Origin of the sequence: Cupriavidus laharis (assembly GCF_914271435.1) — a bacterium.
Lineage (GTDB): Bacteria > Pseudomonadota > Gammaproteobacteria > Burkholderiales > Burkholderiaceae > Cupriavidus > Cupriavidus laharis.
Window position 1 is genome coordinate 57672 of record NZ_CAJZAI010000004.1, and the last position, 228463, is coordinate 286134.

Below are 228463 nucleotides of genomic sequence, written 5' to 3' on the forward strand. Positions count from 1 at the left end.
AGCTGGGAGCCGATCCTGGAGGTTGGCAAGCTCTTTGCCGGCATTTTCCTGACCATCATCCCGGTCATCGCCATGCTCAAGGCGGGCACGGATGGCGCATTTGCGGCCGTGGTTCGCACCGTGAGCGATACCAGCGGCCAGCCCATCGACGGCATGTATTTCTGGGCGACCGGCCTGCTCTCGTCCTTCCTGGACAATGCGCCGACCTACCTGGTGTTCTTCAATACGGCCGGGGGCGATGCAGCCACGCTGATGACGCGCGATGCGTCCACGCTCGCGGCCATCTCGGCCGGTGCGGTATTCATGGGGGCCAATACCTATATCGGCAATGCGCCGAACCTGATGGTGAAGGCCATTGCCGAAGACCGCGGCTTGCGCATGCCTGGCTTCTTCGGCTACATGCTGTGGTCTGGCTCCATCCTCTTGCCGCTGTTCCTGGTGATGACGTTCCTCTTTTTCCATGTGTGATGCCATGAAGCCGTCTGTCCTTGTCACCCGCGCCATTTTTCCCGACGTCATCGACCATCTCGCCCGGTACTTCGACGTCGACGACAACCAGCAGGACGCCGTGCTCGACGCCGCCGCGCTCAGGGCGCGCCTGGCTGGCAAGGCCGGCGTGCTGACCAACGCTGCCGACCGCGTCGATGGCGGCCTGATCGCGGCGCTGCCGGACCTGCGCGCCGTCTGCAACATGGCGGTCGGCTACAACAACCTCGACATCCCCGCACTGACGGCGGCGGGCATCGTCGCCACCAATACGCCGGACGTGCTGACCGAGACCACGGCTGACTTCGGCTGGGCGCTGCTGATGGCGACCGCGCGCCGCGTGACCGAATCCGAGCATTACCTGCGCGATGGCAAGTGGCAGCGGTGGAGCTACGACATGCTGGTGGGCATGGATGTGTACGGCAGCACGCTGGGGATTCTCGGCATGGGGCGCATCGGCCAGGCACTGGCACGCCGCGCGGCCGGGTTTGGCATGGCCGTGCTGTACCACAACCGCAGCCAGTTGCCCGAGGCGACCGAGCGCGCGCTCAACGCGCGCTATGTGAGCAAGGCTGAATTGCTGCAGCAGTCCGATCACCTGATGCTGGTGCTGCCGTACGGACCGGAAAGCCATCATGCCATCGGCGGCGCCGAACTGAACCAGATGAAGCCGACGGCCACGCTGGTCAACCTCGCGCGCGGCGGCATTGTCGACGACGAGGCGCTCGCACAGGCGCTCAAGGCGCGCCGTATCTTTGCTGCGGGCCTCGACGTGTTCGAGGGCGAGCCGAACGTCCATCCGGATCTGCTTATCGTGCCCAACGTGGTGCTGACGCCGCACATCGCCAGCGCATCGGAACAGACGCGCCGCGCCATGGCGATGCTGGCTGCGGACAACCTGATCGCGGCGCTTGGCGCCGGTCCCAATGCCGGCCATCCGCCTTCGGTAATCAATCCCGCAGTGATGGGGCACCGCCGCTGAAGTTCTGCACATGACCTGGATTCCTTTACTGACGCTGGGCGTGGCGCTGCTGGCGCTCGTCCTGCTAGTCATTCTCCTGCTGCGTCAGCACGCGACGCCGGCCGCTGCGGGCGACCTGCCGCGCCAGCTTGCCGATGCCCGCACCGAAAACCTGCGCGGCATGGAGCGGCTCGAACGCGAACTGCGCAACGAAGTGGCCGAGGCCGCGCGCGGCAGCCGTTCGGAGTCGGCCCAGCAGATGCTGCGCTTCCAGCAGACACTGTCGTCGCAGCTCACCAGCATCGCCACGCTGCAGAACAACCAGATCGACACCTTTGCCCAGCAGCTGGCCAAGCTGACCGAATCGAATACGCAGCAGCTCGAGCATGTCCGGCAGAACCTGCTGCTGCAGGGCCAGCAGGCGCGTGACGAGCAGGCGGTGTCGCTGCGTCGTTTTGGCGATGGTCTGCAGCAGCAGCTCGCGCAGATGTCCGAAGCCAACGAGCGTCGCCTGGCCGAGGTGCGCGCCACGCTGGAGCAGAAGCTGCGCGACATCGAGGCGAACAACGCCGCCAAGCTGGACGAGATGCGGCGCACCGTCGACGAGAAGCTGCACGCCACGCTGGAGCAGCGGCTCGGCGAGTCGTTCCGGCTGGTCTCGGACCGGCTGGAGCAGGTGCATCGAGGGCTGGGCGAAATGCAGGTGCTGGCCCAGGGGGTGGGCGACCTGAAGAAGGTGCTCACCAACGTGAAGTCGCGCGGCACGTGGGGTGAAGTACAGCTCGAAATGCTGCTCGAGCAGATGCTGACGCCCGACCAGTACGACAAAAACGTGGAAACCGTGCGCAACTCGGGCGCGCGCGTGGAGTTCGCCATCCGCCTGCCCGGCAAGGATGCCGAACAAGGCGCGGTCTGGCTGCCGATCGATGCCAAGTTCCCCAAGGAGCAGTACGAGCGGCTGCTCGATGCCCAGGAGCGTGGCGACGTCGACGGCGTGGCCGCGTTTGGCCGCGAACTGGAAGTGGCGCTGCGGCGCGAGGCGCAGACCATTTCGGAGAAGTACCTCGCTCCGCCTGCCACCACCGATTTCGCCATCCTGTTCCTGCCGACGGAGGGGCTGTACGCCGAGGCGTTGCGCCGGCCTGGCCTGACCGATGGGATGCAGCGGGATTACCGCGTCACGGTAGCGGGGCCGACCACGCTGACGGCGCTGCTGAACAGCCTGCAGATGGGCTTCCGCACGCTGGCGCTGGAAAAGCGCTCGAGCGAGGTCTGGGAAGTGCTGGGCGCCGTGAAGACGGAATTCGGGAAATTCGGCGAGGTGCTAGCCAGGACGCGCGATACGCTCGAGCGCGCGGCGCGCAATATCGAACAGGCCGAGGTCCGCACGCGCCAGATGGCGCGCAAGCTGCGGACTGTCGAAGCCTTGCCTGGCGAGGCGGCACAGCAGTTGCTGGGCACCGGCGTGCCCGAAGCGGCGGAAGACGGGGGCGGCTGAGGCCGGTGGCGCGGCTGGCGCGCCGGCCCTGGAAGTGGGTCAGTGCTGCTCTTCGGGAGCCAGTTCGCGCACGTGGACTTCAATGCCGCCAAAGCGCGCGGCGACCCAGTTGTAGGCCTTGCAGGCCAGCCACAGCAGTCCGAATCCGATCAGTGCGTTCAGGATCAGCGCGGTGAACACGGTGATGCCGGGCAGGTCGCCATAGCGGACAAACGCGACAAACAGGCCCAGCGAGACGATCGGCACCGAAAAGCACAGGTAGACCAGCACCAGTGCGCGTGCGGTCTTGACCGGGTGGAGGTAGGCAATCTCCTGATTCATGACGGGGATGGCAATGGTTCTAAATCGTGCGGCAAGTGTAGCGATTGCCCGGACCCACGCATAGCCCGGCAACGGCGTGGCGTGCATTTCACCTGCCGCCAGCCGGCGGCGGCCGTCAATATGCGGCGCAAAAACGACACATTGGCGGCATGCGGGCCAGCGGCCCGCCAAGCGCTCAGACCAGCCCGTCGAACAGCATCACGTCGACCATGTCGCCGGCTCCGACCGAATCCTGCTCATGGGCCAGCACAATGAAGCAGTTCGCCTCGCTCATCGAGCGCAGGACGCCGGAGCCTTGCTGTCCGGTGACACGCACTTCCCAGCCGCCGTCCTCGCCGCGCGCCAGGATACCGCGCTGGTATTCGGTACGGCCTGGCTTCTTGCGGATGGCCTGGGCGCTGCGCACGCGCATCAGCGGCAGCGGCGGCACGCTGGCGCCCATCTGCCGGTGCAGCGCGGCCCGCACGAAATGGTAGAAGGTCACCATGACGGCCACCGGGTTGCCCGGCAGGCCGAAGAGCAGCGCGTCGCGCCCGCCCGAGGCGATGCGCCCGAACGCCATCGGCCGCCCGGGCCGCATGGCGATCTTCCAGAAGGTGACGTCACCCAGGCTGGCCATGATCTGCTTCGTGTAGTCGGCTTCGCCGACCGAGACGCCGCCAGAGGTGATGACCGCATCTGCGTTCTCGCAGGCCGAGCGGAATGCAGCTTCCAGCGCCGCGGGGTCGTCGCGCACCACGCCCATGTCGATCAGGTCGACGTTCAGGCGCCGGAGCATGCCGTGCAGGGTATAGCGGTTCGAGTCGTAGACGCAGCCCGTGTCCAGTGGCTCGCCGATCGAGCGCAGTTCATCGCCGGTGGAGAAGAATGCCACGCGCAGGCGGCGGCGTACGCGCACCTCGGCAAAACCCAGCGAGGCCAGCAAGCCCAGGTCCGCCGGCTGGATGATGCGTCCGGCCGGCAGCGCGGCCTGGCCGCGCGCCAGGTCTTCGCCGCGCAGGCGGCGGTTGTCACCGGCGCGCACCGTATCGGCGGCGAAGCGGATGCGGCCGCCGTCCGCCGACGCTTCGACAAACTCCTGGGGCACCACGGTGTCACAGCCTTCGGGCATGACCGCGCCGGTCATGATGCGCACGGCCTGGCCTGCGCCCGGCTGGCTGCTGGCGTCGCCACCCGCGAATGCGGTGCCGGCGACTTCGAGTTCCACATGTCCGGCATTGGCGGACTGCAGCGCGCTGCTTGCGAAGGCGTAGCCGTCCATCGCCGAGTTGTCGTGGGCCGGTACGTCGATCGGCGAGACGATGTCCTCGGCCAGCACACGGTCCAGCGCGCTGCGGATGGGCACCTGCTCGACGCCGCGCACCGGCTCCACCACCTCGCCGATGATGCGGTTGGCGTGGGCCACGGGCAGGGCGGTGGGGTCGTAGTCCGACAGGCAGGAAATAACGGATTGCAGGGATGGCATGGTGGGAACGGGCCTTTAGCCGGCTTCGTGCGCGCGCAGCTCGTCGAGGGTGTTGATATTGGCAAAGGCGCCGGCGTCATCGAACAGGACTTCTGCGAGCCGGTGCGAGGCAGCCCAGGTTTCGATCTTGCGTCCGCCGCCATTCAGGTAGGCGAGCAGGCTGTCCAGCATGCTGACCGGCATCAGGCAAAAGACCGGCTGGAGCTGGCGGCGGCCGTCCGCATCGACCGTGACCGGGATCGCCAGCTCGGCGCCTTCGGCTTCGATCGCGTCGGCGAGCCGCTGCACCAGATCGGTGGGCAGGAACGGCGAATCGCACGGCGCGGTGACCATCCAGCCGGTGGGGCATTGCTCGAGCCCGGCCAGCATGCCGGCCAGCGGGCCGGCAAAGTCGGGCACCGAATCGGTCACTACCGGCACGCCGAACGACTCGTAGGCCGACAGGTTCCGGTTCGCGTTGATCATCAGCGCGCCGGTTTGTGGCGTCAGCCGCATCATAGTGTGCATGGCCATGGGCGTACCGCGCAAGGGCTGGAGACCCTTGTCCGTGCCGCCCATGCGGCTGCCCCTGCCGCCTGCCAGGATCAGGCCGGTAATGTCGTCGCGTGCAATCATCGGAAAGATTGGGTTCGGCGCGATGTCATCCGCCGATGTATGACATTTCGATCTTGCGTTCGGCGCGGGCCTGCCGCACCGCGGGGTTGCTGCGCTGCTCGGAGTAGTTGTCGGTGCGGCCCTGCCAGACCTGCGCGATGGCATTCGAAACCTGCAGGTCGCTGTAGCCGCCACGCAGCAGGGCGCGCAGGTCATAGCCCTCGGTCGCGAACAGGCACAGGTAGAGTCGGCCTTCCGTCGACAGCCGGATGCGGCTGCAGTCGCCGCAGAAGGCGTGCGTCACGCTGGAGATCACGCCGATTTCTCCACTGCCGTCGCGGTAGCGCCAGCGCTCAGCGGTCTCGCCGGCGTAGTTGGCCTGCACCGGCTCCAGCGGAAAGACTTCGTCGATGCGGCGCACGACTTCCGTGGATGGCAGCACTTCGTCCATCTGCCAGTGGTTGCTGGCGCCGACATCCATGAATTCGATGTAGCGCACGATGATGCCGCTGCCGCGGAAATGGCGGGCCATCGGCACGATTTCGGCATCGTTGGTGCCGCGCTTGACCACCATGTTGACCTTGATCGGTGCGAGCCCCACGGCCTGCGCGGTCTCGATGCCGTGCAGCACGTCGGCCACGGCGAAGTCCACGTCGTTCATGCGGCGGAAGGTGGCATCGTCCATGGCGTCGAGGCTCACGCTTACGCGGCTCAGGCCGGCATCGCGCAGCGACTGCGCCTTGCGCGCGAGCAGTGATGCATTGGTGGTCAACGTCAGGTCCAGCGGCTTGCCGGAGGCGGTCTCGATACGCGCCAGCATTTCCACCAACTTCTCGATGTTCTTGCGCAACAGCGGCTCGCCACCGGTCAGGCGGATCTTCTCTACGCCCAGGCTGACGAACAGGCGCGCCGTGCGCTCGATTTCCTCGAAGCTCAGCAGCTCCGAATGCGGCAGGAAGGTGTAGTCCTTGTCGAAGACTTCCTTCGGCATGCAATACACGCAGCGGAAGTTACAGCGGTCCGTCACCGAGATGCGCAGGTCATGCAGCGGGCGCGCCCGGGTATCGGCGACCAGCCCGGAAGGCTCAAGCAGCGTTTCGGGGATGCTGGGCGTCATCGAGCGGTAGCGATGATCGCGCAGGTCGAAGATGGGAATGACGGTTTCGGTCATGGCCTGTCGATGGGCGATGCTTCCGGAGAGCAGGGCTCGGGGGATCGGATGCATTCTGGTGTCATTCTAGCTGAGGCCGGCTGCCGGCATCCGGATTGACCATGCATGAAAAAGGGGACGGCCTGGCCGTCCCCTTCGATCCCTGCTGGCAGGAAATGTGGCGCTTACTGCTGTGCGGCCATCTCGACCTCGCGGCCGCCGGTCTCGACCAGGATCATCGGGCCTTGCGGCAACGGCGGTAGCGGCTTGCGCTCACGCGGCACGCGCGGCGCGGGCACGATGCGTGCGGCGGCCTCCTGGGCTGCGCGCAGCTTCTCGCTGTCCGTGCTGACCCACTCCAGGCCTGCCGTGGCCAGCATCGGCTGCAGGCCTTCCAGCGACAGGGCGGACGGGCTGGTCACTGCAGCGGGTGCTGCCACTGCGGGTGCGGCGGCGGTTGCCGCCGTTGCTTCAACCGCCGCGGGCTCGACCGCGGCCAGCACGACTGGCGTGGCCGGCTCGGCTTGCGGAGCCGGTACCGGCTCGACGGCTGCAGCCACGGGTTGGGCGACGGCGGGCGCCGGCGCAACGTCGGCAGCCGGAGCTTCGGCAACCACGGGTGGCGGCGTCTGCGTCACAACCGGTTCGGCTGCGACTTCGGTCACGGTGGCGGTAACAGCCTCGACGGCCTGGGCCGGTGCCTCAGCGGCCAGCGCAACGGCTTCCGCTTCACGCACCTCGGCTACCGGAGCAGCGGCCGGAACCGGCGCGGGGATGGCCTCGGCGGCAACGGCTTCCGTAGCGTCGGCGACGACGTCCGCGGACGCGGCGGCCTCGGCGTCATCCTGCGTGGCCTGCACCGAATCGTCGCGCTCGCGGCGATAGCGGTTGCGGCCGCGGCGGTTGCGGCGGCGGCGTTCCTCGCCTTCGCCGCCTTCGGTTGCAGCTTCAGCGCCTTCCGGCAGTTCGGCGCGCGCGGTGGCCTGGGTGTCTTCGAAGGCTGCCTGCGGCAGGCTGGCGGCCGCCTGGATGGCGGCTACCGCTTCAGCCGGTGCGGCTTCGCCGGCTTCGGCTTCACGCGCTTCGCCACGGTCACGCTGGCGCTCGCGCTGCCGTTCGCGGCGCTCCTGGTTGCGGTCGCGACGGCCTTCCTGGCGGGCTTCGGCGCGTTCGCCTTGTGCTGCGTCGGTCTGGCGGGCCACTGCCGGGGTACCCTGGGCATCACCCTGGCGTGGCTGACGGCCTTGACGTTCGCCGCGCTGCTCGCGTTGTTCGGTGCGCTCGCCGTTCTGGCGCTCGGCGCGCTCGCCGCGCGGGCCGCGTTCGCCACGCTGCCGCTCACCGCGCTCGGTGCGTTCACCCCGTTCACCGCGCTCGCCACGTTCACCACGCTGGCCCTGGCCGCGGCCTTCGCCGCGTTGGCCACGCTCGCGACGCCCATCGGTACTGCGCGCTTCGCTGGTGACAGGCTTGGCCGGCTCGACGACCACCGGCGCTGCCGGGCGGGCACCGAACAGACCCTTCAGCCAAGCGATGAAACCGCCACCTTCCACAGGCTTGGTCGCCGGTACGGGCGGGGCCACGGGAGCGGCCTCCGGACGCGGCGCGCGCTCGGGGCGCGGCACCGACACGGGCGCCGGCTGTTCCGGCGTGATGCCCTTGACCGCGGCTTCCTGGCGCGGCTTGGCGTCTTCCTTCTTGCGGCTGCTGTAGCTCGTGTCCGCCTCCAGTTCCTTGGCGGCGGCTTCGGCCATGCGGTAGCTGGCCATGCCTTCTTCCAGACGCGGATCGTCGTGGCGCAGGCGCTCCAGCTTGTAGTGCGGCGTCTCCAGGTGCTTGTTCGGGATCAGCAGCACGTTGACCTTGAAGCGCAGTTCGATCAGGTTGATTTCCTGGCGCTTCTCGTTCAGCAGGAAGGCGGCGACCTCCACCGGCACCTGGCAGTGGATGGCGGCGGTGTTTTCCTTCATCGCCTCTTCCTGGATGATGCGCAGCACCTGCAGGGCGGACGATTCGGTATCGCGGATGTGGCCCGTGCCGTTGCAGCGCGGGCAAGTGATGTGCGAGCCCTCCGACAGCGATGGGCGCAGGCGTTGGCGCGACAGCTCCATCAGGCCGAAACGGCTGATCTTGCCCATCTGTACGCGCGCGCGGTCGTGGCGCAGTGCGTCCTTCAGGCGGGTTTCGACGTCCTTCTGGGCCTTGCCGGACTCCATGTCGATGAAGTCGATCACGATCAGGCCGCCCAGGTCGCGCAGGCGCAGCTGGCGCGCGATTTCGTCGGCGGCTTCGAGGTTGGTGCGCAGCGCGGTTTCCTCGATGTCGGCGCCCTTGGTGGCGCGTGCCGAGTTCACGTCGACGGAAACCAGTGCCTCGGTGTGGTCGATCACGATGGCGCCGCCCGACGGCAGCATGACCATGCGCGAGTAGGCCGATTCGATCTGGTGTTCGATCTGGAAGCGCGAGAAGAGGGGCACGTCGTCCCGGTACTTCTTCACGCGGTTCATGTTGTCAGGCATCACCACGCTCATGAAGGCGCGGGCCTGTTCGTAGATCTCGTCGGTGTCGATCAGGATTTCGCCGATATCCGGCTGGAAGTAGTCGCGGATGGCGCGGATGACCAGGCTCGATTCCAGGTAGATCAGCAGCGGGGCCTTGTTGTCGCCGGCGGCGCCGTCGATGGCCTTCCACAGTTGCAGCAGGTAGTTCAGGTCCCACTGCAGTTCTTCTGCCGAGCGGCCGATGCCCGCGGTACGGGCGATGATGCTCATGCCGTCCGGTACCTGCAGCTGCGCCATGGTCTCGCGCAGTTCCTGGCGGTCCTCGCCCTCGATGCGGCGCGACACGCCGCCGCCGCGCGGGTTGTTGGGCATCAGCACCAGGTAGCGGCCGGCCAGCGAGATGAAGGTGGTCAGGGCCGCGCCCTTGTTGCCGCGCTCTTCCTTCTCGACCTGGACGATCAGTTCCTGGCCTTCGTGCAGGGCGTCCTGGATGCGCGCATTGCGCACGTCGACGCCTTCCTTGAAGTAGGCGCGGGCCACTTCCTTGAACGGCAGGAAGCCGTGGCGCTCTTCGCCGTAATTGACGAAGCAGGCTTCCAGCGACGGTTCGATGCGGGTAATGACACCCTTGTAGATGTTGCCCTTGCGCTGTTCGCGCCCGGCGGTTTCGATGTCGATATCGATCAGTTTCTGACCGTCGACGATGGCGACGCGCAACTCCTCCTGTTGCGTCGCGTTGAACAGCATGCGTTTCATCGCAATACCTCACTCCAGTGTCGCGGATGGCACCGTCAGGCGGTGTCCGCGGCGATCGATGAAGCACGCAAGGGAGCGAAGCGAGGCGCGAGAATTGCCGAAAAGCGCCGGTTTGCGTCGGAACGCAGCCGGCTGGGCGCGGGTGAAAGAAAGGCGACGACGCCTGCGAGGACGTCCGCATGGCGGGAGAGAGCGCCGGCTGCTGCTCTTGTCGCAGAAATCCGGCGCGTTCCCGAATGCCGGTGGCGATGCGGGGCCGGCACAACCGGCGCCGGCGACATCGCGGCCGGCCACGGAAGGCCTGGGCGCGTCAAAGAGCAAGTTTTTCGGACACGGCTCAGCGATTTGCCACCTGACATCTCCTGGCGGGCGCACCTACTACTTCTTGGAGTTCTGCGACCGGGCGCCGGTATTTCTAGTCAAGTGGCAGGCACCGCCTGCCGGCCGGCACCGTTTCCCGGTGCGGCGGGACTTTCTCTCACCGAAGCGGATGCCACGTGGCATCCGCCTTCAAATTCTGTATTACCTGAACACTTTGTTCCCACGTAATTGCCGGTCTTGCCGAAGCCACCTATGGGCGACTTCCTGCGCGCCGGCAATCGCGCGCGTGCTGCTTTGCCGCCATTTGCCCGTCTGGCGCTTGCGGGTTACGCGAATAAGCGGGAGACGGAAGGGCTGGCGGCAACCCCAAGTGTAAAATGCGATAAATCGCCTACACAGGTCTTGCGCTGCCGGTCATTGGCCGGAACAGCGAGGAAATTATATTGAAAATGAATGAGTTACGCCATCAAATTGAAACAGGGGCACAGTCCGCGCCGGCAGGTCCCCAGGTGGCGTATGTCACGATTGACGAAGGCGCCGAGGGGCAGCGTATCGACAACTTCCTGCTGAAGGTGTCCAAGGGAGTGCCGAAGAGCCATATCTATCGGGTGCTGCGTTCCGGCGAAGTACGTGTCAACAAGGGACGGGTCGATGCCACCTACCGCCTGCAGATTGGTGACGTGGTACGCATTCCGCCGATGCGGGTGGCGGAACCTTCACAGGCAGCAGGGCGGCAAACCGTACCGGCGGCCGATTTTCCGGTGCTGTTCGAGGATGCGCATCTGCTCATCATCAACAAGCCTGCCGGCGTGGCCGTCCACGGCGGTTCCGGGGTCGCTTTCGGCGTCATCGAGCAACTGCGCAAGGCGCGGCCGCAAGCCAAGTTCCTCGAACTGGTCCACCGGCTGGATCGGGAGACGTCCGGCATCCTGGTGCTGGCCAAGAAGCGCTCGGCGCTGGTCGACCTGCATGAGCAGATCCGTGGCAACAGTATGGACAAGCGCTACTTTGCCTGTGTGGCTGGGGAGTTCCCGAACAATCGCCAGCACGTCCGGCTGCCACTATATAAGTACAGCACGCCGGACGGCGAGCGCCGTGTCCGCGTACAGGCGGACGGCCTGGCGTCGCACACGGTATTCAGCCGGGTCGAGGCGTTTCCCGGCTTCACGCTGCTCGAGGCCGAGTTGAAGACCGGTCGCACGCACCAGATCCGCGTGCACCTGGCGCATTCCGGCTTTCCCATCGTCGGCGATGAAAAGTACGGCGACTTCGCGCTCAACAAGCAGCTGGCGCGGGCCGGGGCACGGCCTGGGCTCAAGCGCATGTTCCTGCACGCCCACAAGCTGACGTTTATCCACCCGGCTACCGGCGAACCGCTCGTCGTCGAGGCGCCACTGCCGGATGAATGCACCGGATTCCTGCAACAATTGCGCAGCCAGAGAAACCAGGGCGCCCCGGAGCCGGGCGCCCGCCAAGCCAACAAGGAAACCAATGGCCAGGCAACGATTTGACCTGATCGTGTTCGACTGGGACGGAACCCTGATGGATTCCACCCCGACCATCGCAAAGTGCATCCAGTTGGCCAGCCGGGACCTGGGGCTGCCCGTGCCTGACGACAGCGCCGCCAGCCATGTCATCGGCCTTGGCCTGAAAGATGCGCTCTCCTACGCCGTCCCGACTCTGGATCCGGCCGACTATCCTCGTCTTGCCGAGCGTTATCGCTACCATTTCCTCACCCGCGATGCCGAACTGGTGCTGTTCGATGGCGTGCGCGAAATGCTCGAGGCCTTGCACGGGGAGCACTATTTCCTCGGCGTGGCGACAGGCAAGACCCGCGTCGGCCTGCAGCGCGCGCTGGCCGCCAGCGGCCTGACACAGCTGTTCGATGCCACGCGCTGCGCGGACGAGACTTTTTCCAAGCCGCATCCGGCCATGTTGCAGGAACTGACCCGCGAACTGGGCCAGGACATGGACCGTACCGTCATGATCGGCGATACGACGCACGACCTGCAGATGGCCGCCAATGCCGGCGCCTGCGGCATTGGTGTGTCGTATGGTGCGCACCCCGAGGACTCCCTGCGCGCAATGATGCCAGTCCACTGCGCGGGTTCGATCGGCGACCTGACGGAATGGTTGCTGGCCAATGCCTGAGGCCAGCGTCGACGGCATGACCGCGCAGTTCCTGTGTCCCGCCGAGGCGCTGATCGACGGCGGGACCGGCGTGCGCTTCACGGTCGAGCTCAATGCGCGCCAGGTGGGCGCCTTCGCTGTGCGTTTTGACGGCGTCGTGCACGGCTACCTGAACCAGTGCGCCCACGTGCCCATGGAGCTGGACTGGCAGGAGGGGCGGTTTTTCGAGTCCTCGGGCCTATACTTGATCTGTGCGACACATGGGGCCATGTATGAGCCCGACAGCGGACAGTGCGTCGGTGGTCCCTGCCGGGGCGCGGCACTGGCCAAGTTGCGCATCGAAGAGCGGGACGGCAAGGTATTCTGGGTGCCTGAAGCGCCATACCGTCCTGTGGAGCAGGCGGTCAATGCGTAAACGGACCGCAAACGGACCGCGGCCGCGTCGCGGCAGCCCTTCCAAGAGCCTTTCCACGAGCCACTTGCATGACAGAACAACAGAAACCGCCTTTGGGCGAATCGGGTCAGCCGGATGAACAAGAGGGCGCCAGCCCTGCTGCAGCGCCGGGTCCGGCCAGCAGCGCTGGCGGGGCGGAACGCCTTGAGACCGCCCGGAAGGCGGACTATCCGCTCGAGCGCGAACTGCGTGCCTCCGATGATGCGGCGCGCCGCGAGGCCGGCGAGCGCAAGGCGCGCATAGAGGGCGGCAAGGGCAGCGGTCCGGTCGGCGGTGGCGCGGGCTGGGAGCGCGACGTGCTCGAAAAGGTGCTGATGGCGACGCTGCGCGAACAGCGCGCCGCCCGCCGCTGGCGCATCTTCTTCCGTTTCGCTGGGCTGGCCGTGTTGCTCGTGATCTTCCTCGCCGTGTTCGATTTCAAGGGCGACAGTGCCATCGGCACCGGCAAGCATACCGCCATGGTCTCGCTCGATGGCGAGATCGCGGCGGGAACCCCGGCCAGCGCGGAATCGATCAACGCATCACTGCAGGCGGCCTTTGCCGACAGCAATGCGGCCGGCGTGATCCTCAAGATCAACTCGCCCGGCGGCTCGCCGGTGCAGGCCGGCATCATCAATGACGAGATCCATCGCCTGCGCACGCTGTACCCGTCCAAGCCGTTCTATGTGGTGGTGGAAGAAATCTGCGCGTCTGGCGGCTATTACGTAGCCGCCGCTGCGGACAAGATCTACGTCGACAAGGCCAGCATCGTCGGGTCCATCGGTGTGCTGATGGACGGCTTCGGTTTTACGGGCCTGATGGACAAGATCGGCGTGGAGCGCCGCCTGTACACCTCCGGCGCCAACAAGGGCATGCTGGATCCGTTCTCCCCGCAGGTGCCCAGGCAGAAGGCCTACGCCGAGGCGATGCTCAAGGAGATCCACCAGCAGTTCATCGATGTGGTGAAGGAAGGGCGCGGCGACCGCCTCAAGAACGACCCCGAGCTGTTTTCGGGCCTGTTCTGGTCGGGAGAGCGTAGTGTCGAACTGGGCCTGGCCGATGGCTTGGGGAATGCCGACTATGTGGCACGCGACCTGTTCAAGGCCGAGGACATCGTCGATTACACGGTCAAGGAGAACATTGCCGAGCGCGTGGCCAAGCGCTTTGGCGCAGCAGTGGGCACGGCGGCCATGAAAACAATGCTCTGGAGCACGGGGCTGCGGGGCATGCGATAAGAGAGGGCTCCCCGGGGCGGTCATTATCTGCCGGGGAGCCTGAGTTTCCTTCCCGCTTCGGCGGCGTTTCAGTCGGCGAGCAAGGAAAAGATGGCAGGGCGCTTGTGCAGGTCCAGCCGGTCCGGTCGCCATTGCGAAAGCGGCAGCGTGACGATGGTCTCGGTTGGCAGCGTGAGATCCACTGCCACGGAGAGCAGCGTCGTGCCGGAGCAATGCTGGCGCAGCGCGTCGAGCAGGGCGCCGTTGCGGTACGGCGTTTCAATCCAGACCTGGGTCTGGCGGAACTTGCGCGAGTGCTGTTCCAGTTCGCGCAGACGCTTTGCGCGCTCGTCGGGATCCACCGGCAGATAGCCGTTGAATGCAAAACTCTGGCCGTTCAGCCCCGATCCCATCACGGCGAGCAGGATCGAGCTCGGTCCGACCATCGGACGCACGCGAATGCCACGGCCGTGGGCCAGCCGCACGAGTTCGGCGCCGGGGTCCGCCACGGCGGGCACGCCGGCTTCGGACAACAGGCCACCGTCGCGTCCCGCAGCCAGCGGGGCGAGCAAGTCGGCCAGTGCCTCAGCGCGGGTATTGACGTTCAGTTCGCGGATCTCGATCTGCTGGATCGGCCGCGCGAGCGGGCACGTTTCGCCCAGCTTCTTGAGGAAGGCACGCGCGGTCTTGGCGTTTTCCGCCACAAGGTAGTCCAGTCGCGCAGCGATCTGCTGGACGCCCGCCGGGATGACATCGGGCAGCGGATCGGCTTCGTCGCGCTTGCCCAGGGTGTTGGGGATCAGGTAAAGGATGCCGCTCATCGTCTCATCGTATTCGCACTCGTACCGCTCATGCGGCAAAGAGGGGGTAGCCGGCCTGGCGCAGCATCGCCGTCAGCGCGATCAGCGGCAGGCCGACCAGCGCGGTCGGGTCATCCGACTCCACGCGCGACAGCAGTGCGATGCCCAGGCCTTCCGACTTGGCGCTGCCGGCGACATCGTACGGCTTTTCCAGGTGCAGGTAGGCATCGATCTCGGCATCGCTGAGGTCGCGCATGGTGACATGCGTCTGCACGTCGGCAAGTTGCGACTGGCCGGTGCGTCCGTCGAGCAGGCAGAGCGCGGAATGGAAGGTGGCGGTACGTCCGCGCATCCGCTGCAACTGCTCGCGTGCCTTGTCATGGGAGCCCGGCTTGCCCATCTGTCGGCCATCCAGCGTCAGCACCTGGTCCGACCCGATGACCAGGGCAGCAGGGTGGCGCTGCGCGATGGCCTGAGCTTTATTCAGCGACAGGCGCAATGCGGTGGCCTCGGGCGTTTCGCCGTCCAGCGGGGTTTCGTCGATATCGGGCACCGCCACCTCGAAAGGCAGGCGCAGCCGCTCCAGCAACTCGCGCCGATAGGGCGAACTGGAGCCCAGGATCAGTCTGGGAAGCGGTTGTGAACTCATAAGTGATTGAAGCGGAACAGGAATTCAAGGGTCTGAGCACGCAAGGCCTTTGACCGAGGAGTGATTTTCGTCTTATAATTACATGTTTAGCTGCATCCGAACACGGGTTGCCATGCTGCCGATGGCTGCTGGCTCAGGATGCGGCGAGCCAAGCATGAGCAGCAATATGACCCAGCCGATCGACCTGCGCGAGCTAGATCTCTTTGCTTTCTGCCGCAAGGGCGGCAGCGCAGCCGGCGAAGTGGCGGTGCAGGATTTGCCGCGCATCTTAGCCGAGACGGCCGCGCAAGCGCCAGCTTCGGCGCGGGACGAGGTGTTCACTTATACGGCCACCGGGTTTGCGCGCGAAGAGGCGGCCGAGCCAGGCGCGCCTGTGGTGCAGCGCCTGTTTCTGGATCTCGCGGTGAAAGGCCAGGTCTGGCTGGATTGCCAGCGTTGCCTGGAGGTCTTTGCCGATCCCATCGCCACGTCGATGCGCTTTGAGGTATTCGTCAGCGATGCGGCGGCCGATGCCGCGCCGATGGACGATGACGAGCTCGACGCGATTGTCGGCTCCAAGCGATTTTCGTTGCTGGAACTGATTGAAGACGAGGTGTTGCTGGCGTTGCCGGCGGCGCCCAAGCATACCGTTTGCCCGGCTGTGCACGAGAGTCTCGTGACCGGCGCGGACGGCGAGGTGGAGCCTGAGGCTCCGCCGGAAGAAGAGGAAAAGCGGCCGTCGCCCTTCGCGGCGCTGGCCGGCCTGAAGACCAAGCACTGACGCCGCGGAGCGGCACGACGCAAGGACTTGCAGGTAGTGGTTGAAGCATCCGGCCGGGCCCCGGCTACGCCTAGTGCAGGATGCGTGTGTTAATATTGAAAAATTCTCGAAGGAGTCATCATGGCTGTTCAACAGAACAAGAAGTCGCCGTCCAAGCGCGGCATGCACCGTTCGCACGACCACCTGTCGGTCGCCCCGCTGGCAGTTGAGCCGACCACCGGCGAAACCCACCTGCGCCACCACGTGAGCCCGAACGGCTACTACCGTGGTCGCAAGGTCATCAAGACCAAGAACGACTGATCGCTTTGTTCGGCGTGACATTGCGTCTCGCTCGCGCATGCCTGTAGGTCAGAGACAAAAAAGCGGCAAGATCGTTGCCGCTTTTTTGTTGGGCGCTCGCGACGCGAACCGGCCTGGTGCCGGCGCCGATGCGTAATCCGTATCCGGAACAATGACGATCAAAATCGCTATCGACTGCATGGGCGGCGACCACGGTGTTTCCGTGACGGTCCCGGCGGCGATCAGTTTTCTTTCCAGCCATGACGATGCCGAGGTGGTGCTGGTCGGCCTGCCCGATGCCATCCAGGCGCAGTTGAAGAAGCTGCACGCACAGGACCATCCGCGCGTCAGTATCGTGCCGGCGACCGAGGTCATCACCATGGATGACCCGGTGGAAGTGGCACTCCGCAAGAAGAAGGATTCCTCGATGCGGGTCGCGGTGACCCAGGTCAAGGAAGGCCTGGCGGGTGCCTGCGTTTCCGCCGGGAATACCGGCGCGCTGATGGCGGTGTCGCGCTATGTGCTGAAGACGCTCGAAGGCATCGAGCGCCCGGCCATCGCCACCACCATTCCCAACGAGAAGGGCTGGGGCACCACCGTGCTGGACCTGGGCGCCAACGCCGATTGCGAACCGGAGCACCTGCTGCAGTTTGCTCGCATGGCAGAGGCCATGGTGGCCGTGGTGGACCACAAGGAACACCCCACGGTAGGCTTGCTCAATATCGGCGAGGAAGTGATCAAGGGCAACGAGGTGGTCAAGCGCGCGGGTGAACTGCTGCGGGCCTCGGAGCTGAATTTCCATGGCAACGTGGAAGGCAACGACATCTTCAAGGGCACGACCGACATCGTCGTATGCGATGGCTTTGTCGGCAACGTGGCGCTCAAGAGCACCGAAGGCCTGGCCAAGATGATCGGCGGCATGATCAAGGAAGAATTCACCCGGTCCTGGTTCACCAAGCTCCTGGCGGGTATTGCCATGCCGGTGTTGTCGCGCCTGGCCAAGCGGCTGGATCCGGCACGGTACAACGGCGCGTCGCTGCTGGGCCTGCGCGGGCTGGTGATCAAGAGCCACGGCTCGGCCGATGCCCATTCTTTTGAATGGGCGATCAAACGCGGGTATGATGCCGCCAAGAACGGCGTCATCGAACGCATAGCAAGGGCATTCGCCGACAAGACCAGCGCTGCGGGCGCTGCGCCGGCCGGCCCGGAGACAGCACCGAACCCGCACCCCAGCACCCGCGCCGCCTGATGCATCAGGCCGGCGCCCGGGGCTGCCATACGGACAAATCGATCCGACACTACATGACCAAGTACGCAAAAATCATCGGTACCGGGAGCTACCTGCCCCCGCGGCGCGTGACCAACCATGATCTGGCGGCGCAGCTTGCCGAAAAGGGCATCGAGACCAGCGACGAGTGGATCTTCTCGCGCAGCGGCATCTCGGCGCGCCACTGGGCCGAGCCGGATGTGACGAGCAGTGACCTGGCCGTCAAGGCTGCCGAGAAGGCGATCGAGGCAGCCGGCATCGATCGCCAGAGCATCGACCTGATCCTGGTGGCCACGTCGACGCCGGACTTCGTGTTCCCGAGCACGGCGTGCATCATCCAGAACAAGCTCGGCATCACCAACCAGTGCGCGGCATTCGACCTGCAGGCGGTCTGCGCGGGCTTCATGTATGCACTGGCTACGGCCGACAAGTTCATCCGCAGCGGCTCGCACCGCAATGTGCTGGTGATCGGCACCGAAGTGTTCTCGCGCATTCTCGACTTCAACGACCGCACCACCTGCGTGCTGTTCGGCGATGGCGCAGGCGCGGTCGTGCTGACGGCATCCGACGAGCCGGGCATCCTGTCGACGGCGATGCACGCCGATGGCAGCCACGTGGACATCCTGTGCGTGCCGGGCAACGTCTCCGGTGGCGCTATCGCGGGCAACGCCTTCCTGCAAATGGACGGCCAGGCGGTGTTCAAGCTTGCCGTGACCGTGCTGGACAAGGTGGCGCGCGAGGCGATGGCCGCCGCGGAGATCCAGCCCGAGCAGATCGACTGGCTGATTCCCCACCAAGCCAATATCCGCATCATGCAGGGCACCGCGCGCAAGCTCGGCCTGCCCGCCGAACGCATGGTGGCCATCGTGCATGAACATGGCAATACCTCGGCCGCCTCGATTCCGCTGGCCCTCGATGCCGCGGTGCGCGATGGCCGCATCCGCCCGGGCCATACCGTGCTGCTGGAAGGCGTGGGCGGCGGCTTTACCTGGGGCGCTGCGCTGCTGCGCATGTAACGACGGCCGGCGCGGCGGGCAAGGCCGGCCGCGCGGCTACCGGTATTCCAATCTAGGATTGCACTCCGATGAAATTTGCTTTCGTATTTCCCGGCCAGGGCTCGCAATCGGTCGGCATGCTCAATGCGTTCGCCGACAACGCCGTGGTGCGCGCGACCCTGGAGGAAGCCTCGACGGCACTCGGCCAGGACATCGGTCGGTTGATCGCCGAAGGCCCGGCTGAAGAACTGAACCTGACCACCAACACCCAGCCGGTCATGCTGACTGCCGCCGTGGCGATCTACCGCGCGTGGCTCGATGCCGGCGGCCCGGTGCCCGCCATGGTGGCCGGCCACAGCCTGGGTGAATACTCGGCGCTGGTCGCGGCTGGCGTGATTCCGTTTGCCGAAGCCGTGCCCCTGGTGCGCTTCCGCGCGCAGGCCATGCAGGAGGCCGTGCCAGTGGGCGAGGGCGGCATGGCCGCCATCCTGGGCCTGTCCGACGATGACGTGCGCGCCGCCTGCGCCGAGGCATCGGCCGCGGGCGTGGTCGAGGCCGTGAATTTCAACGCGCCGTCGCAGGTCGTGATCGCAGGCAGCAAGGCCGGCGTCGAGAAGGCCTGCGAAGTCGCCAAGGCCAAGGGCGCCAAGCGCGCGCTGCCGCTGCCGGTGTCGGCGCCGTTCCATTCGTCGCTGCTCAAGCCGGCGTCGGACCGCCTGCGCGAGCGCATGGCTGGCCTGACGTTCTCGGCGCCGGCCATTCCGCTGGTCAATAATGTGGATGTCGCCATCATCAGCGATCCGGAGGCGATCAAGGACGCGCTGGTGCGCCAGGCCGCCGCGCCGGTGCGCTGGGTGGAATGTGTGCAGAAGATGGCTGCCGAAGGCGTCACGCACGTGATCGAGTGCGGTCCGGGCAAGGTACTGGCCGGCATGACCAAGCGCATCGACGGCAATCTGGTCGGCGGTGCGATTTTCGATCCCGCCTCGCTGCAGGAAACCCTGGCGCTGCTGAAGTAAGCGATCGCAAGAAAGGATAATTCGCATGACCAAACTTCTCGACAACCAGGTCGCGCTGGTCACCGGCGCCTCGCGTGGCATCGGTCGCGCCATCGCGCTGGAACTGGCACGCCAGGGCGCCACCGTGATTGGCACCGCCACCAGCGAGTCCGGCGCTGCCGGCATCACCGAATACCTCGGCGCCGAAGGGCTGAAGGGCAAGGGCGTGGTGCTGAACGTCAATGACGCGGCTGCCTGCGACGCCCTGATCGACGAGATCGTGAAGAGCCATGGCGGTATCGGCGTGCTGGTCAACAATGCCGGCATCACGCAGGACCAGCTCGCCATGCGCATGAAGGACGAGGACTGGGCGGCGGTCATCCAGACCAACCTGACCTCCGTGTTCCGCCTGTCGCGCGCGGTGCTGCGCCCGATGATGAAAGCGCGCCACGGCCGCATCATCAATATCACTTCGGTGGTCGGCTCGGTGGGCAACCCTGGCCAGATGAACTACTCTGCCGCCAAGGCAGGCGTGGCGGGGATGAGCCGCTCGCTGGCGGCCGAAATCGGCAGCCGCAACGTGACCGTCAATTGCGTTGCGCCGGGTTTTATCGATACCGACATGACCAAGGCGCTGTCCGATGAGCAGCACGCTTCGCTCAAGCAGCAGATCCCGCTGGGCCGCCTGGGGCAGCCGGAAGATATCGCCAACGCGGTGGCCTTCCTGGCCGGTCCGCAAGCGGCCTATATCACCGGCACCACGCTGCATGTGAACGGCGGCATGTACATGAATTAATGGATTTTTGGGCGCTTCGTTCGGAGAAGAAGCCGGAAGAAGCCGCCTGAAGTCGTAGTTTTCCGAACCAATCGGGCGCGATTCTTGCAAAGCTTGGCAGGCGGCATTTCTGACGCCCCAAACCTGCTAAAATGCGCCCACTTTTTGTCGAACTTCCCTGGAGGGTTACATGGACAATATCGAACAACGCGTCAAGAAAATCGTGGCAGAACAGCTTGGCGTGGCCGAGGCAGACATCAAGAACGAATCGTCGTTCGTGAACGATCTCGGTGCGGACTCGCTGGACACGGTTGAACTCGTGATGGCGTTGGAAGATGAATTCGGCATGGAAATTCCTGATGAGGAAGCCGAAAAGATCACGACCGTGCAGCAGGCTATCGACTACGCCACCGCGCACGTCAAGGCCTGAGCCAGTCGTTTCTGAATTCCGAGCCACAGAAGGCGGGTGGGCGCACCGTTGCGGTAGCGCCTTGCTGTTTTCTGTGGCTTTCGTCTGTTCGAAGACGCAGAATCAGGGCGTGTTGCCGCGCGGACCGAACCAACGGGTTCCGGAGCGCGTTGGCATGTATCCCTGATCCTGCATCACGCACCCGTAGGAAATCATAGTGAGCCGTCGTCGCGTCGTTGTCACTGGGCTTGGCCTTGTGTCTCCGGTCGGAAACACGGTTGCCGAAGGCTGGGCCAACCTGGTTGCCGGCAAGTCCGGTATCGCCACCGTCACCAAATTCGATCATTCCGCGCTTTCCGTGCACTTTGCCGGTGAAGTGAAGGGCTTCAATGCCGAGGATTACATCCCCGCCAAGGAAGCCCGCAACATGGATACGTTCATCCACTACGGCATCGCTGCCGGCGCGCAGGCGCTCAAGGACAGCGGCCTGGAGGTGACCGATGCCAATGCGGAGCGCATCGGCGTGCTGGTCGGCTCGGGCATTGGCGGCCTGCCAATGATCGAGGAAACGCATGCCACGCTGACCGAGCGGGGTCCGCGCCGCATTTCTCCGTTCTTCGTGCCGGGATCGATCATCAACATGATCTCGGGCCACCTGTCGATCATGCACGGCCTGAAGGGGCCGAACCTCGCTGCGGTGACGGCCTGCACGACCGGCCTGCACAGCATCGGCCTGGCCGCCCGCCTGATCCAGGCAGGCGATGCCGACGCCATGCTGGCGGGCGGTGCCGAGTCGACCGTGTCACCGCTGGGCATTGGCGGCTTTGCGGCCGCGCGCGCCCTGTCGACGCGCAATGACGACCCGGCAGCGGCTTCGCGCCCGTGGGACAAGGACCGCGACGGCTTCGTGCTGGGCGAGGGTGCCGGCGTCGTGATGCTGGAAGAATACGAGTCGGCAAAGGCCCGGGGCGCGCGCATCTATGCGGAGCTGATTGGCTTCGGCATGAGTGGCGACGCCTACCACATGACCGCGCCGAACATGGACGGTCCGCGCCGCTGCATGGTCAATGCACTCAGGGATGCGGGCATCAACCCGGACCAGGTGCAATACCTGAACGCGCACGGCACGTCCACGCCGCTCGGCGACAAGAACGAAACCGATGCCATCAAGCAGGCCTTCGGCGACCACGCCTACAAGATGGTGGTGAATTCGACCAAGTCGATGACCGGCCACCTGCTGGGTGGCGCTGGCGGCCTGGAGTCGGTGTTCACCGTGCTGGCGCTGCATCACCAGGTGTCCCCGCCGACCATCAACATCGATAACCAGGATCCGGAGTGCGACCTGGACTACGTGGCCAATACGGCGCGTGAAATGAAGATCGATGTGGCCGTGAAGAACAACTTCGGCTTCGGCGGTACCAACGGCACGCTTGTCTTCCGCCGCGCCTGATTCGGTGTTGCGAAAGCTCCTCGCCAGCCCTCGGCTCGGCGGGCCTTACCGCTTGCGGTGGGCCTTGCTTGTGTTCTGGGCCGGCGAGGCTGTTGCCCTTGGCCTGCTGGCCCGGATGTGTCTGGGTGCGGCAACGCGCCATGGGCCGGCCGGTAGCGTCTTTCCCTTCCTGATTTGTGCCGCGTGGTTCGGCGTGACTGCCATGCTGGTCCGGACCTCGCGCGACTGGTGGTCATGGGCCGGCCAGTCATGTTCCGCAGTATTGCCGTCACCGCAGCGTTACGGCATGCCCCGCGTCGTGTTGCGGCTGCCTGGTGCCGGCAGCGAAACCGCTGTCGTGACGGGTAGCTGGAACATCGGAGGCATTCTTTTCCTGAGCTTGGCGCAGGGCCCCGATAGGACTCGCGGTCTGTTGGTATTGCCGTTCCAGGCGCGTTCCCCGCGTGTGGTGCGCGCGGCGCGACTGGCAATGGCGGTTGCAAGAGAGGTGCAACCGGCGCAAGGTGATCGGGAACGTTATTGTTAGGCAGCGGTCACAGCATGCACTTTGAAGCACTGGGAATCGGTGGTTCGTAGGTAAAATACAACGTTCGTCGTGACGACCAAACCAAGAGATACACTGCAGGTGAGCCATACGTGAGCGAACGCGAAGCCGATCAGCTCCTAGTTGAACGCGTCCAACAGGGCGACAAGCGGGCCTTTGAGCTGCTGGTGGCAAAGTACCACCGCAAGATCATCCGCCTGATCTCGCGCCTGGTGAGAGATCCCGCTGAAGTCGAGGATGTGGCGCAGGATGCCTTTATCAAGGCATATCGCGCCTTGCCCCAGTTCCGCGGGGAATCTGCCTTCTACACGTGGCTGTACCGGATCGCCGTCAACACGGCCAAGAACTACCTGGCCACCCAGGGCCGGCGGCCCGAGGCGTCCACCGACATCGATACGGAAGAGGCTGAAACTTTTGCGGACGGTGAGCAACTAAGGGATATCAATACGCCGGAGTCGATGCTTCACACGCGCCAGGTTGCCGAGACGGTGAACCGCGCGATGGAGGCGTTACCGGAAGAGTTGCGCACCGCCATCACACTGCGCGAGATCGAAGGCCTCAGCTATGAGGAGATTGCCGAGGCGATGGGTTGCCCGATCGGGACAGTACGGTCGCGCATTTTCCGTGCGCGCGAGGCGATTGCCGAGAAATTGCGCCCGCTGCTGGGAACGGCAGAGGGCAAGCGATGGTAGTGAGAAGAATGTCGTGCGGCCAGCGTTGCAGCCTATTCCTGCATCGATAAGCGACAGCGAGTGACGGGATTGTCGGTGTTCAATGGAATTGGAATGTCTTGGGGTGGGAAATGGGTCAGGCTCATAAGCAGTCGGTTCATGTAGTGGAAGCGGCGGAGCAGATTTCCGTCTTGATGGATGGCGAACTGTCGCCGCATGAGGTCGATGCCGTGGTGGCGCTCGCCAAGAGCGATTCCGGCATGGCGAACTGGACGGTGTTCCAGATGATCGGCGATACGCTGCGCTCGGAAGAACTGAGCCATGCGGGTTCGACCGGCGATTTCCTCGCCCGCTTCTCCTCGCGCCTCGAAGACGAGCCCCATGTGCTGGTGCCGGCCGTGGCCCAGGCCGCGGGCATGCGCCAGCGCCTGCTGGTGCGCCCGTCCTGGGTGCGTCGGGTCATGCCCGGCACGGCCATCGCCGCGGCGGTGGCGGCCGTGAGCTGGGTCGTGGTACCGCAACTGCGCGGGCCGTCCGACCTGGGTACGCCTGACGCCGTGGTCGCGCGTGCCGACCAGCCGGCTGCGGCCAAGCCTGGGAACATCGTCACCGTCGCTGCCGAAAGCGCCCAGATGATCCGCGATCCGCGACTGGACGAATACCTGCGTGCCCATCGCACCTCTGTGGCAACGGAGGCGTTCGTGCCGACCATGCGTACGGTCGCCAACGGCGCCAACTTCTCTCAGGACAATTCGCAGGAATAATGCCGGACATGCACAAAGGATGGTCGCCCGCCAATGTAGCGGGCGTACCGAGAATTGGGGCCCTGCGTAGGTCCTTTTTTCTGGCTTTGTGTCTGAGTGCCGCGGCGGCAACGGCCCAGCCCTCGGACAGTTCGCTGAATCGGCGCGATGCGTCGGCCTGGCTCAGCAAGATCCACCGCGCAGCGCAGCGCGAGAACTATGTCGGTACGCTGGTCTACCAGCGCGGCAGCGTGATGCACGCATCCAGGATCCAGCACTATAGCGATCTCGTGAACAACGAGTATGAGCGTCTGGAAACGCTGGACGGCAAGCCGCGCGAAGTGCTGCGGCAGAATGACGTGGTCCACAGCCTGATTCCCGAAGCCAAGCTGGTGGTGGTCGAGAAGCAGGAGGCGAAAGACCGCTTCCCGGCGCTGCTGGCCACCAACAAGAGCGACGTGCTCGATCTCTATGACATGCGCAAGCTGCCCGCCGAGCGTGTGGCCGGGGTGGAATGCGAAGTGTTCTCGCTGGAACCGCACGACGCGGCTCGCTATGCCGTACGCTTGTGGGCCGAAAAGAATTCGGGGCTCCTGATGCGGGCCCAGACCGTTGGCGAGGGCGGCAAGATACTGGAGCAGGTTGCATTTTCGCAGGTCGATATCGGGGTGCCGTCCGACAAGCAGCGCATCCTCGGTGCGATCAAGAATTCCAGTTCCTGGAACCATTATGAAGTCACCTACCAGCCGACCAACGTTGCCGACGAAGGCTGGAACATTCCGGTGCCCCTGAAAGGCTTCCAGAAAATCCGTGAAGTGCGTCGTCCGCTTGGCGAACTGCGCGCGCCCGCGCAGGGTGCCGGGCGGGGGCAGGTGTTCGAGGTGCTTCAGGTGGTCTACAGCGATGGGCTGACCGGATTGTCAGTGTTCATCGAACCCGTGTCCGAGCAGCGCGCGCGCCGCGAAGGCGTCGCATCGCTGGGTGCCACGCAGGTGGTGGTGCGTCGTATCGCCGACTACTGGATTACAGTGGTGGGCGAAGTCCCCGCCAGCACGGTACGGCAGTTCGCGTCGGCCGTGGAATATCGCCCTCCCAAGGCGTTACACTGAGCGCGTGCAAGTGCCGGATGCGGGGCTTGTACGCCCTCGCTTCCGGATGCCTCTGCGCAGGACTTCCTGCAACTTGCTCCAGTCGGTACCTCATCATTTGCTGAATCGCGGGAGTTGTCGATGATGTTCAGATCTCCAGCCCTGGCGCGTGCCATGGTCATGGCTGCCATGTTGATTCTCGGCCCGGCGGTTGCCGAAGTGGGCCACGCCCAGGCTGCGGCTTCCAACTACAATCTGCCCGACTTCACCGACCTAGTGGAAAAGGCGGGCCCGGCCGTGGTCAATATCCGGACGACCGAGCGCATGCGCTCGCGCGGTGGCCAAAGCAGTGAAGACGACGAGATGGCCGAGTTCTTCCGGCGCTTCTTCGGTGTGCCGATGCCTGGTGCCCCGACACCCGGTGCGCCGCGGCGCGGCCAGCCGCCGCAGGGCGAGGAGCAGAGCCGTGGCGTCGGTTCAGGCTTCATCATCAGCCAGGATGGTTACGTGATGACCAACGCCCACGTGGTGGCCGATGCCGAAACCATCTACGTCACGCTGCCCGACAAGCGAGAGTTCAAGGCCAAGCTGATCGGGGCGGACAAGCGCACGGATGTCGCGCTCCTCAAGATCGATGCGACTGGCCTGCCACGGCTGGTGTTGGGCGATTCCGATAAGGTGCGAGCGGGCGAGTGGGTGCTGGCAATCGGTTCGCCGTTCGGCCTCGACAACAGTGTTACGGCCGGCATCGTGTCGGCCAAGGGCCGTGATACCGGAGACTACCTGCCATTCATCCAGACCGATGTGGCGGTCAATCCGGGCAACTCCGGTGGGCCGCTGATCAACCTGCGCGGCGAGGTCATCGGCATCAACTCGCAGATCTACAGCCGCAGCGGCGGCTATATGGGGATCTCGTTCGCGATCCCGATCGACGAAGCGGTGCGAGTCACCGAGCAACTCAAGACGTCGGGCCGCGTCACGCGCGGGCGCATTGCCGTGGCAATCGGCGATGTCACCAAGGAAGTGGCCGATTCGCTCGGCCTTGGCCGTGCGCGCGGCGCGCTGGTCGGCAGCGTGGAGCCGGGCGGTCCGGCGGAGAAGGCCGGCATCGAGCCGGGCGACATCATCCTGAAGTTCAACGGCCGCGAGATCGAAAAGGCGTCCGACCTGCCGCGCATGGTCGGCGATACCAAGCCAGGCACGAAGGTGCCGATGCAGTTGTGGCGCAAGGGCGCGACGCGCGACGTATCGATCACCGTGGCCGAGCTGGAGCCGGAAGCCCGCGCGAAGGCGCGCAGCACCCCCTCGTCCAAGGATGAGAGCAGTGCGCAGGCGGCCAAGCCCAATGCGCTGGGACTGATCGTCAACGATATCCCGGATGCCCGCCTGAAGGAGCTCAAGGTGAAGTCCGGCGTGGAGGTTGAAGTTGCGGACGGCCCGGCCATGCGTGCCGGTATTCGCCCGGGCGACATCATCCTGCGGTTGGGCGATACCGATGTGACCGGTGCGCGCCAGTTCAACGATCTGGTCAAGGGGCTCGACAAGAACCGCATTGCCGCGGTGTTCGTGCGCCGTGGTGACGCCACCCAGGTCCTGACGCTGCGCCCGGGAGCCACCGCCGCCCGCTGACCGTCCCGTCATGCTGCAGCTCACGTTGTACGGCAGGGCATATTGCCATCTGTGCGGGGACATGCGGGTCGCGCTGGAGCCGCTCCGGCGCGAATTCCCGTTCGTCGTGCAGGAAGTGGACGTGGATGCCGATCCGGACCTGGAGGCCCGTTTCGGCGAACGCGTGCCCGTGCTGGTGGGGATGGGGCCGGAAGGGCCCCATGAGCTTTGCCACTACTTCCTCGACGCCGTGGCGGTCCGCATGTGGCTTGCGGCGCAGGCATGCGTCCGAACGAGCACATCCGGTCGCACATAAGCGTCCGGCGATGAGCCGATTCACGGCCCGGAAGTCTTTGAAAATCCGGTAAAATTCCAGTTTGGCGCAAAATCCGCGCCCGAAGACCCGCGGCTTCGCCGCGGGCGTTCCCGATGGGGGCGCCCGTGCCGGGGCTGTTCACGAATCCGCTGCTGCCGGGGCGAAGACGCCGGCGCTTGCCTGAAGATTAGATGGACCACATCCGCAATTTCTCGATCATTGCCCATATCGACCATGGGAAATCCACCCTGGCCGACCGGATCATTCAGCTGTGTGGGGGGCTGTCCGATCGTGAAATGGAGGCCCAGGTCCTCGACTCGATGGATATCGAGAAGGAGCGTGGCATCACCATCAAGGCGCAGACGGCTGCGCTGACCTACAAGGCCCGTGACGGCAAGGTCTACAACCTGAACCTGATCGACACGCCGGGGCACGTCGACTTCAGCTACGAGGTGAGCCGTTCGCTGTCGGCCTGCGAAGGCGCGCTGCTGGTGGTCGACGCTTCGCAGGGGGTTGAGGCGCAAACCGTGGCCAACTGCTACACCGCGATCGAACTCGGCGTGGAAGTGGTGCCGGTGCTGAACAAGATCGACCTGCCGCAGGCCGACCCGGCCAATGCCATCCAGGAAATCGAGGACGTCATCGGCATCGACGCGCAGGACGCCACGCCGTGCTCGGCCAAGACCGGCCAGGGCGTCGAAGACGTGATCGAGGCGCTGATCGCCAAGGTGCCGCCGCCCAAGGGCGATGCCGATGCGCCGCTGCAGGCGCTGATCATCGATTCGTGGTTCGATAACTACGTCGGCGTGGTCATGCTGGTGCGCGTGGTCAACGGCACGCTGCGCCCGAAGGACAAAGTGCTGCTGATGGCCACGGGCGCCCAGCACCTGGTGGAGCAGGTGGGCGTGTTCTCGCCGAAATCCGTGCAGCGCGATGCGCTGACCGCAGGCCAGGTGGGCTTCGTCATCGCCGGCATCAAGGAACTGAAGGCCGCCAAGGTTGGCGACACCATCACCACCGTGGCGCGCAAGGCCGAGGCGCCGCTGCCGGGCTTCAAGGAAGTCAAGCCACAGGTATTCGCCGGCCTGTATCCGGTCGAGGCGAACCAGTATGAGGCACTGCGCGAATCGCTCGAGAAGCTGCGCCTGAACGATGCCTCGCTGATGTTCGAGCCGGAAGTGTCGCAGGCGCTGGGCTTCGGCTTCCGCTGCGGCTTCCTCGGTCTGCTGCACATGGAAATCGTGCAGGAGCGCCTCGAGCGCGAGTTCGACATGGACCTGATCACGACGGCACCGACCGTGGTGTACCAGGTGCAGATGCGCGACGGCACCACGGTGACGGTGGAGAATCCGGCGAAGATGCCCGATCCGAGCCGGATCGAGGCCATCCTGGAGCCGATCGTCACGGTCAACCTGTACATGCCGCAGGAGTATGTCGGCTCGGTGATCACGCTGTGCACGCAGAAGCGCGGCACGCAGATCAACATGAGCTACCACGGCAAGCAGGTGCAGCTGACCTACGAGATCCCCATGGCGGAAATCGTGATGGACTTCTTCGACCGCCTGAAATCGGTGTCGCGCGGTTATGCCTCGATGGATTACGAGTTCAAGGAATATCGCCCGTCCGACGTGGTCAAGGTCGATATCCTGATCAACAGTGACAAGGTCGATGCGCTGTCGGTGATCGTGCACCGCTCGAACTCGCAATACCGTGGGCGTGAAGTGGCGGCGAAAATGCGCGAGATCATCCCGCGCCAGATGTACGACGTGGCGATCCAGGCTGCGATCGGTTCGAACATCATTGCGCGCGAAAACGTCAAGGCACTGCGTAAGAACGTGCTGGCCAAGTGTTATGGCGGCGATATCAGCCGCAAAAAGAAGCTGCTCGAAAAGCAGAAGGCCGGCAAGAAGCGTATGAAGCAGGTCGGTACCGTCGAGATTCCGCAGGAGGCCTTCCTGGCGATCCTGCAGGTCGACGACAAGTAAGCGGCATCGCGAACAGTAACAGGATCGCCGCGCCGGTGGCGCGGCGGTAGTAGAAGAGGCTGTAGCAAGACATCCAAGAACCAGAAGCCGTCATGAATTTTGCACTGATCCTTTTTGTGCTGGTGGTGATTACAGGTATCGCGTGGATCGCGGACAAGCTTGTATTCGAGCGGCAGCGGCGTGCATCGGCGCGTCTGGCGCTGGCCGAATTCGATTCGCGGCAGTCGGACCTGCAGGGCCGCTTCGGTTCCGGCGACATCGATTCGACCCGCAAGCGCCTGGCAGAGGAAAAGCTGCGCCAGCCGTGGTGGCTTGAATATTCGGCCAGCTTCTTCCCGGTCATCCTGGCGGTGTTCGTGCTGCGTTCCTTCGTGGTCGAGCCGTTCAAGATTCCGTCCGGCTCGATGATTCCCACGCTGCTGATTGGTGATTTCATCCTGGTCAACAAGTACGACTATGGCATTCGCCTGCCGGTCGTGAACAAGAAGGTCATGGACGTTGGCGAGCCGCAGCGCGGCGACGTCATGGTGTTCCGTTATCCGAAGGATCCGTCGCTCGATTACATCAAGCGCGTGATCGGCGTGCCGGGCGATGTGGTGCAATATTCGAACAAGCACCTGACCATCAATGGCAAGCCGGCCGACTACATGCCGCTGCCTGATTATCTGGACGAGGAGCGCCTGGCCTATTCCAAGCATTTCCGGGAAAGGCTGCCGGGTGGGGTCGAGCACGGCATCCTCAACGATTCGGACCGGCCGGCGTTCGTTGCCGGTGCCGATCCGGATTTCCCGTTCCGGGAAAACTGCACTTACAATCAGCAGGGCGTGACCTGCAAGGTGCCTGCAGGTCACTATTTTGTGATGGGCGACAATCGCGACAACAGCCTGGATTCCCGTTACTGGGGATTCGTGCCGGACGAGAATATCGTTGGCAAGGCGTTCGTGATCTGGATGAACCTCGGTAATTTCGGACGCGTCGGGTCATTCAAATAACAACGCATCCGCGCGGCGCGAGAACACTCAACTAGAAAGAGGGAAGCGCAAATGGGTCAGATGAGTCAATCGGGTCGGGTCGGGAATGATGGCCGGTGGCGGGAGAAGGGTTTTTCCCTCTGGACGCTGCTGGTAGTGATCGTGTTCGTGATCGGCGTTGCCTTGCCCGCACTCAGGGCAATACCGAGCCTGACCGAATATTTTTCGGTCAAGCGGGCGGCGAGCTACGCGAAGCAGAAAGCCACCAACAAGCGTGAGGTGGTGGAGTATTTTGACAAACAGGCAACCATCGACCGGATTGCCGCGGTGCGGGGAGAAGACCTCCAGATCCGCGAAGATGAGAACGGGACGATCCAGTCGGTCGATTTTGCCTACCGGACCGAAGTTCCCGTCTACGGTCCATTGAGCCTACTGATTAGCTATTCGGGAACGCAGCACTGATATGAACCTCGACGCCTTGCAGCAACGTCTCGGCTACCGTTTCAGCAAGCCTGAGTTGCTGCAGCAGGCGCTGACGCACCGCAGCCACAGCGCCCAGCACAATGAACGCCTGGAATTCCTGGGGGATTCGGTGCTGAACTGCGCCGTGGCGGACATGCTGTTCGGCATGTTCGGCAAGCTGGATGAAGGCGATCTCTCCCGCGTGCGGGCCAACCTGGTGAAGCAGCAGGCGCTGTACGAGATCGCCCAGATGCTGCAGTTGTCCGATGTATTGCGCCTGGGAGAGGGCGAGCTGAAGAGCGGCGGCTTCCGCCGCCCGTCCATCCTTGCCGATGCGCTCGAAGCCATCGTCGGCGCCGTGTTTCTCGACTCCGGCTTCGAGTCCGCGCGCACGCTGATCCGCAAGCTGTATATCCCCATCCTGGAGCAGGTCGATCCGCGCACGCTCGGCAAGGACGCCAAGACGCTGCTCCAGGAATACCTGCAAGGCCACAAGATCGCCTTGCCGCAATATAACGTAATCGCCACTCACGGCGCCGCGCACAGCCAGCAGTTTGAAGTCGAGTGCATGGTGCCTAAACTGGAAGTCCGGGTGTTCGGCACCGGCGCCTCGCGCCGCGCGGCGGAGCAGGCGGCGGCCAAACTGGCGCTCGATGAAGTCCAGAAGCTGGTGCCGCAGCTGCTCAAGCGCAGCCGGGCCGAGCGCACCGGCAAGACGCGCAAGCAGCCGGTGCCGCCAGACCCACAGTTGTCTCTCAGGTTGAAGGAATGACCGAATCCAACCATCCGCAGCAGCCTGCTGCGGATACCCCAGCCAAGGCGTTCCGCTGCGGCACCGTGGCCATTGTGGGCCGCCCCAATGTCGGCAAGTCCACGCTGATGAATGCGCTGGTCGGCCAGAAGATCAGCATCACGTCGCGCAAGGCGCAGACCACGCGCCATCGCATCGTCGGCATCCAGACCACCGAGGACGCGCAGTATGTCTTCGTCGACACGCCCGGCTTCCAGACCCGCCACGCCAGTGCGCTGAACCGCTCGCTCAACCGCGCGGTCACTTCCACGCTGTCGTCGGTTGACCTGGTGCTGTTCGTGGTCGAGGCCGGCTACTACGGCGCCGATGACGAAAAGGTGCTGGCCCTGCTGCCGAAGAACACGCCGGTGCTGCTGGTGACGAACAAGCTCGACCGCGTGACCGGCGACGACCGCGCCGCGGTGATGATGCCCTTCCTGGAGAAGATGGGGCAGCTCTTTCCGTTCCGCGAAGTGGTGCCGATGTCGGCCAAGACGCGCGACCACATCGCGCGCCTGTTCGAGATCATCCGGCCCTATCTGCCGGAAGGCGAGCCGATGTACGACGCGGATGCGATGACCGACCGCAGCGAGCGTTTCCTGGCGTCGGAGATCATCCGCGAGAAGGTGTTCCGCTGGACCGGTGACGAGCTGCCATATACGAGTACCGTCATCATCGACAAGTTCGAGACGGAAGGGCGCCTGCGCCGCGTGTTTGCCACCATCCTGGTCGAGCGCGACGCGCACAAGGCCATGATCATCGGCAACAAGGGCAGCAAGCTCAAGCAGATCTCCACCGAGGCGCGCCTCGACATGGAAAAGCTCTTCGACGGCAAGGTCTACCTGGAAATGTGGATCAAGGTGAAGAGCGGCTGGGCCGACAACGAAGCCGGACTGCGCGCCTACGGCTACGAGTGAGCAAGATGCCTGACATCGCGCGCGCGCCTGCCAGGGCCCGCCGCGCCGATCCGGTCGTTGACGAGGCGGCGGAACTGCTGGACAGCCGCGCGCTGCCCGGCATGGCCGACGCCGCCGGCCGGGCGATGATGGACCGCGCGATGCGCATCGTGCCGGCGCGCAGTGAAGTCCGCGTGTCGGAACAGCCTGGCTTCGTGCTGCACAGCTGGCCGTATCGCGAAACCAGCCTGATCCTCGATGTCTTTACCCGCGACCACGGCCGGCTGTCGATGGTCGCCAAGGGCGCCAAGCGGCCCCATTCGGCCCTGCGCCCGGTGCTGCAGCACTTTCATCCGATTTCCCTGTCCTGGAGCGGCCGTGGCGAGGTCAAGACGCTGACGCGTGCGGAATGGGTCGGCGGCATGCCGCCGCTGGCCGGCGATGCGCTGCTGTCCGCGTTCTACCTCAATGAACTGCTGATGCGGTTCTGCCCGCGCGAGGATGGCCATCCGGCGTTGTTCCGCCACTACATGGCCACGCTGACACGTCTCGCGCATGGCGAGGCCGCGGGCCTGGTGCTGCGCAGCTTTGAACGCCTGCTGTTGCAGGAGACCGGCTTCGCTGTGGCATTCGACCAGTGTCTGAGCACGGGTGAGCGCGTGCAACCCGGCCTGGACTACGTCTACCAGCCCGAGCGCGGCGTGCGCCGGGCCCAGCCGAGCGACCCGTCGTCGTGGCCCGTGGTATCGGGCCAGACCCTGCTGGACATGTCGCAGGACGATTACGGCCGTGCGCAGACCGCTCTGCAAAGCCGCGCGCTGATGCGCTTCCTTCTGCATTATTATCTGCAGGGTGCGCCGCTCAAGACGCGGCAGATCCTGATCGACCTGCACTATCTCTGACCTGCCGGGCTGCCGGCCCACTGATGATTCCGCAAGCATGATCTTCCACGCAAATCCGGGCGTCATCGACCTCGGTGTCAACATCGACCACGTCGCCACGCTGCGCAATGCGCGCGGCACGGTGTATCCCGACCCGATCCAGGCAGCGCTCCAGGCCGAAGAAGCCGGCGCGGACCTGATCACGCTGCACCTGCGCGAAGACCGCCGCCATATCCGCGATGCCGACGTGCTTGCGCTGCGCCCGCAGCTGGCCACGCGCATGAACCTCGAATGCGCGATCACGCAGGAGATGCTCGACATTGCCTGCGAGATCCGTCCGCAGGACGTGTGCCTTGTGCCCGAGCGGCGCGAAGAGGTGACCACTGAAGGCGGCCTGGACGTGGCGGGGCGCTTCGAACAGGTCAGTGCCGCATGCAAACAGCTTGCCGCTGCCGGCATCCGCGTGTCGCTGTTCATCGACGCCGATGCCGACCAGATCGCTGCGGCTGCGGCGTGCGGGGCCCCGGTGATTGAACTGCATACCGGCCGCTATGCCGATGCGCATACGCCTGACGAACAGGCCATCGAATTCCGCCGCATTGCCGATGGCGTCGATGCCGGCATCCGCCATGGGCTGGTGGTGAATGCGGGCCACGGCCTGCACTACACCAACGTGCAGCCCATTGCGGCCTTGCCGGGCATCAAGGAACTCAACATCGGCCATGCGATCGTTGCGCATGCCGTGTTCGTCGGCTGGCAGAACGCCGTGCGCGAGATGAAGGCCATCATGGTCGCCGCGCGCCTGGGCACCCGCTATCCCACGGCAGGCAGCCCGGCGTGATCTACGGCGTCGGCACCGACATCATCGAGATCGCACGCGTGCAGGGCGTGATGGAACGCACGCACGGCCGGTTTGCCGAGAAGGTGCTGGGCCCCGAAGAACTGGTCAAGTACCACGCGCGCAAAGCGCGCTCCGAGCGGCGCGGGCTGGCTTTCCTGGCAACGCGGTTTGCAGCCAAGGAGGCCTTTTCCAAGGCGATCGGGCTCGGCATGCGCTGGCCGATGACCTGGCGCGCGATGGAACTGATGAACCTGCCGTCAGGCGAGCCCACGCCGGTGTGTCATGGCGAGCTCGCCCAATGGATCCGGGAACGCGGCCTGACCGTGCGTGTCAGTGTCAGTGACGAACATGACTACGCGGTTGCCTTTGCAATCGCCGAGCGGGGCGGCCAGGCGGCCACCCCGGAAAATCCAGCCTAGCCTCCAACAATACCCATGACCAAGAAGCTTTCCGGCAAACGGCCGGGACCGGTGGTGCTCGACGTCGTCGGCAAGCAGCTCGATACCGAAGACGCACGCCGCATTGCGCATCCGCTGACTGGCGGCGTGATCCTGTTCGCGCGCAATTTCGAATCGCGTGCGCAGTTACTGGCGCTGACCCGCGCCATTCGCGCCATTCGCGAAGACGTGCTGATCTGCATCGACCATGAAGGCGGTCGCGTACAGCGATGCAAGACCGATGGCTTCACGCACCTGCCCGCCATGAGCAAGCTCGGCGAGCTGTGGGACCGCGACGTGCTGGCCGCTACCAAGGCCGCGGTGAGCTGCGGCTACGTACTGGCCGCTGAACTGCGCGCGTGCGATATCGACCTGAGCTTCACGCCAGTGCTGGACCTCGACTACGGTCGCAGCGCCGTGATCGGCGATCGCGCATTCCACGCCGATCCGCGCGTGGTCACCATGCTGGCGAGCCACCTGAACCATGGCCTGCTGCTGGCAGGGATGAGCAACTGCGGCAAGCATTTCCCCGGCCACGGCTACGTCGAAGCGGATTCGCATGTCGCGATCCCGGTGGACGAGCGTCCGCTTGAGGAGATTCTCGGACAGGATGCGCGTCCATACGACTGGATGGGTTTGTCGCTGTCGTCGGTCATGCCGGCGCACGTGATCTACCCGAAGGTCGACCCCAATCCGGCGGGCTTCTCGCGTTTCTGGTTGCAGGACATCCTGCGCGCGCAACTGGGCTTCGAGGGTGTGATCTTCAGTGACGACCTGAGCATGGAAGGGGCCAGCGTGGCGGGCAATGTCACGCAGGCCGCGCGCGCCGCGCTCGCCGCGGGCTGCGACATGGTGCTGATCTGCAACCATCCCGAGCGTGCCGACCAGTTGCTGGCCGAGCTCGATACCGGCATCGACAAGGCTTCGCAGCGCCGCATCCGCAAGCTGTTCGCGCGCCGCAAGCCGCTCGACTGGAACAAGCTGCAGCAGGAAGGTGAATACCGTGCCGCGCTGCGCCTGCTGAAGGACCACGGCCTGATCGCCTGAGCGGGCGACCGCATTGGCGGCAGGCAGTAAAAAAGGCAGCCGGGGCTGCCTTTCTTCGTTACCGGCCCTGCCGTGCAGGCAGGGCGAGCCGTGCGCTTAGTTGGCGCGGCTGCGGTATTCGCCGGTACGGGTGTCGATTTCGATCTTGTCGCCGATATTGCAGAACAGCGGCACTTGCAGTTCGAAGCCGGTGTTGATCTTGGCGCCCTTCAGCACCTTGCCCGACGAGGTGTCGCCCTTGACGGCCGGCTCGGTGTAGACGATCTCGCGCACCAGCGTGGTCGGCATTTCGACCGAGATGGCCTTGTCGTTGTAGAACACCACTTCCACGGCCATGCCGTCTTCGAGGTAGTTCAGCGAGTCACCCATGCTGTCCTGCTCGACTTCGTACTGGTTGTAGTCGGCGTCCATGAACACGTACATCGGGTCGGCGAAGTACGAGTAGGTGCATTCGCGGCGCTCGAGCACCACGACTTCGAATTTGTCGTCAGCCTTGAACACCGACTCGCCCGGGGCTTCGGTGAGCAGGTTCTTGTACTTCATCTTGACCACGGCGGCGTTGCGGCCCGACTTGTTGTATTCGGCCTTTTGCACAACCATCGGGTCGCCGTTCATCATGAACACGTTACCGACGCGGAGTTCCTGTGCGATTTTCATCTGAACTGTTTTCCTGAAAAAGAAAGTCTCGGAAATTGGTATGGCGAGGTGTGGCGGAGGCGCAGCCAGCAGGGAAGCCCTGTCGCCTTGCTGCCATGGCGCCTGGTGGGCCCATGCCCACGCGCTCTTGACCCCGTGCTCAGCGTTCGCTCAGGTTCCCGCACCGCGGCGCGTGCATGGCATCGCTGCCGGCTGGTCGCGGGGAGCCTTGGTTACCCGGCCCGGTCGCCATCAAATCAACCCGTTATTTTACCCGATTTTCGCAAAACGCCACGAGATTTGCCGCCAGGTCGCCCAAACCGAGCAAACGCGCTTGCCATTGCCGGGCGGCCTGCGTCAGCACGGGCAGTTTGCTGCGCAAGGCGGCCCAGTCGGGTGCGTTGCCGTACGCATTCCAGGCATGCCAGAAATCTGTCAGGGCCTGAACCGCAGCGGCGTCCACGCCGCTGCGGCTGAACAGTGCGAGCCACGCGTCCAGCTTGTCGCGGTGTGCGTCCTCGTCCTGCGGGTAGATGTGCCACACGAGCGGCCGTGCTGCCCACTGCGCACGCACGAAGGAGTCCTCGCCGCGCACGAAATTGAGGTCGCAGGCCCATAGCATTTCGTCGTAGTGCTCCTGCCGCACGAATGGCACGATGTTGACCTGCAGGTTGCCCCGCGCCAGCACCTTGCCCGGCGCGGCGGCTTCGCCCGACCATGCGGCAAGCTGCTCGGCCGCCAGTCCTTGCGGAATCAGGCACTGGACCGGCTCGGGGCCATCGCGCCATTGCTCGAGCAGCGCGGGCAGCGCGGGATTCTGGTAGGAAAACAGGCTGACTTTGAGCGCGCTGGCGTCGGGCATCGCACGCAGCCGGTGCCACAAGGCGGCCTGCGCGGCCGGTCCGGCCAGGAAAGTATTGCGCTGTTCGCCCAGCATCGATTCGCGCAGCAGGCCGCCAGTTCCGCGTTCGAAACCCGGAAAGAAGAAGTGCTTGATCAATGGCAGCCGCGGATGCGGTGAGGGCATGCCGTGGTGCTCGCGCACCCAGGGCTCGGCGCTCAGGTATTCGAGGTTGATCCATGCAGGGGCGCGCTCGCGCGCCACCATGCGCGCAAGGAACGCATCCGGAAGGTGGCAGGCAAAGGCCTCGATGACGGCGTCGTGCACGACAAGATCGGCGAAGCGGGCCCGGTCATCCGCGTCGCCACCGGGGCGCCAGGTGCGGATTTCCACGCCCGACAGGCGCTGCCGGTGGGCTGCCGTATCCAGCGACGGCGCAAGCCGAGAGAAGCTCTGCAGGTCATCTACCCACAGGCGCACGTCATGGCCGTGTTCCTGCGCAAGCTGGCGCGCCAGCCGCCAGCAGACGCCGATATCGCCGAAATTGTCGATGACGGTGCAGAAGATGTCCCAGGAACGGATTGGCATGGCGGAGGTGGCAGGCAAGGCAGCGAAGGCGGGCAAGGCAAGGTGGGGCGGTGAATTGCTCTAAACTTCGGATTTTAGAGCCGTCGCCGCGAATCGCGAGCCGGCCGCATCGATTTGGTCATCGTCCCTCATGTCCGACCAGCTTCCAGACGCTTCGGCCCAGCCGCCTGAACCGGCGCAGGCAGAACCCTTCGACCCCAAGCCGGTCATCGCCCGCCTGCCGGGCCTGCCCGGCGTGTACCGCTATTTCGACAGTGCTGGCAATGTGCTGTACGTTGGCAAGGCGCGCGACCTCAAGAAACGGGTATCGAGCTATTTCAACAAGACGCAGCTCTCGCCACGCATCGCCATGATGGTGGCCAGGATCGCGCGCATCGAAACCACCGTGGTGCGCACCGAGGCCGAGGCCTTGCTGCTCGAGAACAACCTGATCAAGGCGCTGGCGCCGCGGTTCAACATCCTGTTCCGCGACGACAAGTCCTATCCCTTTCTCAAGCTGACCGGCCACCGCTTCCCGCGCATGGCCTACTACCGTGGCGCCACGGACCGCAAGCACCAGTATTTCGGCCCGTTCCCGAGCGCTTATGCGGTGCGCGAGAGCATGCAGATCCTGCAGAAGGTGTTCCAGCTGCGCACCTGCGAAGACACGGTCTTCAACAACCGGACGCGGCCTTGCCTGCTGCACCAGATCCACCGCTGCACAGGCCCTTGCGTGGGTGCGATCAGCGAAGCGGACTACACGCGCGACGTTGGCAACGCGGCGCGCTTCCTGCAGGGGCGCGAGACCGAGGTGCTGGAGGGCCTGCAGTCGAAGATGGAAGAGCATTCCATGCGGCTGGAGTTCGAGCAGGCGGCAGCGGTGCGCGATCAGATCGCGGCGCTGTCGACCGTGCTCAAGCGGCAGGCGGTGGAGGAAGTCGGACAGGCGCGCGACATCGACGTGCTGGCGGTAGCCGTGGAAGGCGGGCGCGCCTGCGTCAACCTGGCCATGGTGCGCGGCGGCCGCCATCTTGGCGACAAGGCCTATTTCCCGGCGCATGCCGACGAGGCGGCGATGATCGTCGACGACGGCGAAGAGGGTGCAGGGAACGAGCCGGCGCTGGCCGGGCCGCCGGGCGTGGAGCGCATCGCGGCGCGCGTGCTGTCGGCCTTCATGGCGCAGCACTACCTGGATCAGGCGCCGCCGCCCATCATCGTCGTCAGCCACGTTCCCGACGATGCGGCATTGCTGGATGCGCTCGCGCTTCACGCGGGCCGCAAGATCACACTCGTTCGGCAGCCGCAGGGCCAGCGCAAGGCCTGGCTGGAAATGGCGCAGCAGGGCGCGGCGCTGGCACTGGCGCGGCGGCTTGCGGAGCAGGGCAGCCAGGAGGCGCGCACGCGCGCGCTGGCCGAGACCATCGGCATCGACCTGGAAGACCTGGCGCTGCTGCGCGTGGAGTGCTTCGACATCAGCCATACCGCAGGCGAGGCGACGCAGGCGTCCTGCGTCGTGTTTCACCATCACGATATGCAGAACGGCGAGTACCGGCGCTACAACATCCAGGACATCACGCCGGGCGACGACTATGCGGCCATGCGCCAGGTGCTGACGCGCCGGTACCAGAAGCTGGTCGAGCAGATGCAGGAAGAGGGCGGGCTTGACGCGGGCGGCGAGGCATCGTCGCCGATGCCGCACGTGGTGCTGATCGACGGCGGCAAGGGGCAGGTCGAGGTGGCGCGCCAGGTGTTCGAGGAACTGGGACTCGATATCGGCCTGCTGGTGGGCGTGGCCAAGGGTGAGGGCCGCAAGGTCGGGCTCGAGACGCTGGTGTTCGCCGATGGCCGTCCGTCGCTGGAGCTGGGGCAGGGCAGTGCGGCGCTGATGCTTGTCGCGCAGATCCGCGACGAGGCACACCGTTTTGCCATCACCGGCATGCGTGCGCGCCGGGCCAAGGCGCGCACGACGTCGCGCCTGGAGGAAATCGAGGGCGTGGGGGCGCGCCGGCGGCAGAAGCTGCTGACCCGCTTTGGTGGTCTGCGTGGCGTACTGGCGGCCAGTATCGACGAGTTGGCTAGCGTCGATGGTATTTCCCGAGGCCTCGCTGAAGAGATCTACCGTCAGCTTCATTAATGCTTCATGCCCGGCGATTTGCCTCTCCGGGCGCGCATTGACGCCGAAATCGGCGACAATCGCGGAATTCGTCATTGCCCCGTCGGTGTCCAAGCCCCATGCCCCTCAACATCCCGATCCTGCTGACCTGGTTGCGCGTTGCCATGATCCCCCTCGTGGTGGGCGTGTACTACCTGCCGGAAGCATGGCTGCCGATGCACACGAAGAACATCACCGCGGCGTCCTTCTTCATCATCGCCGCAGTCACGGACTGGCTGGACGGCTTCCTGGCGCGGCGCTGGAACCAGACCTCGGCGTTCGGCGCCTTCCTGGATCCGGTGGCGGACAAGCTGATGGTCACGGCTGCGCTGCTGTCGCTGCTGGCGCTGGGCCGCGTGGCGGACCTGGTGGCGCTGGTCATCATCGGGCGCGAGATCACGATCTCGGCCTTGCGGGAGTGGATGGCGCAGATCGGCGCTTCCAAGAGCGTGGCGGTCAATTTCCTTGGCAAGCTGAAGACCACTGTGCAGATGATCGCGATTCCCATGCTGCTCTACAGCGATCGCCTGTTCGGCATCGACGCGCAGGTGCTGGGTACGTGGATGATCTACGTGGCTGCAGTGCTGACGCTGTGGTCGATGTTCTACTACATGAAGCTCGCATGGCCCCAGATTCGCGAGCGCAGCGACGTCCTTGGCGGGGCCCGCGCGCAAAAATGATGCCGCGCGCAAAAAAGGTGTTGACGAACGGATTCGTTCTTTGCAATAATCTCGTTCTCGCTGCTGACGACGCAAACGAAAGCAGCAAGATAAGCTGGTTTAGCGCAAGAAGCTGTTATTTGCAGTCAAATGCGTAGTCCGCCGAAGCGGCGGGCATGAAACAGCGCCATGCGGGAGTAGCTCAGTTGGTAGAGCGCAACCTTGCCAAGGTTGAGGTCGCGAGTTCGAGACTCGTCTCCCGCTCCAGGTTGATTCCGGGTTCGATGGCACGCGGTTGGCTGCGGTCGGACTCGTAGTAGTGAAAGTTGTATGCGGGAGTAGCTCAGTTGGTAGAGCGCAACCTTGCCAAGGTTGAGGTCGCGAGTTCGAGACTCGTCTCCCGCTCCATCCCCAAAGGGAAGCAGCGCTTCCCTTTTTGTTTGGGTTGGTAGCCGCGGGCGCTGTCAGGCAGCGTTCGGTGAATGCGGATACAATCCAGCAGCACGTCACCTGGCGGGGTGGCAGAGTGGTTATGCAGCGGCCTGCAAAGCCGTGTACGCCGGTTCGATTCCGACCTCCGCCTCCAGTTGAAGAAAACAGCGCCCAGATGGGCGCTGTTTTCATTTGTGCCTCGTTCGAAGCCTAAGACCGGGCACCAACCTGCGCGGCCATCACACGCAGGTACTCGGTAAAGGCCAGCAGTCCCCGTGTCGGAAACTTGTCCTGGTGCACCACCAGCTGGAGCGGGCGCACGATGCGGGGCAGGCCCTGCCGCACCGCTACCAGGGAGCCGCGTTCCAGTTCGTCGCGGACCACATGCAATGACAGGCAGCTCACGCCGAAGCCACTCATCACGGCGCGCTTGATGGCCTCGGCGTTGCCAAGTTCCAGCGCGAAGCGCAGTTCGCCGAGCAGCGGCACCAGTCTTTCCTCGATGATCTCGCGTGTACCCGAGCCGGGTTCGCGCACGATCCATTCGGCATCGCGCAGGCCGTCGAGTGGCGCCTGCGGATCGGCGAGCGCGTGCGACGGGCCGACCACTACGACCATCTCGTCATCGCACCAGGGCACGCTGCGCAACTCCCGCTCATGGCTGGCGCCTTCCACCAGGCCGATATCGGCGTCGAATTGCATCAGCGAGCGCAATACGTCGCGCGTGTTGCCGATACGCAGGTCCAACTGGCATGGGCCGCTCTCCGAAGCACGGAAGCCTGCCATCAACGCCGGCAGGATATAGCTGCCGATGGTATTGCTGGCCGCGATGCGCAGTTGCACGCCGGTCTGTGTGGCAAAGCGCTCGAGTTCCTGGGCCTGGTCGAGCAGCGACAAGGCGCGCGGAAAAAACTGCCGTCCGGTCTCATTGATGCTCAGGCGCCGGGCCACGCGGTCGAACAGGGGGCCGTCGAGTGCGCGCTCCAGTTCTGTCAGCGAGGCGCTGACGGCCGACTGGGACATGGCCAGGGCGTCAGCCGCGGCTACTGTGCTGCCGTGCTGCGCAACGGAGACGAAGACCTGGAGCTGGCGCAACGTCAGGCGAAGTGGTCGCTGATCCATATCGGGATTTTAGGTAATTCATAACGATATTACCCGTTTTGCAGATTGAGAGGGCGAGGGTACGCTCCATACACCTAATCAAAAAACCCATGTCGCCATGTCATCCATGTCCGCCTCCAACTCTGCCCAGGCTGTTTCGCCAGCCGCCGTGCCGCCGTGGCGCCAGCGCCTGCTGCCTTTGCTGCCTCTGGGCGGCGTCGCCTGGCTGGCCATGGTCCTGGCCGACCATCCGGCCATTTCGCGCTATGGCCTGAGTGCGCTGACGCTGGCGATGTGTGCGGGCATGGTCGCCGCCAACACGCTACCCAAGCACTGGCTGCAACCGCTGGCACCCGGCATGCAGGTTGCACGCCACCACTTGCTTCGGCTTGGTGTTGCGCTGTATGGCCTGCGGCTGACCTTTGCCTCGATTGCGGCGCTCGGCCTGCCCGGCATCGTAGTGCCGCTCGCCATGCTGCTCGGCACGCTGCTGTTCGGCACGTGGGTCGGCACGACCTTTTTTGGCCTGAGCCGGCGCGAGGCCATCCTTGTCAGTTCAGGCAGCGCCATTTGCGGCGCGGCAGCGGCGATCGCGGTGTCGTCCGTCGTGCGTACCGATGACAAGCAGACGGCGGTGGCCGTGGCCACGGTGGTGCTGTTCGGTACCGTGGGCATGCTGCTCTATCCGTACCTGTTCGAACTGGTAACGGGATCGTGGCACTGGAACGTCAGCGAGCGCATGTTCGGCATCTTCGCTGGCGCGACGCTGCACGAGGTGGCACAGGTGATCGCCGCCGGCAAGATGATCGGCGATACCACCGCGGACGCCGCCGTGGTGGCCAAGATGGTGCGCGTGCTGGCACTCGGGCCGGTGCTGCTGGTGATGGCCTTGTGGCCCAACAAGGATGCCAAGGCCCAGGCCGGTGCCCCGCGCCTGCGTGGCCTGCTGAAGTCGGTGCCCTGGTTTGCGGTGGGTTTCGTGGCGGTGATGGCGGTGAATTCCGCCGGTGCGGTGCCGCAGGAATGGAAGGGCGGCCTGATTGCCCTCGATAATTGGCTGCTGGCCTGCGCCATGCTGGCCATTGGACTGCACACACGGATCGGCGACCTGCTGCGCGCCGGCCGCAAGCCGCTTGCGCTGGCTGGGGTGCTGTTCGTCTTCCTGATGGCTGGCGGCGCTTCGCTCTGCTACGTAATGGCCTGAGACATAATGGCCTGAGCAGGACAGGGCGGGTGAGTCCGGCGGAATGCGACCGCCCGCGGCCGCAGCCAGCATTGTGTTGGTGCGGCCGACGGGACTCGAACCCGTAAGCCCGTAAGGGCGGCAGATTTTAAGTCTGCTGAGTCTACCAATTTCTCCACGGCCGCGCGGAAAGCCCGATATTGTGGTGGTTGCGCATCTGGGATGCAAGTACAGGTTGCCCTCGCAGGCGCTGAATGTCTCATCACCATGCAAATGTGATCTCTCTGTTACGGCTCGTAACAATGTCGTTGCCGCCGTTGCACCCGGAAATTTCCGAACCACTAAAATAGAGGCATGAGAGATCTCGGACTGAGAGGCAGGATATGAAACATTGGTGGCTCGCGGCATCCGGTATCGTGGCCGGACTTGCGTCGGGTGCGGCAATGGCCCATGTGAGTGTTGGCGTCGCGATCGGTGTGCCTGGCGTGGTAATTGGTGCGCCTGCCTACTATCCTCCGGCCCCGGTCTACTATCCGCCCGCACCGCCGGTCGTGGTGGCGCCGGCCCCGGTCTACTATGGTCCGGCTCCCGTGTACTACGGTCCACGTTACTATGGCCCAGGCCCGCGTTACTACGGGCCGCGCTACTACGGTCCGCGTCCGTACCACGGTCCCCGTGGTTATCACGGCCATGGTCATTGGCGCTGATAATCCGCGCTGCAAGGTTTTTGAAAGAAAGAGCCCCGGAATCGGGGCTCTTTCTTTTTGCCCCAATCATCCGGGGCAGGTAGCAGGTGGTTCCTGGCAAGTTCCCTGCGACGGCAGTGCGGTCAAATTTTCTGAATAGACCGCTCAAAGGGTTGTGGATGTTCATATTGGGGTTTCCCCTAAACTGCACCTGTGACGCCGCGATGTCACACGAAGAGATCGTGTCCCGCGCGGCGCCTGTCTGTCACTGAGAATCAAGGGGAATCTCTCATGAACATCAAGCGTAGTTTGGCGGCAGCAACGGCCCTGGCAGCGCTTTCCGTCGTGTCGCTGCCTTCGTTCGCCGGCACTGGCAAGGTCGATCCGTATCTGGATGGTGCCAAGATCGGCAAGGTCGATGCGTTCACTGACGGCGCACGCGTCGGCAGGACGGATCCTTATACCGATGGTGCCCGCGTGAGCAAACCCGATCCGTTCACCGATGGTGCCCGCGTGAGCAAGCCGGACCCGTTCACCGACGGCGCCTGACGCATACACGTTCGTGGCGCCTGGCGACGGCGCCTGATCCGCAACATGACCCGCCCACCGTGCGGGTCATGTTGTTTTGGGCAATTGTGTTTGACCTTTGCCGGCACGTGCGCCGCGGTGACTCTGCCAATTGTGCGGCGCTATACTTTCGCCTCACACCGTATGAACATCAGGAGAGTGGTATGCAGCAAAAGACCGTGCTGACGGCAGAAGACGTGAAGAAGATCATGGCCGCAGCAGAGGCCGAGGCAAAGACCCATCAATGGGCCGTCTCGATCGTGGTGGTGGACGATGGTGGCCACATGCTGGCCATGCAGCGCCTGGACGGTGCCGCGCCGATCTCTGCCTACATCGCCACGGAAAAGGCTCGTACGTCGGCGCTGGGCCGCCGTGAGTCAAAGATCTATGAAGACATGATCAACAACGGCCGCTATTCCTTCATGACCGCCCCGGCGCTGCAGGGCATGCTGGAAGGCGGGGTGCCCATCGTCTGCAACGAGCAGGTCGTGGGGGCGGTAGGTGTTTCGGGTGTCAAGTCGACGGAAGACGCCCAGATCGCTCGTGCCGGCATTGCCGCGCTGGGTCTCTGATCCTTTGCATGAAGGTCCCGCGGCTGCGGGGCCGGTATCACCTCGGCGGGCTGTCCGGCCTGCCACCCCTTCGTCTCTATACGACCCTGCACCGTAGCGCAGGCGCCGTGCATCTCCTTCATTTCGTCAGGATCAGCTTGCCGTAGCGCGTGACGCGTAGCGTGTAGATTTCGCCGTTGTGGCGGATCGGCAGGGTCGTGGCGCCGCGCATGATGGTTTCCAGGGCCACGGGCTCGCCTGCGGGCGTGTTCGACAGGCTGTCACGCACCAGGGCTTCCAGCCGTGCAGGCAAGGCGGCAACCGCCGACTTCACCGATTCCAGGGCGGATGCCGCAGGGGTTTCGCGTCGGCCCTGTGGGGCAACTTCCACGCGTCGCAGCGACAGGCGGCGGCGAGTGACTTCACGCGGTTGCGACAGCGGCATGGAAAGAGTGCTCATCATCTGGCTCCGTTCGGCAATGGGTTGGCGGCTCGCGCGGCGGGGAATGGGGCGTCTGGTCGGGGCGTCCGGTCGCGCTTGCGATGGAATGATATTAAATGAGAATTGTTATCATTTCAATAGCGCTGTTCAATCGCTACACCTGTCGCCGAACGGCGTCGCCAAAGACAAAGGGCACCCCGTCGGGATGCCCTTTCCTGCTGTGACCAGTGATGCCTGGAGCTATTGCTTGGGCTCCGTGATGAAACCGATCTTGCCAAGCCCGCCATGCTGCGCGGCGGCCATGACCTCGGCCACGCGCTCATAGCGCACCTCCCGGTCCGCGCGCAGGTGCAATTCAGGCTGGGGCTCCTGCTGGGCGGCCAGTGCAATGTTGCTGGCCAGCGTGGCATCGTCCACCTCGGTCTGGTTCCAGTAGACCTTGCCCTGGGCGTCGATCGAGACGTTGATGTTCTGCGGCTTGCTATCGTTCGGCGTATTGCTCGCACGCGGCAGGTCGATCTTCACTGCGTGATTGATGACCGGGATCGTGATGATGAAGATGATCAGCAGCACCAGCATGACGTCGACCAGCGGCGTCATGTTGATTTCGCTCATCACCTCGTCATCGTCCCCGTCGAGGGTGCCAAATGCCATGATGACTTCCTTGATGCGGTGGTGTTACTGCCGTGCCGCGGCGAGGCGCACGGCGTTGTCGTCGGCGCGGGCGCTGGCCGGGCGAATGCGCGCGCCGGTCACGAAGTAGGCGTGCAAGTCATGGGCGAAGCGGTTCAGCTTGGAAATGATCGCCTTGTTGCCGCGGGTCAGCGCGTTGTAGCCCAGCACCGCGGGAATGGCCACTGCCAGGCCGAACGCCGTCATGATCAGCGCTTCACCGACCGGACCGGCGACCTTGTCAATGGTCGGCACGCCCGAGGCGCCAATGCCGATCAATGCATGATAGATGCCCCACACGGTGCCGAACAGGCCCACGAACGGCGCGGTCGAGCCCACGGAGGCCAGCACCGCCAGCCCCGACTGCATGCGCGCTACGGCTTCGTCGATGGCGCTCTTGAGCGAGCGGGTCAGCCAGTCGGAGATATCCATTACGTCATGCAGCTGCGGCTGGCTGGCGCGGTGGTGCTGGGCGGCTTCCTTGCCGGCGATGGCCAGCGTGCGGAACGGGTTGGCATCGCTTGCGCCCAGCGTTTCGAGCGCGTGGTCGAAGTCGTCGGAGTGCCAGAAGCGCTTTTCCGCGCCGTGCGCCATCTTCTTGAGGCGAACCAGATCCCACGCCTTCGTAAGGATCACGATCCACGACAAGAGCGACATGATCAGCAGAATGATGGCCGTCGCACGCATGACGAAATCGCCTTGCGACCAGAGGTGGGAAAGTCCGAGGTCCTGCATGTTGGTTCCTGGTGAGTTCGTTGTAGGTTGAGATCAGTTGAGTTCGAAGCCAATCGGCTGCTGCGCGGTCACGGCGATGGCGCGGCCATTATCCATGTACGGCTTGCAGCGCATGCGCTGGACGGCGTCGACGGCAGCCTGGTCCAGTCGTGACGATCCGCTGGAAGATACCACCGACGTCTTGATCACCTTGCCGGTCTCGTCGGTCGTCAGGCGTACCACGGTCTTGCCGGTCTCGCCCATGCGGCGGGACTGGGCCGGATAGCTCGGTTGCGGCGGCGTGCACTGGATTTCGCCAATGCCGACAGCGCGCGGCGCCGCGGCAACGGGCGCAGGCTCGGGCGCGGGCGCCGGGGGAGCAGGCGGTGCCGGCGGTGCGGGCGGCGCTTCGATTGCAGTCGGCGACGGCGGCAGCGCGGCGACCGGCTGCGGAACCGGCTTGGGCTGCGGCGGCGTTGGCCGCGGCGTGGTGACCTTCACCTGCTTGGGCGGCGCTTCCGTCTTGGGTTTCGGGGGCTCCGGAGCGGGCGGTTTGGCGGGTTCGAGCGGAATGATGCGGGCGATGATTTCCGGGGCGATCACCGCCTCGGTCATCTTGCGGGCCAGCCCGCTCTGGATCAGGTAAAGCAGGCCGGCATGGAGCAGCAGGACGGCGAGCGTAATCTTGAAGAAGCGTTGATCGAACATGAGGGTGAACAACAGGATCTGCCGGCCGGCACAGAGTCACTTGCGATAGAACAGGATCAGCGAGATGCCACATCCGACCAGCAAGCTAACAAGCAATTCCATGATAAACGCTCCTGCAACAGGGTTTGCCGGGGAGCGCCACTCTCTGGCGGCGTGTCAGCTCGGAAGTATAAACGATAATGATTCTTATTTGTTGTGATTTGTGCGTCGCAACTGGAAATTTGTCCAAAGGGCAGTTATACCCCCAAATCCAGGCAGCGTTGCAAGTTGGTGGCCGGCGCCACAGTGACCGGCCTATTGCGGGGCCCGTCGAATGCGCCGCGAGCCGCAAAGCGCGCTAGCATAGGAAAAAGTCTACAAGCGTAGCGGTACGCCCGGTTGCGGCGTCGCCATCGGGTGCACGGGGACGAGGCCATGGACTTCACACGTTTTGCTGAAGAGGACCGCTCGAGGATACTGCGCCCCGGCCCGGGCATCTCGGCCAGCTCGGCGCTGGACTGGATGTGCGCCCAGTTTGCCCTGCGGGTCGTGTGTGCGCTGGGCCCCCGGTTCAACCTGCGCAGCAACATTAATGACGTGCTCACGGTCAGCGCCCAGGAGATGGTGTGGCCGTATGGCGTCGTGCTGCGCGTGCAGCGCTTCCTGTCCGCCCGTTGCGCCGACATGCCGGCATGGAAAGGGGCGGGGCGCCTGACGCCCGAGGAGTTCCTGGAACGCCACGGCCAGTGGAACAGCGCTTTCGACGAGAGCGCGCTGTTCTACTACCTCGACGAGTACGTCAAGCACCACGCCAAGGACATGTTCGCGGTGTTCGATGCCTCGGCCGCGGCCATCGCGTCGCGGCTTGACGGCGAGCGCGTGCTCCTGGTGCGCAACATCGACATGCTCAGCCATGTACTCGACTTGCCCGAGCACGAGCGCAAGCTGTTGCTGTTCGCTGCGCTGGCCAAATACAAGCGCGACCTGCGCGCCGTGATGGTGGACTGCAAGGTGGCGCACAGCCAGGAGGCGTTCCAGATATTGTCCGGATTGACCGGTGCCAGCCCGGCGGACGTGGCCGCCTCGCTGCGGCCCGGCTCCCGCCTGGAGACGCTGAACCTGATCGAGCAGCCGCTGCCCGAGAACAGCGTGACCGATCTGGGCGACCTGATGCGCCTGTCCGACCGCCTGCTGCATGTGCTGCTCGGCAACTACGCCAACGAGGCCGAGATGATGGCGGTGTTCACGCGCCCGGCCGCGCCGCCAACGCTGACGGTCTCCGACTATCCGCATGTCGAAACCGACGCGCGCTATCTCTCCGCACTGCTTTCCAATGCCACCCGCCAGCATGCCGCGGGCGTGAACGTGCTGATCTACGGCCCGCCTGGCACCGGCAAGACCGAGTTCGCGCGGCTGCTGGCCCGCGAGGCCGGCTGCGAGCTGTATGAAGTCGACTGCCTGGACCGCGACGGCAACAGCTTGTCGGGCAAAGACCGCTACCGCTCGCTACAGGTCTCGCAAGCCTTCCTGCGAGGGCGGCCGCGCACGGCGTTGCTGTTCGATGAAGTCGAGGACGTTTTCCCCGGCAGTTCGCGGGAGCTGATGAGCTTGTTCGCTCAGGAGGATGCGCGTGCTTCGGTCAACGGCAAGGCCTGGGTCAACCAGACGCTGGAGCAAAACCCGGTGCCGGTGATCTGGATCTCGAATTCGATTCGGCAGATCGACCCGGCCTACCTGCGCCGCTTCCAGTTCCACCTTGAGCTGAAGATTCCGCCGCCGCTGGTGCGCGAGAACATCATCCGCAAGCACCTGGGCGGACTGGACGTCAGTGATGCATTCATCACCGCACTGGCAGGGCGCAAGACGCTTACGCCGGCGCAGGTGCAGTCCGCCGCGCGCTTCGTGCAGCTCGCGCGGCCCGATGTGGACGAGCCTGTCGAGGCCCTGATCCTGCGCCAGCTTGAACACGCTGACCGCGCCATGGGGCTGCGGCCGGAGGCTGAAGCCAGACCGGTAGTGACGCACTACCGCCTGGACAACCTGCACCTGGAAACGCGCTACGAAGTCGCCAAGATCATCGAGGCGCTTCGCGTGCGCCAGCGCGGCACGCTGTGCTTCTATGGACCGCCCGGCACGGGCAAGACCGCGCTGGCCGAACACATTGCGGCGGCGCTGGATATGCCGCTGATGATCCGGCGAGCTTCCGACCTGATGAGCAAGTACGTGGGCGAAACCGAACAGCAGATTGCCGCCATGTTTGCGCGTGCCGAGGAAGACGGCGCCGTGCTGCTGCTCGATGAAGCCGACAGCTTCATGCAAAGCCGCCAGCAGGCGGTGCGTAACTACGAGGTCTCGGAGGTCAATGAGATGCTGCAAGGCATGGAGCGCTTCAACGGCATCTTTGTCTGCACCACCAACCTGTTCGACCGCATCGACGAAGCCGCCTTGCGCAGGTTCTCGTTCAAGATCCGCTTCCTGCCGATGAAGGCCGGGCAACGTGTCACGATGTTCGTCGATGAAGCCCTGGACGGTGACGAAACCCGGCTGACGGATGCCATGCGGCACGAGCTGGATGCCATGGACTGCCTGACTCCCGGTGACTTTGCCACGGTCAAGCGCCAGTGCGTGCTACTCGGGGATTCGCTGACGCCAGAAGAGTTCCTCGCGCAATTGCGGCACGAGCACGCGGTCAAGCCCGACGTGCGTGCGCACCGGCCGCTGGGCTTCCTGCGATAGGTGTCAGAAAGCGGGAGCCGGCTCGATCGCCACCGTTTCCGCCTGTGTTTCGATATGCAGCAATGCGGCTGCCATCTGTCGCAGATGGGCGGCATCCTTGGTCGAAGCGAAGCGGTCCTGCGGTACGGCGTCGGGCGCCGCGGCAAGGTCGTGTTCAGTCAGCCTGCGGGCCAGCTGGCGCGCAATGGCGCTGCCGGTATCGACCAGTGTCAGCTGGTCGCCGACCATGTCGCGGATGGTGTCGGAGAGGAATGGGTAGTGGGTGCAGCCGAGTACCAGCGTGTCGGCACCGGCTTCGAGCATCGGCGTCAGGTAGTTGTCCAGCCGCCCGCGTATGTCCGGGCCGTCGATGTCGCCTTGCTCGACCAGGGGCACCAGACCCAGCCCCGCTTCGCAGATGAATCGGCTTTCCCCGTCAAGCGATGCCAGCAGCCGGGCGAACTTCGCGCTCCTGAGCGTATTGGCCGTGGCCAGCACGCCCACCACCTTGCTGCGGCTGGCTGCTGCCGCGGGCTTGAGGCCGGGCTCTACGCCGATGATCGGCACGGTCAGCTTCTGGCGCAGCAGCTCCACGGCATGGCCGGTAGCGGTGTTGCAGGCGATGACGAGCGCCTTGCAGCCTTGCGCGAGCAACCACTCGCACGCTTGCAGCGTGCGTGCCTGCACGAAGGATTCCGGCTTCTCGCCATAGGGCGCGTACCTCGAGTCGGCCAGGTAGAGCAGTGACTCATGTGGCAGCAACGCGCGGATCTCGCGCAGCACGGACAGGCCGCCGAGGCCGGAATCGAAGACGCCGATGGGAGAAGGGTTCACGTGGGGGATGAAGGGATTGTTTCGCCCCTCTCCCATTTATGGGAGAGGGGCGGGGGAGAGGGCGGGCGTCTCCATGGCGCGGGCGTCTTCAGTGCTGCTGACGCTTGCCCTCTCCCCCAACCCCTCTCCCGCACGCGGGAGAGGGGAGCAGCGGCTGTACGAATTACAGCGCAGCGACCGGAATCTTGCCGATCTTGGCCTGCCATTCCGCCGGGCCGGTCTTGTGCACCGAGGTGCCTTCGCTGTCCACGGCAACCGTCACCGGCATGTCCTTGACGTCGAACTCGTAGATGGCTTCCATGCCGAGATCTTCGAAGCCGACCACCTTGGCTTCCTTGATCGCCTTGGCCACGAGGTAAGCGGCGCCGCCCACGGCCATCAGGTAGGCCGACTTGTGCTTCTTGATGGCCTCGATGGCTGCCGGACCGCGCTCGGCCTTGCCGATCATCGAGATCAGGCCGGTTTCGGCCAGCATCATCTCGGTGAACTTGTCCATGCGCGTGGCGGTGGTGGGGCCAGCCGGGCCGACGGCCTCGTCGCGCACGGGGTCAACCGGGCCGACGTAGTAGATCACGCGGTTCTTGAAGTCCACCGGCAGTTTCTCGCCCTTGGCCAGCATGTCGGCGATGCGCTTGTGCGCGGCGTCGCGGCCGGTCAGCATCTTGCCGTTGAGCAGCAGGGTCTGGCCCGGCTTCCACGAGGCGACTTCTTCCGGCGTCAGCGTGTTCAGGTCGACGCGCTTGGACGTTTCAGTGTTCGGTGCCCATTCGACCTTCGGCCATTGCGACAGGTCCGGCGCTTCCAGCTTGGCCGGGCCACTGCCGTCCAGCGTGAAGTGCGCGTGGCGGGTAGCGGCGCAGTTCGGGATCATCGCGACCGGCTTGGACGCGGCGTGCGTCGGGCAGGCCATGATCTTGACGTCCAGCACGGTGGCCAGGCCGCCCAGGCCCTGCGCGCCGATGCCCAGCGCGTTGACCTTCTCGTACAGCTCGACACGCAGTTCCTCGATCCAGTCCTTCGGGCCGCGGGCGATGATTTCCTGGATGTCGATCGACTCCATCAGCGATTCCTTGGCCATGACCATGGCCTTCTCGGCGGTGCCGCCGATGCCGATGCCCAGCATGCCCGGCGGGCACCAGCCGGCGCCCATGGTCGGCACGGTCTTCAGCACCCAGTCGACGATGGAGTCGGACGGGTTCAGCATCACGAACTTGGACTTGTTCTCCGAGCCGCCGCCCTTGGCTGCGACCTGGATGTCCACGGTGTTGCCCGGCACGATCTCGTAGTGGATCACGGCCGGGGTGTTGTCCTTGGTGTTCTTGCGGGCGCCTTCGGGAGGGCTGACGATCGAGGCGCGCAGCACGTTGTCCGGATGGGTGTAGCCGCGGCGCACGCCCTCGTTGATCATGTCCGTCAGGCTCATGGTGGCGCCGTCCCAGCGCACATCCATGCCGACCTTGACGAAGACCGTGACGATGCCGGTGTCCTGGCAGATCGGGCGCTTGCCCTCGGCGCACATGCGGCTGTTGGTCAGGATCTGCGCAATCGCATCCTTGGCGGCGGGACTCTGCTCCAGCTCATAGGCGCGGCCCAGGCTGGTGATGTAGTCCATCGGATGGTAGTAGCTGATGTACTGCAGGGAGTCTGCGACGCTCTGGATGAGGTCTTCTTGCTTGATGACGGTCATTTTGTGGGGGGTGGCAGCGGTGAAACACAGCCCGAAATCATACACTGAGCCGGGGCGCTTTGCCCGCCTGCATACAGCCGTCTACAGTCCTCTGCATGCATTCTGCGCCACATGCTGGCATTGGCAGCATTGCAAATGAAAAACCGCGGCGCAAGGCCGCGGTGCGGGGTGAAGCCAACGCTATCCGTTGTCCTAGTGTGATTCTGGCTTCGCATGGGCGCCGGCCGGGTGGGAGACCATGCGGTCCACCCAGGCCATCGCCAGCGCCGACAGCAGGAAAGCCAGGTGGATGGCCACCTGCCACATGATGGTGTGAGTCGATCGCTGTTCGGCATCAATGAAGGTCTTGAGCAGGTGGATCGACGAGATGCCGATCAGCGCCATCGACAGCTTGACCTTGAGCACGCCGGCGTTGACGTGGTCAAGCCATTCCGGCTCGTCGGGATGGTTGTCGATGCCAAGGCGCGAGACGAAGGTTTCGTAGCCGCCCACGATCACCATGATCAGCAGGTTGGAGATCATCACCACGTCGATCAGGCCCAGCACCACCAGCATGATCTTGTTCTCGTCGTATTCGGTCACGTGCGACAGCAGGTGCCACACCTCGACCATGAAGTGATAGACGTAGACGCCTTGCGCGATGATCAGGCCGAGGTACAGCGGCAACTGGAGCCAGCGCGAGGCAAAGATGAGGCGGGGGATGGGGCGGATCTGGGATTGGGCCATGGGCAATCAGGTGGATAGGTCTGGATTACCAGACAATCGAAATGGGGTTGGATTGTACCTTGACCATGTTGCATGCTGTGATCGCCGTCACCTCCTGAAACGCTTCAGGCGGCGTCACGTAATGCCCGGCGGCCTATCGGCCCCGGCCAGCTGGCCAGCACGATGCCGCCCAGCACGCAGGCCAGCGCCACGGCGTGCGGCCAGCCTGGCGTCTCGCCCAGGAAGATGATGCCGTAGGCGGCAGCCGCCACCGGCAGCACCGAGGTGAACACCCCCGCCAGCTGGGCCGGCACATGCCGGATGCCCTTCATCCATAGCCAGAACGAGAACACGCTGGCGGACAGCGCGTACCACAGCAGCATGAGCCAGGTTTGAGCGGGCACGCCGGAGGCGTCGAAATTCATCAACGGGATCACGCCCAGCGGCAGCATCAGCAGGCCGCCAATCAGGTGCGTGTAGGCGCAGATTTCGATGGCCGCCAGGGTCTGCGTGAGGCGGCGCGACAGGATGACATAGATCGATTCGCAGACCACGGCGCCGAGGATCATCAGGTTGCCGAGCAGTGCCTGGCCGCCGGCGCCACCGCCATGCGATCCGCCGCGCGCCACATTCAGCACCGCCACGCCGGCTACCGCCAGCAGTACCGAGGCCATCGTCCGGCGCGACAGCCGTTCGCGCAGCCACAGCCAGGACAGGATGGCAACCGTGGCGGGAATGGTGCTGGTGATGACGCCTGCGGCCATCGCGCTGGTCAGGCGCACGCCGTTGAGCATCAGCAGCGTGAACAGGAAGGTGCCGAAGAATGCCTGCAGGAACAGGTTGCGCCATTCCGCGCGCGAGACCTGGCGCATGCGGGACGGCCGGTACCACGGTGCCAGGCAGACGATGGCAATGACAAAGCGCAGCAGCGCGAACAGCAGCACCGGCACGTGCGCGATGATCGATTTGCCCAGGCCGACATTGCTGCCGACCAGCGCCATCGAGGCAATCAGGAAGAAGGGATAGATGGACACGGATACTGCCTCGGACGTGAGCACCCAGCCCCTTGTGCGGGCATGGTGCGGGCATTCCGCAAGCGCCGGGACTGGATACGCCGGAGGCGCTCGGACGCCGGAATATCGAGCCCGGGGCATTATAGCTGTGCTAGCCTAATGAAGAAGGCTGCACATTCTTTGTCACGGCCTCCGGCCTGCTGGTTTGCTGCTTTGCAGCAAGATCCGACGGCGCATCAGCAGTGCGGGGAGCGTCAGGTTTAAGTAAGGCGCCGGGCGTAATTTGGCAGCCAAGCCGTTCAGTCAAAAATCAGGAGACACGCCTATGTCCACCATCGAATCGGTGATGCAAGAGCATCGCGTTTTCAATCCGCCCGAGTCCTTCGTCCGGCAAGCCGCGATCTCGGGCATGGATGCCTACCGTGCGCTGTGCGCCGAGGCGGAGCGCGACTACGAAGGCTTCTGGGCCAGCCGCGCACGCGATCTGCTGCACTGGAACAAGCCGTTCACCAAGGTGCTGGACGAGAGCAACGCCCCGTTCTACAAGTGGTTCGAGGATGGCGAGCTCAATGCCTCGTACAACTGCCTGGACCGCAACCTGCAGAACGGCAATGCCGACAAGACGGCGATCGTCTTCGAAGCCGACGACGGCACGGTGACGCGTGTGTCATACCGCGATCTGCACGCCAAGGTCTGCCGCTTTGCCAATGGCCTGAAGAGCCGGGGCATCAAGAAGGGCGACCGCGTGGTGATCTACATGCCGATGTCGGTTGAAGGCGTGGTGGCCATGCAGGCCTGCGCGCGACTGGGAGCCACACATTCGGTGGTGTTTGGCGGCTTCTCGGCCAAGTCGCTGCAGGAGCGGCTGGTGGACGTGGGCGCCGTGGCGCTGATCACTGCCGATGAACAGATGCGCGGCGGCAAGGCGCTGCCGCTCAAGGCCATTGCCGATGACGCGCTGGCGCTGGGCGGCTGCGAGGCGGTGAAGGACGTGATCGTCTATCGCCGCACCGGCGGCAAGGTCAACTGGGTTGAAGGCCGCGACCGCTGGATGGAGGACGTCTCCGCCGGCCAGCCCGACACCTGCGAGGCTGTGCCCGTCAGCGCGGAGCATCCGCTGTTCGTGCTTTATACCTCCGGCTCCACCGGCAAGCCCAAGGGCGTGCAGCACAGCACCGGCGGCTACCTGCTGTGGGCGCTGATGACGATGCAGTGGACCTTCGACATCAAGCCCGACGATCTCTTCTGGTGTACCGCCGACATCGGCTGGGTCACCGGCCATACCTACATCGCCTATGGCCCGCTGGCCGCGGGCGCGACGCAGATCATCTTCGAAGGCGTGCCGACCTACCCGAACGCCGGCCGTTTCTGGGACATGATCGCGCGCCACAAGGTCAGCATCTTCTACACCGCGCCGACCGCGATCCGCTCGCTGATCAAGGCCGCCGAGGCCGACGAGAAGGTCCACCCGAAGCAGTACGATCTGTCGAGCCTGCGCTTGCTGGGCACGGTGGGCGAGCCGATCAACCCCGAAGCGTGGATGTGGTACTACAAGAACATCGGCAACGAGCGCTGCCCGATCGTCGATACCTTCTGGCAGACCGAGACCGGCGGCCACATGATCACGCCGCTGCCGGGCGCCACGCCGCTGGTGCCGGGTTCGTGCACGCTGCCGTTGCCGGGCATCATGGCGGCCATCGTCGACGAGACCGGGCAGGACGTGCCCAATGGCAGCGGCGGCATCCTTGTGGTCAAGCGCCCGTGGCCTGCGATGATCCGCACCATCTGGGGCGATCCGGAGCGGTTCAAGAAGAGCTATTTCCCCGAGGAACTCGGCGGCGAGCTGTACCTGGCCGGCGATGGCTCGATCCGCGACAAGGAGACCGGCTACTTCACCATCATGGGCCGCATCGATGATGTGCTGAACGTGTCGGGCCACCGCATGGGCACGATGGAGATCGAATCGGCGCTGGTCGCCAACCCGATCGTCGCCGAAGCCGCCGTGGTGGGCCGCCCGGACGACACCACGGGCGAGGCCATCTGCGCGTTCGTGGTGCTCAAGCGCGCGCGTCCGACCAATACCGAAGCTCATCAGATCGCCACGGAACTGCGCAACTGGGTGGCCAAGGAAATCGGCCCGATCGCCAAGCCCAAGGACATCCGTTTCGGCGACAATCTGCCCAAGACGCGCTCGGGCAAGATCATGCGCCGCCTGCTGCGTTCGCTGGCCAAGGACGAGGAGATCACGCAGGACACCTCGACGCTGGAAAACCCCGCGATCCTTGAGCAGCTGAAGCAGGCGCAGTAACCGGACCATCCGGCAACGCCTTGCCCGACAGAACCCGCCGCCGCGTCCAGCGCGCCGGCGGGTTCTTCACCTTAATCGTCCCCAACTGCCCGACCGCCGCCTATGCCCGACCCCCAGTCGCGTTTCCGCCGCCGGCTGATGCTGTACTACGGCCTGTTCACGCTGGGTTTGTTCGGCTTCGTCGGCATGATGGGGCTGCTCGAGAAATCCAATGCCGATGCACTGTGGCTCGGTTATGTCTTTCTCTTCGTCACGATAGCGATCTACGCCTGCATCGGCCTGATCTGCCGTACGTCAGACCTCAACGAATACTACGTGGCCGCGCGACGTGTGCCGGCCATGTTCAACGGCATGGCGATCGCTGCCGACTGGATGAGCGCTGCGTCGTTCATTGGCCTGGCGGGCATCCTGTTCGCGTCCGGCTACGAAGGGCTGGCGTATGTGATGGGGTGGACCGGAGGCTATTGCCTGGTGGCGTTCCTGCTCGCGCCGTACCTGCGCAAGTACGGCGGCTACACCATTCCCGATTTCCTGGCAGCGCGCTACGGTAATGGCAAACCGGGCGGCAACCTGCCCGTGCGCGCCATCGCGGTACTGGCGGCGTCGCTGTGTTCGTTCGTCTACCTGGTCGCGCAGATCCAGGGCGTGGGCCTGGTGGTTACGCGCTTTATTGGCGTGGAATTCGCGGTCGGCATCTTCTTCGGACTCGCCGGCATCCTGGTTTGCTCGTTCCTGGGCGGTATGCGCGCCGTGACATGGACCCAGGTGGCGCAGTACATCATGATGATCGTTGCCTTCCTGGTCACGGTCTCGATGATCGCCTGGAAGCACCATCATGAAGTGGTGCCGCAGCTAAGCTACGGCCCGCTGCTGTCGCAGCTGGACCAGCGCGAGCGGCAGCTCGAACGCGAGCCAGCGGAACTGGCCGTGCGCGAGTTCTACCAGCAGCAGGCCATCCAGATGCAGGATCGCATCGCGCGGCTGCCCGAGTCCTTCGCCGAAGAGCGCGATGCCCTCGACGCGCGCCTGCGCGACCTGCGCGCGCGCAATGCTCCGCTGCGAGAAATCAAGGCACTGGAACGCGAACGGATCGAATTCCCGGCCGATGCGGCCGCCGCGCAGCAGCAATGGAACCAGATGCGCGAAGATGCGCTCGCGCGCAGCCAGCCTTCCACGCCCTCCACCGAGCCTTATCCGTCGGCGTCCGAGCAGGAGCGCGGCACCAAGCGGCTGAATTTCGTGCTGCTGGTGTTCTGCCTGATGGTGGGCACTGCCAGCCTGCCGCATATCCTCACGCGCCTGTACACCACGCCTTCGGTGAAGGAAACGCGTAACTCCGTGGCGTGGGCCGTGTTCTGCATCGCTTTGCTGTACGTATCAGCCCCCACGTTGGCGGCGCTGGTCAAGTACGAGTTCTTCCAGCACGTGGTCGGCACGCCTTACGCCGAACTGCCGCAATGGGTCGTGCAGTGGCGCAAGGTGGATCCACCCGTATTCGCGCTGCGCGACGTCAATGGCGACGGCATCGTGCAGTGGGCCGAAATCCTGCTTCAGCCTGACATGATTGTGCTGGCGGCGCCCGAGATTGCCGGGCTGCCCTACGTGATATCCGGGCTGATCGCCGCCGGCGCGCTGGCGGCGGCGCTGTCTACTGCGGACGGCCTGTTGCTGACCATCGCCAACGCGCTGTCGCACGATGTCTTCTATCACATGGTCGACCGCCAGGCGAGCCACCAGCGGCGCGTCACTACCGCCAAGATCGTGCTGCTTGGCGTGGCGCTGTTCGCGTCGTATGTCACGTCCCTGCGTCCCGGCAATATCCTGTTCCTGGTTGGGGCCGCTTTCTCGTTGGCAGCCTCAAGCTTCTTCCCGGTGCTGGTGCTGGGCATCTTCTGGCGCCGCACCACGGCCGCCGGCGCGGTGGCAGGCATGGCAGCCGGGCTTGGCATCTCCGTCTACTACATCTTTGTCAACTATCCGTTCTTCACACGGATGACAGGGATTTTCGGCGACAGGTGGTTCGGCGTTGATCCGATCGCGTCGGGCGCTTTCGGCGTCCCGGCGGGCTTCGCCGCGGCCATCCTTGTGAGCCTGGTCACGCCACGGAACGCGCCCGTGATCGATCGCCTGGTGAGCTACTTGCGAAAGGGGTAGGGCGCGCGCTCACGAAACGCTGGACTCGGCATTGGGGTCTGCTATAATCGCGGACTTCCCGGAGAGATGGATGAGTGGTTTAAGTCGCACGCCTGGAAAGCGTGTATAGGTTAATAGCCTATCGGGGGTTCGAATCCCCCTCTCTCCGCCAGATTCAATACCAAAGGCCCCGATGCGAATCGGGGCCTTTGTCATTTGAAGCAACGCATCACGCCGCAGCGTGCCAACGCATGTTGCTTGCCACAGGTTGCCGAGCCAGCCATGGGTCCTTATGCACCAATTGCATAGGTTTCTCCCCTTACCCGTGAAAGAATCGGACATCCCCTCCCAACGCACCCGCACCATGTCCGACCCCACCGTCTACCTCAACGGCGAACTGACCCCCTTGTCCGAAGCCCGCATCCCTGTGCTGGATCGCGGTTTCATCTTCGGCGACGGTATTTACGAAGTCATCCCAATCTACAACGGCAAGCCGTTCCGCGGCGCCCAGCATCTGGCACGCCTCGCGCGTAGCCTTGCGGCCATCGGTATCCCCGATCCGCACAGCGAGTCCGAATGGCTGGCGCTGATCGCGCGTGTGGTGGAGGCGAACGGTCTGTCCGACCAGATGGTGTATATCCAGGTCACCCGCGGCGTGGCGCGGCGCGCGCACGCATTTCCCAAGGAGGTCACGCCGACGGTGCTGATCATGACCAACCCGATGGTGCTGCCGTCGGCAGAGGCCGTGGCTCAGGGCGTGGCATGCGTAACGATGGAGGATCGCCGCTGGCTCAATTGCCAGATCAAGTCGACGTCGCTGCTGGGCAATGTGCTGGCTGCGCAATACGCTGCCGAGCATGGTGTGACCGAGGCTATCCAGTTCCGCGACGGCTGGCTCACGGAGGCCTCGTCGTCCAATGTCTGGGTGGTGCGCAAGGGCCGGGTGTCGGCGCCGCCCAAGGACAACCTGATCCTGGAAGGCATTCGCTACGGCCTGATGGAAGAGCTCTGCGCGTCGCTCGATATCTCGCTGGAAGCGCGTCGCATCGCGCGTGAGGAGGTCTTCAGTGCCGATGAAGTGCTGCTGTCTTCGGCAAGCAAGGAGCTGCTGCCAGTGGTGTCGATTGACGGGCAGGCCATTGGCACTGGCGCGCCGGGCCCGGTATTCCGCAAGCTCTACGACGCCTACCAGGCCGCAAAGGCGGCGCTTTGAGAGTCGGGGCAGGCCCGTGCTAGCATGACTGCCAGACCGCTTCCGGGAGATTGCCATGGCCAAGCGCGAGCGCGGCCCGCGCGCCTTGCAGGACGAGGTGAGCCGGCGAGTGCAGCAGATCGACGAAATCGGCGAGGACGGCGCCAGGATCCGCGTGCCGATGCCTGAGCCTCACCCGCGCGATGCGCGCGGGCGGAACTGGGATATGAAGGGCTTCGGCAAGGCTACCGGTTACGAGGCCAGCATCCGCGCCGTGGTCGACAAGGTGCGCGACGAGTTCGATCTGTCGGACGCCATCGAGAACCGGGCGCCCAATCCCTTCGGCGACTGAGCAAATCCGTTCCGCCAATTGAGCTGGCCATAGGCCGCGACACATCCGGTCTGGCTATTCCACCGTCACCACGATGGAAGCGCGCCGGTTCTCTGCTCGGCCGGCGGCGGTGCGGTTGTCTGCCACCGGCTGGCGCTTGCCCATTCCGCGTACCTCGATGTTCCGGCGTTCGAAACCGGCGGTGACCAGCACCCTGGCCACCGCTTCCGCGCGCCGCAGGGAAAGCCGCTGGTTGTATTCCGCCGTGCCGATGTCATCGGTGTGGCCATCCACGCGCACGTGGTCGATGCCGACACCGGTCAGCGCGTGGGCAAGGCGAAAAATGCCGGCGATGCGGTCCCGGGGGATTACGTCTTCGTCAAAGCCGAAAAGGATTTTCTCCGACCGGCCGAGTTCCCAGCCCATATCCGTCAGCGTAAAGCCTTCCTGCTGGAGTACCGCCACCTGTTCCGGCGTCAGGCCCCGTGGCGGGGGCGTGGTGCGGCAGCCCGACAGCGCCGCAGCCATCGCTACCAGTACCGCCAGCAACACGGTCGCCGCCAGCCCGCGTCTATCCGACGGGCTGGCATGCGGCAACTGGCTTGCCGTAGCGGATCGGTGGGCAGGCGTCATGGCTGGTCCCGGCTGGCCTCCAGGCGTGGCTCGGCACTCTGCCAGGTCCCGCCAGATCGGCGCTTGGCGCCGTACATGGCCGCATCGGCCGCATGCAATAGCCCCTGGCTGCCCAGCGCATGCACCGGAAACACGGCTATGCCAATGCTAAGCGAAGCCGTGATGCGGGTGCCATCGGGCAAATGGATAGGCTCGGGGATCCGTTGCAGGACCTGCTCGGCGATCTGGATGGCGTCCGCCGGTGCGCGCAAGGAGGTGGTAAGCACGGCGAATTCGTCGCCGCCCAGGCGGGCGACCACATCGCCTTCGCGTACGCTTGCACGGATGCGCTGCGCGAGGGCTGCCAGCACGGTATCGCCCGCGGCATGCCCGAAGCGGTCGTTGATGCCCTTGAAGTCATCGCTGTCGAGATAGAGCAGGGCCGCATAGGCGGCGCTGGCAGCCGCAGTGCGTACCGCAAGTTCCAGGACTTCCTCGAAGGCGGGGCGGTTGAGCAGGCCGGTCAGCGCGTCGTGGCTGGCGCGATGCGCCAGCGAGCGGTTCTCGTGCTGCATCTGGTTCTGCCAGGTTTCCAGCTCATCGAGCAGGCCGTTGAAGTCGTCGCCGAGCGCATTCAGTTCCTCGATGCGGGCCGGCGGCGTGCGCTGGGCAAAGTCGCGCTCCGAACGTACGGCGTGGGCCACGCGCATCAGGTCGCGCAGCGGTTCGACGATCTGCACCAGCATGCGGCTCGACATGTAGTGTGCGCTGACGGCGGTAAGCAGCAGGCAGGCGAGCAGGCCCAGCCCGCCCTGCAGCACGAAGTACAGAAGATTGGACGGGTCGCCGGTCATGCGCAGGGTGCCGACCGGTTGGGCGTCATGCAGGATCGGCTGTTCGATCACGCCGGTGCCGAGGAATTCCCCGATCGCGTACCGCAAGCCGTCGCGGCGTTCGTGGCCGGGGCGCTGCCATTCCGCCAGGACGCGGTTGTCGAGATCCAGCACGGTGGCGCGGGAAACGTCTTCGGAGGCGGCAATCAGGGCCAGCGTCTCGCCGGTGGCAGCCTTGTCGTGGAATACCACGGGTGCCTCGAGCGTATAGGCAATCGAGCGCGCCACCAGGCGCAGGTTGTGGTCCGCATAGACCCGCAGTGCCGTGAGGCCCAGCGCGGTGAGCGAGAGCCCTGCCATGCAGACGGCCAGCAGCGCCACGCCGAGGTGGATGCGGCGCAGCGCGCTGTAGAGGGTAGGGCGTTGCCGGCCATTGGCAGGCCTTGATCCGGGCTTCATGACGATGCGCCCCTGCGCCGGCCCAGTTGCAGCACGGCCGGATGAACATGGACACCGCTGCGGGCGAGCGAATCGAGATTCACGCGGAACGACACCTGGTTCTCGCGGATGTTCAGGCAGAACATGCTGCCAACCTCACACTCGAAGTCCTCTTCGCTGATCACCAGCACGGGCCGGCCGGCCAGTTCCGCGGCAAGCCGCTGGCGCCGCGCGTCGGTCATGGTGCCAAGATAGAGCGCATCGCAGTTGCCGGCGAGCGGTTCCGACATGACATCGACCTCGCGCGTGCGCACCTGGCGGCCGTTGCTCAGCGTACCGCCTTCGAGCAGCCGCGCCGGATACCGGCTGGTGTTGTCCACGCAAAGGCGGATCGACTCGCGTTCCGACGGCCAGCGCGCATAGCCGAGCAGGCTGAAGACCACCCGCGCAACCATGTCGGCGCGTTGCGGGACAGGCTGCGCAGTCACGCCGGGCGGCAACACGGCCGGCACGATGGCAAGCACGACGGCCGCCAGCAGGTGCAGGCAGCAGCGGAAGGGGCTTTGGTTCCGCCTGGAGCGGATTCTGGCTGGGGCGCGAGCCATGAGGTGGACGGAATGTGCGTACGGCCTGATCGGGTTGTCCTGGGCACGCTTCGGGAGGGAATGCGCTTGCGTTCCTACCGCGTACGGTTCCGGGGTGCAGGCGGCGTGGCGAAAGTATTGTCCCGGCGGCAGCGCCGGGCGGTCAAGGCATGCACCGGCCGGCTGCCTGGCGCCATGCCGCAACTGCGTTCTGATTTTGGTCCCGCCGGGCGCAGGTTGGGGGCGGTTACCGGCATTGTCAGGAGCGGTTATTGGCGGTTATGGGCGGTTATGGGCGGTTATTGGCAGCGCCGCAGCAATCCTGAATCCCGGAGGCAGGCCCCGCGGCATCTTTGCGCACGTTAATGCGCGTGAGGCATAGAATGCAGGTCCCGGCGCCCGCAGCGCTTGTACCCGCTTGTCCCCGCACAAAAACGATGACTTTCCTGCCGATCCTCCTGTTCCTGCATGTGATAGCCGCCGTCGTATGGGTGGGCGGCATGTTCTTCGCCTATCTGTGCCTGCGACCTGTCGCGGGGCAGGTGCTGGACCCGCCTTCGCGGCTGCGGCTCTGGCGCGGGGTATTCGACCGCTTCTTCCGCTGGATCTGGGCGGCGGTGGTGCTGATCCTGCTCAGTGGCGGTGCCATGATGGCCAATGTCGGCATGGCTTCGGCACCGCCCAACTGGCACCTGATGGCGGCCATCGGCGTGGTAATGGCCGCAATATTCCTCTTCGTTTTCTTCGGGCCCTATCCTGTCTTGCGGCGCACCGTGGACGCCGGCGAATGGCAGGCTGCCGCCGCTGCGCTCAACCGGATCCGGCAGGCCGTCGGCCTCAATCTCGTGCTGGGCCTGCTCAACGTCGCGGTGGCCACGCTCGGGCGCATTGCCGGTTGATCAGCTGGGCGGCGACGGTTCGGGGAACTGTCGTGCTGCTGTGCTAGTCTTTTCAGACACGCATTCCAAGGAGGTGGATCATGGCGAGTGAGTCCCATTCCGGCCTGAAGGCTTTCGTGCAGACTGCGCCCCAGGCGGGCCGCTATGTCTGGATCATTTCACTGGTCGATTTCAATGCCCAGCAGATCCGGCGCACCATTGTTTCCGACGATACCTTCACGACATCGGATGCCGCGCGGGTTGCCGGCGATGCCGAACTGAAGGCCATGGCTGCGGACCATTAGTCCATCGCGCCGTCGCGCTGCGGCACGACGGCATAGCCTGTGCCTGGATACCCTTTCTTACAACGGATGTGCCCCTTTCGGCGTTAGACTTGGGCCACATCTACAAGAAAGGGTTTCCATGACGAATCGTTTTCGCGTCCTGCCGCGTGCGGTCCTGCTTGCGGCCTTCGTTTGCGGCGGACTTGCCGTTGGCCACCCGGCACAGGCCCAGGTCTCGGTCAACATTGCCATTGGCGTGCCGCCGCCGGCGCCGGTGTATGAGGTCGTGCCCGCGCCGCGCCCCGGCTATGTCTGGATGCCCGGCTACTGGGACTGGGACGATCACCACCACAAGCATGCGTGGAAGAAGGGTCGCTGGGAGCGTGAGCGGCCCGGCTACGTCTATGAGTCTCCGCGCTGGATCCAGTCGCGCGACGGCTGGGTTCTGGTGCCCGGCCGCTGGGACGATCACCGCGGCAAGGGCCCGAAGGGGTATCACTGCCCGCCGGGCCACGCCAAGAAGGGCGAATGCTGACGCAATCCCGGATGACGGATTGACGCCGCAGCCTGCACGGTGACAAGTGTGCTGCATGCCATGCTACGATCCCCGCGGCGGTAGTGCGAAGCGCCCGCAGGCCATCTGGCCTGCCTGCAGCCGACACGGAGAGACGGACAATGGCAAAGCATGTTTTCACGCGTGCTCAGTATCTCGACATCCTCAATGACAGCTTGCGCAACCATCCGGGCTGGCGGCCCGGCATGGCTTTCGTGTTCCTGCCGCCAGGCGCCGATGCAAGCCAGGCAACGGCCGTGGGATGTACGGGCCCGCTCGAGGCCATTCCGGTGTATGCGGAGATCCAGCGCGTGGCGGCGGACCTGATCGAGGTAAGGGACGAGTCCTAGCGCAGCACGGGCGGCATGCCTGAACGCGCTGCGCGCGAGTCTTACTCCTCGTCTTCCTCATCTCCGAGGAATTCGCGGCGCAGCATCCAGTTGGCGATGGCTTCGTCGCAGATCTTCTTGAGCTTCTGGCGGTCCGGCACCTTGTCGATCATCGAGAAGTTGACCAGTGCCATGCCGGCATCGGTGATGTAGAACATGCGGCGCGGGTCGTCGTGGTGGACGATGCGCCCGTCGATGTCGCCTTCCTCACTGTCGGTCGGCATGTCTTCGAGTTCGACCACGCGGCACGTGAAGCGAGGGCTCCGCGTGTGAGTCAGATACTCGAATTCGTCGTGCAGGACCTCTCCGCCCTTGCCCGCGGCAATCGCGAAGCCCCAGATGAAGCGCGGCATCGGCAGGTCGGACAGGTCTTCAATCTCGTCCATGGTGTTCTCCGTGTTGCAATTGCCCGCATTATCGCCCGGAATGCCGTTGCCTCAAATGGCGGGCGATGGCGGGCCGCGCTATCGCACCGCGCGGCACCCGCCCAGCATGGGCGGATTGGCGTCCGTCTGCATCAGGTCGCGCAACGTGCCCTCGTCGCCCTTGGTCCACCATTCGTAGCGGCCGCCCACGTAGCGCGCGCCGGAACCGCTTATCACGCTCACCGCCAGCACGGGCTTGCCTTCCAGCCGCAGGATGGCCGCCTGATTGTCGGGGCTGTTGAAGTAGCGCACGGTCAGTGTCTTGTCGTTGTCGCACTGGTATCGGATGGTGCGAACTTCGGGGAAGCGCACGTTGTCGATGCCCGGAGCACTGGCAGCGCATGCGCTGCCACTGGCGCACACGGCCAGCAGCAGGGCGAGGAGGGTGAACGGCTTCGGGCAGTGGCTCATGTCGGTTGTCCTGTCGGGAACGTTGATGGCAGCAGGCGGCCGACTCAGGCAAGCATATATCCAGCGGCGAGTTTGCGGAAACTCTCTACTTCGCCAGCCTGCCAGGCTTCGTCGTGGCCCAGTTCTTCCGCCAGGATGGACGCGACGCGCGGTGCGGCCTCCAGGGCCGCGCGGGCGTCCAGGAAGAGCGCGCGGTTGCGGCGGGCCAGCACATCCTCGACGCGGCGCGCGAGTTCGTGACGGGCGGCAAAGCGCACGTGGGCCTCGGTCAGCCCCGCCGTCGGCGCCAGGAAGTTCTCGTTGCCGGGCAGGGCCCGCAATGCCGGCAGTTCATTGCCATAGTAGCGGTCCGGCGAGACCGAGTTGGGTGCCGGGAGGTCCGCAGGCAGGCCGGTGGCACCGTGCAGGGCAAGGTCGGCCGTCACACACGGCGCGGCGCGCAGCATCTGGCGCTGGATGGCCGTCTGGATGACATCCTCGGCCATCTTGCGGTAGGTAGTCCACTTTCCGCCGGTGACCGTGATCAGTCCGGCGCGCGACACCAGGATGGTGTGCTCGCGCGACAGCGAAGCCGTCGATGCCTCGCCGGTCGCCCTGACCAGCGGCCGCAGGCCGGCCCAGACACTGGTGACATCGGCTCGGCCCGGGTCGCGGGCCAGGTAGCGCGCGGCGGTATCCAGGATGAAGTCGATGTCGTCGGCGCTGGCATTGGGCTCCAGCGGCAAGTCCTTGCGCGGCGTGTCGGTGGTGCCGACGATCGTGTGCCCGTTCCATGGCACCACGAACAGCACGCGGCCGTCATCGGTCTTCGGGATCAGGACGGCCCGGTCGCCCGGCAGGAAGCTGCGCGGCAGTGTCAGGTGAACGCCCTGGCTTGGCGCGACCATGGTGCGCGCCTGGCCGTCTTCCATCTGGCGGATGGCGTCCACCCACACCCCCGTGGCATTGACCACGCAGTCGGCACGCAGGCGGAAGGTGGCATCGCCCAGCGCATCGCGCACGGTCACGCCGTTGACCACGCCGCCCTGCTGCGACAGGCCGGTCACCGGCAGGTAGTTGATGGCGGTGCCGCCCACGTCGAACAGCGTGCGCATCAGTGCAATCGCAAGCCGGGCGTCGTCGAACTGGCCGTCGAAGTACAGGTTGCCGCCGCGCAGCGGGCGTCCGCCCACGTGCTCGGCCAGTGTCGGCGCGGCGGCCAGCACCTCGCGGTGGTTCAGCCAGCGGCTGCCATCCAGGTTCAGGTTCCCCGCCAGCATGTCATAGAGCTTCAGGCCGATGCCATAGAACGGCTGGTCGAACATCTGGTAGGCCGGCACGACAAAGCCCAGCGGCCATACCAGGTGCGGTGCGTTGCGGGCCAGCAGCCCGCGCTCGTGCAGGGCTTCGCGCACGAGGCTGATATTGCCTTGCGCCAGGTAGCGCACGCCGCCATGCACGAGCTTGGTAGCCTTGCTCGACGTGCCCTTGGCGAAGTCGGCCGCTTCCACCAGCAGCGTGCGATACCCGCGCGAGGCGGCATCGACGGCCGTGCCCAGGCCGGTGGCGCCGCCGCCGATGACGATCACGTCCCAGCGGGGCTCCCGTTCCAGGCTCGCGAGCAGGGCGGCGCGGGAGGGCGGCTGGATCGGGGTCGGGACTTTCTGCATGACTCGTTCGGGTAGTGGTTGGGAGCGGGAGCGGCGCTGCAATCAAGGTTTCGCGGTGCCGGCGGCTTCGTCGTCTTCGCGCGCCCAGTCGCGGGCCCGTGCCACGGCGCGGTGCCAGCGGGCCAGCCGGTGGGCGCGCTCGTCGCTGGACAGGTTCGGCTCGAAACGCTGTTCCACCTGCCATTGCCTGGCGATCTGTGCCGGATCGCTCCAGTACCCGGTGGCCAGCCCGGCGAGGTAGGCGGCGCCCAGTGCCGTGGTTTCCGTGACGCGCGGGCGCACCACGGTCGTGCCGAGCAGGTCGGCCTGCATCTGCATCAGCAGGTCGCTGCGCGAGGCGCCGCCATCCACGCGCAGTTCGGCCAGCGAGATGCCGGCGTCCTTCCGCATGGCGTCGAGCACGTCCACGCTCTGCAGCGCAATCGATTCCAGCGCGGCGCGCGCAATCTGCGGGCGGCCGGTGCCGCGCGTCATGCCGACCAGCGTGCCGCGCGCGAACGCATCCCAGTGGGGCGCGCCCAGGCCGGCAAAGGCCGGCACCAGCACCACGCCGCCAGTGTCGTCGCACTGGAGCGCCAGTGGCTCGGCCTCGGGGGCGCTTTCGATGATCTTCAGGCCGTCGCGCAGCCACTGGATGGTGGCGCCGCCCATGAAGACCCCGCCCTCCAGGCAGTATTGCGTCTGCCCGCCAATCTGCCAGCCGATCGTGGTGAGCAGCCGGTTGCGCGAGACTACCGGCTGCGGGCCGGTGTTCATCAGGAGGAAGCAGCCCGTGCCGTAGGTGTTCTTGGCCATGCCCGGCGACAGGCAGGCCTGGCCGAAGGTAGCCGCCTGCTGGTCGCCCGCGATGCCGGCAATGGGCACGTCCAGGCCGAACAGGCGGGGCACCGTCCGCGCGACTTCGCCGCTGGACGGCACCACCTCCGGCAGCACCTTGTGCGGGATGTCGAGCAATGCCAGCAGCGCGTCATCCCATTCGAAGGTGTGGATGTTGAACAGCATCGTGCGCGAAGCGTTGGACACGTCGGTCACGTGGCGCGCGCCGTCGGTAAGCTGCCAGACCAGCCAGCTGTCCACGGTGCCGAAGGCCAGTTCGCCGCGCAGCGCGCGTTCGCGCGCGCCCTGGATGTTGTCGAGCATCCAGCGCAGCTTGGTGCCGGAGAAGTAGGCGTCGACGACGAGGCCAGTCTTCTCGCGGATCATCTCGCTATGCCCGGCCGCCTGCAGCGCCTCGCACATCGGCGCGGTGCGGCGGTCCTGCCAGACCAGCGCGCGTCCCACCGGTTCGCCGGTCTTGCGGTCCCACAGCACCGTGGTCTCGCGCTGGTTGGTGATGCCGATGGTGCGCAACTGCGAAGCCGAGATACCGGCGTCGTTCAGGACCTCGTGCGCGACCGCCAGCTGCGACTGCCAGATTTCGTACGGGTCGTGCTCGACGTGGCCAGGATGTGGGTAATATTGGCGGAATTCGCGCTGGGCAAGCCGTACCACGTTGCCGGCGTGATCGAACAGGATGGCACGCGAACTGCTGGTGCCCTGGTCGAGCGCCAGTACGAACTGCTGCTGCCCGGCCTGCGTGGTCTGCTGGTTCATGCCTTTCGTCCCTGAAAAACCTCAACTTGCGTCTTCCGATGCCTACCGCCACCCTTGCCGCCATCGACGCGTCCATTGCTGCACGCAGCCCGTTCGACCGCGCCACCAAGCTGCGCCTGATGGTGTCGGGGCAGCAGGTCGGCTGGCTGCCGCGCGCCCACGCCGACATCCTGCGCGGCATGGGTTGCGTGCTGGGGCCGGAAGAGGACACGCCGTCCGGCCCCGGCGTTGACCTGCTGCCGGGCCGCGGCGACTTCGCCGTACGCAGCGCGGCGCTGGAGGCCCTGGCAAGGCAGCTCGCCGACGCGGGCCACGTGCGCGGCTGGCGCAATGAGCTGTTTGCCGTGACGCCGGCACTCGATGCCCCGGCGCTGGCCGTGGTGGAGCGCGCGGCGGCGCGCTTCCTTGGCCTGCTGACGTTCGCGTCGCACATGAATGGCGTGGTCCGCGGCGAGCAGATCTTCTGGATCTCGCGGCGCAGCCCTGCCAAGGCAGTCGACCCGGGCATGTGGGACAACCTGGTGGCAGGCGGCATGCCGCACGGCAGCGACCCGCTGGCCACGCTGGTGCGCGAATGCGAGGAGGAATCGGGCATCCCGCCCGCGCTGGCGCGTGGCGTGCAGGCGCACGGCCGCATCGAAGTGCTGCGCGAGATCCCGGAAGGCGTGCAGTGGGAACACGTCTATATCTATGACCTGGAGCTGCCCGCCGACTTCATCCCGCACAACCAGGACGGCGAGGTGGCCGAACACCGCCGCATCGATCCCCCCGCATTGCTTGCTATCATGTCGGCCGGCACCATGACGGTCGATGCGACACTGGTGACGCTGGATGCCCTCCGCCGGCGCGGCTGGCTGGCATCCGCTGGCGATTCCGCCTGATGCCGGGCCACGGGCCCTGCCTGCGCCCTCCCGGCCCTGTGCCGCACGCACCCGACAGAACAATTCACGATGAGCAACACCGGATTCATTCTCACTCTTTCGTGCCCGGACCAGCCGGGCATCGTCCATTCCGTATCGGGCCTGCTGTTCCAGCACGGCTGCAATATCGTCGATTCCGACCAGTACGGCGATGAATTCACGGGCCGCTTCTTCATGCGGGTGCATTTCACCCCGCCGGCCGGCGGCCCGGGCCTGGATGCGCTGAAGGCGGCGTTCGCGCCGGTGGGCGACCAGTTCGGCATGCAGTGGGAACTGTTCGACGCCGCGGCCAAGCCGCGCGTGATGATCATGGTGTCGAAGATCGGCCACTGCCTGAACGACCTGTTGTTCCGTGCCAAGGTGGGCGGGCTGCCGGTCGAGATCGCGGCCATCGTCTCCAACCACCGCGACTTCTACCAGCTGGCGGCGTCCTACGACGTGCCGTTCTTCCACCTGCCGCTGATGAACGCGTCGGCCGAACAGAAGGCCGCGCAGGAAGCCCGCGTGTTTGAAGTCGTGCGCGACCAGAACATCGACCTGGTGGTGCTGGCGCGCTACATGCAGGTGTTGTCCGACGACCTGTGCCGCAAGCTGGCGGGCCGTGCGATCAACATCCACCATTCGTTCCTGCCGAGCTTCAAGGGCGCCAAGCCTTACTACCAGGCCCATGACCGCGGCGTAAAGCTGATCGGCGCGACCGCGCACTACGTGACGGCCGACCTGGACGAGGGCCCGATCATCGAGCAGGAAATCGAGCGCGTCGACCACAGCATGGATCCGGAGCAGCTCACGGCCGTCGGCCGCGACGTGGAGTGCGTGGCGCTCGCACGCGCGGTCAAATGGCATGCGGAACACCGCATCCTGCTGAACGGCCACAAGACGGTCGTCTTCAAGTAATTCCCGCAGCGTGCCGCCGGCGCGCATTGCGCCGGCCGGCCGGTGGACACTGCCGCGCGCCGCCGTGGCGATAATTTCAGTCCTGGTCCGCCACCACACAGTTCACTCCGCTGTCTGCCAGGATCTGCCCGAACGGGGCCGCCAGCGGCTGGTCGGTGAACAGCCTGTCCACCTGCGACAGGTGCGCCAGTTCCACCATGGCCTGGCGATGGAACTTGCTGGCGTCCGCGGCCAGCCACACCTCGCGCGAATGCTCCATGATGGTCCGCGCCACCTTGACCTCGCGGAAATCGTAGTCGCGCAGCGTGCCGTCGGCCTCGATGCCCGATATGCCGATCAGACCGATATCGACCTTGAACTGGCGGATGAACTCGACGGTGGCTTCGCCGACGACGCCACGGTCGCGCGAGCGTAGTACGCCGCCGGCGACGATGACTTCGCAGTCCGGGTTGTCCGCCAGGATATTGGCCACGTTCAGGTTGTTGGTGATCACGCGCAGGCCGCGGTGGTGCATCAGCGCGCGGGCAATCTCTTCCACGGTGGTGCCGATGTTCAGGATCAGCGAGCAGCCTTCCGGCACCGCCTTGGCCACCGCGCGCGCAATGCGCACCTTGCCTTCTGCATTGAGCACTTGCCGCTGCCGGTAGGCAATGTTCTCTGTGGTCGAGCCCTCGACCCGCACCCCGCCGTGGAAGCGCGCGAGCATGCCGGTTTCGGCCAGAAGGTTGACGTCGCGCCGTACGGTCTGCAGCGTCACGCCGAACTTGCGTGCGAGTGCATCGATGGAAGCAAAGCCCTGGCTGCGGACTTCTTCGAGAAGGGCTGTCTGGCGGGGATTGAAGGTCATGCCGGGCATTCTAGTTCAAACCAAAACGAAAACAAATGATGCGTTGCACTATTGTTTTATTTTCGTTTATTTACTAAAACGAGCGTAAAGCCAAGCATTGTGCGCGTGAGGCGCGCGAGTTCCTGTGGTGTAAGAGGCATTTCGAACATGGAGATCGGATGCAGCTGAGTCTGGAGGGCATTGCGCAGCAAGCGGGCTCGCAGCCCTGCCTTTACCCGATGTCGCTTGTCCCGGTGGCAGGGGCGGTCACCGTGCTGCTGGGCGCCACGCAGGCGGGCAAGACTTCCCTGATGCGCGTGATGGCCGGCCTGGACCGGCCCAGCTCGGGCCGCGTGCTGGTGGACGGTGTTGATGTGACCGGCGTGCCGGTGCGCGAGCGCAACGTCTCGATGGTGTACCAGCAGTTCATCAATTACCCGTCGCTGCGCGTATTCGACAACATCGCGTCGCCGCTGCGGCTGCGGCGGCAGGCTGACCGCAATGACATTGCCGCCCGCGTGCGGTCGCTGGCTGCCAGGCTGCATATCGACCACCTGCTTGACCGCTATCCGGCCGAGCTGTCGGGCGGTCAGCAGCAACGCGTGGCGCTGGCCCGTGCGCTGGCCAAGGGCGCGCCGCTGATGCTGCTGGACGAACCGCTGGTCAACCTTGACTACAAGCTGCGCGAAGAACTGCGCGAGGAACTGACCCACTTGTTCGCGCAAGGCGATGCCACCGTGGTCTACGCCACCACTGAACCCGCCGAGGCGCTGCTGCTGGGCGGATACACCGCAGTGCTCGACGCCGGCGAGCTGCTGCAATACGGCCCGACGCCGGAGGTCTTCCACTATCCCGATTCGCTGCGCGTGGCGCGCGCCTTCAGCGATCCCCCGATGAACCTGATCGAAGGCACGTTGCAGGGCGGCTGGGTCACGCTGTCGGACGACATCTCGGTGCCCGTCCCCGAGGCGGGCAACCACGCCGGGCCTGTCACTGTGGGCGTGCGCGCCGCGGCGCTGCGCCTCGAAAGCGTGCCGGGATCGGTGCCGGTGCCAGGCCGCGTGGCGCTGGCGGAGCTGTCCGGCTCGGATACGTTCGTGCACGCCGACACGCCCGTGGGCAACCTGGTCGCGCAGTTCGCCGGCGTGTTCGACCTGAGGCTGGGCGCGCCGCTGACGCTGCATCTCCTGCCGGCCCAGCTCTACGTGTTCGATGATGGTGGCCGGCGCATTTGCGCGCCGCGCCGGCCCGGCGGGCTGGCGGCCGATGTTCCGCCTGCCGGCGCGGTGACGGGGGGCTGAGATGGCGCGTATCGACCTGGACCTGGCCCATTCCTATCTGGCCAACCCGCGCTCCGACGAGGACTACGCGTTGCTGCCGCTTAAATTCAGCTTCGAAGACGGCGGTGCCTATGCCTTGCTGGGCCCGTCGGGCTGCGGCAAGACCACGCTGCTGAACTGCATTTCGGGGCTGCTGCAGCCGTCGCAGGGCCGTATCCTGTTCGATGGCCGCGACGTGACGGCCGACCTGCCGCAGGCACGCAACATCGCGCAGGTGTTCCAGTTCCCGGTGGTCTACGACACCATGACTGTTGGCGAGAACCTGGCTTTCCCGCTGCGCAATCGCGGCGTGCCGCCCGCGCAGGTGCGCGAACGGGTAGGGCGCGTGGCCGAGATGCTGGATCTGTCGGCGTCACTGGACCGGCGCGCCAGCGGGCTCGCGGCCGACGCCAAGCAGAAGATCTCGCTGGGCCGCGGACTGGTGCGGCACGATGTGTCCGCGATCCTGTTCGATGAGCCGCTGACCGTGATCGATCCCCAACTCAAATGGCAGCTGCGGCGCAAGCTCAAGGAGATCCATCACGAATTCCGGCTGACGCTGATCTACGTGACGCATGACCAGACCGAGGCGCTGACCTTCGCCGACCAGGTGGTGGTGATGTCGCGCGGCAAGGCCGTGCAGGTCGGGTCGGCCGACGCGCTGTTCGAACGGCCCGCGCATACCTTTGTCGGGCACTTCATCGGTTCGCCGGGCATGAACTTCCTGCCTGCCAGCTGGCGCGACGGCGCCGTCGAAATGGCCGGACGCCGCTACGTGCCGCCCCTGCCTGATACCGTCGCCAGCGCGCTGCGGGAGGCAGGCAGCTTCCGTGTCGGCGTGCGGCCCGAATACGTGCGCCTGGCCGGCGACGGCGATACGCAAGCTGTACCGGTGCGCGTGGAGCGTGCGCAGGACATTGGCACCTACTGGCTCGTGACCGGCGCCGTGCAGGAGGCCGGGGCGCGGGCGGGCACCCTGCGTGCGCGACTGGGTGCGGAGGCGGCGGCGCTGCGTCCCGGCGAGACGGCGTGGCTGTCCGTGTTCCACCGCCACACCTGCTACTACGTGAATGAAATGCTGGTGCCATGGAGTCCGCAATGAAGCCCATCAACCAGAAGGCCTGGCTGCTGGTGTTGCCGGTGGTGCTGTGCGTGGCGTTTTCGGCCATCCTGCCACTGATGACCATCGTCAATTATTCGGTGCAGGACATCATCTCGCCCGAGCGGCGCGTGTTCGTCGGTACCGAATGGTTCCGCACCGTGCTGCGCGACAGCGAACTGCATGACGCGCTGCTGCGCCAGCTCGGCTTCTCGCTGGCGGTGCTGCTGGTGGAGATCCCTTTGGGCATTCTGCTGGCGTTGTCGATGCCTGCAAAAGGATGGAAGGCATCGGCCGTGCTGGTCATCGTCGCACTGTCATTGCTGATTCCTTGGAATGTGGTCGGCACGATCTGGCAGATCTTCGGGCGCACGGACATCGGCCTGCTGGGCGCCGTGCTCGATGCCATGGGGTTTGACTACAACTACACCGGCAGCGCCTTCGACGCCTGGGTGACGGTGCTGGTGATGGATGTCTGGCACTGGACGCCGCTGGTGGCGCTGCTGTGCTATGCCGGCCTGCGCGCCATTCCCGATGCCTATTACCAGGCCGCGCAGATCGATGGCGCGAGCCGCTTCGCCGTGTTCCGCTATATCCAGCTTCCAAAGCTGCGCGGCGTGCTGATGATCGCGGTGCTGCTGCGCTTCATGGACAGCTTCATGATCTACACCGAGCCCTTCGTGCTGACGGGCGGCGGGCCGGGCAACGCCACCACGTTCCTGTCGCAGTACCTGACGCAGAAGGCCGTCGGCCAGTTCGACCTGGGCCCGGCGGCGGCATTCTCGATCGTCTATTTCCTGATCATCCTGCTCATGTGCTTCATCCTCTACAACTGGATGCAGCGCGCGGGCACCGCCGGCAGCGAGGACATGCCCCATGGCTGATACCCGCAACCGCGCCACGGGGTGGCGCACCGCATTCCTGTTGGTCTACCTGCTGTTCGCCATCCTGCCGATCTACTGGATGGTGAACATGTCGTTCAAGACCAATGAGGAAATCCTTTCCACGCTGTCGCTGTGGCCGGCGGAATTCACGCTCGAGCACTACCGAACCATCTTCACCGATGTCTCGTGGTACTCGGGCTATATCAATTCGCTGATCTACGTCGCCATGAACACGGTGATCTCGATCACGGTGGCGCTGCCCGCGGCGTACGCGTTTTCACGCTACCAGTTCATCGGCGACAAGCATGTCTTTTTCTGGCTGCTGACCAACCGCATGACACCGCCGGCGGTGTTCCTGCTGCCGTTCTTCCAGCTCTACAGCACCATCGGGCTGATGGACACGCACCTTGGCGTGGCGCTGGCGCACCTGGTGTTCAATGTGCCGCTGGCGGTGTGGATCCTCGAAGGCTTCATGGCCGGCGTGCCGCGCGAGATCGACGAGACGGCGTATGTGGACGGGTATTCGTTCCCGCGCTTTTTCCTGACCATCTTCCTGCCGCTGATCAAGGCGGGCGTGGGCGTGGCGGCGTTCTTCTGCTTCATGTTCAGCTGGGTGGAACTGCTGCTGGCGCGCACGCTGACCTCGGTCAACGCCAAGCCCATCGTGGCCACCATGACGCGCACGGTGTCGGCGTCGGGCATGGACTGGGGCGTGCTCGCCGCCGCGGGCGTGCTGACCATCGTGCCGGGCGGCATCGTGATCTGGTTTGTGCGCCACTACATCGCGAAGGGCTTCGCGATGGGGCGCGTGTAGTCCTGGGACGAAAGGAGACCGTTCATGCTGAGCTGGATGGTATGGACTACGCCCGTGGCGGTGTTCTTCGCCAGCATCGTCGTCATGCTGGCAGTCATGACGATCTGGGAGGTCCGCTCGCCCGCCGTACTGCGCAAGGGCTTCCTGCCGATTGCCACGACGCGTGGCGACCGCCTGTTCATCGGGCTGATGTGCGCGGCCTGGATCAACCTGGCGTGGGTGGGCCTTGGCGAGAACCTCATGCAGTGGTTCTCGCTGGTCGAAGAGCCTTCCATCTGGATCAGCTTCGTCGTGTCGATGCTGGTCCTGCTGCTGGTCATGCGCAAGGGCTGAAGGCAGGCTCGCGACGGCATTCATGGGACATGCGGCTTATCCCTTCCCCCCGGGGCCGCGCCCGGACAGCAAACGGGGAGGGGACTCTTGAGGAGACACTGATGAACGTGCACGTGAAGTCAGGAATGACAGTCCTTGCCTGTGCGGCCGCGCTGGCATGTGGCCACGCCTGGGCTGGCGAGGCCGAGGCGAAGAAGTGGATCGACAACGAGTTCCAGCCTTCGTCTCTGTCCAAGGACAAGCAGTTGGCCGAGATGAAGTGGTTCATCGACGCGGCCGCCAAGCTCAAGGCCAAGGGCGTGACGCAGGTCAACGTGGTGTCCGAGACCATCACCACGCACGAGTATGAATCCAAGACGCTGGCCAAGGCGTTCGAGGAGATCACCGGCATCAAGGTGAACCACGACATCATCCAGGAAGGCGACGTGGTGGAGAAGCTGCAGACCTCGATGCAGTCGGGCAAATCCATCTATGACGGCTGGATTTCCGATTCCGACCTGATCGGCACCCACTATCGCTACGGTGCCATCCTGCCGCTGTCGGACTACATGGCGGGCGCCGGCAAGGAGTGGACCAACCCCGGCCTCGATGTGAAGGACTTCATCGGCACCAAGTTCACCACCGCGCCGGACGGCAAGCTGTACCAGCTGCCCGACCAGCAGTTCGCCAACCTGTACTGGTTCCGCGCCGACTGGTTCGCGCGCAAGGACCTGCAGGACAAGTTCAAGGCCAAGTATGGCTATGACCTGGGCGTACCGACCAACTGGTCCGCCTATGAGGACATCGCCAACTTCTTCACGAATGACGTGAAGGAGATCGACGGCAAGAAGGTGTACGGTCACATGGACTACGGCAAGAAGGACCCGTCGCTCGGCTGGCGCTTCACCGATGCCTGGCTGTCCATGGCGGGCACGGCCGACAAGGGCCTGCCCAACGGCATGCCGGTCGACGAATGGGGTATCCGCGTGGGCGAGGACAAATGCACGCCCGTAGGCGCCTCGGTGTCGCGCGGCGGGGCGACCAACAGCCCTGCAGCGGTCTATGCGCTGACCAAGTACATCGACTGGATGAAGAAGTTCGCACCGCCGCAGGCCACGGGCATGACCTTCTCCGAAGCCGGCCCGGTGCCGGCGCAGGGCCAGATCGCGCAGCAGGTCTTCTGGTACACGGCCTTTACCGCCGACATGACCAAGAAGGGGCTGCCGGTCGTGAATGCCGACGGCTCGCCCAAGTGGCGCATGGCACCGTCACCGTACGGCCCGTACTGGAAGCAGGGCATGCAGAACGGCTACCAGGACGTGGGTTCGTGGACCTTCTTCAAGAACACCGATCCTAACCGACTGGCCGCGGCATGGCTCTATGCACAGTTCGTGACCGCCAAGACGGTGTCGCTGAAGAAGTCGCTGGTCGGCCTGACGTTCATCCGCGACAGCGACATCCACCACGACTACCTGACCAGGAACGCGGCCAAGTACGGCGGGCTGATCGAGTTCTACCGCAGCCCAGCACGCGTGGCGTGGACGCCGACCGGTACCAACGTGCCCGACTATCCGAAGCTTGCGCAGCTCTGGTGGAAGAACGTGGCCACCGCCGTGACGGGCGAGAAGACGCCGCAGGCCGCCATGGACAACCTGGCTGAGGAAATGGACCAGGTCATGGGCCGCCTGCAGCGTGCGGGCATGACCCACTGCGCGCCCAAGCTCAATGCCAAGAGCGACCCGTCCAAGTGGCTGTCGAACGACCACGCCCCGTGGAAGAAGCTGGACAACGAGAAGCCGAAGGGCGAGACCATCGCCTATGACAAGCTGCTGCAGGCGTGGAAGGAGGGGCGCGTTCGCTGATGCAATGAACCGGGGCCTGCCTGTGCCGGGCCCTGGCTCAGTGGTGCCTCAGTGGTGCATCAGGCAGGCGCATCCGCCAACGGCGCCGCATAGCGCGCCTTGCCGTGGCGCTTGGCCTCATACAGCGCCATGTCGGCCCGCATGAACAGCTCGCTGACGGACATGCCTTGCCCGGGCCGGTGGATGGCCGAGCCGACGCTGACGGTGGCGGCGTGTTCGTGCCCGTCGATGACGACCGGTGCCAGTGCAGCCTGCACGATGGTATTGGCGATGCGCTCGACCGCGCGGGCATCGCCGACGTTCTCCAGGATCACCGCGAACTCGTCGCCGCCGATGCGGGCCACGGCGTCGTCCTTGCGCACGCTGCCGGTCAGGCGCTGGGCAAAGGCAACCAGCAGGCGGTCGCCGACCGAGTGCCCATAGCCGTCGTTGACGGCCTTGAAGTCGTCCAGGTCGACGAGCAGCAGCGCGGCCGCCTGTCCGCCCGCATCGGCGTGCGCCAGCGCATCGGCAAAGCGCCGGTCAAAGCCCTTGCGGTTGAGCAGGCCGGTCAGGTGGTCCGACACGGTCTGCGCTTCCAGGCTGCGCAGCTTCTGGCGCTCGCTCGTGACATTGCGCGCGAACAGGTGCAGGCCATGGATGGCGTCATGCGCGTCGTTCCAGGCCGGCTGGCAGGTGAACTGCATGCATTCGGAGCCATCCGGGCTTTCGCGCGTGAACTTGACGGGCTTGCCGGCAAAGGCTTGCTCCAGGTGCGGCCGCGAGGCCAGATAGGCCTGCGTACCCCACAGCTCGCGCAGCGACAGGCCGATGATCTGCTGGGCCGGCAGCCCGAAATGGCGTGCATAGGCCTGGTTGACGAATACGAAGCGCTCGTTCATGTCGATGAACGAGACGAAGTCCGGCACATGGTTGGCGATGGCCTCGATGCGCTTTTCGCTCTCGGCGGCGTGATCCTTGGCAGTCTTCAGCGCGGCTTCGCGCTCCGAGAGTTGGTGCATGACCTCGGCGAACGTGGCGGCCAGCTCGCCGATCTCGTCCTCGCGGCCCACCGGCAGTTCCGCGGCGGCGTCGGGGTTGGCGGCGACGCGGCGCACTGCGCGGTGCAGTCGCTGCAGCGGTGCCAGCAATCGCCACATCACCAGCCACATCAGCGCGCTGGCGATCAACAGCGAGATGCCGGCAATGACCGATACGCGGCGGCGCGTCTCGAACAGCGGGGCATAGGCCTCGTCCGCCGGCAGCACGGCAATCAGTTCCCAGCCGTTGGATTCCAGCAGGTAGCGCGCGATGATCGGCTGGCGCGGACGGATAGGCTCCCAGAACGATTCAGGCTGTTCCGCGCCACACGTCTCGCCGAGTGCCCTGGCGGGGGTCAGGAGTCTTGCAGGGTTCCGGTGCATGGCGTAGCGCGGATGGGGGCCGGCGGAGACCAGGCAGTAGCTGCCGGTGACGCCAACCGGGCTGCGCGCCAGTTCGTGCAGGAAATTGTCCAGCGACAGGTTGATGACACCGCCGACTACCGCGCGCAACTCGCCGCCGGGGCCGCGCAGCGGAACGGCGAGCACCATGCCGGGCGCCTTTGTCAGCTTGCCTTCCAGCAGGTCGGAAACGGCCAGTGGGGCGCCGCGGACGATCGCGCGGAAATAGTCGCGGTCGCCCAGGTTTATGCGTACCCCCTCGGGCACGGCCGTGCTGAAGATCATTTCACCGTTGGGGCTGGCCATGAACACGGCATTGAAGGTGTCTGGCGGGTCCGGCATCTGCGCGGCGATGCGCCTGAGTTCGGACTGGCGACCGGCAAGCATGGGCGCGAACTGCTGGGCCATGTGGCGCAGGACGGAAGCTCGGCTCTCGATTTTTTCATCGAGCTGTTCCGCGACAAGCCTGACCTGGGCGTCCTGATGGTTCTGCAGCATCTCCTTCAGGCTGAAGTACGCGTAGTACTGCGACGACAGCGCCCGCAGCACGATGATCAACGTAACCACCATGGCGGTCGCCACCGCCATCCGCAGTTTTATTGAGTGACGCATGATTTGCTTCTTCTTCTGCGCACTGACCCGTTTCCGGCCCCAGGGCATTTGGACTGACGACCCCGCCCTTCTTGTACGGAACCAGGCGTTCAGGGTAGCAGATGTCCCCGCCATCGCCACGCGCACTGGTGCGCGACGCGTGGCATTGTGGGGCTTGCGGCACTCGGTCGGCGCATTGGTGGCAACGATGCGACGGTATCGCTCGTCACTGGGCACCGACAGGCCATTGGCGGATTCGCAGGATGGCACGGTCAGCGAGCCGGACCGCCAGTTCCAGCAAGGCCGGGACCTGCTTTCGGGTCATGCCGACGGTGTAGCGCACGGTGGCGGCTTCGTTGTCGCCGGCCGGCGCCTCGCAACAGCCGCATCGTATCGCGAGCCTCAGGATATGCAGGGGCACGAAGCGCTCGGCCTGCTGCATGTCCGCCAGGGCCTCCACGGAGAAATGCAGCGGCAGGCGGGACAGCCGGATGAAACGCTCGCGCAGGATGCCGCATGTACGCGCATTGAGCGCAGCGCCTTCGGCCTGGAAGCCGGCGCGCGTCATGCCGCGGGCTTCGGGCTGCCAGAGGGCGCCGATGGCGAGACAGGGCGCCGCGGGCTGTTGCGGTCTGGCTTCGCAAGATTCGTCGATCGCAACGAAACCGCCCAGCAGGTCGTAGGTGAGCGCCGTGCGGCCGAAGGTGCGGTTGTAGCCGGTGATGCAGTCGAGGTCCTCGTCGTAGACGGGCCTGGCGTCGCGGGGAATGCGTATGGGGCGGACTTCGAACCAGCCGGGCGATACCGGGTAGTGTCCGGTCCACGCGAATACCGGTTGTGTGGTGGTGGCCGGTTGCGACAGGGGGTGAAGGGAAGACTGCGGCATGAACCCGCTCCTGCTGTATGTGGTGGAGCGGACTACCGTATTGGCGCGGGGCTCGTGCCGGAATGAGACGGTGCTGTTTTAATCGGAACCAGGACGTTGCAGGGGAATCTGCGGGAAAGCTGGGCGGGGAAATGAAAAAAGCCAGCGCAAGGCTGGCTTTTCCGGAATCTGGTGGGTGGTACAGGGATTGAACCTGTGACCCCTGCCGTGTGAACGGAGGACGGGCCTGTTTTGGGCGATTCTAGGCGCGTCTCGATGATGCTAAGTCATTGATTTATATACAACTGGCGAATCACTCTGATTCCCCATGATTCGGTAAGATCTCCGTACTTTGCTCCGTACCTGGCTGTCCTGCCGTCTGATGCACAGCCGTCTCCGTACCGAAATCCGTACCTGTCATGGCCACCAAAATCGATACCAAAACCGCCCGTCAATCCCTAGTGCCTCGGCGCGAACCCTACTGGGATATCCTCCGCTCCGGCGTTGCCGTGGGCTACCGGAAGATGACCGAGGACGAAAGTGCAGGCCAGTGGCAAGGCCGCTACAAGCAGGAAGATGGCTCCTACGTCACGCGCTCGTTTGGTGTCCTTGACGATGACGGAAAGCAGGGCGCCTATGCGGCGGCCGTGCGCGAAGTCAACCGCTGGGCCGAAGCCCTTGATCGTGGCGTCTCGCCGAAGCGCATCACCGTCGCCGATGTGTGCGCGGACTACGTGAAGCACCTGCGTGTCACCAAGGGCAAGAAGGCGGCCGATGACGCCGCCGCCCGCTACCGTCGCGAGGTGGACTGCAAACCCATCGCCAAAATCGCCCTCGACAAGCTCTCTGCGAAGGATTTGCGCAAGTGGGTGTCCGACTTCATCGATGCGCGTGATCCCGAGGACGAAGAGGACATGCGCAAGGCGAAGGTGGGTTTGAACCGGAATCTCGCGGTGTTCAAGGCCGCGCTGAATTTAGCCTTCAAGGATCAGCTCGTAGCGAGTGATGGCGCCTGGAAGGGCGTGGTGCCGTTCAAGGATGTGAACGCGCAGCGCAAGGCCTACCTGACAGTCGAAGAACGACGCGCGTTGCTCAAGTTCTGCGAGCCGGATCTCGAGCGCCTGGTGCGCGCGCTGCTGTTGACCGGCGCGCGTGCCGGCGAACTCGCCACGGCGACTGTCGCGGACTTTGACAAGGCACACGGTCTGCTTGCCGTTGATGGCAAGACCGGCAAGCGCGCAATGATGCTTTCGACCGCCGCGATGGAGTTCTTCGCGGAATGTGCCAAGGGCAAGATCGGGCAGGCGCTGCTGCTCACGCGTGCTGATGGCGCAGCCTGGCACAAGGATTGGTGGAAGAAGGTCTTTCGTGAGGCCGCCGAGAAAGCGAAGCTGCCCGACGATGTGGTGCTGTACACCTGCCGGCACGTGGCCATCTCCGAGATGATCATGGGCGGGATGGACAGCGCGATTGTGGCCGATATCACCGGCACGTCCGTGTTGATGATCGAGCGGAACTACGGCAAGTTCAAGTCGGCTCAGACGCGGAGCAAACTCGATGCCGTGATGAATCTCGTCTGAGCAGCTCGCGCTCAGCCCTGACTGGCCGCCTTGAGAGCGGCCTTTTTGTTGCCTGCGGCGTGGGCTGCAAATAGCAACAAAACCGCAGTTTCGCCGACGATGCGCACGGTGAAGATTTGCAAATCGTGCCAAGCGAATACCAAACCGTGTGCAAACAGCGCCATGCTTTTTTTGCATAGGTGTGGAATTGCGAGCAGTCACCACTTCGAGCAACTTGCTTCCACCGTTTTCACCGACCGCATTCCTGGTAATTCCTAAAGTGGTTCGTATGCGTCTGGTATCGCGCCTGACGCTTACTGATGCAATGGAGCGGCGATGAACACTGAAACCCAGATCGGGCTGCGGCCGAATGCAACGCAGGATCCGGTATCCGCTGAACGCGCATCGCTGGCAGTCGCCGGCTATACGCCTGGCGCGATGACGATCAATGAATTCTGCGAGCGATATCGGATCAGCCGGCCTCACCTGCTGCGCATGCGCCAGGCCGGCAACGGGCCTGATGAAATCCGCATCGGCCGGCGCGTGCTGATCACGAATCGCGCCGCTATCGAGTGGGAGCGTCGCATCGAAGCGCAAAGCGCGGGCAATCGATAACCATGCGCCGCGCCGCCCAGCATAGGGCGGCGACCTCGAATCGAGGGGGTTTGCCGCGCCGCATGGTGAAAAAATTTATCACCACCACCGCGCCTCACAGCCAGGGGGGCGCCATCGTTTGGGTGTTCAGTCTGCCGCCGTCGCACGCGCTCGACACGTATGGCCGCGCCGTGCTCATGCTCTTCGCCTGGTTCGCCCACATGTGCGGGGGCGAGATCTGCATGTCCTTTGCCGAAGTCGCCGCCCATACCAGCATGGATGAGCGCACCGCTCGCACGCGCGTTCGGCGCCTGGTCGATGCGGGTTTGCTGGTGCCAACGGGCCGCACGTACAGAAACATGGTCGTCTACCGCGTGCCGCCGCCATGCGCGCCGCGCCGGCCCATCCGGAGGCGCTCATGAGCAAGGACGCCATGCAGTGGGTAGCGAGCCTGCCCCCGAACTGCACGCTCGATCCGTATGCGCGCGCCGTGCTCTACCAGTACGCCTGGCATGCCGACCAGGAGCGCGGCGAGGCCTACCAGTCGATCTCGAAGATTGCCGCGCGTACGTCGCTTCACGAGCGTACGGTGGCCTCTCGCGTCAAGCGCCTGCGCGATGCCGGCCTGCTCGTGGATACAGGCCGCCGCATCAACAACATCGTGGTCTACCGGGTTCCCTGGGTGGACGTAGACGGCGACGAGTCCCCCATTCCCAATGGGGGGCTTGAGTCGATCGCTTGCGGCAAGCCCCCCACTGCGAGTACCCCCCTTGAGGTAGCCGCAGAAGACGCAAGCCCCCCACTGGCAATCATCAAGCCCCCCACTCCCAGTCCTCAAGCCCCCCACTGGGAGTGTCCCCAAACAGATGAACAGAATGAACAGAAAGAAAAAACAAACCCGCGCGCGCGACGCGCACCTTCTCGCTCGACCTCGACCGAGACGGTCGAGCTGCCGGCGTGGCTGCCCGTCGACGCCTGGGACGGGTTTGTGGAGATGCGGCGCCAGGGCAAGCATCCGCTGACGGCATACGCCGAGCGTCTCGCCTTGCGCGACCTGGCGAAGCTGCACGATGCCGGCGAGGATCCGCGCGCCGTGCTCGAGAAGGCCGTCCTGTACGGGTGGCGCGGTCTGTTCCCTGTCAATGGGAGCGGCGTTCGCCAGCCGGTGCCGACCAATGGCCATCCTGCACCGCCGCGCTCTGGCTTGATGGCCGGCCTGCGTGAGCGGCGCCAACAGCGTGAGGCCGTGGTCGATGTCGACGCGTCCCTGGTGCTGGACGACAAACCCGCCGCGTGAGCGGCCTATCCTTGGAGGAGAGCGAAATGGACGCGGGAGACCATCATGGCTGACGTTCGGCGTGTCATCAGCATCGAGGCGAAGATCGCGCAGAGCGCGGTTGCCCAGATGAAATCGATGGAGCAGGCGCTGGGGGGCATCGAGAAGAGCGCCAGCCTGGCCACCACCGCTGTGAAGGGGTTTGTGGGCGGGCTGGTCGGCGCGATCTCGGTGGGCACCATCGTCAGCGGGTTCAAGTCGCTGGTCGATGAGATGGACGCGCTCAATGACGCGTCGGAGCGCCTGGGCGTGTCGACCGAGAACCTGTCGGCCTGGGGCTATGCGGCCGAGATGAGCGGCACGGATGCCGACACGCTCTACAAGGCAATCGGCAAGCTCTCGGTGGAGATGGAAACGTTCGACGACGTGTCGGCGAAGTCCACCAAGGCGCTGCAAAGCCTGGGCGTCACTGCCGACGATGTTGCCCAGGGTACTGATGCGGTGTTCTCGAAGATTGCTGACGGGTTTGCCAAGATGCCTGACGGCGCTGGCAAGACCGCCAAGGCGATCGAGCTGTTCGGCAAGAGCGGCGCGCAGCTGATCCCGTTCCTGAACCAGGGCAGCGCCGGCCTGGAGGACTTGCGCCGCGAAGCCGAACGCCTGGGCGTGGTGCTCGATTCCGATGCCAGCAAGGCCGCGGGCAACTTCAACGATTCGGTCGACCGCGTGACCAAGGCCGTGCACGGCAGCGCGCTTGCCATCGCGCAGGGCATGCTGCCGAAGCTGCTATCGGTCACCGAGGCTTTTGGCGATGCCAGCACCAAGGCGCAAACGTTCCAGGCGGTGGGCCGGGATCTCGGCGACATGGCGAAGTGGCTATCGGGCATGTTCCTCAAGTCGGCCGCGACCGTGAAGGCCTTTGGTGCATCGCTCGGCATGGTGAGCGACGTCACCAGCGCGCTCATCGAAGGCCGCTTCGGCGACGTGAAGGGCATCTTCAGCGCCTATGTCGCTGACGTGAACAAGCTCGAGGCCGATACCAACGCCGTGCTCGAGCGCATGCGCAACCCGAACCTCTCCGACATGCTGCCGTTTGCCGGCGACGCACCGAAGCGCACGGCCAGCGCCATCGATGCCATCAGCGACGCCGCCAAGGGCGCCGGCAACAAGATCTCGGACTTCGAGCGTCGCCTGAAGTCGCTGAACGAAGAACTGTTCAAGGCGAGCCAGCCGGAGGCCGCGCAGACCGCGATCGGCAAGCTGACCTATGACATCGAGCAGGGCGTCATCAACGTCACCAAGGCCGAGGCCGACCAGCTATACATGACCGCGGCGTTGGTCGACGCGACGAACCGCGACGTCGAGGCGGAGAAGGCGCGCAAGCAGGCGCTGGACGACTCCACCAAGGCGCAGCAGGAACAGATCACTGCCCAGGCGCAATTCCTGGATCAGGCGAAGTCGCAGACGCAGGCAGGCCAGCTCGAGGCCGCGATCGACAACTGGTATCGCCTGGAACAGATCATCGCGCAGACCGGCGACACCTCGATCGCGGCGGCGCAGGCGCTCGAGGGCGCCAAGAAGAAGGTGGACGACCTCATTAGCGGCAAGTCCGTCGACGGCTTTGAGCAGCTCCTCTCGGCGATCGACGGCTACGGCAAGCAGGTATCCGGCACGCTGGTGGGCGCGATCGACAGCACCAAGGAATTCGGCGATGCGTTCGGCGACATGGTGGCCGGCGTGCTCAAGGATATCGCGCAGATGGTGCTGCAGATCCTGGTGGTGCAGCCGCTCATCGATAGCCTGAAGGCCTCGCTGAAATCGGCGCAGGCCAGCGGTGGTGGCATCGGCGGCTTCTTCTCGTCGCTGTTCTCTGCCGATGGCAACGCTTTCGACGGCGGTGTCCACGCCTTTGCCGGGGGCGGCATCTTCGGGCCGAACGGTGGCGTCACGCCTGGGCCGGTGCTGTTCCCGTTCGCGCAGGGCATCGGCCTGGCCGGCGAGGCCGGTACCGAGGCCATCCTGCCGCTGCAGCGCGGGCCGGACGGAAAGCTCGGCGTGGCGAACAACGGTGGGGGTAGTGGCGATGTGGTCGTCAACGTCTACCCGCAGCCTGGCGAAACCGCGACCGTGCGGCAGTCCAATACTGCCGACGGCAAGCAGATCGATATCTACATCGACAAGCGCGTCCGCGACGGCATCACGAACGGCAACTTCGACACCGCGTTCAACCAGGTCTACGGCCTGAACCGCAGGGGGCGGTGATGCCGTCCCCTGTGGCTTGTAAACCGATTCTGTGGGGCGCAGACTGCCGGCATCCAGCCTGGAGCCTGCCGTGTCCGATGCCGCTGCTGTCGCCTTTGCTCGCCTGGTCGAGCGATGCCTGGCCGGCGTGTCGCTGCAGCCGCGCTTCGTGCCGCGTGCCCCGATGGACGACGAGACGCGCCGCGCTGTCGACCGCGAACGCAAACGAAAGGAACGCGGCGCTGCCCGACCGAGGCCACCGCCTGACCTGGAGCCTGGGCCGGCCGCTCGCCAGGCCGACGACCAGCAGGTGCGGGTGCTCGAGGCCGAGATCGCGCATCGCTGGCGCTGAGGAGAACGCATGCTGAGGATGGATCCGAATGCCTGGGCCGCTGGCTTTGCGGCCGGCCAGCGTGGCGAGGCGTGCGGCGCCTGCCCCTATGCATCGACGTCGGCGCAGGCTCTGGCCTGGGTTGCCGGCTTCATCGAAGGCAAGGCCAGCCGCGCGGCAAACCCAGCCGGGGGGAGGGGTGAAACTTGAGGCACTTGGGGCCGCAACCCGGCTGGAAGGTTTGCATATCGCGGCGCACTTCCGCTCCTGGGGGTCAGGCGAGTGCCCAATGAATCGCCTTGTAAACGCGGCCTACGGGGCCGAGAATTCGAACCAGGAGGCCTGCCATGTCTGCTGAACCCTGCGATGTCTGTCGCGCCAACTTGCGCCTGCGTGCCGCGCTGCTCGGCGCGGGCCAGCTCACCGGCTTCTGCCGGCATGCCGGCCTGCTGGTGGTCGCTGACGTCGCGCACCAGGACGTGGTTGCCTGGTCATGGCGTCCGGCGAGCAAGGCCGAGGCCGCTCGCGCGCTGGTGGCCGAGCTGCAGGTCATGGACGCGGTCGTGGAGGCGCAGGCCTCGACGGTGCAGTAGCGACCAACGGCAAAGATTCTTTTGGCGTCGGCGCCTCGGGATGAGCGCGCTGGCCGTGTAGTCGATGTACGGTGTGGTCGGTGACGTGGCCACGCCGGCTCGCTTCGGGATGAAGCGGCGAAGCGCAACGGGCACCGGGATGGTGGCTTGGCTGGCGCGGACGTCCAACTGTCCAATTTGGACAGTTGCCACTCATCCTGGAGCATGAGCCATGTATTTCACGAAAACCCGACTAGACTTTGGGCGGCGCAGTGATGAACGCGAACCACCTTTCATTGGCGGCGATTCCAACGTCGTCAAGTTCACCGAGCTGATGGAAGCCATCAAGGCACGCGACGAAGACATCAAGGCCATGTGCGCGCAGGCGCTGGAGGAAATCGGCCAGGGCAAGACGACCGTCGAGGCCTTCCGCTCTCGCCTGCTCGATGTCGAACAACGGCTCGCCGCTCGCATCGGCGGTGCGATGCCGCCTGGGGTCTCGTCGTCGGCGTATGCCGCTACCGTATCGGCCCTGGTGAAAGGCTTTGACCTGGCGAGCTTCAAGCAGCATGGCCGCTTGCGCGTCGAGGTCGCCGGCTCGATTCTCGGCAAGGCCACCCTCACCACCGTCGAGGCCGGGACTGTGCAGCAGCTGCCCGACGTGCCGACGCTTGCACCGGATTTTCAGTTGCGCGACGTGCTCCGCGCCATTCCGGTGACCGCCTCCGCCGTTCAATACATCCAGCTCGTGAGCGCCGCGCTCAATGCCGCCAAAGTGGCCGAGGGCGCGGTCAAGCCGGAATCGGATGTCAGCTACCTGCCGGTCACTGCCGAGCCGCAAACGCTGGCTCACTGGTTCCGCGCCTCCGAGCAGGTGCTGGCCGACAACACGCAGCTCATGCTGGCCATTGATACGTTCGGCCGCACCGGACTGCGGACGGCTGAGGAAAACTTCGTGCTCGGCGGGGATGCGACCACCGGCAATGTGGGCCTGCTCACCGATGCGCCGGCCGCCGCTGCCGTCGCCGCTGGCACCACCGCGCTCGATGCCGTGCTGCAGGTCGGTGGTGAGCTCGAGGATGCCGGCTATGTGCCGAGCGTGGCGCTGCTGAACACCGCCGACTGGCGCGCCATCCGTGGCAGCAAGAGCACGGATGGCAATTACTTGATGCCGGGTGCGCCCACCGGAACCACGCCGCAAGTCGTCTGGGCGTTGCGCGTGGCGTCGTTGGCCTCGATGCCAGCGGGCACCTTTGTCGTGCTCGACGGACGCTATGTGGCCATCCTGGACCGTCTGCAGGCTATCGTTGAAATGTCGAACGCCGACGCCGACAATTTCACGAAAAACCTAATCACGGTTCGCTGCGAGGAACGCATCGGCACGATGGTGAGCGACCTGAATGCCTTGCGCAAAGGCACGTTCGCAACGGCCTGATCGGGTTTGAATCGCGGCCTTCCAGCGCCTCGGGCCGCGTAGGGGCTTGCCGTGACTCCCCTGCCTCATGCATGGCGAAAAGGCGGCAGTTGCTGACGCTCACCCCACGGTTACCTCCAGCGGGCGGCAACCGAAGCGCCATCAGGTCATCTCCCTGGTGGCGCTTTTGTTTTCAAACCCGGCTTCGCGGCCAGCACTTCGCGAATGGCGGCTTGCTGCGCGGCCGGATCCGCAGGCCGAGCCTTCCCATCCTTGCCGGTGGTCTTGAATGGGGAATCTATAACAGTTTTAAGTTCCCCACGCACGTCGCCTACAAACGGTTGCGACACGCCGAGCAGCCTGGCGATTTCACTATTGCCGAGCGTCGGCGTATCGACCAGCTGCTCCCGTACGATCTGGCGCTTCTGCTCCGGCGCCAGCTCTCCCGCGAGCAACGCCGCGCGCTGGTCGCGGACCAGCTCAAGGAAACTCCACAGATATCCGATCGGCAGATCGGCCTTGTGCTCGGGGTTGACGGGAAGACTGTAGGTGCCGTGCGTGCCAAGTTGGAAAGCATTGCGGAAATTCCGCAATGCGATCGTCAAACCAAGGACGGCCGTTCCTATCCGGCCGAACGCGCCACGCCTGCCACCACGCCTGATCCGGAACTCAATCCGCTGATCGCGAAGCCTGCCGCGTCCGAGTCCCATAACCCGATTCCGGACGTGCATGCCATGTCCGAGGCTGAGATCGAGCGGCGCCTGGCCGGCAAGGACGCCGAAGGGAAACATCGGCGGTCTGACGATGCGACCACCGAAACCTTGGACGACCTCGGCATCAGCAAGGGCCAGTCGTCGCGCTGGCAATTGACAGAATTCACTGAACGAAATTTTTCGCTCAGTGAATTCAAGGATTCGACCGGCCGCGCCTTGCTACGCTCGGGGCTTTCAACGGAGGAGACCCCCATGCACTTCCCTGTCCTGACATTCGATCCGGCTGACACCGGCCTCACGCGCGATCGCGCCTACGAGATCGCCCAGACCATCGCTCGCCTGGTGCATCGCCTGGACGGCGCCGCTGTCGCTGTCGTGACCATCGTGCCGAGGGAGGGCGGGCCGGTGGCCATCGCGACGGACGAAGCCGGCCGCTGCCACCTGGTGGCTCGCCTGCTCGATGGGGGCACGGCGCTCGAGGTGGTGGAAAGTGCAGAGGAAGCCGAGTTGTTACTCGCCTGAGCGGGTTTGTCCGGCGCGGCGCGTTTAGCGGGCCTACGCGCCTCGATCAGGCCGGCTGGCTATGCCGGCCTCACCCGCTGCCCGACCGGCGTCCTGGCGGCTCGATTTCGCCGGCTGGCGGGTAAACCGGCGCCTTGGCGGAGTGGGGGAAATGCTACGGGGACAGCCTTTGGCGGCTGGCGGGGAGGGGGCGACACGGGAATCAGCTCCGTACGGGCGAATCTCCGTACTTTGCTCCGTACCAAAGAAAAAAGGACTTGGGCTGTTGGCCGCAAGTCCTTGATTCCATTCACGAATTCTGGTGGGTGGTACAGGGATTGAACCTGTGACCCCTGCCGTGTGAAGGCAGTGCTCTACCGCTGAGCTAACCACCCCAGCTGCTGCATCGCTTTCGCGTTGACTTTGTCGTGCAGCGGAGAAATGAGATTATGCAGACGTTCCTGTATCTTGTAAAGCCCTTTTGTCAGATTTTTTCTGGGCGCGGATGCTGAGGGGCCGTTATGCGGCTGGAAGCTCTTGCCATACCGTCTTGCCGCCGCTGGCCTTGTCCAGTTGCTTGAGCACGGCAACATGTGCCGCCGCTTCGGCGTCGCTGGCGCGCAATACGGGCAGGACAATGCGCGACAGGTCTGTTTCCGCGACGGAGCCATCCGTGGCTTCCGTGCCATCGAGCATGTCGATGACCAGCGAATTCTGCCCGCGCGTCATGGCCAGGTAGACCTCGGCCAGCAGCTCGGCATCGAGCAAGGCGCCGTGCAGCGTGCGGTGGGCGTTGCTCACGCCGAGCCGGTCGCACAGCGCATCGAGCGAATTGCGCTTGCCCGGGAACATCTGGCGCGCTTCGAGCAGGGTATCGATCACGCCGCCGATGTGGTCCCGGAACGGCGACAGCCCCAGCAGCCGGAATTCCATGTCCAGGAAGCCAAGGTCGAACTGGGCATTGTGGATGATCAGCTCGGCGTCCTGCACGAAGTCGCGGACCTCGTTGACGACCTCGGCGAACTTGGGTTTGTCGGCCAGGAATTCGACGGTGATGCCGTGCACGGCCACGGCGCCTTCGTCGATGTCGCGCTCGGGATTGACGTAGAAGTGCAGGTGGCGGCCCGTGAGGCGCCGGTTGACCAGTTCGACACACCCGATTTCGATCAGGCGGTCGCCGGTGGCGGCATTCAGGCCGGTGGTTTCAGTGTCGAGAACGATTTGTCGCATGGCGGGCATTCTAGCGGAGGGCTGGGCAGAGTCAGGCGCTGATCGATTCGACGCCACGGTTTGCCAGCGCGTCGGCACGTTCGTTGCCCGGGTGGCCATTGTGGCCGCGTACCCAGTGCCAGCTGATCTTGTGCGGCTGCGTCAGCGCATCCAGCTCTTGCCACAGGTCGGCGTTCTTCACCGGCTTCTTGTCCGCGGTCTTCCAGCCGCGCGCTTTCCAGCCGGGCAGCCATTCGCTGATGCCTTTTTGCACGTACTGCGAGTCGGTGTAGACCTGCACCGTGCAGGGACGCTTGAGCGCGCGCAGTGCCTCGATGACCGCGGTCATTTCCATGCGGTTGTTGGTGGTGTTGGGCTCGCCGCCGAACAGCTCCTTTTCGCGGGTGCCCGCGACCAGCACCGCGCCCCAGCCGCCGCGGCCGGGATTGCCCTTGCAGGCGCCATCGGAATAGATCGTAACTTCTTGCATATGTGGTTCGTCAGGGCAGCCGCACGGGCTGCCGCAGGGTTCATATACGGCGCGTGCTGGCGTGTCAGCGGTCTTCGCCGGGGGTCTTGCCGTGTGTGCCGGTTGGCGTGGCCACCGGAGCGGCGACGGGTGTGAGCGCTGCCTTGGCGGTCTTCCAGGCCGGGCCGACCAGGCGGATATTGCGCACGCGCTTGACCGCGGAAATCATGTACACCGCGCCAAAGATCGGCCACCAGCGGTCGCCGGCCTTTTCCATGAATGCGGCACGCTGCAGCCAGCGGTCGGTGCGGTACGGCGGGCAGTAGCAGCCGAAGCGGCCACGGATGATGTCAAAGCCCAGCAGCTTGAGCCAGTCCTTGATGCGCACGAAGCCGATCGACTGCGCATCGGTGGGCAGGAACGGCATGGCGCCAAGGCGGTTCAGGCCCTGGCGCGCACCCCACAGGCTCATCGGGTTGAAACAGGTCACCACGACACGGCCTTCGGGCATCAGCACGCGCGACACCTCGCGCAGCACTTCGTGCGGATCCTCGGCGAACTCGAGGACATGAGGCAGGGTGGCGAGATCGATGCTCTGCGTGTCGAACGGGAGTTCGTCGAACCGGCACAGCAACTGGCGCGCGTCGGGGTGCGCCGCGCGCGGCCCGTGGGGGCCGCTGGCGGGGTCGAGCGCGAGCGCCGAAAACGGCATCCGGTTCTCGCGCAGGGTGTCGATGGCGGGCAGGCCCATCTGAACCGCGTGATAGCCGAAAATATCGGTCACGGTCCGGTCGTATTGCTGCGCCTCCCACCGGAGCATGTATTGCCCGGGAGGCGAAGCCAGCCAGTCTTCCCAGCTTACAATCGGACGATCAGCCATAGGAGCACGCGCATGTTGAAAGTGGAGCCGATTCCCGCCTTTCAGGATAACTATATCTGGGCTATCCACGACGGCCGAAATGCTGCCGTGGTCGATCCCGGCGAGGCGGCGCCGGTGGAGCGGTTCCTGGTGGACAAGGGCCTGGCTCTGGGCGCTATTGTAATCACCCATCACCACGGCGATCACCAGGGCGGTGTGGCGGAGCTGCTCGCGGCGCATCCGACCACCCCCGACGGCACGCCCATGCCCGTGATCGGGCCAGCCGGCGAGCGCATTGGGGGACGCACCCGGGCCGTGCGCGAAGGCGACACGGTGACGCTGCAGGCGCCCGCGCTGCATCTGCGTGTGCTCGACGTGCCTGGCCATACCGCGGGCCACGTCGCCTATGTCGGCGAACTGGAGGGGGCCGGGCCGGCCGTGTTCTGCGGCGATACGCTGTTCGCCACCGGCTGCGGCCGCCTGTTCGAGGGCACGCCGGCGCAGATGCTGGCGTCGCTGGACAAGCTGGCGTCGCTGCCGGGGGAAACGCGCGTGTACTGCGCACACGAGTATACGCGCAGCAATGTGCGCTTTGCGCGCGCGGTGGAGCCCGGCAATGCCGCGCTGGCCGCCTGGGAGGCGCGCGTCGAGGCGCTGCGCGAGCAGGGCAAGCCGACTGTGCCATCCACCATCGCGCTCGAGCGCGAAGTCAACCCCTTCCTGCGTTCGCGCGAACCGGCGGTGCGCGCGGCTGTGCAGGCGCAAGGGGGCAACGTAGCAGGCGATGCGAAGGCTTTCGGCGCCCTGCGTGGCTGGAAGGACAATTTCCGCTGAGCCGCGCCGGAACACGCCCGGCGGCAGCTTGAGGCACGCGGCCATGCCTTTGTCGCATGGAAAATCTCATTGACGCGAAAGCCCGTTTTTCTTAGCATCACGCAACCTTTTAGCGTCACAATTCGAGAACTTAATGAAATTTGGTCGATTACTGGCGGTGTTTGCAAGCGTGGTGCTGCTGGCAGCCTGCGCCAGCACGCCCACACCGCCCGGCGCCGATGCGTCCGGCGCCCCGACCGCCCTGACTTCCACGCGCAGCGGCAAGGATCCGCTCAACTCGCTCAGCGTCGACAAGACGCTCGCGCCTGGCGCCGCCAGCATCAATGCCGATCAGCCTGGCCTCGACTGGCTGCGCGGCCCGTCCACCGATATCTGGGACCGTATCCGCCGTGGCTTCGCCATGCAGGACCTGGAGGGGACGCTGGTTGACGACCGCACGCAGTGGTACGCGCAGCGCCCGGAGTACATGGAGCGCATGGTGGCCCGTTCGAGCCGCTACCTGTATCACATCGTGGAAGAGCTGGAGCGGCGCAACATGCCGACCGAGCTGGCGCTGCTGCCGTTCGTCGAGAGCGCGTTCAACCCGCAGGCGCAATCGAGTGCCAAGGCGGCGGGCATGTGGCAGTTCATCCCGAGCACCGGCAAGACCTACAACCTGAAGCAGAACATGTTCCGCGACGAGCGCCGCGATGTGCTGGCCTCGACCGATGCGGCGCTTGACTACCTGGCGCGCCTCTATGACATGTTCGGCGACTGGCACCTGGCGCTGGCGGCGTACAACTGGGGCGAGGGGGCCGTGTCCCGAGCGATCGCGCGCAACCAGGCGCGCGGCCTGCCGACGGACTACGCCAGCCTGACCATGCCGAACGAGACGCGCTACTACGTGCCCAAGTTGCAGGCGGTGAAAAACATCATCGCCAACCCGGCTGCGTACGGGGTCAGGTTGCCGGAGATCCCGGACCATCCGTATTTCGTCACGGTCACCACGAGCCGCGATATCGACGTCACGCTGGCGGCCAAGCTGGCCAATATGTCGCTGGACGAGTTCAAGGCGCTGAACCCGTCGTTCAACCGGCCGGTGATCCTGGGTGCGTCGAATCCGCAGATCCTGCTGCCCTTCGACAATGCCGAACGGTTCCAGTACAACCTGAATACTTACCGGGGCGGGTTGTCGAGCTGGACAGCGGTGACGGTGGATAACCGCGAGCGGGTGGAAGCGCTGGCGGCGCGCCTGAACGTCGATCCGGACACGCTGCGCGAGATCAACAGCATTCCGCGCGGGATGCGGCTGAAGGCGGGCTCGACGGTGATGATTCCGCGTTCGGGCCACCACGACCAGGACATCAGCGCCACGCTGGCCGACAGCGCCATGCTGGCGGTGGAGCCTGACCTGCCCGATGCGCGCCGCGTGGTGGTGCGCGCCGGCCGCCGGGATACCGTGGCCTCGGTGGCGCGCCGCTACGGTGTATCGGCGAGCCAGGTGCAATCGTGGAACAAGCTTTCCGGCACCAAGCTGGTTGCGGGGCAAAGCCTGGTGCTGATGGTGCCGGTCCGCGCCGGCAGGGGGGGCAAGGCCGCGCGCACGGAGTCGGCCACCGACAAGCCTGAGGTCGTGCGCGTGTCGGCGTTCGGCAAAGGCAAGGCTGAGGGACGCAAGCGCATGACGGTGGAAGCCGCGCCGCGCCATGCGGCAAGCAAGGGATCCGGGGCTTCGCGTTCGGCGGCGGCCAAGTCGGCGCCCGCAGTGAAGGCCTCGTCCAAGGGGGCTTCCAAGGCAGCCAAGGCCCGCTAGATTGGCAGCATGAGCGGAAAAACGGGGCGTCGCCTGGGGCACGCCCCGTTTTTATTGCACCTGCGTAGCGGTGGGGGGCGGCGCATGCCCATCCGGCCGGGGGCGCACAGGACGCCGTGCCGGTGGCAAACTAGCGGGACGATAACTACCCGCAAGACGCGGAGGAGACCTGCCATGACGGCAAGCCATGCCGTGCATGCCCGTTCGCTGGCCGACCCCGAGGGGTTCTGGGCCGAACAGGCACGGCGCATCGACTGGGAAACCCCGTTCGGACAAGTGCTCGACAACAGCCGCGCGCCATTCACGCGCTGGTTCGTCGGCGGACGCACGAACCTGTGCCACAACGCCGTGGACCGGCACCTGGCCGCGCGCGCGCAGCAGCCGGCGCTGGTCTGGGTGTCCACCGAAACGGAGCAGGAGCGCACCTATACGTACGCGCAGTTGCACGATGAGGTCAACCGTATGGCGGCCATCCTGCAAGGGCTCGGCGTGCGCAAGGGTGACCGCGTGCTGGTCTATATGCCGATGATCCCCGAGGCGGCGTTCGCCATGCTGGCCTGCGCGCGCATCGGCGCGATCCATTCGGTCGTGTTCGGCGGCTTTGCGTCGGTCAGCCTCGCGGCGCGTATCGATGACGCGCAGCCACGCGTCATTGTCAGTGCGGACGCTGGTTCGCGTGCCGGCAAGGTGGTGCCCTACAAACCGCTGCTCGATGAGGCCATCCGGTTGTCCGGCCACAAGCCCGGGAAGGTGCTGCTGGTCGACCGCCAGCTCGCCGACATGCCGCGCGTGGAGGGTCGCGACGAGGATTATGCGGCCTGGCGCGAACGCGTGGCCGGCGCCCAGGTGCCGTGCACCTGGCTGGAGTCCTCCGAGCCGTCCTACGTGCTCTACACGTCCGGCACGACCGGCAAGCCCAAGGGCGTGCAGCGCGATACCGGCGGCTATGCGGTCGCGCTGGCGACCTCGATGGAATACATCTTCTGTGGCAAGGCCGGCGACACCATGTTCACGGCGTCGGACATCGGCTGGGTCGTGGGGCATAGCTACATCGTCTACGGCCCGTTGCTGGCGGGCATGACCACGCTGATGTACGAAGGCACGCCGATCCGCCCGGATGGCGGCATCCTGTGGCGGCTCGTGGAACAGTACAAGGTCAACCTGATGTTCAGCGCGCCCACCGCAATCCGCGTGCTGAAGAAGCAGGACCCGGCCTTCCTGGCGAAATATGACCTGTCGAGCCTGCGGCTGCTGTTCCTGGCCGGCGAGCCGCTCGACGAGCCCACGGCCCGGTGGATCCAGGACGGCATCGGCAAGCCGGTGGTCGACAACTACTGGCAGACAGAATCCGGCTGGCCGATCATCGCCATCCAGCGCGGCATCGAGGTGCTGCCGCCCAAGCTCGGCTCGCCGGGCGTGCCGGCCTATGGCTATGACCTGCGCATCGTGGACGAGAACACGGGCGAGGAATGTGCCCCGGGGCAGAAGGGCGTGGTCGCCATCGATGGCCCGCTGCCGCCGGGTTGCATGAGCACGGTGTGGGGCGACGACGAGCGCTTCGTGCACACCTACTGGTCGGCGGTCCCGAACCGGCTGTGCTATTCGACCTTCGACTGGGGCGTGCGCGACGAGGATGGGTATGTGTTCATCCTCGGCCGTACCGACGACGTCATCAACGTGGCCGGCCATCGCCTGGGCACGCGCGAGATCGAAGAGAGCCTGTCGTCGCACCCGGGCGTGGCGGAAGTCGCGGTGGTGGGCGTGCAGGACGCGCTCAAGGGGCAGGTGGCGATGGGTTTCTGCATCGCCCGTGACGCCGCGCGCACCGCGACGCCCGAGGCGCGCCTTGCGCTCGAGGGCGAGCTGATGAAGACGGTCGAGCAGCAGCTTGGCGCGGTGGCGCGTCCGGCACGCGTGTTCTTCCTGAACGCGCTGCCCAAGACGCGCTCGGGCAAGTTGCTGCGCCGCGCCATCCAGGCGGTGGCGGAAGGGCGCGATCCGGGCGACCTCACCACGATCGAGGATCCCACCGCGCTGGAACAGTTGCTGTCGGCCCTGAAGGGCTGATCGCCGGGCCGGGCGTCCGCGCCTGCGCCTCAGGGAAATCTGCGACGTGCGCCTGTCGGGGCACATCGCAGATTCGGCTTGCAAGGTACGCGCATGCAGACTAATATTTGAAGTATCAAATATTTAAACCTGATTTAGATGCGCTCCCCGCTGGCGGCGGGGTAGCCCGGCAGGAGACGACAGATGCGAGTGCTTTGTATTGGCGGCGGCCCGGCAGGCTTGTACTTCGGCCTGTTGATGAAGCTGCAGGACCCGGCCAACGAGGTTTTCGTGGTGGAGCGCAACCGGCCCTACGATACGTTCGGCTGGGGCGTGGTGTTCTCCGACGCCACCATGGACAACCTGAAGCAGGCCGACCCGGTCAGTGCCTCCGAGATCAACGAGGCCTTCAACCACTGGGACGACATCGACATCCACATCGGCGGGCGCACCATCCGCTCCGGCGGCCATGGCTTCATCGGCATCGGCCGCAAGCGGCTGCTCAACATCCTGCAGGCGCGCTGCGAAGCGCTCGGCGTGAAGCTGGTGTTCGAGACTGACGTCACCGATGACCAGACCCTTGCCATGCAGTACCAGGCCGACCTGGTCATCGCCTCGGACGGCCTGAACAGCCGCATCCGCACGCGCTATGCCGACAGCTTCCAGCCGGACATCGACACGCGCCAGTGCCGCTTCGTCTGGCTCGGCACGCACAAGCTGTTCGACGCGTTCACCTTTGCATTCGAGAAGACCGAGCACGGCTGGTTCCAGGCACATGCCTACCGATTCGACGACAACACTTCCACGTTTATCGTGGAGACCCCGGAAGAGGTCTGGCGCGCGGCGGGCATCGAGCAGATGAGCCAGGAAGAGGGCGTCGCATATTGCGAGAAGCTCTTCGCCAAGTATCTCGACGGCAACAAGCTGATCAGCAACGCGGCACACTTGCGCGGTTCTGCGATCTGGATCCGCTTCCCGCGCGTGATCTGCAAGCACTGGGTGCACTGGAACACGCTGCCCGATGGCCGCCGCGTGCCGGTGGTGCTGATGGGCGATGCTGCGCATACGGCGCACTTCTCCATCGGCTCGGGCACCAAGCTGGCGCTGGAGGATGCGATCGACCTGGCAACCGAGATCGCCAGCTCGGGCCCGTCCGCGCATGACGCCTTGCCCACGGCGCTGGAGCGTTATGAAGCGACCCGCAGCGTGGAAGTGCTGAAGATCCAGAACGCCGCGCGCAATTCCACCGAGTGGTTCGAGAATGTCGAGCGCTACGCCGGGCTGGCGCCCGAGCAGTTCGCCTATTCGCTGCTGACGCGTTCGCAGCGCATCTCGCACGAAAACCTTCGCGTGCGCGATGCCGGCTATGTGCGCAAGTTCGAGCACTGGCTGGCTGGCCAGGCCGGCGTGCCGGCTGATGCGCTGCGCCTGCGTGAAGACAAGCCTGTGCCGCCGATGTTCACGCCGTTCCGCGTGCGTGGCGTGACGCTGAAGAACCGCGTGGTGGTATCGCCCATGGCGATGTACTCGAGCGTGGACGGCGTGCCGGGCGATTTCCATCTCGTGCACCTCGGCTCGCGCGCACTCGGCGGCGCTGGCATGGTAGTGGCAGAGATGACCTGCGTGTCGCCCGATGCGCGCATCACGCCGGCCTGCCCCGGCTTGTGGAACGACGCACAGCGCGATGCCTGGAAGCGCATCGTCGATTTCGTCCACGCCAACAGTGATGCGCGCATCGCCATGCAGCTCGGCCATGCCGGCCGCAAGGGCTCGACGCAGCTCGGCTGGGAGGCCATGGACCACCCGCTGCCGCAAGGCAACTGGCCGCTGCTGTCGGCCTCACCGATTCCGTACCTGCCCGGTGAATCGCAGGTGCCGCGCGAAATGACGCGCGACGACATGGAGCGCGTGCGCGATGACTTCGTCGCCGCCGCACGCCGCGCCGCAGAGGCCGGATTCGACTGGCTCGAACTGCACTGCGCCCACGGTTACCTGCTGTCGAGCTTCATCTCGCCGCTGACCAACCAGCGCACCGACGACTATGGTGGCACGCTCGCCAACCGCCTGCGCTATCCGCTTGAAGTGTTCGAGGCGGTGCGTGCCGTGTGGCCGGCGGACAAGCCCATGTCGGTGCGCATCTCCGCGCACGACTGGGTCGAAGGCGGCATCACGCCCGACGATGCGGTGGAGATCGCGCGTGCGTTCAAGGCGGCCGGCGCCGACATGATCGACTGCTCGTCAGGCCAGGTCAGCCCCGACCAGGCGCCGGTTTACGGGCGTATGTACCAGACGCCGTTCGCCGACCGCATCCGCAACGAGGCCGATATTCCGACCATTGCGGTGGGCGCCATCTTCGAAGCCGACCATGTTGACAGCATCATCGCGGCCGGCCGCGCCGACCTGTGCGCGGTGGCGCGACCACATCTGGCCGACCCGGCCTGGACGCTGCACGAAGCGGCAAAGCTTGGTTATCGCGATGTGAACTGGCCGCGGCAGTATGAAGCCGGCAAGCGCCAGCTCGAGACCAACCTGGAACGCGCCGCGGCCCTGGCCCGCGCCGTGGTGGAGCACTGACGATGGCGGGCGAGCTTCCCCTGCAAGGCCGGCACGCGCTGGTGACCGGCGGCGGACGCGGCATCGGCGCGGCGATCGCGCGCCGGCTGCTGGCCGATGGGGCCAGCGTAACGCTGGTCGGCCGCGACGTGCTGGTGCTGGAGCGCACCGCCGACGAACTGCGGCCGCTGCTGACCGCAGCCGCAGTGCTGGCCGCCGTGCCTGCCGATATCAGCGATGCCGACAGCGTGGCCGCGGCCTTTGCCGCCGCAGAGTCCAGGGCCGGCGTGGTCGGCGTGCTGGTGAACAACGCCGGCCAGGCGCACAGCGCGCCGTTCGGCAAGACCAGTCTGGCGCTGTGGCAACGCATGCTGGATGTCAACCTGACCGGCACGTTCCTGTGCACGCAGGCCGCGCTGCCGGCAATGACGGCGTCGGGGTGGGGGCGCATCGTCAACGTGGCCAGCACTGCGGGCCTGGTCGGCTACGGCTACGTCAGCGCCTACTGCGCGGCCAAGCATGGGGTGATTGGGCTCACGCGCGCGCTGGCGCTGGAGACCGCGCGCAGCGGCATTACCGTCAACGCGGTTTGCCCGGGCTATACGGAAACCGACATCGTGCGCGACGCCGTGGCCAATATCATCGACAAGACCGGCCGTACCGAAGCCGAGGCGCGCGCCGAACTGGCCGCGCGCAACCCGCAGCGGCGCCTGGTGCAGCCCGATGAAGTGGCCGACGCCGTCGCGTGGCTATGCCGGCCGTCTGCCAGTGCGGTGACGGGGCAGGCGATCGCGGTGGCGGGCGGGGAAGTGATGACAGGATAAGCGCGGGCTGCCGATATGCGGCATCGCCAGCGAATAGGGCAGCGGATCGCGCTGCACATCGAACAAGACAGAGACAGAACATGACCGACATCGCACTCGACATGCGCCACCACAAGCGCAGCTTCGCGGACTACTCGCCGAAGCATTTCCTGTGGTCCGTCTCGGACGACGGCAAGGTGGCCACCATCACGCTGAACCGCCCGGAGCGCAAGAACCCGCTGACGTTCGATTCCTATGCGGAGTTGCGCGACCTGTTCCGCGCGCTGTGCTATGCCAGCGATATCAAGACCGTGGTCGTCACGGGCGCAGGCGGCAACTTCTGCTCGGGTGGCGACGTGCACGAGATCATCGGCCCGCTCACGAAGATGAGCATGCCGGAACTGCTCGATTTCACGCGCATGACCGGAGACCTCGTCAAGGCCATGCGTGCCTGCCCGCAGCCCGTCGTCAGCGCGATTGACGGCATCTGCGCCGGCGCTGGCGCGATGATGGCGCTGGCCTCCGACATGCGCGTGGGCACGGCGCAGGCCAAGACCGCATTCCTGTTCGTCCGCGTGGGCCTGGCCGGTGCCGACATGGGCGCCTGTTCGCTGCTGCCACGGGTGATCGGTCAGGGCAGGGCCAGCGAACTCCTTTACACCGGTCGCGTGATGACTGCCGAAGAAGGCCTGCAGTGGGGCTTCTTCAATGCGCTGCATTCGTCGGACAAGGTCCTGGCCGAGGCGCATGCGCTCGCCGCGCAACTCGCTGCCGGCCCGACCTTTGCCCACGGCGTGACCAAGAAGCTGCTGCACCAGGAGTGGAACATGGGTCTCGATGAAGCCATCGAGGCTGAAGCCGAAGCCCAGGCCATCTGCATGCAGACGCGAGATTTCCGGCGTGCCTACGAGGCCTTCGTTGCCAAGGGCAAGCCGGTGTTCGAAGGCGACTGACCGCAACCGAAGGCGCGAACCAAAGAGATTCCCGATGTCCGACAAGACCTATCTCGACCTGCCCCTGCTCGACGATTCGCACCGCGCGCTGGAGCGCGACCTGGACGCGTGGTGCGCGGCGAACCTGAAGGTGGACCACAGCGATACCGACGCCGCCTGCCGCGCGCTGGTGCGCCAGCTCGGCGAAGCCGGCTGGCTGCGCTACTGCGTGCCCGCCGCGCATGGCGGCGCCTTGCCGGCGCTCGATTCGCGTTCGCTTTGCCTGCTGCGTGAAACGCTGGCCCGCCATGATGGCCTGGCCGACTTCGCGTTCGCCATGCAGGGCCTCGGCTCCGGCGCGATTTCTCTTGCCGGCACCCCGGAGGTGCGCGAGCGCTACCTGCCGCGCGTGGCGCGCGGCGAGGCGATCGCCGCCTTTGCGCTGTCCGAGCCGGAAGCCGGTTCGGACGTGGCGGCCATGCAGTGCAGCGCGCGGCTCGATGCCGACGGCAGCCACTATGTGATCGATGGCGCCAAGACCTGGATCTCCAATGGCGGTATTGCGGATTTCTACTGCGTGTTCGTGCGCACCGGCGAGGCGCCCGGCGCGCGCGGCATCTCTGCCTTCGTGGTCGATGCCGACACGCCGGGCCTGAGCATCGCCGAGCGCATCGACGTGATGGCGCCGCACCCGCTGGCCACGCTGCGCTTCGACAATTGCCGCGTGCCGGTGGCGAACCGCCTGGGCGAGTCCGGGCAGGGCTTCAAGGTGGCGATGATGACGCTGGACATCTTCCGCGCCTCGGTGGCGGCGGCGGCGCTCGGCTTCGGCCGCGCGGCGCTCGACGAGGCGCTGGCGCGCGCCCGCGCGCGGCCGATGTTCGGCGGCGTGCTGGCCGATCTGCAGCTCACGCAGGCCGCCATCGGCGACATGGCCACCGCCATCGACGCGGCGGCGCTGCTGACCTATCGCGCGGCGTGGCTGCGCGACGTGAAGGGCGTGCGCACCACGCGCGAGGCGGCCATGGCCAAGATGGTGGCGACCGAGAACGCGCAGCAGGTGATTGACCGCGCGGTGCAGATGTTCGGCGGCCTGGGCGTCAAGGTCGGCACGCGCGTGGAGGGGCTCTATCGCGAGATCCGCTCGCTGCGCATCTACGAAGGCGCCACCGAAGTGCAGAAGCTGATCATCGCGCGTGAAACGCTCGCGGCGGCGGCAGGCTGAGCCGGCACGGCATCCGCCCGAACATAGCCAAACCACCAAGTCAGCGATACAGCAGACAGGAGACAAGTCATGGCGACCACAGCCCATCTCGATACCTTTGCCCGCGACCGGCTGCCCCCGCCGCAAGCGTGGCCAGAGTTCGTCTTCAATGCGGACACCGATTACCCCGAGCGCATGAACTGCGCCGTGGAACTGGTTGACCGGCACGTGCGCGAAGGCCGCGGCGAGCGCGTGGCCGTCCGTCAGCGGCGCGACGGCGAGATCGAGACCATCACTTATGCCCAGCTGTCGGCGCTGAGCAACCGCATCGCCCATGTGCTGACCGAGGACATGGGGCTGGTGCCGGGCAACCGCGTACTGCTGCGCGGGCCCAACAACCTGATGATGGCCGCGAGCTGGCTCGCGACGATCAAGGCGGGCCTGATCGCCGTGCCGACCATGCCGCTGCTGCGCGCGAAGGAGCTCAAGCAGATCATCGACAAGGCAGAGGTCAGCGCGGCGCTGTGCGACGCGAGGCTGCGCGAAGAGCTGGAGGCCAACCTGCAGCAGGGCGGAGAGTTCCACTGCCCGAGCCTGACGCAGGCGCTGTATTTCAACGGCGAGGGCGAGGGTTCGTTGGAAGCCGCCATGGCCGGCAAGCCCGAGACGTTCAATGCCTGCGACACGGCGGCCGACGACATTTGCCTGATCGCATTCACGAGCGGCACGACCGGCCAGCCGAAGGGCACCGTACACTTCCACCGCGACGTGCTGGCGATGTGCGATCTGTTTCCCCGCCACGTGCTGCGCCCGGAGCCGGACGACATCTTTTGCGGCACGCCGCCGATCGCCTTCACCTTCGGGCTGGGCGGCATCCTGTGCTTTCCGTGGCGCATCGGTGCCAGCACCGTGCTGGCCGAGAAGCTCACGCCGGACGGGCTGTTGGAACTGATCGCGGACTTCCGCGCGACCATCGTGTGCACCGCACCGACCTTCTACCGCCAGATGGCCGCGCTGGCTTCGCGCTACGACCTGCGCAGCCTGAAGAAGAGCGTGTCGGCCGGCGAGGCGCTGCCCGATGCCACGCGCCAGGCGTGGAAGGCGGCAACCGGCATCGAGATGACCGACGGCATCGGCGGCACGGAGATGATGCATATCTTCATCTCGAGCGCCGGCGCCGAGGTGAAGCCGGGAGCTATCGGCAAGGTCGTGCCGGGCTACGTCGCGCAGATCGTCGACGAGGACATGCAGCCCGTGCCGCCAGGGACGGTGGGCAAGCTCGCGGTGCGCGGCCCCACAGGCTGCCGCTACCTGGACGACCCGCGCCAGGGCAACTATGTAAAGGCCGGATGGAACCTGCCCGGGGACACCTTCTACATGGACGAGGACGGCTACTACTTCTACCAGGCACGCTCCGACGACATGATCATCTCGGCCGGCTATAACATCGCCGGCCCGGAGGTGGAGAGCACGCTGATGCAGCACAAGGACGTGGCCGAGTGCGGTGTGGTCGGCGCCCCGGACGCGGAGCGCGGCCAGGTGGTGACGGCCTACGTTGTGCTGCGCGAGGGCGTGGAGGCCAGCGACGCCACGCGCACGGCGCTGCAGGACTACGTGAAGCGGCAGATCGCGCCGTACAAGTACCCGCGGCGCATCGTTTTCGTGCCGGCGCTGCCGCGCACGGAAACCGGCAAGCTGCAGCGCTTCCGGCTGCGCCAGCTGGCGCAGCAGGGCAACGGCGGAGCGGCCGCGGCGGGGCAGCCATGAGCGCCGTGTTCCGCAACACCGTACTGGTGCGTTTCGGGCATTGCGATGCCGCCGGCATCGTGTTCTATCCGCGCTACTTCGAGATGCTCAATGACTTCATCGAAGACTGGTTCGCCCAGGCGCTGGACTGGCCCTTCAATGCCATGCACGGTGCCGGCCACGCCGGCGTGCCCACTGCCGACCTGCACTGCCGCTTTACCGCGCCCAGCCGCCTGGGCGAAACGCTCACGCGCGAACTGCGCGTGGCGAAGCTGGGGCAGTCCAGCTTCACGGTGCAAGTGCGGTTTGTGGGCCCCGACGCAGGCTTGCGGCTGGAAGTGACGCAGCGGCTGGTCTGCGTGGATACGGGCAAGATCGCGCCAAGGCCGTTGCCGGAGCCCGTGCGGCAAGCCATGGCGCAGTACCTGGATGCCTCCCTGGCCGCACCCGACGGGGCCAGGGCCTCTGAAGATTCAAAGCGATTCGAGTAACCGAGATAGATATCAGGAAGCCATCATGAAGATTCTGCAGCCGCCCGACTGGGCCGCACCGCGCGGCTATTCCAACGGCATCATGACGGAGATGCAGGCCGGCAGCCGGCTTATCTTCGTCGGAGGCCAGATCGGCTGGAACGGCCAGTGCGAGTTCGAAACCGACGACTTCGGCCTGCAGGTGGCCCAGACCCTGCGCAATATCGTTGCCGTACTGGAAGCGGGCGGCGCGAAGGCCGAACACATCACGCGCATGACGTGGTATGTGAAGGACAAGGCGGAATACGTGGGCGCCTACCCGGTCATCGGCCAGCACTACCGCGACATCATCGGCCGGCATTTCCCGGCCATGACGGCGGTCGAAGTGGCCGACCTCGTGGAGCCGCGCGCCAAGGTGGAGATCGAGGTAACGGCGGTGGTGCCGCCGGCTGCATAGGGCAGCGCGTCCGGGGCGGAGGCGTCCGGGCCGGGTGGTGCAAGCATCGCCGGGTCGCGCGCAAGTCCTTGAAAACTTGAGAAATTGCCGGGTGCGGGATATAATTCGAAAGTTTCGCTTTCAGAACCCTTCACCCTAGCGCCTACCGCTTTCCACCTTCCGCCGCCCCCACCGCGCAGCCTTCGCCAGCATTGGAATATGCGACGCAAGGAGCATGCTGCGACCGAGTCGCGCCGCAATGGCAACCTGCCGATGCAGCCGTACCGGATCTCTCCCTGGGGGCACGAGGCGTTGATCAGGTCGGTCACGGGGTGAGTCCAGCAGGAGCCTACCCGTGTTACCGTCTTTCCCGTCCGCCATTCTCGCGCTTGCAGACGGCACGGTCTTTCGTGGCTATTCCATTGGCGCTTCCGGCCATACCATCGGCGAAGTGGTGTTCAACACCGCCATCACCGGTTACCAGGAAATCCTCACCGACCCGAGCTATTCCCGGCAGATCGTCACGCTGACGTATCCGCACATCGGGAATTACGGCGTCAACCGCGAGGATGTTGAAGCCACGAAAGTCCATGCCGCCGGCCTGATCATCAAGGATCTGCCGATCCTGGCGTCGAATTTCCGCAAGGAGCACACGCTCGGCCATTACCTGAAGCAGGAAAAGGTCGTCGCCATCGCGGGTATCGACACCCGCAAGCTGACTCGCATCCTGCGCGAGAAGGGCGCCCAGAACGGCTGCATCCTGGCCGGCGAGGACAATGTGCAGAAGGCCATCGACCTGGCCCGCTCGTTCCCCGGCCTGGCCGGCATGGACCTGGCCAAGGTGGTGTCGGTCAAGGAGCCGTACGAGTGGACGCAGTCGGAATGGGCGCTCGGCAAGGGCTACGGCAAGCAGGACAAGCCGCAGTTCCACGTGGTCGCCTATGACTATGGCGTGAAGTTCAACATCCTGCGCATGCTGGCCGAGCGCGGCTGCAAGGTGACGGTGCTGCCGGCCCAGGCCAGCGCGGCCGATGCCCTGGCGCTGAATCCGGATGGCGTGTTCCTGTCGAACGGCCCCGGCGACCCGGAACCGTGCGACTACGCGATCGCCGCCACGCGCGAGTTCATCGAGCGCGGTATCCCGACTTTCGGCATTTGCCTTGGCCACCAGATCATGGCCCTGGCCATCGGCGCCAAGACGCTGAAGATGAAGGCCGGCCACCACGGCGCCAACCATCCGGTCAAGGACCTGGATGATGGTCGTGTGATGATTACGTCTCAAAACCACGGCTTCGCGGTGGACGCGGAAACCCTGCCGGCCAACGCGCGCGTGACCCATGTGTCGCTGTTCGACGGCACGCTGCAGGGCTTCGCGCTGACCGACAAGCCGGCGTTCTGCTTCCAGGGCCACCCGGAAGCGTCGCCCGGCCCGAACGATGTGGCTTACCTGTTCGACCGCTTCACGAAGATGATGGCGGACGCGCGCAAGTAAGGGCGAGGCCATTCAAGAACAGGAACGAGCAGGGAACAAGGACACGCCATGAACGCCTTCATGCATACCGCCTTCGGCATCACCGACTTCTGGACCTATGTATTGGGCACGGTTTTCATCGTGCTGCTGCCGGGGCCGAACTCGATGTATGTGCTGTCCGTGGCGGCGCAGCGCGGCGTGCGCGCCGGCTACAAGGGTGCGTGCGGCGTGTTCCTCGGCGATGCGGTGCTGATGGTGCTGTCGGCGGCAGGCGTGGCTTCGCTGCTCAAGGCCAGCCCGGCGCTGTTCTACGTGGTGAAGTACATCGGCGCGGCCTACCTGGGCTGGATCGGGTTCAACATGCTGCGCGGGGCGGTGCGCAACTGGACGAAGGCTGGTCAGGCTGGCCAGGCGGGGCAGGCCATCAACGCTGCCGCAGCCATGCCCATCGACCAGTCCAGCCCGTTCCGCAAGGCGCTGGTCATCAGCCTGATGAACCCCAAGGCCATCCTGTTCTTCATCTCGTTCTTCATCCAGTTCGTCGACCCGGGCTTCGGCTATCCGGCGCTGGCGTTCCTCGCGCTGGGCGTGGTTGTGCAGATCTTCAGCTTCCTGTACCTGACGACGCTGATCTTCGTCGGCGTGAAACTGGCTGCCGCGTTCCGCCGCCGTCGCCGCTTGTCGGCGGGCGTGTCGAGCGGCGTGGGCGCCATGTTCATCGGCTTCGGCGCGAAGCTGGCCACGGCCACCCTGAGCTGATTTTCCGAATCCTGCGGGATTCCTGATATTCCGGTGCGGCCGTCCCGAACGGGCGGCCGGCCAAAAAAGAGATAGTGCAATGCCAAAACGCACAGACATCAAGAGCATCCTGATCATCGGCGCCGGCCCCATCATCATCGGCCAGGCGTGTGAATTCGACTATTCCGGCGCCCAGGCCTGCAAGGCGCTGCGCGAAGAAGGCTTCAAGGTCATCCTGGTCAACTCGAACCCGGCGACCATCATGACCGACCCGGCCACGGCCGATGTGACCTACATCGAGCCGATCACCTGGGAAGTGGTCGAGCGCATCATCGAGAAGGAGCGCCCGGACGCGATCCTGCCGACCATGGGCGGCCAGACCGCGCTGAACTGCGCGCTGGACCTGCATCGCCATGGCGTGCTGGACAAGTACAAGGTGGAACTGATCGGCGCGTCGCCGGAAGCCATCGACAAGGCCGAAGACCGCCAGAAGTTCAAGGACGCGATGACCAAGATCGGCCTGGGCTCGGCCAAGTCCGGCATTGCGCACTCGATGGACGAAGCGCTGGCCGTGCAGACCCGCATCGCGCAGGAAACCGGCACCAGCGGCTACCCGATCGTGATCCGCCCGTCGTTCACGCTGGGCGGCACCGGCGGCGGCATTGCTTACAACCGCGAGGAATTCGAAGAAATCTGCAGGCGCGGCCTGGACCTGTCGCCGACGCGCGAGCTGCTGATCGAAGAATCGCTGCTGGGCTGGAAGGAATACGAGATGGAAGTTGTCCGCGACAAGGCGGACAACTGCATCATCATCTGCTCGATCGAGAACCTGGACCCGATGGGCATCCACACCGGCGACTCGATCACCGTGGCGCCGGCCCAGACCCTGACCGACAAGGAATACCAGATCCTGCGCAACGCCTCGCTGGCCGTGCTGCGCGAGATCGGCGTCGACACCGGCGGTTCGAACGTGCAGTTCTCGATCAATCCGAAGGATGGCCGGATGATCGTGATCGAGATGAACCCGCGCGTGTCGCGTTCGTCGGCGCTGGCCTCGAAGGCCACGGGTTTCCCGATCGCCAAGGTCGCGGCCAAGCTGGCCGTCGGCTACACGCTGGACGAGCTGAAGAACGAGATCACCGGCGGTGCGACCCCGGCTTCGTTCGAGCCGTCGATCGACTACGTGGTCACCAAGGTGCCGCGTTTCGCCTTCGAGAAGTTCCCGCAGGCCGACAGCCACCTGACCACCCAGATGAAGTCGGTGGGCGAGGTGATGGCCATGGGCCGTACCTTCCAGGAATCGTTCCAGAAGGCCCTGCGTGGCCTGGAAGTCGGCGTGGATGGCCTGGACGAGAAGTCCGCCGACCGCGACGAGATCGTCGAGGAGATCGGCGAGGCAGGCCCGGACCGCATCTGGTACGTGGGTGACGCGTTCCGTATCGGCATGTCGCTGGAAGAGGTACACGCCGAGACCGACATTGACCCGTGGTTCCTGGCCCAGATCGAGGACATCGTCAAGACCGAAGGCCAGATCAAGGCACGCACGCTGGAAAGCCTGTCGGCTGCCGAGCTGCGCCACCTGAAGCAGAAGGGCTTTTCCGACCGTCGCCTGGCGAAGCTGCTGAAGACCGATGCCAAGGCCGTGCGCGAGGCGCGCATCGCCAACAACGTGCGTCCGGTCTACAAGCGCGTGGACACCTGCGCGGCCGAGTTCGCCACCAACACCGCCTACATGTACTCGACCTACGAGGCCGAGCATGGCGAGTGCGAGGCCAACCCGACCGACAAGAAGAAGATCATGGTGCTGGGCGGCGGCCCGAACCGGATCGGCCAGGGCATCGAGTTCGACTACTGCTGCGTGCACGCCGCACTGGCGCTGCGCGAGGACGGGTACGAGACCATCATGGTCAACTGCAACCCGGAAACCGTGTCGACCGACTATGACACCTCGGACCGCCTGTACTTCGAGCCGGTGACGCTGGAAGACGTGCTGGAGATCGTGGCCATTGAAAAGCCGGTCGGCGTGATCGTGCAGTATGGCGGCCAGACCCCGCTGAAGCTGGCGCTCGACCTGGAAGCCAACGGCGTGCCCATCATCGGCACCAGCCCCGACATGATCGATGCCGCGGAAGACCGCGAGCGCTTCCAGAAACTGCTGCAGGAACTGGGCCTGCGCCAGCCGCCCAACCGCACCGCGCGTGCCGAGGACGAAGCGCTGCGCCTGGCCGAGGAAATCGGCTACCCGCTGGTGGTGCGCCCGTCTTACGTGCTGGGTGGCCGCGCGATGGAAATCGTGCACGAGCCGCGCGACCTCGAGCGCTACATGCGCGAGGCCGTGAAGGTGTCGAACGACTCGCCGGTTCTGCTGGACCGCTTCCTGAACGACGCCATCGAATGTGACGTCGATGCGCTGTCCGACGGCAAGCGCGTGTTCATCGGCGGCGTGATGGAGCACATCGAACAGGCTGGCGTGCACTCGGGCGATTCGGCCTGTTCGCTGCCGCCGTATTCCCTGTTGGCCGAGACCGTGGCCGAACTGAAGCGCCAGACCGCCGCCATGGCCAAGGCGCTGAACGTGGTCGGCCTGATGAACGTGCAGTTCGCGATCCAGCAGAACAACGGAGTCGACACCGTCTACGTGCTGGAAGTGAACCCGCGTGCCTCGCGTACGGTGCCTTATGTGTCCAAGGCTACCGGCATGCAGCTGGCCAAGATCGCCGCACGCTGCATGGCCGGCCAGTCGCTGGACTCGCAGGGCATTGTCGATGAGGTGGTGCCGCCGTACTACAGCGTCAAGGAAGCGGTGTTCCCGTTCAACAAATTCCCGGGCGTCGATCCGGTCCTCGGACCTGAAATGCGTTCCACCGGTGAAGTGATGGGCGTGGGCAAGACCTTCGGTGAGGCGCTGTTCAAGAGCCAGCTCGCCGCCGGTTCGCGCCTGCCCGAAGAGGGCACCGTGCTGATCACTGTGAAGGACAGCGACAAGGTGCGTGCCGTCGCCGTGGCCCGCATGCTGCACGACATGGGCTACCCGATCGTTGCCACGCGCGGCACGGCCTCGGCCATCGAAGCCGCGGGCATCCCGGTCAAGGTGGTCAACAAGGTCAAGGACGGCCGTCCGCACATCGTGGACATGATCAAGAACGGCGAACTGGCGCTGGTGTTCACCACGGTGGACGAGACCCGCGGCGCGATTGCCGATTCGCGCTCGATCCGTACCTCGGCGCTGGCCCACCGTGTGCCTTACTACACCACCATCGCCGGCGCGCGCGCCGCAGTGGAGGGCCTGAAGCACATGCAGAGCCTGGAGGTCTATGACCTGCAGGGCCTGCATGCGTCGCTGGCGTAACATTGCAGCCGGACGGGGCCTTTGTGCCCCGTCAAGGGCCGTCGGCCCGCCGGTGTTGCTGCCGGCGGGCATCTTGGCCTAAACTACGTCGAATTCGTCGATCGGCGCCTGGTTTCCCGGGCGCCTTTCCCATCCGAAAGCCGCGGTTGAGCGGAAGTGCCCTGGCCAGATGCCGGGCATGGTTCCAGCTCCGCTGCGGCTCATTTTTTTGTTGATCGAAGACATGAGCACCATTCCGATTACAAAGCGTGGCGCCGAGCTCCTGAAGGAAGAGCTGCAACGCCTGAAGGCCGTCGAGCGTCCTGCGGTGATCAATGCCATCTCTGAAGCCCGTGCGCAGGGCGACTTGTCCGAAAATGCCGAGTACGATGCCGCCAAGGAAAAGCAGGCGTTCATCGAGGGCCGCATCCTGGAGGTCGAGTCCAAGCTGTCCACGGCGCAGGTCATCGACCCGACCCAGCTCGACACCGACGGCCGCATCGTGTTCGGCGCCACGGTCGACCTGGAAGACCTGGAGTCGGGCAGCGCAGTGAGCTACCAGATCGTCGGCGACGACGAAGCTGATCTCGATACCGGCAAGATTTCCGTCAGCTCGCCCATCGCGCGTGCACTGATCGGCAAGTTCGAAGGCGACGTTGCGACCGTGCTGGCACCGGGCGGCGAACGCGAGTACGAAGTCATCACCGTCCGCTATATCTGAGGCCGGCTCGCCGACCGAATCGACCGCGCGGATTGTGTTCTCTTCTTCCTACTCCAGCCTGCCGCCGCTGCCCCACCGGATCTTCCTGCTGCTGACGGTCATCTGGGCCGGCAGCCTGTGGACGGTGGGCTATATGGTGGCCCCCACGCTGTTTGCCGTGCTACCCAGCCGTGAAACGGCGGGCATGATTGCCGGCCACCTGTTCCAGACCGAGGCCATCCTCGGCGTGACCGTCGGCGTGCTGCAGATGGTACTGTGCAATGTGCTGATCCGGCGTGGCGCCAACCGCTATCGGGCACTGCGCTGGCTGGTCCTGGCCATGCTGTGCTGCGTGCTGGTGGGCTATTTCGGTACCCAACCGTTCATGGGCAGCCTCAAGGAGAAGGCCATGGCGCTTGGTGTCGGGGTGGCTGAGTCGCCGTTCCGCGAACAGTTCGGCATGCTGCATGGCGTGTCCAGCGCCTTCTACCTGGTGCAGAGCCTGCTGGCGCTGGCGCTGGTGTGGCGCGCTTCGGCGCCGCGTTCGACCGGCGAATAGCGCGGATAGGACCAAATAGGCCGGATTGGCCAGCCATGGCAGGTGGCCCGTCAGGGGCCACCGTCGTTCAGGCCAATGCCTTCTTCTTCTGGCTGCTCGGCCGCGCGCGGGAGCGCTTGACGTTGCCGCCAGCCGTAACGCGTTCATTGCCCAGCACGGTCACCTCCTTGCGCGTCGGGCGGCGGTTGGGCGCCCCGCTGGGCTTCTTCACCGTGACGGTGCGGGGGGCGGCACCCCGGCGGGCCGGTGTGTGGCGGCCCAGGTCCTGCGGCTGGTTTTCCTTCAGGCGGGCCTCGCCCGGGCGCCAGATGACCAGCAGCTTGCCGATATGCTGGATCGGCGCGGCGTCGAGTTCATCGCAGATGGCTTCATAGATGGCGATGCGTGCCTCGCGGTCGTCGCCGAATACGCGGATCTTGATCAGGTCGTGAGCGGCCAGGCTACGGTCGATTTCGGCCAGCACCGCTTGCGTAAGGCCCTCCGCGCCAATCATGACGACCGGATTGAGGCCATGGGCACGAGAGCGGAGTTCGGAGCGCTGGGCTGGAATAAGTTGGAGTGCGGACATAAATAGGCGCTGACGGCGCAGGCAATAAAGTGCTGCCAGCAGCCCGTACGGGCAATGGCGGGGCGGAGTGGCCGCCGCTGGCATGCGATTGGCGCGTATTATCCGCCAAACCAGTACGGGTTGGCGGCAAAAAACGGCAAAACAGGCAAGAAATTGGGGCGTTCCCGTCTTCGCGGCGCCAACAGACAGGAAACAGGCGTAATCAGAATGGCCAAAGGCAAGTCCAAGAACAAGTTCAACCAGTCGTGGCTGCACGACCATATCAACGACCCGTACGTGAAGATGGCGCAGCGCGAGGGTTATCGTGCCCGCGCGGCCTATAAGCTCAAGGAAATCGACGAGCAGGACAAGCTGATCCAGCCTGGCCACGTCATCGTCGACCTCGGGGCGGCGCCCGGAAGCTGGAGCCAGTACGCGCGCAACAAGCTGGCGGCTTCGCCGCGCGCGGCGGGCGGCAAGCCGGACGGCGCCGTGGTGGCCATCGATATCCTGCCGATGGAGCCCGTTGCGGATGTCACCTTCATTCAGGGTGATTTCCGGGAGGAAGAGGTATTTCGACAGCTCGAGGAAGTGGTGATGGCGGCTTCCGGCGGCGCCAAGATCGACCTTGTATTGTCGGATATGGCCCCCAATTTATCTGGAGTGGCCTCTGCCGACGCCGCCCGGATTGAATATCTGTGTGATCTGGCGTTGGATTTTGCGCAGGCACATCTCAAGGCGGACGGCGCATTGCTGGTAAAGTGTTTCCACGGCAGCGGTTACAGCCAGATCGTCGAGAAGTTCAAGCGGCAGTTCAAGGTGGTCGCCAAACGCAAGCCCAAGGCGTCGCGCGACAAATCCTCTGAAACATTTATCCTTGGGCGTTACCTCAAAGTGGTGAGTTGACGGATCCGGCAGAAACCGTGGCGCTTTGGCCCTCCTGGGCTATCGGCGCCATAGTTTTCGCTGTTACCCCTTCGGGGCGGGTGCTGCATTACAATGCAATGCAGCTATCCGTTGGCAAGGCAATCGCAAAGGAGTTCGGCCTTGAATAACAACCTGTTTCAAAAGGCGGCAATCTGGCTCGTGATCGCGCTGGTGTTGTTTACCGTCTTCAAGCAGTTCGACAAGCCCCGTGCACAGGACGGCGTCACCTATTCGCAGTTCATGGATGATGCCAAGAACGGCAAGGTGTCGCGTGTCGACGTGCAGGGCCGCAACCTCGTGGTGTCGCCGAAGGAAGGCGCCAAGTACACCATCATCTCGCCGGGCGACATCTGGATGGTCGGCGACCTGATGAAGTACGGCGTGCAGGTGACCGGCAAGGCTGACGACGAGCCCAACGTGCTGGTTCAGGCCCTGTACTACCTCGGGCCGACCCTGCTGATCATCGTGTTCTGGTTCTACATGATGCGGCAGATGCAGGGGGGCGGGAAAGGCGGCGCCTTCTCGTTCGGCAAGTCCCGCGCGCGCCTGATCGACGAAAACCAGAACGCCGTCACGTTCCAGGACGTGGCCGGCTGCGACGAGTCCAAGGAAGAAGTGGTCGAGCTGGTCGACTTCCTGAAGGACCCGCAGAAGTTCCAGAAGCTGGGTGGCCGCATCCCGCGCGGCGTGCTGCTGGTGGGCCCTCCGGGTACCGGCAAGACGCTGCTGGCGCGCGCCATCGCCGGCGAGGCCAAGGTGCCGTTCTTCAGCATCTCGGGTTCGGACTTCGTTGAAATGTTCGTCGGCGTGGGCGCGGCCCGTGTCCGCGACATGTTCGAGAACGCCAAGAAGCAGGCGCCCTGTATCGTGTTCATCGATGAAATCGACGCGGTCGGCCGGCATCGTGGCGCCGGCATGGGTGGCGGCAACGACGAGCGCGAGCAGACCCTGAACCAGATGCTTGTCGAGATGGACGGCTTCGAGGCCAACTCGGGCGTGATCGTGATCGCTGCGACCAACCGTGCCGACGTGCTCGACAAGGCGCTGCTGCGTCCGGGCCGTTTCGACCGCCAGGTCTACGTGGGCCTGCCGGATATTCGCGGCCGCGAGCAGATCCTGAAGGTTCATATGCGCAAGGTGCCGATCGGCAACGACGTCGACGCTTCGGTGATCGCACGTGGTACCCCGGGCTTCTCGGGCGCCGACCTGGCCAACCTGGTCAACGAGGCTGCGCTGTTCGCCGCCCGCCGCAACAAGCGCGTGGTCGACATGCAGGACTTCGAGGACGCCAAGGACAAGATCTACATGGGTCCGGAGCGCAAGTCGACGGTCATGCGCGAGGAAGAGCGCAAGGCCACGGCTTACCACGAGTCCGGCCATGCCGTGGTGGCGAAGCTGCTGCCCAAGGCAGACCCGGTGCACAAGGTCACCATCATGCCGCGTGGCTGGGCGCTGGGCGTGACCTGGCAGCTGCCGGAGCATGACAAGTATTCGAAGTACAAGGACAACATGCTCGAGGAGATCGCGATTCTCTTCGGCGGCCGCGCGGCGGAAGAGGTTTTCCTCAACGCCATGAGCACCGGCGCGTCCAACGACTTCGAACGCGCGACCAAGATCGCCCGCGACATGGTGACCCGCTTCGGCATGAGCGACGAGCTCGGCGCCATGGTCTACGTGGATACCGAGCAGGACGGCATGTTCGGCAAGCTGTCGTCGAAGACCGTGTCGGAAGCCACGCAGCAGAAGGTCGACGCCGAGATCCGCCGCATCATCGACGACCAGTACGCACTGGCCAAGCGCCTGCTCGAAGAGAACCGCGACAAGGTCGAGGCCATGACCTCCGCGCTGATGGAGTGGGAAACGATCGACGCGGACCAGGTCAACGACATCATGGCCGGCAAGCCGCCGCGTCCGCCGCGCGGCGTGTCGGGCCCGAACGGTGGCGGCAATGCCCCGTCCGGCGGTTCGCCGGTGGCGCCCACCAATGCGCCTGCCACGGCCTGACGGCACGGGTTTCCCCTCCGCGGGACTGTGACTGCCTAGTTGTTCCGACAAGCCGGTGCCTTGGCACCGGCTTTCTCGTTTCTGCGTGGCCCGATCGTGGTCAGCCTGCAGAACCTCTACTATTCATTTCCGCTTCGCACCGTGCAGCAGATCTCGCAGACCAGGCATTTCCAGTGCGGCCGCTATCGCTTTGCGCTGGGTCGCCGCCCGCTTGTGATGGGCATCCTCAACGTCACGCCCGATTCATTCTCGGATGGCGGCAAGCATGCCACGCGAGATGCTGCGCTCCGGCACGCCGAGCAACTCATTGACGAAGGCGTGGACATCATCGATATCGGCGGCGAGTCCAGTCGCCCGGGGTCCGCGGCCTTGCCACTCGATGAAGAACTGGCCCGTGTGATTCCCGTGGTCGAGGCATTGCGCGACTGCGGCAAGCCGCTGTCGATCGACACCTACAAGCCTGAGGTCATGCGTGCGTCGCTGGCAGCGGGCGCCGATCTGATCAACGATATCTGGGGCTTCCGGATGCCGGGTGCGGTCGAGGCGGTGGTGGGCGGGCAGGCTGGCTTGTGCGTGATGCATATGCAGCGCGACCCGCAAACGATGCAGGAAGACCCGCACTATGCCGACGTGGTGGGCGAGGTCGGCGCTTTCCTCGATGAACGCGTGGCAGTGCTGCGCCAGGCCGGCATTGATCCCGCCCGCATCACGCTGGATCCGGGATTTGGCTTCGGCAAGACTCCGGATCATAATCTGCGCCTGCTGGGCCAGTTGCCGGCGCTGGCGAAGGCCGGGCTGCCGCTGCTGGTGGGCCTGTCGCGCAAGTCGACGCTTGGCGCGATCCTGGGTGGCCGGCCGCCGCTGCAGCGTGTGGCAGCGAGCATTGCCGCTGCGGTATGTGCGGCAGAGCGCGGAGCCTATATCGTGCGAGTACATGATGTGCAGGATACGGTGGATGCCCTCAAGACCTGGTGGGCGGTCCGGAATGAAACCGTGACAGCAGTTGAACAGCAATAGTTGCCAGACAGAGCAAGCAAGAAAGGATCAAAGGGAATGACGCGCAAGTATTTCGGGACTGACGGCGTACGAGGCAAGGTTGGCGAACTGCCGATCACGCCGGATTTCGTCATGCGGCTGGGGCATGCCGCCGGTAAGGTGCTGGCCCATGGCGCCGCCACCGGACAGGGACGGCCTACCGTGCTGATCGGCAAGGACACCCGGATTTCGGGATATATGCTTGAGGCGGCACTCGAGGCTGGTTTTACCTCGGCTGGCGTGCACGTGTTGCTGACCGGCCCGTTGCCGACGCCGGGCATCGCCTACCTGACGCGCGCGCTGCGCCTGTCGGCCGGCGTGGTCATTTCGGCCAGCCACAATCCGTACTACGACAACGGCATCAAGTTCTTCTCGGCCGACGGCGACAAGCTTCCTGACGAGGTCGAGGCGCAGATCGAGGCCGCCATCGAAGAGCCGATGGTCTGCGCGCCGTCGGATGAGCTGGGCCGTGCCAAGCGCATCAACGATGCCCCTGGCCGCTACATCGAATTCTGCAAGAGCACGTTCCCCAACAGCCAGGACCTGCGTGGCCTCAAGCTGGTCGTGGACTGCGCGCACGGCGCTGCCTACCACATTGCTCCGCATGTCTTCCATGAGCTCGGCGCCGATGTGATCGCGATCGGCAACCAGCCGGACGGCCGCAATATCAATGCCGGCTACGGCGCGACCGAGCCCGCAAAGCTGATTGAAGCTGTCAGAGAGCATGGTGCCGACCTGGGCCTCGCGTTCGACGGGGATGCCGACCGTCTGCAGGTCGTGGACAGCGAAGGCCGCCTCTACAACGGCGACGAACTGCTGTACCTGATCGTGCGCGACCGCATGGCGGCAGGACAAGCGGTCGAAGGCGCAGTCGGTACGCTCATGACCAATATGGCCGTGGAGCTTGCGCTCAAGCGGATCGGCGTGGAATTCGTGCGAGCGAAGGTCGGCGACCGCTATGTGCTGGAAGAGTTGAACAAGCGCCGCTGGACGCTGGGTGGAGAGGGCTCCGGCCACTTGCTGTGCCTGGATCGGCACAGCACCGGCGACGGCATCGTCTCGGCGCTCCAGGTGCTGGCGGCGCTGCGCCGCAGTGGCAAGACGCTGGCTGGCTTGCTGGAGGGTGTCAGCCTGTTCCCGCAGAAGCTCATCAATGTCCGCGTCGAGAAGGGATTCGACTGGCAATCGCATGCCGGCCTGAAGGCCGCGCGTGCGGTGGTAGAGCCCGAACTGGCGGGGCGTGGCCGCGTGCTGATCCGCGCATCCGGCACCGAGCCCGTGGTCCGCGTGATGGTTGAGGCGGAGCAGGCCGAGACCGCCGAGCGCGCCGCGCAGACGCTGGCGGAGGCATTGCGAGCCTGAGCTCAATAGCCATTAGCCGAGTTTCATTCGTATCAAAGCGCCGGGCACGTCCCGGCGCTTTTTCGTCTGTTAACGCAATTAACCGACGTTATCTCCCGACATCGGTTGAGCATTGGCAGGCCATGGCTATCCGCGCCCGTACTGGCTTCCAGGAAGATTCAAAGATGTCATGGAATTGTCATATGCGGAGCATAGAGTTCGTCTTGTCAAAAATTTGTCATTCCCAACCAATGTTCTCTGGAGGACATATGAAGCTGGTCAAGACTGCCGTGGCAGGCATCGTTTCGATGGTCGTAGCGGGTACTGCGTTCGCGGCGGAAATTACCGGTGCAGGCGCTTCTTTCCCGGCGCCCGTCTATTCCAAGTGGGCCGACGCATACCAAAAAGCAACGGGTAACAAGGTCAACTATCAATCCATCGGTTCGTCGGGCGGCATCAAGCAGATTGGCGCCAAGACGGTCGATTTCGGCGCCTCTGACGCTCCCCTGAAGGACGAGGACCTGAACAAGCAGGGCCTGGTCCAGTTCCCGACGGTGATCGGCGGCGTGGTGCCGGTGATCAACCTGCAGGGCGTGAAGCCGGGCGATCTGACCATCACCGGCGAGGTGCTGGCCAATATCTACCTGGGCAAGATCAAGAAGTGGGATGATCCGGCCATCAAGGCGCTGAATCCGCACGCCAAGCTGCCGAGCCAGGACATCCTGCCGGTGCGCCGCGCCGACGGTTCGGGCACGACCTTCATCTTCACCAACTACCTGTCGAAGGTCAGCCCCGACTGGAAGAATTCGGTGGGCGAGGGCACCACGGTCAACTGGCCGGGCGGCGGTACCGGCGGCAAGGGCAACGAAGGCGTGGCTGCATTCGTGCAGCGTCTGAATGGCGCGATCGGCTACGTCGAGTATGCCTACGCCAAGCAGAACAAGATGACCCACGTGAACATGAAGAACTCGGCCGGTGCCGTGGTTCAGCCTGGCGACGATGCCTTCAAGGCCGCCGCCGCCGGCGCGGACTGGAGCAAGAGCTACTACCAGATCCTGACCAACCAGCCGGGCAAGGCTGCATGGCCAATCGCTGGCGCCACTTTCATCCTGGTCCACAAGAGCCAGGAAAAGGCCGCGCAGGGTGCCGAAGTGCTGAAGTTCTTCGACTGGGCCTACAAGAGCGGCGGCAACATGGCTGCTGACCTGGATTACGTGCCGCTGCCGGAAGCGGTCGTGAACCAGATCCGCACCACCTGGAAGACCAGCGTCAAGGACGCTTCGGGCAAGGCCCTTTACTAAGCCGCCCGCCTGAATGGCAGCCGGCCGCGGCATGCGCCGCAGCCGGCTGAGTGGCCTGGCGGCTTGCCGCCGGCGCCTGCCAAATCATCGACCGTATCCTCTGCACCATGGCGACTTCGTCCGATCTCTCAGCCGTACGGCCGCCCAGCCGCACAGGCGACATCCTGTTCGGCGGCCTGACACGCGGGGCCGCCATTGTGACGCTGCTCCTGCTGGGCGGCATCATCGTGTCGCTGGCCATCAGTGCCTGGCCTTCGATCCAGGCGTTCGGCGCCCGATTCCTCTGGACTGCGGAATGGGATCCTCCCGCTGACGTCTATGGCGCGCTCGTGCCTATCTACGGCACGCTCGTCACTTCGCTGATCGCACTGATCATCGCGGTGCCGGTCAGCTTCGGCATCGCGCTGTTCCTGACCGAGCTTTCGCCGGTCTGGCTGCGCCGCCCGCTTGGAACGGCGATCGAGCTGCTGGCAGCCGTGCCGTCGATCGTCTATGGCATGTGGGGCCTGCTCGTGTTCGCGCCCCTCTTCGGCGAGTACTTCCAGAAGCCGCTGGCGGCTACCGTCGGCCAGTTGCCGGTGATCGGCAAGCTGTTCCAGGGCGCCCCGCTGGGCATTGGCCTGCTGTGCGCGGGCGTGATCCTGGCGATCATGATCATTCCGTACATTGCTTCGGTGATGCGCGACGTGTTTGAAGTCACCCCGGTGCTGCTCAAGGAATCGGCCTATGGCGTGGGCTGCACCACCTGGGAAGTGATGTGGAACGTGGTACTACCCTATACCCGCGCCGGCGTGATCGGCGGTGTCATGCTCGGCCTCGGCCGCGCGCTGGGCGAAACCATGGCCGTCACCTTCGTGATCGGCAACACCAACCTGCTCGACAACGTGTCGCTGTTCTCGCCGGGCAACAGCATCACGTCCGCACTGGCCAACGAGTTCGCGGAAGCGGGCGCCGGCCTGCACACGGCCGCGCTGATGGAACTGGGCCTGATCCTGTTCTTCATCACGTTCGTGGTGCTGGCGCTGTCCAAGCTGCTGCTGCTGCGGCTGGCAAAGAATGAGGGGACAAAATGAACCAGGCCAGCCACGCTGTATCTTCTGCATCGATTCCGGCCGTACGGCCCGACGCCGATGCCGTGCGCGCACGCCTGCAGACGCGCCGCCGACGCACCAACCTGTTTGCACTGACTGCCTCGCTGGCGGCAATGGGCTTCGGCCTGTTCTGGCTGGCGTGGATCCTGTTCACCACCGTCACGCTGGGCGTGGGCGGCCTGTCGCTGGACCTGTTCACGCAGATGACGCCGGCGCCGAACACCGCCGGTGGCGGCCTGGCCAACGCGATCTTCGGCAGCTTCGTGATGGTGGCGATGGCCACGCTGTTCGGCACGCCGCTGGGCATCCTGGCCGGCATCTACCTGGCCGAGTACGGCAAGTCGTCGCCGCTCGCCAGTCTTATCCGCTTCATCAACGACATCCTGCTGTCGGCGCCGTCGATCGTGATCGGCCTGTTCGTCTACGCGCTGGTGGTGACCCGCATGGGACACTTCTCCGGCTGGGCTGGCGTGTGCGCGCTGGCGCTGCTACAGATTCCAATCGTGGTGCGCACGACCGAGAACATGCTGAACCTGGTGCCCAATGCACTGCGTGAGGCTGCCTTCGCGCTCGGTACGCCGAAGTGGAAGATGGTGCTGTCGATCACGGTCAAGTCGTCCTACGCCGGCATCGTCACCGGCGTGCTGCTGGCCGTGGCGCGTATCGCCGGCGAAACCGCGCCGCTGCTGTTCACGGCGCTGTCCAACCAGTTCTGGACCAGCGACCTGAACAAGCCGATGGCGAACCTGCCCGTGACCATCTTCCGCTTTGCCATGAGCCCGTTCACGGAATGGCAGCAACTGGCCTGGGCGGGCGTGTTCCTGATCACGATCGGCGTGCTCGCGCTCAATATCCTGGCGCGCATCCTGTTCAAGAAATCATGACCGGCGCGCGATTCCAGCAATCGGACCGGAACCCGAATACCAAGCGAGAACCCAGCATGACTTCGACTGTCATCGATATTCCCGACTCCGTGCGTGCCAAGATCGACGTGCGCAACCTGAACTTCTTCTACGGCCAGTTCCACGCCCTGAAGAACATCAACATGTCGATCCCTGACCGCAAGGTGACGGCCTTCATCGGCCCGTCGGGCTGCGGCAAGTCCACGCTGCTGCGCACCTTCAACAAGATGTACGGCCTCTACCCCGAGCAGCGCGCCGAGGGCGAGATCAACATGGACGGCGAGAACCTGCTGACCAGCCGCCAGGACATCGCGCTGCTGCGCGCCAAGGTGGGCATGGTGTTCCAGAAGCCGACGCCGTTCCCAATGTCGATCTACGACAACATCGCCTTTGGTGTGCGCCTGTTCGAGAAGCTGTCGCGCTCGGAAATGGACGATCGTGTGGAGTGGGCACTGTCCAAGGCCGCGCTGTGGAACGAGGCCAAGGACAAGTTGCACCAGTCCGGTTACGGCCTGTCGGGTGGCCAGCAGCAGCGCCTGTGCATTGCGCGCGGCATTGCCATCCGTCCCGAAGTCCTGCTGCTCGATGAGCCGTGCTCCGCGCTGGACCCCATTTCCACGGGGCGCATCGAGGAACTGATCGCCGAGCTGAAAGACGAATATACCGTGGTGATCGTGACCCACAATATGCAGCAGGCGGCGCGTTGTTCGGACTACACCGCCTACATGTACCTGGGCGAGTTGATTGAGTTCGGCGAGACCGAGAAGATCTTCATCAAGCCGCACCGCAAGGAAACCGAAGACTACATCACCGGCCGGTTCGGCTGACGCCGGCCCCTGTGCCACGCAACGCCCCGGAAACCCATAGCGGTCTGGAGAATCCCATGCCCGACAAGCACCTGTCCACCCAATTCGACGCCGACCTCAATGCCATCAACACCAAGCTGCTGCAGATGGGTGGCCTGGTCGAGTCGCAGATCGAGCTCGCCATGCGGGCGCTGGCCGACTTCGATGCCTCGCTGGCCGATCAGGTCATCGTGCGCGAACAGCAGCTCAACGCGCTGGAAGTCGAAATCGACGCCGACTGCGGCAACATCATCGCGCGCCGCCAGCCCACCGCGCGCGACCTGCGCCTGGTGATGGCGATTTCCAAGACCATCACGAACCTGGAGCGCGCGGGGGACGAGGCCGAGAAGATCGCCAAGCGCACCAAGCACATCATGGAAGACGCAGCGGCGCATAATATCAACTACGCCGAAGTGAAGCTGTCGGGCGAGATGGCCATCTCGCTGCTGCGCCAGGCGCTGGACGCCTTTGCCCGCCTGGACACGGTGGCGGCCGCGCGCATCGTCAAGGACGACAAGGCCATCGACGACGAATTCCGCGGCTTTGTGCGCAAGCTGATTACCTACATGATGGAAGACGCCCGTACGATCTCGGTGGCGCTGGACTTCCTGTTCGTGGCCAAGGCGGTCGAGCGCATCGGCGACCATGCCAAGAACATTGCGGAGTTCATCATCTATATCGTCAAGGGGACCGATGTCCGCCACACCTCGCGCGAGGACATGGAGCGCGAGGCGCTGAGCTGAGCAGCGTCATCTCCGGAGAAACACACACATGCCAAGCAGTATTCTCGTTGTCGAAGACGAACCGGCGATCGCTGAACTGATCGCCGTCAACCTGCAGCACGCGGGGCACTATCCGATCCGGGCCTACAACGCCGAGCAGGCACTGTCGCTGATGAGCGACGTGCTGCCCGACCTGGTGCTGCTCGACTGGATGCTTCCGGGCAAGTCAGGCGCAACCTTCGCCAAGGAGCTGCGTGCCAACGACCGCACCAAGCAGATTCCCATCATCATGCTCACTGCCCGCAGCGAGGAGCAGGACAAGGTGATGGGCCTGGAGGCCGGTGCGGACGACTACGTCACCAAGCCGTTCTCGCCCAAGGAATTGCTTGCCCGCATCAAGGCCGTGCTGCGTCGCCGTGCCCCGCAGCTGACCGATGACGTGGTGGCCATCAACGGCCTGAGGCTGGATCCGGCCACGCACCGCGTGACCGGCGAGGATCAGGCGGGCTTCATCAAGCTCGATCTTGGGCCTACCGAGTTCCGCTTGCTCCACTTCCTGATGACGCATCCGGAACGCGTACACAGCCGCTCGCAACTGCTGGACCACGTCTGGGGTGACCATGTCTTCGTCGAAGAGCGTACGGTCGATGTGCATATCAAGCGCCTGCGCGCGGCGCTGACGCCTGGCGGCTACAGCAATATGATCGAAACCGTGCGCGGCAGCGGCTACCGGTTGGCCCGTACACCAGGCAACTGAGCCTGGCCCTGGCCGGCGCTGCGTGGCCAACTGCTACGAATTCGTGGCAAACTCTGCCGCAAAACGGCGGCTCCGCCGCCATCTGCCCGCAGTCAGGGCCCCTGAGTTTCTTTTGCGCGCATGAATGTCATCTGGGCCCGTTCCGCGGCCATCCTGATCAGCCTGGTGGTGGTTTCCGTCGGGGTTTATTTCCTGGCGGGCCCGATACCCGCGCTGGCAGTGATGGGTTTGTCACTGCTGTGCCTGCTGGCATTCCATCTCTACCAGATCAACCGGCTGTGGAAGGTCCTGGACGCGCCGGCATATGGCGAGATCCCGAGCGCGCTGGGTCTCTGGGGCGAGGTCTACTACCGGCTCCACCGACTGGTCAAGCGCTGGCGCCTGCAGGTGCTGCAGGTTGAGCAGCAGCACACGCGCTTTATCCAGGCCATCCAGGCTTCGCCGAACGGCGTGCTGATGCTCGATGACGCGGACCAGATCGAATGGTGCAACGGCGTGGCCGAACAGCATTTCGGCCTGAACGCGCGGCGCGACGTGCGCCAGCGCATCACGCACCTGATCCGCCGTCCCGAATTCGTCCATTACCTGACGCGCCAGCGCTTCGACGAGCCGCTGGCCATGCGCGACATGGGCGAGCACAAGCAGGGCGTGATCTCGGTGCAGGTGCTGCCATATGGCGACAACCGCAAGCTGGTCATCACGCAGGACATCACCAAGCTCGAAAATACCGAGGCCATGCGGCGCGACTTCGTGGCCAACGTATCGCACGAACTGAAAACGCCGCTGACCGTGCTCACGGGCTTTCTCGAGACCGTACGCGACCTGCCGGTGTCCGAGGAAGACCGAAGGCGCTATGTCGACATGATGCTGGTGCAGTCCATGCGGATGCAGAGCATCGTGGAAGACTTGCTGGCCCTGGCCAAGCTGGAAAGCGATGCGCAGCCGCCCGGGCAGGAACTCGTGCCGGTCCGGGAAATGGTGAGCCACCTGGTGCATGATGCGGAAGCGTTGTCGCAGGAGCGGCACCACATTGCCGCCGAGATCGACCCCACCGTGGGCCTGCGCGGCACCGAAACGGAATTGCTGTCGGCGCTTGGCAACCTGGTTTCGAACGCGGTGCGCTATACGCCCGCCGGCGGGGGTATCACCATCCGGCTTGGCTGGGATGACGGGCATGCCGTGTTTTCGGTGGCGGATACGGGCCTCGGTATTGCGCCCGAGCATATTCCCCGCCTGACCGAGCGCTTCTACCGCGTCGACCGCAGCCGTTCGCGCGATACCGGCGGCACCGGCCTGGGCCTGGCCATCGTCAAGCACGTGGTCTCGCGCCACCATGCGGAATTGCGCGTGAACAGCGAGGTGGGACGGGGTAGCGTGTTCCGCATCATTTTCCCCGCGGAGCGCAGCGTGCGCGAGGTGGCTGGCGCGGCCGATCCTTCGCGCCGCGCCGCCTGACGGCAACATCGGCTGTCATCAAGCCCAACAAAAAAATGGCTCGCGCAAGCGGGCCACTTTTTTTGTTCGGTGTCGTGCTTACGTGCTGCCGAACATTGCCAGCAGATCGTTCTGGCTGACATGGGGGTGCTTGGAGCGCGTCTGCTTGCGGACATAGTTGCCGTCCGGCTGCATGATCCACGTCGAGGCATTGTCGCGCAGGTGCACCTGCAGGCTCTCCTTGATGACGCGTGCCTTGAGCGCCTTGTCCAGCACCGGGAACGCCACTTCCACGCGGCGGAAGAGGTTGCGGTCCATCCAGTCGGCGCTGGACAGATAGAGCACTTCGTCGCCGCCTGCAAGGAAGTAATAGACGCGGTGGTGCTCCAGGAAGCGTCCCACGATCGAGCGAACCGAGATGTTCTCGGACATGCCTGGCACGCCAGGCATCAGCGCGCAGACACCGCGTACGATCAGATCGATCTTCACGCCGGCGCGCGACGCCTTGTACAGCTCGTCGATGATGGATGGCTCCAGCAGCGCGTTCATCTTGGCGATGATACGAGCAGGTTTGCCGGCACGCGCATTGCGCGCCTCGGCGCGGATATGCTCGACCAGGTTGCTGTGCATGCTGAAGGGCGACTGCCACAGATGGTTCAGCCGGATGGTGCCGGCGGTTCCCGTCAGCAGCTGGAAGACGTGGTGTACGTCTTCGCAGATGGCCTCGTTGGCGGTCAGCAGGCCGAAGTCTGTGTACAGGCGCGCGGTACGCGGATGATAGTTGCCCGTGCCGAGGTGGGCATAACGGCGCAGCTTGACCTGCTTGGCCTTGGCGCCGGCCGGCTCGCGCCGCACAATCAGCAGCATCTTGGCGTGGCACTTGTGACCGACCACGCCGTAGATGACATGGGCGCCGGCAGATTCCAGCCGCTCGGCCCAGTTGATGTTGGTCTCTTCGTCGAAGCGCGCCAGCAGTTCCACGACTACGGTGACTTCCTTGCCGTTGCGTGCCGCCGTCATCAGCGCTTCCATGACCAGCGATTCATTGCCGGTCCGGTACACCGTCTGCTTGATGGCCACCACGTCCGGGTCGGTCGCGGCCTGTTGCAACAGGTCGAGCACGGAGTTGAAGCTCTCGTATGGATGGTGCAGCAGCACATCCTGCTGGCGGATGACATCGAAAATCGGCGCGCCGCTGGCAAATGGCTTGACCGGTGCCGGCACGTGGGGCGGGAACTTCAGCGCCGGACGGTCCACCATGTCGGGGATCTGCATCAGGCGAACGAGGTTCACGGGCCCGGAGACGCGATACACGTCCTGCTCGCCGAGGCCGGATTCCAGCAGCAGGCGGCGCGCAAGCGCCGGCGGCGTGTCCGACGAGACTTCCAGCCGCACGGTATCGCCGAAGTGCCGCGTCGGCAGTTCGCCCTGCAGGGCTTCGCGCAGGTCGGTGATCTCGTCTTCGGAAACGAAGAGGTCGGAATTGCGCGTGACGCGGAACTGGTAGCAGCCCTGGACTTCGATGGACGGGAACAGTTCATGCACGAATCCCTGCATGAACGAGGACAGCATCACGAAGCCGAACGGGTAGCCCGACAGCTTCTCGGGCATCTTCACCACGCGCGGCAGCGCGCGGGGCGCCTGCACGATGGCCAGGTCGGCCTCGCGGCCGAAGGCGTCCTTGCCGGAGAGCTCGACGACAAAGTTCAGGCTCTTGTTCAGCACGCGCGGGAACGGGTGGGCCGGATCCAGCGCAATTGGCGTCAGCACGGGGCCCAGCTCGCGGACGAAGAAGTCGCGCGCCCATTCACGCTGGGCGTCGGTCCAGGTGGTGGTCAGGTGAAAAAAGATGCCTTCTTTCTCGAGAAGGGGAAAAATGACGTTCTGCAGCATGTCATACTGCGAAGCCACAAGCTGCTGGGTGCGCTCCGTGACACGCTGGTAAGCCTGCTGGATGGAAAGGCCGTCGGGCGTGAGGCCGGAGGCGTTGTCGCGCATCTGTTCCTTCAGCCCGGCCATGCGGATTTCAAAGAACTCGTCCAGATTGCTGGACACGATGCAGATGAATTTGAGTCTTTCCAGCAGGGGTACCTTGGGGTCGGCGGCCTGTGCCAGAACGCGTGCATTGAATTCCAGAATGCCCAGCTCGCGGTTGAGCAGCGTGCTGGACGGTGTCGTCGACATGGGTATGACCTTCTTTTGGTAATGTGGCGACTTTTTCATAGATTCATGTCACTTTTATGACACTACGATTTTGTCATGACGCTGACATGCCGAGGACATAATTTTCCGGGGTGCCGGCCACCGCCTGTGCGGACAGCCCGTCTCTTGCGGCGCGGTAGCCGGTGCTCCATGCGTTTCAGCTTCCCAGACACCGAATGAACAACACCCCACGCCTGCTGGCCGCCGTCGACATGGGCTCGAACAGCTTCCGCCTGATGATCGGGCGGGTGGACGAGACGCTCACCGCGAACGGCCCGGCCAGCCAGATCTTCCAGGTCGACGCCCTGCGCGAGCCGGTGCGGCTGGCAGCCGGCCTGACACCGGACAAGTACCTTGACCAGCCGGCGCGGCGCCGCGGCATCGACGCGTTGCGCCGCTTCGGCGACCGGCTGCGCGATTTCTCGCCGGACCAGGTCCGTGCCGTGGCGACCAACACGCTGCGCGTGGCCAAGAATGCGTCGGAGTTCCTGATCGAGGCCGAGGCCGCGCTAGGCTTCCCGATCGAAGTCATCGCCGGACGCGAAGAAGCGCGCCTGATCTATCTGGGTGCGTCGCACGATGCGCCGGTGTGCCAGGGCAACCGGCTGGTGGTCGATATCGGTGGCGGCTCGACCGAATTCATCATCGGCAGCGGCTACCAGTCGAAGCTGATGGAAAGCCTCTACATCGGCTGCGTGTCGCACAGCCGCCAGTTCTTCCCAAGCGGCAATGTCGACGAGTACGCGATGAAGCAGGCCGAACTGGCCGCGCGGCGCGAAATCCAGGTGCTGGTGCGCCAGTATCGCGCGGCGGGGTGGGAGCAGGCGGTCGGTTCATCGGGTACGGCGCGCGCACTGGCCGAGCTGATCGAGCTCAACGGCATGAACGACAGTCAGGCCGAGCATGGCATCACGCGCGAGGGCCTGGAGCGGCTCAAGCGTGCGCTGATCAAGGCCGAGAACACCAACCGGGTCAAGCTGGCGGGCCTGAAGGCGGACCGCATCCCGGTGCTGCCGGGCGGACTCTCAATCATGCTGGGCGTGTTCGCCGAACTCGACATCGACCGCATGGACGTGACCGACGGGGCGTTGCGCCTTGGCGTGCTCTACGACCTGCTGGGGCGTAGCCATCATGAGGACATGCGCACGGTGACGGTGGACCAGTTCATGCGCCGCTACGGCGTGGACCGCGCACAGGCCAATCGTGTGCGCCGCGCCGCGACCACATTGCTGTCCCAGTTCCCCGAGCCGCCCCATGAGCGCCGGGAGGACAATCTCGGGCTGCTAGGCTGGGCCGCCAGCCTGCATGAGGTGGGTATGTCGATTTCCCATAGCGGGTACCACAAGCATTCGGCCTATATCGCGACGCATGCGGACATGCCGGGCTTCTCCAAGACCGACCAGGCACGCCTGGCGGCCTTGCTGCTTGGCCATGCCGGCAAGCTGGGCAAGCTCTCGGGCAGCGGCAAGTTCCTCGACTGGCGCATGCTCTTCAGCCTGCGGCTGGCATTCGTGCTGTGCCGCCGGCGCTCGGATGCGCCGCTGCCGGATATCCGTGTGTCCCAGCGGTCGGACGCGCTTGACGAGGGCTTCGAGGTTCGCGTGCCCAAGGCCTGGATCGAAGCCAATCCGCTGGTTGAATACAGCCTGGCGCAGGAGGCTGATGAATGGCAGCGCGTCGGCAAGCGCTACAAGGTGGTATACGCCTGACCGCCAGAGCGGCGGCGCCAGATGCCAAACAGGAGCGGCGGCCAATGGCCGCCGTTTTCATTGCGCCGGAGCGCTTCAGGCCGCGTGGTTCAGGCCAAGGAAGTGGCGGGCATAGCGCGGGTTCATGTCGTTCACGCGCAGCAGCGTGAGGAAGTCGGCCACGTTGAAGTCCGGATCCCAGGCAGGCAGGCCGCAGATGCGTGCGCCCAGGCGCAGGTAACCCTTGATCAGCGCGGGCGGATCGACTTCGAGCTGCTGGTTGAGGTCTTCGACAGGCAGCGGCACGCGCGGGAAGGCGTGGTATTCGATCGGTGCCAGCGAACGCTCGCTGAACAGCCGGTACAGGCTGGCGGCATAGTGGCCACCATCGCTCATCGGCACGCTGGCGCAGCCGAGCATCGATTCGATGCCCCAGCGCTGCAGGTACTCGCCCAGGCCGCCCCACAGGGCCATGATGACGCTCCCTGATCGATAGTCACGGTGCACGCAGGAGCGGCCGAGCTCGAGCATCTTGGGGCGCAGGTGCGAAAGGCGGATCAGGTCGAATTCCGATTCCGCGTACAGGCAGCCGATGCGCTTGGCCTGGTGCGGCGGCAGCACGCGGTAGGTGCCGACCACCTTGAGCGTGACCATGTCCCGCACGATCAGGTGGTCGCAGTAGGCGTCGAACATGTCGATATCCAGCTCGGGCACTTTCGACGACAGGCGCGCGCCCATCTCTTCGGCGAACACCTTGTAGCGCAGGCGCTGCGCCTCGACTACTTCATCCTGATGGCGCGCCCACGCCACGCTGAGAACAGGCGATTCATTTGCCGGTGTATCCGACGGGCGATGAAGACGCCTCCGCGCCGACTGGCCGCCGAGGCCATTGGGCAGGGAGTCGAAAAGCGGCTGGGTAGGCGTCGGGAGGTCTCGCATCAGTGTGTCCTTTTGGTGACGATACTGCTGCGAAACAATGTAGTGAGCCGCGGTGACAGTGCCGTGACCCGGCGATGACGCTTCCATGACGCGCGCTGGCGCAGTGTGGGCGCCTGGTGCGACCGACGAGGAGGGAGCGGCCTGGGCAAGGCAGGAGGGTGGGGCAGGGGTGCGCGACATGCTTGTTTCTCCGGGTCACCAATGCCGGGCGTGCCGGCGAACCACGCGACTCTATTGAGTGGAGAAACAGGGGGCTATCGCTCTTCGCCGAAATTTCCGATGGCGTTGGGCGCTGCGGGCGGAAGCCGTTGTGCCCGCGCCGCAGCTGGGCCGGAGATTCAGAAATTCCTCATCGGGGTGTGTCAGAGGAACTCAGGATTGATGACCGCGCGCAACACCGTCTGCGCCTCGCTTTCGCGGGTACGGCTGGCTAGCCACCAGATGCCGCTCTTGCGTACGCTCCAGTTCATCTCCGTGCCGGCCAGCAGCAGGCTGACCAGCCTTCCGATCCAGGGTTGGTGACCCACCACCACGACGTTCTCATCGCCCTGCGGCCAGCCTATGGCGCTGAGGACGGCACTGACGTCAGCGCCAGGCGCGAGGGCATCCACAACTTCAGAGCGGCTGCTGAGCGCCGCCGCAGTCTCGCGCGTGCGCAGCGCGGGGCTGCACAGTAGGCGGGTGCCGGCAGGCAACTGGGCGCGCAGCCATGCCGCGGAGGCGTCTGCCTGCTTGCGTCCGCGGCGCGTGAGCGGACGCTGCAGGTCCGCGTTCCGGCTCAGGCCGAGCGGATCGGGGAGTTCTTCGGCTTCGGCGTGACGCCAGAGGATCAGGTTCATGTCGGAGCTGGGCAGGATTCGTGCTTCGAGTATGGTGAAGCCGTCCGATAGGCGCAAGCAGGGCGGGCCACGGTGGCGGCTCGCCCAAAACAATACGGGCTGCCTGTCAGGCAGCCCGCAAGTGTCTCCGAGCGTAGTGTCAGGCGCGTGACACACGCTGGCGCGCAATCATTGCGCTGAGGCCGGGCGGGAAGTGGTTCCGGCCCGGCGCTGGCAAAGACTCAGGATTTGTGGCGGAAGTTGATGCGGCCCTTGGTCAGGTCGTACGGCGACATTTCCAGGGTGACGCGATCGCCTGCCAGGATGCGGATGCGGTGCTTCTGCATCTTGCCCGATGCATAGGCCCAGATCTCGACGCCATTTTCCAGCAGGACTCGGTAACGATTGTCGGGCAGGGCTTCCGACACCACACCGCCAAATTCAATGAGTTCTTCCTTAGCCAATCTATCTTCCTTTTCTGCAGCCCGCGGGCTGCAATGGTTACGTTTTACATCCGATGTGACGCGACGCGCGGGCATGCCGGTCCGGCGTATGTGCACAGGGCTTGCCGCATGGCGGCGGGTCGCGCCTTGGGTTGTCCCAGGCAAGCTGACAAGGCCCGGACGACGCAGCAGGCCGCGTACCATCCAGTCCGGTTAGGGAATCGTCCAGGGGGCGCAATCTGCCCGGCCGATCTGTCTTGCCGATTGCGGCCGCAGAACCTCGGCCGTGCGAGTCGCGGGTGCGCGGGCACCGTGTTACCGGTCGCTCGCCATGGCTGTAACGTTGCGGAAGGATCTGAAGGGCCGGCCTTCACGCTGGAGAGAACGCCCGGTGACAGGGATGCGGAACATCCCGGGGCTAACAACATATTGTACCACGGGTGCGGGATTTCAATGAGGCAGGCGCAACTTGGCGGCACGGGCGAAGGCATCCGCCGGATAGACGGTGCTTAACCCTCTTTGGGTGTCTTTTGGTCCGCCTACGGTGCAGTCGCGACCTTGGTATTTGTCGGATATGAGCTAGAACTAACTCACGGGCTTATGTACTGAGAGGCCCTTGCAAACGGAGGTGGTCATGGAACTCCACATGCAATCGCACCACTATGTACGTTGCCGGCCTGACTGGCGGGCAGCCGTCGTCGCGGGCCTCATCGCCGGCACGGCTTACATGGTGCTGGAACTGCTGACTGCACGCTTCCTGCTCTATCTGGGTGCCTGGGGCACGGTGAAGATGGTGGCGGCGATCATCCTGGGCCGAGAGGCCCTGACGTCCCCGGATGTCTTCAGCTGGACCATCGTGCTGGCCGCGGCAACGGTCCACTACGCGCTGTCGATCATCCTGGCATCCATACTGGCGCTGATCCTGGGCTCTTTCCGCCTGGATTCGGGCATGGGTCTGGCATCTATCGTCGGTATCGTCTTTGGCGTAGCGGTCTACCTGGTGAATTTCTACGCGCTGGGTCGCTACTTCAACTGGTTCGATGAGGCGCGAGGCTGGGAAAGCCTGTTTGCGCATGCGCTGTTCGGGCTGGTGGCGGCTGACGCCTATTGCCATTTCGAGCGGCGCAATGCCGCGGCGGGAGCGCCGCAGGGCAGCTCGCCATGACGAGGCCGGGCGGCGTGGAAAAGAAAAACGGCTTATGTCGGAAGACATAAGCCGTTTTTGCTCGTACTGGTGTACTGGTCGGAGCGATAGGATTCGAACCTACGACCCTCTGATCCCAAATCAGATGCGCTACCAGGCTGCGCTACGCTCCGAAGCCTGCCATTGTAGCCGGCTTCGCATGGCAAGGTCAATCCAGGTGAAAAGGTGCCGTCTGCGGCGCGCCGAAGGCGCCCCGGCGAACGCACCCTGCTTAGGATGGGCCGACTGCGGCTTGACTTGAATTCGGGCCCGGCGATAATCGCCAGACCGCCACAGTCCGCCCGTGTTTGCCGGGATCGATGGCAAAGCACCCTTGAGCGGACTGTCCAGGCCATCATAAAAGAAAGAAGCGCTCCCGCCTGCGGAGAGCGTGCCGGCCTGCCAGTCCGTTTGCGCCCGCATCGGCTGGCGGATGTCCGGAACCGGTCTGGCGGCAAATTGAAAACGACGGTCCCGAAGCAGGGCCGAGACAAAAAGGGACGGTGGCGTCGTGCGGGGCGCTGCCTGTCGCTGGACGGGAATGAAGATGTTTCAGTCGCACATGATTGTGCTCGTTGCAGGCTTGTTTGCCCTGCAAATGGCGGTGGTTTGTGCCGTGCTGCGCCGCTCGCCGGGAATGGAGCCAAGCGGCCTGACTGCGTGGGCACTCGGCGACCTCATGGCCGCGTCAGCGGCCGCCATGCCGGCCCTGGCCGAGTTCGCGGGGTACTGGCTGGCGGCCGACGCTGTCGATATGGCCCTGTTCTCGGGTATTTCGCTGATGGCGGCGGGCACGCGGCATTTCGCCGGAAAGCCCGGGCATGCCTCCACGCTGCTGGTCGTGAACCTGGTATTGGGGGCTGCGATTGCCGGCGGCACGTGGTGGCCGCATGCCGGCTGGCTGGAGGCGCTGCGCCCCTGGATGCCGGCGGCGCTGGGTTTCGGGCAGGTACTGCTGTTGCTCGACCTCGTGCGTAGCGTTGTGCCGGTGCTCGCACAGAAGCGTGGCACGGGCAGGTTCGCTGCGCTGTCGCTGGTGCTGATTGCGGCCGGGTGCGCCGGACTGAATGCCTGGAATCTTGCCGGCTCCGTCGTCCAGCCCGGCGTTCCTGGTCCGCTGGCACAGGACGGCTCGCTGGTCGTGCTGAACGTGTTCGCCATGGTGGGGCTGTCGGTCAGCTTTGCATTGATGACCCATGACCGCCTGCGCCGGATGCTCGAACGCAAGGCCAGCCACGATGACCTGACGGGCCTGCTGGCGCGCGGCGCATTCTGGCAGCAGCTCGAGGCAGCAATCGGGCAAGCGGACCGGCAGGGTAAGCCGTTGACCGTGGCGTTCATCGACCTGGACCACTTCAAGGCCATCAACGATGTGTACGGGCACCTGGCCGGTGACAGCGTACTGAGGCACTGCGCCGGTTTGCTGCGGAAGACGGCGGGTTCGCAGGACATCATCGGCCGGCTCGGCGGCGAGGAATTCGCCCTCGTCATGCCTGGCACGACGCTGGAGCGGGGGCGCGCGACGAGCCTGCGCCTCAGTACGGCCGTGAGAAACACGCCGTGCCCTTCCGAACCCGACGCCATTGCCTATACCGTCAGTATCGGCATGGCGCAGCGCGAGCCGTCGGAGACCGTGGAGAATCTGATGCGCCGTGCCGACCAGGCTCTCTACGATGCGAAGCAAGCGGGCCGCAACTGCGTATCGCTGCACCGCGTCGGCATGCCATGGCATGGCGCCAGCGCGGGTGAGCCTACGCATTGGCGGCAGCGCGCGACATCCTGATCCGCCGCGCAGCATCGCGCTGCGGTAGAATGCTGCCCTTCGCGTCCTTAGCTCAGTTGGATAGAGCACTCGCCTTCTAAGCGAGCGGTCAGAGGTTCGAGTCCTCTAGGACGCGCCAAGACATTTCCGGATCGACGGCAAATTTGCCGAGGCCACGTGCCAGGCCCGCAAAGGGCTGAGGTGCTGCTGAGGTCCCGGGCGTCCAAAAGGCTTTCATACGCCGCCTCTGAAGTTGGATGGTTGCGCGGTTCGCGCAGGCGACGGCTGGCATCGCGCCGACATCCTTTCCCCTCGGCGAGATCCCAGTGGCCGTTTTCAGTGGTACAACAGGCCGTCGGAAATACGTCATCCGGACGGGGCATGGCTGAGGAGCGCAAGCAGCGCGCCGGCCTCGCGAAGGTCCGCTGTCTCGAAGCCTTCACTAAACCGGCCATAGCTCTCCGACAGCAACGTGCGCGCTTCAGTGCGCTTGCCCTGCCGCTGCCACATTCGGCTTAACGCTACGGCTGCGCGCAATTCCAACGATTGGGCGCCCTGGTGGCGGGCCTTCTCGATCGCCCCCAGAAAGCACGCTTCGGCCTGGGTGGCGGCTTCGTCGGTTTCCCCGTTCCAGCACCGTTCGAGCAGCGTTAGCTCTCCCTTGACACGATGAATCTCGGCTTGATACAGGCACTCCCCGGCCTGTTCGCTGGCGGCCACGGCCTCGGACAACGTCGCAAGTCCCATCCCGGTTTGTCCCGCGCTGGCGTAGGCTTCGGCCAGAAGCGTCAGGAAGTGGCTGCGCATCAGCTCGGCCCCGGTCGCGCGGTAGGCCACCAAGCCCTGGTTCATCAGCGCTATGCCTTCTGATACGCGCCCCTGCCGGGTTAGCGCGCAGCCAGAGAGTATTGTTCCGCAAGCGAGCCCGTACGGCAGGCCATAGTCGGTCGAGAGGGAAATGAGCGCCTGCGCCAGCTCGTGCGCCGCCTGCACGTCGCCGCGGAGCAGGCGAACCTCGGCTGCGGCAAGCAAGGCATCCGCCGAGTCCGACGGATGAGACGGTGTCCGGGCGAGTTCGAGCGCTTCCCGGGCGCGCGCGCTGGCCTGATCCGGGTAGCCGAGCAGCCACAAGTTCATGGCGATGAGGGCGAGACCCTGCACGCCGGGCTCAAGCCCGTAGACGAAGGCCTGCGCCTGGTGCTTCAGGGGATCGTAGATGGCCATGGCCTGCTCCAACTGCACCTGGGCGGGAGCCAGCTCGCCGAGATAGAACAGGTTGGCGCCTAAGGCGCGATGCGCCTGGACAAGCAGCCCGGGATCGCGCTCCTGTCGGGCCAGATCGAGTAGTTGCTCTGCCAGTTTGCGCGCCGTCGCGAGCTCCGCCCGCACGGTGTGGAATGTGCGCAGTCCCATCAGGGCAGCAAAAAGCTGGGACGTGTCGCCAAGCTGATGGCAGAGAGCGAGCGCCTGGGTGTAGGTTCGTTCCACTTCGGGGGCCGCGAAGCCTCTGGTGGCCATCCAGGCCGGGCCGAGCGTGATTTGCAGTGGCAGTTCCTGTCGCGCTCTGTCGGGGCCGTCCGGCAGTGTTGCCAGAAAGGTCAGCGCCATGGTGAGGTGGGTGACGGCCTCGGCGTCGGCGGAGCGCTGGATGGCCTGACGTCCGGCCCGGTGCAGGTACTCGACCGCCTTGGGTGTGTTGCCGCTACGGCTGAAATGGTATGCCAGCTCGCTGCAGTGCTCATCGAGCTGCGCACTGAACTGTGCCTCGACCGCCTGTGCCGTGCGCTCATGCAGCGCCCGACGTCGCTCGTTCAGCAGGGAGGCGTAGGCCACCTCCTGCGTCAGTGCGTGTTTGAAGCTGTACAGGTTCTCCGGAAATGCCGGTTGCTCGTAGATGAATTCCGCGGCTTGCAGCCGCGCCAGAATCGTCTTCGTGTCGTCCTCGGGAAGGTCGACAACCCGCGCGAGCAGGCTCCAGGGAAACACCTTGCCAATCACCGCGAGCGTTTGCAGCAATGCCTTTTCATGCGGCTGCAGGCGGTCGATGCGGCCGGCAAGCACGCCCTGGACTGTGACCGGGATGTGCAGCTTTTCCGGGACCTGCTTGAGACGGTAATGGCCGCGTTCGCCGCGCAGCACCTGCCCTTCGACCATGTCCTGCACGACCTCCTCGATGAAGAACGGGTTGCCTTCCGTCTGCTGCAGGATCAGGGGCTCGAGGTTGGCCAAGCCTGCGTCATCGCCGAGCAAGGCGCGCAATAGTTGGCGTGCCTCGGCTTCGCCCAGCGGATCGAGGCGGATTTCGGTGTAGTAGGGCTTGCAACGCCAGGCGTGCCGGTACTCCGGCCTGAAATTGACCAGCAGCAGGATGCGGGCGCTAACCACGTTCTCGGCGAGAAAGCCGAGAAAGGCCTCGGTTTCGGCGTCGAGCCACTGCAGGTCCTCGATAATCAGCTCCAGCGGTTGCGTCAGGCTTTCGCGCACCAGCAGCCGCCTGATGGCATCGAAGGTGCGCTGCTGGCGAACCTGAGCGTCCATCTGGGCAAGTGCCGCGTCCGGCTCGGCGGCACCCAGAAGATGGAACAGATAAGGCAAGCAGTCTTCCAGCGCCCGGTCAAGCGTCAGCAGCTTTCCGGTGAGCTTCTCCCGCCGCCGGCGCTCATCGTCCTGAGGCGCGATCTGGACGTAGGTCCGCAGCAGTTCGATCAGTGGCAGGTATGGATAGGCCTTTCCATGCGACACGGAGAACGTTTCGAGTACCAGGCAATCGTGCGGCGCGAGCAGCTTGAATTCATGGCACAGCCTTGACTTGCCGACCCCGGGCTCGCCTACGATCGCGACGATCTCGCCACGGCCCGCCCTTGTCCTGGCACGCGCGTCGTGCAATTGCCCGAGTTCACGGGTGCGGCCAACGAAACGCGCCAGCCCACGGCTTGCCGAAACCTGCAACCGGGTGCGCAACGGCCCGAGACCGACGACTTCGAAAACCGGGAGCGGCTGGGGCAGGCCCTTGATCGGTGTTTCGCCGAGGGGCTTGAACTCGAAATAGCCTTCCGTGAGGTTGCGGGTGTGTTCGCTCGCGACGATTGAGCCGGGCACTGCGATGTTCTCCATCCGGGAGGCAATGTGGATCGAGTTGCCGACGGGGTCGTAGTCGGTGTGCAAATCCTTGATGCGGATCGTGCGCACGACGACTTCCCCGGAATTGATGCCGACCCGGATCTGCAGGGCGATGCCCTGCCTGAGGCGCACGCCGTCGGCGTAATGTCGCATTGCCTCCTGCATGCGAAGGGCAGCCAGCACGGCCCGTTGCGCATGGTCTTCGTTTGCGATCGGGGCGCCAAAGAGGGCGAGGATGCCATCGCCCATCGACTTGGCGACATAGCCCTCATAGTGGTGCACAGCCTCCATCATCAATGCCAGCACCGGGTCGATCAGCTGGCGCGCATCTTCCGGATCGAGGTCATGGATCAGTGCGGTCGAGCCGGCCATGTCGGCAAACACCGCCGTGATCGTCTTGCGTTCCCCGTCCACCGGCCCGCGGGCTTTCATTTCCGCTTCGGCAGCGCGAATGCGTTCGGCCAGGTAGGGCGGTGTGTAGTCGACAGGCGTGCTTGGTGCAGCCGCCGTGACAGGGCGCATCGCACCGGTGGGAAGGCCCAGCGGTGCACCGCATTCGCTGCAGTACTTCGCGCTCGCGACTGCCTCTTGCCCGCAGGCAGGGCAAACGCGTACCTGCCTCGCGCCACATTCCTGACAGAACCTGGCGCCTTCCGGATTCCCGAACCCGCACTTTGCACAGCGCATGGGTCTCTTCCCCCGCAGGGGTTAGCGACGGCCGACGATTAGATATTAATGACCTCAACGCGGTACTGTGGGACAACATGCGGCGTTCGCGTATGTTGCTGCCGGCGGCAGGTGCTGGTGCGGCGCACCATAAGGCCAGGCACCGCTTTGGCTTGGTGACGGCGACGGCGATGCGCGGGGACCGGGCGGCCATCTATGAGTTTTCCTGATCAATCCACCGCCAAAGAATCGTTTGTTGTCGACGAGACCGACTTCGATAATTTGCATCGAGCCCGCGACCAATTCAATGCGGGCAACAAGTTCAACAGATGCAAAGGAGACAAGGCAATGAATGCCCCCACCGAAGCCAAGAAATTTCCCCTCGTCCAACTTGCCACGGTTCTGGAGCCGATTGAGAAGGCCACCGGTCTCGGAAATGAGTTCTACACCGACGGCCAGTACTATCAACACGAGCGCGACACGCTGCTTGGCCAGGACTGGGTGTGCATCGGCTTCGCCGACGATCTGAAGCAGAATTCGTTCGCCAAGCCGGTCGACTTCATGGGGCTGCCGCTTCTGATGGTGCGCAACCGCGATGGCGTCCTCCAGGTTTTCCATAATGTCTGCAGCCATCGCGGCATGAAACTGGTGCACGAAGCGGGTGAAATCCAGGGTGTGATTCGCTGCGGCTATCACTCGTGGACGTACGACCTGAACGGGGCGCTCAAGGGCACGCCGCATATCGGGGGCGTCAATCAGCACAAGGATCCGCGCTTTGCATGCGAGAAGCACGGGCTGAAGGCTCTGCGCAGCCACGTCTGGATGGGCATGGTCTTTGTCAACCTGTCCGGTACGGCTCCCGAGTTCGAGGAAGCGATCAAGCCGCTGACGGACCGCTGGCAGCAATTTCTGGGTTCGGACGGGCTTTCGATGATCAGGATGCCGCAGGACAGCGGTTCCTGGTCGCTCGAAGTCAAATGCAACTGGAAGCTCGCGGTCGAGAACTATTGCGAGGCTTATCACCTTCCCTGGGTACATCCGTCCCTGAACACCTATTCGCGCCTGGAAGACCACTACAACATCGCCTTTGCCGACCGTTTTGCCGGCCAGGGCAGCCACGCCTACAACCTCGCCGACGTTGAGGGTACCTCACTGCCGACGTTCCCCTCATGGCCGGCCGATCGGATGCGCACTGCCGAGTACGTGGCACTTTTCCCGAACGTGCTTCTCGGCATTCAGGCCGATCACGCTTTCGCAATGGTGCTGCAGCCCCTGGCCGCCGACCGCACTGTGGAACATCTGCGGCTGTTCTTCGTGGGCGATGAGGCGGCCCAGGATCCGTGCTATGCCGCCAGCCGTCATGCGGTGCTGGCGGCGTGGCGCGTCGTCTTTACCGAAGATATCGGTGCAGTGGAGGGCATGCAGGCAGGCCGTCAGTCGCCGGGGTTCCAGGGCGGTGCCTTCTCGCCCGAGATGGACGCGCCTACTCACTATTTCCATCGGTGGATGGCCAGCAAGCTCCTCGAAAGCGGGCAAGCGTAACAGGAGGGACGGATGGAACGCACAATCGCCCGCCATTGGCTCAATTACATCAATGGCGAATGGGTCGACAGTTCTCGTCATCTCGACGTAGCCTGCCCGGCCAACGCCGAACCATTCGCGACCGTGGCGCTTGCCAGTGTCGAGGATGCCGAACAGGCCCTCGACGCTGCGGCACGATGCGCCGCCAGCGGCGAACTGACGCGGCACCGCCCTGCTGAAAGGGTGAAATGGCTGCTGCATATCGCCGCCGAAATCCGGGCGGTGGCCGAGGAGGGCGCACGTGTCCTGTGCCGGGAGAACGGCAAGCGGCTGAGCGATGCCCGCGACGAGTTCATCGAGGCTGCCCGCTACTTCGAGTACTACGCCGGCATGGCCGACAAGATCGAAGGTATCTCCGTCCCCCTGGGTGATGGCTATGTCGATTTCACCCGCTATGAGCCGATGGGCGTTTCGGTGCAGATCGTGCCCTGGAACTTCCCGGTCTCGATTTGCGCCCGGTCGCTTGCACCTGCTCTGGCTGCAGGAAACGCGGTCATCGTGAAGTCGCCGGAGCTTTCCCCGCTGGGCTTGTGCGTTCTTTTCCAGGCGATCGAGCGTGCCGGTTTGCCCCGTGGCGCGGTCCATCTGCTTTGCGGTCTGGGCAGCAAAGTCGGCGCCCATCTGGCGGCCAGCCCGAAGACAAAGCAGATAGTTTTTACTGGCTCAGTGCCGACTGGTCGCGCCATCCTCTCGGCAGCGGCGCAATGGGCAACGCCCAGCGTCATGGAGTTGGGCGGAAAGTCGGCGGCAGTGATCTTCCCGGACTGTGACCGCAATGAGCTGCTTGCCAGTGTGAAGAGCGGCATCTTCTTCAATGCGGGCCAGGTATGTTCAGCGATGTCGCGACTGGTGGTCCATCGGGATATTTACGATGAGGTCCTCGCTGCGGTGGCGGACCTGGCCGACCGCCTGGTCACTGGCCCCGGCGAAGACGATCCCGACCACACCCCATTGATCAGCGCCAGCCAGCTCGACCGGGTCGCCGCCATGTGCCGGGACGCCATTGCTGAAGGCGCCACGGCGGTGGCAGGCGGCGACCGCATGCACGACCGGAGCGGGCACTTCATGCAGCCGACCGTTCTCGGGCATGTACGTCCGCAGATGAAGATCGCGTGCGAAGAGGTGTTCGGACCGGTACTGGCCGTGATTCCGTTCGACACCGAGGACGAGGCGATCGAGATCGCCAATGGCACGCCGTTCGGTCTCGTTGCCGGGGTGTTTACCCAAGACGTCAACCGCGCACTGCGGCTCACCCGACGTCTGCGTGCCGGACAGGTCTTCGTCAACGAGTGGTATGCCGGCGGCATCGAGACGCCGTTCGGCGGCGTGGGCCTGTCCGGCTTCGGCCGGGAAAAGGGCCAGGAAGCCATCTATAGCTACGTGCAGACGAAGAACGTGGCGATCCGCGTGGCGCAGCATTGAGAGGTGGCAGAGATGAAGAAGTGGCTCTGTATCATCTGCGGGGTGATCTACGACGAGGCTGAAGGCTGGCCCAAGGACGGCATCCCACCCGGTACCCGATGGGAAGATGTACCCGAAGACTGGAAGTGCCCGGAGTGCGGTGTCGGCAAGGCGGATTTCGAGATGCTGGAGATCACCGGAGAGCCGTCGCCGGCGGCACCAGCAAAGCCGGCGACGGCGGCAACGACCGTCGCTGCTGCGGCCCGCGTTTCGAAGCCCGTATTGCATCCGATCGTTATCGTCGGTTCCGGTCATGCCGGTTACAGCCTGGCACAGGCCGTCCGTCAGCGCGATCCCGATGCCGAAATCGTCGTCCTGACGCGCGAGTCCGGTCACCTCTACTCGAAGCCAGCACTGTCGATCGCGACCTCATCGGGCCGTAGCGCAGATGGCTTGATCTCCGAATCGCCTCTCGAGATCGAGAGACGCCTGAAGATACGCGTCTACCCGCACTGCGATGTTCAGGCCATAGACGCTTCGGCGCATGTCCTGCAGACCAGCATGGGTTCCATGCCGTACGCGAAGCTCGTTCTCGCGCTCGGCGCCAGCCCGGTTCGCCTTGAAGTCAGGGGGCGTAGCGACGCGTTGCTGAGTGTCAACAACCTGGACGACTATCGCGCCTTGCGGAGCCAGTTGAACGGTGCCTCGCGGGTGGCCATCATCGGCGATGGGTTGATCGGCTGTGAATTCGCCAACGATCTTGCCGTCAGTGGATACGATGTGAGCGTGATCGGCATCGGCAAGTGGCCGCTGGAACGCCTTCTGCCTCACGAAGCTGGCGCACATCTGCAATGCGCCCTGGCTGGTCTTGGCGTCGATTGGCACCTGCAGAATTCGGTGCAGGAAATCGCCGGAGAGCCGGGGGCATGGACGCTTACGCTCGCGAATGGCCGCGAAGTCAAGGCGGACGTGGTGATTTCCGCGGTAGGCCTCGCGCCGAATGTCGCGCTGGCAGCCGACAGTGGCTGCGATGTCGGCCGTGGCATTCGCACGGACGCACAACTGCAGACATGCCTGCCAGACGTCTACGCGCTCGGTGACTGTGTCGAAATCGACGGCCGGCCGGCACCGTACCTGGCACCGATCAACCACGGCGTCTCGTCGCTTGCCCGCACGCTTACCGGCCAACCGACCGCTGTCAGCTATCCGCCGATGCCCGTACACGTGAAAACGCCGGTTGCACCGCTGTGCTTCCTGCCTCCGCCCGCTTCGGTCGCCGGCGAATGGCGCGTCAACAAGACAGAGGATGGCTTTAGCTGTGGCCACTTTGATGACACCGGCCGCATGCGCGGTTTCGCACTGGTCGGTACAGACGCGCAATCCTTGCGAGGCCGATGGGTGGAAGCATGCAAGCACCAAGCCGGCGAATATGTGTCCTGATATTTATCAAGCAAAATGAACCTGCCCCACGATGACAAGAGTTGCGGCTGGTATGCCGCGCTGCCGACCCCCGAGAAGGCGACCGGCCTCGCTGGCCGCCAGGTGGCCGACTATGCGGTGATCGGCGCCGGTTTCGCCGGCCTGGCTGCCGCACGCCGGCTCGCTATCCACAAGCCGGAGGCGCGCATTCTGCTGGTCGATGCGCAACGGGTTGGAGAAGGTGCATCGGGCCGCAACTCGGGCTTTGTAATTGATCTTCCCCACAAGTTCGCGCTGGAGAACCCCGATCCAGAGTTCAAGCAGCGCCTGCTGCGGCTGAACCGAGCCGCAATTGGGCAACTGCAGTCGCTCATTGGCGAGCATGGTATTGCGTGTCAGTGGTCGCATGCCGGCAAATACCAGGGTGCAGTGGGCGAGCGGGGACTGGCATACCTCGCGCACTTCGAAAAGCTACTTTCCGAGCTTGGTGAGCCCTATCACTCGGTGGAGGGCGCCGCGTTGGCCAAGGTGCTGGGCACCAGCCATTACAGCCGGGCGGTTTACACGCCCGGATGCTATCTGATGCAGCCCGCCGCGCTGGTCCGGGGACTGGCCAGCTCCCTTCCCGACAACGTTGAACTGCTCGAGAATTCTCCCATCTTCCGAGTGGAGCGCGACGGAAAGGGCGGCTACGTGCTGCATGGAGCGAACGGAGAGATTCATACGCAGCGCTTGCTACTCGGTACAAGCATTTTCACGCGGGAATTCGGCTATCTGCAAAACCGTTTGCTGCCGGTGATGACCTTCGCCAGTTGGACAGCGCCGCTGGACGAAGCCCAGAGCAAGCGCTATAGCGGCGTTTTCGACTGGGGATTGACCCCCGCCGACCATGCGGGCACGACAGTGCGCATGACTCAGGATCGCAGGATCATCATCCGCAATACCTACAGGCACGTGTCGAAATATGGCCGCAGCGTCGACGATGCCATGCGCAATCGGATTCGCGCCAGTCATCGCAAGGCATTCCTCGCCCGCTTTCCGGAATTGTCGGATGTGGAATTTACTCATACCTGGGGCGGTGTCTACGCCATTTCTCGAAACTTCACCAATTTCTTCGGTCAACTGGACGACGGGGCGTTCGCTTCGGCCTGCGATAACGGCGTGGGCGCAGCATGGGGGACAATCTCCGGCACGCTGCTTGCCGATCATGCGGTTGGCGCACAGTCCTCGCTTCTTGACGACATTCAGGCGGTCACCGGTATGCCGTCGCTGAATCCGCCCGAACCGTTCCTGGGCCTTGGGGTTCGATCGCGCATCATGCTCGCCGCATGGCAAAGCCGGAGCGAGCTATGAGTACGTATGCCAGTGCGGCAACAGGAGTGAGGCTGGTCGACCAGGCCGACCTTGGCTTCGTGGTAAGAGGCGGACCGCCCGGCGCGGCCTATGTCGCGCGGGCGATTCCGGAAGACGCGTCATCCCGTCTTGGTATCGGCTTTGCGAGATGGGAGGGGGCAAGGGTGAGTTGGATCACCTTGTACGAGGAGGTTATCTTCACCATCGAGGGCATCCTGGAGGTGGAGGTCGGCGGCACCACTTATGAGGTCAAGCCCGGCCAGGTCTTGTACATACCCAAATACACGGAGCTGATCTACTCCGGCTTTGCACTCTTCGGGTATGTCGTCTATCCGGGAAACTGGAAACAGACTTGCGATGAGGGGGCCTTGGACGAGCCGCCGATATATCCGGAAAAGCGTTAAAAGGGATACCGTCAAGTGATGCGAGAATTACTTGATGGTGTCCCGATACTCGAACAACACTCAGTCAACCTTGCCAGGCAGGACTCGCCTTTAATGAAGCTTATATAGTTTAACCCGCTCCCTTGGAGCAACCGATACGGGACATACTATAAAAAGCCCCCGGAGACACCCGTTCCCATGAAGATTCAGCCACTGCCACCGTTCAAGGCGCTTATTGCTTTTGAAGCAACGGCGCGCTTGGGCAGTTTCACTCGCGCAGCAGACGAGTTGAACGTCACACAGGGCGCCATCAGCAGGCAAATCGGCTTGCTGGAAGACATGCTCGGCGCACATCTGCTCGACCGCACGACAAGGTCCGTTCGTCTTACACCGACCGGCGAACAGTATTTCCAATCCAGCCGGGAAGCTTTGCTTGCGCTTGCTGAGGCGACACAAGTCGTCAAGCGTTGGCAGGGTGACCAACAGGTGACCGTCGCCACCAGTACCGCGCTCGCATCATTGTGGCTACTACCGCGCATCCCGGAGTTCAATGACGCTCACCACGGTATCGACTTGCGCATCGTGGCCTACGACCACGTCAAGGATTATCGGAAGCTGGAGTGCGACCTCGCTGTCTACTACTGCAAGAGTCCGCCGGAGTCCATCAAGAGTACGCCGATTTGCAGCGAAGAAATCTTCCCGGTTTGCAGCCCGGCCTATCTTGCCCGTTGTCCTGAAATAAGGAGGGCGGAAGACCTTGCCGCGTGCACCTGGCTGTGGTTGGACGATTCCGAGCGGGACTGGGTCAGTTGGCCCGAGTGGTTTCGCCGACTCGACCGCGCTCCCGTCACGCCTCGCAACAGGATCAATCTCAACAACTATTCGATGGTGATCCAGGCTGCGTTGAGTGGACAAGGCGTGGCGCTGGGCTGGCGCAATCTTATCGATCCCTATCTGAAAGCCGGAACGTTGGTGTGCCCCGTGCCTGAAACGCTCCAAACCGACGGGAAATTCATGATTCTCGAGCCCGCCGGCCCGCACGAGCGGCGCAAAAGCGTCTGCAGTTTCAGGAACTGGTTGTTATCGCTCCAGTAGAGAAGCATGGGTTGTGCAGCATGCCATGTGTGCTTTCTTCACACGGGTATGTTGCTGTCCATATAAGCGTCGTGCTTTCTTTTTCATTACAAAAAATAATCAATCGACGCACAAAATATCGTTTGTTCAAGCGGGCAGACTTACACAAACTCTCCTTGCTGGTTGATCTAAATCAAAAGGTCGTCAGAGCCGTCAATAGTGAGGCCTCCTGGCCCATCCAAATACAAGGAGACAACATTGTCCAACGCAATCGGTTCCTTATCCCCGGCCCCCATTCAGCGCACGGCTGGACTATCCGACAAGCATCGCAGATTCCTGACGAAACTGACTGCGGTCATTTCCGGCGGCATGCTTATTGATGGCTTCGTCCTGGGGTGCATCGGCATCGTCATGCCTGCCATCACCAATGACTTGCATCTATCCGTCGTCTGGCAGGGCCTGATCGGCGCGTCGGCGCTCATTGGTATCTTCATCGGTGGTCCACTCGGCGGCTGGCTGGCCGACAAGGTCGGGCGTCGGCCGATGTTCACCATCGATCTGGCGATCTTCCTGATCGGCTCGGTTGCCCAGTTCTTCGTGACCGATGCTATGCAACTCTTTGCCGTTCGTCTGTTGATGGGTATCGCGGTTGGCGCAGATTACTCGATCGGATGGCCACTGCTGGCTGAATTCGCTCCGGCGCGTTTGCGGGGCAAGCTGCTTTCGGTTGTCGAGCTGGCCTGGTATGTGGGATACCTTGTCTCCTACGCAATGGGCTACGCGTTGACCGTGTCCTCGGCAGCCAGCTGGAACGTGATTCTTGGCCTGAGCACGATCCCGACGGTTATCGTCTTCCTGATGCGCCTGGGGACGCCCGAATCGCCTCGCTGGCTGATGAGCAAGGGCCGGGTCGCCGAAGCAAGGGCCCTTGCGGCGGAGCACATGGAGCCGGAAGAGCAAATCGATCTTCAATCGCAAAAGACTGTCGGCAAACAGGGGTTCGGTCGCCTGTTCTCCGCCGACTACATCAAAGCCACAACGTTCGTTTCGATCTTCTGGGTGTGCAACGTCACGCCGTACTTTGCCATCGGTGCCTTCGCCCCTATCGTCCTGGAACGGCTCGGACTCGAAGAAGGGCTCACGGGAGGTTTGGTGCTGAATGGAGTGGCCGTGCTGGGAACCATCATCACGATAATGTTTATCGAGCGCGTCGGCCGACGCAAGCTCGGTATTCCGCCTTTCTTTATTTCCGCGATTGCGCTGATCTGCGTTGCACTGTTTTCCCACGTCTCGGCCGCCGTCATTCTTATCTGCTTCTTCACCTTCTCGTTGGTGAATGCGATTTCGACTACGCTTTGCGGAGTCTATCCTGGTGAAGTGTTCCCGACGGAAATCCGCGGCGTAGGAGTCGGATTCGCTACCGCCTTTTCCCGCGTCGGGGCTGCCGCCGGAACCTTTCTCCTGCCGCTGGTCATCGACTCCTTCGGTGTCGGCACGGCAATGCTGATCGCGGCAGGCATCAGCCTGGTTGGCGGCATCGTTTCATACTTCCTCGCGCCTGAGACCAAGGGCAAACTGCTGAGCGAAGTCTCCGCTCCCCAGTGATGCACCACTATTCGAGCCGCGCGTTGAGATCGGCTCGGTGACATCCATGCCTGGCGCCACGATGTTGGATTCCATACATCGCGGCTCCTGCCGCTGACGACGGTACGGCACATTCTTGTGCCGCCGTTTGCATGCCGAACCTTATTGAATCACTGTTTCTGGACCAATGCCGATGAATAGCAGTGCACAGAATCTCGATATCTTCGCGAAAACGGGCGCGCCAAGTCGAAAGATTGGCCCCTCCGTCCGACTGGCTGTGCAAGCCGCAACGGCTCCGGGCGAGCTGAATATGCATGCGCTTGGCCCCGGCGACGAGGTTGTCCGCGAATGGACAGACGCCGGGCTGGTACTGCCAGATTTTGCGGGGATGAGACGCTATCGCATGGCGCGGATACGCGATGAATTGAAGCGCCGGGACTACGCGGGCATCGTCCTGTACGACCCCGTGAACTTGCGGTATGCCATCGACAGCACCAACATGCAGGTCTGGACTCTTCACAATGCATGCCGCTATGTCTTCATTCCCACGGAAGGTCCCGTGGTCCTGTGGGAATTCGACCATTGCGATTTCCTGAACCATCACACAGCGTCGGTCGACGAGATCCGGCCGTGCATCCCATGGTTCCACTTCTGTGCGGGCGACCGTGCGTCAGAGCAGGCAGCGCGCTGGGCCGACGAGATTGCGGCCCTTGTCCGGAAACACGGAGGCGACAACCTCCGGCTGGCCATGGACCACTGCGACCCGGAAGGCGTTGCCGCGCTGGAACGGCTTGGCGTCAGTGTCCAGAATGGGGAAGGGCTGATGGAGGCGGCCAGGCGCATCAAGTGCGCGGATGAAATCCGAGCCGTGCGTTGTGCGATCCATGCCTGCGAAGCCGGCATGAAGGTGATGCACGGGCATCTGAAGCCAGGCATCACGGAGCAACGTCTGTGGAGCTACTTGCACGCCGAGAATATTGCGCGCGGAGGCGAGTGGATCGAGACGCGCCTGCTTGCCTCCGGACCGCGATGCAACCCGTGGTATCAGGAATGCAGCAGCCGCGTGATCGAGAATGGGGATCTGGTCGCCTTTGATACGGACCTGATCGGCAGCTTCGGATTCTGTGTCGACACGTCCCGAACCTGGCTCTGTGGGGACAAATCTCCGACTCGGGAACAGCGCGAAATATACCAACTCGCCTACGAACAGGTTCAGCACAATATCGGGTTGTTGCGACCGGGCCTGACCAATCACGACCTGACCCACCGCGCCATGTGTTACCCGCGCGAAGCGTTCCGGCACTACTCCTGCCTGTATCACGGCGTGGGGCTTTGCGATGAGGCGCCCAACATCTACTTTCCGGAATCTTGGAATGCGTGGGGATACGACGGCGTTATCGAGCCGGGAATGGTTCTGTGCGTGGAGAGTTTCGTTGGTCGCGTCGATGGAGGGCCGGGCGTGAAGATCGAAGAGCAGGTACTTGTCACGGAGAACGGACACGAGGTTCTGACCAGCTATCCGTTTGAAGACCAGCTACTGCGTTAAGCATTGTTTTTAATCTTAATTTGTAACCCTGCATAGGCAACGCTTGGAAAATCATGAGCACGGCTGACTTCATAGGAATCGTGGGTGTCATTTGCTATCAGGTCGCCTATGCAGGGCTGCAGCTTGGTCGTCTGCAACGCGATGGCAAGTTTTATTTCTACCTCAATCTGTTCGGTCCCTGCTGCTTGCTGTATTCACTTGTTTTTCATTTCAATCTTGCGGCTGCTGTCAGCCAATTGCTCTGGCTGATGTGGAGCGTTGTTGGCGTGGTGGTCACAGCCAGAGCGCGACGACGACAGGCCGTTCCGACGGCCGGCAGTGGTGGCGATCCGGACCGCTCGGCCGCGCTGGGCTCGAATTCGCCTATGTAGGCGACGATCGTGCAGCAACAAGCTTTGTCCTCTTTCGATCGTCATGCCGAGTTCGAGGCGGGCTCGGCCGGCCGACCGCGCTAGCCGCCAAAGACGGGGCGCTTGATTTCAGTGGATCCGTTGCCGGGTATAGCCGGGGCCGCGGTGTTCCATGCCCAAAATTTATTAATGCTTTCCGCAGACTCGGCATTGAATACTATCCTTTATCTGGGAATCACACATGAAGAAACAATTGTTTGCGGCTTGCGTGGCAGGTACCACTGCCGTTTCGGCCATGGCACAGAGTTCCGTGGCCGTGTACGGTGTCCTGGACGAAGGTCTTAACTACACGAACAACGTTGGCGGGCACAGCCAAGTTGCGCTTGAAAGTGGCTTTCCGCATGGCAGCAGGTGGGGCTTGAAGGGCACCGAAGACCTGGGCGGCGGCCTGAAAGCACTTTTCCAGCTCGAAAGCGGCTTCGTCGTTGACAACGGTCGCTCCACCCAAGGCGGATTGCTGTTTGGTCGCCAGGCGTACGTAGGGGTGAGCAGCAACAAGTTCGGGGCCATCACCGCCGGCCGCCAGTACGATTCGACTGTCGACTTCCTTTCGCAGACATCAGTGGCAGGAAGTTGGGGCGGGTACATGTTCGGCCACCCCTACGACAACGACAACATGGTGTATTCGTTCCGGGTAAACAACACCGTCAAGTACACCAGTCCCACGTTGGGCGGTCTGAAGTTCGGGGGAACCTACAGCTTCAGCGACGATGTGAATTTCGCGAAGAACCGGCAGTTCAGCTTCGGCACACAATACACCAATGGTGGTTTGCTGCTGACGGCTGCCTACCTGCAAGCCGACAATCCATCCGCGACGGCTTACGGCGCCATCAACAACGGCGGAGACCAGAATTTCCTCGGCAGCAAGCTGAAGATCTTTGGCGCAGGGGCAACCTATACCGTGGGTCCGGCGGCGTTCGGCCTGGTCTACTCGAATACGAACGTGTCCGACCCGCAGAGTTCCGGCTATGTCGGTCCGATCGTACCGCCGGTTGGGACGGCCTCATCGCTGAGGTTCCAGAACTTCGAGGTGAACGCCAAATACCAGTTCGGCCCTTCGTATTGGCTTGGCGCGATGTACACATTGACGCGTGCCAGTCTGAACGTTACCTCCGGCAAGCAGCATCCGACTTATCATTCCTTCGGGCTGATGGCGGATTACGCCTTCTCGAAGAGAACCGACATTTACCTGCAGGGTGTCTATCAGCATGTTGCAGGCGATACGACCGGCACCGTCCTGGATGTGGCGTATGTGCCCGGGGCCGCCAACGTGTCTTCAAACCGGAACCAGCTTCTGCTTCGCGCGGGCATCCGCCATTTCTTCTGACCGCTTCGCCATATCGAACGGCGGCAATGGCATTGAGAAGCCGCCTTTCAATTTGCGCGACACGAAAGGCGGGCTGTCTGGATCGTCAGCGCCCCTTGCCAGTTCATGTATCAGGAATGCGGGAATAGCATTCGCTCAGTTCTTGTGACGATAGTTGATGCGGCCCTTTGTCAGGTCATATGGAGACATCTCGAGCGTGACGCGATCTCCTGCGAGAACTCGTATGCGATTCTTCTTGAGCCGCCCGGACGAATAGGCCCAGACCTCGAAGCCATTTTCCAGCGTGACGCGAAAACGGTTATCCGGGAGGACTTCCGAAACCCTTCCGCCGAATTCCACCAGTTCTTCTTTTGCCATGGATGCTCCTTTTGAGTCTTAGCGAATGCCATGCGACAACGTGGATGCCAGTGTTGCGGGCCGACGTGGGGATGATTGGGAACGGATGCGCGCGACTGCGCTTTCCCCAGCCCGGCGGGCGGCATGCCGGGCTTTGGCTTCGGTATGGTGCGTGGCATGGCAGGAAGGCCGGAAAGTGCGCTATGTGGCTGGTGTCGGCCAGAAGGGTCCGGCCGCTACCAAGATCGAGCCGATCTGAAGCATCCGCCCAAGGTGCGCATGAAGCCCCGCCGGGAAAGCCGCGGGGCTTTTTCTTTATTGGTTCACCGTGACGGGTGCGGAAGGAGTAGAGGAAGCAGGTCTTGAAGTTGGAGACTCCCCTGAAACTTCTGGCTCTGTCCGGGAAGGCCACGGGCAGACGTGAGACGTAGTTCGATGTCAATACGTTAGCGGCACATCGATCCCGACAGGCACCACATATTCGGTCAGCCGGCGGCGAGACAGATCCATGTGAGCGCGCACGACTTCTCCCGCCGCGTTTGCATCATGGCGCTCGATCGCGTCAATGATGTCGTCGTGCTGGCTCGCCGCCTTGCCGAGCTCCGCTTCCATGTCATTCGTGGTCGGATGTCGATGCTTCCCGGCGTCGAGTTCGAATACACGTGGGGCGGCTCGCTGGCGCTTTCCCGGAATCACATGGGCCACTTCGGCCAGCTCGCTCCGAACGTCTATGGCGCGCTCTGCTGCAATGGCCTCGGCGTGACCCGGGGCACTGTCACCGGCACGTTGCTCGCAGACCACCTTGCCGGCGAACGCAATGCACTCATCGATTTTCTGCTGTCGTCGCCCGGCCCGAACAGGAACCCGCCGGAGCCGCTGCTCTCGATCGGCGTGAACGCCAATCTCTGGCTGGGCCAGCGACGTGCCGGCAGGGAGGTCTGAACCCCGAACCCATCGCCTGATCAAGCGCGGCATCGCAATTCCGATTGGCGTGCCATGCCGCTCGGACAGATTCTTATCCACGAGACCCGGATTCCGAACCACAGATCGCGATATCCGGGCAACTGCAGGAGACAAAACGTGAACAACCAAGTGTCTATCGAGGACGTGCCCCTGAACGGGTTCCATCAGTTGCTCAGCATCCGGTCCGGCGGCGGCTGGGTGCTGGACGGCTATGTGCTGAGCATCATCGGAGTGGCCATGGTGCAGCTATCGTCCGCACTGGACCTGAGCAGCTTCTGGCAAGGCATGGTGGCCGCCTCGGCGCTGATCGGCATTTTCTTTGGCGGCTTCCTCGGCGGACTCCTGACGGGCTCCCTGGGTCGCCAGAAGCTGTACTTCTTCGGTCCGGCGATCTTCGTCATTTGCTCGCTGGCGCAATACTGGGCCGACTCGGGTGCGGCGCTGTTCTTCTTCCGGTTCCTGATCGGAGTGGGCGTGGGGTTTGAGTATCCCGTGGCGGGCTCGCTGCTTGTCGAGTTCATGCCCAAGAAGTACCGGGGTCCGCGGCTGGCGATGCTGACGATCCTGTGGTTCGCCGGTGCCGCGATGGCCTATATGGTCGGCAACGCCATTCTGGACAGCGGGCGGGCCGACGCATGGCGCCTGGTGCTGGCCAGCCCGGCCATCATCGGCGCGGTGCTGCTGCTGGTGCGCATCGGGACGCCTGAGTCGCCGCGCTGGTTGTTGAGCAAGGGTCGTACCGCAGAGGCCGAGCGCGTCATCAAGAAGGTCTATGGCCCCTCGTTCTCGCTGAAGAACCTGCCGGAACAGCCGGCCGAGAAGAAGGTGTCGCTGTTGAGCCTGCTGCACTCGGGCTATGGCAAGCGCATGCTGTTTGTGTCGGTGTTCTGGAGCTGTTCGGTCATCCCCGTGTTCGCCGTGTATGCGTTCGCACCGGCGGTGCTGCAGGCACTGAACCTGAAGGGCGACTGGGCGTCGTTCGGTTCCGTAATCATCACCATGCTGTTCGTCGTGGGCTGCATCCTCGCGACGCGGCTGATCAACGTCATCGGCCGCCGCAGCATGCTGATCCACAGCTTCCTGTGGTCCGGTCTTGCACTGCTGGGGCTGGGCATCCATTCGGACGGCTCGCAGGTCCTGGTGCTGGTTCTGTTCGGTGCCTACGCGGTATTCATCGGCGGCGCGCAGGTTCTGCAACTGGTGTACCCGAATGAGTTGTTCCCCGCGGAAATCCGCTCGGCGGCTGTCGGCCTGGGGGCATCGCTGTCCCGCGTCGGCGCGGCGATCGGAACCTGGCTGGTGCCGATTTCGCTGCAGAGCATTGGCGTCGGCAACACGATGTTCGCCGCCGCCGGCGTGACCCTGGTCGGTCTGCTGGTCTCCCTGGCCCTTGCCCCGGAAACGCGCGCGCTGAGCCTGCAGGAAGCAGCCTCGCTGCGCTGACTGGCCGAACGCTACCCTGAGGCGCGCCAAAGCACCGCCGCGCCTCTCCCCAAGAACATCCTTCCTGTATTGACGGAGTCACCATGAAATTCGAAGGCATCTACACGCCCGCCATCACGCCCCTGACAACGAACGAGGACATCGACAATGCCGCCTTTGCGCAAGTCCTGGAGTCGCTGATCGATGCCGGCGTGCACGGCATCATCATCGGCGGGTCCACCGGCGAATACTATGCGCACACCACGGCAGAGCGCCTGGCCCTGGCAGCGTATGCCAAGGAGGTGATCGGCACCCGCGTGCCGCTGATCGTCGGCACCGGTGCCGTGCGCACGGAAGACTCGGTGGAATACGCCAAGGGCGCCAAGGCCATCAAGGCAGACGCCATTCTCGTCGGCTCGCCGCCCTATGCGCTGCCGACCGAAGCCGAGAACGCCATTCACGCGCTGACGGTCGACAAGGCCGCCGACCTGCCGATCATGCTCTACAACTATCCGGGCCGGATGAGCGTGTCGATGGGCCGCGAGTTCTTCCGCACGGTCTCGGCCGCCTCGTCCAACTTCGTCGCCATCAAGGAGAGCTCGGGCCAGATGGCGCAACTGCACATGCTGGCCACCGAGTTCCCGAATATCGACATCTCGTGCGGCTGGGACGACCAGGCACTGGAATTTTTCGCCTGGGGGGCTCGCAGCTGGGTATGCGCGGGCTCGAATTTCATTCCGCGCGAACATATCGCCCTGTACGAAGCCTGCGCCATCGAGAAGGATTTCGACAAGGGTCGCCGCATCATGGCGGCCATGATGCCGCTGATGGATTTCCTCGAAGGCGGGAAGTTCGTGCAGTCGATCAAGGCCGGTTGCGAGCTGGCCGGCCTGCGCGCCGGTGGCGTACGGGCGCCGCTGCAGGGCCTCGATGACGACGAGAAGGCGCGGCTGCAGGCCGTGGTCGCCAAGCTGAAGCAGGACGTCGCGACGATCGCAGGGGAGAAGGCGTGATGACCCGGCTTCTGACCGCATCGGCGTACGCCGCGATCGCCGAGAAGATCGCATTGCCGACCCAGGCCTTCATCGGCGGTGCCTTTGTGCCTTCGGTGTCAGGCGAGACATTCCAGACGACCAATCCCGCGACCGGCAAGGTCCTGGCCGAGATCAGCGCATGCGATGCACGCGACGTGGATCTGGCCGTGGCCAGGGCCAAGGCGGCTTTCGAGGACGGGCGCTGGCACCGCCGCTCACCGTCCGAGCGCAAGACCGTGCTGTTGAAGTTTGCCGACCTGCTCGAACAGCATTCGCATGAACTCGCGGTGATGGAAAGCCTCGACAGCGGCAAGCCAGTCCGCGAATGCCAGACCACTGACGTGCCCGAGATGATCCATACCATCCGCTGGCATGCCGAACTGATCGACAAGATCTACGACAACACGGCACCGGTCGGCTCGGGGGCCTTGTCGCTGGTGGTGCGCGAGCCGATCGGCGTGGTCGGGCTGGTTCTGCCATGGAACTTCCCGCTGCTGATGCTTGCCTGGAAGATCGGCCCGTCACTGGCGGCCGGTTGCACGGTCGTGGTGAAGCCCGCCAAGGAAACCACGCTGACCGCCTTGCGCGTGGCCGAACTGGCGCACGAGGCCGGCGTACCCGCAGGGGTCTTCAATGTCCTGCCTGGCGGTGGCAGGGAGGTCGGCGAACCGCTGGGCAGGCACAAGGATGTTGCCATGGTGAGCTTCACCGGCTCGACGGACACCGGCCGCCTGTTCCTCAAGTACGCGGCCGAATCCAACCTGAAGCGGGTGGTGCTCGAGTGCGGCGGAAAGAATCCGGCGGTCGTGATGAACGATATCGAAGACGTCGATGCCGTTGCGCAGCACGTCGTGAATGGCGCTTTCTGGAACATGGGCGAGAACTGCTCTGCGTCGTCGCGCCTGATCGTCCATGCCGATGTGAAGGACGAACTGATGGCGCGGATTGGCGTCCACATGCGTGAGTGGAAGATGGGCGACCCGCTCGACCCGGAATACCGGCTGGGGTCGCTCGTCAGCGAATCGCATTTCCGCAAGGTCCGGTCCTACCTCGAGCAGGCCAGCGCCGAGAGCCTTCGCGTGGCATTCGGCGGCGGCACGGAAGCCGGCATTTTTGTCGAGCCGACGGTGGTGGACGGCGTCGGCCAGGAAAGCCGGCTGTTCAGGGAAGAAATCTTCGGCCCGATCCTTTCGGTGACGACATTCCGCAGCATCGAGGAAGCCATCTCGCTGGCCAATGATTCCGTCTACGGCCTGGCAGCATCGGTCTATACGAGCAAGCTGAACAACGCCATCCGGCTCTCCCGCGAGATCCGAGCCGGGGTGGTCACGGTGAATTGCTTCGGCGAAGGCGACATCACAACGCCATTCGGTGGCTACAAGGAGTCGGGCTTCGGCGGCCGCGACAAGTCGGTCTGGGCACACGACCAGTACACCGAAATCAAGACCATCTGGATCGACGTACCTCATTGCGCCGACGTTCGCTAACCGGCACGGCGCGCCTTGCCGCGGCGGCGTGGCGCGCCGGATCCGCCCGTCGCCAGGCAAAAAAGAAAGCAGGTGTTATGCAAAGCAAGCGCAAAGCCACGTTGATCGGACTGATTGCGATCGTGTTGTGGAGTTCCATCGTCGGCCTGATCCGTGGTGTCAGTGAAAGTCTTGGCGCGACCGGCGGGGCGGCGATGATGTACTCGGCCGCGTTCGTCCTGCTCTGGCTGACGGTGGGCTTCGTCAGGCTGAACGCGTTTCCCCGGCGCTATCTGCTCTGGGGCAGCCTCCTGTTCGTTTCCTACGAGTTGTGCCTGTCACTGTCCATCGGCTACGCCAACAGCGGCAGGCAGGCGATCGAAGTGGGGATGGTCAATTACCTGTGGCCGACCTTTACCATGCTGTCCGCCATCGTCTTCAACAGGCAGAAGTCGAACCTGCTGATTGTGCCCGGCTTCCTCGTTGCCATCCTGGGGATCTGTCAGGTACTGGGAGGCGACCAAGGGCTGGATATTGCCGGCATGGCAGCGAACGTCAGGGACAACCCGCTCAGCTACGGACTGGCCTTCTCGGGCGCGTTGATCTGGGCGGCCTACTGCACGGTCACCAGCAGGATTGCGGGTGGCAAGAACGGTGTCACGCTGTTTTTCCTGCTTACCGCACTGGCGTTGTGGATCAAGTACTTCTCCACGGACAACGCGGCGATGACGTTCGGCTACGAGGCCATCGTCTACCTCGCACTGGCTGCATCAGCGATGGGCTTTGGCTATGCGGCCTGGAATGTGGGCATCCTGCATGGGAACGTCACCATCCTCGCCGGCGCGTCCTACTTCATTCCAGTCCTGTCTGCCGTGCTGGCCGGTCTGCTGTTGCATACGCCGCTGTCGCTCGCGTTCTGGAAGGGCGCGTCCATGGTCTGCGCCGGGTCGGTGCTTTGCTGGCTTGCGACACGCGGCAAGCGGTCAACGGAGCCGCCGTCTGCAGGCCAATCCCCTGTGCCTGAGCGTGTACAGGAATCGTAAGTCTCTGGCCGATGCGGTGCTGGCATCGGCCTCATTTTCAGCGAATCAATCAGGACGAGAAAATGTCCCGAAAAACAGATCTGAAGATCAAGTCTTCGGTTGTATTGGCATTGAGTGCGATGTCGGCATCGGCATTCGCGCAGACTTCGCTTACCTTGTACGGGATTCTGGACGAAGGGATCAACTACACCAGCAACGTGGGCGGGCACAGCAACGTCGAGATGGCGAGCGGCTTTCCGCACGGTAGCCGCTGGGGCTTCAAGGGAGCCGAAGATCTTGGCGGTGGCGCCAGGGCGATCTTCCAGCTCGAGAACGGATTCGACGTGGACACCGGCCGGGCCTACCAGGGCGGGCTGCTGTTCGGGCGGCAGGCATACGTGGGGATGTCCAGCGAAACCCTGGGCACCGTGACGGCGGGCCGCCAGTACGATTCCGTGGTGGACTTCCTGGCGCAGCACACGGCCGGTGGCAATTGGGGCGGGTACATGTTTGCCCACCCGTACGATAACGACAATTTCATCAATACATTCCGTACGAACAATGCCGTCAAGTACACCAGCCCCACGCTCGGCGGCGTGAAATTCGGCGGTGTGTACGGCTTCAGCGATGATGTCGGGTTTTCGAACAACCGCTTGTACAGCGTCGGCGGGCAATACAGCAACGGCGGCCTGGTAGTGTCTGCCGCCTACCTTCGCGCCGACCATCCGTCCGCGACATCCTATGGCGCGATCAACAATGGCGGGGACCAGAACCTGCCCGGCAGCAAGCTGGCGATCTATGGGGCGGGTGCGACCTATGCCGCGGGCAAGGCGACGTTCGGGCTCGCATACTCCAGCACGGATGTCGAGGATCCCCGAAGCTCGGGCTACGTGGGACCCATCATTCCGCCGACGGGAACCCTGTCGTCACTGCGCTTCCAGAATGTCGAGGTCAACGCGAAGTACCAGTTCGCGGCCTCGTACTGGGTGGGTGCGATGTACACCTATACCCGTGCGACGTTCGATGCCACGTCCGGCAAGAAGCATCCGACCTACCATTCGGTCGGCCTGATGGCGGATTACCTGTTCTCGAAACGGACCGACGTCTATCTGCGCCTTCCATGGCCCGTTCAAGTCGATCAATGGCTGCACGCTGCTGGAAATCCACTACTACGACCCGGCCTGATCATGGACGCGACGATCCGGGTCAGCGCCACCACACCCCAAAGAGGAACCGAACATGAACACCCTTACCTTCGATATTGAAAGCAGCCACGGCAAACGACAGCACGCCATGACGATCCGCCAGCTCATCGTCGCCGGCTGGACCGGACGGGATGTGGAAGCCATGGAAGCCCATATCCGCGAACTGGAAGAACTGGGCGTGAAGCGACCGCCCTATACCCCGGTCTTCTATCGCGTGGCAGCGCAACGCCTGGGCTCCGCGCCCGAGATTCAGGTTAGCGGCAGCGCGAGCAGCGGCGAGGCCGAGTTCCTTCTTGTCCACGATGCCGACGACATCTTCGTCGGCATCGCGTCGGATCATACGGACCGCGAAGCCGAGACCTATGGCATTACCGTTTCCAAGCAGATGTGCGAGAAACCCTGTTCGCCGACGTTATGGCCGCTGGCCGAAGTCGAGGGCCACTGGGACAAGCTTATGCTGCGTTCCTACGCCACCATCGACGGCGAGCGGACTCTCTACCAGGAAGGCCCTGTCACGGCCATGCGTTCTCCCCTGGACCTGCTGGAGCGGTTCGCCAGCCACGGCGGGACGTTTGACGAAGGGTCGGCCATGCTTTGCGGGACATTGCCGGCCATTGGGGGTATCCGTCCGGCCGAGCGTTTCGAGATCGAGCTGGAAGATCCGGTACTGCGGCGCACGCTGCGCCACTCGTACTCCGTTGCAGCCTTGCCTATTGCGGGATGAGCGTCTCGTCACAACCGAGCCGGTGCCCTTCAGCCGTATAGGTCGATTTCCTTTTTGGGGGCGACCGCCGCCAGTTTTCTGGCGGCGTAAAGTCGCCATCTTTTCAAGCGGCACGGGAGGGAGTTTTGAGAAGGGCGATACCTTCCTCCACGAACCGATGGGCGCTGATAGTCCTGCGCAGCACGCCCGGCATCCTCACGTGCAATTGGCGCGGTACGTCTCCTGCAACGCCTTGCGGCTCTTGTCCCGTTCGATCTTCGGAATCGGCCGCCCTTGCGCGTTCTGCGTCGCGGTACCCGGTGACTGGTAGGTCCGCTGCTTCGACGTCGCGTTGAACTCTTCCTTCAGTGCCTCGCACTTGGCGCGCCTGGCTTCCTCGGGGTCGGTGTTGCCGCCGGATGGCGGGCGATACGGGTTGGTGCCGCCCTGCACGGCCTCGGAAATGGCGTTTGCCGCGCCCTGTCCGGGAGCAGTCTGCGCCAGGCAGGTGGTGGCAAGGCCCAGTGCCATCAGGCCGGTCAGCAACAACGGAAGGGGTTTGCGCATGGACTCTCCGGAGGACGGGATGCCGCCGGCTTGCCCAGCGGACTAGACTAATAGTACCGATGCCGGGCTCTGCAGGTCAAAGCAGCACGTGCGGCATCGCTGGCGCCATGCGGGATTCGAGAGGAGGGCTTCCATGCGTCTGATCTGTTCCCGCCATGAGCGGGGGGCTGCCATGCTGGTGCTGGCCATCGCGGCGTCGCCGGTGCATGCGTACTTCGACTACTTCCTGAACGGCACCATCATCGGGACCCTGCAGAAAGATGAGGTTCCGCAGTACGTCCGGCTGTACAAGGACGCCCTCGCCAACACACCCGACGGTGGCACCGTGCCTGTGCAGTTCCCCACCATTGACCGGCGCCCGGCCATCAATGGCACCCTGACGCTCGAGCGCAGCCGGACTGAACAGGGCAGCAAGTGCCGCCGCGTGCGCTCGGACCTGACGCAGTCCGGCCGCAAGGAACGCTGGGCGGGATGGTTCTGCCAGACGCCCGACGGCGACTGGAAGCGGCACGAATTCAAGAACTGAGCAAGGACTGAGCAAGAACTGAGTCGGTTTGTGCACGCCGACTGCTTTGTACTTCACCAAAGATGATCTAGAACATACAAGGGATGCGGCCGCATGTGTGGCCGTGAACGGGGGAACTCATCATGGCCGTGTTGTTTCTGGGGAACATCGATGCCGGTACCACCGACGAGGAAGTTCGGGATTTCCTGATCAAGTACGGCTTGCCGGCCTACGACGAAATCGAGCATGTGCAAGGCGACGGCACCCACCCGGGCGTGACGCTGATCTTCAATGAGCTCGAACCGGAAGCGCTGCGCAAGCTGCAGCCGCGCATCAATGGCATGTTCTGGAAGGGACACAAGATCAGCGCAATGGTGATGGCCGAGCGTTATAGGTGACGCCAGGGCCTCACCGGCAAGCGCCGCCATGGGCTTTCTGCGTTGGATCCAGCGGCAAGGCCGTAAGCCGCGGCGCCGCGACGACCAGGAACTCGTCGCGCTGACCGCGCGCGTGACGGCGCTGAACCCGCGCCTGCGGCTGGTCTCGCATTATGAGAAGCGGCTGGCCCCCAGGCTTGCCACGGCGCTGGAAGCGATCCGCGCCACCGTGTCGGCCTTGCCGGCACCGCGCGAGGCAAGCGAAGCGGCCTGGGCCAGCGATCCCCATATCCACGCGTACTTTGGCACGCCTGCCGATGTCGCTCGGGCCTTCAGCCGTTCGCCCGACCTGCGCGAATTCTTCGATCGTACGCCGCTGGCCGAACACGCCTATGCCGTGCTCGGCATGGCCATGAACGAACGCCGCACGCTCGGGGTGGGGCTGGAAGGCGGCGTCATGCGCTCGGACGTGCCCCAGACACTGGTGTCGTTCAGCGACTACCAGCTGCGGATCTGCGCCGAATCGGACGCCGAGCTGCGCGCCGAGATCGTGTTGCGCATGCTGGACCAGCTGGCCATCGAGGCCGTGGCGCAGTTTGCGGCGGGCAAGGGCCGGCGCGACACGCTGGAGCGCGAGCTTGCCTTGCTCCGGGCGCAGCTCAAGCTGTATGAGCGGCAGGGCATGGGCCTGCGCTCGATGGTGGGGGGCGAGACGGCCGACCCGGCGGCGGTCCAGGCAGTCAGGGACGAGATCGCGCACAACGACAGCGAGCTGGCCGCGCTGGGCCATGGCGGCGACACGCTCGAGCGTCAGCTCGAGTGCCTGGGCGAAGTACTGGGCGATGCCGCCAACCGCCTGCATGTCGAAAGGCGCCGGATCCGGCTGAGCCAGGTGAACGTGATGCTGCCTGCGGACAGCACCGTGCCCGGCGTCGACCTCGAACTGCTTTGCGCGCACGTGCCCGGCGATCCGCCGCTCGTGCGGTGGTTTTCGATCGTGCGGTATGCGCGGGCCGACATGCTGTCGCAGGCCACGCTGCTGGACGAGGCAGCACGCATGTTGTAGCCCGCGGGCGGAACCTCCGCCCGATCTTCCAAAACTGGCGCAAGGAGCCAAGCATGAACCCCAGCAAGATACTGGTAGCAGCCGCCCTGGCCGCGGCATCCCACCTGGCCATGGCCCAGCCGGAGACCCGCGTGGAAGCGGCTTCCGGCGTGGGAGCTGCCATGGTGACCGGCACGGTCAGGTCCACGGCGACGATCACGGCGATCGATGCTGCCACGCGGACCGTCTCGCTGAAGAACAAGCAGGGCAAGGTCACCGACGTGCAGGTCGGCGACGAGGTGCGCAACTTCGACCAGCTCCGGGTGGGCGACGTGGTGACCGCCGAATACAAGGAGGCACTGTCGGTCAACCTGACCAAGCAGACCGGCATGCGTTCCAGTACCGAGCGCCAGGTCGAGGACAGGGCGGCGCCGGGTGCCAAGCCCGGCGGCATGGTCGGGCGCGAGGTGACCGTTACGGCCGACGTCGTCGCGGTGAATGCCAAGACCGGCAAGGTGACCCTGAAGGGGCCCAAGGGCAGGACGGTGGACCTGCATGTCGAGGATCCCCAGCAACTGAAAGGCATCCGCAAGGGCGACCAGGTTCAGGCGGTGTACACGGAGGCGTTCGCGATTTCCGTGACGCCGAAGGGCAGCCATTGAACGCGCAGGACGGGAGCACGCCAGGCGCGGCGACGCGGGCGCCGCGCCGCCGCGCTTTGCCGGGCAGCGCAAGAGCGTAGGGGGATGAGCGCCCTCCCGCGCGTTACGGCTCGCCTTGTGCGGGTTGCGGCGCGCGTCCGCCGTGCCGGCGCCGCCAGACCACCGGTGCCTCGCCGAACTGGGTGGAGAACCAGCGCGTGAAAGAACTTGCCGAGCCATAGCCGAGCAATTCGGCCACGCGCAGCAGCGAGTATTGCGGATTCTCCACATAGCGCTGTGCGAGTTCGCGGCGCACTTCGTTCAGGATGTCCGTGAAGGTTTCGCCGGCTTCATCGAGCTGGCGCTGCATGGTGCGCAGGCTCAGGCCAAGCCCCTGCGCCACGCCTTCGCAGGTGGCGCGGCCCATCGGCAGCATCAGGTACACGGCGCTGCGCACGTCGCGCCCGATCGACGGTGCGTTCACGCGCGGCAGCGTGTCGACGAAGCGCTGGGCATAGCGCGCCATGCCCGGGTCCGCCGTCGGGATGGTCGCGTCGAGGTCGGCCGCGAGGCAGGTGATCCCGTTGAACTCGCTGTCGAACTCCAGCGGGCAGCCGAACAGGCGCCGGTGCACCTGCAGGTCGGCCGGGGCCGAATGCGTGAAATTGACATTGAGCGGATGCCAGTGCGGGCCAAGCAGCGCCCGGCACAGCCGGAACACCACGCCGACAGCCAGCTCGCTGGCCTGCCGCGACGGCGTATCGAGCACCACCTCCTGCCGGATGACGACAATCTTGCCTGCGTCTTCGAGCAGGATGGCCAGCGACTCATTGACCAGGTGCCGGTAGCGGATGATTGTGGCCAGCGCATCGCGCAGCGTGGGCTGCTGGCTGATCAGCAGGCTCATCACGCCGAAGTCGGACAACTGGCGCGATTCGGCCATGCGCAGGCCGAAGGTCTCGCAGTGCGCGGCCTGCGCCGCATGTTCCAGCAGCCTGGCGCAGGCATTGACCGAAACACGCTGGTCAGGGTCGCCGAGCAGCGCCCGGCTCAGCCGGGCCTCGCGCAGCAGCGGTTGCGGGTTGAGGCCGAGTCCCTGGGCAACCTCAAAGAAATTGGTCACTGCGGCCGCGCGCACCAGCGTGTCCAAGGCTTGTCTCCCAATCTTGTTCTGTGTGCGGTGCGCCGCCCGTTCGACGGCATCCGCGTTGTCTTGTGTTGTCTTTGCAGCGGGATAATAGGCGGCCATGGCATGAAATGCAAAGTCGGCGGAGGCCAAAGCAAAGCGGTGTGCGCCGGCAAGTCCTACATTTCAGGGCATGAGCGGCGCCCCTTGCGCCGACGCAGATCAAGGAGACGAGCAGATGGCAAAAGTCGTGCGCATGTACGAAACCGGCGGACCGGAGGTCCTTCGCTATGAAGACATGGAAGTGGGTGAACCGGGTCCGGGACAGGTGCGTATCCGCCACGTGGCGGTGGGCCTGAACTACGCCGACACGTACTTCCGCAATGGCACCTACCCGGTGCCGCTGCCGGCCGGCATGGGCGTGGAAGCGGCTGGCGTGGTGCAGGCGGTCGGCCCCGGTGTCACCAATGTGGCGGTGGGCGACCGTGTGACCTATACCGGTTTCGTCAACACGCTGGGCGCGTACAGCACCGAGCGTCTCGTGCCGGCTGCGCCGCTGATCCGACTGCCCGAGACCATCGGCTTCGAGACTGCCGCCGCCATGACCATGCGCGGGCTGACCTCGGCGTACCTGATGCGTCGCATCTACAATTTCAAGGAGGGCGACACCATCCTGCTGCACGCGGCAGCGGGCGGCGTCGGCCTGATCGTGTCGCAATGGGCGAAGCTGCTGGGCCTGACGGTGATCGGCACGGTATCGAGCGAGGCCAAGGCCGAAGTGGCGCGCGCCCATGGCTGCGACCACATCGTCAACTACAGTCATGAGGACGTGGCCAAGCGCGTGCGCGAACTGACCGACGGCGTTGGCGTGTCGGTGGTCTTCGACAGCGTCGGCAAGAACACTTTCATGGCGTCGCTGGATTCGCTCAAGCGCCGCGGCACCATGGTGTGCGTGGGTACCGCGTCGGGCCCGATCCCGCCGTTCGATCCCGTGCTGCTGGCAATGAAGGGCTCGCTGTTCCTGACGCGTCCGGCCCTGGCCGACTATATCGCCGATCCGGCCGAGAAGGCCGAACTGGCCGGTGAAATCTTCGGCCATGTCGGCGCGGGCCGGATCAAGATCGAGATCAACCAGCGCTATGCACTCGAAGACGCGGTGCAGGCCCATCGGGACCTGGAGTCGCGCAAGACCACCGGTTCGTCGATCTTTGTGATCTGAGGGAGCTAGCCATGCAAGTCAAGCAACTCACCTGCGCACTGGGCGCGGAACTGGTTGGCGTGAATCTCGGCGACGCTGTCCGTGACGACGGCCTGTTCGCGGAAATCCGGTCACTGCTGCTGAAGCACCGCGTGCTGTTCCTGCGTGACCAGGAAATCAGCCGTGCCGAGCATGTCGCGTTCGCACGCCGCTTCGGCGAACTGGAAGACCACCCCGTTGCCGGCAGCGATCCGGAGCATCCGGGCCTGGTCCGCATCTACAAGACGCCGGACCAGCCCAACGACCGCTACGAGAACGCGTGGCACTCGGACACCACCTGGCGCGAAGCGCCGCAGTTCGGTGCCGTGCTGCGCTGCGTGGAATGCCCGCCGGTCGGCGGCGACACCATGTGGGCGAACATGGCGCTGGCTTATGAGCGCCTGCCCGAACACATCAAGACGCAGATCGCCGACCTGCGCGCGCGCCACAGCATCGAGGCGAGCTTCGGTGCGGTCATGCCGATCGAAAAGCGCCTGGCGCTCAAGGCCCAGTTTCCCGATGCCGAGCACCCGGTGGTGCGCACGCATCCGGACACCGGCGAGAAGATCCTGTACGTGAACGCGTTCGCGACCCACTTCACCAATTTCCATACGCCGGAACGCGTGCGTTTCGGCCAGGACGCGAATCCGGGCGCGCCCGACCTGCTGCGCTACCTGATCAGCCAGGCCTATATCCCCGAATACCAGGTGCGCTGGCGCTGGGAACCGAACAGCGTCGCAATCTGGGACAACACCGCCACGCAGCACTATGCCGTGATGGATTACCCGCCTTGCCACCGCAAGATGGAACGTGCCGGCATCATCGGCAGCAAGCCGTACTGAACACCGGCCGGAGGAAGACTACATGCAGCACAACCTGATCGTATCCACGCCGTCGGCGTACTCCTATCCGCTGCTGGTCAAGCAGTTGCTGATCCACTCGCTGAGCCTTTACGGCGACCAGGAGATCAGCTACCGCGGCGAGATGCGCTACACCTACCGCGACTTCCGCCGCCGCGTGGGCCAGCTCGCTTCGACGCTGGCCACGCTTGGTGCAACGCATGGCTCCACCGTGGCAGTGATGGACTGGGACAGCCATCGCTACCTGGAGTGCTACTTCGGCGTGCCGATGATGGGCGCGACGCTGTTCACCGTGAACGTGCGCCTGTCGCCGCAGCAGATCCTGTACACGCTCAACGATGCTGCCGCGGACATCGTTCTGGTCCATCCCGACTTCGTGCCGGTGCTGGACCAGATTCGCGACGAGTTGACGTGCAACCCGCGCTTCGTGCTGCTGGCCGATGGCCAGGCTGCACCGCAGACCGACCTGCCGCTGGCGGGCGAGTACGAGGCATTGCTGGCCGACGCGTCCCCGGACTTCGATTTCCCGGAGTTCGACGAGAACACCAAGGCTGCTACGTTCTACACCACCGGCACTACCGGTGATCCCAAGGGCGTTTGCTACAGCCATCGCGACATCGTGCTGCATACGCTGACGACGGCCACCAGCCTCTGCTCGCCGCGCGACGGGCAGCGCATGCACCGCGAAGACGTGTACATGCCGATCACGCCGATGTTCCACGTGCTGGCCTGGGGCATGCCGTACGTGGCCGTCATGCTGGGCCTGCGCACCGTGCTGCCTGGCCGCTACGCTCCAGATATGCTGCTGAAGCTGCGTGAGCAGGAGAAGGTCACGTTCTCGCACTGCGTGCCGACCATCCTGCAGATGCTGCTGCAGTCCTCGCAGGACGGCACGCAGGATCTCTCGGGCTGGAAGATCATCATCGGCGGCTCGGCCTTGCCGCCTGCGCTGTGCGAAGCGGCGCTGGCGCGCGGCATCGACATCTTTGCCGGATACGGCATGTCGGAAACCGGCCCGATCGCTTCGCTGGCGCAATTGCCGCCGCGCGTGACGCCTAAGGACCGCGCCGACGAAGTCCGCATGCGCTGCTCCACGGGGCGCCCGGTGGTGATGGTGGATTTCCGCATCGTCAGCGAAGACATGCAGGACCTGCCCCGCGACGGTGCGAGCCGCGGCGAGATCGTGCTGCGCGCGCCTTACCTGACCCAGTCGTACTTCAAGAAGCCGGCGGCTTCCGAGGAACTGTGGGCGGGCGGCTACCTGCATACGCAGGACGTCGCGGTCATGGGCCAGGACGGCTTCGTGCAGATCGTCGACCGCATCAAGGACGTGATCAAGACCGGCGGCGAATGGGTGTCGTCGATCGAGGTCGAGAACCTCATCACCGAAGTGCCCGGTGTCCAGGAATGCGCGGTGATCGGCGTGCCCGATGCCAAGTGGGGCGAACGGCCGATGGCCTTCGTCGTGCGCAAGCCCGGTGCGGACGTTGGTGCGGAATCTATCCGCGAGAAACTGCTCAGCCACGTGGATACGCAGCGCATCAGTAAGTACGCGGTGCCCGAGGCGGAACGGATCGCATTCGTGGCGGAGATACCTAAGACCAGTGTGGGGAAAATCAATAAGAAGCAGCTGCGGGAACAGGCAGCCTGAAGGGTAGGAAGGGAGAGTTTGGACGCTGGTTCTTGAAGGGGGACCAGCGTTTTTTTTCGTGGATGGGGTTGGGTGGTGATTGGGCGGCTTTCGTTCTTGGCGGGGGGTGGCGCCAAGAACGAAAGCCCCCAACAACACCATCAACCCCGCATTAAAAAAATCAAAACGAAATCCGCCCCCTCAAAATATCCCCATACATCACCCAATCCCCCATCAAGCTATAAACCGGATGCCGAAATGTAGCCGGCCGATTCTTCTCGAACACGAAGTGCCCCACCCAGGCAAAGGCGTAGCCGGACACCACTGCGCCAGGCAGCCACCACGCACTGCCGGTGACCACCATCATCAGCAGGCAAATCAACGCCACCGTCGAGCCGACAAAATGCAGCCGCCGGCAGGTGCGATCTCGATGTTCACTGAGGTAGTACGGATAGAAATCCGCAAAGCTCTCGAATTCGCGCGCATGTGCCCGGGCCATGGCTGTCTCCGAATCTTTGTTCTGATAAGACCAAGTGTAGTCCGCCGCGCGCGGGGAGGTGCGGACGGCGCCACGCGGGCCGTCCGCCGGTGCGGTCGCTCAGCGCGCCGCCACCAACTTTCGGGCAAAGCCGGCCAGGGCGTCGAGGACTTCGTCGGGGCGTTCGCCCATCATGGCGTGGCCGCAGGGGACCGAGACCATGCTGGCATTGGCGATCTTCGCGGCCAGTGCCTGCGCGGCCTTGGGCGAGGTCATCATGTCCTTGCTGCCGGTGATGAAGAGCGCCGGGCAGGACAGTGCCACCGCGGCTTCCTCGCCATGCGCGTAGCGGTTGCAGGCCGTGAAGTCGTTGTGGAAGACGTGGGCCTCCGGATTGTTGTGCGAAACCCGCTCCATCAGCCGCTGGCTGCCGCCCTGCATCCACGCGCCGGGTCCCGGGGACGATGGCTTGTTGGCCAGGCTCGAGTGCGACCACGCGTTGACCATGGCAATGGCCTGGTCTTCGCGGTTGAGCGCGGCATCGAGCAGCGCATCCGACACCTTCATCGGATAGGCGGTTGCCAGCATGGCAATGCCGCGCACGGCCTGCGGGTGGCGCGCCGCGCATTCGAGTGCGATCAGCGAGCCCATGCTGTGGCCGAAGACCAGCGCAGGCGCGGTCACGCCGGCGGCTGCCACCAGCGACATGACCCAGTCGGCCATGTCTTCGACGGTGGCCAGCGGCGCGCCTTTGCTGCGGTTGTGGCCGGGCAGGTCCACCGCCAGCACGGAGAAGCCATGGTTGGCGAACCAGCGCGTCTGCAGCGTCCAGACGCTGTGGTCGTTCTGTGCGCCATGCACGAACACGGCACAGGGCAGGGCGGGGTCGAACGGCTTGCCGCCGGTGTAGGCGTAGGCCGGCTGGCCTGCGATCTTCAGTTCCATCAGGCTTGTCCTCCCTTGCCGCTCATCGCCTTCTCGGCGGCCTTCAGCCCGCGCTTGAGGTCGTCGATCAGGTCGTCGGCGTCTTCGAGGCCGATCGACAGGCGGATGGTGCCCTCCGTGATGCCGGCCGATTGCAGCGCCGCCGCATCCATGCGGAAGTGCGTGGTCGAGGCCGGGTGGATCACCAGCGAGCGCGCGTCGCCGACGTTGGCCAGGTGCGAGAACAGCGACAGGCTTTCGATGAAGCGCTGGCCCGCTGCGCGGTTACCCTTGAGGTTGAAGCTGAACACGGCACCGCAGCCACGCGGCAGCAGGCGCTTGGCCAGTTCGTAGTCGGGGTGTGACTCCAGTTCGGGGTAGGCGACGGATTCGACCATCGGGTTCGACGCCAGGAACTGCACCACGCGCCGTGTGTTCTCGACATGGCGCGCCATGCGCAGCGGCAGCGTTTCCACGCCCTGCAGCAGTTGCCACGCGGCCATCGGGTTCATGCAGGCGCCGAAGTCGCGCAAGCCTTCGCGGCGTGCGCGCAGCAGGAACGGGGCGACCGTGCTTTCCTCGGTGAAGACCATGTTGTGGAAGCCTTCATACGGCTCAGACAGTTCCGGGAAGCGGCCGGAGGCCTCGAAATCGAACGTGCCGCCTTCCACCAGCACGCCGCCGATGGTGGTGCCGTGTCCGCCCAGGAACTTGGTGGCCGAATGGTAGAGCAGGCCAGCGCCGTGGTCGAACGGGCGCAGCAGGTACGGCGTGGTGAAGGTGGAATCGACCAGCAGCGGAATGCCGTGCTCCTGGCCCAGTTGCGCCAGGGTGGGGATGTCGAGCACGTCCAGGCCCGGGTTGCCGAGCGACTCGCCGAACAGCAGGCGCGTGTTCGGGCGGATGGCTGCGCGCCAGGCGTCGATGTCGCGCGGCTGGACGAAGGTGGTCTCGATGCCGAAGCGGCGCAGCGTGTAATGCAGCAGATTGTGCGAGCCGCCATACAGCGCCGTGGAGGCGACGATATGCGAGCCGGCGCCCATCAGCGTGGCCACGGCCAGGTGCAGTGCGGCCTGGCCTGAGGCGGTGGCGATGGCGCCCGCGCCGTTCTCCAGCGCGGCGACACGTTCTTCCAGCACCGCCACGGTGGGGTTGGAAATGCGCGAGTACACATGGCCCGCGCGCTCCATATTGAACAGCGAGGCCGCATGCTCGCTGTCCTTGAACACGAACGAGGTGGTCAGGTGGATGGGGGTGGCCCTGGCCCCGGTAGCGGGGTCGGGCGCGGCGCCGGCGTGCAGCGCCAGCGTGTCGAAGCGGGTACCGGACATGGTGTTTCGGACGAGAGTTGTCTCCGGGCTGCATCGTAGCATCGCACGTGCGGCGATGGGGCCATCTGCCCGGAAACCGGCCTGTGCTTTACTTATCCGGGCGATTTGGGCTAGCATCGGCGCACGGGCGCCCCCTGCCCGCATATCCCATGAACAGACAAGATCAGGCATCTGGCCCCATCCGGGCGCCATGCCGCAGGCACCGGTAGCGGAGACATACATGAAAGTCAGCGACATCCTCCAGATCAAGGGCAATACGCTCTACACCGTGACGCCTGACACCTCGTTGCTGGTAGCCGTCAACACCATGGCCGAGCACGACATCGGCTCGCTGGTGGTCATGGAGTACGGCGACCTGGTCGGCATGCTGACCTTCCGCGAGATCATCGAGACGCTGGCCAAGAACGGCGGCAGCGTCGGCACCAGCAGCATCCGCAAGGTGATGGACGACGCCCCGCTTACCTGCACCATGGAGACCGACGTCAATGAAGTTCGTCGCATGATGCTGGAACGTCACACCCGTTACTTGCCGATCCTCGACAACCGCACGCTGATGGGTGTGATCTCGTTCTACGACGTGGCCAAGGCGGTGGTGGAAGACCAGAGCTTTGAGAACAAGATGCTCAAGGCCTATATCCGCGACTGGCCCGAAGAGCAGGAGCGCGCAGACTGAGCAACGCCCGGCCGGGCGTGTCCCGGCCAGGTGCAGTCCGGCCATGCGGTGATGGCATGATGGCGGCCGGAACGCCGCCCCGGCAGAATCCCGGGGCCAACCCATCCGGGCCCCAAGCCTGCCAACATGAGCCAACACAGCCAGTTCCGACTGCTCGGCGTGCGCCGTTTTGCCCCGTTTTTCTGGACCCAGTTCCTGGGGGCGATGAATGACAATGTCTTCAAGGTCGCTTTCACCTCGCTGGTGACCTACCACACGGCGCTGTTCGAGGGCGTGGATGCCCGCAGTGCCGCGTTCCTGATCTCGGCGATTTTCATCGCGCCGTTCGTGCTGTTTTCCGCGACCAGCGGGCAGATCGCCGACAAGATGGAAAAGTCGCGCCTGATCCGGCTGGTGAAGTCGCTGGAAATCGCCATCATGGCGCTTGGCTGCGCCGGCTTCGCCTGGCACAGCGCCACGCTGCTCTACACGGGCACCTTCCTGATGGGCCTGCATTCCACGCTGTTCGGCCCGGTCAAGTTCGCGTACCTGCCGCAGCATCTGGATGAATCCGAACTGGTCGGCGGCAACGGGCTGGTCGAGATGGGCACCTTTGTCGCCATCCTGATCGGCACGCTGCTGGGTGGCGAACTGGCCGGGCTGGAGCAGGGCGGCAAGCTGATCGGGCCGCTGTACGTCGGGGTGGCTTGCATCGGCCTTGCCGTGGCCGGGCGCGTCGTGTCCGGCGGCGTGCCGGTGTCGCCGGCGCCGCAGCCCGATCTGCGCATCAACTGGAACCCGTTCACGGAAACCTGGCGCAACCTGATGCTCGCGCGCGGGAACCGCACGGTCTTCCTGAGCCTGCTGGGCATTTCGTGGCTGTGGTTCCTGGGGGCGACCTTCCTGACCTCGTTCTTCAGCTTCGCCAAGGACGTGCTGGGCGGTGACCAGAACGTGGTGACGCTGCTGCTGGCGGTGTTCTCGGTGGGCATCGGCATCGGCTCGCTGCTGTGCGAGCGCTTGTCGGGCCGGCATGTCGAGATCGGCCTGGTGCCGTTCGGCTCGATCGGCATGACGGTGTTCGCGGTGGACCTGTACTTCGCCAGCCACGGGCAGGCGAGCGGCACGCTGACCGGCATCGGCGGCTTCCTTGCCGAGTCGCGCCACTGGCGCGTGCTGGCCGACCTGCTGCTGCTGGCGATGTTCGGCGGCTTCTACAGCGTGCCGCTGTACGCGCTGATCCAGAGCCGCAGCGCGCCGACGCATCGTGCGCGCATCATTGCCGCCAACAACATCCTCAACAGCTTCTTCATGATTGGCGCCTCGCTGCTCGGCGTGGCGCTGACCCAGGCCGGTTTCAGCATTCCGGAGCTGTTCCTGGTGGTCGGCCTGCTCAATGCGCTGGTGGCCATCTACATCTACTCGCTGGTGCCCGAATTCCTGCTGCGCTTCGTGGCCTGGATCCTGGTGCATACGGTGTACAGGCTGCGGCGCGTCAATGCCGAGCGCATTCCGGCCGAAGGTCCGGCCGTGCTGGTCTGCAACCACGTCAGCTTTGCCGACGCGGTGGTGCTGATGGCGGCCAGCCCGCGCCCGGTGCGCTTCGTGATGGACCACCACATCTTCAAGGTGCCGCTGATGTCGTGGTTCTTCCGCCAGGCGCGCGCGATTCCGATCGCGCCCGCGCACGAAGATCCCGCGCTGCTCGCGAAGGCCTACGACGACGTAGCCGTGGCCTTGCAGGAGGGCGACCTGGTCTGCATCTTCCCGGAAGGCAAGATCACGGCGACTGGCGAGATCAACGCCTTCAAGCAGGGTGTGCAGCAGATCATCCAGCGCACGCCGGTGACGGTCGTGCCGATGGCGCTGCGCGGCCTTTGGGGCAGCTTCTTTTCGCGCAAGGGCGGGGCGGCCATGACGCGGCCGTTCCGTCGCGGCATTCTGAGCCGGCTGGAGCTGGTCGTAGGCGAGCCGGTGCCGCCGGAGCGGGCCACGCCGGAAAGCCTGCAGCAGATGGTGACCGCCCTGCGCGGCGAGTGGCGCTAGCCGGCGTCCCTGACGGATTCTCCGCGACTTCCGCCATGCTCACGCTCTACACATTTGGCCCCGCCTTCGGCCTGCCCGACGCCAGCCCCTTCGTTACCAAGGCCGAGATGCTGCTCAAGCTGGCCGGCCTGCCTTACCAGACGAAGCGCGGCAGCCTGCGGCGCGCGCCCAAGGGCAAGCTGCCCTACCTGGACGACATGGGCCGGATCGTGGCCGATTCCACGCTGATCCGCTGGCATATCGAGAAGACCTACCACATCGACTTCGACGACGGCCTGAGCGCGGAAGCGCGCGGCATCGCGTGGGCGGCGGAAAAGCTGATGGAAGACAACCTGTACTGGGCCGTGGCGCGCGTACGGTGGCTCGATGAAGCCAACTTCGAGCGCGGCCCTGCCCAGTTCTTCCGCGGCGTGCCGGCGCCGATGCGCGGTCTGGCCGAGCGCCTGGTGCGTCACAAGGTACGCCGTACGTTGTGGAATCAAGGGCTGGGGCGGCATAGCGAAGAGGAACTGGTCGCGCTGGCCAACAAGGGCGTCACGTCGATTGCGGACATCCTTGGCGACCAGCCGTACCTGATGGGCGAGCGCCCATGCGGCGCCGATGCCACGCTGTTCGCGTTCGCCGGCAGCCTGCTGTGCCCGGTGTTCGACACGCCGATCCGCACGGCCGCGGAAGGGCATGCCAACCTGGTGGCCTACGTGGCGCGCATGCAGCAGGAGTTCTATCCGGATTTCGATCCGGGCGCGGCGCAGCAGGGCGAGCCGTCGCGCCGCTGAGCGGCCGGCGGGGCGCAGAAGGGGATGCATTGGCCTTACAATGTAGGCCGTCCCCAATTCCTGTGCGGTTTCCATCATGTCCGGCAATACCCTTGGCCTGCTCTTCACTGTCACCACGTTTGGCGAATCGCACGGACCCGCCATCGGCGCGGTGGTGGATGGCTGCCCGCCGGGCATGGCGCTGACCGAGTCCGACATCCAGGCCGACCTGGACCGCCGCAAGCCCGGCACCTCGCGGCACGTCACGCAGCGCAAGGAGCCGGACCAGGTCGAAATCCTCTCGGGCGTGTTCGAAGGCAAGACCACGGGTACGCCGATCTGCCTGCTGATCCGCAACACTGACCAGCGCAGCAAGGACTACGGCAACATCGTCGAAACCTTCCGACCCGGGCATGCCGACTACACCTACTGGCAGAAGTACGGCATCCGCGACTACCGCGGTGGCGGCCGTTCGTCGGCGCGGCTGACCGCGCCGGTGGTGGCGGCGGGCGCCGTGGCCAAGAAATGGCTGCGTGAACACTACGGCACGGAGATCCGCGGCTACATGTCGCAACTGGGCGAGATCGAGGTGCCGTTCAGCGACTGGTCGCATGTGCCGGAGAACCCGTTCTTCGCCGCGAACGCGGATATCGTGCCGGAACTGGAAACCTATATGGACGCGCTGCGCCGCGATGGCGATTCGGTCGGCGCGCGTATCGAGGTGGTGGCCAGCAATGTGCCCGTAGGCCTTGGCGAGCCGCTGTTCGACCGGCTCGACGCCGATATCGCGCATGCCATGATGGGCCTCAACGCGGTCAAGGGTGTGGAGATCGGCGCCGGCTTCGCCAGCGTGGCGCAGCGCGGCAGCGAGCATGGTGACGAACTCACCGCGCAGGGCTTCCGCAGCAACAACGCGGGCGGCATCCTGGGCGGCATTTCCACGGGCCAGGACATCACTGTGTCGCTGGCGATCAAGCCGACTTCCAGCATCCGTACACCGCGCGAGTCGATCGACAAGGCCGGCAATGCGGCGACCGTCGAAACCTTCGGCCGCCACGACCCGTGCGTGGGTATCCGCGCCACGCCGATCGCCGAGGCGCTGCTGGCGCTGGTGCTGGTCGACCACGCGCTGCGCCACCGTGGCCAGTGCGGCGACGTCAAGGTGGATACGCCGCGCATTCCTGCGCAGGCGCCCGGCCAGCCGGGCTGAGTGGGCGCGGCGCCCAAGACCGTCACCGCCATTCCGGCGCGGCCCGAGTATGGCCGCTTCGGTCTCTTCTACCTGGGGTACTACGGCTACGTCGGCGTGATCTCGCCGTTCGTCAGCCTGTTCTTCGCCGCGCGTGGCTTCACGGCCGTGCAGATCGGTGTGCTGATGGCCTCGTTCCAGTTCAGCCGCATCCTTGGCCCCTACCTGTGGGGCTGGCTCTCGGACATGATGCACACGCGCGTGCGCATCCTGCGGCTGACGGCGGTCGGTGCGCTGGCGGCTTTCCTGGCCCTGCCGGCCGTGCACAGCTATGGCGGCATGATGGCGATGATGGTTGCCATCAGCCTCATCACGAGCGCGATGTCGCCGCTCGGCGACGCGCTGACCATTTCCACGCTGCGCCGTTATGGCGCCTTCGACCACCGCTATGGCCGCATCCGCATGTTCGGCTCGGTGGGCTTCATTGCCGCCGTGCTGGCGGGCGGGGCGCTGTTCCAGCAGCTCGGCATGCAGGCCTTCCCGTGGGTGGCCAGTGCCATGCTGGCGATCCTGATGGCAATGGTGTTCGGCATGCGCGATGCGCCCGACGAGGGCCCGCGCGTGCGCCCGCCGCCGGCGCTGCCGCTGCTGCGCCGGCCGGACGTGGCATGGTTCTTCGCCTCGGCCTTCCTGATGATGTTCGCGCACGCGGCGCTGTATGTGTTCTATTCGCTCTATCTCGAGCGGCTGGGCTACAGCAAGTTCGCGATCGGCGTGATGTGGACGATCGGCGTGGTGGCGGAGATCGTGTTCTTCTATTTCCAGGGCCGGCTGTTTGCGCGCGTGCCGCTGGGGACGATCCTGGCCGGTACGTTCGTGCTGGCCGCGGTGCGCTTCGGCCTGACCGGCTACTTCCCTGAAGTGCTGTGGCTGATGGCGGCGGTGCAGGTGCTGCATGCCGCCACCTTTGCCGCCCACCACAGCGCCAGCCTCAAGCGCCTGCAGCACTGGTTCGCGGGGCCGCTGCAGGGCCGGGGGCAGGCGCTGTACACGGGGATTTCGTACGGCGTGGGCGGTACGCTCGGCGGGCTGGTGATGGGCTGGACCTGGAAGGTGCTGGCACCCGCGCACACCTTCGGACTGGCGGCGGCCGCCGCTGCGGTGGGCGCGGTCTGCGCCCTGATGAGTTTCCGCGGCGGCCCGGGTGCGGCTCAGGCCAGTTCAGCGGCTACGCGTTCGGCGATGGCCAGCGACGAAGTCAGCCCTGGCGACTCGATGCCGAACAGGTGAACCAGTCCCGGCACGCCGTGCACGGCGGGGCCGTCGATGCGGAAATCCGCCACCATCTCGTGCGGGCCGCTGATCTTGGGGCGAATGCCGGCATAGCCCGGCTGCAGCACACCGTCGGCCAGGGCCGGCCAGTAGCGGCGGACCTCGTCGTAGAAGCTGTCCGCGTCGGCGGGGTCGACGCTGTATTCGATGTCGTCGATCCAGCGCACATTGGGGCCGAAGCGGGCCTGGCCGCCCATGTCCAGCGTCAGGTGCACGCCCAGGCCGGCGGCCTCGGGCACCGGATAGATCAGCCGCGAGAACGGCGCACGGCCGGCCAGCGTGAAATAGCAGCCCTTGGCGTAGTACTGCGGCGGAATGTGGGCCTCCGGCATGCCATCGATACGGCGTGCCAGTTCGGGCGCGGTCAGGCCTGCCGAGTTGACGACTGTCCGGGCCAGCAGCGTGGTGCTGCCGCCGTCCTCGTCGCCAACTTCCAGTTCGATGCCCGCGGGTGTGATCGCGCCGCGCAGCACCGGTGACTGGACGGCCAGCATCGCGCCGGCATTCTCGGCATCGCCGAGCAGGGCAGTCATCAGCCCGTGGCTGTCAACGATGCCGGTGGACGGCGAGAGCAGGGCGGCGTGGCATTGCAGTTGCGGCTCCAGCGCCTGCGCTTCGGCGCGGCTCAGGAACTGCAGGTCATGCACGCCATTGGCCGCGGCTTTGGCTCGGATACCTTCCAGCGTGGCGACCTGCGCCTCGCTGGTGGCGACGATCAGCTTGCCGCAGCGCTGGTGGGCGACATGGTGCGAGGCGCAGTATTCGTACAGCATCTGCTTGCCGCGCACGCACAGGTCGGCCTTGAGCGAGCCGGCAGGGTAGTAGATGCCGGCATGGATCACCTCGCTGTTGCGCGCGCTGGTGATGGTGCCGAAGGCGTTCTCGGTCTCCAGGATGATGACTTCCCGCCCGTTCTGCGCCAGCGCCCTGGCTGCCGCCAGGCCGACGACACCCGCACCGATCACCACGCAATCCACGTTCTCCATGGTCCTTCCTTTGTTCTGGTTGATGCCGTATTCCATTGCCGGCCGGCTCAGGCCAGGCGCAGGCCCAGCCGCCCGGCGGCGGCGCTGAGGTGGTGATGCGCCGCCTGCCGTGCCGCGGCCGGGTTGCCGCTGGCGATGGCTTCCACCAGCGCCGCATGTTCCGTATCCGCGGCGCGCGCAGCGCCGCTTTCCACCCGTAGCCGGGCTGTGTTTTCCCAGGCACGCTGACGCGCGGCCAGCATCTGCTGGCTGACAAAGTCGGTCAGTCCCGTGAAGCAGGGGTTGTGCGCGGCCTGGGCGATGGCGTGGTGGAACGCAATATCGGCCGCCGCCGCAGCAGCGAAATCGCCGGCCTGTTCCTGCATGGCGGCAAGCGCTTCGCGGATTCGCTGCAGATCGGTATCGGTACGGCGCGTCGCAGCCATTTCAGCGCATGCCGTTTCCACGACCATGCGCAACTCGAACAGCTGCGCCAGCGTCGGGCCTCCGTCCGGCGTGCTGGCGACACGCCAGGCCTGGCCGCCCGGGGTGTCCGAGACGTAGGCGCCTGCGCCCTTGCGCGTCACCAGGATGCCGTCCGCCTTCAGCAGGGCAATGGCCTCCCGCACGATCGGGCGGCTCACGCCGAATGTACCCGCCAGTGCGGACTCCGCGGGCAGGCGCGCGCCTGCCGTGAAGCGGCCCGTGGCAATGTCTTCCCGCAATGACTGGGCAATGCGACTGGCGAGTGAGGCCGGGCGTGGGAGGGTATCCATCGTCGATTAGTTGTCAGGCTGTCAGACAGATTTAAGCGAATTTTGCCAATCGGGGGAGCTACCGTCAAGGGGGCGGCGGTTTAAAAAAAACTACTGCTACTCAATGTTTTCCGATATCCGTCGATATGATTCGTGTGGCGGATGCTGCGCAACGGGCGGGCGACGCCCTTTTGGTCAGTTCATGGCCGCATTGCATGCTGGAACAATGATGATCCATCTCTCTCCCAACGATCTCCCCGTGGGCGCGCCCTTGCCCTGGTCGCTCCTGGACGGCGAAGGCAATCTGGTGCTGGGTAGCGGCAACGTCATCCCCGATGTCCGGGATCTGGCGCTGGTGTTCCGCCATGGCCTCCTGTGCCGTCAGGAGGCGGATTCCGGCGAGAATCCGGCGGCCGATCTGCCGCCGCCGGGCCCGCTGGGCCTGCAGGTCGGGACACTGCTGCACGTCAAGCAGCCAGGGGACAGTGGCCGTGCCGCAGCCAGCCGTCTGATCGGTTTTGTCGAGCAAGGCCTGTTCGTGACGTGGCCGCAACTGGGTGGCCGCGATCTGGCGGTGCAGGCCGACGATACGCTCTTGCTGCGTGGTTTTTCGGGCCGTGTCATCCACAGTTTCACGTCGACAATCACGGCGGTCTGTCGCAGTCCATTCCGCTACCTGGTGCTGTCGGCGCCATCGCAGTTCGACCAGATGCCGGTGCGCAAGGCGGCACGGGTACCAACCCGGCTGGCCGCCTACATGACGCAGTCGCAGGATGCCGGCCAGGAAGCCGCCCATGATGCGTTTTCCGCGGACCTCGCCAACGGTGCCGCGCGCCTGGTGATGCTGTCGGATATCAGCACCGGTGGGGCACTGGTGCAGGCAGCCGGGCCGGCGCCGGCGGTCGGCAGCCGGCTGCAGTTGCGCTTCCGCCTGCGTACCGCGTCGATCGACAGCGAAATCCTTGCCGGTGCCTGGGTCGTGGCCGACAGCAACGGAGACACCGAATTTCCGGCGTTCGGCATTGCGTTCGATGTGCTCGGCGAGCGCGAGATGACGCTGCTGCAGTGCTTTATCTACGAGCAGCTGCTGATGGGCAGCGGCCTGTCAGTCTAGGCACTGATAACGGCGGCGAAAGGAAAAGAGGCACCCGCAGGTGCCTCTTTTGCCTGGCGTCCCGGCATATGACCGGGCGCGCTAGCCTTACATGTTCACATAGTTCGGGCCGCCGCCGCCTTCCGGCGTGACCCAGACGATGTTCTGCGTCGGGTCCTTGATGTCGCAGGTCTTGCAGTGCACGCAGTTCTGCGCATTGATCTGCAGACGCTCCTTGCCCGAGGTCTCGTCCTGCACGAACTCGTACACGCCGGCCGGGCAGTAGCGGCTTTCGGGGCCCGCGAACTTTTCCCAGTTGACGTTGACCGGCACGCTGGCGTCCTTCAGCGTCAGGTGGGCCGGCTGGTTCTCTTCGTGGTTGGTGTTGCTGATGAACACCGAGCTCAGGCGGTCGAAGGTCAGCTTGCCGTCCGGCTTCGGGTAGACGATTTTCTCGCACTCGGCCGCCGGCTTCAGGTAGACGTGGTCGGGCTTGGTCCGGTGGATGGTCCAGGGCGGGTTGCGAATGCCCAGCTTGGGCAGCAGCCACTGCTCGATGCCGGTCATCAGCGTAGCCGTGGTGCGGCCCTTCTTGAACCACTGCTTGAAGTTCTTGGCCTGCAGCAGTTCCTTGTACAGCCAGCTCTGCTCGAAGGCGGCCGGGTAGGCGGTCAGCTCGTCGCCCTGGCGGCCGGCCTGCAGCGCGTCATAGGCGGCTTCGGCTGCCAGCATGCCGGTCTTGATGGCGGCGTGGCTGCCTTTGATGCGCGAGGCGTTCAGGTAGCCGGCGTCGCAGCCAACCAGTGCGCCGCCCGGGAACACGGTTTTCGGCAGCGACAGCAGGCCTCCCGCGGTGATCGCGCGCGCGCCATAGCCGATGCGTTTGCCGCCTTCGAAGAACTTGCGGATCTCCGGGTGGGTCTTGAAGCGCTGGAATTCCTCGAACGGGGACAGCCAGGGGTTGGTGTAATCCAGGCCAACGACGAAGCCGACCGCGACCTTGTTGTCTTCCATGTGGTACAGGAAGGAACCACCGTAGGTCGCCGGGTCCAGCGGCCAGCCGGCGGTGTGAACCACCAGGCCGGGCTGATGCTTGGCCGGGTCGATTTCCCACAGTTCCTTGATGCCGATGCCATAGCTCTGCGGATCCTTGCCGGCGTCGAGCTTGAACTTCGCGATCAGCTGCTTGCCCAGGTGGCCGCGCGCGCCTTCGGCGAAGATGGTGTACTTGGCATGCAGTTCCATGCCGAGCTGGAAGTTGTCGGTGGGCTCGCCTTCCTTGCCGATGCCCATGTTGCCGGTGGCCACGCCCTTGACCGAGCCGTCGTCGTTGTAGAGCACTTCGGCCGCCGGGAAGCCAGGGAAGATCTCCACGCCCAGTGCTTCGGCCTGCTGGCCCAGCCAGCGCGTGACGTTGGACAGGCTGACGATGTAGTTGCCGTGGTTATGGAAGCATTCCGGCAGCAGCGCGTTCGGGGTGCCCTTGGAGCCGGTCTCGTTGAGGAACAGGAACTTGTCCTCGGTGACCGGCTGGTTCAGCGGCGCGCCCAGTTCCTTCCAGTTGGGGAACAGCTCATTGAGCGCGCGCGGGTCCATGATGGCGCCCGACAGGATGTGCGCGCCGGGCTCGGAACCCTTTTCGAGTACGCACACATTGACGTCGTTGCCTTTCTCCTGTGCCAGCTGCTTCAGGCGGATGGCCGTGGCCAGGCCGGCGGGGCCGCCGCCGACGATGACCACATCGTATTCCATGGCCTCGCGTGGCCCGAACTGCTCCAGGAGTTGCTGCTGATCCATTGTCTCTAACCCTCTGTTTCTTTGGCGCCTTGCCTGCAATTGTGGGAAATGCCTTGTTTGTTCGTATGGAACCGGCTTGCATGCAAAGGGCGCCAGGACACGCCATTCCGCGCGTTTTCCCTCTTTCCCTTTACGGGCCAAGTTCTTAGAATCTCCGGCATTGTCCGGGACTCGTCACCCTCAGGCAAGGATTTTTTTGGAACGGTCGTTCTTTTTTCTGGTATTCTGCCTTCCGCCCGACATTAGGCAGGGTACGCCACACGGTCACGCCAGCACACAGAGGTAGATATGGGTTTGTCGATCAATCTGGAGGGCAAGGTCGCGCTGGTGACCGGCGCCTCAAGCGGGCTGGGCTCGCGTTTTGCAACCGTTCTGGCCGCTGCCGGCGCCAAGGTGGTGCTGGCCTCGCGACGCACGGAACGCCTCAAGGAGTTGCGCGCGTCGATCGAGGCCGATGGCGGCAGCGCCCATGTGGTGCGCCTGGACGTGACCGATCCGGCCAGCATCCGGGCGGCCGTGGCACACGCGGAAACCGAGGCGGGTTCGATCGACATCCTCGTTAACAATTCCGGCGTCTCCACGACGCAGCGGTTGACCGACGTCACCGCGGAAGACTTCGATTTCGTCTTTGACACCAATACCCGCGGCGCCTTCTTCGTCGCGCAGGAAGTGGCCAAGCGCATGATTGCGCGCGCCAAGGGCGCGGAGAAGAACGGCAACCCGCTGCCGCAGGCGCGCATCGTCAATGTCGCATCGGTAGCGGGCCTGAAGGTGCTGTCGCAGATCGGCATCTACTGCATGAGCAAGGCGGCGGTGGTGCACATGACCAAGGCCATGGCGCTCGAATGGGCGCGCCATGGCATCAATGTCAACGCGATCTGCCCTGGCTACATCGACACCGACATCAACCACCATCACTGGGATACCGATGCCGGCCAGAAGCTGATCCAGATGCTGCCGCGCAAGCGTCTGGGCAAGCCGGCAGACCTTGATGGACTGCTGTTGCTGCTGTCTTCGGATCAGTCGCAGTTCATCAACGGCGCCGTCATTACCGCCGACGACGGCATGGTCTGAGCCCGCCAGGGGCGTCAGGCGTCGCGCCGCCACTACGCTGCTCTTGGCCAAAAGCCAAAGGGCAGCGCTTGCTATGGATCCGCCCAGGGCTTATCCGGTCCCCTTGGGCGATATTCGAGCGCGGCTTCCACGCGGGTAGCGATAAAACCCGATACAGGGCGGGCCAGTCTTGGCATAATCCGCCATGTTTTCTGATTAAGTCTTTACATACAAATAAGCTGCGGTGGCCGATCAGCCCGATCCGCCCGAGCAGCCCGGACCGGAGGCCGGGGAGATGGAGCAACAAGAAGAGGCACGGCGCGACGCCGTGCCGCAACACTTCGTCGATTCCGCGGTGATCCCGCAGGCCGCAGACGAGGCGCAGGACACCGAATTCCGGGTTTCGCCCCGCGTCGAGGACTGGATCGGCGTGATCGTGATGGTGCTGCTGGTCTGCATCACCTTCGCCAACGTGGTGGTCCGCTATTTCACCGACGAGTCGTTTGCCTGGACCGAGGAGTTCTCGGTCTTCCTGATGATCGTGCTGGCACTGGCCGCCGGCAGCGCCGCGGTGGCGCGCGACCGCAACATCCGCATCGAGTTCTTCTTCGAGCGCGGCAGCCAGGCGCGGCAGAAGCGGCTGGCCATCCTGTCGGCGCTGGCCGTTGCCGTGATGTTCATCGCGCTGGCCGTGCTTGGCGCCCGTATTACCTGGGATGAGTACACCTTCGGCGAGACCTCGCCGGGCATTGGCGTGCCGAGCTGGTGGTACTCGGTCTGGCTGCCCTTGCTGTCGGTTGCGATCGCGTTGCGCGCGCTCGGGCTGATGGCGCGCAACGTGCGCGCGCTCAAGGCGCTGCATGCCGCCCGCAACGAACGGACGGGGCAGGTGCAATGACGCTGGTTGCCATCATCCTGTTCGTAGTCTTCATTGGCCTGATGCTGCTGGGCGTACCCATCGGCGTGTCGCTGGGGCTGGGCGGCCTGATTGCTATTGGCCTGTCCAATCTCGATACCCAGATGTTCGGCCTGCTGGCCGTGCCGCAGAACTTTTACGCGGGCCTGGCCAAGTATCCGCTGCTGGCCATTCCCATGTTCGTGCTGGTCGGCTCGATTTTCGACCGTTCCGGCGTGGCGCAGCGGCTGGTGACGTTTGCCATCGCCATCGTCGGGCGCGGTCCGGGCATGCTGCCGCTGGTGGCCATCCTGGTGGCCATGTTCCTGGGCGGCATTTCGGGTTCCGGCCCCGCCAACGCGGCGGCCGTCGGCGGCGTGATGATCGCGGCGATGTCGCGGGCCGGCTATCCGGGCTCGTACAGCGCCGCGGTGGTCGGCGCGGCTGCGGCGACCGACATCCTGATCCCGCCCTCGGTGGCCTTCATCATTTACAGCGTGCTGGTGCCGGGTGCTTCGGTGCCGGCGCTGTTCGCGGCCGGCATGGTGCCGGGCGTGCTGGCCGGCGTGGCGCTGATCGTGCCGGCGGTGTGGCTGGCCCGCAAGCACAATATGGGCGCCATCGAAGCCGCGCTGCCACGGCCGCCGTTCTGGAAGAGCCTGCGCGAGGCAGCCTGGGGCCTGGTGGCACCATTCCTGATCCTGGGCGGCATGCGCGCCGGCTGGTTCACGCCGACCGAGGCTGCGGTCGTGGCGGTGGTCTACGGCCTGTTCGTGGGCATGGTGATTTACCGCAGCATCGGCATGAAGGACCTGTTCGTGATCTTCCAGGAGGCGGCCGAAACCTCGGCCGTGATCCTGCTGGTGGTGGCGTTGGCGGGCATCTTCGCGTATGCGCTGTCCACGCTGGGCGTCATCGATCCGCTCGCGAACGCCATCGCCAACTCGGGGCTGGGCGAATACGGCGTGCTGGCGCTGATCGTGCTGCTGCTGATGACGGTAGGCATGTTCCTGGACGGCATCTCGATCTTCCTGATCTTCGTGCCGCTGCTGCTGCCGATCGCCAATGCCTTCCACTGGAACCCGGTGTGGTTCGGCGTGGTGCTGACGCTGAAGGTGGCGCTGGGCCAGTTCACGCCGCCGCTGGCCGTGAACCTGATGGTGTCGTGCCGGATTGCCCGCGTGCGCATGGAAGAGACCGTGCCCTGGGTGATCTGGATGCTGCTGGCGATGTTCATCGCCATGCTGATGGTACTGGCCTATCCGCCGCTGGCGACCTGGCTGCCGGATTACCTCGGCTATTGATGTTCCGCATTCACCAACAAGAATTGACGATTCCCGAGAGGAGATGAAATGAAACGTCGTGCCCTGATGCTTGCAACGGCTGCTGCGATTGCTGCTTCCGCTTTGGTCCCTGCGGGGGCGATGGCCCAGACCTACAAGTCCGAGTACAAGATGTCGCTGGTGCTCGGCCCGGCCTTCCCGTGGGGCAAGGGCGGCGAGATCTGGGCCGACCTGGTCAAGCAGCGTACCAACGGTCGCATCAATATCAAGCTGTACCCGGGCACCTCGCTGGTGGCCGGCGACCAGACACGCGAGTTCTCGGCGATCCGCCAGGGCGTGATCGACATGGCCGTGGGCTCGACCATCAACTGGTCGCCGCAGGTCAAGGAACTGAACCTGTTCTCGCTGCCGTTCCTGATGCCCGACTACAAGGCCCTGGACGCGCTGACCCAGGGCGAAGTCGGCAAGCATATTTTCGCCACGCTGGAAAAGGCGGGCGTGGTGCCGCTGGCCTGGGGCGAGAACGGTTTCCGCGAAGTCTCCAATTCCAAGAAGGAAATCCGCAAGCCCGAAGACCTCAAGGGCATGAAGCTGCGCGTGGTGGGTTCGCCGCTGTACATCGAGACCTTCAACGCGCTGGGCGCCAACCCGACCCAGATGAGCTGGGCCGATGCGCAGCCGGCCATGGCTTCGGGCGCAGTGGACGGCCAGGAGAACCCGCAGTCGGTGTTCGCCGCGGCCAAGCTGTACACCGTGGGCCAGAAATTCGTGACGACCTGGGGCTATGTGGCCGACCCGCTGATCTTCGTGGTCAACAAGCAGATCTGGGAAAGCTGGACGCCGGCTGACCGCGAAATCGTCAAGCAGGCCGCTATCGACGCCGGCAAGCAGGAAATCGCGCTGGCCCGCAAGGGCCTGGCCGAGCCGGGCGCGCCGGCCTGGAAGGACATGGAATCCCACGGCGTCAAGGTCACGCACCTGACCCCGGCCGAGCACGATGCCTTCCGCAAGGCGACCGCCAAGGTCTACGACAAGTGGAAGAAGCAGATCGGCGCGGATCTGGTGACCAAGGCGGAAGCCTCGATCGCCAAGCGCTAAGTCATCGGACAGGCCCGCCAGCGATGGCGGGCCTGTTGCTTTGGAGATCGTGATGAAGCACGTCTACACGGCGGTCATGCCGATCCGCTGGGGCGACATGGACGCAATGGGCCATGTCAACAACACCGTGTATTTCCAGTACCTGGAGCAGGCGCGCATCGAGTGGTTTGCATCGCTCGGGCGCGGCGGCAAGGATGCGAACGGGCAGGGGCCGGTCATCATCAATGCCCATATGACGTTCCTGAAGCAGTTGCGCTATCCGGGTACGATCGAATGCAGGGTGTATGCCGGGCAACTCGGCCGTACCAGCTTTGAGACCCGTATGGAAATCCGGCGTACCGACATGCCTGATGTGGTCTGGGCAGAGGGTGGGGCCAAGGTGGTGTGGTGCGATTATGCGGCGGAGAAGTCGGTGCCGGTGCCGGCGGAGATTCGGGCGATCATCGAAGCCTGATGATCCGAACGTTGCGAGGGGAGACACCCGCCTGAAACGAACCCTCAGTGGTTCACCAGCCGCTGCACCAGATCCACCGACGTACTCGCCCCATACTTTTTCATCAGCCGCGCCCGATAGATATCGACCGTGCGCGGGCTGATCGACAGGAGCTTGCCGATCTGCTTGCTGGTTTTGCCTTCCACGAGCTGCGCCGCGATATCGCGCTCGCGCGCCGTCAGTTCCGCCGTGACCTGGCGCTTCTGCGACAGGTCCTCGAACGTCCAGATACCCGCCCCAAGCGGCTGCGAGCGGTCCAGCGAGCGGCCGGTGACGTGGCACCAGAACAGCTCCCCGCTGGCCCGCTTCATGATCCGTTCGTCCGAATACATGCCCTGCTTGTTCATGATGGGCACGATGCGCGCGCCGGTGCGCTCGAACTCATCGGCGGTAGGGTAGAGCACCTGGAACGACTCGCCGATCAGCGCCTGCCGCGTGGTGCCGAAGATGCGGCAGACCTCGTCGTTGCAGTCCTCGATCATGCGCTCGCGGGACAGCACCAGCCCCACGGGGGCGAGCTGGAAAGCGGTCTGGTAATCGATGGCGGGCATCTACTTATGTATTTTTACGTAATGGCGTAGCTGGCGCAGCTTGCGTATCCTTTCGGTCGGACGAGAACGCGGCGCCCGCTGCCGATTGTACCGTTACAATTTCCTTGCGTCGTCCGCCGCACAACCCGGCGGCGGGATAGGCGACAGGGGACTACCGAGGAAGGAGCGAAGCATGAACAAGGTCTACGCCAGCGCCGCCGAGGCGCTTGCAGGCGTCGTCCGCGACGGCCAGACGATCGCCGTGGGCGGTTTTGGCCTGTGCGGCATTCCCGAGGCACTGATTGCCGCGCTGCGCGACACCGGCGTCAAGCAGCTGACCTGCATCTCCAACAATGCCGGCGTGGACGGTTTCGGCCTGGGCCAGCTGCTGGCCACCCGCCAGATCAAGAAGATGATCTCGTCCTACGTGGGCGAGAACAAGGAGTTCGAGCGCCAGTACCTGGCCGGCGAACTCGAACTGGAATTCACGCCGCAGGGCACGCTGGCCGAGAAGCTGCGCGCCGGCGGTTCGGGCATCCCGGCCTTCTTCACCAAGACCGGCGTGGGCACGGTCGTGGCCGAAGGCAAGGAAATCCGCGAATTCGACGGCGAGAAATACGTGATGGAGCGTTCGCTGACCGCCGACGTGGCGCTGGTCAAGGCTTACAAGGCCGACAAGGCCGGCAACCTGGTGTTCCGCCGTACCGCGCGCAACTTCAACCCGATGTGCGCCATGGCTGGCAAGTTCACCGTGGCCGAGGTCGAGCACATCGTCGAAACCGGCGATCTGGACCCGGATGAGATCCACCTGGCCGGCATCTTCGTCAAGCGCCTGGTGCTGAACGCCACCCCCGAAAAACGCATCGAGCAGCGCACCGTGCGTGCCGCCAAGTAAGAGGGAGAAACATCATGGCATGGACACGTGACGAAATGGCCGCGCGCGCCGCGGCCGAGCTGCAGGACGGTTTCTACGTCAACCTGGGGATCGGCCTGCCGACCCTGGTGGCCAACTGGGTGCCGGAAGGCATGGAAGTGTGGCTGCAGTCGGAAAATGGTCTGCTCGGCATCGGCCCGTTCCCGACCGAGGACGAAGTGGACGCCGACATGATCAACGCCGGCAAGCAGACCGTGACGACCCTGCCGGGCTCGTCGATCTTCTCGTCGGCCGATTCCTTCGCGATGATCCGCGGCGGCCATATCAACCTGGCCATCCTGGGTGCGATGCAGGTCAGCGAAAAGGGTGACCTGGCCAACTGGATGATCCCGGGCAAGATGGTCAAGGGCATGGGCGGCGCGATGGACCTGGTGGCCGGCGTGGGCCGCGTGGTGGTGCTGATGGAACACACCGCCAAGAAGAAGGACGGCACCGAGGACATCAAGATCCTGAAGGATTGCAACCTGCCGCTGACCGGCGTGGGCGTGGTCAACCGCATCATCACCGACCTGGGCGTCATCGACGTGACGGCCGACGGCCTGAAGCTGGTGGAAACGGCCCCGGGCGTGAGCCGCGAGGAAATCCAGAGCAAGACCGGCGCGACGCTGCTGTAAGCGCCGCCGCCCGGATGCAAAAAGCCCCGCTTCGCAGCGGGGCTTTTTTCGTCCCGGGGTGTCCGGATTTACTGCGCGACCCAGCCGCCGTCCATGTTCCAGATTGCGCCGCGCACCTGGCGTGCTGCCTCGGACGACAGGAAAACCGCCAGCGCGCCGAGCTCCTCGGGCGTGACGAACTGGCCCGACGGCTGCTTCTCGATCACCAGTTCGCGCTTGGCCTGCTCGACGGGGATGCCTTCCTTCTGCGCGCGCGCATCGACCTGCTTCTGCACCAGCGGCGTCAGCACCCAGCCCGGGCAGATGGCGTTGGCGGTGACGCCGGTCTGCGCGGTTTCCAGCGCAGTGACCTTGGTCAGGCCGACGATGCCGTGCTTGGCTGCCACATAGGCCGACTTCTGTGCCGAAGCCACGAGGCCGTGGGTCGAGGCGACATTGATGATGCGGCCCCAGTTCTTCTGCTTCATGCCGGGCAATGCCAGGCGCGTGGTGTGGAACGCCGAGGTCAGGTTGATGGCGATGATCGCGTCCCAGCGCTCGGGCGGAAAGTCCTCGATATTCGCCACGAACTGGATGCCCGCGTTGTTGACGAGGATATCGGCGCCGCCGAATTCGGACTCGGCATAGCGCATCATGTCCTCGATCTCGGAGGACTTGCTCATGTCCGCGCCGTGGTAGCCCACCTTGATGCCGGCGCCGGCCTGCGCGATCTCGCGCTTTGCGGCCTCCACGTCACCAAAGCCGTTGGCGATGATGTTGGCGCCCTGCGCCGCCAGTGCCTGCGCGATGCCGAGTCCGATACCGCTGGTCGAGCCAGTCACCAGTGCCGTCTTGCCTTTGAGCATGTAAGCCTCCGTCGAGATCGAGAGTCGAGAAAATAGGTGGCCGGACGCGGCCCGGCCGAACCGCTCCGCCTGCGCCACAGCGCTGCATGATGGGTGGCCGGATGCGGGCGGCGGCGTGCGTGGTCGCGCGCGCTTAGTGCTGTGGCATTGTAACCGCTGCGGCGTACAATCCTGCTTTGCTCAACCTCCGGCGACGCCCGTGCGGCGGCCGGTTCGTCAGGGAGTTCAGATGTCTGCCAGTCCGCGCCTCGGCTTCGTTCAGTGCATCAGTCCGGCGGGCCTGCACCGCATGGCCTACCACGAATGGGGCGATCCGGCCAACCCGCGCGTGCTCATGTGCGTGCACGGCCTGACGCGCACGGGCCGCGATTTCGACGCGCTGGCGCAGTCGCTGTGCGGCGAGTACCGCGTGGTGTGCCCGGACGTGGCCGGCCGCGGGCGCTCGGACTGGTTGCGCGATCCGGGCAGCTATGTGGTGCCGAAGTACGTGGCGGACATGGTTACGCTGATCGCCAGGCTGAACGTGGAGAAGGTCGACTGGTTCGGCACGTCGATGGGCGGGCTGATCGGCATGGGCCTGGCAGGGTTGCCGAATTCGCCGGTGCGCAAGCTGCTGCTCAACGATGTCGGGCCGCGCATCACGGCTTCGGCCGTGGAGCGGATCGGCTCCTACGTTGGGCTGCCGGTGCGTTTCAAGACCTTTGAAGAAGGACTGGCTTACCTGCAGACCATCAGCGCCTCGTTCGGGCGCCATACGCCTGAGCAGTGGCGCGAGCTGAATGGCGCGATCCTCAAGCCCGTGCAAGGTGCGCAGGGCCTGGAATGGGGTTTGCATTACGATCCGGCGCTGGCGGTGCCGTTCCGCAATACCACCCCGGAACAGGTGGTGGCGGGCGAGGCCACAATGTGGCAGCTGTTCGAAGCGATTGAGGTGCCGGTGCTGGTCGTGCGCGGCGCGCAGTCGGACCTGCTGCTGCGCGATACCGTGGCCGACATGGTGGCACGCGGCAAGCATGTCAGTTCGGTGGAGATCCCCGATGTGGGGCATGCACCGACTTTTATCGATCCGGCGCAGATCGCCGTGGCCCGCCAGTTCTTCCTGGGCGGTGCCTGAGCGGTGCGGGGCCGGGCCGGTGGTATCAACCAGAATTCGCTTTATTGGTTTTATTTGTCATGAGCAGCAATGAACTGAAGCGTGCCCACGTGGGCAAGCGCCTGTCCGAATACGCGGTGTACAACGGTGTGGTCTACCTGGCCGGACAGGTGCCCGAAGTCGACCCGAAGGCCGATATCCATGGCCAGACCCGCGAAGTGCTGGGCCATATCGACCGGTTGCTCGCCGAAGCCGACAGCGACAAGACGCGCATCCTGTCGTGCCAGATCTTCCTGACGGACATCGGCCTGATCGGCGCGATGAACGAGGTGTGGGACGCCTGGGTGCCGCAGGGCAACACCCCTCCGCGTGCTACGGTGGAAGCGCGCCTCGCCAATCCCGACTACCTGATCGAAGTGGTGGTGACCGCTGCGCTCAACTGAAGGCGGCGTCGTGATATGGTGACCCTATGGTGACGTCTACCGACCTGGCCGGCCAGGTTGCCGGCGTCCCGGACGCCGGCATGGTCGAGCGTGCGCTCGCGTATGTCCGCGAGCAGGCGGGCGAGGCCGTGCTGCCCACCGGGGAGTCGGTGCTCTCGCATGCGGAAGGGATGCTGCGCATCCTCGACGGCTTGCGCGTGGATGACGCCGCGCGAGCCGCCTGCTGCCTGTTCCCGCTGGCCGAGTTCGTGCCCGCGGCGGAAGCGGATATCGAGGCTCGCTTCGGCGAGGATGTCGGCAGGATGGTGAAAGGCGTGCGGCAACTGCTGCGCATCGGCGCCATCGCCGGCGGCCACGACGTGCAGGAGGCTTCGCGCAACGTGGCGCAGGCCCGGCACGAACAGGTGGAGGCGCTGCGCAAGATGCTGCTGGCCTTCGCGCAGGACATCCGCGTGGTGCTGGTGCGGCTGGCTTCGCGCCTGCAGTCGCTGCGCTGGCTTGCGCAGAACAAGCGCGAGCCGCTGCCGGGCCTGGCGCGCGAGACGCTCGACATCTACGCGCCGCTCGCCAACCGCCTGGGTATCTGGCAGATGAAGTGGGAGCTGGAGGACCTGGCCTTCCGCTTCGAGCAGCCGGATACCTACAAGCGCATCGCGCGGCTGCTCGATGAAAAGCGCATCGAACGCGAAGGCTATATTGCCAGCGCCATCGCGCGCCTGCAGTCGGAGCTGGCCGCTGCCGGCATTCCTGCCGAGGTGAGTGGCCGGCCCAAGCACATCTACAGCATCTGGAAAAAGATGCGCGGCAAGGAGCTGGACTTTGCCGACCTGTACGACGTGCGGGCGTTCCGCGTGATCGTGGACGATATCAAGGACTGCTACACGGTGCTCGGCATCGTCCACCATATCTGGCAGCCGATCCCGCGCGAGTTCGACGACTACATCTCGCGGCCCAAGTCCAACGGCTACAAGTCGCTGCACACGGTCGTGATCGGCGATGACGGACGTGCTTTCGAGGTACAGATCCGCACGCACGAAATGCACCACTTCGCCGAGTACGGCGTGGCGGCGCACTGGCGCTACAAGGAGGCCGGCAGCAAGGGCTACAGCGGACAGTTCGCGGCGAGCGACAGCTACGACGAGAAGATCGCGTGGCTGCGGCAGTTGCTGGCCTGGAAGGACGACGCCGACCATAGCGTGGCGCATGATGAATCGCCGTGGGAGCAGCTCAAGCATGCGGCCATCGATGACCACATCTACACGCTGACGCCGCAGGCGCGAGTGATCGCGTTGCCGCAGGGCGCCACGCCGCTGGACTTTGCCTACTACCTGCACAGCGACCTCGGTCACCGCTGCCGCGGCGCGCGTGTCGATGGCACCATGGTGCCGCTGAACACGCCGCTGAAGAACGGCCAGACGGTCGAGATCATCGCCGTGAAGCAGGGGGGGCCATCGCGTGACTGGCTCAACCCGGAGCTCGGCTACCTCGCCAGCAGCCGCGCCCGGGCGAAAGTGCGCGCGTGGTTCAATGCGCTGGACTCGCAGGAGACTATTGCGCAGGGACGCGTGCTGATCGACAAGACTCTCCAGCGCGAAGGCAAGACCGCGGTCAAGCTCGAAGACCTGGCGACGCGCCTCGGCTTCAAGTCGCCGGAAGAGCTTTTCGCCGCGGTGGCGAAGGAAGAGTTCAGCCTGCGGCATGTGGAGCACGCGCTGCGGCACCCCGAAGGCGAGGTGCAGGCCCCCGTCAGCGAAGAAGACGCCGTCACCAAGAAGAGCCGTGCCACCAGCGTGGCGCGTGGTGCCAAGTCCGGCGTGCTCGTGGTGGGCGTGGATTCGCTGATGACGCAGATGTCGCGCTGCTGCAAGCCGGCGCCGCCCGACGACATCGTGGGTTTCGTCACGCGCGGGCGCGGGGTATCGATCCATCGGCGCAATTGCCATACCTTTCAGCAACTCTCGGCCCGCGCGCCCGAGCGCGTGATCCAGACCGAGTGGGGCAAGAAGAGCGATGCGGTGTATCCGGTCGACATCCACGTCGAGGCCATCGACCGCCAGGGACTGCTGCGCGATATCTCCGAAGTGCTGTCGCGCGAGAAGATCAACGTCACCGGCGTGAAGACGCTGTCGAGCAAGGGGGTGGCGCGCATGCAATTCACGGCCGAGGTGTCGGAGGCCACGCAACTGCAGCGCGCGCTGTCGCTGATTGAAGATGTGCAGGGGGTATTGCAGGCGCGGAGAAAGTAAGGCTATAATTGCTGCTTCGCTAGGCTCGTAGCTCAGCTGGTTAGAGCACCACCTTGACATGGTGGGGGTCGTTGGTTCGAGTCCAATCGAGCCTACCAACGAATTGCAGTAAAGCAGTACAAGAGCAGTACAACAACACAGTGCGGCAAGTCCGATTCAACCTCACAAGGAACGGAAGGGCATCATGTTCATGACACCGCGAACTACTACCGCTGGCATGCGACAGTAGTCGAGGTGCGCCTCCGTCCCGGTTGGATCCGGGTTTGACAAAGAGAAACGCGGCCTTGGCCGCGTTTTTTTTCGTCTGTCGCCTGCCAGCTGCCTGATAAGCTTGCGCCCCTGCTGTGCGCAAGCGCGAAGAACGTTGCTGGTGCAACCCTTGCCGGGGTTGCGCCGGTGCTACAAGAGATGCAGTTTGATCCGCCCGCCGAGCGCCAGGCGCCGGGGTGGAATCCTGGAGAGTCGAAATGATCGCAATCACGCTGCCGGATGGGTCCCGTCGCGAGTTTCCTGGCCCGGTGACGGTTGCCGAAGTGGCGCAGAGCATCGGTGCGGGCCTGGCCAAGGCCGCGCTGGCCGGCAAGGTCGATGGCAAGCTGGTCGATACGAGCCATTCGATCGACCGCGATGCCGTGCTGGCCATCGTCACGGACAAGGACGCCGATGGCGTCGACATCATCCGTCACTCCACGGCCCACCTGCTGGCCTATGCGGTCAAGGAGCTCTACCCGGAAGCGCAGGTGACGATCGGGCCGGTGATCGAGAACGGCTTCTACTACGACTTTGCCTACAAGCGTCCCTTCACGCCGGAAGACCTCGCCGCCATCGAGAAGAAGATGACGGAGCTCTCCCGCAAGGACGAGAAGGTCACGCGCGAGGTATGGAACCGTGACGAAGCGGTGGCGTTGTTCGAGTCGATGGGCGAGAAGTACAAGGCCGAGATCATCGGCTCGATTCCGGCGGACCAGGAGATCGGCCTGTACCGCGAGGGCAAGTTCGTCGACCTGTGCCGTGGCCCGCACGTGCCGTCCACGGGCAAGCTGAAGGTCTTCAAGCTGATGAAGGTGGCCGGCGCCTACTGGCGCGGCGACGCCAACAACGAGATGCTCCAGCGCATCTACGGCACGGCCTGGGCGAAGAAGGAAGACCAGGAAGCCTATCTGCACATGCTCGAAGAGGCCGAGAAGCGCGACCACCGCAAGCTTGGCAAGTCGCTCGACCTGTTCCACCTGCAGGAAGAAGCGCCGGGCATGGTGTTCTGGCACCCGAAGGGCTGGCAGGTATGGCAGGCCGTGGAGCAGTACATGCGCGGCCGCCTGACGGCCGCCGGCTATGACGAAGTGCGCACGCCGCAGGTGATGGACCGTTCGCTGTGGGAGAAGTCCGGCCACTGGCAGAACTACAAGGAGAACATGTTCGTCACGGAGTCGGAAAAGCGCGACTACGCGATCAAGCCGATGAACTGCCCGGGCCATGTGCAGATTTTCAACCACGGCCTGCGCTCCTACCGTGACCTGCCGCTGCGCCTGGCCGAGTTCGGCGCCTGCCACCGCAACGAGCCTTCGGGCGCGCTGCATGGGCTCATGCGCGTGCGCGGTTTTGTGCAGGATGATGCGCATATCTTCTGCACGGAAGAGCAGATCGTGGCCGAGGCCAAGGCCTTCAACGAACTGGCGTTCTCGGTCTATGACGACTTCGGCTTCAAGGACGTGGCGGTGAAGCTGTCGCTGCGCCCCGACCAGCGTGCCGGCTCGGACGAGGTCTGGGACCACGCCGAAGAAGGCCTGCGCCTGGCGCTGCGCGCCTGCGGTGTGGAGTGGGAAGAGCTGCCGGGCGAGGGCGCATTCTATGGCCCGAAGGTCGAATACCACATCAAGGACGCCATCGGCCGTTCGTGGCAGTGCGGCACGCTGCAGCTCGACCTGGTGCTGCCCGAGCGCCTGGGTGCCGAGTACGTCGCCGAGGACAACTCGCGCAAGCGTCCGGTGATGCTGCACCGGGCGATCCTGGGTTCGTTCGAGCGTTTCCTGGGCATCCTGCTCGAAAACCACGCAGGTGCGCTGCCCGCCTGGCTGGCGCCGGAGCAGGTGGTTGTCATGAATATCGCGGAATCGCAGGCTGAATATGCCGAAAACGTCGTGCAATCGCTGCTAAAACAAGGGTTTAGGGCGAAGGCCGATTTGCGTAACGAGAAAATTACGTATAAAATCCGCGAGCATTCGCTTCAGAAGATCCCCTACCTGCTGGTGGTGGGCGACAAGGAGCGGGATGCCAATCAAGTGGCCGTGCGTGCCCGTGGCAACGTGGATCTGGGTGTGATGCCCGTCTCCGCGTTTGTGGAGCGTCTGCAACAGGACGTTGCCAGCAAAGCCTGATGGGTCGGAAGCACGGCTTGTTTTTTTGTCTTCTTGAGGTAACGCAACATCGCTACGGACAAAGGTCACCGCATCAACCGGGAGATCAGTGCGCCCGAACTGCGCCTGGTAGGGGTTGATAACGAGCAGCTTGGCATCGTCAAGTTCATGGACGCGCTTCGCCTGGCTGAAGATAAGGACTTGGACTTGGTGGAGATCGCCCCGAACGCGACTCCTCCTGTCGCCCGTATCATGGATTACGGGAAGTTCAAGTACGAGGAAGCCAAGCGCGCGCACGAGGCGAAGCTGAAGCAGAAGATCATCCAGGTCAAGGAAGTGAAATTCCGCCCTGGCACGGATGACGGCGACTACAACGTCAAGCTGCGCAACCTGAAGCGCTTCCTGGAAGACGGCGACAAGACCAAGATCACGCTGCGCTTCCGTGGCCGTGAGATGGCGCACCAGGAAATCGGCGCGCGCATGCTCGAACGCCTGAAGGCGGACCTGGATGAAATCGGCCAGGTCGAGCAGATGCCGAAGATGGAAGGGCGCCAGATGGTGATGGTGCTTGCTCCCAAGAAGAAGAAGTAATTTTTGTGCGATGCGGCGGCCGGGATGCTGATGCATTCCGGCGTCGTTTCGTGCAGAGGTAGCATGGGACCCTTGTGGAACCGTGCAACAACAAGTGGATGCGGGTCTTGCAAGCGTCGGCGTAAGCCGTCCACCTGCATGCATGTCATAGAGCTGGAGTTTTTCATGCCGAAGATGAAGACGAAGAAAAGCGCCTCCAAGCGCTTTACTGCCCGTCCGAACGGTTCGTTCAAGCGTGGCCAGGCCTTCAAGCGTCACATCCTGACCAAGAAGACCACCAAGAACAAGCGTCACCTGCGCGGTACTCAGGACGTCCATGAGACGAACCTGAAGTCGGTGCGGGCGATGATGCCTTACGCATAACCCTTACGAAAACGAAAGGAGAATTACATGCCTCGAGTCAAGCGTGGGGTCACTGCACGGGCCCGTCACAAGAAGGTTATCGACGCTGCCAAGGGTTACCGCGGCCGTCGCAATAATGTCTACCGCATCGCCAAGCAGGCGGTCATGCGTGCTGGCCAGTACGCGTACCGCGATCGCCGCAACAAGAAGCGCGTGTTCCGCGCTCTCTGGATTGCGCGTATCAACGCCGCGACGCGTGAGCATGGCATGACCTACAGCGTGTTCATGAACGGTCTGAAGAAGGCCTCGATTGAACTGGACCGCAAGGTGCTGTCGGACATGGCTATTCACGACAAGCCTGCCTTTGCCGCCATCGTCAACCAGGTGAAAGCCACCGTTGCCTGATGCCGGCTGCGGCAACCCGTAGGGGTTGCCGGGCAAGCACCGACCGCAAGGTCTGCTGAAACGGGGCTCTCACGGGGCCCCGTTTTCATTTTCGAATGCCGTTTCGGCGATTGCCCCACCATCATGCGCGGGCAGTGCCGAAACGCCATTCGAATCGAACCCCAACCTCCGCCGCGACAGATGTCGTGTCACGGCGCCAAGCTATTTCCACGACCGCCATGTCCCAGGATCTGGATCAAATCGTCGCCGACGCCCAGGCCGCTTTCGCCGCCGCCAACGACAACGCCACGCTGGAAAACGAGAAAGCCCGTTTCCTCGGCAAGACCGGCGCGCTGACCGAACTGCTCAAGGGCCTCGGCAAGCTCGACCCGGAAACGCGCAAGAGCGAAGGCGCGCGCATCAATCAGGTCAAGCAGCAGGTCGAAGCCGCGCTGACGGCGCGCCGCCAGGCCCTGGCCGACGCGCTGATGAATGCACGCCTGTCCGCCGAAGCCATTGACGTGACCCTGCCGGGCCGCGCTGTGAGCCGCGGCAGCCTGCACCCGGTCATGCGCACGTGGGAACGCGTGGAACAGATCTTCGGCTCGATCGGCTTTGACGTGGCGGACGGCCCCGAGATCGAAACCGACTGGATGAACTTCACCGCGCTGAACAACCCGGACAACCATCCGGCGCGTTCGATGCAGGACACGTTCTATATCGACGGCCGCGACAGCGACGACAAGCTCCTGCTGCTGCGCACGCACACCAGCCCGATGCAGGTGCGCTACGCGAAGATGCATGTCGAGAAGTATGCCGGCAAGCCGATGCCGCCGATCAAGGTGATCTGCCCAGGCCGCACGTACCGCGTCGACAGCGACGCCACGCACTCGCCGATGTTCAACCAGGTCGAAGGCCTGTGGATCGGCGAGGACGTGAGCTTTGCAGACCTGAAGGGCGTGTACACCGATTTCCTGCGCAAGTTCTTCGAGCGCGACGATATCCAGGTGCGTTTCCGCCCGTCGTACTTCCCGTTCACCGAGCCGTCGGCCGAGATCGACATGGCCTTTGGTAACGGCAAGTGGCTGGAGATTTCCGGCTCCGGCCAGGTGCACCCGAACGTGCTGCGCAACATGGGCCTGGACCCGGAGCGCTACATCGGCTTTGCGTTCGGCTCGGGCCTGGAGCGCCTGACGATGTTGCGCTATGGCATCAACGACCTGCGCCTGTTCTTCGAAGGCGACGTGCGCTTCCTGCGCCAGTTCGCCTGATGCGGCGCGGCCGCGCCCAGCCCATCGTCCCAGACATCACAGAATACTTACCGGATCAGAAGCGCCATGCAATTCTCGGAATCCTGGCTTCGCACCTTCGCCAACCCTGAAAAGATCTCCACCGACGCGCTGTCGCACAGCCTGACCATGGCCGGGCTCGAGGTGGAAGAGGTCGGCCCGGTCGCGCCGCCGTTCGACAAGGTGGTGGTCGCGCACGTGCTGTCGACCGAGCGCCATCCCAATGCTGACCGCCTCAACGTGTGCCAGGTCGATGCCGGCACCGGCGAGACGCTGCAGATCGTCTGTGGCGCGCCCAACGTCAAGCCCGGCATCAAGGTGCCGTGCGCGCTGGTCGGCGCTGTGCTGCCGCCGTCGGAGCCTGACGGCAAGCCGTTTGAAATCAAGGTCGGCAAGCTGCGCGGCGTGGAAAGCTACGGCATGCTGTGCTCCGCGCGCGAACTGAAGCTGTCGGAAGACCACGGCGGCCTGCTGGTGCTGCCGGAAGACGCGCCGGTCGGCCAGAACATCCGCCAATACCTGGACCTGGACGACCAGGTCTTCGTCATCAAGCTGACCCCGAACAAGGCCGACTGCCTGTCGATCCACGGCGTGGCGCGCGAAGTCGCGGCGCTGACGGGCGCGGCGCTGACGCTGCCGGACATGAAGCCGGTGGCCGTGACCATCGATGACAAGCTGCCGGTGAAGGTGTCCGCGCCCGACCTGTGCGGCCGCTTTTCGGGCCGCGTGATCCGCGGCGTGAACGCGCGTGCGGCCACGCCGGAATGGATGGTGCAGCGCCTGGAGCGCTCGGGCCAGCGCAGCATTTCGGCGATGGTGGATATCTCCAACTATGTCATGCTCGAACTGGGCCGTCCCTCGCACGTGTTCGACCTGGACAAGATCCACGGCGGGCTCGACGTGCGCTGGGGCCGCAAGGGCGAACAGCTCAAGCTGCTGAACGGCAATACTGTCGACGTGGACGAGCAGGTCGGCGTGATCGCGGACGACAAAGAGATCGAGAGCCTGGCCGGCATCATGGGCGGCGACAGCACCGCCGTGACGCTCGACACGACCAACATCTACCTCGAAGCCGCGTTCTGGTGGCCATCGGCCATCCAGGGCCGTGCGCGCCGCTACAACTTCTCGACCGATGCCGCGCATCGTTTCGAGCGCGGCGTGGACTATGCCACGACGGTCGAGCATATCGAGCGCATCACCGCGCTGATCCTTGAGATCTGCGGTGGCCAGGCTGGCCCCGTCGATGACCACGTCGTCAACCTGCCGCAGCGCAAACCGGTGAGCCTGCGCCTGTCGCGTGCCGAGCGCGTGCTTGGCATCGAGCTGTCGCCGGCTGCAGTGGCCGACGTATTCCAGCGCCTGCAGTTGCCGTTCACGCGTTCGCAAGGCGCCGAAGGCGAAGTGTTTGAAGTCACGCCGCCGAGCTACCGCTTCGACATCGAGATCGAGGAAGACCTGATCGAGGAAGTCGCGCGCATCTACGGCTTCGAGCGTATTCCCGCGCGTCCGCCCATCGCGGAAAGCGAAATGCGCCCGACCAACGAAGGCCGCCGCTCCACGCACGTGGTGCGCCACGCGGTCGCGGCGCGCGACTACCAGGAAGTCATCAACTTCGCCTTCGTCGAAGAGAAGTGGGAGCGCGACTTCGCCGCCAATGACAACCCCATCCGCTTGCTGAACCCCATCGCCAGCCAGCTCGCGGTGATGCGGTCCTCGCTGATCGGCGGGCTCGTCGACAAGGTGCGCTACAACCTGAACCGCAAGGCCGCGCGCGTGCGCCTGTTCGAAGTCGGCCGCGTCTTCCATCGCGATGCCGATGTGAAGGACGGCGGCCTGACGGTGGCCGGCTACCATCAGCCGATGATGGCTGCCGGCATTGCCTATGGTCCCGCATTCGAAGAGCAGTGGGGCATTGCCACGCGCAATGTCGACTTCTTCGACGTCAAGGGCGATGTGGAAGCGCTGTTCCACCCGCGCGTGGCTCGCTTCGAGCCGGTTGCGCATCCGGCCTTGCACCCGGGCCGCGCAGCGCGCGTGCTGGTCGACGGCAAGCCTGTCGGCGTGGTGGGCGAACTGCATCCGCGCTGGCTGCAGGAATATGAACTGACGCAGGCGCCAGTGCTGTTCGAACTCCAGCTCGATGCACTGCGTGAAACCGGTCTGCCCCGCTACACCGAGATCTCGAAATTCCCGGCAGCAGTGCGTGACCTCGCCGTGGTGGTGAAGCAGTCGGTACGCGTGCAGGACATGCTGGACACCATGCGCGCCGCGCTCGACAAGCAGGGCTACGGCCGCTTCTGCCAGAGCCTGGTGCTGTTCGACGAGTTCCGTCCGAAGGCTGCATCGGCCGCCATTGGCGCTGACGAGAAAAGCCTTGCGTTCCGGGTGACCTTGCAAGATACTGGGTCGACCCTGCAGGACGAGACCGTCGACAGCGCGGTGCGCTGCATGGTCGACGCACTGGGCGAAGCCTTCCAGGCCCGCCTTCGCGGCTGACCAACTGACCAGCATTACGCACACAAGACAGGGCGCCCGGGCAGTGCACCCGGGCGGATCGCCAGACAGAATTCCTTGAGCGATCGAAATGAAAGATCGAGACGCGAACTCCATGACCGCAGCAGCTTTGGGCGAGATGAGCGACCGGCAGGCTTCCTCCCGCGATGACTCCATGCCGGAAAACCGCGCCGCAGAGGTGCCGACGCTGACCAAGGCCGAACTTGCCGAGATGCTGTTCGACCAGGTGGGCCTGAACAAGCGCGAATCGAAAGACATGGTCGAAGCCTTCTTCGACGTCATTCGCGAAGCGTTGGAGCAGGGCGACAGCGTCAAGCTTTCCGGCTTCGGCAACTTCCAGTTGCGCGACAAGCCGCAGCGCCCCGGCCGTAATCCGAAGACTGGCGAAGTCATTCCCATCACCGCGCGCCGCGTGGTGACGTTCCACGCCAGCCAGAAGCTCAAGAGCCAGGTGGAAGAGCGCGCCGGCCTGAGCGTTCCGGGCTGACCGGAGGGCCCACCCGAACGTCGGATTGCTTGCTGCAGCGGGCGTCTGTATGCTTCAGGGCGCGCTGACCGGCGCGCCAACCCAAACCGGCCGGCATGGCCTGACGCCTGTCTACACCACTCATGTCGGACAAATCCAGCGAGCGCGTTGCGCTGCCGCCCATTCCTGCCAAGCGCTACTTCACCATCGGCGAGGTCAGCGAACTCTGCGCGGTCAAACCGCACGTACTGCGCTACTGGGAGCAGGAATTCACCCAGCTCAAGCCGGTCAAGCGCCGCGGCAACCGGCGCTATTACCAGCACCACGAAGTCCTGCTGATCCGGCGTATTCGCGAACTGCTGTACGAGCAGGGCTTCACGATCAACGGGGCGCGCAATCGTCTCGACGAAGGCCGGCACGCTCATCACCAGGCGACCGCGGAGCCTGAGGAATTGCCCGCACAAGCTGCGGCGGAAACCTCGGTGCCATCGGTGGACATCGCCAATCTGCGCAGCGAACTCGTAGAGGTGCAGCACCTGCTCGCGCAACTTCAGCAGATCGCGCGACGCGGATAAATTTCACCAGAACCGCTGGTCATCCGGGAAATGCTTCTGCTATAATCTTTTGCTTCGGGGCGTAGCGCAGCCTGGTAGCGTACCTGCATGGGGTGCAGGTGGTCGGAGGTTCAAATCCTCTCGCCCCGACCAGAATAAAGCCCGCACAATCAACCGGTTGTGCGGGCTTCGTCGTTTCTGGTCTCGGCGCATTCCCGACGAATATTAGAAGGTTTCTAATATTCGCCTGCTGGGAGTTGCAATCGCACCACCGAGACTGGCACCTTTCGCTGCTTGATGTACTTTGCGGTCGTCGCCAGGTTGGCGTGGGCGCCGACCACTTGCAGCGCGTCCATCTTGTAGCCTGCGGCTTCCGCGTCCGTGAGCGCTTTCGCGCGAATGTCCTTCACGACGTAGTCCATCTTTTCCAGTCCGGCTCGGACTAGGGCGCCGTCCCAGGCCTCGCGGCAGGCCGCAGCAGTCTTGGCCTTTCCATGGCTGTCAACGACTACAAGGTCATCCTGTGCGATTTGCGCACTGACGCCGCCTCTCAAGGTTTGGGCGCGGCGGAGTACCTCCGCTATCTCTGGCGTGATCGGGCAGTCCACTGCCTGGCCCGTACTTTTTTCCGTCTTGCTGGGCTTGAATCGGATCACCCCGGCCCGCTCGTCGATTTGCGACCAGCGGAGCTGTCGAATCTCGGTTGAACGTTGGCAGGTGAGGTAGCACAGGTCCACAAAGACTTGCATCTCCGGCCCCGTCGGGACCTTCGCCACCACCACTTTCACTTCGCCCCCTGGCAGGGTCTTTTCGTAGGTGTAGCTGGCGAGCGCCGCGCGGATCCGCAAGAAGTGCTCGTGCGGAATGTAGACGTCCCGTCCGCGCGGCTTCTTGACTACCACCTCGCGGCAGGGATTGACAGTCACGTGTCTGCGCTGAACCGCCCAGGTGAAGAACGGGGACAGCCAGGCCTTCATGGCCCGCTTCATCGCGGCCCTGTTTGCCCAGTTGTCCTCGAGAAAGTCCATGATCGCGGCCGTGTCGACTTGCTCGATGTCGAATGCGTGGAAGGCGGCACGCACATCTTCCCCGCGGCGCTTCCATTCCACGCGATACGATTCGGCGTACTTGCCTTCGTGCTTCTCGATATATTCGGCCACGAACCCGGGCATGTTGCCCTTGGTGTGCATGGCTTCGACTTTGCGCTTCTCCTGGGCCAGGCGTTCCAGCATGCGGGCCTCGCCGTCTTTGACTCGACCCAGCGGGATCCACTTGCCGTCGCCCTTGCGTACCCAGTAGTAACTGCCGTTTTTCGTATAGACGCGGACTGGCAGTCCGTCCGGCTTCTTGCGTCGTCGGCCTCTCATCGCGCTCTCCGGATGGGGGCGAGCGTGGGGCGCGGCGCGGCGGGCAGCGAGGCTACGGCACTCGCTTGGGCGACCCCCGCCCGGCTGGCTTGCAGGGCTTCGAAGGTCGCCCACAACAGGATGATGCGGCCGTCCGCGCGCTGAACCGGCTTGAATCCGAAACATCGCTGGAACCAGTCCAGTTGCGCACTGGGGCGTTTCTTGCCAGTCACGTCTTGAAGGTCCTTCTCGGTTAGAAGTCTGCTATCCATGCAGGTCTTTGAATCGGGTCTCGAATGCGTGAAATGGGCGGTCAAGATCTACGTATTATCGAGACAGCGAGTGATCGCTGAAATTCGGAAAAATGTGAGTCAATTTATACATTATTCCGGGCTGGCCGATTGCCGAATGCGATTCTGCACCAGAATGCAGGCAGGTGATATTCGGCTGGCTGTCAATGCGTTCAAGGCTAGCGTGGCACAGTGGTTCCTCACGTCAAGAATTTAAGGTCAGCATCGTTGCTCGCCGGGATCGCAGGGTGGTCTGTAGAAAATGCCGGGCGACTCAGGCGAGCTGCCGATGGGAGGGCAATATAAATGGCGCAAGGCAGAAATCGGTCGGGGCGCTCACCTAAATGTTGCTTGTGTCCGGTCGACAACAGTTTGAAAATAGGCGTTCAACCTTCCTGTTATCGGAAGGCGTTGTGATATATGGGCGCCACGGTCGTTATCGGGATGGCTGTGTGGGCGAATAATGTGAGGGGAAATTCCCGCGTGGCTCCGGCATTTGGGCCGTGTTTGGGGGGTAGAGAGGACTCGGACTTTGCGATACTGATTGGAGGCGATGTGTGTACCGAAAGTACGTACTTCCGTATTTTCGGTACACTTTATTCGACACACCTGATAATGGCTTCCCTGAAAATCGAGACCGAGCCCCTGTGGCATCGAGGCGGCATCGTAGCGCGTGATGTAGCAAAAAGAGTTGGATACCTCCTCTGGTGAGAGTGGGCCATTAACACCGATATCTGCGGTGATGGATCACGTCGTAAGCACATGGGCTGACGCCGACTCGCCGTCAAACCCAACTGGTGAATTATCTTTCCCAGAAGGGTTCTCCCGAACATTGCAGGAATTTCAAGGCTTCCGGTGCGAAAGGTAGCGGGCCGCCGCGACTGCGGCTTTCCATAGCGCGACGGCGGGCAAAAAGTATCCGCGAATCGTCTCACGGACGCCAAAGCAAAAACCTTCCACGAATTCACGCATCTGGGTTGCTCCCAAAGTAACGCAGTGTCGAAACGGATCTAGGTCGGAAGTTGGCCGCCCTCTGGGGCTTGCCACAGCGGCCTGAGGATTCTGGTGCGTGCCGCCGCGATGTCCATTTTGCAAACGACCCCCGTGCCGCCACCGGCGGAGCGGTCAAGCATGATGTCAACCGCGCCCCTGAGGATGGCCACGGCGTTGGCCACTGGCTCCGGTCCAATGAGGTCGGCGACGGCCGGTGCCGTCAGATTCGTGGCGAACCTGGCGGAGGACTCGGTGAGCCAGGATGAGACGAAGCGCGTCATCGTCTGGCGGTCAAAGGCAGGAAAGAGCAGCTTGTCAGTGAATCGTCCCCCGCGTAATGCCGCCGGATCGAGCAACTCCGGATGGTTCGTCGCAGCGATCCAGAGAATGTCCTTGATCTGACCGCCGGCGCCGTCCATCGCAGTCAGGAGGTGATTGCACAGCGATCTGTCAGCGGCATAGGCGCGGAGCCCGAGCAAATCATCCGCTTCATCCAAAAAAATGATGACCGGGCGGATATCTTTGGCGCGACGCAGCAATCGGTCGATGGCGTCCGGACTCGGCAGGCTGCCGCCGGTAGTCTGGAGCAGGGCCCAACCTGTGGTCTTCGCCAGTGCTTGAACTGCCTTGCTCTTCCCGGTGCCAGGCGCTCCCACAAGGAGCAAACCGCTGGGGACGGAACCACCAAGTGCCTCGATGCGGGCCGAGTTGACCATGCGACGGGCCAACCCTGTCAGATACGCGCACACACTAGGCGTTTGAATGAGTTTGTCCAGCATGACCGTCGATTCGGGCAAGGCATCGCCGAGCGTGCCTTGGACCGTTCGCAAAGCGGCGGTCCATTCGTCGAAGCTGTAGACGGCATTCGGCATGTCGCCATGTTGCTTGAGCATCCCAGCGCAGACTCTGGCCAGCCGCGCCGCGCTGAATCCTTCCCACCGCGCCGCGAGAATTTCTGCGGCGTCATAGTCGAACTCGGCATGGTCGAGTGCACCGGCGACCCGCGTCAGCATGATGGCAAGCCGGGCCTCCTTGTCTGGCGGCGGGACTTCTACCTTGTAGTCGAACCTCCCTTCGCGAATGCCCGCGGCATCGAGCTTGTTCAGATGGTTTGTCGCGGCGATCACGATCACGCCTTTGCCCCGTACATCGACGAGATTGGTTAGCAAGGCATTGGTGATCCGGGTCGACTCGCTATCCCCGTTCACAACGGAACTCCGATCGATCAAGGATGAATCGATCTCGTCGAAAAATAGGACGCAAGGGGCTTGCGCGATGGCCGAGGTGAAGACCTGCTGTAGTTGCGCCGTCGTTTCATTGACCCAGCGGCTGGCGACGTCGCCGATCGTGACGGGCAGGAAGGGCAATCCAATCTGGCCAGCCAGGGCCTCTGCGATCATTGTCTTGCCGGTGCCTGGCTCGCCATGCAGCAGGATGCCGTTCATGGGACTACGCTTTCCGGGGTGTGCGTGACAAATCTCTTGGGCGATCGACAGGAGTTCGACCTTCAGCTTGCTCATGCCCAAGACGTCGTCAAAGGTCTTGCTCGCTCGGCGAGCCGGATAAGTGGGCCACTGTGCAGGCCCAGTATCATGGGCGTCGGTCAAATCCTTTGGGCCCTGGAGCGCCTTTTGAGTCGAAGTTTCATCATTCAGTAGACCTTGCCCGGCTGCCAGCCAGACCGCAACGGCGGCGCCGAAGAGCAGCCCCACGACAACGGCATCCAGGTTGCGATTCACGACGGCTGCAGTCGCCAGTAGCAATGACGCAACAATGGAAGCCCAGAAGCGCTCTCCCATTGCGCTCATACCGAGGTCGAAGACGACGATGACCGATGCGGCGATAGCCAGCACCGCGAGCACGGTAAAGCGCGTTGTGTTGGGCAGAGGTTGGTAAGCTGCAGCGACGGCTGCTGCGGTTGCTGTGACCAGCAGTGCTGTTTGGATTTTTGCTAGCGTAGCCATAGTGATCGACCGCGTAATTGGTAGGTGGCGAACCACCCTGTGGGCTTGCGGACCAAAAGATCCGACGGGGGGCGGTCAGAAGCGCGACCGAGTGGCCTCGCGTCATCGGATCGACCCCGGGCAATGATTAGTAAGGATTCCGGGGGTGAGGTCGGAGACATCGCTCCCTTGCTTGGGTTTGACGGCAATCAGGCTGGCTCGTCGCCTTCTCCATAGGGGAGGTCGTCGGAGGCGTGGCGGTCAATGACAAAGAGCGGTAGATGGCGATGGCCAACAACAATATGCTCAGCATCAAGAAGCCGAACGCGCGGTCTCTTGCGTCAGTCATGAGAGGTCGTCTCCGGGGAATGACGCAGAGCGAAGAGAGAGGCGGGCCGCATCTGCCACCAGATGAGGCAGGACATGATCGGCCAGACCAACCAACGCGGCCCGAGTTCTGCGCACCAGGCCTCGATTTCGCAGCGGCGTTGGTATGCTGCGTCGATCGCCGGTAGGGGGCGGGTTGGATCTCGCCGCTGCTGGTCCTTAACGAAACGTAGATACTTCTTTTCGCGGCCATCGCCTCGACCGCGCAGCATGGCTGGCACGCTCCGACGGTCATGGCACGCGTGGTCGGCCATCTGCAGGCTGGTGCCATGCATCGGTGTCCGGGGAGGATCTGCAAGTCGCATCGCATATTCCTGTTGGAGAGGTGTATGCCGACTGTGACAGTTCTCGCCGCCAGCGCAACAATTTGATCCGCTGCCATGTCCAGCACCTGCCAGGTCTGTCTGGGTCAGGCGGTAATGACGTAAGCGCTCAATTGACGACGTCTGGTATTGAGGGCTGGCCTTTGGCAGGCTAGCGTCCGCAAAGACTTTGCGGACGCAAACATGATCCAAGACGAGATTGACCTATTTCCGCTGCAGGCGGTGCGAGTCCGCTCCAATGGGAAGCGCGACTACGAGCCAGCGGTCAAGCGGCGTCTGATTGAGTTTTGTCTTCAATCGGGAGCATCGGTTTCGGGCACGGCTCTCAAGGCTGGCATCAACGCTAACCAGTTGCGCAAATGGATTCGGGAGTACCGAGATTCAGCACAGGCGCGAGGTCCGTTGCCGGCATTCGTGCCGGTCGTCCAGGAGGTTCTAGATTCCCGGCCGATCGAGGAAGTTGCAAAGGTCGTGGTGCCTCGCCGCGAAGCGGCCTCAGCGACTGTCGATTCGCCACCGCTGCGAGCGCTACCGCTGGCACTCTTCAGCGCGAAGCTACCCAACGGGGTATCACTCGAGTTCGAATGCGACGAGCGACACGTTGGGCTCGTAACGGCAATGATCGAGGCACTGAGTGGAGGCCATTGATGTTCCGCCTCGACGCTGGGCTGCGGGTCTATCTGCATCGCGACGCTGTGGACTTCCGTAAGAACATCAACGGTCTGGCACTGCTGGTCGAGCAGACGCTCGGGCTGGATCCGTTTGCATCTGCTGTATTTGTGTTCCGCAACCAGCGGGCCGATCGCATCAAGATTCTGGGGTGGGATCGCAACGGCTTCTGGCTACTGTTGAAGCGATTGGAGGCGGACCGGTTTGCCTGGCCACGCGAGGCGGTTGTGGCTACGCTGACGGTCGAACAGTTGCACTGGCTGCTCGAGGGAATCGACATCGAGGCGATGCGCCGGCACCCGCACCGAGAATACCATCGCGCTGCGTGAACGCTGCTTGGCGGCAGCAGTCTAACCCGCCATGCCATCCACGCCCGTCACCGTTACCGCCGCCGAGCTGCAACTGTTGCGCGACGCCGAGCGCGAGCTCAAGGCAATACTCGCGGAACGCGAGGCAATCAAGGGCGAGCTGCGTGTGATGACGGTCCAGCGAGACTTGCTCTTGGAACAGCTCAAGGCGTTCCAGCGTAAGCTGTTCGCCGCCAAGAGCGAGGCGCGAGGCTCGGAGCAGAAGGACTTGTTCCTCAATGAGGCCGAGGCCTTGGCGGCAGCGGCCGCGCAGCCGGCGCAGGAAGAAGAAGGTACGCCCGAGACCGAAGTGGCCGGGCACAAACGCAAGAAGCGTGGCCGCAAGCCGCTCGACCCGGCGCTGCCCCGTGTCGAGGTTCGTCACGAACTACCCGAATCGGAACGCGTCTGCCCCATCGATGGCCAGACTCTGGTCGAGATTGGCGTTGAGGTCAGCGAACAACTCGACATCGTGCCGCAGCAAGTCCGCGTGATCCAGCACCAGCGGGTCAAGTACGCCTGCCCATGTTGCGACGGCGGCATCAAGACGACGCCGGCACCGGCGCGCATTATTCCCAAGGGACTGCTTACCGAATCGGCGCTGGCCTGGTGCATCACCTCGAAGTATCAGGATGGCCTGCCACTGTACCGCCAGGCAGCGCTGCTGCATCGCTTTGGCGGGGACCTCTCTCGCGGCACCTTGGCCGCAAGCATAGTGCGCGTAGGCCAAGCGGTGCAGCCAATCATCAACCTGCTGCGCGACCATCTGCTGGAAGCCGACGTCGTGTACGGCGACGAGACAACGGTACAGGTGCTCAAGGAGCCCGGCAGGCCTGCCCAGAGAAAGAGCTTCCTATGGGCGCAGATGAACGGAACGGGCCCGCCGGTACGGTTGTTTGCCTATAGCCCGACACGCGAGACAAAGCAGGCCACTGCTCTCTATGCTGGCATCAAGCCTGGGGCGGTGTTGATGACCGACGGCTATGCGCCATACGACGACGTCGCAAACACCTATCAGTTGGTGCACCTCGGATGCTGGGCACACGCGCGCCGCTACCTGGTCGAGGCAGAGCAAGCCTTGCCCAAGGACAAGCGTGCCGACCACCCGGTCACGGGATTCCTGCTGCGCATCGGCAAGCTGTTTGCCGTCGAAACCCATACGCTCAAGATGAAGCCAGAACAACGGCAGCAGGTTCGCGCCGAACAGAGCCAGCCGCTGCTGGCCGAGATCGAAACGATGCTGCTGCAACAGTTGCATACCGTACTGCCGCAAAGCCTGTTCGGCAAGGCGCTGCACTACCTGCATGGGCAGTGGCCAAAGCTCGTGCGCTACATCGAGAACGGAACCTGGCCGATCTCGAACAATCCCTGCGAGAACGCGATTAGGCCATTCGTGATCGGACGGAGAAACTTCCTCTTCTGCGACACCGTGGGCGGTGCCAACGCCAGCGCAAGTCTTTACTCGCTGGTGGAAACCTGCAAGGCCAACGACGTCGATCCGTATCAGTATCTCGTTGCCTTGTTCAAGGCGTTGCCACACGCACAGACAGCCGACGACTACGAGGCTCTGCTGCCCTGGAGGCTCAAGCCCTCAACCGTCTAGCGGATACCGCCGGCGGCCGCAAGGGACGCCCTTAAAAGACCGCTTACGTAATGACTGCGGATCAGATGCGGCCGCTTGCCCGGTGCTCAGAGCGCGAACAGTACCGCAAAAGGACGTCAGTGCGTGAAGGCGAGTCAGACCTGGCCGTCAAACCCAACCGCAGAAAATTGTTGTCGTCCGATTGACGCACTCTAGTGGTACTTTTGTGAGCGAGCGGCATGACGATGCCGGGATGCAAGAGTCGTCGTCGCTGCTGTGGGAGTCCAGGTGAGAATTCGCACCATTCCGTAACGAGGAGCGCTCGCGCAATGTGAGACTTCTTATGGGTCGAGGTTTTGGCTTGGGGAGCGGGAAAGCGATAGGTCGGAAAATAGACGGAAATAGAGGTATCCGGAGATCCGCTACTGGCTTGGCTTTGCCGGCGATTTCGGGCAAAGAATAGCAATAGATCCATGTGGCTAACCGTACCGCAACCAGAGGCTATTGGCGGTCCACTGAGCGGGTATCCTTCCGACATGGGTGGCGCTCACCGCCCAATGCACTGTGTCTCACCAGTGTGAGGGGGCTTACTCCTGTCTTATGCGCTTATACCTGCAGCCGACAGTGATGAGCGTGCCATCTGCGACGATGGCATAGGCGTCAAGGTATTCACTGAGCCGGCCAATGAGGCCGCCGGCGTACGCGAGTACTCGTGTGCGGGCTCGGCGGTCGAAGAACAGGATTTCGGTGCCACGGGCATTTGGCCGACGGGCTCCGAATTGGTCGAGCAAGTCAATCACGAGCGGCGGAACGCCGCGCTGTTGGCTTCGAATTGCTGAATGGGCCGTCAGGTCCAGTCGCGGGCCGGAGGCTACGCTGCTGCTCTTAGGTTGGTATTCCTTGGCGTCTACTGCATCTTCCTTCGGCATGGTGTCTTCCTTGGTGTTGGCAATGGATGGAGCGTGGCGAAACACAAACGGATCGCAACAATTCGCATGAGGCGCTTATCGAGCGGCGCTTGGTCTTCGTCCCTAAGCCACATGCCTTTCTGGAGGTGAGAGATCCAAATTCATGGATGTCGGGCGGGTATGGCTGGATTCGATATGGACGAAAGCGCCCGGGTCAGCTCGTGGCTATTAACGGCTCTGCGCTCCACTTCCTCTGTCGAGGCAAAGTTGAAATGTCCGGGCGCCAGCAAAGTTGAAATGTCCGGTTGTCCGGTGTCCTTTCAGCTTGTTTGTTCTGTCTTTGGGGGCTGTTCCCGTAGGGTGGTGGGGCTGGCCTGACACGACAGAGTCCAGTTCAGGGTGGGGCTGTCATTCCAGCAGGGCCCCAGGAGCAGGCGGAAATCAGTTCTCAGTTCCGTTAAGCGGCCACGGTTGCTGCTGTAAGCGTTTTAGCGCTTCCAACATATCGTTCTGATCCAGCGAGCGCTGCGACTTCTTGCCTGATGGTCGCCCACGCTTGCGGACAACGCCTTCCGTGGCAGGCAAAGAGAGAGATCGCGTGTTGTCGCGTTTCTCCTGAACGTATTGCGCCAGTTGCAATACGTGCCCCAACCGTTTGTTGTCGACGATCGCACTTTGATCCACTTTCGATAGCCGGTCGTAGGTGGTGTAGGGCAGGGCGACGCCATTCGCGCGTGGCTCGATCCTGCCGTCGGCATAGTGATAGACATCGATATAGCGACCAGCCAACTTCCGATGCTCGGGTGTATCCGCCAGCAGGTAAAGCATCTTGTCGTACTGGATGGTCAGGCTCTTGGAAACGCAGCGCGGCTCGCGCCAAGCGAAGATCAGATCCAGGTTCTCGTCCGATCGCAGTGGACGATGCGCGTTATGGCTGTTGCGCGGGACTTTGGCAAAGCGCGCGTTGTAGTCCGCGATGAATTCGGGCATGAAGGCGTTGGCGGCTTCCTTGGTGCTGATATTGCGCAGGCGCAGTTCCTTGACCAGGCGGTCCTGCAGGGTCAGGTGGGTCCGTTCGACGCGCCCTTTGGCCTGGCTGCTGTTGGCGCAGATGCCCTCGATGTTCAGCTCGAACAAGGCCCGGGAGAACTGGGTATGCCCGTCGCCGCCGGTCGCGTTCGGATTGTTGACCCGGAAGACGCTGGCCTTGTCGCTGTAGAACGCGACGGGCTTGCCATGGCGCTCCAGGTAGGCACGGGTCGCGGCAAAGTACGTGAACGTGGACTCGGAATGGGTAAAGCTCAATTCCATGATGCGGCTGCTGGCGTCGTCGACGTAGACCAGCAGCGTGCAGGCCGGCGCGCGCTCCTCAAACCAGCGGTGATCGCAGCCGTCGATCTGAATCAGTTCGCCGTGGCAGGCACGGCGGTTGCGCGGCTGGTAGACCTTCGGCGGCCGCTGTTTGCGCGGTACCCACAGCCCTGATGCCGTCATCAGCCGCCGGATCGTTTCCTTGGACAACGTGAGTCCATGGCGTTCGCGCAGCTTCTCGCAGGCCAGCGTCGGCCCGAAGTCGGCGTAGTGTTCCCGGATCAGGTTCAGCGCCGCGGCTTCACGGTCGGCCGACAGCCGGTTGTTGCTCGGGCGGCCGCGCTTGCGGGTCACGAGCCCTGACGGGCCTTCTTGCCGGTAGCGCTCCAGCAACCGCCGCAATTGCCGGTCCGTGATCTCCAATCGTTCGGCGGCCACGCCGGGCCGCAACTGACCATCCACGACCGCCTGGACGGTCTTGAGCCTGTCTAACTCCTGCATGCTGACTGTAATGACCTCGGATTTAGCCATCCTCTGGCGTCTCCATCGTGTTCAACCGGGCAGGCTAGATACCACGAATGGACCACTCAGGCGGACATTTGAACTTTGCCAAAACCGGACATTACAACTTTGCCGCTACATCCTCCGCCCGTAGCCTCTGGGTTATGTAGAGCCGGACAGTGCGCAGCACGATTGCCTCTTCCACCAAGCGCCGATTCCACTGCACCGAAGGCAGGTTCCTCTTGCGGCCAAAAAGGCGCCAGCAAGGTGAAAAGCTCATCGCGCGATAGGGTGTAGTGTTTCAGCAGCGACATGCGGATAACGTCAAGCGCAGGGCGGTAACGGTCGACCAGGGACACGGTCGCCTCATACTCCTGGCTGGCCATTATTTCCACGTAAGCCTGTTCTTCCTGGCTCAGGACCGGCTTGTTCGAGCCATCGCGATGCAGGGTGAGGTCGATCGGTGCCTTCTTCATGCCAGAAGGCGCGAAGCCAAGCTGACCGACCATGTTCGCCAGAATCTGTGTCGCAGACTTGATGTCGCCGAGCGCTCCGTTAGTGATCAGCTTTTCGCCATAGACCACCGACTCGGCCGCGCGGCCTCCGTAAAGGCCACGCACTTGCCACAGGAGATCCTCCCGGGTGTAGAGCGGCACCTCATGATCGGTGCGTAGGGCGTAGCCGAGCGCACCCATATGGGACACCGACTCTACAGATACCTTCTGGGTCTGCTCCAGGACGCGAGCCACATCGAGAGATCTGCCGGCCTCGGCATGCCGCAGCACGCTAGCCAGAAAATGTCCGGCTTCATGTGTGGCAACAATCTCCCGTTTGTCCTCTTGGTCATTCATCTGCGCGCGATCAGTCAGTCCGATCATCGTGCGTTCGAAGGCGCGCATCAGGATCTTGTTGCTAAGCGGTGTGTGCTCCCGAATTGCGATCAGCGAGGCATTATCCACGAGCATTTCGAGGTGGGCCGGAGAGAACCCGGAGGTCACCGCGGCAAGGGTCTTGTAGTCGAGATCGCTCTCTTTGACGGAGTTGTCGCGACGGGCAAGGAAGTGACAAATCAAGGCCTCCCTTTCAAGGTGATTGGGAAGCCGGAAATTGACCTTGGTGTGGAATCGGCGTAGTACCGCCTCGTCCATGGAGGACGTATGCTGATCGAAATTGCTCGCGATGACCCAGATTACGTTCTTGTCATTCCTGGAACGCACGCCGTCCAGGATCGAGAGCAAGGCGTTTGGCGTAGCATCGTCGTGGCGTCGACTGTTCTGAGTCGAGCGCTGCATGAGCAGACTCTGGCCCTCGTCGAGAAACACCACGCATCGGCCAATTCGATTGGCGCAGCGGCTAAGTTTGTCCAGTGTCCGGGAGCCCCCGCCAATCAGGCCGGTTTCCAGTCGCGATGCGTCCATATAGAGCAGCGGGACGTTCAACCGCTTGGCTAGGGCGGACGCCATTTTTGTCTTTCCGGTACCTGCGGGACCTGTGAGCAAGACATGCCAAGTGCGGGTAATACCATGTCGTTCGAAAGTACTCCGCTGCTCCCAGAGATCGGCCAGTTGCGTGACCTCGTCCTTGATGTCCTTACTGCCAACGAGATCGTCCATCGAGACGGTGAGGTCCTTTGGCTGAATTACTCGAAACGGCTTTGGACGGAATAGGAAGTGTTGAGCGACGAGGAAGGTCATCATGGACAAGAGGGTCGTGCTCAGGAGCGATGAGAAATTGATCTTGTTCTCGCTGCTCAGGAAGGCCTCCGGCTCACCGTCGGATTGCTTGAAGCGAATCGGCGTCGTGCCCGCGAATAGGAGGGATTGCTCGAGGGTCTTATAGCTATCCGGAGGCAGGATTGACTTGGTGATGCGCCCATCCTTCCAGTACGTGACGATTGCCACGTTCTCGAAGGCACTGCTTCGGAAGACGTCGAATGATTCGATACCGTTACGATTCGCCACGATGCTGCCAACCGATACTTCCATGGCCTGAGCGAGGACGGATCTCTTGTTTTCGGCGCGCAGGGATGAATGCTGGGTCAGCAGAACTGCGGCCCCTAGCATCGGCACTAGGGCCGCCAGCATACCGTACAAGAGCCTCCGCTCATTGACGGGCATGCTCCCATAGGCGCGCTTGATCGCCTTGACGGCTCGGCGAATGGCGCCGCGCATTGCTCGGGGAAGGTTCACCACGTCAGGCTCCGTTGTAGTTGATGAAGAAAATCTACTATCGTTGCCTTTTGACGCAACCATTTGAAATGAGAACCCGTGCGCAAAGCCTTCCTCGGTAGCGGTGAACATAATGCCGCTGACCAAGGCTGATGACAGGGGCCAGACCCCTGCGTTACAGGTCGCGTCGAGTGCGCTCATAGCCAACTGGTCGACCTTAGGGCGAGTAACCGGTCGGATGATGAAAGAAGCGACCTTACGTGTTGCGGCTACCTCGGCGAAGGCTCCCCCGCCAACCTGCCCATGCCGGTGAGTCCGATGGTTGCAATTCCTTGCGTGACGTCGATCTTTTGCTCAAATGTGAATGGGTATCTGGTTGCATAGGTCCTTAATTCATATGTTTCTGAACAAGAGAGGTGTCGGATGGAGAGGCGCAAGAGAAAGCTGGCGTTGGGCGTGGCCGCCATTGTTGCGATTGGTTTGATTTGGACCTTTCGGCCGTTTGCGGTGGTTCCTGCGGGTTACCGCGGCGTGATGACAATGTTTGGAAGACCCAGCCCGACTGTCTACGCGGAGGGCATTCATTGGAGAACGCCGATCGCGGAGTCGCTGAACTTGGTGAATGTCTCGACTCTGAAGTCAGAGGTCGATGGCGAAGCAGCTTCGCGGGATCTGCAATCCGTGCAGATGCGGGTAGCATTGAACTACCACGCCAATTCGGAGTCCGCTGTGGCCATCTTCCGGGACTTGGGCAATGAGCCCGAAATCAGAATCGTCGCGCCTGCCATCCAAGAGAGTATGAAAGCTGTCGTCGCTCGCTATACGGCCGAAGAACTCATCACAAAGCGTGCCGACGTCAGTGCTGGCATTGTTACGCAATTGCGCAACCGCATGCTTCGTCATGGCTTGGCGGTCGACGAATTCAGCCTAATTAATTTCAGATTTTCGCGTTCCTTTGACGATGCGATCGAAGCCAAGACGACGGCAGAGCAACTGAAACTCAAGGCCGACCGCGATCTCGAACGTGTTCGGGTGGAGGCAGAGCAAAGGCTGACGATGGCGCAAGCGGAAGCTGCGTCGCTGCGTGCCCAGAAGGAACAGATAACGCCCGAGTTGCTCAAGCTCAGAGAGGTGGAGAACCAGCGCGAGGCCATTAAGCGATGGAATGGCGTGCTGCCGCAGTACAGCGGGCAGGCAGCGGTGCCATTCCTTCAGATCCGGTAGCTGGCAACCTTCGAAGTAGTGTTGGCCGCTCCACCTGAATACAGCCGCTTCTCGAAGACCCAGGATGCATGCCACCGTCTGCAGCGCATGAGTCGTTCAACGTATTCCTTGTGATGGGCGGCGTCCCGCGCGACTTTGCGATGGTGTCGTCCGGCGTTGCAGTAACGGCAGGCTGCCACGATGTTGCTTTGAGCGTTGTCGCCACCATCGACTCGAGCGTGTAAGTGCTCGGCCGTGCATTGAAGGTGTCGTGCTTGTTGGGCGGAGAGATGGAAGGTCGCTGCGAACGCTTCCATGGATTGCTCCCACATGGGGCAGTGGCAATAGAAGCAACGACCGGATTGATGATGGAAGGCGCGGGTGCGTGAACGCGCGACAGGCGAGGGCATGAGCGATCCTTTGTTCAGGAAGATTTCGGAAACGTCGAAACCCGCTCGCCCTTAGAAGGCATACACGGGAACCAGCCAAGTAGCTCGTGCTGGCACCACTTCAGCTCCTAACGGAGACTGACGGGAAGGAGTGTAGCCTTACATTTCCCTGAGACACAAGGGGTGCCGGGCCGATTCCTTGCAGGATTGCAGCAAGGGTCGCCCCGGCCGGCAGGGTGAACTCGCTTGGTTTTTCCTAGTTATCGGTGGTCACGCGACGCAGGTACTCCACGCAAGAGACATAGTCGCTGTGCAGTCCGATCTTCACTTGGTTGGCGTTCATGGCGCGCTCGAAGACCGCCCAACCATCCAGGATGTCCTCGCCCATTTCGAGCGGTGTAAGCCCATCCGCATTGGCAAGGTCGAGCAAGCCGGGATCCGCCTTCACCAGAGGGGGCAGCATGTCGGAGCGCCCGAGCCTAAGCGCCGTGTGCAACGCGCTGTTGCCCTTGTCATCCTCGACGATGTGCAAGTTGGGGCGGCATGCGAGGATGGCGGTCAAACACTCGGGCGACCCGCCTTTCACCACGGCGTGGACTGCTGTTCTGCCCAGAAAGTCCCGCTGGTCGACGGCAGCGCCCGCTTCGAGCAGGGTCCGGACAATCAGAACATCATCGCGATCAGCCGCGAGGATTAGGGGGCTCTGCTGCTTGAAATCCGTGATGTTCGCTTGCTCAGGCCATGCCTTGAGCAGGAGGCGGATCGCGTGGCGGCGCCGTTCGAGATGCCCGGCAAATCGACGGACTTCGTCGGTCAACTCGGCCGGAACCATGGATTGCATGCCCGGCATGTTTGCTTCGAGGCCGTTGAGCAATTTCAGCCAACTCAGCAGGACAGAGTCGCCACGCACGCTGTCCAACGCATTCTCGCGGAACACTTTGGCGTTTTCGTCGAACCAGTGCAGCAGACTGTCCCAGTCGCCATTCTCGATCATCCGAGAAGTGTCACCCAGAATTTTCTCCACCTGCGCCTGGGCGATTGGCCGCTCCTTGGGATAGCCCGGGTAGGGCTTGTAGAGCGTGTCCCAGAAGTATTCGGCGACTTCTTTCGCCACGTCCTCGATGTTGATGTCCCTGGGATGGCCTTCGATGATGGTGCTCGCCAGCATGATGCGATACGGGCGCTCATGCTTGACGGGGTCGAGCCGCCGATCCGCGACAAGCGTTGCCATCAGGTCGCGCGCCGCCTCTGCGAACAGTGGTCCAAAGTTGCGCTGGAAGCCACAGTCAATGGCTTTCCTAAAAAACTCCACTGCTTGCTTGAATTGATTGCGCGCGAGACAGTGCTTTGCCCGATATTGCAGCAGCGGCAATGCCCAGGTATCGCGCCCAGGATTGCTCTCGGCTTCATCCAGCAGCGCCTCGACGCGCATTTCGACGTCGCGGGGCCTGTCCGAAGGGCTGCAGTTAAGCAGGTTTCCCAGTGCGCAGACGATTGCGCCTACCACCTGTTGGGGGGACTTCGCGAGTTCCCTCATGCGCTCGATGGCAGCCTGGCGTGCCTTTGGTGAGGCGTCGTCGGACAATGCCAACTGGCAAACTGCAAGGTAATCCGTTTCCGCCTGCAAGGCTCGCCAGGGCGAGGACCTGCGGGCCCGGTCTTTCAGCGCGATTTCCCGCTTCCTGCTCTCAACAAGATCTTTCAGCAGCAAGGCCTTCGTCTGCGCCACGCGTAGCGTGTCCGCACTATCCAGCGCAAAAAAGTCGTCAAGGGGCGCCTGTGCGTCTAGCGCGGCGAAGCGGTGGGTCAGCAGGTCGGCGACCTCGCTTTTCGCAGTCGCGCGGCGCGACGGCGTGACCGAGAGGAAAAGCGTCTCCAGGTCCAGGTCCGGAAGGCGCCTCTCGAAAAACACGTCCAGTTCCCATTCGGTCTCGGCGCTCTTATAGGCTTCCACCGTAGCGTTGTAGCTCAATCGAAACAAGGCAAAGAGTTGCAGCACCTTGTTTTCATTGGCATTGCCGCAGGTGAAGGCAACGCCCGGGCACAGGAACTCCACGAGGCGCTTGTAGCCGTCCTGCACCGCACGCGCGATGCGCAGGCGCTGACGAATGGTGCCCATTGACGGTCGGGCATAGCGAAGTTCGAGGAGCCGTACGAATTCTGCTTGCTCATCGATCGATGCATCGCCATGCATGACCGCTTCAATGCGGCCAGGCTGCCCCATCGGGATCTGCGAGCGCAGTGCTTCGGCGTCCAGCTTCTTACGACGAATGAAGGTCAGTGCAGCGGCGAGCCGCTTTTCGTGAGACAACTCCCCGGATAGCTCAAGGGCGCCCTGGAATTCCAGGATAACGTTGTCCCGGAAATAGTCCCCGATCGACTTGGCATGGGGGATCGTCTCGTCGCGCCATTTGTAGAGTGTCCGCTTGATCTTCTCGGCCGCGTCGGCGTCGGGGTCGGCTTCAGTCCTGGCGGCATTCAGCGCAAGGGCGAGCTGATCTATGGATTGGCCACAAAGGTCCAGGAGCCAATCAAATACCTGCGGTAGTGGGAGGGAAACCGTTTGTGTCGCCGGGTCGACGTTGGGAAGAAACCAGAATTCGCCGCCGGGCATACCGGTGTCGAAGGGCTCGTCTAGCGTGCAGCTTGCGAGTATGCGCCCCGCCGCCGGCGCGTAGGAGAAAGCGCACATATGCCAGACCACCTGCTGAGCGCTGGCATCAAATGTCCAGACATTATCGGAAAGAAAGCGATGAAAATTCGACCAGTCGCCCAGGTTAAAAAGAGCAATACGGCGGGCTGCGTCGCCTATTTCGAGGGCATCGAAAATTCCCTCGATCTCGCCCTTCATCATGTCAATATGACTTTTGAGCCTCTTTTCCAGTTTGATGAACTTTTCTTTGTTCTTCGTATGCGACGGACGCTCGAGGCCGATGCACTGGCTAATTTCGAGCAGAACGGACTCGAAAGTGGGGAGGATGGCCATGGCAGTGGGAATGGAGGTGGATAGGAAGCCTCATTCTGTGCGAGGGCAGGATGGAAGCCAATGAACTTTCGCGTCCCCCTATTGGTTGAGGGCCCTGGGTGGCCGGGATCCATGGGGGACGGGGAAGTTCATATCGCCGCGGCCGCGCCGTAGGCAATCTGGGGGCTTCCACCATTTCCCCGGAGAGTCACTTTGCGGCAAGCCGAAGCAACGCATCTGCCCAACTCACGCGAGTTGGTCCTCAACTGGCATGTCACCGAGGCGTGCAATTACGGTTGCCGCTACTGCTACGCCAAGTGGGACAACGCCGAGTCCGGTCGAGAACTGATCCATGACTGGGCCGGCACGACGCGCCTGCTCCAGGAACTCCAAGCGTTCTTTGCGCCCGGGAGCGCAACCAACCCACTGACGGCTTCAATGGAATGGACGTCCGTGCGGCTGAACCTCGCCGGCGGTGAGCCACTGCTGTATGGCCGGCAGGTTCTGCGCATCGCAGCGCTCGCCCGCGAACTGGGCTTTGGCGTTTCGATCATCACCAATGCGAGCTTGCTGATGCCCGCCCTGGCGGAAGGGCTGGCCGGCTACTTGTCATTGCTCGGTGTCAGCCTGGACTCCGCAAGCAGCGACTCCAATCGGGAGATCGGTCGTCTTGACAGGCGAGGGCGGCAGATTACGCCCGACACGCTGGAAGGAAGCCTTGCGGCCGCACGACGGATCAATCCGGAGCTTCGCCTGAAAATCAATACGGTGGTCAACGCCCTGAACTGCGACGAAGACATGACGCCTCTGATCAGGAGACTAGCACCGGAAAAGTGGAAGGTGCTCAGGATGCTGCCGATCGTGACATCCGATCTCGCCGTCTCTGATGCGCAGTTCGGCACCTTCGTGCAACGCCATGTCGGCCACAGCCTGCCGCTGCAGGTGGAAGATAACGCCGACATGACCGAGTCCTACATCATGATCGATCCACTGGGGCGCTTCTTCCAGAGCGCGGATTCACGCATAGGGTACCAGTACAGTCAGCCGATTCCACGCGTCGGCGCGGTCTCCGCCTTCCCGAAAATCGCGTTGTCGTTGGCGCGATATCTGTCTCGATATTCCTCGACGGGCACCGTGCGATGAGGTATTCCTCAGGCAAGGAGATTGATGACCTGGTTCGCCGGCTCGTCAGGGACGGCTGGAGATTCAGGCGGGGTGGCAGACACGGCCGCCTGTTGCACCCCTATAACCAACGCGCGGTGATAGTGCCGTGTACCCCGGGCGATCGACGGGCGTGGCTGAACTTCCGGCAAGACGTGAAGAAAGCTAATCGGGCCATCGAAGAGAGGGAGGTCAAAAAATAGTTTCGAAAACGTGAAACGCCCCGCAACATCTTTGTGACCTAGGGTGTTGATTTGCGCCGAATCCTGACCCACCCCAAAGGGTGTTAGGTGTCGCTTGGAGGCACGACCTTCACCGGCATCGGCAGTGCGAAATCGGCAATCAGGCCGAATCGGTCTTGTTGCGAATCCCATCGGCAGGCGCCTTTTGGGGCCGGTTCCCTTGTGGGGCCAATCTGCTGGGCAACGCCTTCCGTATCTGTGCATCGAATGAGCAGAATGGAATTTACAATCGGAGAATTCGAGCTCGCTCGATTCCCGAGACGTACGCCGATCTTAAGATCTGGGCGAATCTGCCGTGAAGAGTCAGGTTCCCCGTCTTTCACAACACGTCATTCATGCAAAAGCCTGAACTGCTGCTGTCCAATCTCAATCGCTCGTTGCGGGAACTGCGAGGCGCTGTCGCCTTTCTGGACGCCGACAAAGAGGACAAGACCCTCCAGAACGGTCTCGACGACGTCTTGCGGCGGCTGCATCTGGCGGAGCTCGTTGCCAATGAGCAGTTCATCGCGATTGGTGGCACGCAGGGCGCGGGCAAGACCACGCTGATCCGGTCGATGTATGGCCTGAAGGGCTCGGAAGAAGCGGAAGCCGAGGCGTGGCTGCCCGACAAAGCCGGGCGGGGCGAACGGTTGCCGGTGCTGATCCAGGAGCATGAGAGCGTCGAGAAGCCCGAGGGCCATCTGCGCCGCTTCAAGCCGGCATCCGGCGATCAGAAGCAGTATCGGCTCGTGACGGAGCCGGCGGATTCGCCGCAAACGTTCCGTGACGCCTGCATGGGCAAGATTCCGGATGTCGCGCTGCCCATCCTCCGGGTGCCGCGCACGTATTTTGCAGTGGACGGGCACGGTTTCATGCTGCTGCCGGGGTATGAGAAGGAAGACGACAGCAATGCGTCCTGGCAGTCCCTGATGCGCCAGGTGCTGTCGGGATGCAGCGGCCGGATCGTCGTGACCGACGGTTCCCGCCTAGCCGATGCCAGATCGCTCGATATCACGCGCGACCTGCAGGCGTCGCATCTGGAGGGCGATCGTCCGCTGGTGCTGATCACGAAGACCGAGGAGTTGCTGTCCGCTAACGCCATCGATGCGCTGGACTCACTGCGGGGCGTAGCCGCGAAGGCGTTTGCCGTGCCCGAGCAGGACGCCGCGGAGATGATCCTGTGCACGGGCACGGGCGCGGACGTGATGGACCAATGGAGGGTGGCACTGAAGGACATGCTGCCTTCCGTCATACAGACGTCGGCGAAGGTACGCGACAGGCAACTCGAGCACGTCCACAACCTTTTGAACGAGGAACTGAAGCCGCAACTGGCCGCGGTGCGCCACGCGCTAGCGATGCGCGGCACGGACTCCGGGACCGATGGCGAAACCCAGTGCGGCGAGGCACTCAAGGCATTCGATGGCGAGCGCAAGTACCTGCGTGATCTGTACGCGAAGGCCGTGCGGGACATCCTCAAGCAGCAGGCGACGGAAGCGAATGACAGGCTCCTGAATCTCCTCAAGTCGGAGCAAGGCTTCGGCAAATGGTCCGGGAGTATTGGCGAAAAGCCTGCGGAAGCCGACAGGAAGCTGTTGAACACACTGAAATCCGCCTGGGGCGACCCGCAAAAGTTCCATCTGGCCCATGCCACGGAACTGGGCAAGCTGACCGCAGTTCAGCTTGGCGGACCCAACACCCTGATCGAGGGGAAGCTGCCGGAAGGCGGTGGTGCCGTGGCCCGGCTCGGGTATCAGGAGAAGGAGAGCTGGAAGCAGATCGACAACAGCGTGATTACCGATCTGACCGTCCTGTTCGGCAGGCCGCCGCAGAATGGCTCGCTTGTGGAAGGCGCCGATGACGTGGGCACGACCGCGTTGCGTAGCGTCAGGCTGCTTCCCGCGTTGACGCTCGAAATGGCGCGGATTGCCGCGCTGTTTCCGGCGGCCTTCGCGGTGGACCCGACTACGGGAAAGCGGCTGGACGGCGATCCGGCCAAGCGCATCGGCGAGGATTTTAGCGCGCTGCAGGGCGTCAGCACCAATATCATCAAGGGCCTTGCGCTGATGCTGGCCGTCGATTTTGCGGCGGACGGCACGGTGCAGACAATTCCTGCCCTGTTGGGGGCCCTGGGCGTCGCCGGCCCGGTGGCCACGGCGCTGGCCGGCATTGCTGGCGCCGCCGTCGTGGGCGCTGCAGTACTGCGCGAAGTGAATCGCCACGACCGCCATGTCCAGACGCAGGCCCAGCGGTCGTTGACCTTGATGGGCGAGAGTGTGAGTGCCGAACTGCTGGCGAATTTCGATGCCTTGATGGAGCATGTGCGCCGTAGTCTGTCGGACCGGCTGGCCGTGCGATACAAGCTCGATGAGACGTGGACCCGCCGCGACCGCATCGCCAAGGCGCTGGCCAACGTGTCGTCCTTGCGTCAGGACCTGCAGTCGCAGGTGGCGGCGGGCCGGTTCGTGTTGCCCGGCCAGGCATGAGCCTCGCGGAATACTGGCGCGGACTGCACGACAACCGTCTTGCGTGGGCCCATGAGGCGTATCGGCAGTTCGTCGATACGCTGGACGAGAGCGTGCGGGAATGCTTCGCCAATACCGACGGCGAGGCATCGGTGGCCCTGTTTGGTCGCACGCAGGTTGGCAAGACGTCGTTGCTGCTGATCCTGATCGGCGTGCATTCGGACTGGCTCGATCACGCGGGGAAGCTGCTGCGCGGCGGCCGTGGTGCCGGCCAGTCGGCCACGGCAACCGCCATGCAATACCATCGCGCGTCGGGTGAACGGTGGCACATCCGCTTCGACGACAGGGACATAGATGTGCCGGACACCGGGCTGGAATCCGAACTTGCCGACATCCGCGAGCAGGTTGAGGCAGGGAGGTGGCGTGGCACGGATCCGATTCAGATCGGTATTCCCTCGCAGTACTTCGAGCCGGCCTCGTCCGACGACGTGCAGGCGCAAGGCGATGCCCTGGCGCGGATTGCTCCGCGGATCGGCGTGCGCATTCTCGACCTGCCGGGCGACAGCCCGCGCAACGAGAACGAGCGAAAACATGTGCACGATGTCGCGCAGCGGTATCTCCCCGTTGCAGACCTGATCCTGATGGTCGGCAAGCTGGATGACCTGTCGTTCCTGAATCCCGAGGCGATGCGCCTGCCCGGCATTCGTGACTGGCGGTATGTGCCCGACCGCTTCCGCATCGTCACGACGTACTCCTATTCGCTGCAGTCCGAACGGGAATGGGCGAAGCGGCAGGGCACCCCCGACGTCAATGCCATTCGTGCCCATTTGCACGAGCAGATCCAGACGCATGGCATTGAGCTGGACGCACGCGCCGGCAAACCCGAGCTGCTCTATGCCGTGGATATTGGCAAGTCATGGCGCGCGCTGAAGTCGTCGGACCCTGAAACGTTTGAGCGTATTCAACAAGCCAATGCCGCCATGATGGCCGCGCTGATCCAGGATGTCGGCACATCGGCGACCGAACACGGGCGCCTGCGCCTGGCCGCGCAGAGTCATATCTATGCCGCGCGCGCCAAGAAAGCCGAGCTTGCGCGGATGGAGCAGGCAAAGGCGGATCAGAAGGCCAGGCGTGACAGCATCGAAGGTGACTGCACGAAGCTCCAGGTCGCGATCGCGTCACTGGAAAAGCGGATTGAAGATGACCAGCAGGCGTGTTTCGAAGTGGAACGCCTGGACCGGATTCCCGGCGACTTCCATGGCGCGCTGAAATGGCCTGGAGAAAGTCTTGAAACCCTCGACAATTTGCCATCCAGGGCCAGTGCCCTCCAGGAATACATCGCAAAGTGTTGCAACACGCTCGTGGAATGGGCGATCGAAGATGTCCCCGGCATGGTCGATGACCTGGCATCGCCGTTATCCGTGGTGGATCCTCTGTCAACGCCGGTCGAACGCAGGCAGCTCCGGAACGTGGTGGAGTACTGCTTCTCGGATCTGAACGCGAGGCTGGCCGGATACTTTTGGGATCGGTATCTGCCTGCGCTTTTCGACCAGTTCGCCACCGACAAGGCGGCGTTGCGGCAGGCAATGACGGTCGCCCGGGAGGCGGCGGTTCGACACAGTGCCTACGTCTGGCAGCGGGAACTTCGGGTGGCGCGCGACCAGCGGGAAGGACTCCTGCAGCAAAAATATCGCGACCGCCAAGCCAAAAAGACGGCGCTGGACGAACTAGAAGCAGGGCGCAAGAAGGTGTCTGCTCGTATCGCTGAGCTGGAGTCGGATATCGCAATCCAGGGCGAACGCACTAGCGAGGAGCGGAAGCTCGGCGAGCGGTTCGAATCGGAACTGCGAGACGCCTGCGCCAGGGAAGTGAAATTGCGCCGGGAGCGTGCGAAGAACGCTGCCACCGCGCCGCGCCGCCTGCTGGAACTGCTCGCCGCCGAAGGAGTTGCACGAGAGCTTCACAAGCTTCTTGTTCGACATTGATTTAGACAAACATGGCAACTGATTCCGACGACGTAGTCGAACTGACCGCACTGCTGAACCGCGTGATGGGCGAGCCGCTGGCACCGCTGCGCGTACAGGCCGATCTCCTGCAGGAACGTATTAGCAAGCAGCATTCCGAAACCAGTAAGAAGCTGAATGCGCTGGACGGGTCTTTGGACGAGGCCCACCAGAAGATGGATGGGCTGGAGCGGCAGATTAACGGGTTGAAATCGGATCTTGCGAGGGAGAACGGCAAGCTGTCGGAAAGCCTGGACCGCCTGCACACAACCTCAGAGACGCAGCAGGCCGATCTGCTGGCGCAGCTTGGCGATCTTCGCGCTACGTCCGAAACTCGGCAAACTGATCTGATGACGCAGTTCGGCAGCCTGTGCGCTACGTCCGGAACCCGGCAGGCCGAACTGTTGGCCCAGCTTGACGCCCTTTGCACGGCGGCTGACTCCCGGCAGGCCGACTTGCTAGCGCAGCTTGGCGACCTGCGTGCAACGGTAGATGCCCGCCAGACCGATCTGCTCGCACGGTTCGACACCCTTCGCGGAACGTCCGATTCGCAACAGAAGGGCTTGATGGCGCGGTTCGATGCCGTGGACAGACTGTCCGTGGCCGTGGACGATCTCGGGTTGCTGCAACGTCAGCAGGCCGTGACCGGCCGCGACACCCTGACGGCAGTCCAGTCGCTGTTGGCTTTGGCGGATAGACTGCGCGCCCATGTGGGCCAGCTCGACGCGGCAATCGTCGGCCAGGTGGACACGCACGTGGAACGCCGGCTGTCCGAGATCAGGGCGTCGATGCAATCGGCGCTGGAGACCACGTCCGCAGCCACGCATGGCCGTATGCGGGGGCAGTGGTACTGGCTGCTTGCCATCGGCCTGCTGAACTTGGCGGGCGTGGCCGGCGTCGCGGCGTTGTTTCTGTCCCGTTAGCTTCTGTCTGGCGGCGCGCAGCGGATCCCCCTTCAGTAGGGGTCGCTGCCGCGCAACCGATGGCCGGCATCCGCTACGATTGAGGCCTTCGAAGGCAGGTGCGTCAGACGCATAGCGATACTAGTATGTCGAGTTCCAGAAGGTGGCCCCGTCTGCGGGGCGAGATTCTGCGCTGCATGCCGGCGGCGGCCGGTGAACCGATGGCTTCGGGCCAGATCATTGCAGCGGTGCGGGCCCGGTTTGCCTCGGATCCGCCTAGCCGACACACCATCCAGCGCGCACTGGAAGAGCTCGAAATCGCGGACATGGTTCGCAAGCATGGTACGTCGCGAGACCGGGTATGGTGGCGTACGGACAAGCGCGAGGTGTCCGAGCTGGCTCGCCGGCCGCCGCTGGAACTGGCCATTGCCCTGCTCACGCTCAAGCGCCATGCTCCCAATCACCTGCCGGAGCATGTCAGCAGCGATCTTCAGGTTTACTTCAGCGCCGCCGAACGCGTGCTGGAAGAGAGTCCCACCGATTCGTCGCTGAGCCATGCGCGTGCATGGGGCGGCAAGACGGTTCGAGTGAATGCGGGCTATCCGCTGGTATCCCCGCCCGTGGACGATGTTATCTGCAACGCGATACGTAAGGCGCTGTATCTGTGCCGCGTGCTCGATATCAGCTATCGAAACTCGCGGCTGGATACCGATACACCCGTGGCCTACGAAGTCGTGCCGCTGGGACTGGTAGAACGCGGTCCCGTGCATTACCTCGTGGCTAGCCGGCAGCGTCGTGGCGGTGGGTTTAGCGTCTACCAGTACCGGTTGGACCGATTTGTGTCAGCGGTGTGCACCGACATCCCTGGCGTGCCGGATCCAGCGTTCGATCTCGACGCTTACGTGCGCGACAACCAGTCATTCTCGTTCCTGCCCGAAGGGCAGATTCGGCTGGAATTGCGGGTGCGCGAGGAAGATGAATTCCGTCACCTGTTCCGCGAGCAATGGCTGGCACCGGACCAGGAGATTGTGGATGAGCCCGGCGGTTTCCGTTTGACTGCGACCGTCACGCTGTCGGTGGCGCTACGCAACCTGCTGATGGAACGCAGCGCGCGCGTGGAAGTGCTGTCGCCGCCCACGCTGCGGCAGCAGATCGCCGATCACCTGCGCCAGGCCAGCCGCTGCTATGACGCCACAGCCGCCGACCCGGGCGTTCCGCATTAGGCCGTGGGCCAATCCGTGGAGGGCGCGGGCCACGGGTAGGCCACCAGGATCTCGGCTGTCAGATCCAATGTGCAGGGTCGGCGCCGGAACAGGCGCAGGCGGTCACGCATGAGCGGGTTCAGCGAGACGGTGTCATTCACGACGCCGGTTTCGGCGGCCACCGCAAGGCGGCCCGGCGCGGCATGGCTGAAGTTTAGCGCAGTGGTGATGGCTGCGGTCAGCCGGCGCGCCAGCGTGTCGCGATCGGGACCCTTTTCCCTCGACAAAATGCACAGGGCGTTCGTCGCCGCCAGATCATGGATGTTCCACAGACGCTCCGCCGGCGCGGTAAGCATCGGCTCGACCATCGTGCGCGCAATGACGTGGAGCGCCCCGGCCAGACTGTGCGCGCCGGAGAGAATCCAGCAGCCCCGCCGATCTTGCGGCAGATGAAGCGTCGAGCCCAGCACCAGTGCCACTTCGCTGCTGCCGCGCCGCCAGGCCCTTTCCATGGCATCCACGGGACCCATCGCATTCCAGCGCGCGCCGCCCGAAATGCCGGAGAGGCGCGTCGCGTCGACCAGGTGGACCACGAGGTCCACGCGCTGCTCGGCGCGCGCATCGACGGACCAATCGAGACGTCCGTCGAGACCGGGCAGGTCGGGCAGCAGGCTGGCAGCCTCCTGCGCGGTGAACCCCCAGTGACGCAGCAGCACACGCTGGCGGCGCGGCTGGACGATGGCACGGCGGGCGCTGGTGGCGGCACAGTGACGGATGGGCGAGATGGCGTACATGCGGGTTCTCCAAAAAGTCCGACAGGGAACGCATTCTGCTCAGCCATCTGCGCATCGCATGCACAGATGCGGCGGTCTAATGCAAAGCCATGGACGGCGCTGGCGACGCGGGGACGTGCATCCCTTACCGAGGGGCTGGCGGCGCGGAACGGAAGCCTTGAGCATGCGGGCTTCCACGCCGATATCAGTACGGTTGGCAATCGGGTGACATGTGGCGCGTTGCGCCGGGCACCGAAAAAAAAAGGATGAAAGGCATGGCGGCAGGTCATCGACACACGATCATCACGCAAGGCCGTCTGGCCATGCGGCACTTGCGCCTGGACGCGGCGCGCAACCGGCGCAACGGCGAGCAGGTGCTCGACATCGAGCAGCTCGCGGCGCGGCTGGCCGGCGGATTCTTCCTGCCGCTGGACGATGACACGCTGCTGCAAGCCTTGCAGGCGGTGCTGCCTCGGACGGACCTAGGCGAACTCGAACAGATCAAGATGCTGCCCGGCCTGGCGGGCGCGGCGGCGGACACCCTGCGCAAGGTCTGGCGCGCGGGCATCGATTTGCAGGCGCGCGCGCATGAACACCCGCGGCTGGCGGCAATCGCGCGGTTGGAGTCCGCCGTGCGCGACGCCTTGCCCGCAGCCACGCCATGCCTTCCCGCGCTGATTCAGGCGGCCATGCAACGCATCGACATGGCCCCCGCGTTGTTTGGTGCCATCACATGCGTCGGCATGGCGGACATCGCTCCTTGCTGGCGCCCGATGCTCATGGCGCTTGAGCATCGGCTGGAACTGCGCTGGGTGGCCGGGCCGCGTCCGGTGCCGAACTGGTTGGAGCTGGCGAGCGGCAATGTGACGACGGCACCGCCAACGACACCGGCGATCAGCGTTTGCAGCGCGGCCACCGCGCAACATGAGGTCATCGAGGCCATGCGCTGGGCCCGGGACCTGATGGCCAGCGGGCGCGCGCGCCCCGAGGAGATTGCCATCGCAGCGGTATCGCCGGCCGAGTATGACGACGACTTCCTTGCGCTGCGTGCAGACGCCAATCTCGATCTGCACTTTGTTCACGGCGTATCGGTGCTGGCCAGCCGCGATGGCCAAGCCGCGGCCGCGCTGGCCGACATCCTGGTGCGTGGTCTGTCGCAGGTACGCATGCGCCGGCTGGCGCGGTTGTGCGCGGGCGGCAGCGGCTTGCTCGGCGGCCTGCCATCGGGCTGGACGCGATTGCTGCCGGCCGAAGCACCCATGACGTCAGCCGCGGCGTGGGACCGCTGGCTTTCGCGCATGCGCGTGGAGGACTGGCCCGACGCGCAAGACCATGGGGCTGCATTGCGCCGCGCGCTAGACCTGCTGGGGCAGGGCGTGCAGCCGGCGCGCGAAGCTGGCGAGGTGCTGCTGCGGGGCCGCCCGCTGGCCATCTGGCGGCGCGCGCTGCTGGCCGGCCCGGCCGCCGCGGTCGACGTCACGCTCGGTACCCTCAAGCAGGACGACGGGCTGGAGGCGTGTGCGCACGTCGCATGGATGCCGGCCGCGTCGTTGGCGGCCTCGCCCCGCCGCTTCGTACGGCTGCTGGGACTGAACTCATCGCGCTGGCCGCGCGGCGTCAGCGAAGACCGGTTGCTGGCCGACCATATCGTGCCGTCCGCGGAACTGGATCCGCTGCCAGTCAGTGCGGCGGACCGACGCGACTTCCAGATCATTGTTGCCACCACGCCGGACCAGGTGGTGCTGTCCCGAGCGCGGCGCGATGCCGAAGGGCGACTGCTGGGACGCAGCCCGTTGCTGCACGACATGCCCGAGGAAGTCTGGCTGCGCCGGCATGGTGCGATGGCACACGCCTTCAGTGAGACGGACCGGCTGTTGTCGCGTACCGACGAGTTCGCGGCGCTGCCGCAGGCGCGCGCCGCGGTGCAATGCTGGCAGCACTGGCACGGTACCTCGCTGACCGCCCACGATGGGCTGGTGCGGCCCGATCATCCGATTGTCGCTGCCGCGCTGGCGCGTACGCAGTCGGCCAGTTCGTTGAGCCGGCTGTTGCGCAACCCGCTGGGTTTCGCGTGGCAGTACATCTTTGGCTGGCGCACCCCGCAAAGCGGCAGCGAACCGATCGTGCTCGATGCGCTCAGCCTGGGTAACCTAGTGCACCTGGTACTCGATCTCGCGGTACAGCGTCTGGAAGCGCGGGGCGGTCTGGCGTCGGCCAGCCCGGCGGCCATCGATGCGGCCGTGCGCGACGCTACGATTGAGGCTTCCGCCCAATGGGAGGCGGAGACGCCCGTGCCGCCCGCCGTCATCTGGAGCCGTACGCTGGACGATGCACGCACGCTCGCATCGCGCGCCCTGCGGCATCGCGATCCACGGCTGGCCGACGCGCAGGCCTATGCTGAAGTGCCGTTCGGTGGCAGTGCGCCGCGCTCCAGCTTGCATGCTGCGCCGTGGAACACCGACGATCCCGTGGAAATTCCCGGCACGGGCATCCGAATCAAGGGGTATATCGACCGGATCGACATCTCGCGCGACGGTCGTCTGGCCGCGGTCACCGACTACAAGACCGGGCGCCCGATCAAGCCGGATGACCGCCTGCGCGGTGGCAAAGAACTGCAGCGCTGCCTGTACGCGTTCGCGGTCCGGGCGCTGCTCGGCACCGAGATCGATATCCATGCGGCACTGCTGTTTCCGCGCGAGGATCTGGCGCTGCCGCTGGTGGATCCCGTCCAGACGCTGGACGAGGTGACCTGCCACCTGCGTACCGCGCAGCAGAGCCTGCTGGGCGGCGCGTTGGTCGCGGGGGCCGATACGGGCAGCGACTATGACGATCTGCGCTTTGCACTGCCCGCGAATGCCTCGGCCACCTACCTGCGCCGCAAACAGGCAGCCGTACTGGAACGCTTGGGCGCTGCCGCCCAGGTATGGGACGCAAAATGAGCTCCGCCATGAAGAAGATGCTTACCGACAATGCAGCGCGCCGCATGGCGATCGCCGCGCACGACCGATCGCTGCTGGTGGAAG

General features: G+C 64.3%; 208 protein-coding genes, 10 tRNA genes and 2 pseudogenes (2 of these 220 only partly in view). 158 read left to right on the forward strand and 62 right to left on the reverse strand.

Features of this window, described 5'->3' with window-relative positions; translation table 11 throughout:
* The 3 genes in view from LDO29_RS10150 to rmuC are tightly spaced (at most 10 nt apart) and all read left to right on the forward strand, a layout consistent with a single transcriptional unit that may run on beyond the window.
* A protein-coding gene (locus tag LDO29_RS10150; protein ID WP_224079666.1) for a sodium:proton antiporter crosses the window boundary here: on the forward strand, positions 1-468 show its 3' portion. The gene continues 957 nt to the left of window position 1, outside the view; 468 of the gene's 1425 nt are visible here — the last part of the coding sequence; its start codon lies off the left edge, out of view; it ends in the stop codon at positions 466-468.
* A 4-nt stretch (positions 469-472) separates the two neighbouring features.
* Positions 473-1468, forward strand: coding sequence for a 2-hydroxyacid dehydrogenase (locus tag LDO29_RS10155; RefSeq protein ID WP_224079667.1), 996 nt, complete (start codon positions 473-475; stop codon positions 1466-1468).
* A 10-nt stretch (positions 1469-1478) separates the two neighbouring features.
* Positions 1479-2945, forward strand: a complete 1467-nt coding sequence (rmuC, locus tag LDO29_RS10160) for a DNA recombination protein RmuC (RefSeq protein WP_224079668.1) — start codon at positions 1479-1481, stop codon at positions 2943-2945.
* A gap of 39 nt (positions 2946-2984) precedes the next feature.
* Here rmuC and LDO29_RS10165 read toward each other — a convergent pair whose 3' ends face one another.
* The 5 genes from LDO29_RS10165 to LDO29_RS10185 all read right to left on the reverse strand — a co-directional run bounded on the left by LDO29_RS10165 (position 2985) and on the right by LDO29_RS10185 (position 9732).
* Positions 2985-3266, reverse strand: coding sequence for a hypothetical protein (locus tag LDO29_RS10165; protein ID WP_224079669.1), 282 nt, complete (start codon positions 3264-3266; stop codon positions 2985-2987).
* 175 nt (positions 3267-3441) lie between these two features.
* The gene (gene moeA / locus LDO29_RS10170; protein WP_224079670.1) at positions 3442-4731 is read right to left on the reverse strand and encodes a molybdopterin molybdotransferase MoeA; all 1290 of its coding nucleotides are present in this window, start codon (positions 4729-4731) and stop codon (positions 3442-3444) included.
* Positions 4732-4746: 15 nt separating this feature from the next.
* On the reverse strand, positions 4747-5346 hold the full coding sequence (gene mobA / locus LDO29_RS10175) for a molybdenum cofactor guanylyltransferase MobA (protein ID WP_224079671.1): 600 nt from the start codon (positions 5344-5346) through the stop codon (positions 4747-4749).
* A 25-nt stretch (positions 5347-5371) separates the two neighbouring features.
* Positions 5372-6496 carry a GTP 3',8-cyclase MoaA gene (gene moaA, locus LDO29_RS10180; protein WP_224079672.1) on the reverse strand — a complete coding sequence of 375 codons (1125 nt, stop codon included), beginning with the start codon at positions 6494-6496 and terminating at the stop codon, positions 5372-5374.
* 164 nt (positions 6497-6660) lie between these two features.
* The gene (locus LDO29_RS10185) at positions 6661-9732 is read right to left on the reverse strand and encodes an Rne/Rng family ribonuclease (protein WP_224079673.1); all 3072 of its coding nucleotides are present in this window, start codon (positions 9730-9732) and stop codon (positions 6661-6663) included.
* 770 nt (positions 9733-10502) lie between these two features.
* On the opposite strand from LDO29_RS10185, the gene LDO29_RS10190 reads away from it, so the two are divergent.
* The 4 genes from LDO29_RS10190 (at position 10503) to LDO29_RS10205 (ending at position 13851) form a co-directional block, all read left to right on the forward strand.
* On the forward strand, positions 10503-11564 hold the full coding sequence (locus LDO29_RS10190; protein WP_224079674.1) for an RluA family pseudouridine synthase: 1062 nt from the start codon (positions 10503-10505) through the stop codon (positions 11562-11564).
* On the forward strand, positions 11545-12204 hold the full coding sequence (locus LDO29_RS10195) for an HAD-IA family hydrolase (protein ID WP_224079675.1): 660 nt from the start codon (positions 11545-11547) through the stop codon (positions 12202-12204). The genes LDO29_RS10190 and LDO29_RS10195 overlap by 20 nt, the downstream gene beginning before the upstream one ends.
* The gene (locus tag LDO29_RS10200) at positions 12197-12598 is read left to right on the forward strand and encodes a Rieske (2Fe-2S) protein (RefSeq protein ID WP_224079676.1); all 402 of its coding nucleotides are present in this window, start codon (positions 12197-12199) and stop codon (positions 12596-12598) included. Before LDO29_RS10195 ends, LDO29_RS10200 begins: the two co-directional genes overlap by 8 nt.
* A gap of 68 nt (positions 12599-12666) precedes the next feature.
* Positions 12667-13851: a S49 family peptidase gene (locus LDO29_RS10205; RefSeq protein WP_224079677.1), complete on the forward strand. Its 1185-nt coding sequence runs from the start codon at positions 12667-12669 to the stop codon at positions 13849-13851.
* 68 nt (positions 13852-13919) lie between these two features.
* Here LDO29_RS10205 and LDO29_RS10210 read toward each other — a convergent pair whose 3' ends face one another.
* On the reverse strand, positions 13920-14651 hold the full coding sequence (locus LDO29_RS10210) for an SAM-dependent methyltransferase (RefSeq protein ID WP_224079678.1): 732 nt from the start codon (positions 14649-14651) through the stop codon (positions 13920-13922).
* Positions 14652-14679: 28 nt separating this feature from the next.
* Positions 14680-15279 (reverse strand): Maf-like protein, encoded by a 600-nt coding sequence (locus tag LDO29_RS10215; protein WP_224079679.1) that lies wholly within the window; start codon positions 15277-15279, stop codon positions 14680-14682.
* A gap of 166 nt (positions 15280-15445) precedes the next feature.
* Between LDO29_RS10215 and LDO29_RS10220 the strand changes: the two genes are divergently transcribed.
* From LDO29_RS10220 to nagZ, 22 genes are all read left to right on the forward strand, one after another.
* Positions 15446-16039, forward strand: coding sequence for a DUF177 domain-containing protein (locus tag LDO29_RS10220; RefSeq protein WP_224079680.1), 594 nt, complete (start codon positions 15446-15448; stop codon positions 16037-16039).
* Positions 16040-16159: 120 nt separating this feature from the next.
* A complete protein-coding gene (gene rpmF / locus LDO29_RS10225; protein ID WP_008644820.1) occupies positions 16160-16339 on the forward strand; it encodes a 50S ribosomal protein L32 in 180 nt (59 codons plus the stop codon).
* Between the two features lie 151 nt (positions 16340-16490).
* The gene (plsX, locus tag LDO29_RS10230) at positions 16491-17567 is read left to right on the forward strand and encodes a phosphate acyltransferase PlsX (protein WP_224079681.1); all 1077 of its coding nucleotides are present in this window, start codon (positions 16491-16493) and stop codon (positions 17565-17567) included.
* A 53-nt stretch (positions 17568-17620) separates the two neighbouring features.
* Positions 17621-18601: a beta-ketoacyl-ACP synthase III gene (locus LDO29_RS10235; RefSeq protein WP_224079682.1), complete on the forward strand. Its 981-nt coding sequence runs from the start codon at positions 17621-17623 to the stop codon at positions 18599-18601.
* Positions 18602-18669: 68 nt separating this feature from the next.
* The gene (gene fabD / locus LDO29_RS10240; RefSeq protein ID WP_224079683.1) at positions 18670-19599 is read left to right on the forward strand and encodes an ACP S-malonyltransferase; all 930 of its coding nucleotides are present in this window, start codon (positions 18670-18672) and stop codon (positions 19597-19599) included.
* 25 nt (positions 19600-19624) lie between these two features.
* Positions 19625-20374: a 3-oxoacyl-ACP reductase FabG gene (gene fabG / locus LDO29_RS10245; RefSeq protein WP_224079684.1), complete on the forward strand. Its 750-nt coding sequence runs from the start codon at positions 19625-19627 to the stop codon at positions 20372-20374.
* Positions 20375-20543: 169 nt separating this feature from the next.
* Complete coding sequence (acpP, locus tag LDO29_RS10250; RefSeq protein ID WP_008644813.1) at positions 20544-20783, forward strand: acyl carrier protein; 240 nt, start codon at positions 20544-20546, stop codon at positions 20781-20783.
* Between the two features lie 196 nt (positions 20784-20979).
* Positions 20980-22212: a beta-ketoacyl-ACP synthase II gene (fabF, locus tag LDO29_RS10255; protein WP_224079685.1), complete on the forward strand. Its 1233-nt coding sequence runs from the start codon at positions 20980-20982 to the stop codon at positions 22210-22212.
* Positions 22213-22848: 636 nt separating this feature from the next.
* The gene (rpoE, locus tag LDO29_RS10260) at positions 22849-23448 is read left to right on the forward strand and encodes an RNA polymerase sigma factor RpoE (RefSeq protein WP_011298415.1); all 600 of its coding nucleotides are present in this window, start codon (positions 22849-22851) and stop codon (positions 23446-23448) included.
* A 110-nt stretch (positions 23449-23558) separates the two neighbouring features.
* Positions 23559-24191, forward strand: a complete 633-nt coding sequence (locus LDO29_RS10265; RefSeq protein WP_224079686.1) for a sigma-E factor negative regulatory protein — start codon at positions 23559-23561, stop codon at positions 24189-24191.
* Between the two features lie 8 nt (positions 24192-24199).
* Positions 24200-25279, forward strand: a complete 1080-nt coding sequence (locus LDO29_RS10270) for a MucB/RseB C-terminal domain-containing protein (protein ID WP_224079687.1) — start codon at positions 24200-24202, stop codon at positions 25277-25279.
* A gap of 120 nt (positions 25280-25399) precedes the next feature.
* Positions 25400-26887, forward strand: a complete 1488-nt coding sequence (locus LDO29_RS10275; RefSeq protein WP_224079688.1) for a DegQ family serine endoprotease — start codon at positions 25400-25402, stop codon at positions 26885-26887.
* A 10-nt stretch (positions 26888-26897) separates the two neighbouring features.
* The gene (locus LDO29_RS10280) at positions 26898-27182 is read left to right on the forward strand and encodes a glutaredoxin family protein (protein ID WP_224079689.1); all 285 of its coding nucleotides are present in this window, start codon (positions 26898-26900) and stop codon (positions 27180-27182) included.
* A gap of 191 nt (positions 27183-27373) precedes the next feature.
* Positions 27374-29167 carry a translation elongation factor 4 gene (gene lepA / locus LDO29_RS10285; RefSeq protein ID WP_224079690.1) on the forward strand — a complete coding sequence of 598 codons (1794 nt, stop codon included), beginning with the start codon at positions 27374-27376 and terminating at the stop codon, positions 29165-29167.
* Between the two features lie 92 nt (positions 29168-29259).
* Entirely contained in the window at positions 29260-30159 is a 900-nt protein-coding gene (gene lepB / locus LDO29_RS10290) for a signal peptidase I (protein WP_224079691.1), read from the forward strand.
* Positions 30160-30219: 60 nt separating this feature from the next.
* Positions 30220-30600 (forward strand): DUF4845 domain-containing protein, encoded by a 381-nt coding sequence (locus LDO29_RS10295; RefSeq protein ID WP_396022654.1) that lies wholly within the window; start codon positions 30220-30222, stop codon positions 30598-30600.
* Between the two features lies 1 nt (position 30601).
* Positions 30602-31372 (forward strand): ribonuclease III, encoded by a 771-nt coding sequence (rnc, locus tag LDO29_RS10300; protein ID WP_224079693.1) that lies wholly within the window; start codon positions 30602-30604, stop codon positions 31370-31372.
* Positions 31369-32307: a GTPase Era gene (gene era, locus LDO29_RS10305; protein WP_224079694.1), complete on the forward strand. Its 939-nt coding sequence runs from the start codon at positions 31369-31371 to the stop codon at positions 32305-32307. The genes rnc and era overlap by 4 nt, the downstream gene beginning before the upstream one ends.
* Positions 32308-32312: 5 nt before the next feature.
* A complete protein-coding gene (recO, locus tag LDO29_RS10310) occupies positions 32313-33188 on the forward strand; it encodes a DNA repair protein RecO (RefSeq protein ID WP_224079695.1) in 876 nt (291 codons plus the stop codon).
* Between the two features lie 37 nt (positions 33189-33225).
* Positions 33226-34008: a pyridoxine 5'-phosphate synthase gene (pdxJ, locus tag LDO29_RS10315; RefSeq protein ID WP_224079696.1), complete on the forward strand. Its 783-nt coding sequence runs from the start codon at positions 33226-33228 to the stop codon at positions 34006-34008.
* On the forward strand, positions 34005-34427 hold the full coding sequence (acpS, locus tag LDO29_RS10320) for a holo-ACP synthase (RefSeq protein WP_224079697.1): 423 nt from the start codon (positions 34005-34007) through the stop codon (positions 34425-34427). The genes pdxJ and acpS overlap by 4 nt, the downstream gene beginning before the upstream one ends.
* Before the next feature lie 15 nt (positions 34428-34442).
* The gene (gene nagZ, locus LDO29_RS10325; protein ID WP_224079698.1) at positions 34443-35492 is read left to right on the forward strand and encodes a beta-N-acetylhexosaminidase; all 1050 of its coding nucleotides are present in this window, start codon (positions 34443-34445) and stop codon (positions 35490-35492) included.
* 96 nt (positions 35493-35588) lie between these two features.
* On the opposite strand, the gene efp is transcribed toward nagZ, so the two are convergent.
* Both efp and earP read right to left on the reverse strand, forming a co-directional pair.
* On the reverse strand, positions 35589-36149 hold the full coding sequence (gene efp, locus LDO29_RS10330) for an elongation factor P (protein WP_224079699.1): 561 nt from the start codon (positions 36147-36149) through the stop codon (positions 35589-35591).
* Between the two features lie 244 nt (positions 36150-36393).
* Complete coding sequence (gene earP, locus LDO29_RS10335; protein WP_224079700.1) at positions 36394-37557, reverse strand: elongation factor P maturation arginine rhamnosyltransferase EarP; 1164 nt, start codon at positions 37555-37557, stop codon at positions 36394-36396.
* A 130-nt stretch (positions 37558-37687) separates the two neighbouring features.
* Between earP and uvrC the strand changes: the two genes are divergently transcribed.
* The 5 genes from uvrC to LDO29_RS10360 all read left to right on the forward strand — a co-directional run bounded on the left by uvrC (position 37688) and on the right by LDO29_RS10360 (position 40933).
* The gene (gene uvrC, locus LDO29_RS10340; protein ID WP_224079701.1) at positions 37688-39670 is read left to right on the forward strand and encodes an excinuclease ABC subunit UvrC; all 1983 of its coding nucleotides are present in this window, start codon (positions 37688-37690) and stop codon (positions 39668-39670) included.
* A gap of 98 nt (positions 39671-39768) precedes the next feature.
* Positions 39769-40368 carry a CDP-diacylglycerol--glycerol-3-phosphate 3-phosphatidyltransferase gene (pgsA, locus tag LDO29_RS10345; RefSeq protein ID WP_224079702.1) on the forward strand — a complete coding sequence of 200 codons (600 nt, stop codon included), beginning with the start codon at positions 39769-39771 and terminating at the stop codon, positions 40366-40368.
* A gap of 170 nt (positions 40369-40538) precedes the next feature.
* Positions 40539-40614: transfer RNA gene (locus tag LDO29_RS10350), tRNA-Gly, on the forward strand.
* 65 nt (positions 40615-40679) lie between these two features.
* Positions 40680-40755: transfer RNA gene (locus LDO29_RS10355), tRNA-Gly, on the forward strand.
* A 104-nt stretch (positions 40756-40859) separates the two neighbouring features.
* Positions 40860-40933 (forward strand) — tRNA-Cys (locus LDO29_RS10360).
* Positions 40934-40989: 56 nt separating this feature from the next.
* Here the strand turns inward: LDO29_RS10360 and LDO29_RS10365 are convergent.
* A complete protein-coding gene (locus LDO29_RS10365; RefSeq protein WP_224079703.1) occupies positions 40990-41901 on the reverse strand; it encodes a LysR family transcriptional regulator in 912 nt (303 codons plus the stop codon).
* Positions 41902-41998: 97 nt separating this feature from the next.
* Between LDO29_RS10365 and LDO29_RS10370 the strand changes: the two genes are divergently transcribed.
* Positions 41999-43084: a YeiH family protein gene (locus LDO29_RS10370; RefSeq protein ID WP_224079704.1), complete on the forward strand. Its 1086-nt coding sequence runs from the start codon at positions 41999-42001 to the stop codon at positions 43082-43084.
* Positions 43085-43161: 77 nt separating this feature from the next.
* On the opposite strand, the gene LDO29_RS10375 is transcribed toward LDO29_RS10370, so the two are convergent.
* Positions 43162-43248, reverse strand: a tRNA-Leu gene (locus LDO29_RS10375).
* A gap of 198 nt (positions 43249-43446) precedes the next feature.
* Between LDO29_RS10375 and LDO29_RS10380 the strand changes: the two genes are divergently transcribed.
* From LDO29_RS10380 to LDO29_RS10390, 3 genes are all read left to right on the forward strand, one after another.
* Positions 43447-43770, forward strand: coding sequence for a hypothetical protein (locus tag LDO29_RS10380; protein WP_224079705.1), 324 nt, complete (start codon positions 43447-43449; stop codon positions 43768-43770).
* 270 nt (positions 43771-44040) lie between these two features.
* Complete coding sequence (locus LDO29_RS10385) at positions 44041-44298, forward strand: hypothetical protein (RefSeq protein WP_224079706.1); 258 nt, start codon at positions 44041-44043, stop codon at positions 44296-44298.
* A gap of 182 nt (positions 44299-44480) precedes the next feature.
* Positions 44481-44888 carry a heme-binding protein gene (locus LDO29_RS10390; protein ID WP_224079707.1) on the forward strand — a complete coding sequence of 136 codons (408 nt, stop codon included), beginning with the start codon at positions 44481-44483 and terminating at the stop codon, positions 44886-44888.
* A gap of 118 nt (positions 44889-45006) precedes the next feature.
* Here the strand turns inward: LDO29_RS10390 and hemP are convergent, their stop codons facing one another.
* The 4 genes from hemP to LDO29_RS10410 all read right to left on the reverse strand — a co-directional run bounded on the left by hemP (position 45007) and on the right by LDO29_RS10410 (position 47403).
* Positions 45007-45327 carry a hemin uptake protein HemP gene (hemP, locus tag LDO29_RS10395; RefSeq protein WP_224079708.1) on the reverse strand — a complete coding sequence of 107 codons (321 nt, stop codon included), beginning with the start codon at positions 45325-45327 and terminating at the stop codon, positions 45007-45009.
* A gap of 222 nt (positions 45328-45549) precedes the next feature.
* The gene (locus tag LDO29_RS10400; RefSeq protein WP_224079709.1) at positions 45550-45963 is read right to left on the reverse strand and encodes an ExbD/TolR family protein; all 414 of its coding nucleotides are present in this window, start codon (positions 45961-45963) and stop codon (positions 45550-45552) included.
* 24 nt (positions 45964-45987) lie between these two features.
* Positions 45988-46716: a MotA/TolQ/ExbB proton channel family protein gene (locus LDO29_RS10405; protein WP_224079710.1), complete on the reverse strand. Its 729-nt coding sequence runs from the start codon at positions 46714-46716 to the stop codon at positions 45988-45990.
* Between the two features lie 33 nt (positions 46717-46749).
* Positions 46750-47403: an energy transducer TonB gene (locus tag LDO29_RS10410; RefSeq protein WP_224080038.1), complete on the reverse strand. Its 654-nt coding sequence runs from the start codon at positions 47401-47403 to the stop codon at positions 46750-46752.
* Positions 47404-47817: 414 nt separating this feature from the next.
* Between LDO29_RS10410 and LDO29_RS10415 the strand changes: the two genes are divergently transcribed.
* Positions 47818-50118: an AAA family ATPase gene (locus LDO29_RS10415; protein ID WP_224079711.1), complete on the forward strand. Its 2301-nt coding sequence runs from the start codon at positions 47818-47820 to the stop codon at positions 50116-50118.
* A 3-nt stretch (positions 50119-50121) separates the two neighbouring features.
* Here LDO29_RS10415 and murI read toward each other — a convergent pair whose 3' ends face one another.
* The 4 genes from murI to LDO29_RS10435 all read right to left on the reverse strand — a co-directional run bounded on the left by murI (position 50122) and on the right by LDO29_RS10435 (position 54357).
* Positions 50122-50931, reverse strand: a complete 810-nt coding sequence (murI, locus tag LDO29_RS10420) for a glutamate racemase (RefSeq protein WP_224079712.1) — start codon at positions 50929-50931, stop codon at positions 50122-50124.
* A 163-nt stretch (positions 50932-51094) separates the two neighbouring features.
* Entirely contained in the window at positions 51095-52618 is a 1524-nt protein-coding gene (locus LDO29_RS10425) for a fumarate hydratase (RefSeq protein WP_224079713.1), read from the reverse strand.
* A 192-nt stretch (positions 52619-52810) separates the two neighbouring features.
* Positions 52811-53344: a TIGR00645 family protein gene (locus LDO29_RS10430; protein WP_224079714.1), complete on the reverse strand. Its 534-nt coding sequence runs from the start codon at positions 53342-53344 to the stop codon at positions 52811-52813.
* Between the two features lie 104 nt (positions 53345-53448).
* Positions 53449-54357, reverse strand: a complete 909-nt coding sequence (locus LDO29_RS10435; RefSeq protein ID WP_224079715.1) for a DMT family transporter — start codon at positions 54355-54357, stop codon at positions 53449-53451.
* Between the two features lie 304 nt (positions 54358-54661).
* Here LDO29_RS10435 and acs point away from each other — a divergent pair, with 304 nt between their 5' ends.
* The 5 genes from acs to LDO29_RS10460 all read left to right on the forward strand — a co-directional run bounded on the left by acs (position 54662) and on the right by LDO29_RS10460 (position 60321).
* A complete protein-coding gene (gene acs / locus LDO29_RS10440; protein WP_224079716.1) occupies positions 54662-56644 on the forward strand; it encodes an acetate--CoA ligase in 1983 nt (660 codons plus the stop codon).
* 102 nt (positions 56645-56746) lie between these two features.
* A complete protein-coding gene (locus LDO29_RS10445) occupies positions 56747-58798 on the forward strand; it encodes a VC_2705 family sodium/solute symporter (protein WP_224079717.1) in 2052 nt (683 codons plus the stop codon).
* 60 nt (positions 58799-58858) lie between these two features.
* Positions 58859-58949: transfer RNA gene (locus tag LDO29_RS10450), tRNA-Ser, on the forward strand.
* 192 nt (positions 58950-59141) lie between these two features.
* Positions 59142-59990: a D-amino acid aminotransferase gene (locus LDO29_RS10455; RefSeq protein ID WP_224079718.1), complete on the forward strand. Its 849-nt coding sequence runs from the start codon at positions 59142-59144 to the stop codon at positions 59988-59990.
* 55 nt (positions 59991-60045) lie between these two features.
* The gene (locus LDO29_RS10460; protein ID WP_224079719.1) at positions 60046-60321 is read left to right on the forward strand and encodes a hypothetical protein; all 276 of its coding nucleotides are present in this window, start codon (positions 60046-60048) and stop codon (positions 60319-60321) included.
* Positions 60322-60375: 54 nt separating this feature from the next.
* Here LDO29_RS10460 and LDO29_RS10465 read toward each other — a convergent pair whose 3' ends face one another.
* From LDO29_RS10465 to LDO29_RS10475, 3 genes are read right to left on the reverse strand one after another with little or no spacing between them, the layout of a single operon-like run.
* The gene (locus tag LDO29_RS10465) at positions 60376-60933 is read right to left on the reverse strand and encodes an OmpA family protein (protein ID WP_396022652.1); all 558 of its coding nucleotides are present in this window, start codon (positions 60931-60933) and stop codon (positions 60376-60378) included.
* On the reverse strand, positions 60930-62204 hold the full coding sequence (locus tag LDO29_RS10470; protein ID WP_224079720.1) for a diguanylate cyclase domain-containing protein: 1275 nt from the start codon (positions 62202-62204) through the stop codon (positions 60930-60932). Before LDO29_RS10470 ends, LDO29_RS10465 begins: the two co-directional genes overlap by 4 nt.
* Entirely contained in the window at positions 62201-62788 is a 588-nt protein-coding gene (locus LDO29_RS10475; RefSeq protein ID WP_224079721.1) for a YfiR family protein, read from the reverse strand. The genes LDO29_RS10470 and LDO29_RS10475 overlap by 4 nt, the downstream gene beginning before the upstream one ends.
* Positions 62789-63204: 416 nt before the next feature.
* On the opposite strand from LDO29_RS10475, the gene LDO29_RS10480 reads away from it, so the two are divergent.
* The 4 genes from LDO29_RS10480 to LDO29_RS10495 all read left to right on the forward strand — a co-directional run bounded on the left by LDO29_RS10480 (position 63205) and on the right by LDO29_RS10495 (position 64832).
* The gene (locus tag LDO29_RS10480) at positions 63205-63666 is read left to right on the forward strand and encodes a DUF4149 domain-containing protein (RefSeq protein ID WP_224079722.1); all 462 of its coding nucleotides are present in this window, start codon (positions 63205-63207) and stop codon (positions 63664-63666) included.
* 80 nt (positions 63667-63746) lie between these two features.
* Positions 63747-63950 (forward strand): hypothetical protein, encoded by a 204-nt coding sequence (locus tag LDO29_RS10485; protein WP_224079723.1) that lies wholly within the window; start codon positions 63747-63749, stop codon positions 63948-63950.
* A 118-nt stretch (positions 63951-64068) separates the two neighbouring features.
* Complete coding sequence (locus LDO29_RS10490; protein WP_224079724.1) at positions 64069-64464, forward strand: YXWGXW repeat-containing protein; 396 nt, start codon at positions 64069-64071, stop codon at positions 64462-64464.
* Between the two features lie 140 nt (positions 64465-64604).
* Entirely contained in the window at positions 64605-64832 is a 228-nt protein-coding gene (locus tag LDO29_RS10495; protein ID WP_224079725.1) for a hypothetical protein, read from the forward strand.
* A 41-nt stretch (positions 64833-64873) separates the two neighbouring features.
* Here the strand turns inward: LDO29_RS10495 and LDO29_RS10500 are convergent, their stop codons facing one another.
* The 4 genes from LDO29_RS10500 to glpK form a co-directional block, all read right to left on the reverse strand.
* Positions 64874-65257, reverse strand: a complete 384-nt coding sequence (locus LDO29_RS10500; protein ID WP_224079726.1) for a hypothetical protein — start codon at positions 65255-65257, stop codon at positions 64874-64876.
* Positions 65258-65335: 78 nt separating this feature from the next.
* On the reverse strand, positions 65336-65707 hold the full coding sequence (locus tag LDO29_RS10505; RefSeq protein ID WP_224079727.1) for an MliC family protein: 372 nt from the start codon (positions 65705-65707) through the stop codon (positions 65336-65338).
* Between the two features lie 44 nt (positions 65708-65751).
* Positions 65752-67356 carry a glycerol-3-phosphate dehydrogenase/oxidase gene (locus LDO29_RS10510; protein ID WP_224079728.1) on the reverse strand — a complete coding sequence of 535 codons (1605 nt, stop codon included), beginning with the start codon at positions 67354-67356 and terminating at the stop codon, positions 65752-65754.
* Positions 67357-67398: 42 nt separating this feature from the next.
* Positions 67399-68949: a glycerol kinase GlpK gene (gene glpK, locus LDO29_RS10515; protein ID WP_224079729.1), complete on the reverse strand. Its 1551-nt coding sequence runs from the start codon at positions 68947-68949 to the stop codon at positions 67399-67401.
* Positions 68950-68987: 38 nt separating this feature from the next.
* Here glpK and LDO29_RS10520 point away from each other — a divergent pair, with 38 nt between their 5' ends.
* On the forward strand, positions 68988-69830 hold the full coding sequence (locus LDO29_RS10520) for an NUDIX hydrolase (protein ID WP_224079730.1): 843 nt from the start codon (positions 68988-68990) through the stop codon (positions 69828-69830).
* 69 nt (positions 69831-69899) lie between these two features.
* Positions 69900-70766, forward strand: a complete 867-nt coding sequence (gene purU / locus LDO29_RS10525) for a formyltetrahydrofolate deformylase (RefSeq protein ID WP_224079731.1) — start codon at positions 69900-69902, stop codon at positions 70764-70766.
* Between the two features lie 76 nt (positions 70767-70842).
* Here purU and LDO29_RS10530 read toward each other — a convergent pair whose 3' ends face one another.
* Positions 70843-71613, reverse strand: a complete 771-nt coding sequence (locus LDO29_RS10530) for a DeoR/GlpR family DNA-binding transcription regulator (protein WP_224079732.1) — start codon at positions 71611-71613, stop codon at positions 70843-70845.
* 158 nt (positions 71614-71771) lie between these two features.
* Between LDO29_RS10530 and LDO29_RS10535 the strand changes: the two genes are divergently transcribed.
* The 6 genes from LDO29_RS10535 to LDO29_RS10560 all read left to right on the forward strand — a co-directional run bounded on the left by LDO29_RS10535 (position 71772) and on the right by LDO29_RS10560 (position 77882).
* Positions 71772-72893, forward strand: a complete 1122-nt coding sequence (locus tag LDO29_RS10535; protein WP_224079733.1) for an ABC transporter ATP-binding protein — start codon at positions 71772-71774, stop codon at positions 72891-72893.
* A gap of 1 nt (position 72894) precedes the next feature.
* A complete protein-coding gene (locus tag LDO29_RS10540) occupies positions 72895-74013 on the forward strand; it encodes an ABC transporter ATP-binding protein (protein WP_224079734.1) in 1119 nt (372 codons plus the stop codon).
* On the forward strand, positions 74010-74894 hold the full coding sequence (locus LDO29_RS10545; RefSeq protein ID WP_224079735.1) for a carbohydrate ABC transporter permease: 885 nt from the start codon (positions 74010-74012) through the stop codon (positions 74892-74894). Before LDO29_RS10540 ends, LDO29_RS10545 begins: the two co-directional genes overlap by 4 nt.
* On the forward strand, positions 74887-75708 hold the full coding sequence (locus LDO29_RS10550; protein ID WP_224079736.1) for a carbohydrate ABC transporter permease: 822 nt from the start codon (positions 74887-74889) through the stop codon (positions 75706-75708). The genes LDO29_RS10545 and LDO29_RS10550 overlap by 8 nt, the downstream gene beginning before the upstream one ends.
* A 24-nt stretch (positions 75709-75732) precedes the next feature.
* Positions 75733-76041, forward strand: a complete 309-nt coding sequence (locus LDO29_RS10555; protein ID WP_224079737.1) for a DUF2160 domain-containing protein — start codon at positions 75733-75735, stop codon at positions 76039-76041.
* Between the two features lie 125 nt (positions 76042-76166).
* The gene (locus tag LDO29_RS10560) at positions 76167-77882 is read left to right on the forward strand and encodes an ABC transporter substrate-binding protein (protein WP_224080040.1); all 1716 of its coding nucleotides are present in this window, start codon (positions 76167-76169) and stop codon (positions 77880-77882) included.
* A 59-nt stretch (positions 77883-77941) separates the two neighbouring features.
* On the opposite strand, the gene LDO29_RS10565 is transcribed toward LDO29_RS10560, so the two are convergent.
* Both LDO29_RS10565 and LDO29_RS10570 read right to left on the reverse strand, forming a co-directional pair.
* A complete protein-coding gene (locus tag LDO29_RS10565; protein WP_224079738.1) occupies positions 77942-79915 on the reverse strand; it encodes a sensor domain-containing diguanylate cyclase in 1974 nt (657 codons plus the stop codon).
* Between the two features lie 205 nt (positions 79916-80120).
* Positions 80121-80780: a hypothetical protein gene (locus LDO29_RS10570; protein WP_224079739.1), complete on the reverse strand. Its 660-nt coding sequence runs from the start codon at positions 80778-80780 to the stop codon at positions 80121-80123.
* 398 nt (positions 80781-81178) lie between these two features.
* Here LDO29_RS10570 and LDO29_RS10575 point away from each other — a divergent pair, with 398 nt between their 5' ends.
* Entirely contained in the window at positions 81179-82339 is a 1161-nt protein-coding gene (locus LDO29_RS10575) for a tyrosine-type recombinase/integrase (protein WP_224079740.1), read from the forward strand.
* Positions 82340-82350: 11 nt separating this feature from the next.
* On the opposite strand, the gene LDO29_RS10580 is transcribed toward LDO29_RS10575, so the two are convergent.
* Positions 82351-82503: a hypothetical protein gene (locus LDO29_RS10580; RefSeq protein ID WP_224079741.1), complete on the reverse strand. Its 153-nt coding sequence runs from the start codon at positions 82501-82503 to the stop codon at positions 82351-82353.
* 151 nt (positions 82504-82654) lie between these two features.
* Here LDO29_RS10580 and LDO29_RS10585 point away from each other — a divergent pair, with 151 nt between their 5' ends.
* From LDO29_RS10585 to LDO29_RS10625, 9 genes are all read left to right on the forward strand, one after another.
* Positions 82655-82933: a helix-turn-helix transcriptional regulator gene (locus tag LDO29_RS10585; RefSeq protein ID WP_224079742.1), complete on the forward strand. Its 279-nt coding sequence runs from the start codon at positions 82655-82657 to the stop codon at positions 82931-82933.
* Positions 82934-82995: 62 nt separating this feature from the next.
* Positions 82996-83334, forward strand: a complete 339-nt coding sequence (locus LDO29_RS10590; RefSeq protein WP_224079743.1) for a helix-turn-helix domain-containing protein — start codon at positions 82996-82998, stop codon at positions 83332-83334.
* Complete coding sequence (locus tag LDO29_RS10595) at positions 83331-84209, forward strand: helix-turn-helix domain-containing protein (RefSeq protein ID WP_224079744.1); 879 nt, start codon at positions 83331-83333, stop codon at positions 84207-84209. Before LDO29_RS10590 ends, LDO29_RS10595 begins: the two co-directional genes overlap by 4 nt.
* Before the next feature lie 45 nt (positions 84210-84254).
* Positions 84255-86450, forward strand: a complete 2196-nt coding sequence (locus LDO29_RS10600) for a phage tail tape measure protein (protein ID WP_224079745.1) — start codon at positions 84255-84257, stop codon at positions 86448-86450.
* 70 nt (positions 86451-86520) lie between these two features.
* On the forward strand, positions 86521-86781 hold the full coding sequence (locus LDO29_RS10605) for a hypothetical protein (protein WP_224079746.1): 261 nt from the start codon (positions 86521-86523) through the stop codon (positions 86779-86781).
* A 9-nt stretch (positions 86782-86790) separates the two neighbouring features.
* Positions 86791-86970 (forward strand): ribosome modulation factor, encoded by a 180-nt coding sequence (locus tag LDO29_RS10610; RefSeq protein ID WP_224079747.1) that lies wholly within the window; start codon positions 86791-86793, stop codon positions 86968-86970.
* A gap of 137 nt (positions 86971-87107) precedes the next feature.
* The gene (locus LDO29_RS10615; protein WP_224079748.1) at positions 87108-87353 is read left to right on the forward strand and encodes a hypothetical protein; all 246 of its coding nucleotides are present in this window, start codon (positions 87108-87110) and stop codon (positions 87351-87353) included.
* A 211-nt stretch (positions 87354-87564) separates the two neighbouring features.
* Complete coding sequence (locus LDO29_RS10620; protein ID WP_224079749.1) at positions 87565-88767, forward strand: phage major capsid protein; 1203 nt, start codon at positions 87565-87567, stop codon at positions 88765-88767.
* A gap of 89 nt (positions 88768-88856) precedes the next feature.
* Positions 88857-89981 carry a hypothetical protein gene (locus LDO29_RS10625; RefSeq protein ID WP_224079750.1) on the forward strand — a complete coding sequence of 375 codons (1125 nt, stop codon included), beginning with the start codon at positions 88857-88859 and terminating at the stop codon, positions 89979-89981.
* Between the two features lie 299 nt (positions 89982-90280).
* On the opposite strand, the gene LDO29_RS10630 is transcribed toward LDO29_RS10625, so the two are convergent.
* From LDO29_RS10630 to LDO29_RS10645, 4 genes are all read right to left on the reverse strand, one after another.
* Positions 90281-90355 (reverse strand) — tRNA-Val (locus tag LDO29_RS10630).
* Between the two features lie 124 nt (positions 90356-90479).
* Complete coding sequence (gene dnaQ / locus LDO29_RS10635) at positions 90480-91190, reverse strand: DNA polymerase III subunit epsilon (RefSeq protein WP_224079751.1); 711 nt, start codon at positions 91188-91190, stop codon at positions 90480-90482.
* Between the two features lie 31 nt (positions 91191-91221).
* A complete protein-coding gene (gene rnhA, locus LDO29_RS10640; protein ID WP_224079752.1) occupies positions 91222-91659 on the reverse strand; it encodes a ribonuclease HI in 438 nt (145 codons plus the stop codon).
* Positions 91660-91723: 64 nt separating this feature from the next.
* A complete protein-coding gene (locus LDO29_RS10645; RefSeq protein ID WP_224079753.1) occupies positions 91724-92518 on the reverse strand; it encodes a class I SAM-dependent methyltransferase in 795 nt (264 codons plus the stop codon).
* Positions 92519-92530: 12 nt separating this feature from the next.
* On the opposite strand from LDO29_RS10645, the gene gloB reads away from it, so the two are divergent.
* From gloB to LDO29_RS10720, 15 genes are all read left to right on the forward strand, one after another.
* Positions 92531-93331 carry a hydroxyacylglutathione hydrolase gene (gloB, locus tag LDO29_RS10650; protein WP_224079754.1) on the forward strand — a complete coding sequence of 267 codons (801 nt, stop codon included), beginning with the start codon at positions 92531-92533 and terminating at the stop codon, positions 93329-93331.
* Positions 93332-93464: 133 nt separating this feature from the next.
* On the forward strand, positions 93465-95123 hold the full coding sequence (locus tag LDO29_RS10655; protein ID WP_224079755.1) for a transglycosylase SLT domain-containing protein: 1659 nt from the start codon (positions 93465-93467) through the stop codon (positions 95121-95123).
* A 174-nt stretch (positions 95124-95297) separates the two neighbouring features.
* Positions 95298-97190 (forward strand): propionate--CoA ligase, encoded by a 1893-nt coding sequence (locus tag LDO29_RS10660; RefSeq protein WP_224079756.1) that lies wholly within the window; start codon positions 95298-95300, stop codon positions 97188-97190.
* A gap of 183 nt (positions 97191-97373) precedes the next feature.
* Complete coding sequence (locus LDO29_RS10665) at positions 97374-99743, forward strand: bifunctional salicylyl-CoA 5-hydroxylase/oxidoreductase (RefSeq protein ID WP_224079757.1); 2370 nt, start codon at positions 97374-97376, stop codon at positions 99741-99743.
* 2 nt (positions 99744-99745) lie between these two features.
* Positions 99746-100546 (forward strand): SDR family NAD(P)-dependent oxidoreductase, encoded by an 801-nt coding sequence (locus LDO29_RS10670; RefSeq protein ID WP_224079758.1) that lies wholly within the window; start codon positions 99746-99748, stop codon positions 100544-100546.
* An 80-nt stretch (positions 100547-100626) separates the two neighbouring features.
* A complete protein-coding gene (locus tag LDO29_RS10675; RefSeq protein ID WP_224079759.1) occupies positions 100627-101478 on the forward strand; it encodes an enoyl-CoA hydratase family protein in 852 nt (283 codons plus the stop codon).
* 34 nt (positions 101479-101512) lie between these two features.
* Complete coding sequence (locus LDO29_RS10680; RefSeq protein WP_224079760.1) at positions 101513-102682, forward strand: acyl-CoA dehydrogenase family protein; 1170 nt, start codon at positions 101513-101515, stop codon at positions 102680-102682.
* A gap of 69 nt (positions 102683-102751) precedes the next feature.
* Positions 102752-104428, forward strand: a complete 1677-nt coding sequence (locus LDO29_RS10685; RefSeq protein WP_224079761.1) for an AMP-binding protein — start codon at positions 102752-102754, stop codon at positions 104426-104428.
* Positions 104425-104898, forward strand: a complete 474-nt coding sequence (locus LDO29_RS10690; protein ID WP_224079762.1) for an acyl-CoA thioesterase — start codon at positions 104425-104427, stop codon at positions 104896-104898. Before LDO29_RS10685 ends, LDO29_RS10690 begins: the two co-directional genes overlap by 4 nt.
* 25 nt (positions 104899-104923) lie before the next feature.
* Positions 104924-105334, forward strand: a complete 411-nt coding sequence (locus tag LDO29_RS10695) for a RidA family protein (protein ID WP_224079763.1) — start codon at positions 104924-104926, stop codon at positions 105332-105334.
* Positions 105335-105668: 334 nt separating this feature from the next.
* Positions 105669-106805: a glutamine-hydrolyzing carbamoyl-phosphate synthase small subunit gene (gene carA, locus LDO29_RS10700; RefSeq protein ID WP_224079764.1), complete on the forward strand. Its 1137-nt coding sequence runs from the start codon at positions 105669-105671 to the stop codon at positions 106803-106805.
* 48 nt (positions 106806-106853) lie between these two features.
* Positions 106854-107543: a leucine efflux protein LeuE gene (gene leuE / locus LDO29_RS10705; protein WP_224079765.1), complete on the forward strand. Its 690-nt coding sequence runs from the start codon at positions 106854-106856 to the stop codon at positions 107541-107543.
* A 79-nt stretch (positions 107544-107622) separates the two neighbouring features.
* Complete coding sequence (carB, locus tag LDO29_RS10710) at positions 107623-110871, forward strand: carbamoyl-phosphate synthase large subunit (protein WP_224079766.1); 3249 nt, start codon at positions 107623-107625, stop codon at positions 110869-110871.
* A 223-nt stretch (positions 110872-111094) separates the two neighbouring features.
* Entirely contained in the window at positions 111095-111571 is a 477-nt protein-coding gene (gene greA / locus LDO29_RS10715) for a transcription elongation factor GreA (protein WP_224079767.1), read from the forward strand.
* Positions 111572-111605: 34 nt separating this feature from the next.
* Positions 111606-112109, forward strand: coding sequence for a DUF4149 domain-containing protein (locus LDO29_RS10720; protein WP_224079768.1), 504 nt, complete (start codon positions 111606-111608; stop codon positions 112107-112109).
* A 67-nt stretch (positions 112110-112176) separates the two neighbouring features.
* Here LDO29_RS10720 and LDO29_RS10725 read toward each other — a convergent pair whose 3' ends face one another.
* Positions 112177-112677, reverse strand: coding sequence for a YhbY family RNA-binding protein (locus LDO29_RS10725; RefSeq protein WP_224079769.1), 501 nt, complete (start codon positions 112675-112677; stop codon positions 112177-112179).
* Positions 112678-112884: 207 nt separating this feature from the next.
* On the opposite strand from LDO29_RS10725, the gene LDO29_RS10730 reads away from it, so the two are divergent.
* The 11 genes from LDO29_RS10730 (at position 112885) to phoR (ending at position 125036) form a co-directional block, all read left to right on the forward strand.
* Positions 112885-113562: an RlmE family RNA methyltransferase gene (locus LDO29_RS10730; RefSeq protein WP_224079770.1), complete on the forward strand. Its 678-nt coding sequence runs from the start codon at positions 112885-112887 to the stop codon at positions 113560-113562.
* Between the two features lie 141 nt (positions 113563-113703).
* On the forward strand, positions 113704-115587 hold the full coding sequence (gene ftsH / locus LDO29_RS10735; protein WP_224079771.1) for an ATP-dependent zinc metalloprotease FtsH: 1884 nt from the start codon (positions 113704-113706) through the stop codon (positions 115585-115587).
* Positions 115588-115737: 150 nt separating this feature from the next.
* Entirely contained in the window at positions 115738-116604 is an 867-nt protein-coding gene (gene folP / locus LDO29_RS10740) for a dihydropteroate synthase (protein WP_449720080.1), read from the forward strand.
* 36 nt (positions 116605-116640) lie between these two features.
* Complete coding sequence (gene glmM, locus LDO29_RS10745; RefSeq protein ID WP_224079772.1) at positions 116641-117984, forward strand: phosphoglucosamine mutase; 1344 nt, start codon at positions 116641-116643, stop codon at positions 117982-117984.
* 248 nt (positions 117985-118232) lie between these two features.
* Positions 118233-119264 carry a phosphate ABC transporter substrate-binding protein PstS gene (pstS, locus tag LDO29_RS10750; RefSeq protein ID WP_224079773.1) on the forward strand — a complete coding sequence of 344 codons (1032 nt, stop codon included), beginning with the start codon at positions 118233-118235 and terminating at the stop codon, positions 119262-119264.
* A gap of 107 nt (positions 119265-119371) precedes the next feature.
* Positions 119372-120337: a phosphate ABC transporter permease PstC gene (gene pstC, locus LDO29_RS10755; RefSeq protein ID WP_224079774.1), complete on the forward strand. Its 966-nt coding sequence runs from the start codon at positions 119372-119374 to the stop codon at positions 120335-120337.
* Positions 120334-121239, forward strand: a complete 906-nt coding sequence (pstA, locus tag LDO29_RS10760) for a phosphate ABC transporter permease PstA (protein ID WP_224079775.1) — start codon at positions 120334-120336, stop codon at positions 121237-121239. The genes pstC and pstA overlap by 4 nt, the downstream gene beginning before the upstream one ends.
* A gap of 56 nt (positions 121240-121295) precedes the next feature.
* The gene (gene pstB / locus LDO29_RS10765) at positions 121296-122084 is read left to right on the forward strand and encodes a phosphate ABC transporter ATP-binding protein PstB (protein WP_224079776.1); all 789 of its coding nucleotides are present in this window, start codon (positions 121296-121298) and stop codon (positions 122082-122084) included.
* A 56-nt stretch (positions 122085-122140) separates the two neighbouring features.
* A complete protein-coding gene (phoU, locus tag LDO29_RS10770) occupies positions 122141-122845 on the forward strand; it encodes a phosphate signaling complex protein PhoU (RefSeq protein WP_224079777.1) in 705 nt (234 codons plus the stop codon).
* A gap of 28 nt (positions 122846-122873) precedes the next feature.
* The gene (phoB, locus tag LDO29_RS10775) at positions 122874-123581 is read left to right on the forward strand and encodes a phosphate regulon transcriptional regulator PhoB (protein WP_224079778.1); all 708 of its coding nucleotides are present in this window, start codon (positions 122874-122876) and stop codon (positions 123579-123581) included.
* A gap of 120 nt (positions 123582-123701) precedes the next feature.
* Entirely contained in the window at positions 123702-125036 is a 1335-nt protein-coding gene (gene phoR, locus LDO29_RS10780; RefSeq protein ID WP_224079779.1) for a phosphate regulon sensor histidine kinase PhoR, read from the forward strand.
* 78 nt (positions 125037-125114) lie between these two features.
* Here phoR and ppk1 read toward each other — a convergent pair whose 3' ends face one another.
* Positions 125115-127238: a polyphosphate kinase 1 gene (ppk1, locus tag LDO29_RS10785; RefSeq protein WP_224079780.1), complete on the reverse strand. Its 2124-nt coding sequence runs from the start codon at positions 127236-127238 to the stop codon at positions 125115-125117.
* Positions 127239-127393: 155 nt separating this feature from the next.
* On the opposite strand from ppk1, the gene ppx reads away from it, so the two are divergent.
* Complete coding sequence (gene ppx, locus LDO29_RS10790; RefSeq protein WP_224079781.1) at positions 127394-128926, forward strand: exopolyphosphatase; 1533 nt, start codon at positions 127394-127396, stop codon at positions 128924-128926.
* A 75-nt stretch (positions 128927-129001) separates the two neighbouring features.
* Here ppx and LDO29_RS10795 read toward each other — a convergent pair whose 3' ends face one another.
* The 3 genes from LDO29_RS10795 to infA (LDO29_RS10805) all read right to left on the reverse strand — a co-directional run bounded on the left by LDO29_RS10795 (position 129002) and on the right by infA (LDO29_RS10805) (position 131126).
* On the reverse strand, positions 129002-129844 hold the full coding sequence (locus LDO29_RS10795; protein WP_224079782.1) for a GNAT family N-acetyltransferase: 843 nt from the start codon (positions 129842-129844) through the stop codon (positions 129002-129004).
* Positions 129845-130206: 362 nt separating this feature from the next.
* Positions 130207-130683 (reverse strand): SixA phosphatase family protein, encoded by a 477-nt coding sequence (locus tag LDO29_RS10800; RefSeq protein WP_224079783.1) that lies wholly within the window; start codon positions 130681-130683, stop codon positions 130207-130209.
* Positions 130684-130904: 221 nt separating this feature from the next.
* The gene (gene infA / locus LDO29_RS10805) at positions 130905-131126 is read right to left on the reverse strand and encodes a translation initiation factor IF-1 (RefSeq protein ID WP_006578938.1); all 222 of its coding nucleotides are present in this window, start codon (positions 131124-131126) and stop codon (positions 130905-130907) included.
* Between the two features lie 613 nt (positions 131127-131739).
* Between infA (LDO29_RS10805) and LDO29_RS10810 the strand changes: the two genes are divergently transcribed.
* Positions 131740-132270: a hypothetical protein gene (locus LDO29_RS10810; RefSeq protein WP_224079784.1), complete on the forward strand. Its 531-nt coding sequence runs from the start codon at positions 131740-131742 to the stop codon at positions 132268-132270.
* 75 nt (positions 132271-132345) lie between these two features.
* Here LDO29_RS10810 and LDO29_RS10815 read toward each other — a convergent pair.
* Positions 132346-132422, reverse strand: a tRNA-Pro gene (locus LDO29_RS10815).
* A 413-nt stretch (positions 132423-132835) separates the two neighbouring features.
* Here LDO29_RS10815 and LDO29_RS10820 point away from each other — a divergent pair.
* Positions 132836-134071 carry a GGDEF domain-containing protein gene (locus tag LDO29_RS10820; protein ID WP_224079785.1) on the forward strand — a complete coding sequence of 412 codons (1236 nt, stop codon included), beginning with the start codon at positions 132836-132838 and terminating at the stop codon, positions 134069-134071.
* 41 nt (positions 134072-134112) lie between these two features.
* Positions 134113-134189: transfer RNA gene (locus tag LDO29_RS10825), tRNA-Arg, on the forward strand.
* A 227-nt stretch (positions 134190-134416) separates the two neighbouring features.
* Here LDO29_RS10825 and LDO29_RS10830 read toward each other — a convergent pair.
* Positions 134417-137857 (reverse strand): adenylate/guanylate cyclase domain-containing protein, encoded by a 3441-nt coding sequence (locus LDO29_RS10830; protein WP_224079786.1) that lies wholly within the window; start codon positions 137855-137857, stop codon positions 134417-134419.
* 195 nt (positions 137858-138052) lie between these two features.
* Here LDO29_RS10830 and LDO29_RS10835 point away from each other — a divergent pair, with 195 nt between their 5' ends.
* The 10 genes from LDO29_RS10835 (at position 138053) to LDO29_RS10885 (ending at position 149914) form a co-directional block, all read left to right on the forward strand.
* The gene (locus tag LDO29_RS10835) at positions 138053-139378 is read left to right on the forward strand and encodes an aromatic ring-hydroxylating oxygenase subunit alpha (protein WP_224079787.1); all 1326 of its coding nucleotides are present in this window, start codon (positions 138053-138055) and stop codon (positions 139376-139378) included.
* A 12-nt stretch (positions 139379-139390) separates the two neighbouring features.
* Positions 139391-140839: an aldehyde dehydrogenase family protein gene (locus tag LDO29_RS10840; protein WP_224079788.1), complete on the forward strand. Its 1449-nt coding sequence runs from the start codon at positions 139391-139393 to the stop codon at positions 140837-140839.
* A 12-nt stretch (positions 140840-140851) separates the two neighbouring features.
* Positions 140852-142258 (forward strand): FAD-dependent oxidoreductase, encoded by a 1407-nt coding sequence (locus LDO29_RS10850; RefSeq protein WP_290369559.1) that lies wholly within the window; start codon positions 140852-140854, stop codon positions 142256-142258.
* Between the two features lie 15 nt (positions 142259-142273).
* Positions 142274-143590: an NAD(P)/FAD-dependent oxidoreductase gene (locus LDO29_RS10855; protein ID WP_224079789.1), complete on the forward strand. Its 1317-nt coding sequence runs from the start codon at positions 142274-142276 to the stop codon at positions 143588-143590.
* Positions 143587-143994, forward strand: a complete 408-nt coding sequence (locus tag LDO29_RS10860; protein WP_224079790.1) for an ethanolamine utilization protein EutQ — start codon at positions 143587-143589, stop codon at positions 143992-143994. Before LDO29_RS10855 ends, LDO29_RS10860 begins: the two co-directional genes overlap by 4 nt.
* Positions 143995-144171: 177 nt before the next feature.
* Positions 144172-145068: a LysR substrate-binding domain-containing protein gene (locus tag LDO29_RS10865; protein WP_224079791.1), complete on the forward strand. Its 897-nt coding sequence runs from the start codon at positions 144172-144174 to the stop codon at positions 145066-145068.
* 237 nt (positions 145069-145305) lie between these two features.
* Positions 145306-146652, forward strand: a complete 1347-nt coding sequence (locus LDO29_RS10870) for an MFS transporter (RefSeq protein WP_224079792.1) — start codon at positions 145306-145308, stop codon at positions 146650-146652.
* 172 nt (positions 146653-146824) lie between these two features.
* A complete protein-coding gene (locus LDO29_RS10875) occupies positions 146825-148177 on the forward strand; it encodes a M24 family metallopeptidase (RefSeq protein ID WP_224079793.1) in 1353 nt (450 codons plus the stop codon).
* Between the two features lie 53 nt (positions 148178-148230).
* Complete coding sequence (locus LDO29_RS10880) at positions 148231-148548, forward strand: CBU_0592 family membrane protein (protein ID WP_224079794.1); 318 nt, start codon at positions 148231-148233, stop codon at positions 148546-148548.
* A gap of 220 nt (positions 148549-148768) precedes the next feature.
* Positions 148769-149914: a porin gene (locus LDO29_RS10885; protein WP_224079795.1), complete on the forward strand. Its 1146-nt coding sequence runs from the start codon at positions 148769-148771 to the stop codon at positions 149912-149914.
* Positions 149915-150049: 135 nt separating this feature from the next.
* Here LDO29_RS10885 and infA (LDO29_RS10890) read toward each other — a convergent pair whose 3' ends face one another.
* Positions 150050-150271, reverse strand: a complete 222-nt coding sequence (gene infA / locus LDO29_RS10890) for a translation initiation factor IF-1 (RefSeq protein ID WP_224079796.1) — start codon at positions 150269-150271, stop codon at positions 150050-150052.
* A 160-nt stretch (positions 150272-150431) separates the two neighbouring features.
* Between infA (LDO29_RS10890) and LDO29_RS28340 the strand changes: the two are divergent.
* From LDO29_RS28340 to LDO29_RS10930, 8 genes and pseudogenes are all read left to right on the forward strand, one after another.
* Positions 150432-150509 (forward strand): annotated as a pseudogene (locus LDO29_RS28340) (cold-shock protein); the annotation flags it as partial.
* A gap of 365 nt (positions 150510-150874) precedes the next feature.
* A pseudogene (locus LDO29_RS10900) lies at positions 150875-151192 on the forward strand (FAD-dependent oxidoreductase); the annotation flags it as partial.
* Between the two features lie 138 nt (positions 151193-151330).
* On the forward strand, positions 151331-152656 hold the full coding sequence (locus LDO29_RS10905; protein ID WP_224079797.1) for an MFS transporter: 1326 nt from the start codon (positions 151331-151333) through the stop codon (positions 152654-152656).
* A gap of 83 nt (positions 152657-152739) precedes the next feature.
* Entirely contained in the window at positions 152740-153648 is a 909-nt protein-coding gene (locus LDO29_RS10910; RefSeq protein ID WP_224079798.1) for a dihydrodipicolinate synthase family protein, read from the forward strand.
* Complete coding sequence (locus tag LDO29_RS10915) at positions 153648-155156, forward strand: aldehyde dehydrogenase (RefSeq protein WP_224079799.1); 1509 nt, start codon at positions 153648-153650, stop codon at positions 155154-155156. The genes LDO29_RS10910 and LDO29_RS10915 overlap by 1 nt, the downstream gene beginning before the upstream one ends.
* Before the next feature lie 77 nt (positions 155157-155233).
* Positions 155234-156178, forward strand: coding sequence for an aromatic amino acid DMT transporter YddG (gene yddG, locus LDO29_RS10920; protein ID WP_224079800.1), 945 nt, complete (start codon positions 155234-155236; stop codon positions 156176-156178).
* A gap of 62 nt (positions 156179-156240) precedes the next feature.
* Entirely contained in the window at positions 156241-157422 is a 1182-nt protein-coding gene (locus LDO29_RS10925; RefSeq protein WP_224079801.1) for a porin, read from the forward strand.
* Positions 157397-158086: a DUF2848 domain-containing protein gene (locus LDO29_RS10930; RefSeq protein ID WP_224079802.1), complete on the forward strand. Its 690-nt coding sequence runs from the start codon at positions 157397-157399 to the stop codon at positions 158084-158086. Before LDO29_RS10925 ends, LDO29_RS10930 begins: the two co-directional genes overlap by 26 nt.
* Positions 158087-158281: 195 nt before the next feature.
* Here LDO29_RS10930 and LDO29_RS10935 read toward each other — a convergent pair whose 3' ends face one another.
* Positions 158282-158632, reverse strand: a complete 351-nt coding sequence (locus tag LDO29_RS10935; RefSeq protein ID WP_224079803.1) for a hypothetical protein — start codon at positions 158630-158632, stop codon at positions 158282-158284.
* A gap of 133 nt (positions 158633-158765) precedes the next feature.
* Here LDO29_RS10935 and LDO29_RS10940 point away from each other — a divergent pair, with 133 nt between their 5' ends.
* From LDO29_RS10940 to LDO29_RS10955, 4 genes are all read left to right on the forward strand, one after another.
* Positions 158766-159158 (forward strand): hypothetical protein, encoded by a 393-nt coding sequence (locus LDO29_RS10940; protein ID WP_224079804.1) that lies wholly within the window; start codon positions 158766-158768, stop codon positions 159156-159158.
* Positions 159159-159280: 122 nt separating this feature from the next.
* Complete coding sequence (locus LDO29_RS10945; RefSeq protein ID WP_224079805.1) at positions 159281-159535, forward strand: RNA-binding protein; 255 nt, start codon at positions 159281-159283, stop codon at positions 159533-159535.
* Between the two features lie 28 nt (positions 159536-159563).
* Positions 159564-160580, forward strand: a complete 1017-nt coding sequence (locus LDO29_RS10950; protein WP_224079806.1) for a hypothetical protein — start codon at positions 159564-159566, stop codon at positions 160578-160580.
* Between the two features lie 53 nt (positions 160581-160633).
* Positions 160634-161221, forward strand: a complete 588-nt coding sequence (locus tag LDO29_RS10955) for a hypothetical protein (protein WP_224079807.1) — start codon at positions 160634-160636, stop codon at positions 161219-161221.
* 103 nt (positions 161222-161324) lie between these two features.
* Here the strand turns inward: LDO29_RS10955 and LDO29_RS10960 are convergent, their stop codons facing one another.
* On the reverse strand, positions 161325-162350 hold the full coding sequence (locus LDO29_RS10960) for an AraC family transcriptional regulator (RefSeq protein WP_224079808.1): 1026 nt from the start codon (positions 162348-162350) through the stop codon (positions 161325-161327).
* Positions 162351-162564: 214 nt separating this feature from the next.
* Here LDO29_RS10960 and LDO29_RS10965 point away from each other — a divergent pair, with 214 nt between their 5' ends.
* The 3 genes from LDO29_RS10965 to LDO29_RS10975 are packed head-to-tail and all read left to right on the forward strand — an operon-like array spanning position 162565 to position 166074.
* Positions 162565-163545, forward strand: coding sequence for a quinone oxidoreductase family protein (locus LDO29_RS10965; protein WP_224079809.1), 981 nt, complete (start codon positions 162565-162567; stop codon positions 163543-163545).
* Between the two features lie 11 nt (positions 163546-163556).
* A complete protein-coding gene (locus LDO29_RS10970) occupies positions 163557-164405 on the forward strand; it encodes a TauD/TfdA dioxygenase family protein (RefSeq protein WP_224079810.1) in 849 nt (282 codons plus the stop codon).
* Between the two features lie 22 nt (positions 164406-164427).
* Complete coding sequence (locus LDO29_RS10975; protein ID WP_224079811.1) at positions 164428-166074, forward strand: fatty acid--CoA ligase; 1647 nt, start codon at positions 164428-164430, stop codon at positions 166072-166074.
* 160 nt (positions 166075-166234) lie between these two features.
* Here the strand turns inward: LDO29_RS10975 and LDO29_RS10980 are convergent, their stop codons facing one another.
* The 3 genes from LDO29_RS10980 to LDO29_RS10990 form a co-directional block, all read right to left on the reverse strand.
* Positions 166235-166552, reverse strand: a complete 318-nt coding sequence (locus LDO29_RS10980) for an Mpo1-like protein (RefSeq protein ID WP_224079812.1) — start codon at positions 166550-166552, stop codon at positions 166235-166237.
* 99 nt (positions 166553-166651) lie between these two features.
* The gene (locus tag LDO29_RS10985; protein WP_224079813.1) at positions 166652-167476 is read right to left on the reverse strand and encodes an alpha/beta fold hydrolase; all 825 of its coding nucleotides are present in this window, start codon (positions 167474-167476) and stop codon (positions 166652-166654) included.
* Complete coding sequence (locus LDO29_RS10990) at positions 167476-168786, reverse strand: O-acetylhomoserine aminocarboxypropyltransferase (RefSeq protein ID WP_224079814.1); 1311 nt, start codon at positions 168784-168786, stop codon at positions 167476-167478. Before LDO29_RS10990 ends, LDO29_RS10985 begins: the two co-directional genes overlap by 1 nt.
* Before the next feature lie 220 nt (positions 168787-169006).
* Here LDO29_RS10990 and LDO29_RS10995 point away from each other — a divergent pair, with 220 nt between their 5' ends.
* From LDO29_RS10995 to LDO29_RS11015, 5 genes are all read left to right on the forward strand, one after another.
* Positions 169007-169459: a CBS domain-containing protein gene (locus LDO29_RS10995; RefSeq protein ID WP_224079815.1), complete on the forward strand. Its 453-nt coding sequence runs from the start codon at positions 169007-169009 to the stop codon at positions 169457-169459.
* A gap of 126 nt (positions 169460-169585) precedes the next feature.
* Positions 169586-171484: an MFS transporter gene (locus LDO29_RS11000; RefSeq protein ID WP_224079816.1), complete on the forward strand. Its 1899-nt coding sequence runs from the start codon at positions 169586-169588 to the stop codon at positions 171482-171484.
* Positions 171485-171519: 35 nt separating this feature from the next.
* Positions 171520-172260, forward strand: coding sequence for a glutathione S-transferase C-terminal domain-containing protein (locus tag LDO29_RS11005; protein WP_224079817.1), 741 nt, complete (start codon positions 171520-171522; stop codon positions 172258-172260).
* A gap of 76 nt (positions 172261-172336) precedes the next feature.
* Positions 172337-173449, forward strand: coding sequence for a chorismate synthase (gene aroC / locus LDO29_RS11010; protein ID WP_224079818.1), 1113 nt, complete (start codon positions 172337-172339; stop codon positions 173447-173449).
* Positions 173450-174718 carry an MFS transporter gene (locus LDO29_RS11015; protein ID WP_224079819.1) on the forward strand — a complete coding sequence of 423 codons (1269 nt, stop codon included), beginning with the start codon at positions 173450-173452 and terminating at the stop codon, positions 174716-174718.
* Here the strand turns inward: LDO29_RS11015 and LDO29_RS11020 are convergent.
* Complete coding sequence (locus LDO29_RS11020; RefSeq protein ID WP_224079820.1) at positions 174640-175746, reverse strand: NAD(P)/FAD-dependent oxidoreductase; 1107 nt, start codon at positions 175744-175746, stop codon at positions 174640-174642. The two genes, LDO29_RS11015 and LDO29_RS11020, sit on opposite strands and share 79 nt — an antisense overlap.
* Positions 175747-175793: 47 nt before the next feature.
* Positions 175794-176501, reverse strand: coding sequence for a FadR/GntR family transcriptional regulator (locus LDO29_RS11025; RefSeq protein WP_224079821.1), 708 nt, complete (start codon positions 176499-176501; stop codon positions 175794-175796).
* Between the two features lie 208 nt (positions 176502-176709).
* Here LDO29_RS11025 and LDO29_RS11030 point away from each other — a divergent pair, with 208 nt between their 5' ends.
* The gene (locus LDO29_RS11030; protein ID WP_224080043.1) at positions 176710-177594 is read left to right on the forward strand and encodes a flagellar brake protein; all 885 of its coding nucleotides are present in this window, start codon (positions 176710-176712) and stop codon (positions 177592-177594) included.
* 87 nt (positions 177595-177681) lie between these two features.
* Here the strand turns inward: LDO29_RS11030 and LDO29_RS11035 are convergent, their stop codons facing one another.
* Positions 177682-179370 carry an electron transfer flavoprotein-ubiquinone oxidoreductase gene (locus LDO29_RS11035; RefSeq protein ID WP_224079822.1) on the reverse strand — a complete coding sequence of 563 codons (1689 nt, stop codon included), beginning with the start codon at positions 179368-179370 and terminating at the stop codon, positions 177682-177684.
* Between the two features lie 288 nt (positions 179371-179658).
* Between LDO29_RS11035 and LDO29_RS11040 the strand changes: the two genes are divergently transcribed.
* The 5 genes from LDO29_RS11040 to LDO29_RS11060 all read left to right on the forward strand — a co-directional run bounded on the left by LDO29_RS11040 (position 179659) and on the right by LDO29_RS11060 (position 184153).
* The gene (locus LDO29_RS11040) at positions 179659-180444 is read left to right on the forward strand and encodes an SDR family oxidoreductase (protein WP_224079823.1); all 786 of its coding nucleotides are present in this window, start codon (positions 179659-179661) and stop codon (positions 180442-180444) included.
* A gap of 274 nt (positions 180445-180718) precedes the next feature.
* Entirely contained in the window at positions 180719-181321 is a 603-nt protein-coding gene (locus tag LDO29_RS11045) for a TRAP transporter small permease (RefSeq protein ID WP_224079824.1), read from the forward strand.
* The gene (locus tag LDO29_RS11050; RefSeq protein WP_224079825.1) at positions 181318-182622 is read left to right on the forward strand and encodes a TRAP transporter large permease; all 1305 of its coding nucleotides are present in this window, start codon (positions 181318-181320) and stop codon (positions 182620-182622) included. The genes LDO29_RS11045 and LDO29_RS11050 overlap by 4 nt, the downstream gene beginning before the upstream one ends.
* 48 nt (positions 182623-182670) lie before the next feature.
* Positions 182671-183699, forward strand: coding sequence for a DctP family TRAP transporter solute-binding subunit (locus LDO29_RS11055; protein ID WP_224079826.1), 1029 nt, complete (start codon positions 182671-182673; stop codon positions 183697-183699).
* Between the two features lie 52 nt (positions 183700-183751).
* Positions 183752-184153, forward strand: coding sequence for an acyl-CoA thioesterase (locus LDO29_RS11060; protein ID WP_224079827.1), 402 nt, complete (start codon positions 183752-183754; stop codon positions 184151-184153).
* A 44-nt stretch (positions 184154-184197) separates the two neighbouring features.
* Here LDO29_RS11060 and LDO29_RS11065 read toward each other — a convergent pair whose 3' ends face one another.
* Complete coding sequence (locus LDO29_RS11065; RefSeq protein WP_224079828.1) at positions 184198-184743, reverse strand: PAS and helix-turn-helix domain-containing protein; 546 nt, start codon at positions 184741-184743, stop codon at positions 184198-184200.
* 172 nt (positions 184744-184915) lie between these two features.
* Here LDO29_RS11065 and LDO29_RS11070 point away from each other — a divergent pair, with 172 nt between their 5' ends.
* Positions 184916-185617 (forward strand): CoA transferase subunit A, encoded by a 702-nt coding sequence (locus LDO29_RS11070; RefSeq protein WP_224079829.1) that lies wholly within the window; start codon positions 184916-184918, stop codon positions 185615-185617.
* Between the two features lie 14 nt (positions 185618-185631).
* Positions 185632-186270: a CoA transferase subunit B gene (locus tag LDO29_RS11075; protein ID WP_224079830.1), complete on the forward strand. Its 639-nt coding sequence runs from the start codon at positions 185632-185634 to the stop codon at positions 186268-186270.
* A gap of 68 nt (positions 186271-186338) precedes the next feature.
* Here LDO29_RS11075 and LDO29_RS11080 read toward each other — a convergent pair whose 3' ends face one another.
* Positions 186339-187115 (reverse strand): 3-hydroxybutyrate dehydrogenase, encoded by a 777-nt coding sequence (locus LDO29_RS11080; RefSeq protein WP_224079831.1) that lies wholly within the window; start codon positions 187113-187115, stop codon positions 186339-186341.
* Between the two features lie 229 nt (positions 187116-187344).
* Between LDO29_RS11080 and LDO29_RS11085 the strand changes: the two genes are divergently transcribed.
* The 13 genes from LDO29_RS11085 to LDO29_RS11145 all read left to right on the forward strand — a co-directional run bounded on the left by LDO29_RS11085 (position 187345) and on the right by LDO29_RS11145 (position 199544).
* Positions 187345-188229 (forward strand): alpha/beta fold hydrolase, encoded by an 885-nt coding sequence (locus LDO29_RS11085; protein WP_224079832.1) that lies wholly within the window; start codon positions 187345-187347, stop codon positions 188227-188229.
* Positions 188230-188288: 59 nt separating this feature from the next.
* Complete coding sequence (locus LDO29_RS11090; protein WP_224079833.1) at positions 188289-188651, forward strand: RidA family protein; 363 nt, start codon at positions 188289-188291, stop codon at positions 188649-188651.
* Between the two features lie 26 nt (positions 188652-188677).
* Complete coding sequence (locus LDO29_RS11095; RefSeq protein WP_224079834.1) at positions 188678-190897, forward strand: RelA/SpoT family protein; 2220 nt, start codon at positions 188678-188680, stop codon at positions 190895-190897.
* Positions 190898-190918: 21 nt separating this feature from the next.
* Positions 190919-190995 (forward strand) — tRNA-Val (locus tag LDO29_RS11100).
* 369 nt (positions 190996-191364) lie between these two features.
* Positions 191365-193272: a threonine--tRNA ligase gene (gene thrS / locus LDO29_RS11105; protein WP_224079835.1), complete on the forward strand. Its 1908-nt coding sequence runs from the start codon at positions 191365-191367 to the stop codon at positions 193270-193272.
* 48 nt (positions 193273-193320) lie between these two features.
* Positions 193321-193842, forward strand: coding sequence for a translation initiation factor IF-3 (gene infC / locus LDO29_RS11110; RefSeq protein ID WP_224080044.1), 522 nt, complete (start codon positions 193321-193323; stop codon positions 193840-193842).
* A 165-nt stretch (positions 193843-194007) separates the two neighbouring features.
* The gene (gene rpmI, locus LDO29_RS11115) at positions 194008-194205 is read left to right on the forward strand and encodes a 50S ribosomal protein L35 (RefSeq protein WP_011297448.1); all 198 of its coding nucleotides are present in this window, start codon (positions 194008-194010) and stop codon (positions 194203-194205) included.
* A gap of 27 nt (positions 194206-194232) precedes the next feature.
* Positions 194233-194589, forward strand: a complete 357-nt coding sequence (rplT, locus tag LDO29_RS11120) for a 50S ribosomal protein L20 (protein WP_008650487.1) — start codon at positions 194233-194235, stop codon at positions 194587-194589.
* 218 nt (positions 194590-194807) lie between these two features.
* Complete coding sequence (gene pheS / locus LDO29_RS11125; RefSeq protein ID WP_211950268.1) at positions 194808-195839, forward strand: phenylalanine--tRNA ligase subunit alpha; 1032 nt, start codon at positions 194808-194810, stop codon at positions 195837-195839.
* Positions 195840-195905: 66 nt separating this feature from the next.
* Complete coding sequence (gene pheT, locus LDO29_RS11130; protein ID WP_224079836.1) at positions 195906-198353, forward strand: phenylalanine--tRNA ligase subunit beta; 2448 nt, start codon at positions 195906-195908, stop codon at positions 198351-198353.
* Positions 198354-198441: 88 nt separating this feature from the next.
* A complete protein-coding gene (locus LDO29_RS11135) occupies positions 198442-198858 on the forward strand; it encodes an integration host factor subunit alpha (protein WP_224079837.1) in 417 nt (138 codons plus the stop codon).
* 122 nt (positions 198859-198980) lie between these two features.
* Positions 198981-199412 (forward strand): MerR family transcriptional regulator, encoded by a 432-nt coding sequence (locus LDO29_RS11140; protein ID WP_224079838.1) that lies wholly within the window; start codon positions 198981-198983, stop codon positions 199410-199412.
* A 55-nt stretch (positions 199413-199467) separates the two neighbouring features.
* Positions 199468-199544: transfer RNA gene (locus LDO29_RS11145), tRNA-Pro, on the forward strand.
* Positions 199545-199627: 83 nt separating this feature from the next.
* Here the strand turns inward: LDO29_RS11145 and LDO29_RS11150 are convergent.
* From LDO29_RS11150 to LDO29_RS11160, 3 genes are all read right to left on the reverse strand, one after another.
* A complete protein-coding gene (locus tag LDO29_RS11150) occupies positions 199628-200758 on the reverse strand; it encodes a tyrosine-type recombinase/integrase (protein WP_224079839.1) in 1131 nt (376 codons plus the stop codon).
* Positions 200755-201009: a DUF4224 domain-containing protein gene (locus LDO29_RS11155; protein ID WP_224079840.1), complete on the reverse strand. Its 255-nt coding sequence runs from the start codon at positions 201007-201009 to the stop codon at positions 200755-200757. Before LDO29_RS11155 ends, LDO29_RS11150 begins: the two co-directional genes overlap by 4 nt.
* Positions 201010-202037: 1028 nt before the next feature.
* Positions 202038-203984, reverse strand: coding sequence for an AAA family ATPase (locus tag LDO29_RS11160; protein ID WP_224079841.1), 1947 nt, complete (start codon positions 203982-203984; stop codon positions 202038-202040).
* An 872-nt stretch (positions 203985-204856) separates the two neighbouring features.
* Between LDO29_RS11160 and tnpA the strand changes: the two genes are divergently transcribed.
* From tnpA to tnpC, 3 genes are read left to right on the forward strand one after another with little or no spacing between them, the layout of a single operon-like run.
* On the forward strand, positions 204857-205321 hold the full coding sequence (gene tnpA, locus LDO29_RS11165) for an IS66-like element accessory protein TnpA (protein WP_224079842.1): 465 nt from the start codon (positions 204857-204859) through the stop codon (positions 205319-205321).
* The gene (gene tnpB, locus LDO29_RS11170; protein WP_224079843.1) at positions 205321-205671 is read left to right on the forward strand and encodes an IS66 family insertion sequence element accessory protein TnpB; all 351 of its coding nucleotides are present in this window, start codon (positions 205321-205323) and stop codon (positions 205669-205671) included. The genes tnpA and tnpB overlap by 1 nt, the downstream gene beginning before the upstream one ends.
* 31 nt (positions 205672-205702) lie before the next feature.
* Entirely contained in the window at positions 205703-207292 is a 1590-nt protein-coding gene (tnpC, locus tag LDO29_RS11175; RefSeq protein ID WP_224079844.1) for an IS66 family transposase, read from the forward strand.
* A gap of 566 nt (positions 207293-207858) precedes the next feature.
* Here tnpC and LDO29_RS11180 read toward each other — a convergent pair.
* From LDO29_RS11180 to LDO29_RS11190, 3 genes are all read right to left on the reverse strand, one after another.
* Positions 207859-208200, reverse strand: a complete 342-nt coding sequence (locus LDO29_RS11180; RefSeq protein WP_224079845.1) for a hypothetical protein — start codon at positions 208198-208200, stop codon at positions 207859-207861.
* A gap of 420 nt (positions 208201-208620) precedes the next feature.
* Positions 208621-210021, reverse strand: a complete 1401-nt coding sequence (locus LDO29_RS11185; RefSeq protein ID WP_224079846.1) for an ISNCY family transposase — start codon at positions 210019-210021, stop codon at positions 208621-208623.
* A gap of 56 nt (positions 210022-210077) precedes the next feature.
* The gene (locus LDO29_RS11190) at positions 210078-212360 is read right to left on the reverse strand and encodes an AAA family ATPase (protein ID WP_224079847.1); all 2283 of its coding nucleotides are present in this window, start codon (positions 212358-212360) and stop codon (positions 210078-210080) included.
* 222 nt (positions 212361-212582) lie between these two features.
* On the opposite strand from LDO29_RS11190, the gene LDO29_RS11195 reads away from it, so the two are divergent.
* Complete coding sequence (locus LDO29_RS11195; RefSeq protein WP_224079848.1) at positions 212583-213383, forward strand: prohibitin family protein; 801 nt, start codon at positions 212583-212585, stop codon at positions 213381-213383.
* On the opposite strand, the gene LDO29_RS11200 is transcribed toward LDO29_RS11195, so the two are convergent.
* Together LDO29_RS11200 and LDO29_RS11205 are read right to left on the reverse strand one after the other, a co-directional pair.
* The gene (locus tag LDO29_RS11200; protein WP_318035502.1) at positions 213371-213772 is read right to left on the reverse strand and encodes an HNH endonuclease; all 402 of its coding nucleotides are present in this window, start codon (positions 213770-213772) and stop codon (positions 213371-213373) included. The genes LDO29_RS11195 and LDO29_RS11200 overlap by 13 nt on opposite strands.
* Positions 213773-214007: 235 nt before the next feature.
* On the reverse strand, positions 214008-216737 hold the full coding sequence (locus tag LDO29_RS11205; protein WP_224079850.1) for an ankyrin repeat domain-containing protein: 2730 nt from the start codon (positions 216735-216737) through the stop codon (positions 214008-214010).
* A 192-nt stretch (positions 216738-216929) separates the two neighbouring features.
* Between LDO29_RS11205 and LDO29_RS11210 the strand changes: the two genes are divergently transcribed.
* Complete coding sequence (locus tag LDO29_RS11210) at positions 216930-217859, forward strand: viperin family antiviral radical SAM protein (RefSeq protein ID WP_224079851.1); 930 nt, start codon at positions 216930-216932, stop codon at positions 217857-217859.
* 589 nt (positions 217860-218448) lie between these two features.
* Here LDO29_RS11210 and LDO29_RS11215 read toward each other — a convergent pair.
* A complete protein-coding gene (locus tag LDO29_RS11215) occupies positions 218449-218772 on the reverse strand; it encodes a hypothetical protein (RefSeq protein ID WP_224079852.1) in 324 nt (107 codons plus the stop codon).
* On the opposite strand from LDO29_RS11215, the gene LDO29_RS11220 reads away from it, so the two are divergent.
* From LDO29_RS11220 to LDO29_RS11235, 4 genes are all read left to right on the forward strand, one after another.
* Complete coding sequence (locus LDO29_RS11220; protein ID WP_224079853.1) at positions 218749-220581, forward strand: hypothetical protein; 1833 nt, start codon at positions 218749-218751, stop codon at positions 220579-220581. The two genes, LDO29_RS11215 and LDO29_RS11220, sit on opposite strands and share 24 nt — an antisense overlap.
* The gene (locus tag LDO29_RS11225) at positions 220578-222545 is read left to right on the forward strand and encodes a coiled-coil domain-containing protein (RefSeq protein WP_224079854.1); all 1968 of its coding nucleotides are present in this window, start codon (positions 220578-220580) and stop codon (positions 222543-222545) included. Before LDO29_RS11220 ends, LDO29_RS11225 begins: the two co-directional genes overlap by 4 nt.
* An 11-nt stretch (positions 222546-222556) precedes the next feature.
* Positions 222557-223486, forward strand: coding sequence for a coiled-coil domain-containing protein (locus LDO29_RS11230; RefSeq protein ID WP_224079855.1), 930 nt, complete (start codon positions 222557-222559; stop codon positions 223484-223486).
* Positions 223487-223686: 200 nt separating this feature from the next.
* Positions 223687-224688 carry a helix-turn-helix transcriptional regulator gene (locus tag LDO29_RS11235; RefSeq protein ID WP_224079856.1) on the forward strand — a complete coding sequence of 334 codons (1002 nt, stop codon included), beginning with the start codon at positions 223687-223689 and terminating at the stop codon, positions 224686-224688.
* On the opposite strand, the gene LDO29_RS11240 is transcribed toward LDO29_RS11235, so the two are convergent.
* Positions 224685-225461: a hypothetical protein gene (locus tag LDO29_RS11240; RefSeq protein ID WP_224079857.1), complete on the reverse strand. Its 777-nt coding sequence runs from the start codon at positions 225459-225461 to the stop codon at positions 224685-224687. The two genes, LDO29_RS11235 and LDO29_RS11240, sit on opposite strands and share 4 nt — an antisense overlap.
* 254 nt (positions 225462-225715) lie before the next feature.
* On the opposite strand from LDO29_RS11240, the gene LDO29_RS11245 reads away from it, so the two are divergent.
* Together LDO29_RS11245 and LDO29_RS11250 are read left to right on the forward strand one after the other, a co-directional pair.
* Positions 225716-228379 carry a PD-(D/E)XK nuclease family protein gene (locus tag LDO29_RS11245; protein ID WP_224079858.1) on the forward strand — a complete coding sequence of 888 codons (2664 nt, stop codon included), beginning with the start codon at positions 225716-225718 and terminating at the stop codon, positions 228377-228379.
* 8 nt (positions 228380-228387) lie between these two features.
* Positions 228388-228463, forward strand: partial view of a UvrD-helicase domain-containing protein gene (locus LDO29_RS11250; protein ID WP_224079859.1) — the start only. It continues 3314 nt past the right edge of the window; 76 of the gene's 3390 nt are visible here — the first part of the coding sequence; its start codon is at positions 228388-228390; its stop codon lies off the right edge, out of view.

Coding starts and splice junctions, on each gene's coding strand:
- LDO29_RS10155 (WP_224079667.1), top strand. CDS start 473: ATGAAGCCGTCTGTCCTTGTCACCCGCGCCATTTTTCCCGACGTCATC.
- rmuC (WP_224079668.1), top strand. CDS start 1,479: ATGACCTGGATTCCTTTACTGACGCTGGGCGTGGCGCTGCTGGCGCTC.
- LDO29_RS10165 (WP_224079669.1), bottom strand. CDS start 3,266: ATGAATCAGGAGATTGCCTACCTCCACCCGGTCAAGACCGCACGCGCA.
- moeA (WP_224079670.1), bottom strand. CDS start 4,731: ATGCCATCCCTGCAATCCGTTATTTCCTGCCTGTCGGACTACGACCCC.
- mobA (WP_224079671.1), bottom strand. CDS start 5,346: ATGATTGCACGCGACGACATTACCGGCCTGATCCTGGCAGGCGGCAGG.
- moaA (WP_224079672.1), bottom strand. CDS start 6,496: ATGACCGAAACCGTCATTCCCATCTTCGACCTGCGCGATCATCGCTAC.
- LDO29_RS10185 (WP_224079673.1), bottom strand. CDS start 9,732: ATGAAACGCATGCTGTTCAACGCGACGCAACAGGAGGAGTTGCGCGTC.
- LDO29_RS10190 (WP_224079674.1), top strand. CDS start 10,503: ATGAATGAGTTACGCCATCAAATTGAAACAGGGGCACAGTCCGCGCCG.
- LDO29_RS10195 (WP_224079675.1), top strand. CDS start 11,545: ATGGCCAGGCAACGATTTGACCTGATCGTGTTCGACTGGGACGGAACC.
- LDO29_RS10200 (WP_224079676.1), top strand. CDS start 12,197: ATGCCTGAGGCCAGCGTCGACGGCATGACCGCGCAGTTCCTGTGTCCC.
- LDO29_RS10205 (WP_224079677.1), top strand. CDS start 12,667: ATGACAGAACAACAGAAACCGCCTTTGGGCGAATCGGGTCAGCCGGAT.
- LDO29_RS10210 (WP_224079678.1), bottom strand. CDS start 14,651: ATGAGCGGCATCCTTTACCTGATCCCCAACACCCTGGGCAAGCGCGAC.
- LDO29_RS10215 (WP_224079679.1), bottom strand. CDS start 15,279: ATGAGTTCACAACCGCTTCCCAGACTGATCCTGGGCTCCAGTTCGCCC.
- LDO29_RS10220 (WP_224079680.1), top strand. CDS start 15,446: ATGACCCAGCCGATCGACCTGCGCGAGCTAGATCTCTTTGCTTTCTGC.
- rpmF (WP_008644820.1), top strand. CDS start 16,160: ATGGCTGTTCAACAGAACAAGAAGTCGCCGTCCAAGCGCGGCATGCAC.
- plsX (WP_224079681.1), top strand. CDS start 16,491: ATGACGATCAAAATCGCTATCGACTGCATGGGCGGCGACCACGGTGTT.
- LDO29_RS10235 (WP_224079682.1), top strand. CDS start 17,621: ATGACCAAGTACGCAAAAATCATCGGTACCGGGAGCTACCTGCCCCCG.
- fabD (WP_224079683.1), top strand. CDS start 18,670: ATGAAATTTGCTTTCGTATTTCCCGGCCAGGGCTCGCAATCGGTCGGC.
- fabG (WP_224079684.1), top strand. CDS start 19,625: ATGACCAAACTTCTCGACAACCAGGTCGCGCTGGTCACCGGCGCCTCG.
- acpP (WP_008644813.1), top strand. CDS start 20,544: ATGGACAATATCGAACAACGCGTCAAGAAAATCGTGGCAGAACAGCTT.
- LDO29_RS10265 (WP_224079686.1), top strand. CDS start 23,559: ATGGGTCAGGCTCATAAGCAGTCGGTTCATGTAGTGGAAGCGGCGGAG.
- LDO29_RS10270 (WP_224079687.1), top strand. CDS start 24,200: ATGCACAAAGGATGGTCGCCCGCCAATGTAGCGGGCGTACCGAGAATT.
- LDO29_RS10275 (WP_224079688.1), top strand. CDS start 25,400: ATGATGTTCAGATCTCCAGCCCTGGCGCGTGCCATGGTCATGGCTGCC.
- LDO29_RS10280 (WP_224079689.1), top strand. CDS start 26,898: ATGCTGCAGCTCACGTTGTACGGCAGGGCATATTGCCATCTGTGCGGG.
- lepA (WP_224079690.1), top strand. CDS start 27,374: ATGGACCACATCCGCAATTTCTCGATCATTGCCCATATCGACCATGGG.
- lepB (WP_224079691.1), top strand. CDS start 29,260: ATGAATTTTGCACTGATCCTTTTTGTGCTGGTGGTGATTACAGGTATC.
- LDO29_RS10295 (WP_396022654.1), top strand. CDS start 30,220: ATGAGTCAATCGGGTCGGGTCGGGAATGATGGCCGGTGGCGGGAGAAG.
- rnc (WP_224079693.1), top strand. CDS start 30,602: ATGAACCTCGACGCCTTGCAGCAACGTCTCGGCTACCGTTTCAGCAAG.
- era (WP_224079694.1), top strand. CDS start 31,369: ATGACCGAATCCAACCATCCGCAGCAGCCTGCTGCGGATACCCCAGCC.
- recO (WP_224079695.1), top strand. CDS start 32,313: ATGCCTGACATCGCGCGCGCGCCTGCCAGGGCCCGCCGCGCCGATCCG.
- pdxJ (WP_224079696.1), top strand. CDS start 33,226: ATGATCTTCCACGCAAATCCGGGCGTCATCGACCTCGGTGTCAACATC.
- nagZ (WP_224079698.1), top strand. CDS start 34,443: ATGACCAAGAAGCTTTCCGGCAAACGGCCGGGACCGGTGGTGCTCGAC.
- efp (WP_224079699.1), bottom strand. CDS start 36,149: ATGAAAATCGCACAGGAACTCCGCGTCGGTAACGTGTTCATGATGAAC.
- earP (WP_224079700.1), bottom strand. CDS start 37,557: ATGCCAATCCGTTCCTGGGACATCTTCTGCACCGTCATCGACAATTTC.
- uvrC (WP_224079701.1), top strand. CDS start 37,688: ATGTCCGACCAGCTTCCAGACGCTTCGGCCCAGCCGCCTGAACCGGCG.
- pgsA (WP_224079702.1), top strand. CDS start 39,769: ATGCCCCTCAACATCCCGATCCTGCTGACCTGGTTGCGCGTTGCCATG.
- LDO29_RS10365 (WP_224079703.1), bottom strand. CDS start 41,901: ATGGATCAGCGACCACTTCGCCTGACGTTGCGCCAGCTCCAGGTCTTC.
- LDO29_RS10370 (WP_224079704.1), top strand. CDS start 41,999: ATGTCATCCATGTCCGCCTCCAACTCTGCCCAGGCTGTTTCGCCAGCC.
- LDO29_RS10380 (WP_224079705.1), top strand. CDS start 43,447: ATGAAACATTGGTGGCTCGCGGCATCCGGTATCGTGGCCGGACTTGCG.
- LDO29_RS10385 (WP_224079706.1), top strand. CDS start 44,041: ATGAACATCAAGCGTAGTTTGGCGGCAGCAACGGCCCTGGCAGCGCTT.
- LDO29_RS10390 (WP_224079707.1), top strand. CDS start 44,481: ATGCAGCAAAAGACCGTGCTGACGGCAGAAGACGTGAAGAAGATCATG.
- hemP (WP_224079708.1), bottom strand. CDS start 45,327: ATGAGCACTCTTTCCATGCCGCTGTCGCAACCGCGTGAAGTCACTCGC.
- LDO29_RS10400 (WP_224079709.1), bottom strand. CDS start 45,963: ATGGCATTTGGCACCCTCGACGGGGACGATGACGAGGTGATGAGCGAA.
- LDO29_RS10405 (WP_224079710.1), bottom strand. CDS start 46,716: ATGCAGGACCTCGGACTTTCCCACCTCTGGTCGCAAGGCGATTTCGTC.
- LDO29_RS10410 (WP_224080038.1), bottom strand. CDS start 47,403: ATGTTCGATCAACGCTTCTTCAAGATTACGCTCGCCGTCCTGCTGCTC.
- LDO29_RS10415 (WP_224079711.1), top strand. CDS start 47,818: ATGGACTTCACACGTTTTGCTGAAGAGGACCGCTCGAGGATACTGCGC.
- LDO29_RS10425 (WP_224079713.1), bottom strand. CDS start 52,618: ATGACCGTCATCAAGCAAGAAGACCTCATCCAGAGCGTCGCAGACTCC.
- LDO29_RS10430 (WP_224079714.1), bottom strand. CDS start 53,344: ATGGCCCAATCCCAGATCCGCCCCATCCCCCGCCTCATCTTTGCCTCG.
- acs (WP_224079716.1), top strand. CDS start 54,662: ATGTCCACCATCGAATCGGTGATGCAAGAGCATCGCGTTTTCAATCCG.
- LDO29_RS10445 (WP_224079717.1), top strand. CDS start 56,747: ATGCCCGACCCCCAGTCGCGTTTCCGCCGCCGGCTGATGCTGTACTAC.
- LDO29_RS10455 (WP_224079718.1), top strand. CDS start 59,142: ATGTCCGACCCCACCGTCTACCTCAACGGCGAACTGACCCCCTTGTCC.
- LDO29_RS10460 (WP_224079719.1), top strand. CDS start 60,046: ATGGCCAAGCGCGAGCGCGGCCCGCGCGCCTTGCAGGACGAGGTGAGC.
- LDO29_RS10465 (WP_396022652.1), bottom strand. CDS start 60,933: ATGACGCCTGCCCACCGATCCGCTACGGCAAGCCAGTTGCCGCATGCC.
- LDO29_RS10470 (WP_224079720.1), bottom strand. CDS start 62,204: ATGAAGCCCGGATCAAGGCCTGCCAATGGCCGGCAACGCCCTACCCTC.
- LDO29_RS10475 (WP_224079721.1), bottom strand. CDS start 62,788: ATGGCTCGCGCCCCAGCCAGAATCCGCTCCAGGCGGAACCAAAGCCCC.
- LDO29_RS10480 (WP_224079722.1), top strand. CDS start 63,205: ATGACTTTCCTGCCGATCCTCCTGTTCCTGCATGTGATAGCCGCCGTC.
- LDO29_RS10485 (WP_224079723.1), top strand. CDS start 63,747: ATGGCGAGTGAGTCCCATTCCGGCCTGAAGGCTTTCGTGCAGACTGCG.
- LDO29_RS10490 (WP_224079724.1), top strand. CDS start 64,069: ATGACGAATCGTTTTCGCGTCCTGCCGCGTGCGGTCCTGCTTGCGGCC.
- LDO29_RS10495 (WP_224079725.1), top strand. CDS start 64,605: ATGGCAAAGCATGTTTTCACGCGTGCTCAGTATCTCGACATCCTCAAT.
- LDO29_RS10500 (WP_224079726.1), bottom strand. CDS start 65,257: ATGGACGAGATTGAAGACCTGTCCGACCTGCCGATGCCGCGCTTCATC.
- LDO29_RS10505 (WP_224079727.1), bottom strand. CDS start 65,707: ATGAGCCACTGCCCGAAGCCGTTCACCCTCCTCGCCCTGCTGCTGGCC.
- LDO29_RS10510 (WP_224079728.1), bottom strand. CDS start 67,356: ATGCAGAAAGTCCCGACCCCGATCCAGCCGCCCTCCCGCGCCGCCCTG.
- glpK (WP_224079729.1), bottom strand. CDS start 68,949: ATGAACCAGCAGACCACGCAGGCCGGGCAGCAGCAGTTCGTACTGGCG.
- LDO29_RS10520 (WP_224079730.1), top strand. CDS start 68,988: ATGCCTACCGCCACCCTTGCCGCCATCGACGCGTCCATTGCTGCACGC.
- purU (WP_224079731.1), top strand. CDS start 69,900: ATGAGCAACACCGGATTCATTCTCACTCTTTCGTGCCCGGACCAGCCG.
- LDO29_RS10530 (WP_224079732.1), bottom strand. CDS start 71,613: ATGACCTTCAATCCCCGCCAGACAGCCCTTCTCGAAGAAGTCCGCAGC.
- LDO29_RS10535 (WP_224079733.1), top strand. CDS start 71,772: ATGCAGCTGAGTCTGGAGGGCATTGCGCAGCAAGCGGGCTCGCAGCCC.
- LDO29_RS10540 (WP_224079734.1), top strand. CDS start 72,895: ATGGCGCGTATCGACCTGGACCTGGCCCATTCCTATCTGGCCAACCCG.
- LDO29_RS10545 (WP_224079735.1), top strand. CDS start 74,010: ATGAAGCCCATCAACCAGAAGGCCTGGCTGCTGGTGTTGCCGGTGGTG.
- LDO29_RS10550 (WP_224079736.1), top strand. CDS start 74,887: ATGGCTGATACCCGCAACCGCGCCACGGGGTGGCGCACCGCATTCCTG.
- LDO29_RS10555 (WP_224079737.1), top strand. CDS start 75,733: ATGCTGAGCTGGATGGTATGGACTACGCCCGTGGCGGTGTTCTTCGCC.
- LDO29_RS10560 (WP_224080040.1), top strand. CDS start 76,167: ATGACAGTCCTTGCCTGTGCGGCCGCGCTGGCATGTGGCCACGCCTGG.
- LDO29_RS10565 (WP_224079738.1), bottom strand. CDS start 79,915: ATGCGTCACTCAATAAAACTGCGGATGGCGGTGGCGACCGCCATGGTG.
- LDO29_RS10570 (WP_224079739.1), bottom strand. CDS start 80,780: ATGCCGCAGTCTTCCCTTCACCCCCTGTCGCAACCGGCCACCACCACA.
- LDO29_RS10575 (WP_224079740.1), top strand. CDS start 81,179: ATGGCCACCAAAATCGATACCAAAACCGCCCGTCAATCCCTAGTGCCT.
- LDO29_RS10580 (WP_224079741.1), bottom strand. CDS start 82,503: ATGGCGCTGTTTGCACACGGTTTGGTATTCGCTTGGCACGATTTGCAA.
- LDO29_RS10585 (WP_224079742.1), top strand. CDS start 82,655: ATGAACACTGAAACCCAGATCGGGCTGCGGCCGAATGCAACGCAGGAT.
- LDO29_RS10590 (WP_224079743.1), top strand. CDS start 82,996: ATGGTGAAAAAATTTATCACCACCACCGCGCCTCACAGCCAGGGGGGC.
- LDO29_RS10595 (WP_224079744.1), top strand. CDS start 83,331: ATGAGCAAGGACGCCATGCAGTGGGTAGCGAGCCTGCCCCCGAACTGC.
- LDO29_RS10600 (WP_224079745.1), top strand. CDS start 84,255: ATGGCTGACGTTCGGCGTGTCATCAGCATCGAGGCGAAGATCGCGCAG.
- LDO29_RS10610 (WP_224079747.1), top strand. CDS start 86,791: ATGCTGAGGATGGATCCGAATGCCTGGGCCGCTGGCTTTGCGGCCGGC.
- LDO29_RS10615 (WP_224079748.1), top strand. CDS start 87,108: ATGTCTGCTGAACCCTGCGATGTCTGTCGCGCCAACTTGCGCCTGCGT.
- LDO29_RS10620 (WP_224079749.1), top strand. CDS start 87,565: ATGTATTTCACGAAAACCCGACTAGACTTTGGGCGGCGCAGTGATGAA.
- dnaQ (WP_224079751.1), bottom strand. CDS start 91,190: ATGCGACAAATCGTTCTCGACACTGAAACCACCGGCCTGAATGCCGCC.
- rnhA (WP_224079752.1), bottom strand. CDS start 91,659: ATGCAAGAAGTTACGATCTATTCCGATGGCGCCTGCAAGGGCAATCCC.
- LDO29_RS10645 (WP_224079753.1), bottom strand. CDS start 92,518: ATGGCTGATCGTCCGATTGTAAGCTGGGAAGACTGGCTGGCTTCGCCT.
- gloB (WP_224079754.1), top strand. CDS start 92,531: ATGTTGAAAGTGGAGCCGATTCCCGCCTTTCAGGATAACTATATCTGG.
- LDO29_RS10655 (WP_224079755.1), top strand. CDS start 93,465: ATGAAATTTGGTCGATTACTGGCGGTGTTTGCAAGCGTGGTGCTGCTG.
- LDO29_RS10660 (WP_224079756.1), top strand. CDS start 95,298: ATGACGGCAAGCCATGCCGTGCATGCCCGTTCGCTGGCCGACCCCGAG.
- LDO29_RS10665 (WP_224079757.1), top strand. CDS start 97,374: ATGCGAGTGCTTTGTATTGGCGGCGGCCCGGCAGGCTTGTACTTCGGC.
- LDO29_RS10670 (WP_224079758.1), top strand. CDS start 99,746: ATGGCGGGCGAGCTTCCCCTGCAAGGCCGGCACGCGCTGGTGACCGGC.
- LDO29_RS10675 (WP_224079759.1), top strand. CDS start 100,627: ATGACCGACATCGCACTCGACATGCGCCACCACAAGCGCAGCTTCGCG.
- LDO29_RS10680 (WP_224079760.1), top strand. CDS start 101,513: ATGTCCGACAAGACCTATCTCGACCTGCCCCTGCTCGACGATTCGCAC.
- LDO29_RS10685 (WP_224079761.1), top strand. CDS start 102,752: ATGGCGACCACAGCCCATCTCGATACCTTTGCCCGCGACCGGCTGCCC.
- LDO29_RS10690 (WP_224079762.1), top strand. CDS start 104,425: ATGAGCGCCGTGTTCCGCAACACCGTACTGGTGCGTTTCGGGCATTGC.
- LDO29_RS10695 (WP_224079763.1), top strand. CDS start 104,924: ATGAAGATTCTGCAGCCGCCCGACTGGGCCGCACCGCGCGGCTATTCC.
- leuE (WP_224079765.1), top strand. CDS start 106,854: ATGAACGCCTTCATGCATACCGCCTTCGGCATCACCGACTTCTGGACC.
- carB (WP_224079766.1), top strand. CDS start 107,623: ATGCCAAAACGCACAGACATCAAGAGCATCCTGATCATCGGCGCCGGC.
- greA (WP_224079767.1), top strand. CDS start 111,095: ATGAGCACCATTCCGATTACAAAGCGTGGCGCCGAGCTCCTGAAGGAA.
- LDO29_RS10725 (WP_224079769.1), bottom strand. CDS start 112,677: ATGTCCGCACTCCAACTTATTCCAGCCCAGCGCTCCGAACTCCGCTCT.
- LDO29_RS10730 (WP_224079770.1), top strand. CDS start 112,885: ATGGCCAAAGGCAAGTCCAAGAACAAGTTCAACCAGTCGTGGCTGCAC.
- glmM (WP_224079772.1), top strand. CDS start 116,641: ATGACGCGCAAGTATTTCGGGACTGACGGCGTACGAGGCAAGGTTGGC.
- pstS (WP_224079773.1), top strand. CDS start 118,233: ATGAAGCTGGTCAAGACTGCCGTGGCAGGCATCGTTTCGATGGTCGTA.
- pstC (WP_224079774.1), top strand. CDS start 119,372: ATGGCGACTTCGTCCGATCTCTCAGCCGTACGGCCGCCCAGCCGCACA.
- pstA (WP_224079775.1), top strand. CDS start 120,334: ATGAACCAGGCCAGCCACGCTGTATCTTCTGCATCGATTCCGGCCGTA.
- pstB (WP_224079776.1), top strand. CDS start 121,296: ATGACTTCGACTGTCATCGATATTCCCGACTCCGTGCGTGCCAAGATC.
- phoU (WP_224079777.1), top strand. CDS start 122,141: ATGCCCGACAAGCACCTGTCCACCCAATTCGACGCCGACCTCAATGCC.
- phoB (WP_224079778.1), top strand. CDS start 122,874: ATGCCAAGCAGTATTCTCGTTGTCGAAGACGAACCGGCGATCGCTGAA.
- phoR (WP_224079779.1), top strand. CDS start 123,702: ATGAATGTCATCTGGGCCCGTTCCGCGGCCATCCTGATCAGCCTGGTG.
- ppk1 (WP_224079780.1), bottom strand. CDS start 127,238: ATGAAAAAGTCGCCACATTACCAAAAGAAGGTCATACCCATGTCGACG.
- ppx (WP_224079781.1), top strand. CDS start 127,394: ATGAACAACACCCCACGCCTGCTGGCCGCCGTCGACATGGGCTCGAAC.
- LDO29_RS10795 (WP_224079782.1), bottom strand. CDS start 129,844: ATGCGAGACCTCCCGACGCCTACCCAGCCGCTTTTCGACTCCCTGCCC.
- LDO29_RS10800 (WP_224079783.1), bottom strand. CDS start 130,683: ATGAACCTGATCCTCTGGCGTCACGCCGAAGCCGAAGAACTCCCCGAT.
- LDO29_RS10810 (WP_224079784.1), top strand. CDS start 131,740: ATGGAACTCCACATGCAATCGCACCACTATGTACGTTGCCGGCCTGAC.
- LDO29_RS10820 (WP_224079785.1), top strand. CDS start 132,836: ATGTTTCAGTCGCACATGATTGTGCTCGTTGCAGGCTTGTTTGCCCTG.
- LDO29_RS10830 (WP_224079786.1), bottom strand. CDS start 137,857: ATGCGCTGTGCAAAGTGCGGGTTCGGGAATCCGGAAGGCGCCAGGTTC.
- LDO29_RS10835 (WP_224079787.1), top strand. CDS start 138,053: ATGAGTTTTCCTGATCAATCCACCGCCAAAGAATCGTTTGTTGTCGAC.
- LDO29_RS10840 (WP_224079788.1), top strand. CDS start 139,391: ATGGAACGCACAATCGCCCGCCATTGGCTCAATTACATCAATGGCGAA.
- LDO29_RS10850 (WP_290369559.1), top strand. CDS start 140,852: ATGAAGAAGTGGCTCTGTATCATCTGCGGGGTGATCTACGACGAGGCT.
- LDO29_RS10855 (WP_224079789.1), top strand. CDS start 142,274: ATGAACCTGCCCCACGATGACAAGAGTTGCGGCTGGTATGCCGCGCTG.
- LDO29_RS10860 (WP_224079790.1), top strand. CDS start 143,587: ATGAGTACGTATGCCAGTGCGGCAACAGGAGTGAGGCTGGTCGACCAG.
- LDO29_RS10865 (WP_224079791.1), top strand. CDS start 144,172: ATGAAGATTCAGCCACTGCCACCGTTCAAGGCGCTTATTGCTTTTGAA.
- LDO29_RS10875 (WP_224079793.1), top strand. CDS start 146,825: ATGAATAGCAGTGCACAGAATCTCGATATCTTCGCGAAAACGGGCGCG.
- LDO29_RS10880 (WP_224079794.1), top strand. CDS start 148,231: ATGAGCACGGCTGACTTCATAGGAATCGTGGGTGTCATTTGCTATCAG.
- LDO29_RS10885 (WP_224079795.1), top strand. CDS start 148,769: ATGAAGAAACAATTGTTTGCGGCTTGCGTGGCAGGTACCACTGCCGTT.
- infA (WP_224079796.1), bottom strand. CDS start 150,271: ATGGCAAAAGAAGAACTGGTGGAATTCGGCGGAAGGGTTTCGGAAGTC.
- LDO29_RS10910 (WP_224079798.1), top strand. CDS start 152,740: ATGAAATTCGAAGGCATCTACACGCCCGCCATCACGCCCCTGACAACG.
- LDO29_RS10915 (WP_224079799.1), top strand. CDS start 153,648: ATGACCCGGCTTCTGACCGCATCGGCGTACGCCGCGATCGCCGAGAAG.
- yddG (WP_224079800.1), top strand. CDS start 155,234: ATGCAAAGCAAGCGCAAAGCCACGTTGATCGGACTGATTGCGATCGTG.
- LDO29_RS10925 (WP_224079801.1), top strand. CDS start 156,241: ATGTCCCGAAAAACAGATCTGAAGATCAAGTCTTCGGTTGTATTGGCA.
- LDO29_RS10930 (WP_224079802.1), top strand. CDS start 157,397: ATGAACACCCTTACCTTCGATATTGAAAGCAGCCACGGCAAACGACAG.
- LDO29_RS10935 (WP_224079803.1), bottom strand. CDS start 158,632: ATGCGCAAACCCCTTCCGTTGTTGCTGACCGGCCTGATGGCACTGGGC.
- LDO29_RS10940 (WP_224079804.1), top strand. CDS start 158,766: ATGCGTCTGATCTGTTCCCGCCATGAGCGGGGGGCTGCCATGCTGGTG.
- LDO29_RS10945 (WP_224079805.1), top strand. CDS start 159,281: ATGGCCGTGTTGTTTCTGGGGAACATCGATGCCGGTACCACCGACGAG.
- LDO29_RS10950 (WP_224079806.1), top strand. CDS start 159,564: ATGGGCTTTCTGCGTTGGATCCAGCGGCAAGGCCGTAAGCCGCGGCGC.
- LDO29_RS10955 (WP_224079807.1), top strand. CDS start 160,634: ATGAACCCCAGCAAGATACTGGTAGCAGCCGCCCTGGCCGCGGCATCC.
- LDO29_RS10965 (WP_224079809.1), top strand. CDS start 162,565: ATGGCAAAAGTCGTGCGCATGTACGAAACCGGCGGACCGGAGGTCCTT.
- LDO29_RS10970 (WP_224079810.1), top strand. CDS start 163,557: ATGCAAGTCAAGCAACTCACCTGCGCACTGGGCGCGGAACTGGTTGGC.
- LDO29_RS10975 (WP_224079811.1), top strand. CDS start 164,428: ATGCAGCACAACCTGATCGTATCCACGCCGTCGGCGTACTCCTATCCG.
- LDO29_RS10980 (WP_224079812.1), bottom strand. CDS start 166,552: ATGGCCCGGGCACATGCGCGCGAATTCGAGAGCTTTGCGGATTTCTAT.
- LDO29_RS10985 (WP_224079813.1), bottom strand. CDS start 167,476: ATGGAACTGAAGATCGCAGGCCAGCCGGCCTACGCCTACACCGGCGGC.
- LDO29_RS10990 (WP_224079814.1), bottom strand. CDS start 168,786: ATGTCCGGTACCCGCTTCGACACGCTGGCGCTGCACGCCGGCGCCGCG.
- LDO29_RS10995 (WP_224079815.1), top strand. CDS start 169,007: ATGAAAGTCAGCGACATCCTCCAGATCAAGGGCAATACGCTCTACACC.
- LDO29_RS11000 (WP_224079816.1), top strand. CDS start 169,586: ATGAGCCAACACAGCCAGTTCCGACTGCTCGGCGTGCGCCGTTTTGCC.
- LDO29_RS11005 (WP_224079817.1), top strand. CDS start 171,520: ATGCTCACGCTCTACACATTTGGCCCCGCCTTCGGCCTGCCCGACGCC.
- aroC (WP_224079818.1), top strand. CDS start 172,337: ATGTCCGGCAATACCCTTGGCCTGCTCTTCACTGTCACCACGTTTGGC.
- LDO29_RS11020 (WP_224079820.1), bottom strand. CDS start 175,746: ATGGAGAACGTGGATTGCGTGGTGATCGGTGCGGGTGTCGTCGGCCTG.
- LDO29_RS11025 (WP_224079821.1), bottom strand. CDS start 176,501: ATGGATACCCTCCCACGCCCGGCCTCACTCGCCAGTCGCATTGCCCAG.
- LDO29_RS11030 (WP_224080043.1), top strand. CDS start 176,710: ATGATCCATCTCTCTCCCAACGATCTCCCCGTGGGCGCGCCCTTGCCC.
- LDO29_RS11035 (WP_224079822.1), bottom strand. CDS start 179,370: ATGGATCAGCAGCAACTCCTGGAGCAGTTCGGGCCACGCGAGGCCATG.
- LDO29_RS11040 (WP_224079823.1), top strand. CDS start 179,659: ATGGGTTTGTCGATCAATCTGGAGGGCAAGGTCGCGCTGGTGACCGGC.
- LDO29_RS11045 (WP_224079824.1), top strand. CDS start 180,719: ATGGAGCAACAAGAAGAGGCACGGCGCGACGCCGTGCCGCAACACTTC.
- LDO29_RS11050 (WP_224079825.1), top strand. CDS start 181,318: ATGACGCTGGTTGCCATCATCCTGTTCGTAGTCTTCATTGGCCTGATG.
- LDO29_RS11055 (WP_224079826.1), top strand. CDS start 182,671: ATGAAACGTCGTGCCCTGATGCTTGCAACGGCTGCTGCGATTGCTGCT.
- LDO29_RS11060 (WP_224079827.1), top strand. CDS start 183,752: ATGAAGCACGTCTACACGGCGGTCATGCCGATCCGCTGGGGCGACATG.
- LDO29_RS11065 (WP_224079828.1), bottom strand. CDS start 184,743: ATGCCCGCCATCGATTACCAGACCGCTTTCCAGCTCGCCCCCGTGGGG.
- LDO29_RS11070 (WP_224079829.1), top strand. CDS start 184,916: ATGAACAAGGTCTACGCCAGCGCCGCCGAGGCGCTTGCAGGCGTCGTC.
- LDO29_RS11075 (WP_224079830.1), top strand. CDS start 185,632: ATGGCATGGACACGTGACGAAATGGCCGCGCGCGCCGCGGCCGAGCTG.
- LDO29_RS11080 (WP_224079831.1), bottom strand. CDS start 187,115: ATGCTCAAAGGCAAGACGGCACTGGTGACTGGCTCGACCAGCGGTATC.
- LDO29_RS11085 (WP_224079832.1), top strand. CDS start 187,345: ATGTCTGCCAGTCCGCGCCTCGGCTTCGTTCAGTGCATCAGTCCGGCG.
- LDO29_RS11090 (WP_224079833.1), top strand. CDS start 188,289: ATGAGCAGCAATGAACTGAAGCGTGCCCACGTGGGCAAGCGCCTGTCC.
- LDO29_RS11095 (WP_224079834.1), top strand. CDS start 188,678: ATGGTGACGTCTACCGACCTGGCCGGCCAGGTTGCCGGCGTCCCGGAC.
- thrS (WP_224079835.1), top strand. CDS start 191,365: ATGATCGCAATCACGCTGCCGGATGGGTCCCGTCGCGAGTTTCCTGGC.
- rpmI (WP_011297448.1), top strand. CDS start 194,008: ATGCCGAAGATGAAGACGAAGAAAAGCGCCTCCAAGCGCTTTACTGCC.
- rplT (WP_008650487.1), top strand. CDS start 194,233: ATGCCTCGAGTCAAGCGTGGGGTCACTGCACGGGCCCGTCACAAGAAG.
- pheS (WP_211950268.1), top strand. CDS start 194,808: ATGTCCCAGGATCTGGATCAAATCGTCGCCGACGCCCAGGCCGCTTTC.
- pheT (WP_224079836.1), top strand. CDS start 195,906: ATGCAATTCTCGGAATCCTGGCTTCGCACCTTCGCCAACCCTGAAAAG.
- LDO29_RS11135 (WP_224079837.1), top strand. CDS start 198,442: ATGAAAGATCGAGACGCGAACTCCATGACCGCAGCAGCTTTGGGCGAG.
- LDO29_RS11140 (WP_224079838.1), top strand. CDS start 198,981: ATGTCGGACAAATCCAGCGAGCGCGTTGCGCTGCCGCCCATTCCTGCC.
- LDO29_RS11150 (WP_224079839.1), bottom strand. CDS start 200,758: ATGAGAGGCCGACGACGCAAGAAGCCGGACGGACTGCCAGTCCGCGTC.
- LDO29_RS11155 (WP_224079840.1), bottom strand. CDS start 201,009: ATGGATAGCAGACTTCTAACCGAGAAGGACCTTCAAGACGTGACTGGC.
- LDO29_RS11160 (WP_224079841.1), bottom strand. CDS start 203,984: ATGGCTACGCTAGCAAAAATCCAAACAGCACTGCTGGTCACAGCAACC.
- tnpA (WP_224079842.1), top strand. CDS start 204,857: ATGATCCAAGACGAGATTGACCTATTTCCGCTGCAGGCGGTGCGAGTC.
- tnpB (WP_224079843.1), top strand. CDS start 205,321: ATGTTCCGCCTCGACGCTGGGCTGCGGGTCTATCTGCATCGCGACGCT.
- tnpC (WP_224079844.1), top strand. CDS start 205,703: ATGCCATCCACGCCCGTCACCGTTACCGCCGCCGAGCTGCAACTGTTG.
- LDO29_RS11180 (WP_224079845.1), bottom strand. CDS start 208,200: ATGCCGAAGGAAGATGCAGTAGACGCCAAGGAATACCAACCTAAGAGC.
- LDO29_RS11185 (WP_224079846.1), bottom strand. CDS start 210,021: ATGGCTAAATCCGAGGTCATTACAGTCAGCATGCAGGAGTTAGACAGG.
- LDO29_RS11190 (WP_224079847.1), bottom strand. CDS start 212,360: ATGAGCGCACTCGACGCGACCTGTAACGCAGGGGTCTGGCCCCTGTCA.
- LDO29_RS11195 (WP_224079848.1), top strand. CDS start 212,583: ATGGAGAGGCGCAAGAGAAAGCTGGCGTTGGGCGTGGCCGCCATTGTT.
- LDO29_RS11200 (WP_318035502.1), bottom strand. CDS start 213,772: ATGCCCTCGCCTGTCGCGCGTTCACGCACCCGCGCCTTCCATCATCAA.
- LDO29_RS11205 (WP_224079850.1), bottom strand. CDS start 216,737: ATGGCCATCCTCCCCACTTTCGAGTCCGTTCTGCTCGAAATTAGCCAG.
- LDO29_RS11215 (WP_224079852.1), bottom strand. CDS start 218,772: ATGCTCCTGGATCAGCACCGGCAACCGTTCGCCCCGCCCGGCTTTGTC.
- LDO29_RS11225 (WP_224079854.1), top strand. CDS start 220,578: ATGAGCCTCGCGGAATACTGGCGCGGACTGCACGACAACCGTCTTGCG.
- LDO29_RS11230 (WP_224079855.1), top strand. CDS start 222,557: ATGGCAACTGATTCCGACGACGTAGTCGAACTGACCGCACTGCTGAAC.
- LDO29_RS11235 (WP_224079856.1), top strand. CDS start 223,687: ATGGCTTCGGGCCAGATCATTGCAGCGGTGCGGGCCCGGTTTGCCTCG.
- LDO29_RS11240 (WP_224079857.1), bottom strand. CDS start 225,461: ATGTACGCCATCTCGCCCATCCGTCACTGTGCCGCCACCAGCGCCCGC.
- LDO29_RS11245 (WP_224079858.1), top strand. CDS start 225,716: ATGGCGGCAGGTCATCGACACACGATCATCACGCAAGGCCGTCTGGCC.